Source organism: Pseudomonas sp. Tav-5-1A (assembly GCF_055755055.1).
Map to the genome: position 1 here is coordinate 4,838,596 of NZ_CM146901.1, position 221,405 is coordinate 5,060,000.

The 221,405-nt window shown below is 65.0% G+C and carries 184 protein-coding genes, 11 tRNA genes, 5 rRNA genes and 1 other RNA gene (2 of these 201 only partly in view); 59 read left to right on the top strand and 142 right to left on the bottom strand.

Going from position 1 to position 221,405, the window contains the following annotated elements:
• Both acnA and AC0J42_RS22120 read left to right on the top strand, forming a co-directional pair.
• Window positions 1–910: the final stretch of an aconitate hydratase AcnA gene (acnA, locus tag AC0J42_RS22115; protein WP_473003824.1), read on the top strand. Its footprint begins 1,832 nt before the window's first position; only the last 910 of its 2,742 coding nucleotides appear in the window; its start codon lies off the left edge, out of view; the stop codon is at window positions 908–910.
• A 175-nt stretch (window positions 911–1,085) separates the two neighbouring features.
• Complete coding sequence (locus AC0J42_RS22120) at window positions 1,086–2,651, top strand: methyl-accepting chemotaxis protein (protein ID WP_416425854.1); 1,566 nt, start codon at window positions 1,086–1,088, stop codon at window positions 2,649–2,651.
• Between the two features lie 145 nt (window positions 2,652–2,796).
• Here the strand turns inward: AC0J42_RS22120 and AC0J42_RS22125 are convergent, their stop codons facing one another.
• Window positions 2,797–3,474, bottom strand: coding sequence for an alpha/beta family hydrolase (locus AC0J42_RS22125; RefSeq protein ID WP_473003826.1), 678 nt, complete (start codon window positions 3,472–3,474; stop codon window positions 2,797–2,799).
• A 335-nt stretch (window positions 3,475–3,809) separates the two neighbouring features.
• Here AC0J42_RS22125 and ccoN point away from each other — a divergent pair, with 335 nt between their 5' ends.
• From ccoN to hemN, 10 genes are all read left to right on the top strand, one after another.
• The gene (gene ccoN / locus AC0J42_RS22130; protein ID WP_473003828.1) at window positions 3,810–5,252 is read left to right on the top strand and encodes a cytochrome-c oxidase, cbb3-type subunit I; all 1,443 of its coding nucleotides are present in this window, start codon (window positions 3,810–3,812) and stop codon (window positions 5,250–5,252) included.
• Window positions 5,252–5,860 carry a cytochrome-c oxidase, cbb3-type subunit II gene (ccoO, locus tag AC0J42_RS22135; protein WP_416425858.1) on the top strand — a complete coding sequence of 203 codons (609 nt, stop codon included), beginning with the start codon at window positions 5,252–5,254 and terminating at the stop codon, window positions 5,858–5,860. The genes ccoN and ccoO overlap by 1 nt, the downstream gene beginning before the upstream one ends.
• Before the next feature lie 5 nt (window positions 5,861–5,865).
• On the top strand, window positions 5,866–6,069 hold the full coding sequence (locus tag AC0J42_RS22140; protein WP_416425859.1) for a cbb3-type cytochrome oxidase subunit 3: 204 nt from the start codon (window positions 5,866–5,868) through the stop codon (window positions 6,067–6,069).
• Window positions 6,066–7,040, top strand: coding sequence for a cytochrome-c oxidase, cbb3-type subunit III (gene ccoP, locus AC0J42_RS22145; RefSeq protein WP_473003830.1), 975 nt, complete (start codon window positions 6,066–6,068; stop codon window positions 7,038–7,040). The genes AC0J42_RS22140 and ccoP overlap by 4 nt, the downstream gene beginning before the upstream one ends.
• Before the next feature lie 131 nt (window positions 7,041–7,171).
• Window positions 7,172–8,584, top strand: coding sequence for a cytochrome c oxidase accessory protein CcoG (gene ccoG, locus AC0J42_RS22150; RefSeq protein ID WP_473003832.1), 1,413 nt, complete (start codon window positions 7,172–7,174; stop codon window positions 8,582–8,584).
• A 9-nt stretch (window positions 8,585–8,593) separates the two neighbouring features.
• Window positions 8,594–9,133, top strand: coding sequence for a FixH family protein (locus AC0J42_RS22155; protein WP_473003833.1), 540 nt, complete (start codon window positions 8,594–8,596; stop codon window positions 9,131–9,133).
• Window positions 9,134–9,140: 7 nt separating this feature from the next.
• Window positions 9,141–11,609, top strand: coding sequence for a heavy metal translocating P-type ATPase (locus AC0J42_RS22160; RefSeq protein ID WP_473003835.1), 2,469 nt, complete (start codon window positions 9,141–9,143; stop codon window positions 11,607–11,609).
• The gene (gene ccoS / locus AC0J42_RS22165; RefSeq protein WP_473003837.1) at window positions 11,588–11,809 is read left to right on the top strand and encodes a cbb3-type cytochrome oxidase assembly protein CcoS; all 222 of its coding nucleotides are present in this window, start codon (window positions 11,588–11,590) and stop codon (window positions 11,807–11,809) included. Before AC0J42_RS22160 ends, ccoS begins: the two co-directional genes overlap by 22 nt.
• Window positions 11,802–12,485 (top strand): sulfite exporter TauE/SafE family protein, encoded by a 684-nt coding sequence (locus tag AC0J42_RS22170; protein WP_416425867.1) that lies wholly within the window; start codon window positions 11,802–11,804, stop codon window positions 12,483–12,485. The genes ccoS and AC0J42_RS22170 overlap by 8 nt, the downstream gene beginning before the upstream one ends.
• Before the next feature lie 81 nt (window positions 12,486–12,566).
• Window positions 12,567–13,949: an oxygen-independent coproporphyrinogen III oxidase gene (gene hemN / locus AC0J42_RS22175; RefSeq protein ID WP_416425868.1), complete on the top strand. Its 1,383-nt coding sequence runs from the start codon at window positions 12,567–12,569 to the stop codon at window positions 13,947–13,949.
• A 10-nt stretch (window positions 13,950–13,959) separates the two neighbouring features.
• Here hemN and AC0J42_RS22180 read toward each other — a convergent pair whose 3' ends face one another.
• Window positions 13,960–14,418, bottom strand: a complete 459-nt coding sequence (locus AC0J42_RS22180; RefSeq protein ID WP_473003841.1) for a hypothetical protein — start codon at window positions 14,416–14,418, stop codon at window positions 13,960–13,962.
• 153 nt (window positions 14,419–14,571) lie between these two features.
• Between AC0J42_RS22180 and fnr the strand changes: the two genes are divergently transcribed.
• Both fnr and AC0J42_RS22190 read left to right on the top strand, forming a co-directional pair.
• Window positions 14,572–15,306, top strand: coding sequence for a fumarate/nitrate reduction transcriptional regulator Fnr (gene fnr / locus AC0J42_RS22185; protein ID WP_416425871.1), 735 nt, complete (start codon window positions 14,572–14,574; stop codon window positions 15,304–15,306).
• 65 nt (window positions 15,307–15,371) lie between these two features.
• On the top strand, window positions 15,372–15,920 hold the full coding sequence (locus tag AC0J42_RS22190; protein ID WP_416425873.1) for an adenine phosphoribosyltransferase: 549 nt from the start codon (window positions 15,372–15,374) through the stop codon (window positions 15,918–15,920).
• A 75-nt stretch (window positions 15,921–15,995) separates the two neighbouring features.
• Here AC0J42_RS22190 and recR read toward each other — a convergent pair whose 3' ends face one another.
• The 4 genes from recR to dnaX all read right to left on the bottom strand — a co-directional run bounded on the left by recR (window position 15,996) and on the right by dnaX (window position 20,361).
• A complete protein-coding gene (recR, locus tag AC0J42_RS22195; protein WP_473003844.1) occupies window positions 15,996–16,598 on the bottom strand; it encodes a recombination mediator RecR in 603 nt (200 codons plus the stop codon).
• A 67-nt stretch (window positions 16,599–16,665) separates the two neighbouring features.
• A complete protein-coding gene (locus tag AC0J42_RS22200; protein WP_473003846.1) occupies window positions 16,666–17,700 on the bottom strand; it encodes an NADP-dependent oxidoreductase in 1,035 nt (344 codons plus the stop codon).
• A gap of 191 nt (window positions 17,701–17,891) precedes the next feature.
• Entirely contained in the window at window positions 17,892–18,218 is a 327-nt protein-coding gene (locus tag AC0J42_RS22205; protein WP_027981427.1) for a YbaB/EbfC family nucleoid-associated protein, read from the bottom strand.
• Between the two features lie 73 nt (window positions 18,219–18,291).
• Window positions 18,292–20,361 carry a DNA polymerase III subunit gamma/tau gene (dnaX, locus tag AC0J42_RS22210; RefSeq protein ID WP_416425878.1) on the bottom strand — a complete coding sequence of 690 codons (2,070 nt, stop codon included), beginning with the start codon at window positions 20,359–20,361 and terminating at the stop codon, window positions 18,292–18,294.
• Between the two features lie 160 nt (window positions 20,362–20,521).
• On the opposite strand from dnaX, the gene AC0J42_RS22215 reads away from it, so the two are divergent.
• The gene (locus tag AC0J42_RS22215) at window positions 20,522–21,259 is read left to right on the top strand and encodes a substrate-binding periplasmic protein (RefSeq protein ID WP_473003847.1); all 738 of its coding nucleotides are present in this window, start codon (window positions 20,522–20,524) and stop codon (window positions 21,257–21,259) included.
• A gap of 115 nt (window positions 21,260–21,374) precedes the next feature.
• Window positions 21,375–22,271, top strand: a complete 897-nt coding sequence (locus AC0J42_RS22220; RefSeq protein WP_473003848.1) for a DUF2167 domain-containing protein — start codon at window positions 21,375–21,377, stop codon at window positions 22,269–22,271.
• A gap of 6 nt (window positions 22,272–22,277) precedes the next feature.
• On the opposite strand, the gene AC0J42_RS22225 is transcribed toward AC0J42_RS22220, so the two are convergent.
• Both AC0J42_RS22225 and AC0J42_RS22230 read right to left on the bottom strand, forming a co-directional pair.
• Complete coding sequence (locus AC0J42_RS22225) at window positions 22,278–23,444, bottom strand: hypothetical protein (RefSeq protein WP_473003849.1); 1,167 nt, start codon at window positions 23,442–23,444, stop codon at window positions 22,278–22,280.
• A 189-nt stretch (window positions 23,445–23,633) separates the two neighbouring features.
• A complete protein-coding gene (locus AC0J42_RS22230) occupies window positions 23,634–24,962 on the bottom strand; it encodes an aminotransferase-like domain-containing protein (protein WP_473003852.1) in 1,329 nt (442 codons plus the stop codon).
• A 91-nt stretch (window positions 24,963–25,053) separates the two neighbouring features.
• On the opposite strand from AC0J42_RS22230, the gene AC0J42_RS22235 reads away from it, so the two are divergent.
• Both AC0J42_RS22235 and AC0J42_RS22240 read left to right on the top strand, forming a co-directional pair.
• Entirely contained in the window at window positions 25,054–25,944 is an 891-nt protein-coding gene (locus tag AC0J42_RS22235; RefSeq protein ID WP_473003853.1) for a DMT family transporter, read from the top strand.
• Between the two features lie 93 nt (window positions 25,945–26,037).
• Complete coding sequence (locus AC0J42_RS22240; RefSeq protein ID WP_473003854.1) at window positions 26,038–26,442, top strand: hypothetical protein; 405 nt, start codon at window positions 26,038–26,040, stop codon at window positions 26,440–26,442.
• A 4-nt stretch (window positions 26,443–26,446) separates the two neighbouring features.
• Here the strand turns inward: AC0J42_RS22240 and AC0J42_RS22245 are convergent, their stop codons facing one another.
• On the bottom strand, window positions 26,447–27,631 hold the full coding sequence (locus tag AC0J42_RS22245) for a CgeB family protein (protein WP_473003856.1): 1,185 nt from the start codon (window positions 27,629–27,631) through the stop codon (window positions 26,447–26,449).
• Window positions 27,632–27,760: 129 nt separating this feature from the next.
• Here AC0J42_RS22245 and blaOXA point away from each other — a divergent pair, with 129 nt between their 5' ends.
• On the top strand, window positions 27,761–28,558 hold the full coding sequence (gene blaOXA, locus AC0J42_RS22250; protein WP_473003858.1) for a class D beta-lactamase: 798 nt from the start codon (window positions 27,761–27,763) through the stop codon (window positions 28,556–28,558).
• Window positions 28,559–28,782: 224 nt separating this feature from the next.
• Here the strand turns inward: blaOXA and rrf (AC0J42_RS22255) are convergent.
• The 6 genes from rrf (AC0J42_RS22255) to ffs all read right to left on the bottom strand — a co-directional run bounded on the left by rrf (AC0J42_RS22255) (window position 28,783) and on the right by ffs (window position 35,056).
• Window positions 28,783–28,898, bottom strand: a 5S ribosomal RNA gene (gene rrf, locus AC0J42_RS22255).
• Window positions 28,899–29,040: 142 nt separating this feature from the next.
• Window positions 29,041–31,932 (bottom strand): 23S ribosomal RNA (locus AC0J42_RS22260).
• Window positions 31,933–32,162: 230 nt separating this feature from the next.
• Window positions 32,163–32,238 (bottom strand) — tRNA-Ala (locus tag AC0J42_RS22265).
• A gap of 10 nt (window positions 32,239–32,248) precedes the next feature.
• Window positions 32,249–32,325: transfer RNA gene (locus AC0J42_RS22270), tRNA-Ile, on the bottom strand.
• A gap of 84 nt (window positions 32,326–32,409) precedes the next feature.
• A 16S ribosomal RNA gene (locus AC0J42_RS22275) occupies window positions 32,410–33,946 on the bottom strand.
• The 16S, 23S and 5S rRNA genes sit together here with 2 tRNA genes alongside, the layout of an rRNA operon.
• 1,013 nt (window positions 33,947–34,959) lie before the next feature.
• Window positions 34,960–35,056, bottom strand: an RNA gene (ffs, locus tag AC0J42_RS22280) — signal recognition particle sRNA small type.
• Between the two features lie 269 nt (window positions 35,057–35,325).
• On the opposite strand from ffs, the gene AC0J42_RS22285 reads away from it, so the two are divergent.
• Window positions 35,326–35,772: an Hsp20 family protein gene (locus tag AC0J42_RS22285; RefSeq protein ID WP_416425895.1), complete on the top strand. Its 447-nt coding sequence runs from the start codon at window positions 35,326–35,328 to the stop codon at window positions 35,770–35,772.
• 91 nt (window positions 35,773–35,863) lie between these two features.
• On the opposite strand, the gene AC0J42_RS22290 is transcribed toward AC0J42_RS22285, so the two are convergent.
• The 6 genes from AC0J42_RS22290 to AC0J42_RS22315 form a co-directional block, all read right to left on the bottom strand.
• Window positions 35,864–37,027, bottom strand: coding sequence for a zinc-binding metallopeptidase family protein (locus tag AC0J42_RS22290; protein WP_473003860.1), 1,164 nt, complete (start codon window positions 37,025–37,027; stop codon window positions 35,864–35,866).
• A 37-nt stretch (window positions 37,028–37,064) separates the two neighbouring features.
• Window positions 37,065–39,128, bottom strand: a complete 2,064-nt coding sequence (gene treS / locus AC0J42_RS22295) for a maltose alpha-D-glucosyltransferase (protein WP_473003861.1) — start codon at window positions 39,126–39,128, stop codon at window positions 37,065–37,067.
• A gap of 151 nt (window positions 39,129–39,279) precedes the next feature.
• Window positions 39,280–41,637 carry an NAD-dependent DNA ligase LigA gene (ligA, locus tag AC0J42_RS22300; protein ID WP_473003864.1) on the bottom strand — a complete coding sequence of 786 codons (2,358 nt, stop codon included), beginning with the start codon at window positions 41,635–41,637 and terminating at the stop codon, window positions 39,280–39,282.
• 120 nt (window positions 41,638–41,757) lie between these two features.
• A complete protein-coding gene (gene zipA, locus AC0J42_RS22305) occupies window positions 41,758–42,657 on the bottom strand; it encodes a cell division protein ZipA (protein WP_416425902.1) in 900 nt (299 codons plus the stop codon).
• A gap of 205 nt (window positions 42,658–42,862) precedes the next feature.
• Window positions 42,863–46,351, bottom strand: coding sequence for a chromosome segregation protein SMC (gene smc / locus AC0J42_RS22310; protein WP_473003865.1), 3,489 nt, complete (start codon window positions 46,349–46,351; stop codon window positions 42,863–42,865).
• Between the two features lies 1 nt (window position 46,352).
• The gene (locus tag AC0J42_RS22315; protein ID WP_473003866.1) at window positions 46,353–47,012 is read right to left on the bottom strand and encodes a GntR family transcriptional regulator; all 660 of its coding nucleotides are present in this window, start codon (window positions 47,010–47,012) and stop codon (window positions 46,353–46,355) included.
• Between the two features lie 246 nt (window positions 47,013–47,258).
• Here AC0J42_RS22315 and xdhA point away from each other — a divergent pair, with 246 nt between their 5' ends.
• The 4 genes from xdhA to guaD all read left to right on the top strand — a co-directional run bounded on the left by xdhA (window position 47,259) and on the right by guaD (window position 53,338).
• Entirely contained in the window at window positions 47,259–48,698 is a 1,440-nt protein-coding gene (gene xdhA / locus AC0J42_RS22320; RefSeq protein ID WP_473003868.1) for a xanthine dehydrogenase small subunit, read from the top strand.
• Window positions 48,691–51,087: a xanthine dehydrogenase molybdopterin binding subunit gene (gene xdhB / locus AC0J42_RS22325; RefSeq protein WP_473003870.1), complete on the top strand. Its 2,397-nt coding sequence runs from the start codon at window positions 48,691–48,693 to the stop codon at window positions 51,085–51,087. The genes xdhA and xdhB overlap by 8 nt, the downstream gene beginning before the upstream one ends.
• Before the next feature lie 96 nt (window positions 51,088–51,183).
• Window positions 51,184–52,020: a xanthine dehydrogenase accessory protein XdhC gene (gene xdhC / locus AC0J42_RS22330; RefSeq protein ID WP_473003872.1), complete on the top strand. Its 837-nt coding sequence runs from the start codon at window positions 51,184–51,186 to the stop codon at window positions 52,018–52,020.
• A gap of 13 nt (window positions 52,021–52,033) precedes the next feature.
• Window positions 52,034–53,338 (top strand): guanine deaminase, encoded by a 1,305-nt coding sequence (gene guaD, locus AC0J42_RS22335; protein WP_473003875.1) that lies wholly within the window; start codon window positions 52,034–52,036, stop codon window positions 53,336–53,338.
• A 67-nt stretch (window positions 53,339–53,405) separates the two neighbouring features.
• Here the strand turns inward: guaD and AC0J42_RS22340 are convergent, their stop codons facing one another.
• Window positions 53,406–54,158 (bottom strand): GntR family transcriptional regulator, encoded by a 753-nt coding sequence (locus tag AC0J42_RS22340; protein WP_027981576.1) that lies wholly within the window; start codon window positions 54,156–54,158, stop codon window positions 53,406–53,408.
• A gap of 320 nt (window positions 54,159–54,478) precedes the next feature.
• Between AC0J42_RS22340 and AC0J42_RS22345 the strand changes: the two genes are divergently transcribed.
• Together AC0J42_RS22345 and AC0J42_RS22350 are read left to right on the top strand one after the other, a co-directional pair.
• A complete protein-coding gene (locus tag AC0J42_RS22345; protein WP_473003878.1) occupies window positions 54,479–55,828 on the top strand; it encodes an NCS2 family permease in 1,350 nt (449 codons plus the stop codon).
• A gap of 149 nt (window positions 55,829–55,977) precedes the next feature.
• Window positions 55,978–56,607: a LysE family translocator gene (locus AC0J42_RS22350; protein ID WP_473003880.1), complete on the top strand. Its 630-nt coding sequence runs from the start codon at window positions 55,978–55,980 to the stop codon at window positions 56,605–56,607.
• A 61-nt stretch (window positions 56,608–56,668) separates the two neighbouring features.
• Here the strand turns inward: AC0J42_RS22350 and AC0J42_RS22355 are convergent, their stop codons facing one another.
• Entirely contained in the window at window positions 56,669–58,153 is a 1,485-nt protein-coding gene (locus AC0J42_RS22355) for a YdgA family protein (protein WP_473003883.1), read from the bottom strand.
• Window positions 58,154–59,006: 853 nt separating this feature from the next.
• Entirely contained in the window at window positions 59,007–59,360 is a 354-nt protein-coding gene (uraH, locus tag AC0J42_RS22360; RefSeq protein WP_416425925.1) for a hydroxyisourate hydrolase, read from the bottom strand.
• A gap of 382 nt (window positions 59,361–59,742) precedes the next feature.
• Here uraH and puuE point away from each other — a divergent pair, with 382 nt between their 5' ends.
• The 7 genes from puuE (at window position 59,743) to AC0J42_RS22395 (ending at window position 66,934) form a co-directional block, all read left to right on the top strand.
• The gene (puuE, locus tag AC0J42_RS22365) at window positions 59,743–60,672 is read left to right on the top strand and encodes an allantoinase PuuE (protein ID WP_416425927.1); all 930 of its coding nucleotides are present in this window, start codon (window positions 59,743–59,745) and stop codon (window positions 60,670–60,672) included.
• Window positions 60,669–61,184: a 2-oxo-4-hydroxy-4-carboxy-5-ureidoimidazoline decarboxylase gene (gene uraD, locus AC0J42_RS22370; protein WP_473003885.1), complete on the top strand. Its 516-nt coding sequence runs from the start codon at window positions 60,669–60,671 to the stop codon at window positions 61,182–61,184. The genes puuE and uraD overlap by 4 nt, the downstream gene beginning before the upstream one ends.
• Before the next feature lie 40 nt (window positions 61,185–61,224).
• Window positions 61,225–62,220 (top strand): allantoicase, encoded by a 996-nt coding sequence (gene alc, locus AC0J42_RS22375; RefSeq protein WP_416425931.1) that lies wholly within the window; start codon window positions 61,225–61,227, stop codon window positions 62,218–62,220.
• 130 nt (window positions 62,221–62,350) lie between these two features.
• Entirely contained in the window at window positions 62,351–62,854 is a 504-nt protein-coding gene (locus tag AC0J42_RS22380; protein ID WP_416425933.1) for an ureidoglycolate lyase, read from the top strand.
• A 48-nt stretch (window positions 62,855–62,902) separates the two neighbouring features.
• Window positions 62,903–64,210 (top strand): urate hydroxylase PuuD, encoded by a 1,308-nt coding sequence (locus AC0J42_RS22385; RefSeq protein ID WP_416425935.1) that lies wholly within the window; start codon window positions 62,903–62,905, stop codon window positions 64,208–64,210.
• Between the two features lie 178 nt (window positions 64,211–64,388).
• Entirely contained in the window at window positions 64,389–65,744 is a 1,356-nt protein-coding gene (locus AC0J42_RS22390) for a nucleobase:cation symporter-2 family protein (RefSeq protein WP_473003888.1), read from the top strand.
• A 398-nt stretch (window positions 65,745–66,142) separates the two neighbouring features.
• Window positions 66,143–66,934, top strand: coding sequence for an outer membrane protein OmpK (locus AC0J42_RS22395; protein ID WP_416425939.1), 792 nt, complete (start codon window positions 66,143–66,145; stop codon window positions 66,932–66,934).
• A gap of 21 nt (window positions 66,935–66,955) precedes the next feature.
• Here AC0J42_RS22395 and AC0J42_RS22400 read toward each other — a convergent pair whose 3' ends face one another.
• From AC0J42_RS22400 to AC0J42_RS22425, 6 genes are all read right to left on the bottom strand, one after another.
• A complete protein-coding gene (locus AC0J42_RS22400; protein ID WP_473003890.1) occupies window positions 66,956–68,155 on the bottom strand; it encodes an aminotransferase-like domain-containing protein in 1,200 nt (399 codons plus the stop codon).
• Between the two features lie 205 nt (window positions 68,156–68,360).
• Window positions 68,361–69,257, bottom strand: coding sequence for a DUF808 domain-containing protein (locus AC0J42_RS22405; RefSeq protein ID WP_473003893.1), 897 nt, complete (start codon window positions 69,255–69,257; stop codon window positions 68,361–68,363).
• Window positions 69,258–69,312: 55 nt separating this feature from the next.
• Entirely contained in the window at window positions 69,313–70,740 is a 1,428-nt protein-coding gene (locus AC0J42_RS22410) for an efflux transporter outer membrane subunit (RefSeq protein ID WP_473003894.1), read from the bottom strand.
• A complete protein-coding gene (locus tag AC0J42_RS22415; RefSeq protein ID WP_473003896.1) occupies window positions 70,741–73,860 on the bottom strand; it encodes an efflux RND transporter permease subunit in 3,120 nt (1,039 codons plus the stop codon).
• The gene (locus AC0J42_RS22420; RefSeq protein WP_473003898.1) at window positions 73,857–76,931 is read right to left on the bottom strand and encodes an efflux RND transporter permease subunit; all 3,075 of its coding nucleotides are present in this window, start codon (window positions 76,929–76,931) and stop codon (window positions 73,857–73,859) included. The genes AC0J42_RS22415 and AC0J42_RS22420 overlap by 4 nt, the downstream gene beginning before the upstream one ends.
• Entirely contained in the window at window positions 76,928–78,049 is a 1,122-nt protein-coding gene (locus AC0J42_RS22425; protein WP_473003900.1) for an efflux RND transporter periplasmic adaptor subunit, read from the bottom strand. Before AC0J42_RS22425 ends, AC0J42_RS22420 begins: the two co-directional genes overlap by 4 nt.
• 210 nt (window positions 78,050–78,259) lie before the next feature.
• Here AC0J42_RS22425 and AC0J42_RS22430 point away from each other — a divergent pair, with 210 nt between their 5' ends.
• The gene (locus tag AC0J42_RS22430; protein ID WP_473003902.1) at window positions 78,260–78,868 is read left to right on the top strand and encodes a TetR/AcrR family transcriptional regulator; all 609 of its coding nucleotides are present in this window, start codon (window positions 78,260–78,262) and stop codon (window positions 78,866–78,868) included.
• Window positions 78,869–78,943: 75 nt separating this feature from the next.
• Here AC0J42_RS22430 and AC0J42_RS22435 read toward each other — a convergent pair whose 3' ends face one another.
• Window positions 78,944–79,384, bottom strand: coding sequence for a GlcG/HbpS family heme-binding protein (locus AC0J42_RS22435; protein ID WP_416425953.1), 441 nt, complete (start codon window positions 79,382–79,384; stop codon window positions 78,944–78,946).
• 213 nt (window positions 79,385–79,597) lie between these two features.
• Here AC0J42_RS22435 and gcl point away from each other — a divergent pair, with 213 nt between their 5' ends.
• From gcl to AC0J42_RS22485, 10 genes are all read left to right on the top strand, one after another.
• Window positions 79,598–81,373: a glyoxylate carboligase gene (gene gcl, locus AC0J42_RS22440; protein WP_416425954.1), complete on the top strand. Its 1,776-nt coding sequence runs from the start codon at window positions 79,598–79,600 to the stop codon at window positions 81,371–81,373.
• Between the two features lie 18 nt (window positions 81,374–81,391).
• Window positions 81,392–82,174 carry a hydroxypyruvate isomerase gene (hyi, locus tag AC0J42_RS22445; RefSeq protein WP_416425956.1) on the top strand — a complete coding sequence of 261 codons (783 nt, stop codon included), beginning with the start codon at window positions 81,392–81,394 and terminating at the stop codon, window positions 82,172–82,174.
• 110 nt (window positions 82,175–82,284) lie between these two features.
• Window positions 82,285–83,175 carry a 2-hydroxy-3-oxopropionate reductase gene (locus AC0J42_RS22450; protein ID WP_473003904.1) on the top strand — a complete coding sequence of 297 codons (891 nt, stop codon included), beginning with the start codon at window positions 82,285–82,287 and terminating at the stop codon, window positions 83,173–83,175.
• A 120-nt stretch (window positions 83,176–83,295) separates the two neighbouring features.
• Entirely contained in the window at window positions 83,296–84,570 is a 1,275-nt protein-coding gene (locus AC0J42_RS22455) for a glycerate kinase type-2 family protein (protein ID WP_473003906.1), read from the top strand.
• The gene (gene pyk / locus AC0J42_RS22460; RefSeq protein WP_473003908.1) at window positions 84,567–85,982 is read left to right on the top strand and encodes a pyruvate kinase; all 1,416 of its coding nucleotides are present in this window, start codon (window positions 84,567–84,569) and stop codon (window positions 85,980–85,982) included. The genes AC0J42_RS22455 and pyk overlap by 4 nt, the downstream gene beginning before the upstream one ends.
• Window positions 85,983–86,069: 87 nt before the next feature.
• A complete protein-coding gene (locus AC0J42_RS22465; RefSeq protein ID WP_473003910.1) occupies window positions 86,070–86,918 on the top strand; it encodes an urea transporter in 849 nt (282 codons plus the stop codon).
• 39 nt (window positions 86,919–86,957) lie between these two features.
• Window positions 86,958–87,782, top strand: a complete 825-nt coding sequence (locus tag AC0J42_RS22470) for an ion transporter (protein WP_473003912.1) — start codon at window positions 86,958–86,960, stop codon at window positions 87,780–87,782.
• 91 nt (window positions 87,783–87,873) lie between these two features.
• Window positions 87,874–88,875, top strand: a complete 1,002-nt coding sequence (locus AC0J42_RS22475) for a sulfate ABC transporter substrate-binding protein (protein ID WP_473003914.1) — start codon at window positions 87,874–87,876, stop codon at window positions 88,873–88,875.
• 291 nt (window positions 88,876–89,166) lie between these two features.
• Window positions 89,167–90,309 (top strand): efflux RND transporter periplasmic adaptor subunit, encoded by a 1,143-nt coding sequence (locus tag AC0J42_RS22480; RefSeq protein ID WP_473003916.1) that lies wholly within the window; start codon window positions 89,167–89,169, stop codon window positions 90,307–90,309.
• An 8-nt stretch (window positions 90,310–90,317) separates the two neighbouring features.
• Complete coding sequence (locus AC0J42_RS22485; protein WP_473003917.1) at window positions 90,318–93,452, top strand: multidrug efflux RND transporter permease subunit; 3,135 nt, start codon at window positions 90,318–90,320, stop codon at window positions 93,450–93,452.
• Between the two features lie 71 nt (window positions 93,453–93,523).
• On the opposite strand, the gene AC0J42_RS22490 is transcribed toward AC0J42_RS22485, so the two are convergent.
• From AC0J42_RS22490 to AC0J42_RS22525, 8 genes are all read right to left on the bottom strand, one after another.
• Entirely contained in the window at window positions 93,524–94,135 is a 612-nt protein-coding gene (locus AC0J42_RS22490; protein WP_416425974.1) for a DUF5666 domain-containing protein, read from the bottom strand.
• A gap of 60 nt (window positions 94,136–94,195) precedes the next feature.
• Window positions 94,196–94,990: a hypothetical protein gene (locus tag AC0J42_RS22495; RefSeq protein WP_416425976.1), complete on the bottom strand. Its 795-nt coding sequence runs from the start codon at window positions 94,988–94,990 to the stop codon at window positions 94,196–94,198.
• A gap of 265 nt (window positions 94,991–95,255) precedes the next feature.
• Window positions 95,256–97,913, bottom strand: coding sequence for an aminopeptidase N (gene pepN, locus AC0J42_RS22500; protein ID WP_473003920.1), 2,658 nt, complete (start codon window positions 97,911–97,913; stop codon window positions 95,256–95,258).
• A 12-nt stretch (window positions 97,914–97,925) separates the two neighbouring features.
• On the bottom strand, window positions 97,926–98,756 hold the full coding sequence (locus AC0J42_RS22505) for a DUF2797 domain-containing protein (protein ID WP_416425981.1): 831 nt from the start codon (window positions 98,754–98,756) through the stop codon (window positions 97,926–97,928).
• Window positions 98,753–99,013, bottom strand: a complete 261-nt coding sequence (locus AC0J42_RS22510) for a YeaC family protein (RefSeq protein ID WP_008371636.1) — start codon at window positions 99,011–99,013, stop codon at window positions 98,753–98,755. Before AC0J42_RS22510 ends, AC0J42_RS22505 begins: the two co-directional genes overlap by 4 nt.
• Before the next feature lie 14 nt (window positions 99,014–99,027).
• Window positions 99,028–99,897, bottom strand: a complete 870-nt coding sequence (locus AC0J42_RS22515; protein WP_473003922.1) for a rhomboid family intramembrane serine protease — start codon at window positions 99,895–99,897, stop codon at window positions 99,028–99,030.
• Window positions 99,894–100,865 carry a metallophosphoesterase gene (locus AC0J42_RS22520; RefSeq protein WP_416425985.1) on the bottom strand — a complete coding sequence of 324 codons (972 nt, stop codon included), beginning with the start codon at window positions 100,863–100,865 and terminating at the stop codon, window positions 99,894–99,896. Before AC0J42_RS22520 ends, AC0J42_RS22515 begins: the two co-directional genes overlap by 4 nt.
• A complete protein-coding gene (locus tag AC0J42_RS22525) occupies window positions 100,865–101,755 on the bottom strand; it encodes an NAD(+) kinase (RefSeq protein ID WP_416425987.1) in 891 nt (296 codons plus the stop codon). Before AC0J42_RS22525 ends, AC0J42_RS22520 begins: the two co-directional genes overlap by 1 nt.
• Window positions 101,756–102,206: 451 nt before the next feature.
• On the opposite strand from AC0J42_RS22525, the gene AC0J42_RS22530 reads away from it, so the two are divergent.
• Together AC0J42_RS22530 and AC0J42_RS22535 are read left to right on the top strand one after the other, a co-directional pair.
• A complete protein-coding gene (locus AC0J42_RS22530; RefSeq protein ID WP_473003924.1) occupies window positions 102,207–103,187 on the top strand; it encodes a DUF1853 family protein in 981 nt (326 codons plus the stop codon).
• Window positions 103,184–103,735, top strand: a complete 552-nt coding sequence (locus AC0J42_RS22535; protein ID WP_416425990.1) for a cytochrome b — start codon at window positions 103,184–103,186, stop codon at window positions 103,733–103,735. The genes AC0J42_RS22530 and AC0J42_RS22535 overlap by 4 nt, the downstream gene beginning before the upstream one ends.
• Window positions 103,736–103,920: 185 nt before the next feature.
• On the opposite strand, the gene AC0J42_RS22540 is transcribed toward AC0J42_RS22535, so the two are convergent.
• From AC0J42_RS22540 to AC0J42_RS22550, 3 genes are all read right to left on the bottom strand, one after another.
• Window positions 103,921–104,817: a 1-aminocyclopropane-1-carboxylate deaminase/D-cysteine desulfhydrase gene (locus AC0J42_RS22540; protein ID WP_473003926.1), complete on the bottom strand. Its 897-nt coding sequence runs from the start codon at window positions 104,815–104,817 to the stop codon at window positions 103,921–103,923.
• 41 nt (window positions 104,818–104,858) lie between these two features.
• Complete coding sequence (locus AC0J42_RS22545; RefSeq protein WP_473003929.1) at window positions 104,859–106,895, bottom strand: oxidoreductase; 2,037 nt, start codon at window positions 106,893–106,895, stop codon at window positions 104,859–104,861.
• 151 nt (window positions 106,896–107,046) lie between these two features.
• The gene (locus AC0J42_RS22550) at window positions 107,047–107,652 is read right to left on the bottom strand and encodes a glutathione S-transferase (RefSeq protein WP_473003932.1); all 606 of its coding nucleotides are present in this window, start codon (window positions 107,650–107,652) and stop codon (window positions 107,047–107,049) included.
• Window positions 107,653–107,779: 127 nt separating this feature from the next.
• On the opposite strand from AC0J42_RS22550, the gene AC0J42_RS22555 reads away from it, so the two are divergent.
• Window positions 107,780–108,910, top strand: coding sequence for a nitrilase-related carbon-nitrogen hydrolase (locus tag AC0J42_RS22555; RefSeq protein ID WP_473003934.1), 1,131 nt, complete (start codon window positions 107,780–107,782; stop codon window positions 108,908–108,910).
• A 4-nt stretch (window positions 108,911–108,914) separates the two neighbouring features.
• Complete coding sequence (locus tag AC0J42_RS22560; protein ID WP_473003935.1) at window positions 108,915–109,955, top strand: AraC family transcriptional regulator; 1,041 nt, start codon at window positions 108,915–108,917, stop codon at window positions 109,953–109,955.
• 898 nt (window positions 109,956–110,853) lie between these two features.
• Here AC0J42_RS22560 and AC0J42_RS22565 read toward each other — a convergent pair.
• Complete coding sequence (locus AC0J42_RS22565) at window positions 110,854–111,774, bottom strand: DUF2242 domain-containing protein (RefSeq protein WP_473003936.1); 921 nt, start codon at window positions 111,772–111,774, stop codon at window positions 110,854–110,856.
• A gap of 303 nt (window positions 111,775–112,077) precedes the next feature.
• Here AC0J42_RS22565 and AC0J42_RS22570 point away from each other — a divergent pair, with 303 nt between their 5' ends.
• Genes AC0J42_RS22570 through AC0J42_RS22580 form a run of 3 tightly spaced genes read left to right on the top strand, consistent with a single transcriptional unit; the run spans window position 112,078 to window position 113,825 of the window.
• Window positions 112,078–112,761: a CsgG/HfaB family protein gene (locus AC0J42_RS22570; protein WP_416426004.1), complete on the top strand. Its 684-nt coding sequence runs from the start codon at window positions 112,078–112,080 to the stop codon at window positions 112,759–112,761.
• 33 nt (window positions 112,762–112,794) lie between these two features.
• Complete coding sequence (locus AC0J42_RS22575; RefSeq protein WP_416426006.1) at window positions 112,795–113,166, top strand: DUF4810 domain-containing protein; 372 nt, start codon at window positions 112,795–112,797, stop codon at window positions 113,164–113,166.
• A complete protein-coding gene (locus tag AC0J42_RS22580) occupies window positions 113,166–113,825 on the top strand; it encodes a DUF799 domain-containing protein (RefSeq protein WP_416426008.1) in 660 nt (219 codons plus the stop codon). Before AC0J42_RS22575 ends, AC0J42_RS22580 begins: the two co-directional genes overlap by 1 nt.
• A gap of 204 nt (window positions 113,826–114,029) precedes the next feature.
• On the opposite strand, the gene AC0J42_RS22585 is transcribed toward AC0J42_RS22580, so the two are convergent.
• From AC0J42_RS22585 to leuC, 18 genes are all read right to left on the bottom strand, one after another.
• Window positions 114,030–114,106 (bottom strand) — tRNA-Asp (locus AC0J42_RS22585).
• A gap of 94 nt (window positions 114,107–114,200) precedes the next feature.
• A tRNA-Asp gene (locus AC0J42_RS22590) sits at window positions 114,201–114,277 on the bottom strand.
• A gap of 62 nt (window positions 114,278–114,339) precedes the next feature.
• A tRNA-Val gene (locus AC0J42_RS22595) sits at window positions 114,340–114,415 on the bottom strand.
• 123 nt (window positions 114,416–114,538) lie between these two features.
• A complete protein-coding gene (locus AC0J42_RS22600) occupies window positions 114,539–115,315 on the bottom strand; it encodes an SDR family oxidoreductase (protein WP_416426010.1) in 777 nt (258 codons plus the stop codon).
• On the bottom strand, window positions 115,312–116,526 hold the full coding sequence (locus tag AC0J42_RS22605) for an O-succinylhomoserine sulfhydrylase (protein ID WP_027981620.1): 1,215 nt from the start codon (window positions 116,524–116,526) through the stop codon (window positions 115,312–115,314). Before AC0J42_RS22605 ends, AC0J42_RS22600 begins: the two co-directional genes overlap by 4 nt.
• A 165-nt stretch (window positions 116,527–116,691) precedes the next feature.
• Window positions 116,692–118,197: an amidophosphoribosyltransferase gene (gene purF / locus AC0J42_RS22610; protein ID WP_416426013.1), complete on the bottom strand. Its 1,506-nt coding sequence runs from the start codon at window positions 118,195–118,197 to the stop codon at window positions 116,692–116,694.
• A gap of 42 nt (window positions 118,198–118,239) precedes the next feature.
• Window positions 118,240–118,800, bottom strand: a complete 561-nt coding sequence (locus tag AC0J42_RS22615; protein ID WP_416426015.1) for a CvpA family protein — start codon at window positions 118,798–118,800, stop codon at window positions 118,240–118,242.
• Window positions 118,801–118,877: 77 nt separating this feature from the next.
• Window positions 118,878–119,555, bottom strand: a complete 678-nt coding sequence (locus tag AC0J42_RS22620) for an SPOR domain-containing protein (RefSeq protein WP_416426017.1) — start codon at window positions 119,553–119,555, stop codon at window positions 118,878–118,880.
• Entirely contained in the window at window positions 119,539–120,846 is a 1,308-nt protein-coding gene (gene folC, locus AC0J42_RS22625) for a bifunctional tetrahydrofolate synthase/dihydrofolate synthase (protein WP_473003939.1), read from the bottom strand. The genes AC0J42_RS22620 and folC overlap by 17 nt, the downstream gene beginning before the upstream one ends.
• On the bottom strand, window positions 120,843–121,763 hold the full coding sequence (gene accD / locus AC0J42_RS22630; RefSeq protein WP_416426021.1) for an acetyl-CoA carboxylase, carboxyltransferase subunit beta: 921 nt from the start codon (window positions 121,761–121,763) through the stop codon (window positions 120,843–120,845). The genes folC and accD overlap by 4 nt, the downstream gene beginning before the upstream one ends.
• Before the next feature lie 311 nt (window positions 121,764–122,074).
• Window positions 122,075–122,707, bottom strand: a complete 633-nt coding sequence (locus AC0J42_RS22635; protein WP_473003940.1) for a phosphoribosylanthranilate isomerase — start codon at window positions 122,705–122,707, stop codon at window positions 122,075–122,077.
• 61 nt (window positions 122,708–122,768) lie between these two features.
• Window positions 122,769–123,623 (bottom strand): tRNA pseudouridine(38-40) synthase TruA, encoded by an 855-nt coding sequence (truA, locus tag AC0J42_RS22640; RefSeq protein ID WP_416426025.1) that lies wholly within the window; start codon window positions 123,621–123,623, stop codon window positions 122,769–122,771.
• Between the two features lie 109 nt (window positions 123,624–123,732).
• Entirely contained in the window at window positions 123,733–126,543 is a 2,811-nt protein-coding gene (locus AC0J42_RS22645; protein WP_473003943.1) for a FimV/HubP family polar landmark protein, read from the bottom strand.
• Between the two features lie 137 nt (window positions 126,544–126,680).
• Window positions 126,681–127,682, bottom strand: a complete 1,002-nt coding sequence (locus AC0J42_RS22650; RefSeq protein ID WP_473003945.1) for an aspartate-semialdehyde dehydrogenase — start codon at window positions 127,680–127,682, stop codon at window positions 126,681–126,683.
• Between the two features lie 258 nt (window positions 127,683–127,940).
• Complete coding sequence (gene asd / locus AC0J42_RS22655) at window positions 127,941–129,053, bottom strand: aspartate-semialdehyde dehydrogenase (protein ID WP_416426031.1); 1,113 nt, start codon at window positions 129,051–129,053, stop codon at window positions 127,941–127,943.
• 57 nt (window positions 129,054–129,110) lie between these two features.
• Complete coding sequence (gene leuB, locus AC0J42_RS22660; protein WP_416426033.1) at window positions 129,111–130,193, bottom strand: 3-isopropylmalate dehydrogenase; 1,083 nt, start codon at window positions 130,191–130,193, stop codon at window positions 129,111–129,113.
• Between the two features lie 41 nt (window positions 130,194–130,234).
• Window positions 130,235–130,879 carry a 3-isopropylmalate dehydratase small subunit gene (gene leuD / locus AC0J42_RS22665; RefSeq protein WP_416426035.1) on the bottom strand — a complete coding sequence of 215 codons (645 nt, stop codon included), beginning with the start codon at window positions 130,877–130,879 and terminating at the stop codon, window positions 130,235–130,237.
• The gene (leuC, locus tag AC0J42_RS22670) at window positions 130,876–132,309 is read right to left on the bottom strand and encodes a 3-isopropylmalate dehydratase large subunit (RefSeq protein ID WP_473003947.1); all 1,434 of its coding nucleotides are present in this window, start codon (window positions 132,307–132,309) and stop codon (window positions 130,876–130,878) included. The genes leuD and leuC overlap by 4 nt, the downstream gene beginning before the upstream one ends.
• Window positions 132,310–132,440: 131 nt before the next feature.
• On the opposite strand from leuC, the gene AC0J42_RS22675 reads away from it, so the two are divergent.
• Both AC0J42_RS22675 and AC0J42_RS22680 read left to right on the top strand, forming a co-directional pair.
• Window positions 132,441–133,325 (top strand): LysR family transcriptional regulator, encoded by an 885-nt coding sequence (locus AC0J42_RS22675; RefSeq protein WP_416426038.1) that lies wholly within the window; start codon window positions 132,441–132,443, stop codon window positions 133,323–133,325.
• Between the two features lie 56 nt (window positions 133,326–133,381).
• The gene (locus AC0J42_RS22680; RefSeq protein ID WP_473003950.1) at window positions 133,382–136,681 is read left to right on the top strand and encodes a sensor domain-containing protein; all 3,300 of its coding nucleotides are present in this window, start codon (window positions 133,382–133,384) and stop codon (window positions 136,679–136,681) included.
• A gap of 29 nt (window positions 136,682–136,710) precedes the next feature.
• On the opposite strand, the gene AC0J42_RS22685 is transcribed toward AC0J42_RS22680, so the two are convergent.
• The 12 genes from AC0J42_RS22685 to gltX form a co-directional block, all read right to left on the bottom strand.
• Window positions 136,711–137,889 (bottom strand): Kelch repeat-containing protein, encoded by a 1,179-nt coding sequence (locus AC0J42_RS22685; protein WP_473003952.1) that lies wholly within the window; start codon window positions 137,887–137,889, stop codon window positions 136,711–136,713.
• 199 nt (window positions 137,890–138,088) lie between these two features.
• Complete coding sequence (locus AC0J42_RS22690) at window positions 138,089–139,048, bottom strand: tRNA dihydrouridine synthase (protein ID WP_473003954.1); 960 nt, start codon at window positions 139,046–139,048, stop codon at window positions 138,089–138,091.
• Window positions 139,049–139,165: 117 nt separating this feature from the next.
• Entirely contained in the window at window positions 139,166–139,603 is a 438-nt protein-coding gene (locus AC0J42_RS22695) for an acyl-CoA thioesterase (protein WP_473003955.1), read from the bottom strand.
• Window positions 139,604–139,652: 49 nt separating this feature from the next.
• Entirely contained in the window at window positions 139,653–140,480 is an 828-nt protein-coding gene (locus AC0J42_RS22700) for an alpha/beta fold hydrolase (protein WP_416426047.1), read from the bottom strand.
• A 16-nt stretch (window positions 140,481–140,496) separates the two neighbouring features.
• Complete coding sequence (locus AC0J42_RS22705) at window positions 140,497–141,036, bottom strand: TetR/AcrR family transcriptional regulator (RefSeq protein WP_473003957.1); 540 nt, start codon at window positions 141,034–141,036, stop codon at window positions 140,497–140,499.
• Window positions 141,037–141,209: 173 nt separating this feature from the next.
• Window positions 141,210–141,285, bottom strand: a tRNA-Glu gene (locus AC0J42_RS22710).
• A gap of 43 nt (window positions 141,286–141,328) precedes the next feature.
• Window positions 141,329–141,404: transfer RNA gene (locus AC0J42_RS22715), tRNA-Ala, on the bottom strand.
• A 111-nt stretch (window positions 141,405–141,515) separates the two neighbouring features.
• A tRNA-Glu gene (locus tag AC0J42_RS22720) sits at window positions 141,516–141,591 on the bottom strand.
• 43 nt (window positions 141,592–141,634) lie between these two features.
• Window positions 141,635–141,710 (bottom strand) — tRNA-Ala (locus AC0J42_RS22725).
• A 50-nt stretch (window positions 141,711–141,760) separates the two neighbouring features.
• Window positions 141,761–141,836: transfer RNA gene (locus tag AC0J42_RS22730), tRNA-Glu, on the bottom strand.
• Window positions 141,837–141,908: 72 nt separating this feature from the next.
• Window positions 141,909–141,984: transfer RNA gene (locus tag AC0J42_RS22735), tRNA-Ala, on the bottom strand.
• Between the two features lie 279 nt (window positions 141,985–142,263).
• Window positions 142,264–143,742, bottom strand: coding sequence for a glutamate--tRNA ligase (gene gltX / locus AC0J42_RS22740; RefSeq protein ID WP_473003959.1), 1,479 nt, complete (start codon window positions 143,740–143,742; stop codon window positions 142,264–142,266).
• 175 nt (window positions 143,743–143,917) lie between these two features.
• Between gltX and AC0J42_RS22745 the strand changes: the two genes are divergently transcribed.
• Together AC0J42_RS22745 and AC0J42_RS22750 are read left to right on the top strand one after the other, a co-directional pair.
• Window positions 143,918–144,955: an HlyD family secretion protein gene (locus AC0J42_RS22745; RefSeq protein ID WP_473003961.1), complete on the top strand. Its 1,038-nt coding sequence runs from the start codon at window positions 143,918–143,920 to the stop codon at window positions 144,953–144,955.
• The gene (locus AC0J42_RS22750; RefSeq protein WP_473003963.1) at window positions 144,945–146,495 is read left to right on the top strand and encodes a DHA2 family efflux MFS transporter permease subunit; all 1,551 of its coding nucleotides are present in this window, start codon (window positions 144,945–144,947) and stop codon (window positions 146,493–146,495) included. The genes AC0J42_RS22745 and AC0J42_RS22750 overlap by 11 nt, the downstream gene beginning before the upstream one ends.
• An 85-nt stretch (window positions 146,496–146,580) precedes the next feature.
• On the opposite strand, the gene AC0J42_RS22755 is transcribed toward AC0J42_RS22750, so the two are convergent.
• From AC0J42_RS22755 to AC0J42_RS23080, 66 genes are all read right to left on the bottom strand, one after another.
• Window positions 146,581–146,973 (bottom strand): DUF2802 domain-containing protein, encoded by a 393-nt coding sequence (locus tag AC0J42_RS22755; protein WP_473003964.1) that lies wholly within the window; start codon window positions 146,971–146,973, stop codon window positions 146,581–146,583.
• Window positions 146,974–147,453: a chemotaxis protein CheW gene (locus AC0J42_RS22760; RefSeq protein WP_027981645.1), complete on the bottom strand. Its 480-nt coding sequence runs from the start codon at window positions 147,451–147,453 to the stop codon at window positions 146,974–146,976. It abuts the gene before it with no gap.
• A 69-nt stretch (window positions 147,454–147,522) separates the two neighbouring features.
• On the bottom strand, window positions 147,523–148,371 hold the full coding sequence (locus tag AC0J42_RS22765; protein ID WP_473003966.1) for a CheW domain-containing protein: 849 nt from the start codon (window positions 148,369–148,371) through the stop codon (window positions 147,523–147,525).
• Window positions 148,371–149,159, bottom strand: a complete 789-nt coding sequence (locus AC0J42_RS22770; RefSeq protein ID WP_473003969.1) for a ParA family protein — start codon at window positions 149,157–149,159, stop codon at window positions 148,371–148,373. Before AC0J42_RS22770 ends, AC0J42_RS22765 begins: the two co-directional genes overlap by 1 nt.
• A gap of 56 nt (window positions 149,160–149,215) precedes the next feature.
• Window positions 149,216–150,103, bottom strand: a complete 888-nt coding sequence (gene motD, locus AC0J42_RS22775; RefSeq protein WP_416426060.1) for a flagellar motor protein MotD — start codon at window positions 150,101–150,103, stop codon at window positions 149,216–149,218.
• 10 nt (window positions 150,104–150,113) lie between these two features.
• The gene (locus tag AC0J42_RS22780) at window positions 150,114–150,854 is read right to left on the bottom strand and encodes a flagellar motor protein (protein WP_416426062.1); all 741 of its coding nucleotides are present in this window, start codon (window positions 150,852–150,854) and stop codon (window positions 150,114–150,116) included.
• Window positions 150,854–151,987: a protein-glutamate methylesterase/protein-glutamine glutaminase gene (locus AC0J42_RS22785; RefSeq protein ID WP_473003973.1), complete on the bottom strand. Its 1,134-nt coding sequence runs from the start codon at window positions 151,985–151,987 to the stop codon at window positions 150,854–150,856. The genes AC0J42_RS22780 and AC0J42_RS22785 overlap by 1 nt, the downstream gene beginning before the upstream one ends.
• A gap of 48 nt (window positions 151,988–152,035) precedes the next feature.
• Window positions 152,036–154,240, bottom strand: coding sequence for a chemotaxis protein CheA (locus tag AC0J42_RS22790; protein WP_416426066.1), 2,205 nt, complete (start codon window positions 154,238–154,240; stop codon window positions 152,036–152,038).
• Window positions 154,241–154,252: 12 nt separating this feature from the next.
• A complete protein-coding gene (locus AC0J42_RS22795; protein ID WP_416426068.1) occupies window positions 154,253–155,041 on the bottom strand; it encodes a protein phosphatase CheZ in 789 nt (262 codons plus the stop codon).
• A gap of 19 nt (window positions 155,042–155,060) precedes the next feature.
• On the bottom strand, window positions 155,061–155,435 hold the full coding sequence (locus tag AC0J42_RS22800; protein WP_177323407.1) for a chemotaxis response regulator CheY: 375 nt from the start codon (window positions 155,433–155,435) through the stop codon (window positions 155,061–155,063).
• Between the two features lie 202 nt (window positions 155,436–155,637).
• Window positions 155,638–156,387: an RNA polymerase sigma factor FliA gene (gene fliA, locus AC0J42_RS22805; RefSeq protein ID WP_416427440.1), complete on the bottom strand. Its 750-nt coding sequence runs from the start codon at window positions 156,385–156,387 to the stop codon at window positions 155,638–155,640.
• Window positions 156,381–157,214 (bottom strand): flagellar synthesis regulator FleN, encoded by an 834-nt coding sequence (gene fleN / locus AC0J42_RS22810; RefSeq protein WP_008374846.1) that lies wholly within the window; start codon window positions 157,212–157,214, stop codon window positions 156,381–156,383. Before fleN ends, fliA begins: the two co-directional genes overlap by 7 nt.
• Before the next feature lie 123 nt (window positions 157,215–157,337).
• On the bottom strand, window positions 157,338–158,651 hold the full coding sequence (gene flhF / locus AC0J42_RS22815) for a flagellar biosynthesis protein FlhF (protein ID WP_416426072.1): 1,314 nt from the start codon (window positions 158,649–158,651) through the stop codon (window positions 157,338–157,340).
• Window positions 158,652–158,662: 11 nt separating this feature from the next.
• The gene (gene flhA, locus AC0J42_RS22820) at window positions 158,663–160,792 is read right to left on the bottom strand and encodes a flagellar biosynthesis protein FlhA (RefSeq protein WP_416426073.1); all 2,130 of its coding nucleotides are present in this window, start codon (window positions 160,790–160,792) and stop codon (window positions 158,663–158,665) included.
• A gap of 186 nt (window positions 160,793–160,978) precedes the next feature.
• Window positions 160,979–162,115, bottom strand: a complete 1,137-nt coding sequence (flhB, locus tag AC0J42_RS22825; protein ID WP_416426075.1) for a flagellar biosynthesis protein FlhB — start codon at window positions 162,113–162,115, stop codon at window positions 160,979–160,981.
• Between the two features lies 1 nt (window position 162,116).
• On the bottom strand, window positions 162,117–162,902 hold the full coding sequence (gene fliR / locus AC0J42_RS22830; RefSeq protein ID WP_416426077.1) for a flagellar biosynthetic protein FliR: 786 nt from the start codon (window positions 162,900–162,902) through the stop codon (window positions 162,117–162,119).
• On the bottom strand, window positions 162,899–163,168 hold the full coding sequence (gene fliQ, locus AC0J42_RS22835) for a flagellar biosynthesis protein FliQ (RefSeq protein ID WP_027981659.1): 270 nt from the start codon (window positions 163,166–163,168) through the stop codon (window positions 162,899–162,901). The genes fliR and fliQ overlap by 4 nt, the downstream gene beginning before the upstream one ends.
• A 21-nt stretch (window positions 163,169–163,189) precedes the next feature.
• On the bottom strand, window positions 163,190–163,942 hold the full coding sequence (gene fliP / locus AC0J42_RS22840) for a flagellar type III secretion system pore protein FliP (protein WP_416426079.1): 753 nt from the start codon (window positions 163,940–163,942) through the stop codon (window positions 163,190–163,192).
• A complete protein-coding gene (fliO, locus tag AC0J42_RS22845; protein WP_473003977.1) occupies window positions 163,942–164,415 on the bottom strand; it encodes a flagellar biosynthetic protein FliO in 474 nt (157 codons plus the stop codon). The genes fliP and fliO overlap by 1 nt, the downstream gene beginning before the upstream one ends.
• Window positions 164,416–164,883, bottom strand: a complete 468-nt coding sequence (gene fliN, locus AC0J42_RS22850) for a flagellar motor switch protein FliN (protein ID WP_473003979.1) — start codon at window positions 164,881–164,883, stop codon at window positions 164,416–164,418. It lies immediately after the preceding gene.
• Window positions 164,884–164,938: 55 nt separating this feature from the next.
• The gene (fliM, locus tag AC0J42_RS22855) at window positions 164,939–165,907 is read right to left on the bottom strand and encodes a flagellar motor switch protein FliM (RefSeq protein ID WP_416426082.1); all 969 of its coding nucleotides are present in this window, start codon (window positions 165,905–165,907) and stop codon (window positions 164,939–164,941) included.
• 9 nt (window positions 165,908–165,916) lie between these two features.
• A complete protein-coding gene (gene fliL, locus AC0J42_RS22860) occupies window positions 165,917–166,420 on the bottom strand; it encodes a flagellar basal body-associated protein FliL (protein ID WP_416426083.1) in 504 nt (167 codons plus the stop codon).
• A gap of 206 nt (window positions 166,421–166,626) precedes the next feature.
• The gene (locus AC0J42_RS22865) at window positions 166,627–168,078 is read right to left on the bottom strand and encodes a flagellar hook-length control protein FliK (RefSeq protein ID WP_473003981.1); all 1,452 of its coding nucleotides are present in this window, start codon (window positions 168,076–168,078) and stop codon (window positions 166,627–166,629) included.
• Window positions 168,079–168,172: 94 nt separating this feature from the next.
• The gene (locus AC0J42_RS22870) at window positions 168,173–168,517 is read right to left on the bottom strand and encodes an Hpt domain-containing protein (protein WP_473003983.1); all 345 of its coding nucleotides are present in this window, start codon (window positions 168,515–168,517) and stop codon (window positions 168,173–168,175) included.
• A gap of 26 nt (window positions 168,518–168,543) precedes the next feature.
• Window positions 168,544–170,250, bottom strand: coding sequence for a SpoIIE family protein phosphatase (locus tag AC0J42_RS22875; protein ID WP_416427441.1), 1,707 nt, complete (start codon window positions 170,248–170,250; stop codon window positions 168,544–168,546).
• Between the two features lie 2 nt (window positions 170,251–170,252).
• Window positions 170,253–170,558: an STAS domain-containing protein gene (locus tag AC0J42_RS22880; RefSeq protein WP_416426086.1), complete on the bottom strand. Its 306-nt coding sequence runs from the start codon at window positions 170,556–170,558 to the stop codon at window positions 170,253–170,255.
• An 88-nt stretch (window positions 170,559–170,646) separates the two neighbouring features.
• Complete coding sequence (fliJ, locus tag AC0J42_RS22885; RefSeq protein WP_416426087.1) at window positions 170,647–171,096, bottom strand: flagellar export protein FliJ; 450 nt, start codon at window positions 171,094–171,096, stop codon at window positions 170,647–170,649.
• A gap of 6 nt (window positions 171,097–171,102) precedes the next feature.
• The gene (gene fliI / locus AC0J42_RS22890) at window positions 171,103–172,461 is read right to left on the bottom strand and encodes a flagellar protein export ATPase FliI (protein WP_473003986.1); all 1,359 of its coding nucleotides are present in this window, start codon (window positions 172,459–172,461) and stop codon (window positions 171,103–171,105) included.
• Window positions 172,451–173,215, bottom strand: a complete 765-nt coding sequence (gene fliH, locus AC0J42_RS22895; protein WP_416426089.1) for a flagellar assembly protein FliH — start codon at window positions 173,213–173,215, stop codon at window positions 172,451–172,453. The genes fliI and fliH overlap by 11 nt, the downstream gene beginning before the upstream one ends.
• 134 nt (window positions 173,216–173,349) lie before the next feature.
• The gene (gene fliG / locus AC0J42_RS22900; protein WP_416426090.1) at window positions 173,350–174,369 is read right to left on the bottom strand and encodes a flagellar motor switch protein FliG; all 1,020 of its coding nucleotides are present in this window, start codon (window positions 174,367–174,369) and stop codon (window positions 173,350–173,352) included.
• Window positions 174,362–176,152 carry a flagellar basal-body MS-ring/collar protein FliF gene (gene fliF / locus AC0J42_RS22905; RefSeq protein ID WP_416426091.1) on the bottom strand — a complete coding sequence of 597 codons (1,791 nt, stop codon included), beginning with the start codon at window positions 176,150–176,152 and terminating at the stop codon, window positions 174,362–174,364. The genes fliG and fliF overlap by 8 nt, the downstream gene beginning before the upstream one ends.
• Before the next feature lie 15 nt (window positions 176,153–176,167).
• The gene (gene fliE, locus AC0J42_RS22910) at window positions 176,168–176,497 is read right to left on the bottom strand and encodes a flagellar hook-basal body complex protein FliE (RefSeq protein WP_027981673.1); all 330 of its coding nucleotides are present in this window, start codon (window positions 176,495–176,497) and stop codon (window positions 176,168–176,170) included.
• Between the two features lie 204 nt (window positions 176,498–176,701).
• Window positions 176,702–178,105 carry a sigma-54-dependent transcriptional regulator gene (locus AC0J42_RS22915; protein ID WP_473003989.1) on the bottom strand — a complete coding sequence of 468 codons (1,404 nt, stop codon included), beginning with the start codon at window positions 178,103–178,105 and terminating at the stop codon, window positions 176,702–176,704.
• A 5-nt stretch (window positions 178,106–178,110) separates the two neighbouring features.
• A complete protein-coding gene (locus tag AC0J42_RS22920) occupies window positions 178,111–179,319 on the bottom strand; it encodes a sensor histidine kinase (RefSeq protein ID WP_416426093.1) in 1,209 nt (402 codons plus the stop codon).
• A 233-nt stretch (window positions 179,320–179,552) separates the two neighbouring features.
• Entirely contained in the window at window positions 179,553–181,028 is a 1,476-nt protein-coding gene (locus tag AC0J42_RS22925) for a sigma-54 dependent transcriptional regulator (protein ID WP_416426094.1), read from the bottom strand.
• A gap of 167 nt (window positions 181,029–181,195) precedes the next feature.
• The gene (gene fliT / locus AC0J42_RS22930; RefSeq protein WP_473003991.1) at window positions 181,196–181,489 is read right to left on the bottom strand and encodes a flagellar protein FliT; all 294 of its coding nucleotides are present in this window, start codon (window positions 181,487–181,489) and stop codon (window positions 181,196–181,198) included.
• 23 nt (window positions 181,490–181,512) lie between these two features.
• Window positions 181,513–181,908 carry a flagellar export chaperone FliS gene (gene fliS, locus AC0J42_RS22935; protein ID WP_277962281.1) on the bottom strand — a complete coding sequence of 132 codons (396 nt, stop codon included), beginning with the start codon at window positions 181,906–181,908 and terminating at the stop codon, window positions 181,513–181,515.
• Window positions 181,909–182,066: 158 nt separating this feature from the next.
• Window positions 182,067–183,557 carry a flagellar filament capping protein FliD gene (gene fliD, locus AC0J42_RS22940; protein ID WP_416426097.1) on the bottom strand — a complete coding sequence of 497 codons (1,491 nt, stop codon included), beginning with the start codon at window positions 183,555–183,557 and terminating at the stop codon, window positions 182,067–182,069.
• A 95-nt stretch (window positions 183,558–183,652) separates the two neighbouring features.
• Entirely contained in the window at window positions 183,653–184,012 is a 360-nt protein-coding gene (locus tag AC0J42_RS22945) for a flagellar protein FlaG (RefSeq protein WP_473003993.1), read from the bottom strand.
• A gap of 73 nt (window positions 184,013–184,085) precedes the next feature.
• Window positions 184,086–184,934: a flagellin domain-containing protein gene (locus AC0J42_RS22950; protein WP_416426099.1), complete on the bottom strand. Its 849-nt coding sequence runs from the start codon at window positions 184,932–184,934 to the stop codon at window positions 184,086–184,088.
• A 1,074-nt stretch (window positions 184,935–186,008) separates the two neighbouring features.
• Window positions 186,009–186,275: a hypothetical protein gene (locus tag AC0J42_RS22955; RefSeq protein ID WP_473003994.1), complete on the bottom strand. Its 267-nt coding sequence runs from the start codon at window positions 186,273–186,275 to the stop codon at window positions 186,009–186,011.
• Window positions 186,272–187,564: a motility associated factor glycosyltransferase family protein gene (locus tag AC0J42_RS22960; RefSeq protein WP_473003996.1), complete on the bottom strand. Its 1,293-nt coding sequence runs from the start codon at window positions 187,562–187,564 to the stop codon at window positions 186,272–186,274. The genes AC0J42_RS22955 and AC0J42_RS22960 overlap by 4 nt, the downstream gene beginning before the upstream one ends.
• Before the next feature lie 91 nt (window positions 187,565–187,655).
• Window positions 187,656–188,579 carry a ketoacyl-ACP synthase III gene (locus tag AC0J42_RS22965; RefSeq protein WP_416426104.1) on the bottom strand — a complete coding sequence of 308 codons (924 nt, stop codon included), beginning with the start codon at window positions 188,577–188,579 and terminating at the stop codon, window positions 187,656–187,658.
• 248 nt (window positions 188,580–188,827) lie between these two features.
• A complete protein-coding gene (pseI, locus tag AC0J42_RS22970; protein WP_416426105.1) occupies window positions 188,828–189,880 on the bottom strand; it encodes a pseudaminic acid synthase in 1,053 nt (350 codons plus the stop codon).
• Between the two features lie 4 nt (window positions 189,881–189,884).
• The gene (gene pseG / locus AC0J42_RS22975) at window positions 189,885–190,931 is read right to left on the bottom strand and encodes a UDP-2,4-diacetamido-2,4,6-trideoxy-beta-L-altropyranose hydrolase (protein ID WP_473003997.1); all 1,047 of its coding nucleotides are present in this window, start codon (window positions 190,929–190,931) and stop codon (window positions 189,885–189,887) included.
• Window positions 190,928–191,629, bottom strand: a complete 702-nt coding sequence (gene pseF, locus AC0J42_RS22980; protein WP_473003998.1) for a pseudaminic acid cytidylyltransferase — start codon at window positions 191,627–191,629, stop codon at window positions 190,928–190,930. Before pseF ends, pseG begins: the two co-directional genes overlap by 4 nt.
• The gene (pseC, locus tag AC0J42_RS22985; RefSeq protein WP_473003999.1) at window positions 191,626–192,786 is read right to left on the bottom strand and encodes a UDP-4-amino-4,6-dideoxy-N-acetyl-beta-L-altrosamine transaminase; all 1,161 of its coding nucleotides are present in this window, start codon (window positions 192,784–192,786) and stop codon (window positions 191,626–191,628) included. The genes pseF and pseC overlap by 4 nt, the downstream gene beginning before the upstream one ends.
• A complete protein-coding gene (gene pseB, locus AC0J42_RS22990) occupies window positions 192,783–193,784 on the bottom strand; it encodes a UDP-N-acetylglucosamine 4,6-dehydratase (inverting) (RefSeq protein ID WP_416426110.1) in 1,002 nt (333 codons plus the stop codon). The genes pseC and pseB overlap by 4 nt, the downstream gene beginning before the upstream one ends.
• Window positions 193,785–193,795: 11 nt before the next feature.
• Window positions 193,796–196,114 carry a glycosyltransferase gene (locus tag AC0J42_RS22995; RefSeq protein WP_473004001.1) on the bottom strand — a complete coding sequence of 773 codons (2,319 nt, stop codon included), beginning with the start codon at window positions 196,112–196,114 and terminating at the stop codon, window positions 193,796–193,798.
• Window positions 196,111–196,758: an acyltransferase gene (locus AC0J42_RS23000; RefSeq protein WP_416426112.1), complete on the bottom strand. Its 648-nt coding sequence runs from the start codon at window positions 196,756–196,758 to the stop codon at window positions 196,111–196,113. Before AC0J42_RS23000 ends, AC0J42_RS22995 begins: the two co-directional genes overlap by 4 nt.
• A gap of 15 nt (window positions 196,759–196,773) precedes the next feature.
• Entirely contained in the window at window positions 196,774–197,496 is a 723-nt protein-coding gene (locus AC0J42_RS23005) for a methyltransferase domain-containing protein (RefSeq protein WP_473004004.1), read from the bottom strand.
• Between the two features lie 2 nt (window positions 197,497–197,498).
• A complete protein-coding gene (vioA, locus tag AC0J42_RS23010) occupies window positions 197,499–198,617 on the bottom strand; it encodes a dTDP-4-amino-4,6-dideoxy-D-glucose aminotransferase VioA (protein WP_473004006.1) in 1,119 nt (372 codons plus the stop codon).
• A gap of 140 nt (window positions 198,618–198,757) precedes the next feature.
• Window positions 198,758–202,333, bottom strand: a complete 3,576-nt coding sequence (locus tag AC0J42_RS23015) for a glycosyltransferase (protein ID WP_473004007.1) — start codon at window positions 202,331–202,333, stop codon at window positions 198,758–198,760.
• 115 nt (window positions 202,334–202,448) lie between these two features.
• Window positions 202,449–204,002, bottom strand: a complete 1,554-nt coding sequence (locus AC0J42_RS23020; RefSeq protein ID WP_416426116.1) for a flagellar hook-associated protein 3 — start codon at window positions 204,000–204,002, stop codon at window positions 202,449–202,451.
• 13 nt (window positions 204,003–204,015) lie between these two features.
• Window positions 204,016–206,061, bottom strand: coding sequence for a flagellar hook-associated protein FlgK (flgK, locus tag AC0J42_RS23025; protein ID WP_473004008.1), 2,046 nt, complete (start codon window positions 206,059–206,061; stop codon window positions 204,016–204,018).
• An 11-nt stretch (window positions 206,062–206,072) separates the two neighbouring features.
• Window positions 206,073–207,350: a flagellar assembly peptidoglycan hydrolase FlgJ gene (gene flgJ, locus AC0J42_RS23030; RefSeq protein WP_473004010.1), complete on the bottom strand. Its 1,278-nt coding sequence runs from the start codon at window positions 207,348–207,350 to the stop codon at window positions 206,073–206,075.
• Window positions 207,351–207,361: 11 nt separating this feature from the next.
• The gene (locus AC0J42_RS23035; RefSeq protein ID WP_416426119.1) at window positions 207,362–208,483 is read right to left on the bottom strand and encodes a flagellar basal body P-ring protein FlgI; all 1,122 of its coding nucleotides are present in this window, start codon (window positions 208,481–208,483) and stop codon (window positions 207,362–207,364) included.
• Window positions 208,484–208,495: 12 nt separating this feature from the next.
• Window positions 208,496–209,191, bottom strand: a complete 696-nt coding sequence (gene flgH / locus AC0J42_RS23040) for a flagellar basal body L-ring protein FlgH (protein ID WP_027981699.1) — start codon at window positions 209,189–209,191, stop codon at window positions 208,496–208,498.
• 49 nt (window positions 209,192–209,240) lie between these two features.
• Complete coding sequence (gene flgG / locus AC0J42_RS23045) at window positions 209,241–210,026, bottom strand: flagellar basal-body rod protein FlgG (protein WP_416426120.1); 786 nt, start codon at window positions 210,024–210,026, stop codon at window positions 209,241–209,243.
• A gap of 48 nt (window positions 210,027–210,074) precedes the next feature.
• Window positions 210,075–210,815, bottom strand: coding sequence for a flagellar basal body rod protein FlgF (locus tag AC0J42_RS23050; RefSeq protein WP_416426121.1), 741 nt, complete (start codon window positions 210,813–210,815; stop codon window positions 210,075–210,077).
• A 364-nt stretch (window positions 210,816–211,179) separates the two neighbouring features.
• Window positions 211,180–212,487: a flagellar hook protein FlgE gene (gene flgE, locus AC0J42_RS23055; RefSeq protein ID WP_473004014.1), complete on the bottom strand. Its 1,308-nt coding sequence runs from the start codon at window positions 212,485–212,487 to the stop codon at window positions 211,180–211,182.
• A 27-nt stretch (window positions 212,488–212,514) separates the two neighbouring features.
• Window positions 212,515–213,216, bottom strand: coding sequence for a flagellar hook assembly protein FlgD (locus AC0J42_RS23060; protein WP_416426123.1), 702 nt, complete (start codon window positions 213,214–213,216; stop codon window positions 212,515–212,517).
• A 15-nt stretch (window positions 213,217–213,231) separates the two neighbouring features.
• Window positions 213,232–213,678: a flagellar basal body rod protein FlgC gene (flgC, locus tag AC0J42_RS23065; protein WP_473004016.1), complete on the bottom strand. Its 447-nt coding sequence runs from the start codon at window positions 213,676–213,678 to the stop codon at window positions 213,232–213,234.
• 3 nt (window positions 213,679–213,681) lie between these two features.
• Window positions 213,682–214,089 carry a flagellar basal body rod protein FlgB gene (flgB, locus tag AC0J42_RS23070; protein WP_416426124.1) on the bottom strand — a complete coding sequence of 136 codons (408 nt, stop codon included), beginning with the start codon at window positions 214,087–214,089 and terminating at the stop codon, window positions 213,682–213,684.
• A gap of 360 nt (window positions 214,090–214,449) precedes the next feature.
• Window positions 214,450–215,277 carry a protein-glutamate O-methyltransferase CheR gene (cheR, locus tag AC0J42_RS23075; protein WP_416426125.1) on the bottom strand — a complete coding sequence of 276 codons (828 nt, stop codon included), beginning with the start codon at window positions 215,275–215,277 and terminating at the stop codon, window positions 214,450–214,452.
• Window positions 215,278–215,329: 52 nt separating this feature from the next.
• Window positions 215,330–216,256, bottom strand: a complete 927-nt coding sequence (locus tag AC0J42_RS23080) for a chemotaxis protein CheV (protein WP_416426126.1) — start codon at window positions 216,254–216,256, stop codon at window positions 215,330–215,332.
• 75 nt (window positions 216,257–216,331) lie between these two features.
• Between AC0J42_RS23080 and flgA the strand changes: the two genes are divergently transcribed.
• The 4 genes from flgA to AC0J42_RS23100 all read left to right on the top strand — a co-directional run bounded on the left by flgA (window position 216,332) and on the right by AC0J42_RS23100 (window position 218,913).
• Window positions 216,332–217,084, top strand: coding sequence for a flagellar basal body P-ring formation chaperone FlgA (flgA, locus tag AC0J42_RS23085; RefSeq protein ID WP_416426127.1), 753 nt, complete (start codon window positions 216,332–216,334; stop codon window positions 217,082–217,084).
• A gap of 149 nt (window positions 217,085–217,233) precedes the next feature.
• Window positions 217,234–217,566, top strand: coding sequence for a flagellar biosynthesis anti-sigma factor FlgM (flgM, locus tag AC0J42_RS23090; RefSeq protein ID WP_416426128.1), 333 nt, complete (start codon window positions 217,234–217,236; stop codon window positions 217,564–217,566).
• A gap of 51 nt (window positions 217,567–217,617) precedes the next feature.
• Window positions 217,618–218,085, top strand: coding sequence for a flagella synthesis protein FlgN (locus tag AC0J42_RS23095; protein ID WP_416426129.1), 468 nt, complete (start codon window positions 217,618–217,620; stop codon window positions 218,083–218,085).
• A gap of 81 nt (window positions 218,086–218,166) precedes the next feature.
• Window positions 218,167–218,913 (top strand): flagellar brake protein, encoded by a 747-nt coding sequence (locus AC0J42_RS23100; protein WP_473004020.1) that lies wholly within the window; start codon window positions 218,167–218,169, stop codon window positions 218,911–218,913.
• A 61-nt stretch (window positions 218,914–218,974) separates the two neighbouring features.
• Here the strand turns inward: AC0J42_RS23100 and AC0J42_RS23105 are convergent, their stop codons facing one another.
• The 3 genes from AC0J42_RS23105 to AC0J42_RS23115 form a co-directional block, all read right to left on the bottom strand.
• The gene (locus tag AC0J42_RS23105; protein ID WP_473004022.1) at window positions 218,975–220,366 is read right to left on the bottom strand and encodes an MFS transporter; all 1,392 of its coding nucleotides are present in this window, start codon (window positions 220,364–220,366) and stop codon (window positions 218,975–218,977) included.
• Between the two features lie 323 nt (window positions 220,367–220,689).
• A 5S ribosomal RNA gene (gene rrf / locus AC0J42_RS23110) occupies window positions 220,690–220,805 on the bottom strand.
• A 142-nt stretch (window positions 220,806–220,947) separates the two neighbouring features.
• A 23S ribosomal RNA gene (locus tag AC0J42_RS23115) occupies window positions 220,948–221,405 on the bottom strand; it runs 2,435 nt beyond the window's last position.

A 221,405-nucleotide genomic window follows, 5' to 3' on the forward strand; every position in this document is an offset into this window, starting at 1 on the left:
GGAAATCGCCGACGCGGTGCGCAGCGTCGACACCGCCATGTTCCACAAGGAATACGCCGAGGTGTTCGCCGGCGACGCCCAGTGGCAGGCCATCGAGGTGCCCCAGGCCGCCACCTATGTGTGGCAGGACGACTCCACCTACATCCAGCACCCGCCGTTCTTCGATGACATCACCGGCGCGCTCAAGCCGGTGGTCGACGTGCAGGGGGCCCGGGTGCTGGCGCTGCTGGGCGATTCGGTGACCACCGACCACATCTCCCCCGCCGGCAACATCAAGGCCGACAGCCCCGCCGGCCGCTACCTGCGGGAGAAAGGCGTGGAGCCGCGCGACTTCAACTCCTATGGCTCGCGCCGCGGCAACCATGAAGTGATGATGCGCGGTACCTTTGCCAACATCCGCATCCGCAACGAAATGCTCAACGGCGAGGAAGGCGGCAACACCTACTACATCCCCACGGGCGAGCGCCTGGCCATCTATGACGCGGCCATGCGCTACCAGGCCGACGGCACGCCGCTGGTGGTCATTGCCGGGCAGGAATATGGCACCGGCTCCAGCCGCGACTGGGCGGCCAAGGGCACCAACCTGCTGGGCGTGAAGGCGGTGATCGCCGAGAGCTTCGAGCGCATCCACCGCTCCAACCTGGTGGGCATGGGCGTGTTGCCGCTGCAGTTCAAGGATGGCCAGAGCCGCAAGACCCTGAAGCTGAGCGGGCGCGAAACCCTCGACATCACCGGCCTGAGCGGCGCCGAGCTGCGCCCGCACATGGACCTGACCCTGCGCATCACCCATGAGGACGGCAAGCAGGAAAACGTGACGGTGCTGTGCCGCATCGACACCCTCAACGAGGTGGAATACTTCAAGGCCGGCGGCATCCTGCACTACGTGCTGCGCCAGCTGATTGCCTCATGACCCCTTGATCCCGTAGCAGCTGCCGCAGGCGGCGTCTGGCTGCCTGACGCGGCCTGCGGCCGCTGCTACGGATTGGGCGCGTTGCACGTTCCGTGGCGACTACCAGGGAAATTTAATTTCAATTTTGTGGCGCCGCGGCCGACAACCTGTGAAAGCCTTGCGGAACCCCACAGCCATGCGTAACAACCAGCCCGTCACCCAGCGCGAAAGGACGTTTCCTGCCCAGCAGCGCCTGATTTCCACCACCGATGCCAAAGGAATGATCACCTACTGCAATGACGCGTTCGTCGAGATCAGTGGCTTTTCCCGTGACGAGTTGATCCGTGCGCCGCACAACACCGTGCGCCACCCGGACGTCCCAGCGGCAGTGTTCGAGCACATGTGGGCCACCCTTCGCCAGGGCCAGCCGTGGATGGGCATCGTCAAGAATCGCTGCAAGAACGGCGACTTCTACTGGGTGAACGCCTACGTCACACCGATCTTCGACAACAACCAGGTGGTGGGCTACGAGTCGGTGCGGGTCAAGCCCAGCGCCGAGATGATTCGTCGCGCCCAATCACTCTACGAACGCCTGAACAGCGGCAAGTCCGCCGTGCCGCGCCGCGACCGCTGGTTGCCGGTGGTACAGGACTGGCTACCGTTCATTCTGGTCAGCCAGGTCGGCTTCCTGATCGGCAGCTGGCTGGGCAGCTGGTGGGGCTTCGCCGTGGCCGCCCTGCTCTCGGTGCCGCTGGGCCTGGTGGGCCTGAGCTGGCAGCAACGGGGCATCAAGCGCCTACTGCGCCTGGCCGAACAGACCACCTCCGACCCGCTGATCGCGCAGATGTACACCGACAGCCGCGGCGCCCAGGCGCGCCTGGAACTGTCCATCCTCAGCCAGGACGCCCGCCTGAAGACCTGCCTCACCCGCCTGCAGGACACCGCCGAGCACCTCAACGACCAGGCCCGGCAGTCCGACGGCCTGGCCCACCAGAGCTCCGAGGGCCTGGAGCGCCAGCGCGTGGAGACCGAACAGGTGGCCGCCGCGGTCAACCAGATGGCCGCCACCACCCAGGAAGTGGCCAGCCATGTGCAGCGCACCGCCGACGCCACCCAGCAGGCCAACCTGCTGACCAGCCAGGGCCGTGGCATTGCCGGCGAAACCCGCGAAGCCATCCAGCGCCTGTCGGTGGTGGTGGGCGAGACCGGCCAGACCGTGACCCAGCTGGCCAAGGACAGCGACGAGATCGGCGGCGTGGTTGACGTGATCAAGGGCATCGCCGACCAGACCAACCTGCTGGCACTGAACGCCGCCATCGAGGCCGCCCGTGCCGGCGAGATGGGTCGTGGCTTCGCCGTGGTCGCCGACGAAGTGCGCCAACTGGCGCAGCGCACCAGCGAGTCTACCGGTCAGATCCACGCGCTGATCGCCAAGCTGCAGCAGACCGCCGGCAACGCCGTACAGACCATGGAAGCCGGCCACCGCCAGGCCGAAGAAGGCGTGGCACGGGTGCTGGAGGCCGACCAGGCGCTGGTGGGTATCAGCGAGGCAGTGGCGCACATCACTGACATGACCACCCAGATCGCCGCTGCCACCGAGGAGCAGAGCGCGGTGGCCGAGGAGATCAGCCGCAACATCAGCACCATCGCCAACCTGGCCGACCAGACCAGCGAGCAGGCGCAGAACTCCGCCCTGCTGAGCGAAGAACTGACTCGCACCGCCCACAGCCAATACTCGCTGGTAGAACGCTTCAACCGCTAAAACTCCGTAGCAGCGGCCAAAGGCCGCGTCAGGAATCACGCGTCGCCTGTATCGCGGCCAAGGCCGGCTCCTACCACGTACGGCGTAGGAGCCGACTTTAGTCGCGATGCAGACGACGCCGTTTCAAGACAATGGAAGCCACGGGTCAGCGCAAAAACCGCGCGACCGCCTGCGCCGCCGCCTCGATATGCTGCTCATGGCTGAACCCCGACGCCTTCAATGGCTTGAGGTCATGATCCCCCGCCACCAGCCAGCACAGCTCGATTTTTCCTGACAACACATACCCCTCCACGGCCGCCCGGTTGCCCAGCGCGTCGCGTTCGCCTTGCACGATAAGGGCCTGCGTCGCCAGCGCCGCCAGATGCTCAACCCTTGGTTTCTCCGGTTTGCCCGCGGCATAGAACGGATACCCCAGGCACACCAGCGCCGCAGCGCCCAACTCGTCCGCCAACAAGCTGGCCATGCGCCCACCCATGGACTTGCCGCCGATCGCCAGGGTGCCGGTCACCAGCGGCCGCACCTCGGTGTACACCTCGCGCCAGCATTCCAGCAGCTTGGGCTTGGGGTTGGGCGGGCGCTTGCCGCCGTCCAGGCGGCGCTGGGCCATGTAGGGGAACTCGAAGCGCAACACGCCGACGCCCCTGGCCGCCAGCTGCTCGCTGATACTGGCCATGAAGGCGCTGTCCATGGGCGCGCCGGCGCCGTGGGCCAGTATCAGGCAGGCCACAGGCGCGCCCTGCGGCGCGTTCCACAGCCAGCCCCGGGCCTGGGCCAACGCGGCCAATTGATCCTGGTCAATGCTGCAAGGCTGCGGCTCTTTCATGCTGGTTCCACCGTGAAAAAATAACGGCCGCCATGATGCCACGTCGGTGCCGCCACGCGGCAGCGCCCGCGTGCGGTATGTCCACACAGCGACTAAGCTCATAGCGTTGAAAACTGGGCTGGACGGATATGTTTCCGGATGTTCAGAAACCCCTCCGCCAGCGACCCCGGCAAAGCCCCCAGCAACGCTGGAAGGCCCGCCACGTGGACGTCGGAGCGACCGACAAGAATTGCTAGCGATGATTGCTAGCAACTCTTGCATCACCCCTTTGCATTCTCCATACTGCGGCCGGTTTATAAATTCAATAACAACACCTGAACCGTGGATAACCCGCTATGAGCACAGTAATCGCTCCGACTGCGTACAACTACAAGGTGGTCCGGCAGTTCGCCATCATGATGGTGGTCTGGGGAATCGTCGGCATGGGCCTGGGGGTGTTCATCGCCTCGCAACTGGTCTGGCCGCAGCTCAACTTCGACCTGCCCTACACCACCTTCGGCCGCCTGCGCCCCCTGCACACTAACCTGGTGATCTTCGCCTTCGGCGGCTGCGCACTGTTTTCCACGTCCTACTACGTGGTGCAGCGCACGTGTCAGACGCGGCTGATTTCCGACGGCCTGGCGGCGTTCACGTTCTGGGGCTGGCAGGCGGTGATCGTCAGCGCCATCATCACCCTGCCACTGGGCTACACCACCACCAAGGAATACGCCGAGCTGGAATGGCCCATCGCCATCCTGCTGGCGATCGTGTGGATCTGCTACGCGATCACCTTCTTTGGCACCATCGTCAAGCGCAACACCAAGCACATCTACGTGGGCAACTGGTTCTACGGGGCGTTCATCCTGGTGACGGCGATGCTGCACATCGTCAACCACATCTCGCTGCCGGTCAGCCTGTTCAAGTCCTACTCGGCCTACGCCGGCGCCACCGACGCCATGATCCAGTGGTGGTACGGCCACAACGCCGTGGGCTTTTTCCTCACCACCGGTTTCCTCGGCATGATGTATTACTTCGTGCCCAAGCAGGCCGAGCGGCCGATCTACTCCTACCGCCTGTCCATCGTGCACTTCTGGGCGCTGATCACCCTGTATATCTGGGCCGGCCCGCACCACCTGCACTACACCGCCCTGCCCGACTGGGCGCAGTCGCTGGGCATGGTGATGTCGATCATCCTGCTGGCGCCCAGCTGGGGCGGCATGATCAACGGCATGATGACCCTCTCGGGCGCCTGGCATAAGCTGCGCACCGACCCGATCCTGCGCTTCCTGGTGGTGTCCCTGGCGTTCTACGGCATGTCCACCTTCGAAGGCCCGATGATGGCCATCAAGACGGTCAACTCGCTGTCCCACTACACCGACTGGACCATCGGCCACGTGCACGCCGGGGCCCTGGGCTGGGTGGCGATGATCTCCATCGGCGCCGTCTACCACATGATCCCGAAACTGTTCGGCCGCGCGCAGATGCACAGCATCGGCCTGATCAACGCGCACTTCTGGCTGGCCACCATCGGCACCGTGCTGTACATCGCCTCCATGTGGGTGAACGGCATCACCCAGGGCCTGATGTGGCGCGCCATCAACGACGACGGCACGCTCACCTACTCCTTCGTCGAGGCCCTGCAGGCCAGCCACCCTGGCTACATCGTGCGCGCCCTGGGCGGCTCGTTCTTCGCCAGCGGCATGCTGCTGATGGCCTATAACGTGTGGCGCACCGTGCGCGCCTCCACGCCTGAAGAAGCTGAGGCGGCCACCCAGATCGCCGTCGTGGGGGCTCACTGATGAAACATGAAGTGCTCGAGAAGAACATCGGCCTGCTGGCCTTCTTCATGGTCATCGCCGTGGCCATCGGCGGCCTGACCCAGATCGTCCCGCTGTTTTTCCAGGACGTCACCAACAAGCCCATCGAAGGCATGAAGCCGCGCCCGGCCCTGGAGCTGGAAGGCCGCGACGTGTTCATCGCCAACGGCTGCGTGGGTTGCCATTCGCAGATGATCCGGCCGTTCCGCGCCGAGACCGAACGCTATGGCCACTACTCGGTGGCCGGCGAAAGCGTGTGGGACCACCCCTTCCTGTGGGGCTCCAAGCGCACCGGGCCGGACCTGGCCCGCGTGGGCGGGCGCTACTCGGACGACTGGCACCGCGCGCACCTGTACAACCCGCGCAACGTGGTGCCCGAGTCGGTGATGCCGGCCTACCCGTTCCTGGTGGAGCGCAAGGTCGACGCCAGCCTGACCGCGAAGAAGATGCAAGTGCTGCGTGAACTGGGCGTGCCCTACACCGACGCCGACATCGCCGGCGCCGAGGCGGCCGTCAAGGGCAAGACTGAAATGGACGCACTGGTGGCCTACCTGCAAGGCCTTGGCACCCTCATCAAGAGCAAACGGTGACGCACATGGATATCGGAACCATCCGAGGCCTGGGCACCGTCGTGGTGATGGTGGCCTTTATCGGCCTGGCGTTGTGGGTGTTCAGCGGCCGGCGCAAGAAGGACTTCGACGAAGCCACCTTGCTGCCGTTCGCCGATGATCCCGACGCCATCGCCAAGGTGGAACAAGCCCAGGCGCAAGCGCGCGCGTCCAGGAGTGACAAGCAATGACAACGTTTTGGAGTCTGTACGTAACCGTCCTCACCCTGGGCACCATCGTGTCCCTGACCTGGCTGCTGTTCTCCACCCGCCGCGGGCAGCGCAGCGAAGCCACCGAGGAAACCGTGGGCCACTCGTTCGACGGCATCGAGGAATACGACAACCCGCTGCCCAAGTGGTGGTTCATGCTGTTCGTGGGCACCATCATCTTCGCCCTCGGCTACCTGAGCCTGTACCCCGGCCTGGGCAGCTGGACCGGCCTGCTGCCCGGCTACCAGTACCTGGACAACGACACCAAGAAGCAGTTTTCCGACGGCAAGACCGGCTGGACCGGCGTGCACGAGTGGGAAAAGGAAATGGCCCGCGCCGACGCCCGCTTCGGGCCGATCTACGCCAAGTTCGCGGCCATGCCCATCGAAGAGGTGGCCAAGGACCCGCAGGCGCTGAAAATGGGCAGCCGCCTGTTCGCCAGCAACTGCTCGGTGTGCCACGGCTCCGACGCCAAGGGCGCCTACGGCTTCCCCAACCTGACGGACGAGGACTGGCGCTGGGGCGGCGAGCCCGCCACCATCGAGACCACCATCCTGGGCGGCCGCCACGCGGTGATGCCGGCCTGGGCCGAGGTGATTGGCGAACAGGGCGTGGCCGACGTCGCTGCCTTCGTCATCAGCCAGCTCGACGGCCGCAAGCTGCCCGACGACGCCAAGGCCGATGCCGCCAACGGCCAGAAAATCTTCGCCGCCAACTGCGTGGCCTGCCACGGCCCCGAAGGCAAGGGCACGCCGGCCATGGGCGCCCCCAACCTCACCCACCCGCAGGCGTTCATCTACGGCTCAAGCTTCGCCCAGCTGCAACAGACCATCCGCTACGGCCGCCAGGGCCAGATGCCGGCGCAGGAACTGCTGCAAGGCAAGGACAAGGTGCATTTGCTGGCGGCGTATGTGTACAGCCTTTCCCACGGAGACGAAAAGCCCCAGGACTAACTCGTAGCAGCTGCCGTCAGGCGGCGTCCGGCAACACACTGGCCGTGCCTGGCACTATGCGGCGCCTGTGACGCGGCCTAACGGCCGCTGCTACAGGATCTAACGACCGCGCTTCACCGTGAGGCTCACTGATGAGCAAGCAGATTCCGGTACATGATGTCACCCCGCCGGCCGCGAAAGGCGACAGCGTCGACCTGTACGCGTCGCGGGAGAAGATCTACACCCGGGCCTTCACCGGGGTGTTCCGCAACCTGCGGCGGGTGGGTGGGGCGTTCCTGTTCCTGTTGTATTTCGGCACCGTGTGGCTGAACTGGGGCGGCCACCAGGCGGTGTGGTGGAACCTGCCGGAGCGCAAGTTCTACATCTTCGGCGCCACCTTCTGGCCGCAGGACTTCATCCTGTTGTCGGGCATCCTCATCGTCAGCGCCTTCGGGCTGTTCTTCATCACCGTGTTCGCCGGCCGCGTGTGGTGCGGCTACACCTGCCCGCAAAGCGTGTGGACGTGGATCTTCATGTGGTGCGAGAAGGTCACTGAAGGCGACCGCAACCAGCGCATCAAGCTCGACAAGGCGCCCATGAGCGCCAGCAAGTTCGGGCGCAAGGCCGCCAAGCACGGCCTGTGGCTGCTGATTGGCTTCGTCACCGGCATGACCTTCGTCGGCTACTTCTCGCCCATCCGCGAGCTGGCCGGGGACTTCTTCAGCGGCCACGCCGACGGCTGGTCGTACTTCTGGGTCGGCTTCTTTACCCTGGCCACCTACGGCAACGCCGGCTGGCTGCGCGAGCAGGTGTGCATCTACATGTGCCCCTACGCGCGCTTCCAGAGCGTGATGTTCGACAAGGACACCCTCATCGTCTCCTACGACCCGCGCCGCGGCGAGAAACGCGGCCCGCGCAAGAAGGACGCGGACTACAAGGCCCAGGGCCTGGGCGACTGCATCGACTGCACGATGTGCGTGCAGGTGTGCCCCACCGGCATCGACATTCGCGACGGCCTGCAGATCGAGTGCATCGGCTGCGCCGCCTGCATCGACGCCTGCGACAGCATCATGGACAAGATGGACTACCCGCGCGGGCTGATCAGCTACACCACCGAGCACAACCTGTCCGGCCAGCAGACGCACAAGTGGCGGCCACGGCTGATCGGCTACGCCGTGGTGCTGCTGGTGATGATGGGCGTGCTGGCCGGGGCGTTCCTGACCCGCTCGCTGGTGGGTTTCGACGTGAGCAAGGACCGCGTGCTGTACCGCGAGAACGCCGAAGGGCGCATCGAGAACGTCTACAGCCTGAAGATCATGAACAAGGACCAGCGCGAGCATACCTACGTGATCGAGGCCAGCGGCCTGCCCGACCTGCGCCTGCAGGGCCGCAACGAAATCCGCGTGGCGGCCGGCGACATCGTCAGCCTGCCCGCCGAGCTGTCGGTAGCCCCCGAACAACTGCCTTCCAGCACCAACGAGGTGTACTTCAGCCTCAAGGACGCCGACGACGGCGCGGTGCATGTGCAGGCCAAAAGCCGTTTCATCGGCCCCCAAGTACGCTAAGGAACCCCCATGTTCAACGCCACGGCTGACGCCGCCACCCCTTGGTACAAGCACCTCTGGCCGTGGATACTCATCGCCATGCTGGCCTGCTCGGTAGCCCTCACCCTGTCCATGGTGACCATCGCCGTGGAGCACCCCGACAACCTGGTCACCGACAACTACTACGAGGCCGGCAAGGGCATCGCCCGCTCGCTGGAGCGCGAGCAGCTGGCGGTGGACCTCAAGCAGCGCGCCGACGTGACCCTGGACAGCCTCACCGGCGAGGTCGACGTGCAGCTCAGCGGCGCCAGCCAGCCAGCGCAAATCACCCTGAACCTGGTGTCGCCGACGCAGCCAGAAAAAGACCGTCGCATCGACCTGAACGCCGCCGGCAACGGCCGCTACGTGGGCCATGTGGTGGACCAGGTGCAGGGCCGGCGTTTCGTCGAGCTGCTAGGCGTGCAGGGCGGCAAGACCTGGCGCCTGTTCGAGGAAGAGCAGGTCACCCCGGACAAGCCCCTGACCCTGGGCGACGAGCCCCTGCAGGCCGCCGAAGCACCGCAGCGTTGATGCAAGCATGATTACCGCCTGCTACCACTGCGCCCTCCCCGTGCCACCCGGCCGCCCGTTCACGGCCACGGTGCTGGGCCAGCCGCGCGACTTCTGCTGCCCGGGCTGCCAGGCCGTGGCCCAGGCCATCGTCGACGGTGGCCTGGCCAGCTATTACCAGCACCGCGACCAGGCCTCGGCCAACCCCCAGGCACTGCCCCGCCAATTGCCCGACGAACTGGCGCTGTACGACCGCGCCGATGTGCAGCAGGGCTTCGTCCACGCCCAGGGCCCGCTGCGCGACACCACCCTGATGGTCGAAGGCATCACCTGCGCGGCCTGTGGCTGGCTGATCGAAAAACACCTGCGCAGCCTGGCAGGCGTGGTCGAGGCGCGGCTGAACCTGTCCAACCACCGCCTGTTCGTGCAATGGGCGGACGACCAGCACACCTTGAGCCAACTGCTCGCCGAGCTGCGCCACATCGGCTACGCCGCCCATCCGTGGCAGGCCGACCGCGCCGCCGAGCAATTGGCCGCCGACAACCGCCGCGCCCTGCGCCAGCTGGGGGTGGCCGGCCTGCTGTGGTTCCAGGCAATGATGGCAACCATGGCCACCTGGCCGGAATTCAACATCGACCTCAGCCCGCAGCTGCACGCCATCCTGCGCTGGGTGGCGATGTTCCTGACCACGCCCATCGTCTTCTACAGCTGCGCGCCGTTCTTCCAGGGCGCCCTGCGTGACCTGCGCACCCGCCACCTGACCATGGACGTGTCGGTGTCGCTGGCCATCGGCGGCGCCTACCTGGCGGGTATCTGGACCGCCATCAGCGGCAGCGGCGATTTGTACTTCGACGCCGTGGGCATGTTCGCCCTGTTCCTGCTGGCGGGCCGCTACCTGGAGCGCCGCGCCCGCGAACGCACGGCGGCGGCCACCGCGCAGTTGGTCAACCTGCTGCCACCCTCGTGCCTGCGCCTGGATGGCCAAGGCCATGCCGAGCGCATCCTGCTGGCCGAACTGGCCCTGCACGACCGCGTGCAGGTGCTGCCCGGCGCGGTGATTCCTGCCGACGGCCGCATCCTCCACGGCCAGTCCAGCGTCGACGAGTCGCTGCTGACCGGCGAATACCTGCCGCTGCCGCGCCAGCCCGGCGACAGCGTCACCGCCGGCACCCTCAACGTCGAGAGCAGCCTGACCGTCGAAGTCACGGCCCTGGGCAGCGACACCCGGCTGTCGGCCATCGTCCGCCTGCTGGAACGCGCCCAGGCGCAGAAGCCACGCCTGGCGCAGTTGGCCGACCGCGCGGCGCAGTGGTTCCTGTTGTTTTCCCTGGGCTGCGCGGCGGCCATCGGCCTGCTGTGGTGGCACCTGGATGCCGACCGCGCGTTCTGGGTGGTGCTGGCCATGCTGGTCGCCAACTGCCCCTGCGCGCTGTCGCTGGCCACCCCCACCGCCCTCACCGCCGCCACCGGCAGCCTGCACCGCCTGGGCCTGCTGCTGACCCGCGGGCATGTGCTGGAAGGCCTGAACCAGGTCGACACGGTAATCTTCGACAAGACCGGCACGCTCACCGAGGGCCGCCTGCAACTCACCAGCATCAAGCCCTTGGCGCACCTGGACGGTGACCATAGCCTGGCCCTGGCTGCCGCGCTGGAAAGCCGCTCAGAACACCCCATCGCCCGTGCCTTCGGTCACGCGCGACTGGTGGCCGAGCAAGTGTGCAGCGAGCCGGGCCTGGGCCTGGAGGGTTGCGTCGAGGGTCAACCGCTGCGCATCGGCAACCCGGCCTGGGCCTGCGCCCTGAGCGCCAGCCCGGCCCCCATGCCACCCGACGACCACGGCCAGTGGCTGCTGCTGGCCGACGACCGCCAGCCGCTGGCCTGGTTCGGCCTCGATGACCGCCTGCGCGAGGATGCCAAGGCCTTGCTGGACGCCTGCCGTGCCCGCGGCTGGCAGACCTGGCTACTGTCCGGCGACAGCTCGCCCATGGTCCACGGCGTCGCCGCCGCCCTGGGCATCGACCAGGCCCAGGGCAGCCTGGCGCCGGACGCCAAGCTGGCCGTGCTGCAGCGCCTGCGCGGCCAAGGGCGCAAGGTGCTGGTGGTGGGCGACGGCGTCAACGACGTGCCGCTGCTGGCCGCCGCCGATGTCAGCGTGGCCATGGGCAGCGCCACGGACCTGGCCCGCACCTGCGCCGACGCCGTGCTGCTCAACAACCGCCTGGCCACCCTGGTGCAGGCCCTGCACATGGCCCGTCGCACCCGCCGGGTGATTATCCAGAACCTGGTGTGGGCGGCGCTGTACAATGGCCTGATGCTGCCCTTCGCCGCCGCCGGGCTGATCACGCCGATCTGGGCGGCACTGGGCATGTCGGCCAGCTCCCTGACCGTGGTGCTCAACGCCCTGCGCCTGGCCCGGGTGCCCGCGCCCCGACGCCCGGCAGCGACGCCCGCCACCCTTGCGACACCGGAGCTTGCATGCCCGCCCTCTACATCATGACTCCTGCCGCACTGGTGGTGGTCGCCATCGCCATCTACGTGTTCTTCTGGGCAGTGGACAGCGGCCAGTACGACGACCTCGACGGCCCGGCCCACAGCATCCTGTTCGACGACCAGGACCCACGCCACCAGGCCGCCGTCGACGAGGCCAACACCGCCAAGGACAACGCCCTCAAGGACAAGGCGCCGCCCCATGCTTGAGCTGGCGCCGCAACTGGTCTCGGCGCTGATCCTGGGGCTGTTGGGCGGCGGCCATTGCCTGGGCATGTGCGGCGGCCTGATGGGCGCCCTGACCCTGGCCATCCCGCCCGAGCAGCGCGGCCGCCGCCTGCGCCTGCTGCTGGCCTACAACCTGGGGCGCATCGGCAGCTACGCCTGCGCCGGGCTGCTGCTGGGCCTGGCCGGCTGGGCGCTGGCCACCAGCCCCGCAGCCATGGCCTTGCGGGTGGTGGCGGCGCTGCTGCTGGTTGCCATGGGCCTGTACCTGGGCGGCTGGTGGAGCGGCCTGGTGCACATCGAACGCCTGGGCCGTGGCCTGTGGCGGTTGATCCAGCCCGTGGCCGGGCGCCTGCTGCCCGTCAGCAGCCTGCCGCGGGCGTTGCTGCTGGGCGGGCTATGGGGTTGGCTGCCCTGCGGGCTGGTGTACAGCACCCTGCTATGGGCCGCCAGCCAGGGCAACGCCGGCCGCAGCGCGCTGTTGATGCTGGCCTTCGGCCTGGGCACCTGGCCGGTGCTGCTGGCCACCGGCCTGGCCGCCGAGCGCACTCGCCAGCTGCTGCGCCGGCGCGGGGTGCGTGCGGCCGGTGGCCTGCTGGTGATCGCGTTTGGCCTGTGGACCCTGCCCGGCCCGCACCAGCACTGGCTGATGGGCCATTGAGCGGCGCTTGATGCACGTCAATACCGGTTGGCACGGGCGTCCCTAGACTAGCGAGCATGCACGCAAACCCGGGGAACCCGCATGCTCGATACCCTTGTCTGGGACGCTGACCTGATCCGCCGTCACGATCAGCCAGGCCCGCGCTACACGTCCTACCCAACCGCGGTTCAATTCAACAACCAGGTTGGCTCATTCGACCTGCTGCATGCCCTGCGCGACAGCCGCAAGGCCATGCGCCCGTTGTCGCTGTACGTGCACCTGCCGTTCTGCGCGCACATTTGCTACTACTGCGCCTGCAACAAGGTCATCACCAAGGACCGCGGTCGCGCCCAGCCCTACCTGCAACGCCTGGAACAGGAAATCCAGCTGATCGCCTGCCACCTGGACCCGCGCCAGCCCGTGCAGCAGTTGCACCTGGGCGGCGGCACGCCGACCTTTCTCAGCCATGACGAACTGCGCCAGCTGATGGCCACCCTGCGCAGCCACTTCAACCTGCGCCTGGACGATAGTGGCGACTACGGCATCGAGATCGACCCGCGCGAGGCCGACTGGTCGACCATGGGCCTGCTGCGCGAGCTGGGTTTCAACCGCGTCAGCATCGGCGTGCAGGACTTCGACCCGCAGGTGCAGCGCGCGGTGAACCGCCTGCAGAGCCTGGAGGAGACCCGCGCCATCATCGAGGCCGCGCGCACCCTGCAGTACCGCTCGGTGAACCTGGACCTGATTTACGGCCTGCCGCGCCAGAGCGTCGAGAGCTTCGGGCGCACCGTCGACGAGGTGATCCAGCTGCAGCCCGACCGCCTCTCGGTGTTCAATTACGCGCACCTGCCCGAGCGCTTCATGCCCCAGCGGCGCATCGACCACGTCGAGCTGCCACCGCCGGGGGTAAAACTGCAGATGCTGCAGCGCACCATCGAGCAGCTGACCGGCGCCGGCTACCGCTACATCGGCATGGACCATTTCGCCCTGCCCGATGACGACCTGGCCATCGCCCAGGAAGAAGGCCAGCTGCAGCGCAACTTCCAGGGCTACACCACCCACGGCCATTGCGACCTGATCGGCCTCGGCGTGTCAGCCATCAGCCAGGTGGGTGACCTCTACAGCCAGAACAGCAGCGACCTCAACGAGTACCAGGCGGCCCTGGCCGATGCCCAGCTGGCCACCGCCCGCGGCCTGGGCTGCAGCGCCGATGACCGCCTGCGGCGGGCGGTGATCCAGCAGCTGATCTGCCACTTCGAGCTGGCGTTTGCCGACATCGAACAACGCTTCAACGTGGATTTTCGCGGCTACTTCGCCGACATCTGGCCGCAACTGCAGGCCATGGCCGCCGATGGCCTGATTGAATTGAACGACGCGGGCATGACCGTACGCCCCGTGGGCCGCCTGCTGGTGCGCTCATTGTGCATGCTGTTCGACGCACACCTTGAACCGCACAACCGCCAGCGTTTCTCCCGTGTCATCTGAGCTCGCCGGCTTACTTCGCCGCCAGCGCCCCGGCCTGGATCACCTGCTCGGGCGACAGGTTCTGATCCTTCATGGCCTGCCCCAGGCTGTTGGTGGCCACCAACAGCGCCGCGTTGATGGCGTTGATCGCGCTTTGCAGCGCGGCCATGCGTGCCTGGCGCTGCTGCGCGGGCAAGTCCTTGTCGTTGACCAGGGCCTGCAGCTCGGCCATTTTCTCGGCCAACTGCTTCTTCAATTCGCGGATCATTTTCAGGGTTTGCTGGATGGTCGGCGGCAACCCGCTTTCCTCTATGTCCTTATTGTTACTTTGGCTCGCGGCCTTGCTCACCCCTACCGCAGACAGGGTCACGGACACCGCCGGCGTGGCTGCAGGCTCGGTGCCATCATTGCTGGCCGCGGGCTGCGGATTACTGTCATGAATCTGCCATTGACTGGTGGTCGGCGTGTTGCGCGGGTCGAAAGTGAGCATCGCAAGGCTCCATGCGGATAGCGTGATGTCATTTGTATCGACAATGAAATAAATAACATGAGGCGCTTTCCATGACTAAACCGCGGCTGGTCTCATACGTTTCAAAAGCGTACCCTTACAGTCATTGTGTGTTTTTCCAAAGGATTTGAACTGATGTCCGAGCCAGTAAAAGTACGTACTGTCACTCAGGCCCACTGCAAGGATTGCAGCCTGGCACCCCTGTGCCTGCCCCTTTCGTTGAACCTGGAAGACATGGACGCCCTGGACGAGATCGTCAAGCGTGGCCGCCCGCTGAAGAAAGGCGAATACCTGTTCCGCCAGGGCGACCGCTTCGGTTCCGTGTACGCCGTGCGCTCCGGCGCGCTGAAAACCTTCAGCCTCAGCGACGGTGGCGAAGAGCAGATCACCGGCTTCCACCTGCCCAGCGAACTGGTGGGCCTGTCGGGCATGGACGCGGAGGCCTACCCGGTCACCGCACAGGCCCAGGAAACTACCTCGGTGTGCGAAATACCCTTCGAACGCCTGGACGAACTAAGCGTGCAATTGCCGCAGCTGCGGCGCCAGCTGATGCGCGTCATGAGCCGGGAGATTCGCGACGACCAGCAGATGATGTTGCTGCTGTCGAAGAAATCCGCCGACGAACGGATCGCCACGTTCCTGGTCAACCTCTCGGCGCGGTTCCGCGCCCGCGGCTTCTCGGCCAACCAGTTCCGCCTGAGCATGTCGCGCAACGAGATCGGCAATTACCTGGGCCTGGCCGTGGAGACGGTGTCGCGGGTGTTCACGCGCTTCCAGCAAAGCGAGCTGATTGCCGCCGAGGGCAAGGAGATCCACATCCTCGACCCCATCCAGTTGTGCGCCCTGGCCGGCGGCACCCTGGAAGCCTGATTTCGACCTGACCGATCGAACAGGTATACTGGCGGGCATATTTTGCCTGCCAGGACCTTCCCACGATGGTTATCGATACCTTCAGCTTCAAATCCCTGATCCGCCCCGTCGTGGACTTCCCCAAGCCCGGTGTCATCTTCCGTGACATCACCCCACTGTTCCAGTCGCCCAAGGCGCTGCGCATGGTGATCGACAGCTTCGTGCACCGCTACATCGACGCCGACTTCACCCACATCGGCGCCATGGACGCCCGCGGCTTCCTGATCGGCTCCATCGTCGCCCACGAGCTGAACAAGCCGCTGATCCTGTTCCGCAAGCAGGGCAAGCTGCCCGCCGACGTGCTGGCCGAGGGCTACAAGACCGAATACGGCGAAGCGTTCCTGGAAGTGCACGCCGACAGCCTGTGCGAAGGCGACTCGGTGATTCTGTTCGACGACCTGATCGCCACCGGCGGCACCCTGATCGCCGCCGCCAACCTGGTGCGCCGCATGGGCGCGCGCGTGCATGAAGCCAGCGCGATCATCGACCTGCCGGAGCTGCTGGGTTCCCAGCGCCTGGAAGACATGGGCATTCCGACGTTCTGCCTGACCAACTTTGCGTTGACCGACATGTAATGCCAGACGCGGCCTGCGGCCGCTGCTACGGGTTGTGTAGCAGCGGCCGCAGGCCGCGTCCGCCGCACCGCCAATTCAAAGACTGATCGGCTTGCGCCCGGCAAACGAATGCGCCAGCGTGCCGCCGTCGACCATCTCCAGCTCGCCACCCAGCGGCACGCCGTGGGCAATGCGCGAGGCCACCAGGCCCTTGCTGGCCAGCAGCTGGGCGATGTAATGGGCCGTGGCCTCGCCTTCAACCGTAGGGTTGGTGGCCAGGATCACCTCGATGAAGGTGCCCTGCGCTTCGATGCGCGCCATCAGTTGCGGAATGCCGATGGCCTCCGGGCCCAGGCCGTCCAGCGGCGACAGGTGACCCTTGAGCACGAAGTAGCGGCCACGGTAGCCGGTCTGCTCCACCGCATACACGTCCACCGGGCCTTCCACCACGCACAGCAGGGTGTCGTCACGGCGGTGGTCGGCGCATTGCGGGCACAGGTCCTGCTCGGTCAGCGTGCGGCACAGGCGGCAGTGGCCCACGCCTTCCATGGCCTGGCTCAAGGCCTGGGCCAGCCGGGTGCCGCCGCTGCGGTCACGCTCCAGCAGTTGCAGCGCCATGCGTTGGGCGGATTTCTGACCCACGCCTGGCAAGGTGCGCAGGGCGTCGATCAGTTGGCGGATCAGTGGGCTGAAGCTCATGGGGTAAACGCCTGACAAAAACAACGAGACGCGGTTTATACCCGCGCCTCCGGGTGGCGTCAAATGCTCACGCCTCTGACACTTTGACCACCAGCTTGCCGAAGTTGCGCCCTTGCAGCAGGCCGATGAACGCCTCGGGGGCATTCTCCAGGCCGTCCACCACGTCCTCGCGGAAGCGCACCTTGCCGTCCCGCACCCAGGGCAGCATGGCCGCAGTGAATTCGGCCTGGCGGTCGCCGAAGTCATCGAAGACGATAAAGCCCTGCATGCGGATGCGTTTGGTCAGCAGCAGCCGTGGCAGCAGCGACAAGCGGTCGGGGCCAGCCGGCAGTTCCGTGGCGTTGTACTGGGCGATCAGGCCACACACCGGAATGCGCGCGCAGGGGTTGAGCAGCGGCATCACCGCGTCGAACACCGCGCCGCCGACGTTCTCGAAATAGATGTCGATGCCCTGGTCGCAAGTGGCGGCCAGGTCCTGGGCGAAGGTTGGCGACTTGTGGTCAAGGCAGGCATCGAAGCCCAGTTCGTCCACCACGTAGCGGCACTTGTCGGCACCGCCGGCCACACCCACCACTTTCAAGCCCTTGAGCTTGGCCACCTGCCCCACCACCGAACCCACGGCGCCGGACGCTGCGGCCACCACCAGGGTTTCACCGGCCTTGGGCTCGCCGATGTGCATCAGCCCCATGTAGGCAGTCATGCCGGGCATGCCCAGCACGCCCAGGGCCAGGGACGGGTTAGGGATGCCGGCGGGCAGCACGATGAGGTCGTCGCCGTTGGAGATGCTGTGGCTCTGCCAGCCGGTCATGCCCACCACCTGGTCGCCCACGTGGTATTTGGGGTGGCGCGACTGCTCGACCACGCTCACGGCGCCGCCGGTCATCACCTCGTCGATCTGCACCGGCGCGGCGTAGGACGGCGCGTCGCTCATGCGCCCACGCATGTAGGGGTCCAGCGACAGGTAGAGGGTGCGCAGCAGCACCTGGCCGTCTTCAAGGTCCGGCAGCGCCACGCGCTCCAGGCGGAAGTTTTCCGGGGTGGGGGCGCCCTTGGGGCGCGACACCAGCACGATGCGCTGGTTGAGGGTGAGGTCCTGTGACATCGAAGGGCTCCTTGGTAGAGGGCAATACAGATGCAGACCCTACCACGCCCCCCGACGTTCCCCGTAGCAGCGGCCGAAGGCCGCGTCCCGGGCACCGCGTTACCCCCTGACGCGGCCTGGCGGCCGCTGCTACGGGGCTGAAATGACAATGCCAGGCGGGTGCCTGGCATTGGGGTGCAGCGCAAGGTGCCTTAGAACGGCATCTTGAAACCTGGAGGCAGTTGCATGCCAGCGGTCATGCCGCCCATTTTTTCCTGGCTGTTGGCTTCGATCTTGCGCACGGCGTCGTTGACGGCGGCGGCGATCAGGTCTTCCAGCACTTCCTTGTCTTCCTGCATCAGGCTGTCATCCAGGCTGATGCGCTTGACGTCGTGACGACCGGTCATCACCACGCTCACCAGGCCGGCGCCGGATTGACCGGTCACTTCGGCGTTGGCCAGTTCTTCCTGCATCTTGGCCATTTTTTCCTGCATCTGCTGCGCCTGCTTCATCAGGCCGGCCATGCCACCTTTCATCATGGGGATCACCTCATCGGTTGTTTGGTTGGCCGCACGGCGCCTCGCTCAGGAGGCACCGCGCGTGGTTAACGGGTTACTGGCTTTGGCTGACCAAAGCGTCGACAGGTTCAATAGTATCCTCACGCACCACCGCGCCGAACTGGCGAATCATCTGCTGGATGAACGGATCGCCATGGATCGAGGCCTCGGCTTCGCCCTGGCGCTCGGCGCGGCGACGCGACGCCGCCTGGGCCGGGGTTTCCTGCTCGGGGCGGATCAGCTCCATGGTCAGCGTCAGGGTGCGGCCGTGGTACTGGTTCAGCGCCTCGTTCAGGCGGCGCTGCTGGGTGGCGTTGAACAGCGCGCTGTGGGCCGGGTCCAGGTGCAGCAGCCAGTGGTCGCCGTCCACGGCAATCAGGGTGCAGTTGGCGGCGATGCTGCCGGTCATGCCGGAAATCGGCAGCTTGGGGAACAGTTCGAGCCATTGCAGGGCCAGGCCGGTGGCCGGCTTGGAGGCTGGCAGCGGCTCGGGGGCGGCAACCGGCTCGGGCGCGCTCTCGCTGGCCAGTTCGTCCAGGTAGCTGTAGCCCCCGGCGTCCATGTCCGGCGCGTAGTAGTCCTCGTCCATCGGCGGCTCGTCGTCGCGGTCCATGCCGGCGGGCAGGTACTCGATGGGTGGCACGTCCATTTCCGGGGCCGGCGGCACCACGCTGGCGGGCACCGGCGTCGGCATGGGCGTGAGCGCCGGCTGTTCGGCGACCACGTCCAGCAGGGGTTCTTCCAGGGGCACCGGCAACGGGTCCGGCTCCACCTGGGCGGCGGGCGGCGGCTCGATGGGCGCCGGCTCGTTCCACGGCAGGTCGACATCGGCCACGGCCGGCGCTGGCTGGGCCGGTGGCTCAGGGGTGGGTGCAGGCGCGGGCGGCGCCACCACCGGTGCGGGCGGTGGCGCGACAGGGGCCGGTGCGGGGGCGGCAATGGCCGCCACGGTGGGCGCGGCAGCCGGGGCTTGCGGGGACTCAGCCGTGGCTTGGCTGGTCCCCACCGGCTTTAGCACCGGCCTGGGAGCATCGCCGGTATCCGCCGGGCGGAAGGCCAGCATGCGCAGCAGCACCATCTCGAAGCCGCTGCGCGGGTCCGGTGCCAGCGGCAGGTCACGACGGCCAATCAGGCCCATCTGGTAATAAAACTGTACGTCCTCGGCCGGCAGCGCCTGGGCCACCGCCAATACGCGGTCACGGTCGCCGTGGCCGTTGTCCACGGCCTCCGGCAACGCCTGGGCCACGGCCACGCGGTGCAGCACGTTGAGCATTTCCGCCAGCACGCCGTTCCAGTCCGGGCCCTGTTCGGCCAGGTGGCGCACGGCTTCCAGCAGTGCACGGGCGTCGCCTTCGAGCAACGCCTGCAGCACGCCGTAGACCTGGCCGTGGTCCAGGGTGCCGAGCATGGCACGCACGTCAGCGGCCAGTACCTTGCCTTCACCGAAGGCAATGGCCTGGTCGGTGAGGCTCATGGCGTCGCGCATGGAGCCATCGGCGGCGCGGCCCAGCAGCCACAGGGCGTCGTCCTCGAACGGCACCTGTTCGGCGCCCAGCACGTGGCTGAGGTGTTCGACCACCCGCTCCGGGGTCATGTTCTTCAGGGAGAACTGCAGGCAGCGCGACAGGATGGTGGCCGGCAGCTTCTGCGGGTCGGTGGTGGCGAGGATGAACTTGACGTAGGGCGGCGGCTCTTCCAGCGTTTTCAGCAAGGCGTTGAACGAGTGGCTGGACAGCATGTGCACTTCGTCGATCAGGTAGACCTTGAAGCGTCCGCGGCTCGGGGCGTACTGCACGTTGTCGAGCAGCTCGCGGGTGTCCTCGACCTTGGTGCGGCTGGCGGCGTCGATCTCGATCAGGTCGACGAAGCGACCCTCGTCGATCTCGCGGCACACCGAACATTCGCCGCACGGCGTGGAGGTAATGCCAGTTTCGCAGTTCACGCACTTGGCGATGATACGGGCGATGGTGGTCTTGCCCACGCCGCGGGTACCGGTGAACAGGTAGGCGTGGTGCAGGCGCTGGTTGTCCAGCGCATTGATCAGAGCCTTGAGCACATGGGTCTGGCCAACCATTTCGCGGAAGGAGCGCGGACGCCATTTACGGGCAAGAACCTGATAACTCATCGAAAACCGTCGCAACTAGAATGCCAAAGACCGCTAATCGTAGCGGAGCAGGGGCAAAAATGCATCCAATGCTTGCCGATCAAGCGTCACCGGGCATGACGAAGGCCAGATAGTGGCTAAGCTGATGGCTTGTACGCGTTTTTACGGCATGGAGACGCCGATGCGCCTGACCTTGACCGCGCTGCTGCTGATTGCCGGCCAATGCCTGGGGGCGCCCGCGCCGCTGCGCTTTTCCATCGCCGAAAGCTGGACCATGCCCCTGGTGCAAGTGACCAATGGCGCCCCCACCCAGGGCATCCTGTACGACATGATGCAGAGCCTGGCGCGCCAGGTGGGGGCGCCCGCCGAATTCCACGTCATCGCCCGCCTGCGCCTGCAGGCGGCCATGGAGCATGGCGACGTGGACGTGCGCTGCTACGCCGCCCAGTCATGGCTGCCGGGGCTGTCGGGCGACTATATATGGAGCCTGCCGCTGGTCACCCAGCGCGACTACCTGGTGGCCCGCGCCGACGACAGCCAGCCCGTGAACCTCGACACCCTGCCCGCCCAGCCCATCGGCACCGTGCTGGGCTACACCTATGACGCCCTGCAGGCGCGCCTGGCCAGCGGCCAACTGGTCCGCGACGACGCCCGCGGCCAGGACCAGGTGCTGCAGAAGCTGCTGGCGCGCCGCTACCGCTACGCCATGACCAACAAGCTGTCCCTGGACTGGTTCAACCGGCAATTGCCGCCGGCCCAGCAGCTCAAGCCAGTGGCCTTCGTCGAGGAGCAGGCGCTGGGCTGCTACGTGCGCAACGACCCGGCGGTGCCGGTGCAACGGATATTGCGCACCCTGCTGCGCATGAAGATGTCCGGCGAGATCGACCAACTGGTGCAGCACTACACCGGAACCCCGTAGCAGCTGCCGAAGGCTGCGTCAGCTCCCCGCGCGCTACCGGGGACGCAGCCTTCGGCAGCTGCTACGGATTGTTGTATCATCCTCGACAAATTGATTCAAAATGTAAGGGACTACAATGAAATACCTGCGCCCCCTGCTGGCCGCGGCGTTGCTGTGCGCCGTGCAACTCCCCGCCTACGCCGATGCGCCGCCCGCCGCCGCACAAACCCACCCGGCCATGACCGCCGAACAACTGCTGGCTTCGCTCAAGCCCCAGCACGGCACTGTCCAGCTGCCGGGCGATATCGCCACCCTGACGCTCAACGACGATTTCTATTACCTGTCCCCCGGCGACACCGAGCGCGTGCTGAACATCGGCTGGGGCAACCCGCCCGGCATCAAGACCCTGGGCATGATCGTGCCGAAGGCCACCAACCTGCTGTCCGAAGGCGGCTGGGGCGTGATCGTCAGCTACACCGAGGACGGCCACATCGCCGACGATGACGCGGCCAAGATCGACTACAACCAGTTGCTCAAGGACATGCAGGCCGAGGACGAGGACGACAACAAGGCGCGCCACGAGCAAGGCTACGACGGCATTACCCTGGTGGGCTGGGCCGAACCGCCGCACTACGACCAACAGAGCCACAAGATCTACTGGGCCAAGGAACTGAAGGCCGAGCACGCCGACGTCAACAGCCTGAACTACAGCATTCGCGTGCTGGGGCGCAAAGGCGTGCTGGAACTCAACGCCGTGGCCGCCATGAGCGACCTGCCGACCATCAAGCGCGAACTGCCCCAGGTGATGGGCTTCGCCGATTTCACCGACGGCAACCGCTACGCCGACTACAGCCCGGCCACCGACAAGCTGGCCGCCTACGGCCTGGCCGCGCTGGTGGCGGGCGGCGTGGCCAGCAAGGCCGGCTTGTTCGCCAAGCTGGGGCTGATGCTGCTGGCGCTGAAGAAGTTCGTGATCATCGGCGTGGTGGCCGTCGCGGCGTTCCTGCGCAAGCTGTTCAGCCGCCAGCGCTGAAGGCCATCACGACGCCACGGCGGCAGGCCCCAGCAACGCCTCGGTGCTATGGCTGAAGCCGCCGTCGTCGGTGCCCAGCATGCGGTTGTAGATCAGGCGGCTGAGCACCGACTGCGGCAGGTTGAAGTTGCGCCGGAACGGCGTGACGATCCATTCATTGGCCATGGTTTTCTCCATCAGGCGCTCGAAACTGCCCACCACGGTCTTGGCCGCATGGTCGCGGCTGACCCCGCCACGCTGGTAGAACGCCGCGGCATCCCGAGCTGCCCGGTACAGCACGTTGCACACCTGGGCCACGGTATAGCTGCGCAACGCCGTGACGATCATGGCTCGGGTCTTGTCGCCGGCGCGGTAGCCCAGGCGGTACTCCTCCAGGGCCATCTCCAGAAACGCCAGGCATTCCAGCAACGCCAGTTCGTCGCAGCAGGCGCGCAGCTCCGTTGCCCCGGCGAGGAGGAAATCAGGGTGCAGGACGTGATGCTCCAGCACCTCGTATAGCGCAGGCCCGGCAAGGCCCGGCACGATGGGCAGCCAGCGCACTTCATTGAAGTGCACGCGGGCGTTCTGGTCCTTGTCCAGGTCGATGGCGGCCGGGTCCGAGGCCGGGTCCACGGCGATCACCCCCGCGCGCCACAGGTCATTGATCAACTCCCGGTCCATGTCGCGCTGGGGCGTCAACCGTTCCTGGCGCACCTGGCAGTAGGGGCGGATGTGCGACAGGTCCTCGCTGCCGGCGTACTTCAGCAAGGCCAGCAGGTACAGGCAGTGGCGTGGCGCCAGCGCCGACAGCGGCCGCCCCTCGGCCATGGCCTGCTCGAACGCCTGCACGATGCGCAGGCGCTTGGCGATGGCCAGTTGTTCCTGTTCGCTGGCCTGGCATGCGTCGCAGCGAAACGGCCGCCCCTCGCTGCGGGAAATGAAATCGGTACGGGTGGCGAACAGCAGCGGCTCGGCGCAGCGTGCGCATTTCATCACCGTGGACCAGGCCCGGGAATGACGCCGCACCACGGCCGTCAGCTCGGACTGGCTCAGGCCTTCGTCGCGGTAGATGCGCGCCACGGTCTCGGCGAACCGCCCGCTGTCGGCGTCCAGGCGCCAGTAGCGCAGGCACAGGGCACGTGTCTCGGGGTCGGCGTCCAGGTACTCGATATACAGGCCTGGGTGTTCGGTCATGGGGCTGGTCTCGGGTGGCTTTTACAGTGCCACCACTGTAGAGCCCCCGCCGTGGCGAGGAAGCCGGACGAGTCCCAAGCAAAAGCGTGAAATTTCCGAAGCCCTTGAAGTGCGCTTCCTACAAACGCGCCAGGCCGCGTCCGCGGCAAGGCGGTGCCAAGGACGCGGCCTGGGGCCGCTGCTACGGGGTTAGTAAGTGCCCACCACGTGGCGTACGCGCTCCAGGGCATGGCGCAGCGCGCCCATGTCCACCGAGCCCAGCGCCAATCGGATGGCGTGGGGCACGTGCGCCGAGGTGGCGAACGGCTCGGCGGTCGACACCGCCACCTGCTCGCGCAACAGCGCCACGGCCACCTGGTCGGCGCGCAGTTCTTCGGGCAGCGGCAGCCAGATGAAGTAGGACGCAGGGTGGCGCACCAGCGGCATGCCCTTGAGCACCTGCCCTGCCAGGACTTGCCGGCCCCGTGCGTCCTGGCGCTTGTAGGCCTCGCACTGGCTGACCGTGCCGTCCTTCAGCCACTGGCAGGCGATGGCCGTCATCACCCCCGGGGTGTTCCAGTGGGTGGCGCGGATCATCCGCTCGATGGCCGCCACCCACGGTAGCGGCGCCGCCACGAAGCCCACCCGCAGGCCGGTGGCCACGCTCTTGGAAAATCCCGACACATAGACCGTGCGTTCCGGCGCGAAGGTGGCCAAGGGTGGCGGTGCGTCCTCTACCAGAAAGGCGTAGGCAGCGTCCTCGATCACTATCAGATCATGCCGACGCGCCACTGCCACCAGCTGTTCACGCTGCGCGCCTTCCATCACCCATCCCAGCGGGTTCTGCAGGGTCGGCATGCAGTACAGCGCCCGCACGCGACGGCGCTGGCACAGCGCATCCAGCGCCTCGAGGTCAGGCCCTTGCCCTTTCACCGGGATCGGCACCAGTTCCACCCGATGGGCCTCGGCGACAATCTTGAACCCCGGGTAGGTCAAGGCATCCACTGCCACCACGTCACCGGGCTGCAGCAGCCCCATCACCGTCACGGCCAGGCCGTGCTGGGCGCCCGTGACAATCAGCGTCTGTTCGGCGCTCACCTCCAGCCCCTGGGCCTGCAGGTACCCCGCCATCGCTGCGCGCTCCAGCGGCCGGCCGGCGTGGGGCTGGTAACGCAGCAGCGCCTCCAGGTCGCCGGCGGTGGCGAGGTTGCGCAGCGCAGTGCGCAGCCTGTCGGCCTGGCCGGGCATGGAGGGGTAATTGAAATTGAGGTCGAGCATGCCGGCGGCCACGGGCGCCTGATCCACGCCGTGGCCGGCGGGCAACTGGGTGTCGCGCACGAAAGTGCCGCGGCCGGTCTCGCCACTGACCAGGCCCATGCTCGCCAGCTCGGCGTACACCCGCGTCGCCGTCACCAGCGCCAGGCCATGCTCGCCGGCCAACTCGCGATGGGTAGGCAAGCGCGTTCCCGGCAGCAGGCGGCCGGCATGAATGTCAGCAGCAAAACTGTCCACCAGTTGCTTATAACGAGCGCGGGCCATAGGCAGATGTATCCATGACAATCATTTGATTGTGCTGATTTTCGCTCCTAGGATGGATCGCTTGCAATCCCCACTCCCTTCAGGAAACGCCATGGAACGCACCAGCACCACCGCCCCCTTCGCCAAGCCCTCCAGCGGCTGGCTCAACGGTTTCATCGGCGTGCTGATCTTCAGCGGCTCGCTGCCCGCCACGCGCCTGGCGGTGCTGGATTTCGACCCGCTGTTCCTCACCGTTGCCCGCGCCACGCTGGCGGGGTTGTTGGCCCTGGCCGTGTTACTGTGGTTCAAGGAGCGGCGCCCGGGGCGTGGACAGCTGTTCTCGTTGGGCATCGTGGCGCTGGGCGTGGTGGTCGGCTTCCCGCTGCTAACGGCCCTGGCGCTGCGCCATGTCACCTCTGCCCATTCCATCGTCTTCCTCGGCCTGCTGCCCATGGCCACGGCAATGTTTGCCGTGCTGCGCGGCGGCGAGCGGCCGCGGCCGGCGTTCTGGCTGTTCTCGGTGATCGGTGCCCTGCTGGTGGTCGGCTACGCCATGGCGCAGGGAGTGTCAGCCGAGCCCCTGGGCGACCTCCTGATGCTCTGCGCGGTGCTGATCTGCGGCCTGGGCTACGCCGAGGGCGCTGCCCTGTCGCGCAGCCTGGGCGGCTGGCAGGTGATCTCCTGGGCGCTGGTGCTGGCCCTGCCCTTCATGGCCGTGGCCACTGCGCTGCTGATGCCGCCCAGCTTCGCCAACGTGCACCTGGCCGGCTGGCTGAGCCTGGGCTACGTGGCGTTGTTCAGCATGTTCATCGGCTTTGTGTTCTGGTACCGCGGCCTGGCCCAGGGTGGCATCGCGACAGTGGGGCAACTGCAGTTGCTGCAACCGTTCTTCGGCCTGGCGTTGGCAGCGACGGTGCTCGGGGAGCAAGTGAGCTGGGGAATGCTGGGGGTGACGGTGGGAGTGATTGGCTGTGTGGCCGGGGTGCGGCGGTTCGGGCGCTGAGGCCAGCACTTGCATCTTGCTTGACACTCGAGCACCGCGCCAAGCAGTGTAGAGGCGCACAACGGTCAATCTTCTTCCCTGCCAAGGATGCCTATGCCGACTGTAATGGATTACGCCGCCCTGCTCGCCCTCGCCGAGAAAACCGCCGCCGTTACCATTCCCTGTAGCTGTATCGCCAAACCCCTGGTGGGGTGGGAGGGCTGGCCGGTGACCTTGCGCGAAGCCCAGTTCACCCAGGTAGGCACCCTTGCGCAGTTCGACGCCGACCAGGCCACGCTTGACGAATACCACCCCACAGGCACCAGTTACTGGTCAGCGCAAGCGCCCATCGCGCCGCTGTATTACCCCTACAACCAATGCGGGGTGTGGCAGTGCAGCGCATGCGGGCGGGCCTACCTGCGCTACAACGACGATGGCGCCTACCACTCCGAAAGCCGTATCCGGCTGCTTGGCGCCACATTGCTAGTGGACGCCCCGCACCCGCACGGCGGGCGCTGACAACCTAGGCGTACCAACGGCTCAAGGGCATGGGCTGCCCGCCCTGCACAGCCTGCACGGTGGTGAACAGGTCGATCATGCGCAGCAGGTAGGTATGCTGCTCGCGCAGTGTCGCCGCCCCCTGCCGCGCAATGGCCTGGCGCTCGTCTTCGTGTTCCAGGTAATAGGCGCAAATCTCCAGCAGGTCCTGGGTGTCACGGAAAATCACCAGGTCCTTGCCGTTGGTGAACAGCCTGCCCAGGTCCTGCTTGTCGTTGGTCAGCAGGAAACCGCCGCAACTCAGCACATCGAAAATGCGCATTGGCAGCCCGTACTCGACGAACGAGCGGCTGAGGTTGAGGTTGATCTTCGACTGCTGGAAAATCTTCGGCATCGTCTCGAAATGATCCGCGTGCCCGGCATAGCCCTGAATCTGCCCTTCCCATTCGCTGTTGCCGTACACCCGCAGGTCGAAACGCTGTTCAACCTGGCGCACCAGGCCAATTCGCTCTTGCCAGGAGTGTTCGCGCGCGAGCAGGTAAGCCAGCTTTTCCGCGGGGCTGAGCAAGTGTTCGCCGGTGAGCCCGTAGCCGGATTCCCGGTTGACGTCGGCAATCAGCGCCTCGTCGATGTGCTCGGCCAGGGTAAAGGTTGCGCTGGGTTGGTCCAACGACTGGATCAACGCCGCGCAGCGAGCGCTGGTGCTTGGCGATAACCTGGGCTGGATCAGCGAGGCGTACTCGGTCCTGGTCAGGTTGGCGACAAAACTGATGTCGTGCACAAGGTCCATGGCCGCGCCTTGTTGCTGGAGCTGCTGGATGCGCGCCGGGTTGGCGGCCACCGGCAAATGATAAATCTGCCGCACCCCACGCGCCCTCAAGCGCTGGGCAATGGCCGCGTCGTAGGCGAAGGTGAAACTGTGCGAATGCTTGACGGCACCGTCGTAGAGCGGATAGCACGGCGTATCGATGACCCACGCCAGGTAGGTTACCTTCAGCAGTTCACAGACTTCGGAGATGTAGCGGTTGAAGTTGATGGTCAGCACATAGTCCGGCCGGCTGGTCATCAAGCCCATCACGTTATCTTCGGTGATGGGCAGGCAGGTAACGCGAAAGCCGAGGGTGCGCAGCGCGTCGGCGCAGTCCCGGGACACCACCGGCGCCTCGAATACCACGACCAGGGCGGCCGATTGGGGATGTTCAGCGTCCACGGCAAAGTCTCTGAAAGTGAAGATCGAAAGCCTACCATAGCAGGGGTGGCGGCCCTAGACGCAGCCTGCGGCAGCGGCTACGTGAGTCTAAAGTTGCTCTATTCGCCCTACAGCAGAAACGGAAATTCCATGTTCAAACGGACCTTGGCGATCCTCGCCGCCCTCACCACGCTTCCCGCCCATGCCGGCACCCTGTGCAACCTGGTGACCGACGCGAAAACCTCCGCCATCCTCGAGCAAACCGGCGACTGCACCACCCGGGTCACCCCCGCCTCCACCTTCAAGCTCGCCATCAGCCTGATGGGCTTTGATGCCGGTTACCTGCACGACGCCCACACCCCGCTGCTCAACTACCAGCCCGGCGACCCCGACTGGGGTGGTGCCAACTGGCTGCAACCCACCGACCCGGCGCGCTGGATCAAATACTCGGTGGTCTGGTATTCCCAGCGCATCACCCATGCGCTGGGCGCCGCCAAGGTCGGCCACTACACCCGCGCGTTCCGCTACGGCAACGCCGACCTGTCTGGCGACCCGGGCAAAGCCAACGGCATGGACCGCGCCTGGATCGGCTCCTCGCTTAAAATCTCGCCGGTGGAACAGGCCGCGTTCCTGCAACGGCTGGTGAACCGCACGTTGCCGGTGAGCCGCCATGCTATGGACATGACTGCGCGGCTGGCGTTGATTGATGAACGCCCTGACGGTTGGGAAATACACGGCAAGACGGGCATGGCGTACCCACGCGATGCCAATGGCGTGAGCGATGAAGCCCATGGCTATGGATGGTTTGTGGGCTGGGGCGTGAAGGCTGGGCGCACGGTGGTGTTCGTACGGTTGGTGCAGGACGAGCAGGCCGGGGGTGTTTCAGCAGGATTGCGAGCGCGCGGGGAACTGCTACGCGATTGGCCCACAATAACAACCCACCCGTAGCAGCTGCCGAAGGCGGCGTCCGAGGTTTCCAGGGTGCCCGGTCGTAACGCGGGGGCTTTGGACGCGGCCTGTGGCCGCTGCTACGTGCGGTGTACCTGACATGGCGCCCACGCGCCCCCGTAGCAGCGGCCGCAGGCCGCGTCCGAGGTTGCCGGAAATATTGTTGAACGCCAGAAAAGACAAAACCCCCACCTGCGTTAGCAGATGGGGGTTTCGGAATTTAATCTTGACGATGACCTACTCTCACATGGGGAAACCCCACACTACCATCGGCGATGCATCGTTTCACTGCTGAGTTCGGGATGGGATCAGGTGGTTCCAATGCTCTATGGTCGTCAAGAAATTCTGTAGCCAGGATGCTTTTTGGGAAGCATTCCAGCGAATCGGGTATGTGATGGTATTTGTGAAATGCAAACTTTCGGTTCGTATCATCTTCACAACACCGCAATCTGGTCATTCGACGCAAATTGCTTGGGTGTTATATGGTCAAGCCTCACGGGCAATTAGTATTGGTTAGCTCAACGCCTCACAGCGCTTACACACCCAACCTATCAACGTCGTAGTCTTCGACGGCCCTTTAGGGAACTCAAGGTTCCAGTGAGATCTCATCTTGAGGCAAGTTTCCCGCTTAGATGCTTTCAGCGGTTATCTTTTCCGAACATAGCTACCCGGCAATGCCACTGGCGTGACAACCGGAACACCAGAGGTTCGTCCACTCCGGTCCTCTCGTACTAGGAGCAGCCCCTCTCAAATCTCAAACGTCCACGGCAGATAGGGACCGAACTGTCTCACGACGTTCTAAACCCAGCTCGCGTACCACTTTAAATGGCGAACAGCCATACCCTTGGGACCGGCTTCAGCCCCAGGATGTGATGAGCCGACATCGAGGTGCCAAACACCGCCGTCGATATGAACTCTTGGGCGGTATCAGCCTGTTATCCCCGGAGTACCTTTTATCCGTTGAGCGATGGCCCTTCCATACAGAACCACCGGATCACTAAGACCTACTTTCGTACCTGCTCGACGTGTCTGTCTCGCAGTCAAGCGCGCTTTTGCCTTTATACTCTACGACCGATTTCCGACCGGTCTGAGCGCACCTTCGTACTCCTCCGTTACTCTTTAGGAGGAGACCGCCCCAGTCAAACTACCCACCATACACTGTCCTCGATCCGGATAACGGACCTGAGTTAGAACCTCAAAGTTGCCAGGGTGGTATTTCAAGGATGGCTCCACGCGAACTGGCGTCCACGCTTCAAAGCCTCCCACCTATCCTACACAAGCAAATTCAAAGTCCAGTGCAAAGCTATAGTAAAGGTTCACGGGGTCTTTCCGTCTAGCCGCGGATACACTGCATCTTCACAGCGATTTCAATTTCACTGAGTCTCGGGTGGAGACAGCGCCGCCATCGTTACGCCATTCGTGCAGGTCGGAACTTACCCGACAAGGAATTTCGCTACCTTAGGACCGTTATAGTTACGGCCGCCGTTTACCGGGGCTTCGATCAAGAGCTTCGCGTTAGCTAACCCCATCAATTAACCTTCCGGCACCGGGCAGGCGTCACACCCTATACGTCCACTTTCGTGTTTGCAGAGTGCTGTGTTTTTAATAAACAGTCGCAGCGGCCTGGTATCTTCGACCGGCATGGGCTTACGGAGCAAGTCCTTCACCCTCACCGGCGCACCTTCTCCCGAAGTTACGGTGCCATTTTGCCTAGTTCCTTCACCCGAGTTCTCTCAAGCGCCTTGGTATTCTCTACCCAACCACCTGTGTCGGTTTGGGGTACGGTTCCCGGTTATCTGAAGCTTAGAAGCTTTTCTTGGAAGCATGGCATCAACCACTTCGTCGCCTAAAGGCAACTCGTCATCAGCTCTCGGCCTTAGGATCCCGGATTTACCTAAGATCCCAGCCTACCACCTTAAACTTGGACAACCAACGCCAAGCTGGCCTAGCCTTCTCCGTCCCTCCATCGCAATAACCGGAAGTACAGGAATATTAACCTGTTTTCCATCGACTACGCTTTTCAGCCTCGCCTTAGGGACCGACTAACCCTGCGTCGATTAACGTTGCGCAGGAAACCTTGGTCTTTCGGCGTGGGTGTTTTTCACACCCATTGTCGTTACTCATGTCAGCATTCGCACTTCTGATACCTCCAGCAAGCTTCTCAACTCACCTTCACAGGCTTACAGAACGCTCCTCTACCGCATCACCCAAAGGTGATACCCGTAGCTTCGGTGCATGGTTTGAGCCCCGTTACATCTTCCGCGCAGGCCGACTCGACTAGTGAGCTATTACGCTTTCTTTAAAGGGTGGCTGCTTCTAAGCCAACCTCCTAGCTGTCTAAGCCTTCCCACATCGTTTCCCACTTAACCATGACTTTGGGACCTTAGCTGACGGTCTGGGTTGTTTCCCTTTTCACGACGGACGTTAGCACCCGCCGTGTGTCTCCCATGCTCGGCACTTGTAGGTATTCGGAGTTTGCATCGGTTTGGTAAGTCGGGATGACCCCCTAGCCGAAACAGTGCTCTACCCCCTACAGTGATACATGAGGCGCTACCTAAATAGCTTTCGAGGAGAACCAGCTATCTCCGAGCTTGATTAGCCTTTCACTCCGATCCACAGGTCATCCGCTAACTTTTCAACGGTAGTCGGTTCGGTCCTCCAGTCAGTGTTACCTAACCTTCAACCTGCCCATGGATAGATCGCCCGGTTTCGGGTCTATACCCAGCGACTAAACGCCCTATTAAGACTCGCTTTCGCTACGCCTCCCCTATTCGGTTAAGCTCGCCACTGAATATAAGTCGCTGACCCATTATACAAAAGGTACGCAGTCACAGAACAAGTCTGCTCCCACTGCTTGTACGCATACGGTTTCAGGATCTATTTCACTCCCCTCTCCGGGGTTCTTTTCGCCTTTCCCTCACGGTACTAGTTCACTATCGGTCAGTCAGTAGTATTTAGCCTTGGAGGATGGTCCCCCCATATTCAGACAAAGTTTCTCGTGCTCCGTCCTACTCGATTTCATGACCAAGAGATTTTCGCGTACAGGGCTATCACCCACTATGGCCGCACTTTCCAGAGCGTTCCGCTAATCTCAAAGCCACTTAAGGGCTGGTCCCCGTTCGCTCGCCACTACTAAGGGAATCTCGGTTGATTTCTTTTCCTCAGGGTACTTAGATGTTTCAGTTCCCCTGGTTCGCCTCTTGCACCTATGTATTCAGTACAAGATAACCATCTTATGATGGCTGGGTTCCCCCATTCAGACATCTCCGGATCACAGTCTGTTTGCCGACTCCCCGAAGCTTTTCGCAGGCTACCACGTCTTTCATCGCCTCTGACTGCCAAGGCATCCACCGTATGCGCTTCTTCACTTGACCATATAACCCCAAGCAATCTGGTTATACTGTGAAGACGACATTCGCCGAAAATTTGCATGCTTGCTCAATTAAGAGCAGTCACAAATTTTACCTTAGCCTGATCCGTTACCAGTGAAAGTAACGTTCAGTCTATCTTTCTATCACATACCCAAATTTTTAAAGAACGATTCTGATAAAGTTCAGAAATCAACATTCGATGCGAATGCTCATTTCTAATCTTTGTCGGTAGGTGGTGGAGCCAAGCGGGATCGAACCGCTGACCTCCTGCGTGCAAGGCAGGCGCTCTCCCAGCTGAGCTATGGCCCCAACAAGAAACTGGTGGGTCTGGGCAGATTCGAACTGCCGACCTCACCCTTATCAGGGGTGCGCTCTAACCAACTGAGCTACAGACCCAGTTAAGAGCTGTTACCGATATCGTCTTCTTCAATGAATCAAGCAATTCGTGTGGGAGCTCATGATACAGCTGATGTCGTCGATTAAGGAGGTGATCCAGCCGCAGGTTCCCCTACGGCTACCTTGTTACGACTTCACCCCAGTCATGAATCACACCGTGGTAACCGTCCCCCCGAAGGTTAGACTAGCTACTTCTGGTGCAACCCACTCCCATGGTGTGACGGGCGGTGTGTACAAGGCCCGGGAACGTATTCACCGCGACATTCTGATTCGCGATTACTAGCGATTCCGACTTCACGCAGTCGAGTTGCAGACTGCGATCCGGACTACGATCGGTTTTGTGAGATTAGCTCCACCTCGCGGCTTGGCAACCCTCTGTACCGACCATTGTAGCACGTGTGTAGCCCAGGCCGTAAGGGCCATGATGACTTGACGTCATCCCCACCTTCCTCCGGTTTGTCACCGGCAGTCTCCTTAGAGTGCCCACCATAACGTGCTGGTAACTAAGGACAAGGGTTGCGCTCGTTACGGGACTTAACCCAACATCTCACGACACGAGCTGACGACAGCCATGCAGCACCTGTCTCAATGTTCCCGAAGGCACCAATCCATCTCTGGAAAGTTCATTGGATGTCAAGGCCTGGTAAGGTTCTTCGCGTTGCTTCGAATTAAACCACATGCTCCACCGCTTGTGCGGGCCCCCGTCAATTCATTTGAGTTTTAACCTTGCGGCCGTACTCCCCAGGCGGTCAACTTAATGCGTTAGCTGCGCCACTAAAGACTCAAGGTCCCCAACGGCTAGTTGACATCGTTTACGGCGTGGACTACCAGGGTATCTAATCCTGTTTGCTCCCCACGCTTTCGCACCTCAGTGTCAGTATCAGTCCAGGTAGTCGCCTTCGCCACTGGTGTTCCTTCCTATATCTACGCATTTCACCGCTACACAGGAAATTCCACTACCCTCTACCATACTCTAGCTTGCCAGTTTTGGATGCAGTTCCCAGGTTGAGCCCGGGGATTTCACATCCAACTTAACAAACCACCTACGCGCGCTTTACGCCCAGTAATTCCGATTAACGCTTGCACCCTCTGTATTACCGCGGCTGCTGGCACAGAGTTAGCCGGTGCTTATTCTGGCGGTAACGTCAAAACAGCAAGGTATTAGCTTACTGCCCTTCCTCCCACCTTAAAGTGCTTTACAATCCGAAGACCTTCTTCACACACGCGGCATGGCTGGATCAGGCTTTCGCCCATTGTCCAATATTCCCCACTGCTGCCTCCCGTAGGAGTCTGGACCGTGTCTCAGTTCCAGTGTGACTGATCATCCTCTCAGACCAGTTACGGATCGTCGCCTTGGTGAGCCATTACCTCACCAACTAGCTAATCCGACCTAGGCTCATCTGATAGCGCAAGGCCCGAAGGTCCCCTGCTTTCTCCCGTAGGACGTATGCGGTATTAGCGTTCCTTTCGAAACGTTGTCCCCCACTACCAGGCAGATTCCTAGGCATTACTCACCCGTCCGCCGCTGAATCGAAGAGCAAGCTCTTCTCATCCGCTCGACTTGCATGTGTTAGGCCTGCCGCCAGCGTTCAATCTGAGCCATGATCAAACTCTTCAGTTCAATACTGCAATCGGGTTTTGAGAAAACCCTATAAACTTGGCTCAGCAATCGTTGGTTAAACCATGATTTCTCGTGGAGCAACTTATGATGCTGATAATCTTTTTGACTATCAGTCTGAGTCACAAGCACCCACACGAATTGCTTGATTCAATTGTTAAAGAGCGGTTGGTTGATTCTTTCGTCTCAACCGAGGCGCGCATTCTACGCTTTCCTCAGAGCCTGTCAAGCGTTTATTTTGAAGTTTTTCAGAGAATCTCTAACAACTTCAACCACTTGGCTCGCTTCGATCTCTCGTTAGCGGGAGGCGAATTCTACAGCAACTTGCGTTGCTGTCAACTGCCTTTTTCACCGCTTTCGACGTTGATATCGAAACCTTCCAGAATCGCCTACTTCGGTTAACTCATTGAATTTCAAGAAGTTTTCCGTTTCGGTTGCGCCGGAAGTGGGGCGAATTATAGAGAGATCCGGGGGGAGGTCAAGGGTTAATTTCACATAAATGCCATATAGATCAAAAGCTTCCCCGCGGGCGACCGCGTTACGGCCACCAGGCGTATGTCGGGGGAGGTTTAAGCCTCATGGCATCGAGCGCCGCCCGCGCGGCGCGACCCGGCCTAACGGCGGACGGCCGCCCCGCCGGTGCTACCCGTTTGTTTCGGGCCAATTATGTCAGTGGCATCTCCCGGGGCCGCCTGGTGGCACCCACGTAGATCGGGATCGGGCAAACGAGACGGGCATCACGATGGCAATGGCGGGATTGGCTCGTATGTAGCACCGGCCGGAGACCGGGTCGCGCCGTGCGGACGGCGCTCGATCCAAAGGGCACTATATAAGCAACGACGAACGCATGGTGGCCCTGATGCGATTACATGCCAGCCGCCCTGCCACACACCTGAGACGATTTCCGAGATTGACGTCGAGAATAGAACGGACACGCTGAATCGCGCTCTAGATCACCAGACGGTGAACGAGCGAGACATCATATAAAGGAGAGGTAAAGCAGAGAATGGAGGCAACCCCACCAGCCACACCCCGGCACACAATGTTCCCGCTGTGGCTGCTCCCTTCCGGGCCTGACCAGGTTAACGGGTAATCGTTGCGGGGGGACCGATGGGGTCACCATAACAACACTCGCCTGGCAGCGAGCGGGGCCATTGTACCGGTCTTGGGCGAAGATACAACCTTTGATTGCAGGAAAAATTCGTAAGAGGTTCAAACACTTGGGTTTACCCCCTCAACGCCTGTTGGCGACGGCACCGCAACGGGGCCAAAAAATTTTCATCCCATTTCTTGAAATCCAATCCGCCAGCCCTATCTGTTCAGTACGCGATGCCGAAGTCGGGTCGCGTATCAAACCTTGCTGATTGTTCAGGAGATTGACCATGACTACCGCATTTTCCCTCGCCCCACTGTTCCGCCATTCCGTGGGCTTCGACCGTTTCAACGATCTGTTCGAGTCGGCGGCGCGTAACGAGCCGGGTAGCAGCTACCCGCCCTACAACGTCGAGAAACATGGCGATGATCAATACCGCATCGTGGTCGCTGCCGCAGGCTTCCAGGAGTCGGACCTGGAGTTGCAGGTAGAGAAAGGCGTGTTGACCGTCAGTGGCGGCAAGCGCGAAGGCAACGGCGAGGCCGTGACCTATCTGCACCAGGGTATTGCCCAGCGGGCGTTCAAGCTGTCGTTCCGGTTGGCCGACCATATAGAGGTGAAGGCTGCCGGGCTGGCCAATGGGCTGCTCAATATCGACCTGCTGCGGGTGGTGCCTGAAGAAGCCAAGGCCAAGCGCATCCCGATCAATGGGGTTGGGCAGGCTGCGCTGCAGTAAGCGCGATGTGATGAAGAAGGGCGCCCTGGGGCGCCCTTTTTTTTGCGGGGTTGGCGGACGCAGCCTGCGGCAGCTGCTACGCGGTTCGCGTTTACACCTGTAATACCGCATCCGCCCTGCCCCCCGCCTCCTGGATCACCAGGTGCACGAAGTGCAGCTTGGCGATGACCGCCTGCGGCAGCACGAAGGGATAGAAGTCCGGCTGGCCCATGCTGCGCGACAGCTCATTGAGCATGCCGGCCAGTTCGATCCAGGTGTTGACGAAGGCCAGGAACGCAGGACCGCTGGCGTGCTGGGGATCGTACAGGGTGTCCAGCGGGAACGGCTGGTAATCCAGGTCCATGTCGCGGGCACTCATGCCGAAGCCCAGGGCGGTGTCCACGGCGTCCATCATGTGCAGGTAGTGGGCCCAGGTTTCGGCCCAGTCTTCCCACGGGTGCATGGTGGCGTAGGCGCTGACGTAGCGTTGTTGCCAGTCCAGCGGCGCGCCTTGTTCGTAGTGGCGTTGCAGGGCGTCGGCGTAGCTTTGGCTGTCGTCGCCGAACAGGTTGCGGAATTCCCCCAGCCAGTGGCTGCCCGCCACCAGCCGGTCCCAATAGTAGTGGCCCACTTCGTGGCGGAAGTGGCCCAGCAGGGTGCGGTAGGGTTCGCGCATCATCACCCGCACCTTTTCCCGGTGGGCGTCGTCGGCTTCCTTTATATCCAGGGTGATCAGGCCGTTGGCGTGGCCGGTCATGGGCGCGTTGCCTTCCAGGTCGATGCCGATGAAATCGAAGGCCAGGCCGGTGTCGTCGTCCACCACCTTGGGCACCACGTCCAGGCCCAGGTTGATCAGTTGCGAGACCATGCGCCGCTTGGCGGTTTCCACCTTGCGCCAGCGCTCGGGGTTTTCCGCCACGGACAGGTCGGGGATGGTGCGGTTCAGCGCGCACGACACGCAGAAGGTCTCGGGGCTGTCGGCGCGCACCAGCCAATTGCAGGCAGCCGGGGTGTCGAGGTTGGCGCAGCGGCGGAACTGGCCGGCGTCGAGGTCGGCGTCCAACTGCCAGGTGCCTGCCTGCGGGCCGGCCTGCAGCGATGACAGCAGGTTCAGCTCCGGCCAGTAGCCCAGCGCTGCCGAGCAGGCCAGGCACTGGCTGTTGCGGAAGAAGATCGACTGGCCGCACTGGCAGTGCCAGACCTTGCTGTGGCGGTTGTCCTGCCCCACGAAGGGCGCGGCGATGCGGGTGCTCAATTGCTCGAAAAGGCGGTACATGCACGTTCTCCGGGGATGACGGGGGGCAGCGTAGACGCTACAGCGGGGTACTGCTGACCACCCGCAGCGCCAGGCCTTCGTAGGGGTCGAGGGTGATGGTGAATTCGCCGCTGTCGGTGAGGTCGCCTTCCACCCGCTCGTTGATGATGTCCACCACCGGGCCGGGGGCGATGCCCGGCAGGTGCAGGGTTTCCACCAGGCTGTCGGCGCTGAAGTTGAGCGCGGTGATCTGCGTGCCCTTCCCCGCCGGCAGTTCGTGCACCAGCACCAGCAGGCCCGGGTGTTGCACGTCCGGGATAAGGATCTGGCGGCTGGCGGCAATGTCGTAGGCGCGGCGCACGGCGAGGATTTTCTTCAGCTGGCTGGCGAAGGAGTCGGCCTGCTGCAGTTGGCTGGTGATACTGCCATACAGGGTCTGCGGCCGCGGCATGCCGCCGGCGGACAGTTCGGCGCTGGGGTCCAGGTCCACCAGGTCGTAGGCGCCGCGGTGAATCCAGCGGGTGTCGCCGTCCTGCATCAGGTGCGCGACCTGCTCGGCCGGCAGCGGCAAGGCCCCCACCAGGTCCCAGCCCGACAGGGCGAACACCCCCGGCTGCATGGCGTTGTACATCACCAGCAGCAGGTGGATGTGCTTGATCTTCTGCACGTCGTCGGCGGTGATGGCCGCCAGGTCGCGGATGCCCAGGGCGGCGGTGATGATGCTGGCCGTGGTGCAGGACACCCCATTGGTGACGAACTTCAGGTTATACGGCGCGTGCTCGCCCGCCAGGCGCTCATACATCTCCTCGCGGATGTGCTCGCGGAGGATATTGCCCGGGAAGGTCTGGCCCTGGTACAGGTAGGTGTCGTGAGCGTGCAGGGTCCAGAAGTGAACCAATTCGAGCGTCAGCTCGTCATGGTTCTGCAGCGCATGGATCAGCGAGGCCGGGTCGATGCCGAAGTGGTGCACCTGGCGCAGCATCAGCCGCAGGAATTCAGTGTTGCCGGTCAGCAGCGCGTGCTGGTAGGCCGGGCGGGTGATGAAGTCGTAGGACAGGTCGGCGCCGCCCTTGGACATGGTGGCGATGTCATCGATGGTCAGGTTCAGCTCCTGGAAGCTGAAGCCGCCGGCCTTGCGGATGGTGCCGGCCAGCAGTTGGTTGCCGTTCACCGACAGCGGGTGGCTCTCGGACCAGGCGTTGCCCTCGGCGCGGCGCTCCACGCCGAGGAAACCGTTGGCGTCCAGGCGCAGGATGCGTGCGCCCATCACGTCGATGGAATGCAGGGCGTCGCCGATGATCATCTGCTGCGCGGCGAAGGTGGGGTCCAGCCAGTTCAGCGACGGCTGGCCTTCCTTGAAGTAGTGCAGGTACACCCAGCGCCGCGCCTTGCCGTCGACACCGACGATGACCGGGGTCACGCTCCAGTCGGTCTCCTTCACCCCTGGCTCGAAGAAGATCACCCGCTGCAACTGGCCGACAATGTAGTGCCTGGCCTTGAGCAAGTCGACGGTTTCGGGCGGCAGGTTGCGTGCGTCGCGGCCCGGCTCGACGTCGGGCAGCAGCGGCCAGTCCTCTTCCTTGATTTCGACCATGTGGTACAGGCCGGGGTAGTCGGCGTAGGCGCGCTCGGCCAGGCGGAAGTCGGCGCCCTTGCCGGTGTGCGAGGGAATGGCGTCGTCGATGACGATGGCGTTGTGGGCGGCGGCGATGCGGCTCAGGCCGAGCATTTCCGCCTCGGTGCCCAAGGCCGGGTCGATGTCGAAGCTCATGCGGTCGAAGTTGCCGTCGACGCTGGGGGTGCGTTCGCGGCCGCGCAGGCCACCGGAGAGTTTCAGCGGGCCGTTGTGGATGCCCTGGATGCCGATTTCCGACAGCGCGTGCCACAGGGTCTCATCGCCCAGGGCCTGCAACACCGAGCCGCCCTCACGGGTGACGATGGACGCGGGGTAGGCGGTGAACCACACCGAGGCGATGGCCGAGGCGTCCCGCGGCCGGGCTTCGGCGAAGGGCCGTTGCCACAGGCGGGCTTGACCTGCGTAATGAAGGGCGCGTTGCTTGGCGGCGTGGAGCATGGACTGGTCCACGAGCCATTGAATGGTGTCCTGGTCCGGCTGTGACATGGGTGACCCCCGCTGTTTTGGCATTTCCTTATGAGTGCGCCACGGTGGGATCGTTGCATAAATTGGTAACCCTGTGGGAGCTGGCTTGCCAGCGAGCTTTTGAGGCCCTGAAAAGCTCGCTGGCAAGCCAGCTCCCACAGAAATCGTATGATCAGGCGGTGATGCCGTGGCCTTCCAGGAAGGCGACGAAGGCGTCTTCGTCGAGCACCTTTACGCCCAGCTCGTTGGCCTTGGTCAGCTTGGAGCCGGCACCAGGGCCCGCCACCACGCAGTGGGTCTTGGCCGACACCGAGCCGGCCACCTTGGCGCCCAGGCTTTCCAGTTTCTCCTTGCCCACGTCGCGGCTCATGCGCTCCAGGCTGCCGGTCAACACCCAGGTCTGGCCGGTGAGGGGCAGGCCTTCGATGACTTTTTTCTCGCTGCCCCAGTGCATGCCGAAGGCTTGCAGCTGTTGCTCCACGGCCAGGGCACGCTGGGCGTTTTCAGGCACCAGGAAGTACTCGCGCACCGCGTCCGCCTGCTTGGCCGCCAGGGCCTGGCGCAGGTCGATGCCGTCGGCGGCAATGATCTTGTCGAGGCTGCCCAGCTTGCTCACCAGTTTCTCGGCGCCGGTGGGGCCGACCGAGCTGATATCCAGCTTGGCGATGAGCCCGGCCAGGGTGGTGCTGGCGGCAAATTCGGCGTGCACGTCACCCTGGTCCTGGGGCTCCAGGCCGCGTTCCAGCAGTTGGCCGATGACCGTGCGGTTGTGCGGGTCCTCGAAGAAGCTGTGAATCTCGTACGCCACTTCCAGGCCCACATCGGGCAGATAGGTAAGCACCTGGGGCAGCGCCACCATGATGCGCTCCAGCGAACCCAGCGAACGCGCGAGCACCTTGGCGGTCTCCTCGCCTACGTCGGGAATGCCCAAGGCGAAGATGAAGCGCGCCAGGGTCGGGCGCTTGCTGGCGGCGATGGCCTCCAGCAGCTTGTTGCTCGACACTTCGGCGAAGCCTTCCAGGTCGACGATCTGCTCGAAGCCCAAGGTGTAGAGGTCGGCTGGCGAGCCCACCAGGCCCTCGTCTACCAACTGCTCGACGCTTTTCTCGCCCAGGCCGTCGATGTCCATGGCCCGGCGCGAAACGAAGTGGATGATCGCCTGCTTCAGCTGTGCGCCACAGGCCAGGCGGCCGACGCAGCGGTACACGGCGCCTTCGCTGACGGTTTCCTTGCCCTTGCTGCGTTTTACCAGTTGCGTGCGCTCCACGTGGGAGCCGCACACCGGGCAGGTCTCGGGGATGTGCACGGGGCGGGCGTCGGCCGGGCGGCGCTCGGTGACCACCTGCATGACCTGCGGGATCACGTCGCCGGCGCGGCGGATGATCACAGTGTCGCCGATCATCAGGCCCAGGCGCGCTACTTCGTCCATGTTGTGCAGGGTCGCGTTGGCGACGGTCACACCAGCGACCTTCACCGGCTTCAAACGCGCCACCGGTGTCACCGCCCCGGTACGCCCCACCTGGAATTCCACGTCCAGCAGCTCAGTCAGTTCCTCCATGGCCGGGAACTTGTGGGCGATGGCCCAGCGCGGCTCGCGGGCGCGGAAGCCCAGTTCGCGCTGGCTGGCCAGGCTGTTGACCTTGAACACCACGCCGTCGATTTCGTAGGTGAGCGCGTTGCGGCGCTCGCCGATGTCGCGGTAGTAGGCCAGGCACTCGTCGATGCCGTTGGCCAGTTTCAGCTCGCGGCTGATGGGCATGCCCCAGGCTTTCAGCTGTTCGAGGTTGCCGATGTGGGTGTCGGCGATGTTCTCGGACACCTGGCCCAGGCCGTAACAGCAGAATTCCAGCGGGCGGCTGGCGGTGATCTTCGAGTCCAGCTGGCGCAGGCTGCCGGCGGCGGCGTTGCGCGGGTTGGCGAAGGTCTTGCCGCCCGCCTCCATCTGCGCTTCGTTAAGGCGTTCGAAACCGGCCTTGGACATGAACACTTCGCCGCGCACCTCCAGGGTGACCGGCCAGCCCTCGCCGTGCAGCTTGAGCGGCACGTTGCGGATGGTGCGCACGTTGACGCTGATGTCCTCGCCGGTGGTGCCGTCGCCACGGGTGGCGCCGCGCACCAGCAGGCCATCCTGGTACAGCAGGCTCACGGCCAGGCCGTCGAGCTTGGGCTCGCAGCTGTATTGCACCGCCGCGCCGCCGCCGAACAGGTCACCGACCGGCAGGTCCAAACCCTCGGTCACCCGGCGGTCGAACTCGCGCATGTCGGTTTCTTCGAAGGCGTTGCCCAGGCTGAGCATGGGGATCTCGTGGCGCACCTGGCTGAACGCGGTCAGCGCCGCGTTGCCCACGCGCTGGGTGGGTGAGTCGGCGGTCACCAACTCCGGATGCTCGGCTTCCAGCGCCTTGAGTTCGCGGAACAGCCGGTCGTATTCGGCGTCCGGAATGCTCGGCTCGTCGAGCACGTGGTAGCGGTAGTTGTGCAGGTCCAGTTCGGCGCGCAGTTCGAGGATCCGGGTGTTGGCGGCGGTCATCTTGTGTGTTCTCGTGTAAAGCAAAAGAGCAGCCGGGGCTGCTCTTCAGGTGTTCGGCGATGGTGTTGTGAAACCCCATCGCGACCAAGGTCGGCTCCTACAGGGGCAGGGCCAACGATCTCAACGCTTCTGGGTCAGCGCCCGGCGTTCGAATTCGACAATACGCTGGCGGTAGTGTTCGATGGTCTGGGCGGTCAGCACGCTGCGCTGGTCGTCCTTCAGTTCGCCGTCCAGTTCGTGGGCCAGCTTGCGGGCCGCGGCCACCATCACGTCGAAGGCCTGCTTGGGATGACGCGGGCCTGGCAGGCCGAGGAAGAAGCTCACGGCACGGGTGCTGAAGTGGTCGATGTCGTCCAGGTCGAAGATGCCCGGCTTCACGGCGTTGGCCATGGAGAACAGCACTTCGCCGTTGCCGGCCATGCTTTCGTGGCGGTGGAAGATGTCCATTTCGCCGAAGCGCAGGCCGCTTTCAAGGATGTTCTGCAGCAGCGCCGGGCCCTTGAAGCCGCCTTCGGAACGGGAGATCACGCTGATCACCAACACTTCCTCGGCCTGGGGCTGGTCGCGGTGTTCTACCGGGGCAGCGCCCGCGGCGTTGAAGGCCGGGGCCTTGTCGTCCGGGAAGTCGTCCTCGCGGTCGCGGGCGCTGAAGGCCGCTGGCTGCTCGGGCTCCAGTGGCAGGGCGCCCTGGGCCGATTCGGCCACTGCGCGCTCGCGCTCACGTTCACGCTCGCGTTCCTGTTTCTTGTTGCGCTTGGGCGCCACCGGCTCGCGCGCAGGGGCGCTCATGGACGGCAGGTCATGCTCGTCCAGGGACGGCTCGCGCTGCTCTTCCAGCACCCGCGACGGGCCCAGCACTTCGGCGCTGTGCTCTTCGTCCGGCAGGTTGGAGAAGCTGCGGTCGAGCCTGAATTTCAATTTGCCCTTGCCGCCGCGCATGCGGCGCCAGCCATCGAAGAGAATACCGGCGATGACAATGACGCCGATGACGATCAGCCACTCGCGCAGACCGATTTCCATTTAATCCTGTGCCTCTATGAAAAATGCTGAAAAATAAAGGGCTTGAACCCCCTTTAAAACGTGGCGCCAACTCTATGTTCTGACAGGCGTTTTCCCCACGCGTACGAAAATATGTCCAATAAACTAGCACGACCAAAGATAACTTTACACCGTCTGTCGCAGCAGATACGCCATTAAAGTGCAAGCGGTCCAAATTCGCTCGCTTTCAGGCGTCGACCATTGCCATCGCCTCCTCTACGTCCACCGCCACCAGGCGCGAGCAACCGGGCTCGTGCATGGTCACGCCCATCAACTGGTCGGCCATTTCCATGGCGATCTTGTTGTGGGTGATGTAGATAAATTGAACCGTTTGGGACATTTCTTTCACCAAGCGGGCATAGCGTCCAACGTTAGCGTCATCCAGCGGGGCGTCAACTTCGTCGAGCATGCAAAACGGCGCCGGGTTCAACTGGAAGATGGAGAACACCAGGGCCAGGGCCGTCAGCGCTTTCTCCCCACCAGAGAGCAAATGGATGGTGCTGTTCTTCTTGCCCGGGGGCCGCGCCATGATGGTCACCCCTGTATCGAGTAGATCTTCGCCTGTCAGTTCCAAGTAAGCGCTGCCGCCACCGAAAACTTTTGGGAATAAGGCCTGCAAACCGCCATTTATCTGATCAAAGGTATCCTTGAAGCGGTTGCGGGTTTCCTTGTCGATCTTGCGGATGACGTTTTCCAGGGTGTCCAGCGCCTCCACCAGATCATCGTTCTGGGCGTCCAGGTAGCGCTTGCGCTCGGACTGCTGCTGGTACTCGTCGATGGCCGCCAGGTTGATGGCGCCCAGGCGCTGGATGCGCGCGTTGATGCGCTCCAGTTCGTCCTCGGCCTCTTTTTCGTTGGCCAGGGGGTCGAGGGTGGCGATCACGCCTTGCAGGTCGTAGCCATCCTCGTGCAATTGTTCCTGCAGGGCGGCGCGCTTCACGCTCAGGCCCTGCCATTCCATGCGGTGCTGCTCCAGCTGGCCGCGGATCATCTGCGACTGCTGCTCGGCCTGGGTGCGGCGCTTCTCGGCGTCGCGCAGTTCGCTGTCGGCGTCTTCCAGGGCCATTTTCGCCTGGCGCATTTCCTCGTCGACGGCCATGCGCCGTTCCAGCAGCTCTTCGAGCTTGAGGCGCAGCTCTTCCAGCGGTGCCTCGCCCTCCTCCAGGTTCAGCGACAGCTGCTCGCGCTTCTCGGTCAAGCGCTCGGCCTGCAGCTCCAGGCGCTCCAGGGCCTGGCGGGTGGAGTCGTGCTGGGCGCGCAGGGAGCCCAGGCGCACGGCCAGCTGGTGGGCGTGGTCCTTGTGCTGGCGAGCGTCGTGGCGCACCTGGTCGAGGCGTTCGCGCAGGCTGTCGCGCTGGGCCATCAGCAGCTCGCGCTGCTCGGTGTCCTGGGCCATGGCGTCGAGGGCGTCCTGCAGTTGCAGGCGCGACTCGCCCAACTGCTCGCTTTCCAGCGCGCGCTGCTCGGCCAGTTCCGCCAGCTCTTCGTCGAGCCGACGGCGGCGCAGGGTCAGCTGTTCGGCCTTGGCACGGCCGGCGGACAGCTGGGCCTTGAGTTCGCCCTGCTGGCGGGCCTCGTCGGCCAGCTGGCGGCGCAGTTGCTCGCGGGCCTCTTCCTGCAGCAGTTGCTGCTCGCGCAGACGCTCCAGGCGCTCTTCCAGGCTGGCCAGGGCGGCTTCGCGTTCGTCGCGCTCCAGGCCCAGGTTTTCCAGCTCCTGGCCGCGCGCCAGCACGCTGCCCTGGGCATCGCTGGCACGGCTGACGCGCAGGAAGTGCCGGCCTACCCAGTAGCCGTCGCGGCTGATCAGGCTCTGCCCGGGCTGCAGCTGCGCGCGGGCGGCCAGCGCTGCCTCCAGGGTTTCCACTGGCTTGACCTGGCCCAGCCAGGGGCTGAGATCGGTGCGGCTGTCGACCTTGTCCAGCAGGCTGCCGGGCAAGGCCGGCGTGCCCGGCGCGGCGCTGAGCAGGCGCAGCTCGCCCTGCTCGAAGCTGCCCAGCGCCAGGCCGTTGAAATCATCCACCAGCACCGCTTGCAGGTCGGCGCCCAGCACGGTCTCCACCGCCAGCTCCCAGCCGGCTTCCACGCGCAGGCCTTCGGCCAGGCGCGGGCGCTGGTCCAGCTGCTGGTCGCGCAGCCACTCGGCGGTGCCGGTGCCTGGGTCCAGGGCGGCCTGTTGCAAGGCTTCCAGGGAGGCCAGGCGACCGTTCAGGCGTTGCAGCTCGCCCTGGGCCTGCTGCTGGTCGCGGGTGGCCTGTTGCAGTTGCTCGCGCAGCTGCTCCAGGCGCTCCACCTGCTGGGCCTCGCTGGCCTGCAGCTCTTCGATGAGCATGTCGCTGGCGGCCAGTTGCTCGCCCAGTTCCAGGATGGCGGCGTCCTCAGGGTCGGCAGCCAGTTGCGCGCGCTCCTCGCCCAGGCGCCGCTGGCGATCGCCCAGGCGCTCCATGGACTGGTCCAACTGCTGGATGCGCGACTGCTGCACCTCGGCCTGGCGGCGCGGCTCGGCGGAGCGGGTGTTGAAGCTGTCCCACTGTTCCTGCCAGCCGTGCATGGTGGCCTCGGACTCTTCCAGGGCAGCCGCGGCCTCTTCGGCGGCGGCGCTGGTCATTTCCTGCTCGGGCGCGAGCATGTCCAGCTCTTCGCCCAGGGTGGCCAGCAACGTGCGATCGTGACCCAGGTGTGATTCGGTTTCCTGGCGCGAACGCTCGGCTTCCTTCAGGTCATCCTGCAACTGGCGCAGGCGCTGCTGGCCGTGCTGGATGTTCTGCTCGACGCGGGCAATGTCACCGCCCACGGAATAGAAGCGGCCCTGCACCAGGTTGAAACGCTCGGACAGGTCGTGATGGCCGTCGCGCAGGCGCTCGATGGCCGCGTCGGCGTTGCGCTGCTCGGCCACCAGGGCCTCGAAGCTGACCTCCTGGGTGCCGATGACCGCTTCGCGCTGGGCCACCTGTTCATTCAGTGCCTGCCAGCGCAAGGCCGACAGCTGGGCCTTGAGCTGGCGCTCCTCGGCCTTGTATTCCTGGTACTTCTCGGCGGCCTGGGCCTGGCGGTGCAAGCGTTCGAGCTGGCGTTCCAGCTCTTCGCGCAGGTCGGTCAGGCGCTCCAGGTTTTCGTGGGTGCGGCGGATGCGGTTCTCGGTCTCGCGGCGGCGCTCCTTGTACTTGGAGATGCCCGCGGCTTCCTCGATGAAGTTGCGCAGCTCCTCGGGCTTGGCCTCGATCAGCTTGCTGATCATGCCCTGCTCGATGATGGAATAGCTGCGCGGGCCCAGGCCGGTGCCCAGGAAGATGTCGGTAATGTCCTTGCGGCGGCACTTGGTGCCGTTGAGGAAGTAGGTGTTCTGGCTGTCGCGCGTCACCTTGCGGCGGATGGAAATCTCCGCGTAGGCGGCGTATTCGCCCACCAAGGTGCCGTCGCTGTTGTCGAACACCAGTTCGATGCTGGCCTGGCTCACCGGCTTGCGGCTGGTGGAGCCGTTGAAGATGACGTCGGTCATCGACTCGCCGCGCAGGTTCTTCGCCGAGCTTTCGCCCATCACCCAGCGCACGGCGTCGATGATGTTGGATTTGCCGCACCCGTTGGGCCCCACCACCGCCGCCATGTTGCTGGGGAAGTTGACCGTGGTGGGGTCGACGAAGGACTTGAACCCCGCCAGCCGGATGCACTTCAGGCGCATGTCAGCGGTTCGCCAGGGCGGCCAGCACCAACTGGCAACTGCGCTGGGTGTAGTCGCCCAGCACCGTGCGGATGCGCGCCAGGTCGCGGGCCACCACGGCATCCAGCAGGCTGTCGAACAGCGCCAGGTAGTCGCCCATGGTGGCCTTGCGCTGTTCCAGCGCCAGGTAATAGGTGCGGCTCATGGCCGGCTGCAGGTTCTCGACGGTTTCCTGCAGGTAGGGGTTGTCGGCGAACGGGTAGGCAGCGCGCATCACGTTGAAGCTGTCCTCGACGAAGGCCTTGATGTCCTGGCGCTCGAGGCTGGCGGTGAGGCGCTGCTGGATGGCCACGAACGGCTCGAGCTCGGCCGGGCCCTGCCAGCGCTGGGCCACGGCGTTGCCGAGCAGGATGTACATCTCGCTCATCAAGGCGCACAGGCTCTGCACCTTATGGGCGCTGAGTTCGGTCACGTGTGCACCGCGACGCGGCAGGATGGCGATCAGATGGCGCCGCTCCAGGATCAGCAGCGCTTCGCGCACCGAGCCGCGGCTGACATTGAGCGCCGCCGTGACCTTCTGTTCCTGAATGCGCTCACCGGGCGCAAGTTCGCCCTGGATGATGCGTTCGGCCAGGTAATCGGCGATTTGCTCGGAGAGGCTGTCCGGCGCCTTGAACGTCATGGTTGTCCTTCAAACTCTTCAAACGTGGCAAGCGGCGAAGTGTAGCGCACTTGCCCCCCGGAAACGCAGAGGGCGATATGGCCTTTTGGCATGGAATAAGCAAATAAATCAAATGTTGCCTGCAGGCGAGATTTCCATTCGCCAGAAATCCTGACTTTTGAGTCAGAAAACTGTTGACCGCAAAGTCAGAACTGCTAAATTCAATGCTATCGGTCAACAACAATAAATGTGTCAGCGAGGCCTTCCGTGATCCAGTTTCTACTCAACAGGGAATTGCGCAGTGAACACGCCCTGGACCCCAACCTCACCGTGCTGGAATACCTGCGCACGCACCTGAAAAAGCCCGGCACCAAGGAGGGCTGCGCCAGCGGCGACTGCGGCGCCTGCACCGTGGTGGTGGCGGAACTGGAAGGCGAGGCCTTGCGCTACCGCAGCCTGAACTCGTGCCTCACCTTTGTCTCGTCGCTGCACGGCAAACAGCTGATCTGCGTCGAAGACCTCAAGCACAAGGGCCAGTTGCACAGCGTGCAGCAGGCCATGGTCGACTGCCACGGCTCGCAGTGCGGCTTCTGCACCCCGGGCTTCGTGATGTCGCTGTTCGCCCTGCAGAAGAACAGCGCCGAATCCGACTCCCACAAGGCCCACGAGGCCCTGGCCGGCAACCTCTGCCGCTGCACCGGCTACCGCCCTATCCTGGCCGCTGCCGAACAGGCCTGCTGCCAGCAGGCACCGGACCAGTTCGACGCCGCCGAGGCCGAGACCATCGCCCGCCTCAAGGCCATCGCCCCCACCGAGACGGGTGAACTGAACAGCGGCGACAAGCGCTGCCTGGTGCCACTGACCGTCGCCGACCTGGCCGACCTGTATGGCTCGCACCCCGAGGCACGGCTGCTGGCCGGCGGCACCGACCTGGCGCTGGAAGTGACGCAGTTCCACCGCACCCTGCCGGTGATGATCTACGTGGGCAACGTCGCCGAAATGAAGCGCATCGAGCACTTCGACGACCGCCTGGAGATCGGCGCTGCCACGCCACTCACCGACTGCTACGACGCACTGAGCGCCGAATACCCGGACTTTGGCGAACTGCTGCACCGTTTCGCCAGCCTGCAGATCCGCAACCAGGGCACCCTGGGTGGCAACATCGGCAACGCCTCGCCCATCGGCGACAGCCCGCCCCTGCTGATTGCCCTGGGCGCGCAGATCGTGCTGCGCAAGGGCAACGCCACGCGCACCCTGGCGCTGGAAGACTACTTCATCGACTACCGCATCACCGCGCGCCAGGAAAGCGAGTTCATCGAGAAGATCATCGTGCCCCGCGCCCAGGCCGGGCGCAGCTTCCGCGCCTATAAAGTGTCGAAACGCCTGGACGATGACATCTCCGCCGTGTGCGCCGCCTTCAACCTGGCGTTGGAAGACGGCGTGGTCACCGACGTGCGCGCCGCCTTCGGTGGCATGGCCGCCATTCCCAAGCGCGCCCAGGCCTGCGAAGCCGCGTTGCTGGGCAAGGTGTTCAACAACGCCACGCTGGAAGCCGCCTGCGCCGCCCTGGCCGAGGACTTCACGCCGCTGTCCGACTTCCGCGCCAGCAAGGAATACCGCCTGCTGGCCGCCCAGAACCTGCTGCGCAAGTACTTCATCGAGCAGCAATCGCCTTACATCGAGACCCGGGTGACCGCTTATGTCTAACCATCACGGCGAAACCCTCACCCAGGCGCAACTGGCCGAACGCTTTGCCCAGGGCCTGACCACTGGCGTGGGCCGCAGCGTCAAGCACGACAGCGCCGACAAGCATGTTTCCGGCGAGGCGCAGTACATCGACGACCGCCTGGAATTTCCCAACCAGCTGCACGTGTACGCACGGCTGTCGGACCGCGCCCACGCGCGGGTGGTGAAGATCGACACCACGCCCTGCTACGCCTTCCCCGGCGTGCGCATTGCCATTACCCACGAAGACATCCCGGGCCTGAAGGACATCGGCCCGCTGCTGCCCGGCGACCCGCTGCTGGCCATCGACCTGGTGGAGTTCGTCGGCCAACCGGTGGTGGCGGTGGCCGCGCGCGACCTGGAGACCGCGCGCAAGGCGGCCATGGCCGCGATTATCGAATACGAAGACCTGGAACCGGTGCTCGACGTGGTCGAGGCCTTCCGCAAGCAGCATTACGTGCTCGACAGCCACACCCACAAGCGTGGCGACGCCGACACCGCCCTGGCCAGCGCCCCGCACCGCCTGCAAGGCACCCTGCACATCGGCGGCCAGGAGCACTTCTACCTGGAAACGCAGATTTCCTCGGTGATGCCCACCGAGGACGGCGGCATGATCGTCTACTGCTCCACCCAGAACCCCACCGAGGTGCAGAAGCTGGTGGCCGAGGTGCTGGACGTGTCGATGAACAAGATCGTCGTCGACATGCGCCGCATGGGCGGCGGCTTCGGCGGCAAGGAAACCCAGGCGGCCAGCCCGGCGTGCCTGTGCGCGGTGATCGCGCACCTGACCGGCCAGCCGACAAAGATGCGCCTGCCACGGGTGGAAGACATGTCCATGACCGGCAAGCGCCACCCCTTCTACGTCGAATACGACGTAGGCTTCGACGACAGCGGCCGCCTGCACGGCATCAACATGGACCTGGCCGGCAACTGCGGCTACTCGCCGGACCTGTCGGCGTCCATCGTCGACCGCGCCATGTTCCATGCCGACAATTCGTATTACCTGGGCGACGCCACCATCAACGGCCACCGCTGCAAGACCAACACCGCCTCCAACACCGCCTACCGCGGTTTCGGCGGCCCCCAGGGCATGGTCGCCATCGAGGAGGTGATGGACCGCATCGCCCGCCACCTGGCGCTGGACCCGCTGGCCGTGCGCAAGGCCAACTACTACGGCAAGACCGAGCGCAACGTCACCCACTACTACCAGACGGTGGAGCACAACCTGCTGGAGGAAATGACTGCTGACCTTGAAGCGAGCAGCGAATACCAGGAGCGCCGCGAATCCATCCGCCGCTTCAACGCCCACAGCCCGGTGCTGAAGAAAGGCCTGGCGCTGACCCCGGTGAAATTCGGTATCTCGTTCACCGCCAGCTTCCTCAACCAGGCAGGCGCGCTGATCCACATCTACACCGACGGCAGCATCCACCTCAATCACGGCGGCACCGAGATGGGCCAGGGGCTCAACACCAAGGTCGCGCAGGTGGTGGCCGAGGTGTTCCAGGTGGACATCGGCCGCATCCAGATCACCGCCACCAACACCGACAAAGTGCCCAACACCTCGCCGACGGCCGCCTCCAGCGGCGCCGACCTGAACGGCAAGGCCGCGCAGAACGCTGCCGAGACCATCAAGCAGCGCCTGGTGGAGTTTGCCGCGCGCAAGTACGCGGTCAGCGAGGAAGACGTCGAATTCCGCAACGGCCACGTGCGCGTGCGCGAACTGGTGATGCCGTTCGCCGACCTGATCGTGCAGGCGTGGATGGGCCAGGTGTCGCTGTCCAGCACCGGCTACTACAAGACCCCGAAGATTTTCTACGACCGCAGCCAGGCGCGCGGCCGGCCGTTCTACTACTTCGCCTTCGGCGCCGCCTGCGCCGAGGTGGTGGTCGACACCCTGACCGGCGAGTACAAGATGCTGCGCACCGACATCCTGCACGACGTGGGCGCCTCGCTGAACCCGGCCATCGACATTGGCCAGGTGGAAGGCGGCTATATCCAGGGCATGGGTTGGCTGACCACCGAAGAGTTGGTGTGGAACGCCAAGGGCAAGCTGGTGACCAACGGCCCGGCCAGCTACAAGATCCCGGCGGTGGCCGACATGCCGGCCGACCTGCGGGTGAAGCTGGTGGAAAACCGCAAGAACCCCGAAGACACGGTGTTCCACTCCAAGGCCGTGGGCGAGCCGCCGTTCATGCTCGGCATCGCCGCCTGGTGCGCGATCAAGGATGCGGTAGCCAGCCTGGCGGATTACAAGGTGCAGCCCAACATCGACGCCCCGGCCACGCCGGAGCGGGTGTTGTGGGGGTGCGAGCAGATGCGTAAGGCCATGGCCGCCAGCGCCACCCCCATCACCGAGGAGGTCACCTCATGACCCCCGTAGCAGCTGCCGCCAGGCTGCGTCGAATTCACCCCTTAAATTGCGGCGTCCATGACGCGGCCTGCGGCCGCTGCTACGGAGGGTATGTGCATGAATAACTGGATCAGCGCTCTCGCCGAGCTGCAGCAGCAGGGCGAACCCTGCGTGCTCGTCACCATCATCGAGGAGCAGGGCTCCACCCCGCGCAACGCCGGCTCGAAAATGGTGGTCAGCGCCACCCAGCTGTATGACACCATCGGGGGCGGGCACCTGGAATACAAGGCCATGCACATCGCCCGCGAGATGCTCGCCAACGGCCGCCAGGGCACGCACCTGGAGCGCTTCAGCCTGGGCGCCAGCCTGGGCCAGTGCTGCGGCGGCGTCACCGTGCTGCTGTTCGAGCCCATGGGCCAGGTGCAGGCGCGCATTGCGGTGTTCGGCGCCGGCCACGTCGGCCGCGCGCTGGTGCCGCTGCTGGCCGCCCTGCCCTGCCGCGTCACCTGGATCGACTCGCGCGAGCAGGAATTCCCCGCGCAGCTCCCCGAGGGAGTGCGCAAGATCGTCAACGAAGAACCGGTGGACGAAGTCGACAACCTGCCGCCGGGCAGCTACTGCATCGTCATGACCCACAACCACCAGCTCGACCTGGAGCTGACCGCGGCTATCCTCAAGCGCAACGATTTCACCTGGTTCGGCCTGATCGGTTCGAAGACCAAGCGGGTGAAATTCGAACACCGCCTGCGCGACCGTGGCTTCGACCCCCAGGTTGTGCAACGCATGAGGTGCCCCATGGGCCTGGCCGACGTCAAAGGCAAATTGCCGATTGAAATCGCCGTGTCCGTGGCCGCCGAAATCATCGCCACCTACAACGCCAACTTCGGCCTGGCGACTGCCGGTGCCGAACCCATTGCCCAACTGCTGCCGCACTCGCGACGCAGCCAAGCCTGAGACATTGATACCCATGAGCCTGACCCGCAAAGCCTACCGCGCCGCCATCCTGCACAGCATCGGCGACCCCGCCGAAGTAGGCATCGACGCCTCTTATGAATACTTCGCCGACGGCCTGCTGGTGGTGGAGAACGGCGTAATCGCCGCCGTCGGCCACGCCGAGGCGCTGCTGCCGAGCCTGCCGGCGGACGTTGCCATCGAGCACTTCCCCGACGCGCTGATTACCCCCGGCTTCATCGACACCCACATCCACCTGCCGCAGACCGGCATGATCGCCTCCTACGGCGAGCAGTTGCTGGACTGGCTGAACACCTACACCTTCCCGTTCGAGAGCCAGTTCGCCGACAAGGCCCACGCCGACGAAGTGGCGGACATCTTCATCAAGGAACTGCTGCGCAACGGCACCACCACCGCGCTGGTGTTCGGCAGCGTGCACCCCGAGTCGGTGAACGCCTTCTTCGAGGCGGCCGAAAAGCTCGACCTGCGCATGATCGCCGGCAAGGTGATGATGGACCGCAATGCCCCGGACTACCTGGTGGACACCGCCGAAAGCAGCTACGCCGACAGCAAGGCGCTGATCGAGCGCTGGCACGGCAAGGGCCGCCTGCACTACGCGGTCACCCCGCGCTTCGCGCCCACCAGCACCCCCGAGCAACTGACCGTGGCCGGCCAGCTGCTCAAGGAATACCCGAACGTCTACATGCAGACCCACATCAGCGAGAACCTCAAGGAGATCGAGTGGGTGAAGGCGCTGTTCCCCGAGCACAAGGGCTACCTGGACGTGTACGACCACTACCAGCTGCTGGGCGAGCGCTCGGTGTTCGCCCACGGCGTGCACCTGTGCGACGAGGAATGCGCGCGCCTGGCCGAGACCGGCTCGGCGATTGCCTTCTGCCCCACCTCGAACCTGTTCCTGGGCAGCGGCCTGTTCAACCTGCCCCAGGCCGAGAAGCACAAGCTCAACGTCGGCCTGGGCACGGACGTGGGCGGCGGCACCAGCTTCTCGCTGCTGCAGACGCTGAATGAAGCCTACAAGGTGATGCAGCTGCAGGGCGCGCGCCTGAGCCCGTTCAAGTCACTGTACCTGGCCACCCTCGGCGGCGCCCGGGCGCTGCGCCTGGAAGATAAGGTAGGCAACCTGCAGCCGGGCAGCGACGCCGACTTCGTGGTGCTGGACTACAACGCCACGCCGCTGCTGGGCTACCGCATCCAGCAGTCCAAGAGCATTGAAGAGACGTTGTTCGTGCTGACTACGCTGGGGGATGATCGCACCGTGCAGCAGACCTATGCGGCGGGGCGCAAGGTGCATCAGCGTTAAACCCGGACGCGGCCTGCGGCCGCTGCTACACCCCCTGTAGCAGCGGCTACAGGCCGCGTCCGCTATTTCAGCCCTTGCCGCCCTTCTTGCCCTGCAACAGGTGCGAGAACACCGCGTGCAAGTCGTCCGAGGCGCTTTCCTCGTCCAGGTTCAGCTTGCTGTCGATGTGGTCCATGTGGTGCATCATCAGGTCCACCGCCAGGGCCGCGTCGCGGGCCTCGATGGCGTCGATCAGCTGGGTGTGTTCATCGTAGGAGCAGTGCGAGCGGTTGCCGCTTTCGTACTGGGCGATGATCAGCGAGGTCTGCGACACCAGGCTGCGCTGGAAGCTGATCAGCGGCGCGTTTTTCGCCGCCTCGGCCAGCTTCAGGTGGAATTCCCCCGACAGGCGAATGCCGGCGCCACGGTCGCCGCGCGAGAAGCTGTCGCGCTCATCCAGCACCATCTGCCGCAGCTCGGCCAGTTGCTCGGCCGTGGCGTGCTCCACTGCAAGCTCGGTGATGGCGCGCTCTACCATGCGGCGGGCGAAGAATACCTGCCGCGCCTCTTCCACGCTGGGGCTGGCCACGACCGCGCCGCGGTTGGGGCGCAACAGCACCACGCCTTCATGGGCCAGGCGCGACAGCGCGCGGCGAATGATGGTGCGGCTGACGCCGAAGATCTCACCCAGCGCTTCCTCGCTCAATTTGGTCCCGGGCGCCAGGCGCTGTTCGAGAATGGCCTCGAAAATATGGGCGTAGACGATGTCGTCCTGGGTGCCGAGGCGCCCGGCCTTGGCCGCGCGCGTAGGTTTCTTGAGAGGTTGCAGCTGTTCGTTCATGGGCACTCGAAGGTGAAGGTTTTGCGGCAGTAAGGCCCATTGTACACAGGGCCACGGGCTTGTGTCAGTTCAAGCATAGCGGCACTTGGCAACCACTGGCAGCGGCCATATAGCGCGATCGGCAAATAAACTGCGCACAAAATCAAAAACATTATTTGCATTATTTGTATACAAACGCATAATCCCCTCGAGCGACTTTCCTGACCCAGAGGTCAAATAATAACGGGTCGCCGGCACCACCACCTTTACCTGCCTCACGGGGCCGCGCGCAGGTGCGCACGGCTTCGGAAAACAACAAAAGCCTTGAGGAGTAACTCGCTGTGGAAAGCAATAAATCCGAAGCCGCCCCCCTGGACCTGGCCCCGCCCCTGCGGCGCGGCCTGCTGGAACGCCTGTTCAAGCTGAGTGTGCATGGCACCACGGTGCGCACCGAACTGATCGCCGGCCTCACCACCTTCATTACCATGGCCTACATCATCTTCGTCAACCCCAACATCATGGCCGACGCCGGCATCGACCATGGCGCGGCATTCGTCGCCACCTGCATCGCCGCCGCCCTGGGCTGCCTGCTGATGGGCCTGTACGCCAACTGGCCGGTGGGCCTGGCGCCGGGCATGGGCCTGAACGCGTTCTTTACCTACACCGTGGTCGGCACCATGGGCTACTCGTGGCAGACCGCCCTGGGCGCGGTGTTCATCTCCGGCGTACTGTTCATGGTGCTGACCCTGTCGCGGGTGCGCGAGTGGCTGCTCAACAGCATCCCGGTCAGCCTGCGCCACGCCATGGGTGCCGGCGTGGGGCTATTCCTGGGCGTCATCGGCCTGAAGACCTCGGGCATTATCGTCGCCAGCCCGGCCACTCTGATCAAGCTCGGCTCGCTGCATGAGGCCGGGCCCCTGCTGACCGCGCTGTGCTTCCTGATGATTGCCGTGCTCAGCTACCACCGGGTGTTCGGCGCCATCCTCATCAGCATCGTCAGCGTCACCCTGATCGGCTGGGGCCTGGGCATCGTGCAATACGGCGGGGTGTTCTCGCTGCCGCCCAGCCTGGCGCCCACCTGGATGGCCATGGACGTGGCCGGGGTGTTCAACGTCAGCATGATCAGCGTGGTGCTGGCCTTCCTGTTCGTGCACATGTTCGACACCGCCGGCACGCTGATGGGCGTGGCCCAGCGCGCCAACCTGGTGAACGCCGAGGGCCGCATCGAAAACCTCTCCCGCGCCCTGAAGGCCGACAGCGCCTCCAGCGTGTTCGGCGCCATGGTCGGCGTGCCGCCGGTGACCAGCTACGTGGAAAGTGCCGCGGGCGTGGCCGCCGGTGGCCGCACCGGGCTGACGGCAGTCACCGTGGGCCTGCTGTTCGTCGCAGCGATGTTCTTCGCGCCGCTGGCTGGCATGATTCCGGCTTATGCTACCGCCGGCGCGCTGATCTACGTGGCCATGCTGATGATGGGCGGCATGGCCCACATCAACTGGGACGAGGCCACCGACAGCATTCCGGCCATCGTCACCCTGATCATGATGCCACTGACCTTCTCGGTGGCGGACGGCATTGCCCTGGGCTTCATCACCTACGTGGCCTTGAAGGCAGGCACCGGCAAGCACCGCGATATCTCGGTGAGCCTGTGGGTGCTGTGTGCGATATTCATCGCCAAGTTTGTGTTCTTGTAATATTTCGGCTTCACCGCCGCCCGTAGCCGCTGCCGACAGGCTGCGCTGGCCCTTGAGTACGCTGTAGATTTGCGGCGTAGCAGAGGGCCAGCGCAGCCTGCGGCAGCGGCTACGGATTTGTGCGAAGGCCTTATCCAAGGAGAAAAACAATGAGTGTGGAAACCTGGCTGTTGTTCAGCGCCGCGGCGCTGGTGGTGATCGTCATCCCCGGCCCTTTGTCGCTGCTGATGATTGGCAACAGCCTGAACTATGGCCTGCGTCGCTCCTACCCGGCGTTCCTGGGTGGCGTGAGTGCTTCCATCTGCCTGCTCAGCGCCTCGGCGCTGGGCCTGGGGGCGTTGCTGATGGCTTCGGAGCAGGTGTTCAGCGCGCTGAAGATCGTCGGCGCGCTGTACCTGTTCTACCTCGCCTGGCAAAGCTGGCAGCAGTCGCGCCGCGCGCCCAGCGCCGCCGAGGTGCCCGCTGCCCTGCCCGCGCCACGCTTTGGCGCGCTGTTCTGGCGCGCGTTCGCGCTGGGCGCCAGCAACCCCAAGGACATCCTGTTCTTCGCCGCCTTCCTGCCGCAGTTCCTCAACGCCGAGCACTCGCTGGCGGCGCAACTGGGCATCATGATCGCCACCTGGGCGGTGCTCGACCTGCTGTGCAAGCTGGGTTACGGCCTGGGTGCCCACGGCGCGGCGCGCTACCTGCGCAGTGGCCGCGGGCAGAGCTGGTTCAACCGCGTCAGCGCGGCGTTGTTCGGGGGTGCGGGGACGGCGGCGCTGCTCAGCCGAGGCTGAAGCGACGCGGCCGCTGCTACGCACACCTGTAGCAGCGGCCGCCAGGCCGCGTCCCGGGATGTCAGCGTTGCGCTTGCTGCTGCCCCAGCAGGTTGCCGATGAAGCCGGCGAACTGCTCCACGGTCATCTTCTGGCCGTTGAAGGTCACCATGCCGTCGGCGTAGTGCAGGCGGCTGGTGACGTTGTCACCCTCGACCTTGCCCAGCTGGCTCATCACTGCCATGCCGCTGATGGAATCGCTGACGTTCTTGGCCTGCAACGCCACCGCGTCCTTGTCGGTCTGGCCCTGCAGGTGCGCCTGGGCGCTGGCCAGGTCCATCAGCATGGGCTTGGACAGGGTGACGTTGGCGTCCAGCAGGCCGACCACCTTCTTGCCCAGGCCTTCGGACGGCTGGTCCAGGGTGCCCGGGTTCGCCAGGTCGACCACAAGGTTAGCCTGGCTTTCACCGTTGGCGGTCTTCAGCGATAGTTTTTCCAGCTCGATGTGCGGCTTGGCCGCCAGCAGCGCCAGCAGGTCGGTGTTCAACTGCTGCTGGTCGGCAGCGCTCAGCTTCAGCGCCAGGGGCACGCCGGCAGCTGCGGCAGCCTGTTGTTGCGGAGCGATCTTGGCGACATACAGCGCATACAGCGACTTGCTGGCCGGGATGTCGAAATTATTCAGCTTCCAGACCATCTGCGCCGCACCAATCGGCTGGTTGCCGACGGTGATGGAGGCGATCTCGTAGGTGGCCTCGGCGGCCAGCTTGCCTTCAACCTCCTGCATCAGGCCGCTGCCGCTGAAACCAGTCACCGCCACGGCCGGCGCGTTGGGCGTCTGCACGTTGGCGCTGGCCAGCTTGAGCTCGGTGTGGCCCAGGTAGAACCCGGACTCGCCCTTGGTGCCGCCGCTGTAAATGGTCAGGCCCTTGGCGTCGGCATGCACCGGGCCGTTCTCGCCGGCAACGTCGACGGAAAGGCTATCCATGTTGCCCGTCAGCTCATATTTGTGGGCATCGGCAGTGCCGCTGACGGTCAAGGTAAAGCCCGAGAACTTCAGGGTCTTGCCCGGTTCCTTGGACTCCAGGGGCAGGAAGTCGAAAGTGGTCTCGCTGCTCAGCCCATAGTGGATGACCGAGTGGCCCTTGACCGGCGCCTGGCCGTTGTTCATGGCGAACCACTTGGCCGAGTCGGGGCTGTTTTCCAGCTCGGTGTTGCTGGCGGCCATCACCGGCGCCAGGCGCAGGGTCAGCAGGCGCGACAGCGGCAGCGGGCCGTGCTCGATATGGTCCACCAGGAGGAAATGCGCTGGCTGGGCGTGGGGCAGTTGCACGTTCAGGCGGTAGTGGGCGGTGCTGCTGAACAGATGGCGGTCCAGCGACACCAGCTCGGCGCTGAACTGCGGGCTGCCGTCGGCGTTGCGGCCCGACTGGGCCATCTGCGTGTTGGCCTGGGCGATGGCGTCCTGCAGCACGCCCTCAAGACGCGTGCCCGTGTACCAGGCCCCGGCCGTGGCCACGACGCCGGCGGCAATGATGACACCGGCTGCTATACCTACTGCTTTTTTCATAAATCGACTCGACGAGTTCCATTCGGTGGGTGGAGGTATCGACTCGATAGTAGCGCGAAAGGTGCTGCCGCCAGGCAAAAAAAGCTCCCCCGCCCCACCATTGCGGCGTGGGGTTTGCTTGTGATCTGGCCGTTGATCTTGATCTGGCTGTTGATCTTGATTGTATGCCCCGTAAAGCGCCCGGGCCGACTGGAGGCGTCGCTCAACGGGCTGCCCGAAGGGCCGAGGCCGCAGGCCGAAGAGACGGTAACCCGCAGGCTTCTATAGCGGGTGCCGTCTGCCCGTTGAGCGGCGCCGGAAGGAGGGGACCCGTAGCGCAGCGGAGGGCCCAAGCAGGGGCAAGCGTTTTTTGCTTACTTTTTTTGGCGTTTGAAAAAAAGTGAGTCGCCGTAAGGGCGAAACGGTCGGTGGCCGCACCGCGAAAATGGATATGCCCAAAACCTTCAGAAGCGAGATTCAAAGGTCATGAACATATCCATTACCGAAGCGATGCACAGTCACCTTTCCGCCCTTACGGCGGCTCACTTTTTGTCAAACGCCACAAAAAGTAAGCAAAAAAGGCTTGCCCCTGCTTGGTCCCTCCGCTTCGCTGCGGGTCCCCTCCCTCCGGCGTCGCCCAAGCGGCCGACGGCCCGGAATAGAAGCGCCTCCGGTTCCGTCTTCCCCGGCTACGCCAGGGACCGCTTGGCCAACGCCTCCAGTCGGCCCTGGCGCTTTATGGGGCACACAATCAAGATCAAGGGCCTCACGGGATCAAGATCAACGGCAGCGCAGCTTGCGGTGGTGCTAAATACGCAAAAAAAAGCCCGCAGTGTGGGCGGGCAAGAGGTACCAACGAAGGAGCGCGCGCAGCTCAGCTGCCGCGGTAAGTCGAATAGCTGTAAGGCGAGAGCAGCAACGGCACGTGGTAGTGATCCTGCTCGGCGCTGATGCCGAACCGCAGCACCACCACGTCGAGGAACGCCGGGTCGGCCATGGCCACGCCACGGGCGCGGTAGTAGTCGCCGGCGGCGAATTGCAGCTGGTACACGCCGCTGCGGTAGTCATCACCCTGTAACAGCGGTGCGTCACAACGGCCATCACTGTTGGTCAGTGCCTGGGCCACCAACTCCAGCTGCTGGCCCTCGACGCGATAAAGCTCGACCTTGATCGAGCTGCCGGGGCAGCCGTGGGCGGCGTCCAGCACATGCGTAGTCAAACGTCCCATTGCGTCTCGTGCCTCATTTTCATCCGGTTATCCGAAGGCCCATGCACCCTTTGAGGGCGCCCTGGGCATCCAACACAACGACATTAAGACACTTTCAAATAAAATTGTACACAATATTTGCGACCTTTTTTCGGCAGCCCCAGCCCACCCCCTAAAACCGGAGACAAGCCCGGTAACACATGCGCTACGTGACCGCCCGGTCGAATACCTGACCAGTCGGGCAAGTATTTTGCAAGGAAAGAAATTGACCCTCCAAGGCGATGATTGGCAAAAAACAGGCTTACAAATCACGGATAAAGTTGTATACAATCAATCCATCGCCGGGTCGCCAACCTCATCGGGGCCACCCGCCACCCTAATGACGCGAAGAAGGATGCAAGCAGTGAGCGCTGATTACCCACGCGACCTGATCGGTTACGGCCCCAACCCGCCCCACCCTCGCTGGCCTGGCAATGCGCGCATTGCCCTGTCGTTCGTGCTCAATTACGAGGAAGGTGGCGAGCGCAACATCCTCCACGGCGACAAGGAATCCGAAGCCTTCCTGTCCGAAATGGTGGCCGCCCAGCCGCTGCAGGGCGAGCGCAACATGAGCATGGAGTCGCTGTACGAGTATGGCAGCCGTGCCGGCGTGTGGCGCACCCTCAAGGTGTTCAAGGAAGCGGGCATCCCGCTGACCATCTTCGCCGTGGCCATGGCCGCCCAGCGCCACCCCGACGTGATCCGCGCCATGGTCGATGCCGGCCACGAGATCTGCAGCCACGGCTACCGCTGGATCGACTACCAGTACATGGATGAGAACCAGGAACGCGAGCACATGCTCGAAGCGATCCGCATCCTCACCGAAATCAGCGGCGAGCGCCCGCTGGGCTGGTACACCGGCCGCACCGGCCCCAACACCCGCCGCCTGGTGATGGAGGAAGGTGGCTTCCTCTACGACTCCGACACCTACGACGACGACCTGCCCTACTGGGAGCGCAACAACCCCACCGGCAAGCCGCACCTGGTGATCCCCTACACCCTGGACACCAACGACATGCGCTTCACCCAGGTGCAGGGCTTCAACAAGGGCGACGATTTCTTCGAATACCTGAAGGACGCCTTCGACGTGCTGTACGCCGAGGGTGCCGAGGCGCCGAAGATGCTCTCCATCGGCCTGCACTGCCGGCTGATCGGCCGCCCGGCGCGCCTGGCCTCGCTGATGCGTTTCATTGACTACGTGAAGGGCCACGAGCAGGTGTGGTTCGCCCGCCGCGTCGACATTGCCCGCCACTGGCACGAAACCCATCCCTACACGCCCGAGGCTGCGCAATGACCGCCTTCCACTCCCTGAAGCCATCGGCCCTGGGCCGCGACGCCTTCGTCGCCGCCTTCGCCGACATCTACGAACACTCGCCATGGGTCGCTGAAAAAGCCTACGACCTGGGCCAGGGCCCCGAGCTGGACCAGGTCGAAACCCTGCACCAGCGCATGAGCGACATCCTGTTGAGCGCCGATCACCAACGCCAACTGGCACTGATCAACGCGCACCCCGACCTGGCCGGCAAGGCTGCCGTCCAGGGCGAACTGACCGAAGCCAGCACCAACGAACAGGCTGGCGCCGGTATTCACCAATGCACCACCGAAGAGTTCCAGCGCTTCACGGAGTTGAACGACGCCTACAAGGCCAAGTTCAAGTTCCCCTTCATCATGGCAGTGAAAGGCAGCAACCGGCACCAGATCCTCGCCGCGTTCGAAGTGCGCATCCACAACTCGGCCGAGGCCGAGTTCAAGGAAGCCCTGGCGCAGATCAACAAGATTGCCCTGTTCCGCTTGCAAGGCCTGTAACTCGCCCCCTCCAGCCCCCATTCAAGGCAGACAAGAAAAAATGAAAGCATACGCCGTACCCTTCGAGAAGTTCGTCAACCTGGCCGACGCGCGCCTGGGCACCAAGGCCATCTCGGTCACCGACGACTGGTTCGCCGACGTCAACCGCCTGTTCCAGCCCACCCCAGCGGTGTGGAAGGAAGGCGTGTTCGACGACAACGGCAAATGGATGGACGGCTGGGAATCGCGCCGCAAGCGCTTCGAAGGCTATGACAGCGCGGTGATCCGCCTGGGCGTGCCGGGCTCGATCAAAGGCGTGGACATCGACACCTCGTTCTTCACCGGCAACTTCCCGCCCTCGGCCTCGCTGGAAGGCTGCTTCGTCGCCGACGGCGACCCGACCGACGCCACCCAGTGGACCGAAGTGCTGCCAGCCGTCGAGCTGCAGGGCAACAGCCACCACTACCACGAAATCAGCGATGCCCAGGCCTACACCCACCTGCGCTTCAACATCTACCCCGACGGCGGCGTGGCGCGCCTGCGCGTGTACGGCGTGCCGTTCCGCGACTGGTCCGCGGTAGGCGACAACGAACAGGTCGACCTGGCCAGCGCCCTCAACGGCGGCCGTGCCCTGGCCTGCTCCGACGAGCACTTCGGGCGCATGAGCAACATCCTCAACCCGGGCCGCGGCATCAACATGGGCGACGGCTGGGAAACCGCACGCCGCCGCACGCCGGGCAATGACTGGGTGATCGTCGCCCTGGGCCATGCCGGCACCGTCGAGCAAGTAGTGGTCGACACCCTGCACTTCAAGGGCAACTACCCCGACAGCTGCTCGATCCAGGGCGCCTTCGTCAAGGGTGGCACCGACAGCCAGATCGAGACCCAGAGCCTGTTCTGGCGCGAACTGCTGCCCAGCCAAAAACTGCAGATGCACCAGGAGCACAGCTTCCAGGAGCAGATCAAGGACCTGGGCCCTATCACCCACATCCGCCTGAACGTGTTCCCGGACGGTGGCGTGAGCCGCTTGCGCGTGCTGGGCAAGGTAGCCAAGTAAGCAGCGCCTGAATGCGCTTTTGTGGGAGCTGGCTTGCCAGCGAGCTGTTGGGCCGTCAAAAGCTCGCTGGCAAGCCAGCTCCCACAGGGGCCAGTTACACATTAATCACTGAACAGACAGAAGACCCACAATGCGCACACTAGTGATCGAGCCCCTGACAAAAGAAGCCTTCGCCCCCTTCGGTGACGTGATCGAAACCGACGGCAGCGACCACTTCATGATCAACAACGGCTCGACCATGCGTTTCCATCGTCTGGCCACGGTCGAGACCGCCACGCCCGACGACAAGGCGATCATCAGCATTTTCCGCGCCGACGTGCTGGACATGCCGTTGACCGTGCGCATGTTGGAGCGCCATCCGCTGGGCAGCCAGGCCTTCGTGCCGCTGCTGGGCAACCCCTTTCTGATCGTGGTCGCGCCACTTGGCGATGCACCTGTATCAGGCTTGGTCCGCGCCTTCATCACCAATGGCAGGCAGGGCATCAATTACCATCGCGGCGTCTGGCACCACCCGGTGCTGACGATCGAAAAGCGGGATGACTTCCTGGTGGTTGATCGCAGTGGCACTGGCAATAACTGCGATGAGCATTTCTTCAATGAGGACGAGCTGCTGGTCCTCGCCCCCCACCAATAAGAGAAGGCCGGCCATTGCACCGCAGTGGCACGGCAAGAGGTTAGAACTGTGCAAGCACATCTGATGGAGTGGCTGAATCTGGGCGTGCGCTGGATTCACATGATCGTGGGGATCGCCTGGATCGGCGCATCCTTCTATTTCGTCTGGCTGGAGAACAACCTCAATCGCGCCAACCCGCGTGAGGGCCTGAGCGGTGACTTGTGGGCCATTCACGGGGGTGGCATCTACCACCTGGAAAAATACAAGCTGGCCCCACCGACCATGCCGGACAACCTGCACTGGTTCAAATGGGAAGCCTACTGGACCTGGATGTCGGGCATCGTGCTGCTGTGCGTGGTGTTCTACTCCAACCCCGTGCTCTACCTGCTGGCCCCCGGCAGCACCCTGAGCGGGCCGGAAGGCATCGCCATCGGCGTCGGCGCGTTGATCGCCAGCTGGTTCATCTACGACCAACTGTGCGACTCGCCCCTGGGCAAGCGTCCCGGCCTGCTGGGCCTGGTGCTGTTCGTGCTGATCATTGCCGCCTGCTACGGCTTCAGCCAGGTGTTCAGCGGCCGCGGCGCGTACCTGCACACCGGCGCCATCATCGGCACCATCATGGTCGGCAACGTCTTCCGCATCATCATGCCCGCCCAGCGCGCGCTGGTGGCGGCCATCGCCGAGAACCGCACGCCCGACCCGACCCTGCCGGCCAAGGGCCTGCTGCGTTCGCGCCACAACAACTACTTCACCCTGCCCGTGCTGTTCATCATGATCAGCAACCACTTCCCCAGCACCTACGGCAGCCACTACAACTGGCTGATCCTGGCCGGCATCGCCGTGGTGGCCGTGGTCGTGCGTCACTACTTCAACACTCGCCACAACAGCCACAAGTTCGCCTGGGCCCTGCCTGCCGGCGCCCTGGGCATGATCTGCCTGGCGTTCGTCACCGGCCCCATGCAAATGGGCAACAGTGCCGACGTGGCCAAGGCACCGGCCATCGAGTACCAGCCGCTGCCGGGCACTGCCATCGGTGGCAAACGCGCCGATGAAATGCCGGCCACGCCTGCCGCTGCACCGGCCCCGGCAGAACAGCCGGCCCAGGCCAGCAATGGCGCGGACTTCGACAAGGTTCACGGGGTGATCCAGGAGCGCTGCGCGGTGTGCCATTCGGCCAAGCCGACCAGCCCGCTGTTCTCCACGGCGCCTGCGGGGATCATGTTCGACACCCCGCAGCAGATCCAGCAACTCGCCCCGCGCATCCAGGCGCAGGCCGTGGCCAGCCAGATCATGCCGTTGGGCAACATCACCCAGATGACCCAGGAAGAGCGCAACCTGGTGGGCCAGTGGATCGCCAACGGAGCGCAAACCAACTGATGGATCGTTCGTAGCAGCGACTGCCTTGACACCGCGTCGCCTGCATCGCGACCAAGGTCGGCTCCTACGCCGTTCGTGGTAGGAGCCGGCCTTGGCCGCGATACAGGCGACGCGATCGACGGGGCAGCTGCTACGGGTACTGCTAACCGAAAAATAAAAACAAGATTTGAGGTGTTGCATGTCCGAGTCAATCCACGCGCGCATCCCTGCTGCGCCACCACGACAGCCCCTGCCGTTGCTGCAACTGATTCTGGTGGGTTTGCAACATGTTTTGCTGATGTATGGAGGCGCCATCGCGGTGCCGCTGATCATCGGACAGGCCGCCGGCCTTTCCCGTGAGGAAATCGCCTTCCTGATCAACGCCGACCTGCTGGTGGCCGGCGTGGCCACCGTGGTGCAGTCACTGGGCATCGGTGCCCTGGGCATCCGCATGCCGGTGATGATGGGCGCCAGCTTCGCCGCGGTCGGCAGCATGGTGGCCATGGCCGGCATGCAGGGCGTGGGCTTGCCGGGCATCTTCGGCGCGACCATCGCCGCCGGCTTCTTCGGCATGATCATTGCGCCGTTCATGTCGAAGATCGTGCGGTTCTTCCCGCCGCTGGTCACCGGCACCGTCATCACCTCCATCGGCCTGTCGCTGTTCCCGGTGGCGGTGAACTGGGCCGGTGGTGGCGCCAAGGCGGTGCAGTTCGGCTCGCCCATCTACCTGATCGTCGCCGGGCTGGTGCTGGCCACCATCCTGCTGATCCATCGCTTCATGAGCGGCTTCTGGGTCAACATCGCCGTGCTTATCGGCATGCTGCTGGGCTACCTCATCTCGGGCCTGATCGGCATGGTCGACCTCTCGGGCCTGGCCACCGCGCCCTGGCTGCAAGTGGTCACGCCGCTGCACTTCGGCATGCCCACCTTCAGCCTGGCGCCGGTGCTGTCCATGTGCCTGGTGGTGGTGATCATCTTCGTCGAGTCCACCGGCATGTTCCTGGCCCTGGGCAAGATCACCGACCGCGAGGTCACCCCCGGCATGCTGCGTCGTGGCTTGCTGTGCGACGCCGCCGCCTCGTTCGCGGCCGGTTTCTTCAATACCTTCACCCACTCCTCGTTCGCCCAGAACATCGGCCTGGTGCAGATGACCGGCGTGCGCTGCCGTTCGGTGACGGTGGTGGCCGGCGGCTTCCTCATCGCCCTCAGCCTGCTGCCCAAGGCGGCGTTCCTGGTGGCTTCCATTCCGCCTGCGGTGCTGGGCGGTGCGGCCATTGCCATGTTCGGCATGGTGGCGGCCACCGGCATCAAGATCCTCCAGGAAGCCGACATCGGTGACCGTCGCAACCAGTTGCTGGTGGCGGTGAGCATCGGCATGGGGCTGATCCCGGTGGTGCGCCCGGAATTCTTCTCCCAGCTGCCGGACTGGATGGGCCCCATCACCCACAGCGGCATCGCCATGGCGACGTTGAGCGCGGTGCTGCTCAACCTGCTGTTCAACGTGCTCGGTGGTGCCGAGCGAGAAGCCCTGTCCAGAGCGGTGCATCAGCATTGACCATGGGGGGCGCCGGTCGAAAAGCTGACCGAGTGCCCCACTTTTGCTGGGCCTGCTCTGTAACGGAGCACTTGAGCCGCGCCGCGTGAGTCAGTAATCTGCGCGCCCGCGTAAAACCGGGGGGATTTTTTCCCCGATAAAGCTGACCTCTTGTACCAGACTGGGCCCCCTGCCCTGCCGCGTCGCCGTTTGCAGCCAATCGAACCACTTTCGACTGCTATTCACCGCAGCCGACGGGATTTCTTTGGCTGTGCGTCGGCCTTGGCAAGGCTCTTGCTAACTCAGTTGCGCCGCAGAGGAAGTTGACCGGTTGGACGACTTTTAACGCAACCAAAAAGGCGCCGCCACAGAGCGCCACCTTAGAAAAACAGACTGAAATCAAACCTGGGAGCTAACCAATGAAACGTACTCTTTCGAGCCTGATGGTGGCCGGTGGCATGCTGGCCGGTGGCCAGGCCATGGCCGACGACGGCGGCTGGCTGCAATGGCAGAGCAACAGCCTGACCTACCTGTATGGCCAGGATTTCAAAGTGAATCCGGGCATCCAGCAAACCGTCACGTTCGAACACGCCGACGCCTGGAAGTACGGCGACAACTTCCTGTTCGTGGACAACACCTGGTACAACGGCAAGAAAGACTCGGGCAACGGCAACTTCGGCACCTACGGCGAGTTCAGCCCGCGCCTGTCCCTGGGCAAGATCTTCGACCAGAAGTTCGCCTTCGGCCCGGTCTCCGACGTGCTGCTGGCGTTCACCTACGAGTTCGGCGAGGGTGACGTGGAGTCGTACCTGATCGGCCCGGGCTTTGACCTGAACATCCCTGGCTTCGACTACTTCCAGCTGAACTTCTACAACCGTATCCCGGATGGCGGCCGCGCCGGCAACAACATCTGGCAGATCACCCCGGTCTGGTCCTACACCATTCCAGTGGGCAGCTCCGACATCCTCATCGACGGCTACATGGACTGGGTGGTCAGCGGCGACCACAACAAGGAAGGCGACTACCACGCCAACCTGCACTTCAACCCGCAGGTCAAGTACGACCTGGGCAAGGCCCTGCACTGGCAGCCCAAGCAGGTGTACGTCGGTTTCGAGTATGACTACTGGAAAGACAAGTACGGCATCGAAAGCAGCCACGCCTTCGACACCAACCAGAACACCGCCAGCCTGCTGCTGAAAGTGTTCTTCTAAGCGACACCGGTGCCGGGGCGGTCAGCCGAACGACCGCCCCAGGCGCACCAGCCCTTCGTCTATCTGCTCAAGCGACGGCGCGGCGAACGACAAGCGCAGGCTGCTGGCATCAGCGCCCTCGGCAAAGAACGCACTGCCCGGCACGAACATCACCCGCTGCTCGATAGCCCGCTGCAACAACTGCGTGGCATCCACCCCACTGCGGCAGCGCCCCCAGATGAACATCCCGCCCTGTGGCGGCGACACCTCCAATACGTCCTGCAGGCCTTCGAGCCCTGCGAGCATGCGCGCGCATTTGTCCCCGTAGCCCTGGGCCAGCCCCGGCAGTGCCCGTTCCAGCGCGCCATCGGCCAGGTACAGCGCGGCGATCTGCTGCGCCCACGGCGCGGTGCACAGGTCCACGGTCTGCTTGGCGATCACGCAGCGCTGGCGGATGGGCGCGGGCGCGATCAGCCAGCCGATGCGCAGGCCCGGCGCCACCACCTTGGACAGGCTGGACAAATGCACCACCCGGCCGGCGGCGCCGTCCACCTGGGCCGCCAGCGCCAGCAGCGACGGCACGGCTTCGCCGGCAAAGCGCAGGGCGCCGTAGGGGTCGTCCTCGATGATCAGGAAATCGTGCTCGGCGGCCAGCTGCAGCAACGCCAGGCGCCGTTCAAGCGGCAGGCAGGCGCCGGTGGGGTTGGCGAAGGTCGGCACGCAGTACAACAGGCGGATGCTGCCCTTGGGCTGGGTCGCTAACTGCTCGGCGAGGCGCGCGGTGTCCAGGCCCTGGGCGTCGGTGACGGCGCTGTGCACCTCAAGGCCCGCCAGGCGGAACGCCTGCAGCGCCGCAGGATAGGTGGGGCGCTCCACCAGCACCCGCTCGCCGGGGCTGAGCAGCACCTTGATCAGCAGGTCCAGGCCTTGTTGCGAGCCTGTGGTCACCATCAGCTCATCCACTGCCACGGGCGCCCCGCGCCTCCCCATCAGCGCCGCCAGTTGCTCGCGCAGCAGCGGCAGGCCGTCGGTGGCGGCGTATTGCAGGCAGTCCACGGGGCTGTCGCGCAGGGCGCGCTCGGCGGCCGCGGCCAGGTTGGGTTGGTCGAAAAACGAGGTGGCCGGGTAGCCGCCGGCGAACGAGATCATGCCGGGCAGCGACAGGTACTTGAACAGCTCGCGAATCGCCGAACCGGTGGGCACCTGGAAGGCGGGGGCAAAGCGGTAGGTAAGGTCGGTCACGGGGCAAGGGCTCGGTCAGGGCGGATGGCCCAGTATCGAACCCTGCCGCTCAGGGCCGCAAACGAGGAATCGGCGGGATGTCATTCCCCATGGTCATGAAACGCAGCCCCTGTAGCCGCTGCCGCAGGCGGCGCTGGCCCTCATTCACATTGGAAATCTCCAGCGTACGCCAGGGCCTGCGCAGCCTGGCGGCAGCGGCTACAGGTTAACCGCGTACCGCTTTCCAGATTTTGCCGGCGACGCTGACCACACCCAACACCAGCGCACCCGCCACCACACCCAGCCCACCATTGAGCAAGGCCATGGTCACGCTGCCACCCACGCCTTCCACCCAGTGGTGCAACGGCGCAATGCCATGCACCAGAATCCCCCCGCCCACCAGGAACATCGCCGCCGTGCCCACTACCGACAGCGTCTTCATCATGTACGGCGCCGCACGCAAAATGCCGCCGCCCACCGCGCGGGTCACACCGCCCTGGCGCTGGGTCATCCACAGCCCCAGGTCGTCCAGCTTGACGATGGCCCCCACCAGCCCGTACACCCCCACCGTCATGACGAAGGCGATGCCGCTCATCACGATCACCTGCTGGCTCAGCGGCGCGTCGGCGACGATGCCCAGGGTGATGGCGATGATTTCCGCCGAAAGGATGAAGTCGGTGCGCACCGCGCCCTGGATCTTCTCTTGCTCGTAAGCCACCAGGTCAACGGCCGGGTCGGCCGCTGCCGCGCTCAGCGCCGCGTGTTCGGCTTGGTCCTCACCCTTGCCATGCAGCAGCGGATGGGCGACTTTCTCGAAGCCCTCGAAGCACAGGTACGCGCCGCCCACCATCAACAGCGGGGTCACCGCCCACGGCGCGAAGGCGCTGATGGCCAAAGCCGCCGGCACCAGGATGACCTTGTTGCGCAGCGAGCCCTTGGCCACCGCCCACACCACCGGCAGCTCGCGCTCGGCGCGCACGCCGGTGACCTGTTGGGCGTTCAGTGCCAGGTCATCGCCGAGCACGCCGGTGGTCTTCTTGGCGGCGACCTTGGTCATCACCGACACGTCGTCGAGCACCGCGGCGATATCGTCCAGCAACACCAGCAGACTGCTTCCTGCCATAAGAATCATTCCCATGTTTCATGTTCGTTGGCCGCGAGCATACCTTGTCGCCCGCCTACTGCCCACCGCCCTGCCAGCCGCCGCCCAGGCTCTGGATCAACGCCACGCTGCCCTGCCCCAGCTGGCCCTGGGTGTCGCGCAGGGTCTGCTCGGCCTGCAGCAGCACCAACTGCTGGGTCAGCACGTTCTGCCGGCTGACGGTGCCGGCCTGCTGCTGGGCCTGCTGGCTGCCGAACAGCTGCTGGTTGCGCTGGAAGATCTGCTGGTAGGCGTCGGCCTGCTGTTGCAGGTGGTTGAGCGCCGAGAGGTTGTCTTCCACGTTCTGCAGCGCCGTCAGCACCGCGCCGCGGTAGTTGGCGGCGTCCTGGTCGTAGCTGGCCTGGGCCTCGTTGACCGCCGCACGGCGGGCGCCGCCGTCGAAGACCGTCTCGGCCAGCGCCGGGCCCAGCAGCCACACCCGGTTGGGCAGAGAGAACAGCCCGCCCAGGGCGCTGCCGCGGTAGCCGCCTTCGGCGCTTAGCGTAAGGTTGGGGTAGAAGGCCGCCTCGGCCACGCCAATGCGCGCGTTGGCGGCGGCCGCCGTGCGCTCGGCCGAAACCACGTCGGGGCGCCGTTGCAGCAGGGTCGACGGCAGCGTCAGTGGCGGTCGCAGCACACCGAATGAATAGTCGCTCAGCGGCGCCAGGCTGAACTGCGCCGGCGCCTGCCCCACCAACACCGCCAGCGCGTGTTCATACTGCTCCCGCGAGCGCTGGGACGTCTGCAACGCGGCCACCACCGTGGTCAGCTGGTCCTGGGCCACCAGCAGCTGGTCGTTGGTGGCGGTGCCTTGGACGAACTCGGCCTGGGTCATGTCCTGCAACTGCTGGTCGATGCGCTGTTGCTGCTGCAGCAGGCGGACGTCGATGTCCAGCTGGCGCACGGCAAAATAGTCGGTGGCCACGCTGGCGGCGATGGACAGCCGCACCCCGGCCAGCAGCGCGTCGGAGGATTGCGCCAGGGCGTTGCTCGACTCGATGCCGCGGCGCACCTCGCCCCACAGGTCCGGGGTCCAGCTGGCGGTCAGGGTGGCGCTGACCGACTGCACCACGCCGGTGCTGGCGGTGGTCGTGCCCGTGGTGGTACTGCCGGTGGAACCGCTGCCGCCCACGCCCCGCGTCCCGGACAAGCCCACGCCCACCGTCGGCCACAGGCTGGCGCGGCTGGCCGCCACCTGGGCGTCGGCCAGGCGGTAGGCGGCCTCGGCGGCGATGATCGACTGGTTGGCAGCCGCCGCCTGGTCTATCAGCTTATTGAGCAGCGGGTCGCGGTAGTCCAGCCACCACTGGCTGTGCAGCGCCCCCTGGGGGTTGGCCGCCGCCCGCTCGAACGCCGCGCCTTCCTTGAAGCCCTGGGGCAACGGCTGCTGCGGGCGCTGGTAGTCGGGCCCGACCATGCAGCCGGCCAGGAGCGCCACCAACGCCGTGACAATGAGCATGCGCATTCAAGTCTCCTTGCCGTGCCGGCGCACGCGCGCCGAGGCCCGGTCGAGCCACAGGTAGATGACGGGCGTGGTGTACAGCGTCAGCACCTGGCTGAACAGCAGCCCGCCGATGATCGAGATGCCCAGCGGCCGCCGCAGCTCGGAGCCGTAGCCATGGCCCAGCACCAGCGGCAAGGCGCCGAGAATGGCCGCCAGGGTGGTCATCATGATCGGCCGGAAGCGGATCAGGCACGCCCGGCGGATGGCCTCGCGGGCGTCCAGCCCCTGGGCGCGGCGCTCGCTGAGGGCGAAGTCGATCATCATGATGGCGTTCTTCTTGACGATGCCGATCAGCAGGATCACCCCCACCAGGGCGATGATCGACAGCTCGGTGCCGGTCACCAGCAGCGCGATCAGCGCGCCCACCCCGGCCGACGGCAGCGTGGAGAGGATGGTCAGCGGGTGCACCAGGTTTTCATAGAGTACGCCCAGCACGATGTACACCGACAGTAGCGCGGCGGCGATCAGCAGCGGCTCGCTGGCCACCGAGGCCTGGAATACCTGGGCGGTGCCGGCGAACTGGCCGGTGACGCTGGCGGGCATGCGCAGCTGGGCCACGGCGTTGTCCACCAGCACCGTGGCCTGGCCGATGGAAGTGCCCGGCGCCAGGTTGAACGACACGGTCACCGCCGGGAACGTGCCCTGGTGGCTGATGGAGATGGCGGTGCGGTCGATGCTGTAGTCGGCCATGGCTGCCAGCGGCACCAGCGCCGAACTGGCGATGCTCGGCGCCGCGCCGCCGCGGGCGGTGGAGGCCACCGCGCCCACCGGCACGTAGATGCCCTTCAGAGCCATGGGGTCGCGCCAGTACGGCGGCGCGATCTCCATGACCACGTGGTACTGGTTGGCCGCGCGGTAGATGGTCGACACCTGGCGCTGGCCGAACGCGTCGTACAGCGTCTGGTCCACCGCCGACAGGCTCACGCCCAGGCGCGCGGCGCTGTCGCGGTTGACGTGCAGGTTGGCCAGCAGGCTGTTGTCCTGCTGGTCGGTGTTGAGGTCGGTGAGCTGCGCCAGCGGCCGCAGCACGTCCAGCACCTTGGGCACCCACAGGTCCAGGTCGGCCTGGTCATCGGCGGTCAGCGTGTACTGGTACTGCGCGCCGCTCTGGCGGCCGCCCACGGTGATGTCCTGGGCCGATTGCAGGTACAGGCGCGTGCCGGGCATGTCGCCCAGGGCGTGGCGGATCTGCCCGATCACCGCGTCGGCGCCCACGCTGCGCTGGCCCAGCGGCTTGAGGGTGATGAACAGCTGCGCGCTGTTGATGGCGCCGCTGCCGCCGCCACTGCCGCCCACGAAGCCACCGACGTTTTCCACGTTGGGGTTGCTCATCACCGTGCGGTTGATGCGCTCGAAGCTCTGCTGCATGGCCGCGTAGGACACGCTCTGCGCCGCCAGTATCGAGCCCTGCAGGCGCCCGGTGTCTTCCTGGGGGAAGAAGCCCTTGGGGATCAGCACGTAGAGCACCGCCGCCAGCGCCACCACCATCAGCGTCACCAGCCCGGCCAGCAGCGAATGGTCGATGACCCAGCCCAGGGTGCGGTCGTAGAAGCGATGGAAACGCGAGTCCGGGTGCTCGCCCGCCTGCTCGCCGCCCGCGTGCTGCGGGCGCAGCAGCACGCTGCACAGGCTGGGGGTAACGGTGAGCGAGACCAGCATGGAAATCACGATGGCCACCGACAGGGTCACGGAGAACTCGCGGAACAGCCGCCCGACAATGCCGCCCATCAGCAGCAGCGGGATGAACACCGCCACCAGCGACACGCTGATGGTCAGCACCGTGAAGCCCACCTCGCGCGCGCCCTCCAGCGCCGCCTGCACGCGGTCGGCGCCCTGCTCCAGGTGGCGCATGATGTTCTCCACCACGACGATGGCGTCGTCGACCACGAAGCCGGTGGAAATGGTCAGCGCCATCAGCGACAGGTTGTTGAGGCTGTAGCCCAGGAAATACATGGCGCCGAAGGTGCCCAGCAGCGACAGCGGCACGGCGATGGCCGGCACCAGGGTGCTGCGCCAGTCGCGGAAGAAACAGAAGGTCACCAGGGTCACCAACAGCACCGAAATCAGCAGGCTGACCTCCACGTCGTGCAGCGACGAGCGGATGGTGGTGGTGCGGTCCATGAACAGGTTGAGTTTGATGCCGTTGGTCAGCGAGGCCTGCAGGAACGGCAGCGCGGCCTTCACCGCGTCCACCGTATTGAGCACGTTGGCGCCCGGCTGCTTGAACACCACCAGCAGCACCGCCGGCTTGCCGTTGGACAGGCCGAAGTTGCGCAGGTCCTCGACGTCCTCGCGGACGTAGCCCAGGTCGGCGATGTGCACCACGTCGCCGTTGCTCTGCTTGACGATCAGCGGCGCGTAGTCGCCGGCCTGGTAGAGCATGTCGTTGGCGGCCAGGGTGTAGTTGCCGCCGCTGCTGCTGATGGTGCCCTTGGGCAGGTTGGTGTTGGCGTCGGCGATCACCCCGCGCACCTGCTCAAGGCTCACCCCATAGTGGTTGAGGCGGTCGGGGTTGAGCTCGATGCGCACCGCCGGCAGCGCGCCGCCGCCGACGATCACGTCGCCCACCCCCGAGGTCTGCAGCAGGCGCTGTTGCAGCACCGTGGAGGCCACGTCGTACATCTGCCCCGGGGTGGCGGTGGCCGAGGTCATGCTGATGATCAGGATCGGCGAATCGGCCGGGTTGACCTTGCGGTAGGTGGGGTTGCCCGACAGGTCGCTGGGCAGGTTGGTACGTGCGGCGTTGATGGCCGCCTGCACGTCGCGGGCGGCGCCGTCGATGTCGCGGTTGAGGTCGAACTGCAGGTTGATGCGGGTGGCGCCCAGGGTGCTCGACGAGGTCATCTGGGTGATGCCCGATATCTGCCCGAACTGGCGCTCCAGCGGCGTCGCCACCGAGGTGGCGACGGTGCTGGGGTCGGCGCCGGGCAGGCTGGCGCGCACGCTGATGGTGGGGAAATCCACCTCGGGCAGCGGCGCCACCGGCAGCAGGTTGAACGCCAGGATGCCGAACAGCGCCAGCCCCAGCGCCAGTAGCGTGGTGGCGATGGGGCGTTGGATGAACGGCGCCGAGAGGTTCATGACGCGGGCGCTTCAGCGCTCGCCTGGCCACCGCCCAGGCGCTGCTCCAGGCCGTTCATGGCAAGGAAGATCACCGGCGTCGAGAACAGCGTCAGCAGCTGGCTCAGCAGCAGCCCGCCGATGATGGCGATGCCCAGCGGATGGCGCAGCTCCGAGCCGATGCCGGTGCCCAGGGCCAGCGGCACGGCACCGAACAGCGAGGCCATGCTGGTCATCAGGATGGGCCGAAAGCGCAGTTGCGCCGCCTGGCGGATCGCCGCGGTGGGGTCCAGGCCCTCGTTGCGCTGCAGCTCCAGGGCGAAGTCGACCATCATGATGCCGTTCTTCATGACGATGCCGATCAGCAGCACGATGCCGATCAAGCCGATGATGTCGAACTGCGTGCCGGTCAGCCACAGCGCCAGCAAGGCGCCCAGGGCCGCCGACAGCAGCGTGGAGAGGATGGTCACCGGGTGCACGAAGCTCTCGTAGAGGATGCCCAGCATCAGGTACACCACCACGATGGCCGCCAGCACCAGGAACAGCTGGTTGCCCAGGGACGACTGGAAGGTGGCCGCGGCGCCTTCGAGCTGCGCCTGCACGGTGATCGGCAGGCCCAGGTCATGCTCGATCTGCCCCAGCCGCGTGACCGCCGCGCCCAGGGTCTGCCCCGGGGCCAGGTTGAACGAGACGTCGGCGTAGGGGAACTGGCCCTGGCGGTTGAGGGTGATGGGCGCGCGTATCACCTGCTGGCTGGCCATGCTCGACAGCGGCGCCACGCCGCCGCTGGCGGTGTCCACGTACAGGCCGGTGAGCAGGTCGGCGAGGTTGCCGGGCTGGCGGTCGCTGGCCAGCACCACGTGGTACTGGTTGAGCTGGGTGTAGATGGTCGACACCTGGCGCTGGCCGAAGGCGTCGTACAGCACGTCGTCGATGGCCTGGGGCGTCACGCCCAGGCGCGAGGCGGTGGCACGGTCGAAGGTCAGCTGGATCTGGTTGCCGAACTGCAGGGCCTGGCTCTGCACGTCGGCGAACATCGGGTCCTTGCGCATGGCCGCCATCAGCCTGTTGGTCCACTGCTCCAGCGCCTGGGTGTCGATGGCCTGCAGCCCGAGGCGGTAGCTGGTGGTGGAGACGGTGGAGTCCAGGGTCAGGTCCTGCACCCCGTGCAGGTACAGGCGGATGCCCGACTCGTCGCTGTTGGCGTCGGCCAGGCGGCGGATCACCACCGCGCTGCTGTCACGCTCGCCGCGCGGCTTGAGGTTGATCAGCAGGTTGCCCTGGTTCAGCGTCGGGTTGGTCTGGTCGATGCCCACGAAGGACGACAGGCTGGCCACCGCCGGGTCCTTGAGGATGCGCGCGGCCAGGCGCTGCTGCTCGTCCTGCATGCGCGCGAAGGACACGCTGGGCGCGGCCTGGGAAATGCCCTGGATCAGGCCGGTGTCCTGGTCGGGGAAGAAGCCCTTGGGAATCACCAGGATCAGCCACACCGTCAGCAGCGCGGTGATGACGATGGACACCAGCGTCAGTGCCTGGTGCAGCAGCACCCAGTCCAGGCCTTTCACGTAGTAGTGGTTGATGCGGTCGAAGAAGTCCTCGCGGCGCTCGCCCTGGCGCGCCTTGAGCAGGCGTGCGCACAGCATGGGCGTGAGGGTCAGGGTGATCAGCGCGGAAATCACGATCGTCACCGCCACCGTGGTGGCGAACTCGCGGAACAGCCGCCCCACCACGTCGCCCATGAACAGCAGCGGGATCATCACCGCGATCAGCGCCACCGACAGCGAGATGATGGTGAAGCCGATCTGCGCCGAGCCCTTGAGCGCGGCCTGCAGGGGCGTCTCGCCGTCCTCGATGTAGCGGGTGATGTTCTCGATCATGACGATGGCGTCGTCGACCACGAAGCCGATGGCGATGGTCAGCGCCATCAACGTCAGGTTGTTCAGGGAAAAGCCCAGGGCGTAGGCCACGGCCAGGGTGCCGATCAGGGTCAGCGGCACGGTGAGCGCCGGGATCAGCGTGGCGGCCAGGTCGCGCAGGAAGACAAAGATAACGATCACCACCAGCAGGATCGCCACCCCCAACTCCAGCTGCACGTCGGTGACCGAGGCGCGGATGGTCTGGGTGCGGTCGGTGAGCACGGCCACCTTGAGGGTGCCCGGCAGGCTCGCGCGCAAGGCCGGCAGCAGGCGCTGCACGCGGTCCACCACCTGGATGACGTTGGCGCCGGGCTGGCGCTGGATGTTCAGCACGATGGATGGCGTGGCGTTGGTCCAGGCGGCCTGGCGCGGGTTCTCCGGGCCCTGGATGGACGCGGCGATCTGCGCCAGGCGAATCGGCGCGCCGTTCTTGTAGGCGATGATCAGGTCGCGGTACTGCTCGGCCGACTGCAACTGGTCGTTGGCGCCGATGGAATAGGCCTGGAATTTGCCGTCGATGTTGCCCTTGGCCTGGTTGACGTTGGCGGTGCCCAGGGCCGTGCGCACATCATCCAGCGACAGCCCCAGCGCGTTCAGCGCCGAGGTGTTGGCCTGCACCCGCACGGCGGGGCGCTGGCCACCGCTGAGGGTCACCAGGCCGACACCGGTGATCTGCGAGATTTTCTGCGCCAGGCGGGTGTCGGCCAGGTCCTGGATTTTGGTCAGCGGCAGCACGTCGGAGGTCAGCGACAGGGTCAGCACCGGCGCGTCGGCCGGGTTGACCTTGCTGTACACCGGCGGGTACGGCAGGTTGGCCGGCAGGAAGGTGCCGGCGGCGTTGATGGCCGCCTGCACCTCCTGCTCGGCCACGTCCAGGGACAGCGCCAGGTCGAACTGCAGGGTGATCACCGAGGCGCCGTCGGAGCTGGTGGAGTTCATCGACTTGAGCCCGGGCATCTCGCCGAACTGGCGCTCCAGCGGCGCGGTGATCGACGAGCTGATCACCTCGGGGCTGGCGCCGGGGTACTGGGTGAACGCCTGGATGGTGGGGTAGTCGACCTCGGGCAGCGCCGACACCGACAGCAGGTGGTAGCCCAGCAGGCCCACCAGCAGCACCGCGACCATGATCAGCGCGGTGGCCACCGGCCGCTCGATGAACGGCCGCGAGACATTCATGGCGTGGCGACCTTGACCGACGAACCGTTGTCCAGCTTGTCGGCGCCCTCGGTCACCACCTGCTCGCCAGGCTTCACGCCCTGGTCGAGGATGGCGGTGACATCACCGGTGGCCGGGCCCAGCTTGACCACCCGCAGCGCCGCCTTGTCGCCGTTGACCACGAACACGAAATCGCCCTGGCTGCCGTGCTGGATGGCCTGGGTCGGTACCACGGCGATCTGCGCCAGGCGGTCGGCCTGTAGCCGGGCGTTGACGAACTGGTTGGGAAACAGGTGGCTGGCCGGGTCGCTGAACTGTGCCTTGACCTTCACCGTGCCGGTGCTGGTGTCCACCTGGTTGTCCAGCGCCAGCAGGTTGCCGGTGGCCAGCAGGTCGTGCTTGTTGCGGTCATAGGCCAGCACCGTCACCGGGCCCTTGGCCATGGCCTGGTCGATGGCGCCCAGGTCGTCCTCAGGCACGGCGAACACCACGGTGGCGGGCTGCAGTTGGGTGATCACGGCGATGCCGGTGCTGGTCTGCGGGTTCACGTAGTTGCCGGGGTCCACCAGGCGCAAGCCGACCACGCCGTCCACCGGTGAATAAAGGGTGCAATAGCTGACCTGCACTTCCAGGTTCTGCACGCTGCCCTGGTCGGCGGCCACGGTGCCCTGCTGTTGCTGCACCAGCGAGCGCTGGGTGTCGAGGGTCTGCTGGCTGACCGAGCCCACCTTGATCAGCTGGCCGAAACGCACCAGGTCGCGCTGGTCGTTGGCCAGCAACGCCTGGTCGTGCAGCAGCACGCCGCGGGCCTGGGCCAGCTGCGCTTTCAACGCACGGTCGTCGATGCGCGCCACCACCTGGCCTTTTTTCACGTGCTGGCCTTCCTGGAACGGCACCTCGGTGAGCACGCCGGCCACCTGGGTGACCACGGTGACGGTGCGGGTGGGGGTCACCGTGCCCAGGGCGTCGATGTACACCGGCACGTCCTGCTGTTTCACCGGCACCACGGCCACCGGCTCGGCCGCAGGCGGCGGCTTGGGCTTGGCCCGGCCGGCCAGCAGGTGGTAGGCCAGCCAGCAGGCCAGCAGCACCAGCACGATGCCGGCAAAAATGACCAGACCACGACGACGCTTGGGCACGGGCGAACACCTCGGGTGTCACGGGCCAGTGATAATGGCCACTAGCCTGTCTTCCTGAAAAATTCTAGCAGCGGCCCCCAACGCCACTGCCCCAACCCGCCCTCCATTCAGGTAGCCGACAGGCCGCCCGTCGCCCGCCCCAAGTTGAGCCCCGCGCGAGCACGGTGCTACCATGCCGCACCGCCCAGCAGGCAAGGAATCATCGGCTTTATGACCACCATTCGCGAGCGCAACAAAGAACTGATCCTGCGCTCGGCCAGCGAAGAATTTGCCGACAAGGGCTTCGCCGCCACCAAGACCAGCGACATCGCGGCCAAGGCCGGGCTGCCCAAGCCCAACGTCTATTACTACTTCAAGTCCAAGGAAAACCTGTACCGCGAGGTGCTGGAAAGCATTATCGAGCCGATCCTGGCGGCTTCGACGCCGTTCAACCCCGAAGGCGACCCGTTCGAGGTGCTCAGCGGCTACATCCGTTCCAAGATCCGCATCTCCCGCGACCTGCCGGCGGCGTCCAAGGTGTTCGCCAGCGAGATCATGCACGGCGCCCCGCACCTGAGCCCCGACCAGGTGGAACAGCTGAACCTGCAGGCCAAGCACAACATTGACTGCATCCAGACCTGGATCGACCGCGGGCAGATCGCCCACGTGGATGCGCACCACCTGATGTTCAGCATCTGGGCGGCGACCCAGACCTACGCCGATTTCGACTGGCAGATCGCCGTGGTCACCGGCAAGGCGCGGTTGGACGAAAGCGATTACGAGGCGGCGGCGCAAACGATCATTCGCATGGTGCTGAAGGGCTGCACGCCCGACGCATAAAGGCCCTGTGGGAGCTGGCTTGCCAGCGAGCTTTTGGCGCCCGGAAAACTCGCTGGCAAGCCAGCTCCCACAAATTTATGCGCTCACACCCGCATCAGCGCTCCAGCCCAACGCCTCGATCGCGCTGATCGCACAGCGCTCGTCCACATCCGACACATCCCCGCTGATTCCCACCGCGCCAATCACCACGCCCTGCTGATCACGAATCAGCACCCCACCCGGCGCCGGCACCACGCCGCCCTGCCCCAGCCCGTTCAACGCCGCGAAAAACGCCGGGCGTGCCTGCGCGTCCGTCGCCAGCAGGCGCGAGCCCTTGCCCAGGGCGATGGCGCCCCACGCCTTGCCAATAGCCACGTGGGGCCGCAGCAGGCTGGCACCGTCCTGGCGTTGCAGGCTCACCAGGTGCCCGCCGCTGTCCAGCACCGCCACGGTGAGCGGCGCAGCCTTGATGTCGCGCCCCGTGGCCAGGGCGTGTTCGGCGAGACGATTGGCAGCAGCCAAGGTAATGGCAGTCATCGGCAGATCCTCTTGAATGAAAAATCGACACGACAAATAGAGCACAAATACAAAATTTATTGTATACAATATCGCAAATATTCCCGACCAATGGCCTGCAAACGCCATCCCTCGGCAAAAGCGAAAAGGGTTTGACCTGAAGCCGGTGCCGTGAATAAACTCGGCCAACAAGCCACTTGTATACAATTACAAAACACAAAGAGGCACAAAACCATGAGCAAAATGAGAGCAATCGATGCAGCCGTTCTGGTGATGCGCCGCGAAGGTGTGGAAACCGCCTTCGGCATTCCCGGTGCCGCCATCAACCCGCTGTACTCGGCCCTCAAGAAGGTCGGCGGCATCGACCACGTGCTGGCCCGCCACGTCGAAGGCGCCTCGCACATGGCCGAGGGCTACACCCGCACCAAGGCCGGCAACATCGGCGTGTGCATCGGCACCTCGGGCCCGGCGGGCACCGACATGGTCACCGGCCTGTACAGCGCCTCGGCCGACTCCATTCCCATCCTGTGCATCACCGGCCAGGCGCCCCGCGCCCGCCTGCACAAGGAAGACTTCCAGGCCGTGGACATCACCAGCATCGTCAAGCCGGTGACCAAGTGGGCCACCACCGTGCTGGAACCGGGCCAGGTGCCCTACGCCTTCCAGAAAGCCTTCTATGAAATGCGCTCCGGCCGCCCTGGCCCGGTGCTGATCGACCTGCCGTTCGACGTGCAGATGGCCGAGATCGAGTTCGACATCGACGCCTACGAGCCGCTGCCCGTGACCCGCCCCACCGCCAGCCGCACCCAGGTGGAAAAGGCCCTGGCCATGCTCGACCAGGCCGAACGCCCGCTGCTGGTGAGCGGTGGCGGCGTGATCAACGCCGACGCCAGCGCCAAGCTGGTGGAGTTCGCCGAGCTGACCGGCATCCCGGTCATCCCCACCCTGATGGGCTGGGGCACCATCCCTGACGACCACCCGCAGATGGTCGGCATGGTCGGCCTGCAGACCTCGCACCGCTACGGCAACGCCACCCTGCTCAAGTCCGACGTGGTGCTGGGCATCGGCAACCGCTGGGCCAACCGCCACACCGGCTCGGTGGACGTGTACACCGAAGGCCGCCGCTTCATTCACGTGGACATCGAGCCCACGCAGATCGGCCGCGTGTTCACCCCAGACCTGGGCATCGTCTCCGACGCAGGCGCAGCCTTGGACCGCTTCCTGGAAGTGGCCCGCGAGTGGAAAGCCGCTGGCAAGTTGAAAGACCGCAGCGCCTGGCTCGCCGACTGCCAGCAGCGCAAGGCCAGCCTGCAGCGCAAGACTCACTTCGACAACGTGCCGGTCAAGCCCCAGCGCGTGTACGAGGAAATGAACCAGGTGTTCGGCAAGGACACCTGCTACGTCAGCACCATCGGCCTGTCGCAGATCGCCGGCGCGCAGTTCCTCCACGTGTACAAGCCACGCCACTGGATCAACTGCGGCCAGGCAGGCCCGCTGGGCTGGACCATTCCCGCAGCCCTGGGCGTGGTCAAGGCCGACCCGAGCCGCAAGGTGGTGGCGCTGTCGGGTGACTACGACTTCCAGTTCATGATCGAAGAGCTGGCCGTGGGCGCGCAGTTCCACCTGCCGTACATCCACGTGGTGGTGAACAACTCCTACCTGGGGCTGATCCGCCAGGCCCAGCGCGGTTTCGACATGGACTACTGCGTGCAGCTGGCGTTCGAGAACATCAACGCCCCGGAAATCAACGGCTACGGCGTCGACCACGTGGCGGTCGCCGAAGGCCTGGGCTGCAAGGCCCTGCGCGTGTTCGAACCGGCACAGATCCAGCCGGCGCTGCGCAAGGCCCAGGCGCTGATCGAGGAGTTCAAGGTGCCGGTGGTGGTGGAAATCATCCTGGAACGGGTGACCAACATTTCCATGGGCACCGAGATCAACGCCGTCAACGAATTCGAAGACCTGGCGCTGGTCGGCAACGACGCCCCTACCGCCATCTCGCTGCTCGACTGATTTTTCAAGGAGGCTTTCATGCCGCGTTTTGCCGCCAACCTGTCGATGCTGTTCACCGAACAGGACTTCCTCGCCCGCTTCAAGGCCGCTGCCGATGCCGGCTTCAGTGGCGTGGAATACCTGTTCCCGTACGACTTCAACTCCGCCGAGATCAAGGCGCAACTGCAGGCCCACGGCCTGACCCAGGTGCTATTCAACCTGCCGGCCGGTGACTGGGCCAAGGGCGAGCGTGGCATTGCCTGCCACCCTGACCGCGTCGAGGAATTCCGTGCCGGCGTGGACCTGGCCATCGCCTACGCCCAGGTGCTGGGCAACACCCAGATCAACTGCCTGGCCGGCATCCGCCCCCAGGGCGTGGACTGCGCCACGGTGAAGGCCACCTTCGTCGCCAACCTGCAGTACGCCGCCGACAAGCTGCAGGCCGCGGGCATTCGCCTGGTGATGGAGATGATCAACACCCTCGACATTCCTGGCTTCTACCTGACCACCACCGACCAGGCGCTGGCGATCCAGGCCGAGGTGGGCAGCGCCAACCTGTTCCTGCAGTACGACATCTACCACATGCAAATCATGGAAGGTGACCTGGCGCGCACGCTGCAAGCGCACCTGCCGCGCATCAACCACGTGCAACTGGCCGACAACCCCGGCCGCCACGAACCGGGCACCGGCGAGATCAACTACCGCTTCCTGTTCGAGCACCTGGACAAGATCGGCTACCAGGGCTGGGTGGGCTGCGAGTACAAGCCGCTGACCACCACCGAGGCTGGCCTGCATTGGCTCAAAACGCATAACGCCGTCTGACACCTGTGGGAGCTGGCTTGCCAGCGAGCTTTTCAGAGGCCCCAGAAGCTCGCTGGCAAGCCAGCTCCCACAGTGCCGCATTCACAAAAATAATTAAGAGGCTTCATACCATGGCAAAAATCGGATTCATCGGCACCGGCATCATGGGCCTGCCCATGGCGCAGAACCTGCAACAAGCAGGTCACCAACTGTTCCTCTCCACCCACCACGACGCCGCCCCCACCGACCTTGTCGCCGCCGGCGCCGTGGCCTTGGCCAACCCGCGCGACGTGGCCCAGGAAGCGGAATTCATCATCGTCATGGTGCCCGACACCCCGCAGGTGGAAGACGTGCTGTTCCGCGAGCAGGGCATCGCCGAGGGCCTGAGCCGCAACAAGATCGTCATCGACATGAGCTCCATCTCGCCCACCGCCACCAAGGCCTTCGCCGCCAAGGTCAACGCCCGTGGCGCGCAGTACCTGGACGCACCGGTGTCCGGTGGTGAAGTAGGCGCCAAGGCCGCCACCCTGAGCATCATGGTCGGCGGCGACCAGGACGCCTTCGACCGCGCCCTGCCGCTGTTCCAGAGCATGGGCAAGAACATCACCCGCGTCGGCGGCAACGGCGACGGCCAGACCGCCAAGGTGGCCAACCAGATCATCGTCGCCCTGAACATCCAGGCCGTGGCCGAAGCACTGCTGTTCGCGGCGAAGAACGGCGCCGACCCGGCCAAGGTGCGTGAAGCGCTGATGGGCGGCTTCGCCTCGTCGAAGATCCTCGAAGTGCACGGCGAGCGCATGATCAAGGGCACCTTCGACCCCGGCTTCCGCATCAGCCTGCACCAGAAAGACCTCAACCTGGCCCTGCAAGGCGCCCGCGAGCTGGGCGTGAACCTGCCCAACACCGCCAACGCGCAACAGGTGTTCAGCACCTGCGCGGCCCTGGGCGGCAGCAACTGGGACCACTCGGCGCTGATCAAGGGCCTGGAACACATGGCCAACTTCAGCATCCGCGACAACTGATACATCGCAGGACCTGTGGGAGCTGGCTTGCCAGCGAGCTTTTCGGGGGCGCAAAAAGCTCGCTGGCAAGCCAGCTCCCACACCTCACTCCAAAAACAAGAATTCTTCCGGGAGCCTGCCATGTCAGTCGATCCGCAATCCTTCCTGCGCGAGCTGTTCGCCACGGCCATCGCCGCAGCCCACCCAAGCCAGGTGCTGGAACCCTTCCTGCCCGCCGACCGCAGCGGCCGGGTGATCGTCATCGGCGCCGGCAAGGCCGCAGCCGCCATGGCCGAAGTGGTCGAGCGCTGCTGGCAGGGCGAGGTCAGCGGGCTGGTAGTCACCCGCTACGGCCACGGCGCCAGCTGCCGGAAAATCGAGGTGGTGGAAGCCGCCCACCCGGTGCCCGACGCCGCCGGCCTGGCCGTGGCCCAGCGCGTGCTGCAACTGGTCAGCAACCTCACTGAAAGCGACCGGGTGATCTTCCTGCTCTCGGGCGGCGGCTCGGCGCTGCTGGCCCTGCCCGCCGCCGGCATCACCCTGGCCGACAAGCAGGCCATCAACAAGGCGCTGCTCAAATCCGGCGCCACCATTGGCGAGATGAACTGCGTGCGCAAGCACCTCTCGGCCATCAAGGGCGGCCGCCTGGCCAAGGCCTGCTGGCCGGCCACCGTGCACACCTACGCGATTTCCGACGTACCCGGCGACCTGGCCACGGTCATCGCCTCCGGCCCCACTGTGGCCGACCCCAGCACCTCGGCCCAGGCGCTGGCGATCCTGGCGCGCTACCACATCGAGGTGCCAGCGGCCGTGCGCGACTGGCTGCACAACCCTGAATCGGAGACCGTCAAGGCCGACGACCCGTGCCTGGCGCGCAGCCACTTCCAGCTGATCGCCACGCCGCAGCAGTCGTTGCAGGCCGCCGCAGTAAAAGCGCGCGCCGCCGGCTTCAGCCCGCTGATCCTCGGCGACCTGGAAGGCGAGTCGCGCGAAGTGGCCAAGGTGCACGCAGGCATTGCCCGGCAGATCGCCATTCACGGCCAGCCGCTGGCGGCGCCGTGCGTGATTCTCTCCGGTGGCGAGACCACGGTCACCGTGCGCGGCAACGGCCGCGGCGGGCGCAACGCCGAATTCCTCCTCAGCCTCACCGAGAGCCTCAAGGGCCAGCCCGGCATCTACGCCCTGGCCGGCGACACCGACGGCATCGACGGCTCCGAGGACAACGCCGGGGCGGTCATGACCCCCTGCAGCTACCGCCGCGCCGCGCAGCTGGGCCTGAGCGCCAGCGCCGAGCTGGACAACAACAACGGCTATGGCTACTTCCAGGCGCTGGGCGACCTGGTGGTCACCGAACCCACGCGCACCAACGTCAACGACTTCCGCGCCATCCTGATTCTGGAGGCCACCGCGCCATGACCGCCTACAAGAACACCAAGATTCTCGCCACCCTGGGCCCTGCCACCCGCAGCCAGGAAGACATCCGCCAACTGGCGCTGGCCGGGGTCAACCTGTTCCGCCTCAACTTCAGCCACGGCGAGCACGGCGACCACGCCCAGCGCCTGGAATGGATTCGCGACGTGGAAGCGCAGTTGAACACGCCGCTGGGCGTGCTCATGGACCTGCAAGGGCCGAAGCTGCGCGTCGGCCGTTTCGCCGACGGCAAGGTGCTGCTGCACCGCGGCCAGGCGTTCCGTCTGGACCTCGACACCAGCCCCGGCGACGCGCGCCGGGTGAACCTGCCGCACCCCGAGATCATCGCCGCCCTGGAGCCGGGCATGGACCTGCTGCTGGACGACGGCAAGCTGCGCCTGCAGGTGACCGCCAAGCATGCCGACGCCATCGACACCCAGGTGATTGCCGGCGGCGAGCTGTCGGACCGCAAGGGCGTCAACGTGCCCCAGGCGGTGCTGGAGCTCAGCCCGCTGACCGCCAAGGACCGCCGCGACCTGAGCTTCGGCCTGGAGCTGGGCGTGGACTGGGTGGCGCTGTCATTCGTGCAGCGCCCCGAGGACATCCTCGAGGCCCGCGAGCTGATCGGCGGCCGCGCGCGGCTGATGGCCAAGGTCGAGAAGCCCTCGGCGCTGGTGCACCTGGAAGAGATCGCGCGGCTCAGCGACGCGATCATGGTGGCCCGTGGCGATTTGGGCGTGGAAGTGCCGGCCGAGACCGTGCCGCAGATCCAGAAGCGCATCATTGCCGTGTGCCGCGCCCTGGGCCGGCCGGTGGTGGTGGCCACGCAGATGCTCGAATCCATGCGCTTCGCCCCCGCGCCCACCCGCGCCGAGGTCACCGACGTGGCCAACGCCGTGGCCGAGGGCGCCGACGCGGTGATGCTGTCGGCCGAGACCGCCTCGGGCGACTACCCGCTGGAAGCCGTGCAGATGATGAGCAAGATCATCCGCCAGGTGGAAAGCGGCCCCGACTACCAGGCACAACTGGACGTCAGCCGGCCCCAGGCCGAGGCCACCGTGTCGGACGCCATCAGCTGCGCCATCCGCCGTATCAGCGGCATCCTGCCGGTGGCCGTGCTGGTCAACTACAGCGAATCCGGTGCCTCGACCCTGCGCGCCGCCCGCGAACGGCCGCGGGTGCCGATCCTCAACCTCACGCCCAACCTGGCCACGGCCCGGCAGTTGAGCGTGGCCTGGGGCGTGCGTTCGGTGGTCAATGACCGCCTGCGGCAGGTGGAGGAAGTCTGCTCCACGGCGCTGGAAATCGCCCAGGCGCAAGGGCTGGCCAGCCGTGGCGACACCCTGGTGATCACCGCCGGCGTGCCGTTCGGCAAGCCGGGCAGCACCAATTCGCTGCGTATCGAAACGCTGGTCTAGAAACCGAGGCTGTGGGAGCTGGCTTGCCAGCGAGTTTTTGGTGGTACCGAAAAGCTCGCTGGCAAGCCAGCTCCCACAGGAGCGCCTATGGCAAGACATCCAATTCACTGCCCCGACTGGGCCACCGCACTGCTCAACGGCTTCAGCCAGGTGCTGCTGCAACGCAACCCGCTGTGCGGCCTGTGCTGCCTGCTGGCGATACTGGTGGGCGCCCCGCAGCTGCTGGGTGGCGCGCTGCTGGGCGCGGCCAGCGGCCTGCTCACCGCGCAACGCCGTGGCTACCTGCGCGAACACCGCCAGGCCGGCCTCTACAGCTACAACGGCGTGCTGATCGGCCTGCTGTTCAGCCAGTGGCTGCCGCTGGGCCTGACCCTGCCCCTGTTGATCATCGCCGCCAGTGGCCTGAGCAGCCTGCTGCTGGCGCGCTGGCTGCGCGTTTGCGCGCGCCCCAGCTGCCTGCCCGCCTACACCGCGCCGTTCGTGCTGGCCGGCTGGGCCCTGGCGCTGGGCATCAGCCCTGCCCCTGGCAGCGGGCAAGCCTTCGACCTGAGTGACGTGCTCACCGGCCTGGGGCAGATCTTCGTGCTGCCCAGCCCCCTGGCCGGCGCGCTGATTGCCCTGGGCCTGCACCTGGCCGACCGCCGCGCCGCGCGCTGGGCGCTGCTGGGCTCTGCCGCCGGCCTGGCCTTCGCCTGGCTGCAGGGCGAGCCAGCGCTGCCCGGCCTGTACGGTTTCAACCCGGCGCTGGCGGCGCTGGCCTTCAGCGCCCAGCCGCTGCGCGCAGTGCTGGCCATCGGCCTGGCGCTGCTGTTGCAACCGGGGTTCGCCAGCCTGCCGCTGCCCGGCCTCACCGCGCCGTTCATTCTCGCCTGTTGGCTGGTGCGCGCCGGTGCCCGCGCCAGCCTGGTGGAGGGCACCTTGCACAGTCGCCGGTAAACGCCCTAGGCTTGGTCCATGTTCAGGAACCCGGACCCTATGGAAAGCCAACGCACCCTGCGCCAAAAGCTCTACACCATCATCTTCCACAGCGACACGGTGGCCGGCCGGCGCTTCGACACCACCTTGCTGTTCATCATCCTCGCCAGCCTGGTGCTGGTGATGGTCGACAGCATCGAGAGCGTGCACCGCGATTACGCCACCCTGTTCGCCAACATCGAGTGGGGCCTGACCGGCATCTTCACCGTGGAATACCTGCTGCGCCTGTACTGCACGCCGCGGCCGCTGCGCTACGCCTTCAGCTTCTATGGGCTGGTGGACCTGCTGGCGATCGTGCCGGGCATCCTCGCCATCTACTACAGCGACGCCCAGTATCTGATGATCGTGCGGGTGATCCGCATGCTGCGCATCTTCCGCGTGCTCAAGCTGCGCCCCTACCTGAGCCAGGCCAACTACCTGATGTCGGCCCTGCGCGGCAGCCGCCAGAAGATCATTGTGTTCCTGCTCAGCGTGGCCACCCTGGTGACGGTGTTCGGCACCCTGATGTACGTGATCGAAGGCCCCGAGCACGGCTTCACCAGCATTCCCATGGGCATCTACTGGGCCATCGTCACCCTCACCACCGTGGGCTTCGGCGACATCGTGCCCAAGACCCCGCTGGGCCAGATGATCTCGGCGCTGGTAATGATCACCGGTTACTCGATCATCGCCGTGCCCACCGGCATCTTCACCGCCGAGCTGGCCAACGCCATGCGCGGCGAGCGCCAGGAGCGCCCATGCCCGGTGTGCGCCAAGGCCGATCACGACAGCGAGGCGGCGTTCTGCTCCCGTTGCGGAAATGCCTTGTTTGAAAAAACTCCATAAGCGCCCAACTTTTCGGTCTTTCGGGCGCCAACAGCGCCCGGCTATAGTGGCTGGCCAATTGATTCCAACGACAACAACAGGGACATCCACCATGCACAAACTCTTGAGCGCCTCGCTGCTCGCCGCCGGGCTGGGCCTGGCCGGGCTGGTCCAGGCTGCCCAGCCGCCCTTGCTGAACGTTTCCTACGACGTGATGCGTGATTTCTACAAGGACTACAACGCCGCGTTCCAGAAACACTGGCAGGCCGAGCACAACGAGCCGGTCAGCGTGCAGATGTCCTTCGGCGGTTCCAGCAAGCAAGCGCGCTCGGTGATCGACGGCCTGCCCGCCGACGTCATCACCATGAACATGGCCACCGACATCAACGCCCTGGCCGACAACGGCAAGCTGGTGCCCGACGACTGGGTCACGCGCCTGCCCAACCACAGCGCGCCGTTCACCTCGGCCACCGTGTTCATCGTCCGCAAGGGCAACCCCAAGGCCCTGAAAGACTGGCCCGACCTGCTCAAGGACGGCGTGCAGGTGATCGTCCCCAACCCCAAGACCAGCGGCAACGGCCGCTACACCTACCTGTCGGCCTGGGGCTACGTGCTGAAGAACGGCGGTGACGAGGACAAGGCCAAGGCCTTCGTCGGCAAGCTGTTCAAGCAGGTGCCGGTGCTGGACACCGGTGGCCGTGGCGCTACCACCACCTTCATGACCAACCAGATTGGCGATGTGCTGGTGACCTTCGAGAACGAAGCGGAAATGATTGCCCGCGAGTTCGGCCGCGAGAAGTTCGAGGTCATCTACCCCAGCGTCTCCGCCGAAGCCGAGCCGCCGGTGGCCGTGGTCGACAAGGTGGTGGACAAGAAAGGCAGCCGCGCCCTGGCCGAGGCCTACCTCAAGTACCTGTGGTCGCCGGAAGGCCAGGACATCGCCGCGCAGAACTACCTGCGCCCGCGTGACCCGGCGGTGCTGGCCAAGTACCAGGACCGCTTCCCCAAGGTCGACTTCCTGTCGGTTGAAAAGACCTTCGGCGACTGGCGCACCGTGCAGAAAACCCACTTCGCCGACGGCGGCGTGTTCGACCAGATCTACACCCAGCAGTAACACCCTGCTGAACATTCGCCACAACGCTATACCTGTAGCCGCTGCCGAAGGCTGCGCTGGCCCACATCCACACTGGAGATTTCCAGTGAGGCACAGGGCCAGCGCAGCCTGGCGGCAGCGGCTACGGCGCACCATGCTGGTGCCATCAATAGCACGAACGTCCCACACCGTTATAAAAAAGCGCCACCCACGGTAATCCAGCGGCCAATTGTTTCGTCCTTTCTACATTGGCACAGCCATTGCTCTTCACGCCCCACCCCTCTCATGAAGAGAGCCGACCCGAGTACGACCATGCCCAGCTTCACGCCCACGCTAAAAGCCCTGGTCCTGTCGATTGCCACCAGCGGGATGCTGGTGGGCTGCGACAAGCCTGCTTCACCTACCCAGGCCGCCGCCGGGCCGATTGCCGTGGACGTGGCCACCGCCACGCCGGCCCTGGAACCGCGCACCACGGTGCTCACCGGGCGCCTGGAAGCCTTCCGCACCGCCGAGGTCCGCGCTCGCGTGGCCGGCATCGTCGAGCAGCGCACCTACACCGAGGGCGCGGCGGTGAACGCCGGCGACCTGCTGTTCCGCATCGACCCGGCGCCGTTTGCCGCCCAGCTGGCCGCCGCCGAGGCTGAACTGGCCCAGGCGCGCGTGGCCGCCGAGTCTGCCGGCGACATTGCCCGCCGTTCCCAGCAGTTGGTGGTGGACAATTCCATCAGCGTGCAGCAGAGCCGCCAGGACCTGTTCGCCGAGAAACGTGCCAAGGCCGCGGTGCTGTCCGCCGAGGCCAAGGTGCGCAGCGCGCGCCTGCAACTGGACTACGCCAGCGTCAAGGCACCGATAGCCGGGCGCGCCCGCCGCGCGCTGGTCAGCGAAGGCGCCATGGTCGGCCAGGACGAAGGCACGCCGCTGACCACCGTCGAACAGCTGGACCCCATCTACGTCAACTTTTCGCAGCCAGCCAGCGACTTCCTGGCGTTGGGCGAGGCGCTCAAGGACAGCCCCGGTGCCGCCCGCGTCACCCTGCGCCTGAGCGACGGCAGCCTGTACAAGCGCGCCGGCAAGCTGCTGTTCACCGACACCGCGGTAGACCCGAAAACCGACACCGTGGCCCTGCGCGCGCAGTTCGACAACCCCGAGCAGCTGTTGCTGCCCGGCCTGTACGTGCAGGTGGAGTTCGAACGCGCCGGCGGCCACCACGACGTGCTGATCCCACAGCAGGCGCTGACCCGCACCCGCGACGGCGCCTACGTGATGGTGCTCAAGGACGGCCACGCGCGCCAGGTCAACGTCCAGGCCCAGACCCTGCAGGGCCGCCAGTGGCGGGTCAGCGCCGGGCTGGACGGCGGCGAGCAGGTGATCCTCGACGGCGGCGCCCTGGGTGACGGCCAGGCCGTGGCCGTGAAACCTTCCGCCGACACCGGCACGGTAGCCGACCGCTCATAGGGAATCCCATGTCAGCCTTTTTCATCGCCCGGCCCGTCATGGCCTGGGTCATCGCCATTGTCATCCTGCTGGCCGGGCTGGGCGCGGCCACGCGCCTGTCCATGGAGCAGTACCCCAACGTCGCGCCGCCGCGCGTGGGCATCACCGCCAGCTACCCCGGCGCCTCGCCCGAGGTGGCCGAACGCACCGTCACGGCGGTGATCGAGCGTGAGCTGAGCGGCATTCCGGGGCTGCTGTATTTCGCCTCCAACAGCTCGGAAAACACCATCGAGCTGAACCTGTCGTTCGAGACCGGCACCAACACCCAGCTGGCGGCGGTGGAGGTGCAGAACCGCCTCAAGCGCGTGGAAGAGCGCCTGCCCGAGAGCGTGCGGCGCCAGGGCCTGACCGTGGAACAGAGCGGCCAGAACGAGCTGATGTTCGTGACCCTGACCGCCGACAACCCCAACGTCGATGACATCGAGCTGGGCGACTACGCCACCAGCGTGGTCCGCCCGGCCCTGCTGCGCACCCCGGGGGTGGGCGGGGTCGAGGTGTACAGCCCCGAGTACGCCATGCGCATCTGGCCCGACGTGCAGCGCCTGACCGCCACCGGCATCACCACCACCGAGCTGGTCAACGCCATCAGCCTGCAGAACCAGCGCATCACCCTGGGCGCCATCGGCACCCCGCCGTCGCCGGCCAGCACGGCGATTACCGCACCGCTGGCGGTGCAGGAAGAGCTGGACACGCCCCAGGCGTTCGGCGCCATCGCCCTGCGCGTGAACCCCGACGGCTCGGCCCTGCGTGTGGCCGACGTGGCACGGGTGGAGCTGGGCGGCATGAACTACGACTACCCGGCGTTCCTCAACGGCCGCTACGCCGGCGCCATCTCGGTGAAGCTGGCCAGCGGCGCCAACGCCCTGCAGACCGCCGACTCCATCAAGGCCACCCTGGCCGAGCTGGCGCCGGAGTTCCCCCCGGGCCTGCACTACCACACCGCCTTCGACACCTCGACCTTCGTGCACCTGTCCATCGTCAAGGTTGGCTACACCCTGGTGGAGGCCATGGTGCTGGTGTTCGCGGTGATGTGGCTGTTCCTGGGCAACTGGCGCGCCACGCTGATCCCCAGCCTGGTGGTGCCCATCGCCCTGGCCGGCACCTGCGCGGCCATGCTGGTGCTGGGTTTCTCGCTGAACGTGCTGACGCTGTTCGGCATGGTGCTGGCCATCGGCATCCTGGTGGACGACGCCATCGTGGTGGTGGAGAACGTCGAGCGGATCATGGCCGAGCAAGGCGTGGGTCCGCGCGAGGCCACCCTACAGGCCATGGGCCAGATCAGCGGTGCCATCATCGCCATCACCCTGGTGCTGACTGCGGTGTTCGTGCCCATGGCGCTGTTCCCTGGTGCCGTGGGGCAGATCTACCGGCAGTTCACCGTGGCCCTGGCGGTGCCCATGGCGCTGTCGGCGTTCCTGGCCCTGAGCCTGACCCCGGCGCTGTGCGCCACCCTGCTCAAGCCCGCCAGCCACGGCACCAGCCCCGGCCGCGTGGCGCGCGCCAGCCAGGCGTTCGCCGACCGTTACCTGCGGGCACTGGACGCCTTCCTGCGCCGGCCGCTGCGCTTCATGCTGCTGTACGCCGGCCTGCTGGGCCTGTGCGCGCTGTTGTTCGCCTACCTGCCGGGCGGCTTCCTGCCCAAGGAAGACAAGGGCAATTTCGCCACGGTGATCCAGCTGCCCACCGGCGCCACCCAGGCCGACACGCGCCAGGTGGTGGACGAGGTGCAGCGCTTCATGGCCCAGGACCCGAACATCGAAAGCCGCTTCGCCATGCAGGGCTTCAGCTATTTCGGCAACGGCCAGAACGCAGCCATGGTGTGGCCGACGCTGATCGACTGGTCGCGGCGCAAGCAGCCCGACCAGCAGGTGGACGCGATCATGCAGCGCATCAACACGCACTTCGCCCACGGCACCGCCAGCCAGCCCAAGGCCACGGTGAAGGCATTGAACACCCCGCCGCTGCCCTCCATGGGCCGCACCGAGGGCATCGACCTGCGCCTGCAGGACCGCGGTGGCCTGGGCCACGACGCGCTGCTGGCGGCCAAGGACCAGCTGCTGGCCCTGGCGGCCAGGAGCCCGGTGCTGGCCGACGTGTCATTCTCCGGCCAGGACGACGCGCCGCAGCTGCGCGTGAGCATCGACCGGGTCAAGGCGCAAAGCATGGGCGTGGCGGTCAGCGAGATCAACGACACCCTGGCCACGCTCTACGGTTCGCAGTACCTGGGCGACTTCATCTACAAGAACCAGGTGCGGCGCATCCTGGTGCAGGCCGAGGGCCGCGACCGCCAGGCCGCCGACAGCCTGCTGCAGGCGCGGGTGCGCAACAGCAATGGCGACATGGTGCCGCTGAGTGCCTTCGTCAGCATGCGCTGGACCCTGGGCGCGTTGCAGATCGACCACTTCAACGGCTTCCCGGCCATGGCCATCAGCGCCCAGCCGGCGCCGGGCTACAGCACCAGCCAGGCCATGGATGCGCTGGGCGCGCTGGTGGCGCAGCTGCCGGTGGGCGTGGGCTACGAGTGGGCCGGGCAGTCGTACCAGGAGCGCCTGTCGGGCAACCAGGTGCCGCTGCTGTTCGGGCTGTCGGTGCTGGTGATTTTCCTCTGCCTGGCCGCCCTGTATGAAAGCTGGTCGATGCCGCTGGCGGTGATCCTCGCCATCCCCCTGGGGCTGCTGGGCGCGCTGGCTGCCACACACCTGCGCGGCATGCCCGATGACCTGTACTTCAAGGTGGGGATGATCACCATCATGGGCCTGACGGCGAAGAACGCCATCCTCATCATCGAGGTGGCCGAGACCCTGCACCGCCAGGGCGCCAGCCTGCACCAGTCGATACTGGACGCCGCGCGCATGCGCCTGCGGCCCATCGTGATGACCTCGCTGGCGTTCATGTTCGGCGTGCTGCCCCTGGCCCTGGCCACCGGCCCGGGTTCGGCCAGCCAGCGGGCGATTGGCACCAGCGTGTTCGGCGGAATGCTGTCGGCGACGGTGCTGACGGTGTTCTTCGTGCCGTTGCTGTATGGCTTGGTGGTGCGCTTGCGCCGGCGCCCTACCCCCTCCGTAGCCGCTGCCGAAGGCTGCGCTGGCCCGTCGGTGCACTGAAGATCTGCGGCGCATGGAAGGGCCAGCGCAGCCTGGCGGCAGCGGCTACAGGGCGGGGGGGCGCCGCCACCTTACATCGGCGGCTTCAGGCCATTTTCCCCAGCGGAAATGGCCTTCGCGGTGTAGCTGCCGTCCGCCGCCTTCTGCGCGAACAGCACAATCTTCACCCCCGGCTTGAGCAGGCTGCGGTCAGCCGGCACCAGGTTGACTACCGGCACGTCGTCCGGCACCAGGATCTTCTGCTCGCCGCCTTTGTATTTCACGGTGATGGTGCGCCCGTTGGCCACCACCAAGTCGCCGACGCTGCCGTTGGTCATGCTGCTGTTGGCCGCCAGGTCGAAGGCGCGGTGGCCGTCGCCGGTGCCGGCCATGGAAGGCGGGAACACATGCACTTCCAGGGCCTTGAGGGTGCCGTCGGCCTGGGGAATGGCGGCCGAGCCGACGTAGCTGCCCGGCTTGATGTCGGCGATGTTGGCCAGGGTCACGCCGCGCACCTGGGTGTCGGGCGTCAGGTGCACCACCACGTCTTCGCCGCGGTTGGTCTTCACCTGCAGGTCGTCGCCGTTAATGGCGGTGATGGCCCCGCGCACGCCCGTGGGCTGCGCGTCGGCGGCGTGCAGGCCGCTGCTGGCAAGCACCGCCAGGGCCAGGCTGGATGCAGTGAACAAGCGTTTGAGCTTCATGAACGGCACTCCTGAGGGAAATCGATAGCTAGCGATCAATTCCCACTCTATCACCGTTGCTCAGGCCAGCGCGTGCTCTTCGTTGAGCAGGGTCACGCCGCCATCGATGATCACTTCCAGGTCGTGGTCCTTGCCCCAGCGGAACAGCTGGGCCAGCAGCGTGGCGTTGGTTTCGCCGAATAGGTACACGGTGTTCACCGGCTGTTCGAGGATCCAGCGGCCCAGGTCGGTGGCCTCCAGCGAGTGCTGGAAGTCGTAGCTGAACTCCGGCTCGCTGAAGCGCGGCTTCACCTCGACCACCGAGCTGGCCAGCAGGTCCGGCGCTTTTGCCGCCACCTGCACATGGGCCAGGGGAAACTTGCCCACCCGCCAATCGCGCAGCAGCTGCACCAGGCGCACCTTGGCGCGCTGGGCCTTCATGTCCAGGCGGCCTTCGGAAGGAATTTCCAGGCGCTGGTTGAGGATCAGCCACACCGGCTGGCGGCGCGGGGTCTTGAGCAGCACCTCGGCCTTGACCTTGGCCGCGCGCAACGCCAGCGCCAACACCAGCAGCAACGCCGTGGCCACCCAGCGCAGGCTGCCCTCGCCTGCCGCCTGCACCACCAGCGCCAGCGCCACGCAGCCCAGCCACAGGTAGTCGGCGCGCTTCCACGCCACCTCGCCCCAGCGGCCCAGGGAGATGCACGCCCAGCAGAACAGGCTGTACAGGAACAGCGCCAGCACCGCCAGCCAGCGCAGGTCACGCGCCAGCGCCAGCACGTCCAGCGCCGGGCTCAGCCACAGCGACACCACGGCCAGCAGCACCAGGGAAATAAGAGTGGGTAACAGGTAAGGCTTGTTGAAAAACTGCTTCATGAATGTCAGCCGAAAAGTCCAGGGGGCGTTGGGACGTATCGGCGGCGGGTGGGGATTCTTGATGGTTGATTTGGCGTGGCGCGCGGACGCGACCACATCACCCCAAGGTCCCGTAGCAGCGGCCGCAGGCCGCGTCCGCCAACGCAACCAATCCCCCGCCGTACACGTAGCCGCTGCCGAAGGCTGCGGCTACGCAAAGCGCGAAGGCACAAAAAAGGCGCCGCCCTGCAAGGCAGGTGCGGCGCCTGATTAAACAACAGCCAGCTTACGCCAGGCTCTTGCTCACCACTTCATACACGTCACTGCTCAGCTCGCCGGAGGCCAGGATGCGCTCCAGCTCGCCGCGCATCAGCGCCTGGCGGTGTGGGTCGTATTTGCGCCAGCGGGTCAGTGGGCCCAGTTGGCGCGAGGCGATCTGCGGGTTCAGGGCGTTGAGCTGGATGACCAGGTCGGCCAGGAAACGGTAGCCCGAGCCGTCCACGGCGTGGAAGTTGACCAGGTTCTGCTGGGCGAAGGCGCCGATCAGGGCGCGCACCTTGTTGGGGTTCTTCAAGGTGAACGCCGGGTGCTGCATCAGCGCCTGCACGCGTTTCAGGCCGCCTGGCAGGGTGCTGCCGGCCTGCACGCTGAACCACTGGTCCATGACCAGCGGGTTGTCCTTGAAGTGCTCGGCGAAGGTTTCCAGGGCCTTGGCTTTCTCGGCGTCGAAGTGCGAGTTGACCAGCACGGCCAGCGCGGTGAGGCGCTCGGTCATGTTGTCGCAGGCGTCGAACTGCTCCAGGGTGGCTTCCAGCACTTCCGGCTTGGCCGTCAGCATCAGGTACGACAGGGCGATGTTCTGCAGCGCGCGGCGGGCGAAGTGCTCGGCCTCCGGCACGTAGGCGGTCTCGCGCGAGATGGCGCGGTTGGCCTGGTAACGCTGCCACAGGGCGCCGTACAGGTGCTCGGCGATCTGCGCGCGGGCAAATTCGCGGGCGGCGTGGATGGCGTCCACTTCGGCGCGGTCGCTGAGCTCGGCCAGGTAGGCTTCGCTCGGCAGCGAGAGCATCTCGGCGACCATGGCCTGGTCCAGGCTGTGGTTCGCCAGCACGGTGCCCAGGGCGGTGACCAGCCGTGGGTCGAGCACCATGGGCTGGTTTTCCATGTACTGCGCGGTCAGTTCCTGCAGGCACTGCACGGCCAGGCGCTGGCCGGCGTCCCAGCGGTTGAAGCCGTCGCTGTCGTGCTGCATCAGCACCATCAGCTGGTCGCGGTTGTAGTCGAAGCTCAGCTTCACCGGCGCGCTGAAGCCGCGCAGCAGCGACGGCAACGGCTTGGCGTCGATGTTGTGGAAGGTGAAGGTCTGGTCTTCCTCGGTCACCGACAGCACGCGGCTGGTGCCCACCGGCGCGCTTTCACCGGCCAGTTGCAGCGGCAGGTCGTTGCCGTGGGCGTCGATCAGGCCCAGGGCCACGGGGATCACGAACGGCAGCTTCTCGGCCTTGTCCGGGGTAGCCGGGCAGGTCTGGTGGAAGTGCAGGCTGTAGGTCTTGGCCGCGGCGTCGTAGGTCTCGCTGACCTGCACGCGCGGGGTGCCGGCCTGGCTGTACCAGCGCTTGAACTGGGTCAGGTCGACGCCGTTGGCGTCTTCCATGGCCTTGATGAAGTCATCGCAGGTCACGGCCTGGCCGTCGTGGCGTTCGAAGTACAGGTCGCTGCCCTTGCGGAAGCCTTCGTTGCCCAGCAGGGTGTGGATCATGCCGACCACTTCGGCGCCCTTCTCGTACACGGTCAGGGTGTAGAAGTTGGAGATCTCGATGAAGCTGTCCGGGCGCACCGGGTGGGCCATCGGTCCGGCGTCTTCGGCGAACTGGTGCGTGCGCAGGTACGCCACGTCCTGGATGCGCTTGACCGTGGCCGAGTTCATGTCCGAGGAGAAACCGGCGTCGCGGTACACCGTGAAGCCTTCCTTCAGCGACAGCTGGAACCAGTCGCGGCAGGTGACGCGGTTACCCGACCAGTTGTGGAAGTATTCGTGGGCGACGATGGCCTCGACGCGCTGGTGGGCGGCGTCGGTGGCGGTCTCGGCGCGCGCCAGCACGGCGCTGGAGTTGAAGATGTTGAGGCCCTTGTTCTCCATGGCGCCCATGTTGAAGTCGTTGACCGCGACGATCATGAAGATATCCAGGTCGTACTCGCGGCCATACACCTCTTCGTCCCAGCGCATGGACTTCTTCAGGCTGGTCATGGCGTGCTGGCACTTGTCGATGTTTTCCGGCTCGACGTAGATGCGCAGGGTGACGTCGCGCTTGGAGGCGGTCTCGAACTTGTCTTCCACGCACCACAGGTCACCGGCCACCAGGGCGAACAGGTACGCCGGCTTCATGAACGGGTCTTCCCAGGTGGCCCAGTGGCGGCCGTCTTCACCGGGGCCGCTGGCAATCGGGTTGCCGTTGGACAGCAGCACCGGGTAACTGTGCTGCTCGGCGCTGACCGTGGTGGTGAACTTGCTCATCACGTCCGGGCGGTCGAGGTAGTAGGTGATCTTGCGGAAGCCCTCGGCCTCGCACTGGGTGCAGAACATGCTGCCGGACTTGTACAGGCCTTCCAGCGCCGTGTTGGTCTCGGGGTGGATGCGCACGCTGGTGTCCAGCGTGAAGCTGGCCGCCGTGGGGTGCAGGGTCAGGTGGCTGTCGTCGATCTGGTAGTCGGCAGCACCCAGTTCCACGTCGCCCAGGCTGACCGACAGCAGTTCAAGCTGCTGGCCGTCCAGCACCAGCGGCGGCAAACCAGGCCCGCGGGCCGGGTTGCGGCGCATGACCAGCTGCGCGTGGACCAGGGTATGGTCGTCGTGCAGCTCGAAGGTCAGGTGCGTTTCGTCGATCAGGTACTCAGGGGCCTGGTAGTCCTTGAGGTAAATCATTTTCGGCTGTTCGGTGCGCATGCTGACATCCTTCTACTGATGCACGGCGAGCTGGTACGCCGTGTATTTGCGAATATTGATCACGCCGGTGTCGAAGATCAGGTACTGGCCCTTGATGCCCAGCAGCGTGCCCTCGGCGATCGGATTCTTGTCCAGGTTGAAACTGGCGATCTTGGCCGGGTAGGCCTGGACCGGATAGCGGATCTCCAGCACTTCGGTGTCATGCAAGGGTTGGATGGCTTGCAGGCCGAAGCGTTCCTGCAGCATCGACAGGCCGGCGCCGCAGGTGTCGAACAGCATGTCGCGCACCTGGGGCAGGTCGACCGGCGCGGCGTCGCCCTTGAGCAGCGCGCGCCAGTTGGTACGGTCGGCCACCTGGCTGCGGAACAGGTCTTCCACCAGCCCCGATTGCTGGCGGGTGGCCACGCGCACGATCGGCAGGGCCTGGCTGGCGCCCTGGTCGAGCCAGCGCGTGGGCAGCTGGGTGGCGCGGGTGATGCCGACCTTGATGCCCGACGAGTTGGCCAGGTACACCACGTGGTCGGTCATGCAGAACTGCTCGCCCCAGGACGGCTCGCGGCAGGTGCCGGCGTCGTAGTGGCAGCGCTCGGGGCTCATGATGCACACGTCGCACTGGGCCAGCTTGGTCATGCAGGGGTAGCAGTAGCCCTGGCTGAAGCTGGTCTTGGTCTTGCGACCGCAGTGGGTGCAGTGGATGGCGCCCAGGTATTCCAGGCGCAGGGGCTTGCCGATCAGGTCATTGACCGGGATCTCGACGTCGCCCAGGCGAAAGCTGTACTGGACCGCCGACTCGTCGAGCCGGGTGGCCATCTTGCTCAGGGTACCGCGACCAATCTCGTTCAATGGACAGCATCCGACTTGAACAGAATGTTCGCCACCGGCGCCGACTTCGAGGCGCATTCCTGCGGGCCCATGTAGCCGGTGCGCTGGTCTTCGGGCAGGTTCTGCATCTCCCAGGCGATCACCGCCTGCAGCGACAGCTCTTTCTGCTCGGTGGTGAGCTTGCGGCCGTCGGACCATTTGCCGATTTCCACGGCCAGTTTCAGGCTCTCGTAGATTTCGGGGGTGATGTTTTCGATCATGTGGGCGAAGGAAGTCATGGCGTCTCCAGAATTTATGCGCGTAGTTTACGGCGCGCGAAGGCGCCACCCAAGAGCCCTGTCAGGCAACCGACCAACAGCCCGCCGACGTGGGCGGCGTTGGCGATCTGGCCGAACATGCCCACCAGCGGGGTCATGCAGATGACCAGCCACGCCAGCATCATCACCAGCACGCTGCGCGGCATGCGGTAGACGTTGTTGGGCGCCAGCCACTGGAACACGAACACGTGACCCAGCAGCCCGTACAGCACGCCGGACAGGCCACCGAACAGGGTCGGCCCGCTGTACCAGTACTGGGCCGTGTTGGACACCAGGCTGAACAGCAGGGTCAGGCCGATGAGGTTGATGCGGCCCTGCAGTATTTCGACGCGCTTGCCCAGTTCCCAGTACCACAGGGCGTTCATGGCCAGGTGCAGCACGCCAAAGTGCAGGAGCATGGGCGTGAACAGCCGCCACCACTGGCCAGCGTCGAGGCTGGCGCCCAGGGGCAGGAAGTAGAGGTTTTCGCTGTCGAAGCTGAAGTCCTGGAAGGTCAGCCAGTGCAGGGTGTCGAAGTTGTCGCCCAGGTAGGTCAGGCCGGCGACGATCAGGCACAGCAGCAACACCAGCGCCGTGGCCGGGCAGGCGCGGGCCTGGTCGGCCAGGCTGGGCCGCGATATTCGTGGCCGGGGCTGGTAGCTGCTCAGGTCGAGGTCGGCGTTGCCGTCAGGGTAGCGCGCGTACAGGTCGCGGATGTCGGCGGCCATCTGTTCGTCGACGGCCCACAGCACCTGTTCGCCACGCTCCTCGCTGACCCGGTGCGGCACCTGCAGGCGCGCCAGCAGCTGCACGAAGCCGCTGAGGTCGGTGCCCAGGGGCACGCGCATCACGGTGACCGGCCTCATGGCTGCACCTGCGCGCGTTCCACGTCCACCCACACGAACTTGTGCGGGTCGATGAGCGTTTCCTGGTCCAGGCGGTAGGCCACCAGCTTGCCGTAGAGCACGGCGCTGTAGTCCAGGCAGGCCAGGTTGGGGCGGATGGCCGAGGGCCGCCCGCTGCGCCAGTAATGGCCGACGAACAGCAGCGGCTCGTCGATGCCGTAGCGCAGCAGGTTGTTCTTCTGGCTGCTGGACAGCGGTGTGCTGGCCACCTCTTCGGGCAGCGCGTCGGGCTGGAAGACGATGTCGCCGTAGGTTTGCGGGTCGTCTTCCCAGAACTTGGTGCGGAAGAAGGCGCGGGTCAGGCCGTCGCCGCCGGTCAGGGTCAGGCCGTCGGGCAGGCGCATGTCGGTGCCGCGCAGCAGGCGGTCGAAGACGTTGCAGGCAAAGCTGCCCGGCACCGCGGCGGCCTGCACGAAGTGCTCGTCGATGCAGCCGTCCGGGTACTGGCCGCGCAGCAGCTCGATCATGCTGTGGTCCCAGCAGGCGTGCACCAGGCGGAAGCGCCCGGCGTCGATGAACAGCGGCATGTCGTAGAACCACTGCACGAAGTCTTTCCAGTCACCGGGGTGCTGTTCGAACTGCGCCAGGGTGTCGCCGATAAGCCGCGCGTGGCGTGGCGTGTGCTCGCGCACGAATTGCTTGCCGCTGCCAGGCGGCGCCGGCGTGCACCAGCCCAGCGCGTTGAACTCATGGTTGCCCATGATGCAGTGCGCCTGGCCGGCGTCGACCATGTCGTGGACGATGTGCAGCGCCTCGCGAATGCGCGGGCCGCGGTCGATGATGTCGCCCAGGAACAGTGCCTGGCGCTGGGCGTGCCGCCAGATACCGCCCTGTTTGCGGTAACCGAGGGTGTCGAGCAAGTGCTCAAGGGTATGAGCGCAACCGTGCACGTCACCGATCAGATCGTAGCTGCGTGCGGGATCGAGCATCAGTCTCCTGTGCCTCCCAGCCGGCTGCCCCAACCGAGTTTGGTGCGGCAGACTTCGTAGTAGTTGTGGTCCAGCGGGTGGATCAGGCGCAGTTTCTGCGACTTCTTGCTGACCGTGACGGTGTCGCCCGGGGCGCAGGTGAAGTGGTTCTGGCCGTCGCAGGACACCTGCGGGTAGATGGTCATGTCCTTGGACACCACGATCTTCAGTTCACTGTTGCCGTCCACCACGATCGGCCGGCCCGACAGCGTGTGCGGGTACATGGGCACGATGACGATGGCGTCGAGCTTGGGGTGCATGATCGGCCCGCCCGCTGACAGCGCGTAGGCGGTGGACCCGGTGGGCGTGGCGACGATCAGGCCGTCGGCCTTCTGGCTGCACACGAACTGGCCGTCGATGTAGATCTCGAACTCGATCATGCGCGTGGACTTGCCGGGGTGCAGCACCACGTCGTTGAGGGCGTCGCCCTGGCCGATGGCCTCGCCGTGGCGGCGCACTTCGGCCTGCAGCAGGAAGCGGTTTTCCACCAGGTAGTGGCCGTCCAGCACCTCGGCGACCTTCACTTCCAGCTCGTCGGGGCGAATGTCGGTGAGGAAGCCCAGGCTGCCGCGGTTGATGCCCAGCACCGGCACGTTGTGCTTGGCCAGCGCCCGCGCGGCGCCCAGAAGGCTGCCGTCGCCGCCGACGACAATCACCATGTCGCACACTTCGCCGAGCATCTTGCGCGTCGAGGTCTGCAGGTTGTGCCCCGGCAGGACCTCGGCAATGGTGTCCTCGAGGATGACGTGCAGGTGCCGGTCGAGCAGGAATTTTTTCAGGCGGCGAATGGTATCAAGCACCTGGGAACTGCCGAGGCGGCCGATGATACCGATATTGCGAAATTGCTCCATGGGGCTCCTGCGGGGTCTGGAACGGGCGCGGCCACGGTGCGGCGCCTTGGGAAACGTGGGGTCGATTATGGGCGAAAGCAACCGGCAGGACAAAAAGGTTTGCTGTATGAGGTGGCTAAAGCACCGTAGCCGCTGCCGAAGGCTGCGCTGGCCCTATGCCCCGCTGGAGATCTCCAGGGTTCATACCGGCCAGCGGTTATGGGCCGACTCGGGATTTGCGTAACGGCTACCACCCGCCGTCCGCACGGCGGGCCGCAGCCTGGCGGCAGCGGCTGCGGGCCGATTCGGGATTTGCGTAACGGCCACTACCCGCCGTCCGCACGGCGGGCCGCAGCCTGGCGGCAGCAGCTACATTTGTTGCACCGTGCCATGGCCTGATGGACCGAGGTTTTAGCCTTTGGTGCAGGCCTTGAGATCGGCGTGGTGATTGCCAACCGGCTATGCTCGCACGATGACTCTATTTCCCACGTTAGCCGCTCTACCCCGCCACTTGCGCCAGCCGCAGGTGCGTGACCTGGCGTGGGTGATCCTGGCGCCGCCGATGCTGGCCGAGACGCCGTGGCCCCAACGCCACCCACTGACCGGCAGCGACTGGGTGGCGCAGCCCTGGCGGCTGGAGGCGTGGCTGCGGGCGCTGGATGTGGATCACAGCCCGCTGGTGGCCTGGCTGGCCCGGGGCGCCGCCACTCGTCGCCTGGGGCTCTATTACGAGCGCTTGTGGCAGTTTGCCCTGAGCCAGGCGCCGGGCATCGAGCTGATTGCCTCGAACCTGCCGATACGCCGCGAGGGGCACACCCTGGGCGAGCTGGACATCCTGCTGCGGGACGGCGGCGGCGTGCACCACCTGGAGCTGGCGATCAAGCTGTACCTGGGGCCCCAGGCCAGTGACAGCGAGCATGCTGCCTTGTGGTTGGGCCCGGGCAGCCACGACCGCCTGGACCTGAAGCTGGCGCACCTGGCCCAGCACCAGCTGCCCATTTCCGCCCGTGACGAAAGCCGCCAGGCCCTGGCGGCGCTGGGCATCGTGCAGTTCAGCGCGCAACTGTGGCTGGGCGGCTACCTGCTGTACCCCTGGCCCGGCACCGCGCAACCGCCGGCCGGCGCACACCCCCAGCACCTGCGCGGCCGGTGGCTGCACCAGCGCGACTGGCCGGCGTTCTACCTGCAAAGCCAGCCCGGGCGCTGGCAGCTGCTGCCACGCCACGCCTGGCTGGCGCCGGCGCGCTACGCCGAGCAGGACACCTGGGACGCCGCGCAACTGCAGCAGTGGCTGCAGGCGCTGGACCCGCTGGCCCCGGCACAATTGCTGGTGCGCCTGGTCCAAGCCAGCGATGGCGCCTGGGAAGAGGCCGAACGGCTGTTTCTGGTCGCGGACCTGTGGCCCAATGCGCCACCTATAAAAAGATGCAACGACCGTGAGGAAATTCAATGACCTGGAAAAACACCGAGGCCCGCTATGGCAGCCTGTCGATCGCCCTGCACTGGCTGATGCTGGTGCTGTTGGCCATCGTCTACGCCTGCATCGAACTGCGCGGCAACTTCCCCAAGGGCAGCGACAGCCGCGCGCTGATCGTGCAGCTGCACTTCATGACCGGGCTGACCGTATTCGTGCTGGTGTGGATACGCCTGGCGGCGAAAATCGCTGGCGCCGCGCCGAAAATCGTCCCCAAGCCGCCGGCCTGGCAGACCGGCCTTGCGCACCTGATGCACACCCTGTTGTACGCGCTGATGGTAGCCATGCCGCTGCTGGGCTGGTTCATCCTCAGCGCCGCCGACAAGCCGGTGCCGTTCTGGGGGCTGGAACTGCCCCACCTGATTGGCCCGAACGACGAGGCGGCGAAGCAGATCAAGCACTGGCACGAGCAGATCGGCACCTGGGGCTATTGGCTGATTGGCCTGCATGCGCTGGCGGGGCTGTATCACCATTACGTGGTGCGGGATAACACCCTGGTACGGATGCTGCCGCGCAAGCAGGGCTGATGATCGCGACGTCACGCCGCGTCCAAGATCACCACGCATCGGCAGGCACACCGCGTAACGGCCGGACGCAGCCTGCGGCAGCTGCCACGCAGGAGATCCCGTAGCAGCGGCCGCAGGCCGCGTCCGGAAGCGCCGCGCATCGGCAGGCTCGCCGCGTAACGGCTGGACGCAGCCTGCGGCAGCTGCTACGTGGGGTGGGGGGCGGCGCGTATTCCCTGCAGGCCGCCGGTGTGGATGAACACCAGGCGGGTGCCTGGGGCGAAGCGATGCAGGTTGTCGTGCAGCGCCAGCAGGGCCTTGCCGGTATACAGCGGCTCCAGCGGCACGCCGCTCTCCTGCTCGGCGGCGGCCATGAACGCCAGCAGCGCTTCATCCACCTTGGCAAAGCCGCCTCGGCTGGCGTCGATCAGTTCGAAGCCACTGCCATCGGCCAGCAACGCTGCCAGGTTTTCTTCCACCCCATGGCCACCCGGCACCGCCGTGGCGCCGTAGGCGAACGGCCCGCCGGCCTGCACCAGGCCCGCCAGGGTGGTGCCGGTGCCCACGGCCAGCCACCACGCATCAAAATCGTCCCAGCCAAGTGCCGGCAACCCCGCACGCACCTGCGCCAGTAGCACCTGGCAGCCACGGGCGCCCTCCTCGCCACCACCGCCTTCAGGCACCGCCAGCAAATCGGGGTAACGCGCCTGCCACGGCAGCCAGAACCCCGGCGCATGCCGTTCACGGTAGCCGGCATAGCCCAGCCAGTGCAGCTCCATGCCAAACGCCTGAAGGTCGTCAACGGTAGGCGTCTGCTGCGGGTGGCCACGCAACAGGCCCACGGTCTTGAAGCCCAGGCGCTTGCCCGCCGCCGCCAGGGCGTGCAGGTGATTGGAATGGGCGCCACCCAGGCTCATCACCCCGCCCAGGCCTTCACGGCGCATGCGTTGCAGGTGTTCGCTGAGCTTGAACCATTTGTTGCCGCTGATGAGCGGGTCGATCTGGTCCAGGCGCAGGATGGCCACCTGCACCCCGGCGGCGCGCAGCCAACCGAGGTCCAGGGGATGCAGGGGCGCAGGGCGCGCCCAGTCGGGAAGGGTCATTGCAGGTCACTGGCAGGCCATGGGCCTGCCAGTTTACCGGGTCACAGCTCGGCGGCCAGCCGCGAACCCTGGTTGATGGCGCGCTTGGCGTCCAGTTCGGCCGCCACATCGGCGCCGCCGATCAGGTACACCGACTGCCCCGCGGCTACAAGCCCCTCCTGCAGTTCGCGCAGCGGGTCCTGGCCGGCGCAGATCACCACGTTGTCCACCGCCAGCACCTGGGGCTCGCCTTCGCCGATGCGCACGTGCAGCCCGGCATCATCGACCTTCAGGTACTCGACGCTGTTGAGCATCTGCACGCCCTTGTTCTTCAGGCCGGTGCGGTGGATCCAGCCGGTGGTCTTGCCCAGGCCGTCGCCCACTTTGCTGGCCTTGCGCTGCAACAGGTACACCTGGCGCGCCGGGGCATGGGGCTGGGCCTTGATGCCGGCCACGCCGCCGCGGGCTTCCAAAGCGGTGTCGATGCCCCACTCTTTCCAGAACGCGGCGCGGTCCTGGCTGGTGGCCACGCCTTCGTGCACCAGGTACTCGCTGACGTCGAAGCCGATGCCGCCGGCGCCGATCACCGCCACGCGCTGGCCTACCGGCTTGCGGTGCAGCAGCACGTCCAGGTAACTGAGCACCTTGGCGTGCCCGATGCCGTCGATGGCCGGCAGGCGCGGGGCGATGCCGGTGGCCAGGATGATGTCGTCGAAACCGCCGGCCGCCAGCTGCGCCACGTCGACGCGGGTGTTGAGGCGCAGGTCGACGCCAGTGGTTTCCAGCTTGCGTTTGAAGTAGCGCAGGGTCTCGTAGAACTCTTCCTTGCCGGGCACGCGCTTGGCCACGTTGAACTGGCCGCCGATCTCGCTGGCCGAATCGAACAGGGTCACCTGGTGCCCACGCTCGGCGGCCACGGTGGCGGCGGACAGGCCCGCAGGGCCGGCTCCGACCACGGCGATCTTCTTCACCTTGGCGGTGTGGATGTAGTTGAGCTCGGTCTCGTGGCAGGCGCGCGGGTTGACCAGGCAGCTGGTCAACTTGCCGCCGAAGGTGTGGTCCAGGCACGCCTGGTTGCAGCCGATGCAGGTGTTGATCTCGTCGGCGCGGCCTTCGGCGGCCTTGTTGACGAAGTCGGGGTCGGCGAGGAACGGCCTGGCCATGGACACCATGTCGGCGTCGCCCTCGGCGAGGATCTGCTCGGCCACCTCCGGGGTGTTGATGCGGTTGGTGGTGATCAGCGGGATCTGCACCGCGCCACGCAGCTTGGCGGTGACCTTGCTGAACGCTGCGCGCGGCACCTTGGTGGCGATGGTGGGGATGCGCGCCTCGTGCCAGCCGATGCCGGTGTTGATCAGCGTGGCGCCGGCCTGTTCGATGGCCTTGGCGAGGATGACGATCTCCTCCCAATTGCTGCCGCCTTCCACCAGGTCGAGCATCGACAGGCGGAAGATGATGATGAACTGCGGGCCTACCGCTTCGCGCACGCGGGTGACGATGTCCACGGCCAGGCGCATGCGGTTCGCGTAGGCACCGCCCCAGCGGTCGGTGCGGCGGTTGGTCTGCGCGGCCAGGAACTGGTTAATGAAGTAGCCTTCCGACCCCATGATTTCCACGCCGTCGTAACCGGCCTGTTGGGCCAGTTGCGCGCAGTTGACGAAGTCGGCGATCTGCTTCTCGATGCCCGCCTCGTCCAGCTCGTGGGGCGTGAACGGGTTGATGGGCGCCTGCAGCGCGCTGGGCGCCACCTGCTTGGGGCTGTAGGCGTAGCGGCCGGCGTGAAGGATCTGCAGGCAGATCTTGCCGCCCGCTTCGTGCACCGCCTGGGTGACCACGCGGTGCTTGTCGGCTTCTTCCGGGGTGCTGAGCTTGGCCGCGCCGGCGTACACGCCGCCCTCCTCGTTGGGGGCAATGCCACCGGTGACCATCAGGCCCACGCCGCCACGGGCGCGCTCGGCGAAATAAGCAGCCATGCGCGCAAAGCCACCGGGCTTTTCCTCAAGGCCGGTGTGCATCGAGCCCATCAGGCTGCGGTTGCGCAGGGTGGTGAAACCCAGGTCCAGCGGGGCAAGCAGGTGCGGGTAGTGGGCGGCGGCCATGTGTCACTCCATCAACAGGCAAATCACGGTATGCGGCGGGCTCGGCAATCTGTACCGGCCCCCGTCGTTTATCTGTCGTTGAATCTACGGCCAAGGGAACTACGTCTCAATGACCGAAAGTGACAAGTTATTGATCCTATAGCACAGCCGATCAGACCATCGGGTAACGCTTGAACAACGCGGTCTGCTCCAACTGCTCGGCCTGGCTGCGCAGCGCCGGGAAGTCCGCGGGCTTGACCACGTCCGGCACCATCAGCTGGATGAACGACCAGGCTACCGCGCTGCTGAGCGCCGCCTGGTCGGGGCGCTGGCCGTCGGCCAATGGCGTGGTTGCCCAATGCCGATCCAAGGCACTGCAGGCCGCCAGCAACTGCCCGGTGACCCGCGCCACCCACGGCTGGTGCAGCTTTTCGGCCGGCCGCAGGTTGCGCTCGTAGACGATCTGCACGGCCTTCTCGCAGGCGGCCAGGGCCAGGCCGACCACGCTCAACGCCTGGGCCAGCGGCTGCGGCGCGCTGGGCAACAAGGGGGCGGCGGCCTGGCGCTCGAAGTAATCGATGATCAGCGTCGAGTCCATCAGCACCGTGCCGTCGTCCAGCACCAGGGTCGGCGCCTTGACCACGGGGTTGATCGCGGCGAACGCGTCGAAGGTGCTGAACACCGACAGGGCGTCGTGCTCGAAGGCAATGCCCAACAGGTCCAGGGAAATGGCGGTGCGGCGAACGTAGGGCGAATCCAGCATGCCAATCAGTTTCACGGGCGTCTCTCCTTGAGGTGTCTGGTTACAGTAACCCCGGCGCCACAAACGGGCAAAGCCGCTCACACCTTGATAACCTGTGCGGCTAAAATTTCATTTCACCCACCCGGGAGTTTCACGCCAGCCCATGGCCCGATTGTTGTTCAGCCTGCTCTCTCTCGTCCTCGTCGTTGCGCTGGGCACCTATGCCCTGTGGACCCAGGACCGGCCGGCAGGCCATTACCTGTCCGACCTGCGCATCCAAGTGGCGCTGGACGACGGCGTGCGCGCCGACCGCGGCAACCTGCTGGGCATCCAGCCCGAACTGTTCGCCACCGACTACCAGAGCCTGCCGCGCCTGCACCGCAAGCTGGCGGCCTATTTGAGCCAGGCGCGCAACCTGGGCATGCTCAGCGCCAAGACCGTGGTGGTGCTGCCCGAGCACATCGGCACCCTGCTGTGGGCCCTGGGCGAGAAAGACGAGCTGTACCAGGCGCCACACCTGGCCGAGGCCAACCAGTGGCTGGGCTACAGCAACCCGCTGTTGTTTGCCCGCGCCTGGTTGCAGGCCCGGGGCGACGACCGCACCCAGGACACCCGCCTGCGCATGAAGGCCAGCAGCATGGCCCGCGACTACCAGCAGGTGTTCGGCGGCCTGGCCAAGGAGTTCGGCATCACCCTGGTGGCGGGCTCGATCATCCTGCCCGACCCGCAGCTGCGCGACGGCACCCTGGTGACCGGCAAAGGCGGCCTCTACAACATCAGCGTGGTGTTCGGCGCCGACGGCAAGCCCATGGGCCAGCCCCAGCGCCAGCTGTACCCCGACTTCGTCCAGCGCCGCTACGTGCAGGCCAGCCCCGACCCACAGTTGCAAGTGCTGGACACCCCGGCCGGGCGCCTGGGCGTGCTGATTGGCAGCGACAGCTGGTACCCCGCCAACTACGCCCAGCTCGACGCCAAGGGCTGCGAGCTGATCGCCGTGCCGGCTGCGCTGAACGGCAAGGACGTATGGCGCGAACCCTGGCGCGGCAACCCCGACCGCGCCGACGCCGCGCAACTGGGCATCCAGCCGGGCGAGGTCAGCGAGGGCGAGGCCTGGCAGCGCCTGGCCCACGCCAGCCGCGCGCCGGTCAGCAAGGCCCGCGCCAGCGTCAGCGTGTTCCTGCGCGGGCAGTTCTGGGACCAGTTCAGCGACGGCCAGAGCTTCGCCAACCACGACGGCCAGACCCACCCAACCGACGACGGCCGCGGCGCGCGGCTGATCAACCTGTGGCTGTAGGCCCATGCCCAGCCAACCGGTAAGACTGGGCGACCTGTCCGTCGGCTTTATCCACGCCCTGGCCGACGCGGTGGCCAGCCACGGCCAGGACCCCGCGCCGCTGCTGCTGCAATACGGCCTGGACCCTTCGCGCCTGGCCGAAGCCGGCGCTCGGCTGTCGATACCGCGCTACATGCGCCTGGGCCACGCTGCCATCCAGCTCACTGGCGACCCCGCCCTGGGCCTGCGCATGGGCAACCTGTGCCGCCTGCCCCAGGCGGGCCTGGCCGGGGTCACTGCGGCCCAGGCGCCCACGGTGCGCGAGGCGGCGCGCACGCTGATCCGCTTCGCGCCGCTGAGCCAGTCCAACTACCGCGGCCAGTCCAGCCTGCACGAAGACGCGCGCGGCGCCTGGCTGCGCTTCTACTCCATCAGCCCCTACAACGCCTACAACCGCTTCGTGGTGGACTCGGTGCTGGGCGGCTGGCTGCAGCAGCTGGGCACCCTGTGCGGCCAGGCGCTGCGCGCCGAGCGCATCGAGGTGGAGTACGAACTGCCGCCCTATGCCGAGCAATACCAGGCCCTGAGCCACGGCCCGGTGAGCTTCGGCGCCGAGCACAATCAGCTGCGCCTGAGCCTGGCCAGCCTGGCGCTGCGCAACCCGGACCATTGCCCCAGCACCTACAAGTACCTGTTGAGCCTGTGCGAGCAGGAGCTGGAACAGCGCACGCGGACGCGCAGCCTGGGCGAGCGCATCAGCCAATTGCTGGGGCCGTTGTTGAATGGCGGGCGGGAACCGGATCTTGGGGAGGTGGCGGCGCGGTTGAAGCTGCCGACCTGGACCTTGCGGCGCAAGCTGGCCGATGAAGGCACCCAGTTCCGGGCGATTCTCAATGACACGCGGCGCGACCTGGCCATGGCCTACATCCGTGACACGGAGTTGGCGTTTGGCGAGATCGCCTATCTGTTGGGGTTCGCGTCGGCCGAGGCCTTCGCGCGCGCGTTCAAGCGCTGGACGGCGCAGACGCCCGGGGACTATCGGCGCGCAAGCGTGCGGGCGTTATAGCTCGGTGGCGTCTTCGGCGGGTTCCAGCGGGTCCAGCTCGACGGCGCGCGATTCCAGCAGTTCTTCCTGGTACTCATCCATGCTCTTGTCCTCTCGTTGATGTCATTGACAGCATAGCGCTTGGCAATGAAAGAAAAATGACCGGGGTCAACGGAGAACGAGTACAGCAAACAGGAATTTACCCCACCTGCCGATCTATCTGGCTTTTGATCTGCTGTTGATCCGGCTTGTGATCTTGATCTGGCTTGTGATCTTGATGGTATGCCCCGTAAAGCGCCCGGGCCGACTGGAGGCGTCGGTCAACGGGCTGCCCGAAGGGCCGAGGCCGCAGGCCGAAGAGACGGTAACCCGCAGGCTTCTATAGCGGGTGCCGTCTGCCCGTTGAGCGGCGCCGGAAGGAGGGGACCCGTAGCGCAGCGGAGGGCCCAAGCAGGGGCAAGCGTTTTTTGCTTACTTTTTTTGGCGTCTGAAAAAAAGTGAGTCGGCGTAAAGCCGAAACGGTCGGTGGTCGCACCGCGAAAATGGATATGTCCGAATCCCTCAGAAGCGAGATTCGAAAGCCATGCACATATCCAATATCAAGGGTGATGCAGAATCACCTTTCCGCCCTTACGGCGGCTCACTTTTTGTCAAACGCCACAAAAAGTAAGCAAAAAAGGCTTGCCCCTGCTTGGTCCCTACGCTTCGCTGCGGGTCCCCTCCCTCCGGCGTCGCCCAAGCGGACGACGGCCCGGAATAGAAGCGCCTCCGGTTCCGTCTTCCCCGGCTACGCCGGGGACCGCTTGGCCGACGCCTCCAGTCGGCCCTGGCGCTTTACGGGGCACACAATCAAGATCAAAGGCCGCACGGGATCAAGATCAAACGCAGCTTGCGGCGCACGCTTGATCTGGGTACGCCTTTACTGCGCAGCAGCGGCAGGCGCAGATGTTGTAGAGGTCGTCGTAGTAGTACTGCTATCAGTACCGTTCGCAGCAGGCGCAGCTTCCGTGGTGGCAGTCGTCGACACCGGCGTGATCGGCGCCGCATCCGCCGGCGGCACCACCGGCTCCGAACCCTGCGTAGCAGCTGCAGTAGCTGCAGGCACAGCAGGCGCCGCCACCGCCGCAGCGGCAGGTGCTGGCGCTACAGGCTCAGCCGGCTTTTCAGGCTCGACCTTGGCCTCGGCCTTGACCTCGGGCTTGGGCTCTTCTTTCTTCGCTTCAGGCTTCACCTCGGCCTTGGGCTCCGGCACGCCCAGGTCGGCCTTGGGCTTGTCGACGATGTGCGCGGCCTTCTTCGCCTCGGCCGGCAGGTACACGTCCACCAGGGCAAAGTAGCGGTCATAGAACTTGGCCGAGGTCACCGTCTCGCTGGCCACCTTGACCATGGAGTCGTCGGTGGAGCCGATCGGCATCGACACCGAGCCCAGCACGCCCACGCCCAGGCTGGCCGAGTTGTTGACCTTCTTCAGCGCGTAGCGATCCTGCAAGGCGTTGGCGAACATGGTCGAGGTCTGGTTGCTGTTGCCATCGGCGGCACAGGTGACGTTGAAGCTGATCTCCATGTGCGTCTCGCCGGTCTGCTGGAAGCTCTTGTGGCCACTGAGCTGCTTGGGGTCGCTGCTGGTGATGATGTAGCCCTGGCTGAGCAACGCGCGGCGCGCGGCCTCGCACGACGACGAATCGCTGACCGGGTAGTTGCGCGAGTAGGTCCCCGAGTCGGAGAAATCTTCGTGCTCGTACATGGCCGGTTTCTTCGAAGAACAGCCGCTCAAGGCGAGCAGCGAGAACGCCAAAGCACAGCCCAACCGTGGGGCGCTCAAGCTCAGTGACTTAGACATTGCGAATCCTGGGCAAACAATCAGCCTCTATTGTGCCTCAGTAAGGAGAGACAAGGCGCATGAAATGAGTTTTAGACAACCTCCAACCCTACTACGAGCGCCGTCCAGTTAAAAGCCGGGGCGACACATGGACGCGGTGTAAAGTCATATGACATCACCGCGCCACGTCTGTAGGATGCGTCGCCTTCGTTACACATTCCCTCAGAAATACCGTGCAGTTCCGCATCCAATTCCTGCGGGCACCGAGGGAATAGAGCTGTTGCGCGCCTTCAGGAAGATCATTTGTTCATCAGGAGATTGTGTGTGAAAACTGTTACCCGTGGCCTGTGCCTGGGCCTGGCTGCCCTGACCCTCGCCCTGACCGGCGGTTGCGCCACCGAAAGCTCCCAGGCCCTGAGCGTGGCCAAGGTGGAAAGCGCCGGCCGCCCTTACGCCGGCCCGCGTTCGCCCATCGCCGTGGGCAAGTTCGACAACCGTTCCAGCTACATGCGCGGCATCTTCTCCGACGGCGTCGACCGCCTCGGCAGCCAGGCCAAGACCGTGCTGATTACCCACCTGCAGCAGACCAACCGCTTCAACGTGCTGGACCGCGACAACATGGGCGAGATCGCCCAGGAAGCCGCCATCAAGGGCCAGGCACAGAAGCTCAAGGGCGCCGACTACGTGGTGACCGGCGACGTCACCGAGTTCGGCCGCAAGGAAGTCGGCGACCACGAACTGTTCGGCATCCTGGGCCGCGGCAAGACCCAGGTGGCCTACGCCAAGGTGGCGTTGAACATCGTCAACATCAGCACTTCCGAAGTGGTCTATTCCACCCAGGGCGCCGGTGAATACTCCCTGTCCAACCGCGAAGTGATCGGCTTCGGCGGCACCGCCAGCTACGACTCCACCCTCAACGGCAAAGTGCTCGACCTGGCCATGCGCGAGGCCGTCAACCGCCTGGTAGAAGCCGTGGACAACGGCAGCTGGCAGCCGACCCGCCCGTAATTTCCCCGCGTCACACAAGGAGCGACATTCGCCATGGGCAACACCTTCACGCCACGCCTCGGGCTGGCCATCACCCTGCTGGCCGGCGCCGTGCTGAGCGGCTGCGCGCAGCAACCCAAGACCCTGTACCAATGGGAAGGCTACCAGACCCAGGTGCACGAGTATTTCAAGGGCGAGTCCAAGGAACAGCAGGCGCAGGCGCTGGAAGCTGACCTGGAAAAGATCCGCGCCAAGAACGGCACCCCGCCGCCGGGCTACCACGCCCAACTGGGGCTGCTGTACTCGAGCATGGGCAAGAACGATCAGATGATTCAGCAGTTCCAGCAGGAAAAGGCGCTGTTCCCTGAATCCACCGCCTACATGGACTTCCTGGTGAAAAACGCCACGCACGGAGCAACCCAATAATGCTGCGCCTGTTCAAACCTGCCGCGGCCCTGCTGGCCCTGGCCCTGCTGGGCGGCTGCGCCGGCCCGCAGAAAAACCTCGACTACACCGCCTTCAAGGCCGCGCGCCCGCACTCGATCCTGGTGCTGCCGCCGGTCAACGAATCGCCGGACGTTACGGCCACCTACAGCATGATGAGCCAGGTGACCTTCCCGCTGGCCGAGGCCGGCTACTACGTGATGCCGGTGGGCCTGGTGGACGAGACGTTCAAGCAGAACGGCTTGAACAACGCCGCCGAGATCAGCCAGGTGCCCGCACCGAAACTGCGCTCGATCTTCGGCGCCGACGCCGCCCTGTACGTGAAGGTGACGGACTACGGCACCAAGTACATGGTGCTCAGCAGCGCTACCGTGGTCACCGCCACCGCCAGCCTGGTCGACCTGAAGACCGGCACCACCCTGTGGACCGGCGCGGCCTCGGCCTCCAGCGAAGAAGGCCAGAACAACAACAGCGGCGGCCTGATCGGCATGCTGATCACCGCGGCGGTGAAGCAGATCATCAACAGCAGCACCGATGCCGGCTACCCGATCGCCGGGCTGACCAGCGCGCGCTTGCTGTCGGCCGGGCACCCCAACGCCCTGCTGTATGGCCCGCGCTCGCCGAAGTACGGCACTGACTAACCCCCAAACCTCCGTAACCGCAACTGTTTTTGTGGGAGCTGGCTTGCCAGCGAGTTTTTCGGGCCTCAACAGCTCGCTGGCAAGCCAGCTCCCACAAGTTAGCTATTGCTACGGGGATTTGGGTTAAATCGCGGGCACAAAAAAAGCGACCCGAAGGTCGCTTTCTTTGTGCTTCGAGGAGTTCAAGGGCCTCGAAGCTTTGTATGGCGCAGCGGACGGGACTCGAACCCGCGACCCCCGGCGTGACAGGCCGGTATTCTAACCGACTGAACTACCGCTGCGTATCGCTTGCACTTGCGTGCAGTTGAAACAGGTCTGACCGAGACGTTTCGAGCTTCTCGATCTCTGACACGGTAAGGCCGAATCAGGTAAAAATGGCGCAGCGGACGGGACTCGAACCCGCGACCCCCGGCGTGACAGGCCGGTATTCTAACCGACTGAACTACCGCTGCGCAGTGCTGGACGCCTTCTCAGTAACAAGGCCTCCCCTCTTTGGGATGAAAGAGGATCAGAGTGGTGGGTGATGACGGGATCGAACCGCCGACCCTCTGCTTGTAAGGCAGATGCTCTCCCGGCTGAGCTAATCACCCTCTTGCCTCTCCAATGACGCGAACTTTACGCAGCCAACGAAGGTAAGTCAATAACTTTATTGAAGTTTTTTCAAAAAAGACGGTTTTCTTACCGCGCCCCCCCTTCCATGGGGGCACCTTCTTCTATTCCTGGTAGATCATCTTGCGGGTCATGCCGCCGTCCACCACCAGCTCCTGCCCGGTGACGAAGCCGGCATTGCGCGACAGCAGCCACGCCACCAGCGCCGCCACGTCCTCCACGGTGCCCACGCGCCCTGCCGGGTGCTGGGCGTGATCGGCGTCGGACAGCGGTGCCGCGCGGCGCTCGGACGGGTCGCGGGCGTCGATCCAGCCCGGGCTCACGGCGTTGACCCGGATCTCCGGCCCCAGGCTGATGGCCAGGGCGTGGGTCAGGGCCACCAGGCCGCCCTTGCTGGCGGCGTAGGCCTCGGTGTCGGGCTCGGACTGGCCGGACCGGGTAGACGCCAGGTTGACGATGGCGCCGCCATGGGCACGCAGGTACGGCGCACAGTGCTTGGCCAGCAGCATCGGCCCACTGAGGTTCACCGCCAGCACGCGGTTCCACTTCTCCAGCGCCAGGGTTTCCAGCGTGGTGTTGTGGGGGTCGGTGATGGCGGCGTTGCACACCAGCGCGTCCAGGCGGCCGAACTGGCCCAGCACCTGGGCCACGCCGGCCTTGACCTGGGCTTCGTCGGCGACGTCCATGGCAATGAACAGCGCGTTCTCACCCAGCACCTGGGCCACCTTGGGGCCGCGCACGCGGTCAAGGTCGGTGAGCACCACCTGCCAGCCCTCGGCGATCAGCCAGGCAGCGATGCCCAGGCCGATGCCGCGCGCCGCGCCAGTGACCAGGGCGACCCGGCCATTGTGGCTGGCGGTTTTCGCAGACCAGTCGATCACAATGCCGCCAGGCCGCGCGCGAGGTCGGCTTGCAGGTCGGCCACGTCTTCCAGGCCCACGGCCACGCGGATCAGGCTGTCACGGATGCCGGCGGCTTCGCGCTCGGCAGGCGACAGGCGACCGTGGGACGTGGTGCCCGGGTGGGTGATGGTGGTCTTGCTGTCACCCAGGTTGGCGGTGATCGAGATCAGGCGGGTAGCGTCGATGAAGCGCCAGGCGCCCTCCTTGCCCCCCTTGACCTCGAAGCTGACCACGCCGCCGAAGCCGCCGCGCATCTGGCGCTTGGCCAGTTCGTGCTGCGGGTGGCTGGGCAGGCCGGCGTAGTGCACCTTCTCGATGCCGTCCTGCTGCTCCAGCCACTCAGCCAGGGCCTGGGCGCTGGCGCAGTGGGCGCGCATGCGCAGGTTCAGGGTTTCCAGGCCCTTGAGGAAGATCCAGGCGTTGAACGGGCTCAGCGAAGCACCGGCGGTACGCACCACGCCGACCATTTCCTTCATGTGCTCGGCACGGCCGGCCACCACGCCGCCCATGCAACGGCCCTGGCCGTCGATGAACTTGGTCGCCGAGTGCACGACGATGTCGGCGCCCAGCTTCAGCGGCTGCTGCAGCGCAGGCGTGCTGAAGCAGTTGTCCACCACCAGCAGGGTACCCTTGGCGTGGGCGATCTCGGCCAGGGCGGTGATGTCCACCAGCTCGGCCAGCGGGTTGGACGGCGATTCGACGAACAGCAGCTTGGTGTTGGGCTTGATGGCCGCGTCCCACCCTGCCAGGTTCGCCAGTGGCACGTAGTCCACCTCGATGCCGAAGCGCTTGAAGTACTTGTCGAACAGGCTGATGGTGGAGCCGAACACGCTTTGGGAAATCAGCACGTGGTCGCCGGCGCTGCACAGGCCCATGGCCACGGCGGTGATGGCGGCCATGCCGGTGGCGAAGCCCACGGCCTGCTCGGCGCCTTCCAGGGCGGCGATACGCTCTTCGAACGAACGCACGGTGGGGTTGGTGTAGCGCGAGTAGACGTTGCCTGGCACTTCACCGGCAAAGCGCGCCGCCGCGTCGGCCGCGGTGCGGAATACATAGCTGGAGGTGAAGAACAGCGGGTCGCTGTGTTCGCCTTCCGGCGTGCGGTGCTGACCGGCGCGCACGGCCAGGGTGTCAAACGAGACCCCTTCCAGATCGCTGTCCAGCCGCCCGGCGTCCCATTCCTGTGTCATGCCGCTACTCCCAAAGCTATTGATTAGAAAATGCAGGGTGAAGAGTTTATCAAATTACGGCGCGGGACGCGGCCTGCGGCCGCTGCTACAGGGGGTGTTGTTGCCACTACAAAAAAACGCCCGGGCTCTTTGCAGAGGCCCGGGCGTTGTGGAACGCGCTACCGATCAGTTGTTATACAGGTCGATGATCGCGCTCACGGCCTGGGTCTTGATTTTCGAGGCGTCGTTGCGCGCCTGTTCGATCTTGTTCAGGTATTTCTCGTCGATGTCGCCGGTCACGTACTTGCCGTCGAACACCGCGCAGTCGAAGTGCTCGATCTTGACCTTGCCACCGCCAACAGCGTCGATCAGGTCCGGCAGGTCCTGGTAGATCAGCCAGTCGGCGCCGATCAGGTCGGCCACTTCCTGGGTGCTGCGGTTGTGCGCGATCAGCTCGTGGGCGCTTGGCATGTCGATGCCGTAGACGTTCGGGTAGCGAACGGCCGGGGCTGCCGAGCAGAAGTAGACGTTCTTGGCGCCGGCTTCACGGGCCATCTGGATGATCTGCTTGCAGGTGGTGCCGCGCACGATCGAGTCGTCCACCAGCATCACGTTCTTGCCGCGGAATTCCAGCTCGATGGCGTTGAGCTTCTGGCGTACCGATTTCTTGCGCGCGGCCTGGCCGGGCATGATGAAGGTACGGCCGATGTAGCGGTTCTTGACGAAGCCTTCGCGGAATTTCACGCCCAGGTGGTTCGCCAGCTCCAGCGCCGCGGTGCGGCTGGTGTCCGGAATCGGGATGACCACGTCGATGTCGTGCTCGGGGCGCTCGCGCAGGATCTTCTCGGCCAGCTTCTCGCCCATGCGCAGGCGCGCCTTGTACACCGAGATGCCGTCGATGATCGAGTCAGGGCGGGCCAGGTACACGTGCTCGAAGATGCACGGCGCGTAGTGCGGGTTTGGCGCGCACTGACGGGTGTGCAGCTTGCCGTCTTCGGTGATGTACACCGCTTCGCCCGGGGCCAGGTCGCGGATCAGGGTGAAGCCCAGCACGTCCAGGGACACGCTTTCGGAGGCGATCATGTACTCCACGCCTTCGTCGGTGTGACGCTGGCCGAAGACGATCGGACGAATGGCGTTCGGGTCGCGGAAGCCGACGATGCCGTAGCCGGTGATCATCGCCACCACGGCGTAGCCGCCCTTGCAGCGCTTGTGCACGTCAGCCACCGCGGCGAACACGTCTTCCTCGGTAGGCTGCAGTTGCTTGCGCGTGGCCAGCTCGTGGGCGAACACGTTCAGCAACACTTCGGAGTCGGAGCTGGTGTTGACGTGACGCAGGTCCGATTCGTAGATTTCCTTGGCCAACTGTTCAACGTTGGTCAGGTTGCCGTTGTGCGCCAGGGTGATGCCATACGGCGAGTTGACGTAGAACGGCTGGGCCTCGGCCGAGGTCGAGCTGCCCGCGGTCGGGTAGCGCACGTGGCCGATGCCCATGCTGCCCACCAGGCGCTGCATATGGCGCTGCTGGAACACATCACGCACCAACCCGTTGTCCTTGCGCAGGAATAACCGGCCGTCATGGCTGGTCACAATACCGGCAGCGTCCTGGCCGCGGTGCTGGAGGACGGTTAGCGCGTCATACAGCGCCTGATTGACGTTCGACTTACCGACGATACCGACGATGCCACACATGCGACGCAACCCCTACTTAATGAATCTGAACTGAACAACCCGTCATTGACCCTTGTGAGCGGTCGGGAAGAGTTGATCCTTGAACGGAATATCAACTGGTGTGCTGATTCCGCTGGCGAGCCACTGGCTGGTCATCCCCAGAACGAGGTTTTTCGACCAGTCGGCGACCAATAGAAATTGGGGCACCAGCCGAGACTGTTGCCACCAGGTGTCTTGTTGAAACGGGCCCAGGCTCAGCAGCCCGACGCCGACGACCACCAGTAGGCCGCCGCGCGCCGCGCCAAAGGCGGTGCCCAGGAACCGATCGGTGCCGGACAGGCCGGTCACGCGGATCAGTTCACCAATGAGAAAGTTGACCATGGCGCCGACCAGCAGCGTGGCGACGAACAGGATGGCGCAGCCTGCAATAACGCGGGCCGAAGGCGTCTGGATGTAGCCTTCCAGGTATTGTGACAATGCGCCTCCGAACATCCAGGCGACCGCACCGGCAATGATCCAGGTGAGCAGAGACAAGGCTTCCTTGACGAAGCCGCGCTTCAAGCTGATCAAAGCGGAGATGGCGATAATCGCGAGTATCGCCCAGTCAACCCAGGTAAATGCCACGGTGCAGCCTGCAACAGGATAAGGCGGCGCATTTTAGCAGAGCGCCGCCTTATGGGTAAGCAGTGATTGCCAGCTGTTTAGTTGCGCTCTGGCTGGAACCGTACCACAAAACCCTTGACGTTCTGCTGGCGGCTGATCAGGTCACGCAGGCGCTCGGCCTCGGCGCGGTCGATCAGCGGCCCGACGAACACCCGGTTCATGCCGTCGGCTGAGCGTACATAGGCATTATAGCCCTGACTGCGCAGGGATTTTTGCAGGCTGTCGGCGCCGCTGCGGCTGGACAGGCTGGCCAGTTGCACCGCCCAGCTCACCGGCAGGCCGTTGGCGTCGATCTTGCTGGCGGCCGTGTCGGCCTTGGCCACCGGCGCAGGCGCTGGAGCAGGCGCAGGCTTGGCCACGGGTGCTGGGGCTGGCTTGGGTGCCGGCGCTGGCGCCTGAGCCTGAACCTGGGCACGCGGGGCTGGAGCGACGACCGGCTGCGGCGCTACCGGCATCGAAGGCGGCGGCGCGGTGGGTGCAGCCTGGGCCTCCACCGATTCGGCGTCCTGGGGCAGGCTCTGCTGCTCAGGCACCGGCACCGGCTCGACCTTGACCTGCGGGACAACCGGCGCCTGCGGGGCTTCGGGCGCGTCCACGCGCACCTGGCGCAGCTCGTCCTGGCGGGAAAACAGCATGGGCAGGAAAATCACCGCCAGGGCGATCAGCACCAGGGCGCCTACCATGCGCTGTTTGAACACCTTATCCAGCAAAGCCATCCGCAACTTCCTCCGTGGCATGCCGGGCCAGCCACTCCAGGGCTTCGCCGACACAATAAAAAGATCCGAACAGCAGTATTTCATCATCCGCCGTTGCCAGGTCGCACTGGGCCTCGAGGGCCTGTTCGACGCTGGCATAGGACGCCACGGTCGCGCCAAGGTTCGCCAGGGCCTGCACCAGTTCGTCCGCCGGGCGCGTACGGCCGGTGGGCAGCGGCGCTACCGCCCATTGGGCGACATGGCTGGCCAGCGGCGCGATGACGCCGTCCAGGTCCTTGTCGGCCAGCAGGCCGAACACCGCCAGGCGCTTGCCCGCCGGTGGCCGGGCGGCCAGCCGGCGCGCCAGGTACTCGGCGGCGTGGGGATTGTGCCCCACGTCCAGCAGCAGGTTCAGGGGTTTGCCTTTCCAGGTCACCTGGCGCCGATCCAGGCGGCCGGTGACGCGGGTGGCCAGCAAGGCGGCGACCAGTTGCTCACGCTGCCAGGGCAGGCCGGTCAGGGCATAGGCCTGCAGCGCCAGGGCGGCGTTTTCCATGGGCAGGTCCAGCAGCGGCAGGCCGTCCAGCACCAGCGCGTCGCCGGCCAGGGTGCGGCCACGCCATTGCCACTGGCTGTCGCCGATGGTCAGGTCGTAGGCATCGCCGCGCAGGAAGAACGGGCAGCCCAGCTCGGCCACCTTGTCCAGCACGGTGTGCGGTGGGTCGAGGTCGCCGCACAGGGCCGGATGGCCGGCACGCATGATGCCCGCCTTCTCGAAGCCCACGGATTCGCGGGTGTTGCCCAGGTAATCGGCGTGGTCCAGGCCCACGCTGGTGATCAAGGACAGGTCGGCGTCGATCAGGTTGACCGCGTCCAGCCGCCCGCCCAAGCCCACTTCCAGCACCACGGCGTCCAGCGCCGCCTGCTTGAACAGCCAGAAGGCTGCCAGGGTGCCCATTTCGAAGTAGGTCAGGGAAATTTCGCCACGGGCTGCTTCCAGGGCCGCGAAGGCCTCGCACAGCCGGGCATCGTCGACCTCCACGCCGTCGATCAGCACCCGCTCGTTGTAGCGCAGCAGGTGTGGCGAGGCGTAGACGCCGACTTTCAGGCCCTGGGCCTTGAGCAGCGAAGCGACAAAGGCGCAGGTCGAACCCTTGCCGTTGGTGCCGGTGACGGTAATCACCCGCGGCGCCAGGCGACCCAGGCCCAGCCGCGCCAGCACTTGCTGGCAACGGTCCAGGCCCATGTCGATGGCCGCCGGGTGCAACTGCTCAAGATAAGCGAGCCACTCGCCCAGGGTACGTTGCGTCATACAGTGGCAGGCGCCGGCGGAACCACCATCGGCTCGATCGGAGCGGCGACGAAGGTCGGGGTTGGCAGGCCCATCATCTGTGCCAGCAGGCTGCCCAGGCGTGGGCGCAGTTCCTGGCGGGAGACAATCATGTCGATGGCGCCGTGCTCCAGCAGGAATTCGCTGCGCTGGAAGCCTTCCGGCAGTTTTTCACGCACGGTCTGCTCGATCACGCGCGGGCCGGCGAAGCCGATCAGGGCCTTGGGCTCGGCTACGATCACGTCACCCAGCATGGCCAGGGAAGCGGAAACACCACCGTACACCGGGTCGGTCAGCACGGAGATGAACGGCAGGCCTTCTTCACGCAGGCGTGCCAGCACGGCCGAGGTCTTGGCCATCTGCATCAGCGAGATCAGCGCTTCCTGCATGCGCGCGCCACCGGAGGCGGCGAAGCACACCATCGGGCAACGGTTTTCCAGGGCATAGTTGGCCGCGCGCACGAAGCGCTCGCCGACGATGGCGCCCATGGAACCGCCCATGAACGAGAATTCGAAGGCGCTGCACACCACCGGCATGCCCAGCAGGGTGCCGCTGATGGAGATCAGCGCGTCTTTCTCGCCGGTCTGCTTCTGGGCCGCGGTCAGGCGGTCCTTGTACTTCTTGCCGTCACGGAATTTCAGGCGGTCCACTGGCTCCAGGTCGGCGCCCAGCTCGTTGCGGCCTTCGGCGTCGAGGAAGATGTCCAGGCGCGCACGGGCGCCGATGCGCATGTGGTGGTTGCACTTGGGGCAAACGTCCAGGGTCTTTTCCAGCTCGGGACGGTACAGCACCGCCTCGCAGGACGGGCACTTGTGCCACAAGCCTTCAGGCACCGAGCTTTTCTTCACCTCGGAACGCATGATCGAAGGGATCAGTTTGTCTACCAACCAGTTGCTCATGCTTTATTTCTCCAGTAACGGGGACAGCTCGCGCGATCCCGCGCATGCCCTTGAGCTCAATTTAATTCGTGTAAAGGATGGGGAACTGCACGTGTGCGCTCGCGCCATCTTCAAATTTCGGATGGCCGACCCATCGGTCGCCATCGCCTTGCCAGAGGTATGGACGGTGGCAGATTGGCAACCGTCACATCCCTTGGCACAACCTCACCTGACCCCGTGGGAGCGGGCTCTGCCCGCGAAGCAGACACCAGGGTATTTCAGCAACTGCGCGGCGGGCTTTTCGCGGGCAGAGCCCGCTCCCACGTCGGTCGTCATTCGCGCGAAATCGTACCGCGTACCGCCTGCATGAACGCCTCGATCTTTTCCGCGTCCTTGATGCCTTTCGCGACCTCTACCCCGCCGCTGACGTCTACCGCATACGGTTGCACCTGGGCGATGGCCTGGGCCACGTTGGCCGCCGACAGGCCGCCCGCCAGGATGACCGGCTTGCTCAGCCGCGCAGGCACCAGGCTCCAGTCGAACGCCTCGCCGGTGCCGCCCGGCACGCCGGCCACGAAGGTGTCCAGCAAAATGCCGCTGGCACCGCTGTACTGCTTGCAGATGGCTTCCAGGTCTTCGCCGGGGCGCACGCGCACTGCCTTGATGTACGGGCGGTGGTAGCCCTCGCAGTCGGCCGGGGTCTCGTCGCCATGGAACTGCAGAAGGTCCAGCGGCACCACTTCGAGGATCTCGTTCAGCTCGCAGCGGCTGGCGTTGACGAACAGCCCCACGGTGGTCACGAACGGCGGCAGCGCGCGGACAATGGCGCGCGCCTGCTCGGCCGTGACGGCCCGCGGGCTCTTGGCGTAGAACACCAGGCCAATGGCATCGGCGCCCGCCTCGGCTGCGGCCAGCGCGTCCTCGATGCGGGTAATACCGCAGATTTTGCTGCGAACGGCGGACATATGCGGAAAAACCTCAGGAAGACGCCAAAGCTCTGGATGTTAGCAAATGGATTCCATGCCGTCAGCCCGGCAATGTATCGAAGCCTGTCAGGAAGTGCGGGCCGATGTAGCGCTCCGGCAGCGGGAACTCGTCGCGGTACTCCACCTGCACCAGGTACAGGCCGAACGGGTGCGCGGTCACGCCGCCTGCACGGCGCTCGCGGCCTTCCAGCACTTCGCGCATCCACTCCACCGGGCGCTCGCCGGCGCCGATGGTCATCAGCACCCCGGCGATGTTGCGCACCATGTGGTGCAGGAAGGCGTTGGCGCGGATATCCAGCACGATCATCTTGCCGTGGCGGGTCACGCGGGCGTGGTGCATCTGCTTGATCGGCGACTTGGCCTGGCACTGGCCGGCGCGGAAGGCGCTGAAGTCATGGGTGCCGATCAGGTACTGGGCGGCCTCGGCCATGCGCTCCACGTCCAGCGGCCGGTGGTTCCAGGTGATCTCGTCGCCCAGGTGCGCGGGGCGGATCTGGTCGTTGTAGATCACGTAGCGGTAGCGCCGGGCGATGGCCGTGAAGCGCGCATGGAAGGTGGGCGGCATTTCCTTGGCCCAGGTCACGCTGATGTCGTGGGGCAGGTTGATGTTGGCGCCCATGGTCCAGGCCTTCATGGAGCGCACCGCGCGGGTGTCGAAGTGCACCACCTGGCCACAGGCGTGCACGCCGGCGTCGGTGCGGCCGGCGCACATCAGGTCGACGGGCGAGTCGGCGACGATCGACAGGGCCTTTTCCAGGGTTTCCTGCACGGTCAGCACGCCGCTGGCCTGGCGCTGCCAGCCGCGGTAGCGCGAGCCTTTGTATTCGACGCCCAGGGCGATGCGGGTGAAGCCTTCGGCAGCGACTTCGCTGGCCGATTGTTGAAGAATGTCCACGTGGTTCAAGCCTGTGATAAAGCGCAATGGCCGCCATTATACGGGGCCAGGGGGCAGAAACGACAACGGCAGCCACGCGGGCTGCCGTTGTCAGGGTGCAGTGGAGGCCTCAGACCAGCCGCGAGAGCATCTCGCGCGCTTCGCTCTGCTGGCCCTCGGTGCCTTCCTTGACCACTTCATCGAGGATGTCGCGTGCACCGTCATGGTCGCCCATCTCGATGTAGGCACGCGCCAGGTCGAGCTTGGTGGCGGCCTCGTCGGTGCCCGACAGGTAGTCGAAGTCGTCTTCGAACGGCGGCAGGTCGTCGAGGTTGTCGAGGTCGTCCAGCGCCGGCTTCTCCGGGGCCTTGAACGGCTCGGCGATGGGCGGGTGCTCCAGGCTGGCGGAGAGTTTGTCGAGCTCGGCGCTGACGTCACCCAGCTGCTCGTGCAGCTTGTCCGGGGCGGCCTGGGGCGCGGCGTCCATTTCCTCGGCCAGGGACAGGTCGAAGTCGTCCGGCAGCTCCAGGTCATCCACCGGTGCCGGCGGCACGTCGGGCTTGTCCAGGTTCAGCTCGGCCTCGAAATCTTCCAGCTGGGCTTCCAGCTCGGGGTCCAGGGTCGGCGCGGCCGGTTCGTCGTCGGCGATGGCCAGGTCGAAATCGGCCAGGTCGTCCACCGGCGGCGCTTCGGCAGGCGCGCTGTGCTCGGCCAGCAGCGCCTCGAAGTCCAGGTCGTCCTCTTCCAGGGCCGAAGGGGCTTCCACGGCAGGCGCAGGCTCGGCGGCGGCTTCCAGCGGCTGCGGGGCGTCCAGCACCAGGTCGTCGTCGAAGTCGGCGACGTCCAGGTCGGGTTCGGCCGGCTCGCCGAGGTCGTCGTCCAGGTTCAGGTCGAAGTCGCTGTCGAAGGTGTCGTCGATCGGGTCGGCAGCACCCGGCTCGTCCATCAGCAGGTCCTTGACGTACTGGGCGTCCAGCTCGGCGGCCACGGCGGCAGCGCCCGCAGCGGCCATGGCCACCCCGAGCATGGCGGGGAAGCGTGCTTTCAGCGCTTCCACGGCGTTGTGGTTCTGGCCGGTGGCAACCAGCTGGCGCTCTTCGCCGATGAAGGCGTTGCGGTCACCCTGGTGGGCGTAGACTTCCATCAGCTTGAGGCGCAGGTCGCTGCGCTCGGGCTGGGCCTTCACGGCAGGTTCCAGCAGCTCCGCGGCCTCGCCCAGGCGCCCTTCGGCCATCAGGCGGTCGGCCTCGGCCAGCAGGTCGGCTTCAGGGGCAACCACGGGCGCCACCTTCGGCTCGATGACCGAGGCCACCAGCGGTTCGACCACCGGCGCGGCAACCACCGGCTCGGCAGCCGGGCGCAGCGGCGGCGTGGGGATGATTTCGGACACCGGCGGCTGCACCACCGGCGCCGGCTCGGCGGCGGCCACGGCGGCAGCGGCAGACGCGGCGACCATGGCCGGCGCCAGCTTCACCGCCGGCGGCGGGGTTTCCAGGCCTTCGAAGCTGCTGGGCGGCAGGTCCAGGTCCTTGTCGAAGTCGGTTTCCTCGGCCAGGGCACGGGCCATGCGCATGTGCTTTTCGGCTTCCAGCTGGGCCTTGCGGCGACGCGCCAGTAGCAGCGCCGCCAGCAGCAGGATCAGCACCGCGGCGCCACCGATCAGGCCGAGCATGATCGGGCTGGTCAGGAACTTGCCGAACAGGCCAGGCTGCGCTTCGGCCGGGGCCGGGGCTTCTGCCGGTGCTGGGGCAGGTGCCGGCGCGGGGGTAGCCGCTTCCGGTGGCGTGGCGGGTGCGGCCGGGGCGGCTGGCGTGGCGGCATCCGGTGCCGGGGCAGGCGCAAGCTGGGCGTTGACGGCCGGGGCCGGCGTGGCGGCTGCGGCATCGGCGGCAGGCGCAGCCGGTGCGGCGGCGCTGGCGGCTTCCAGCTTGGCCAGTTGATCGTTTTTGAGCTGGATCAGCTTCTGCAGCTTGTCCAACTGGCTCTGCAGGTCGCCCATGCGGCTTTTCAGCTCGGCATTGTCGCGGCGGGTGGCGTCGAGGTTTTCCTTGGCCTGGGCCAGGCGCGCCTGACGGTCGCCGGCCTTGCCCTGGCCGTTCTTGCCATCGGCAGCCACCAGGCTGAGCTTGTCGCCAGCCTCGGTCTGCGCCGGTGCATTACCGGTGCCGGTGCGGCGGGTGGCGTCCAGCTGCTGGGCGCGCGGGCCCAGGCGGCGGCCTTCACGCCAGGCGGCGTTCTGGCGGGCCACTTCGGCAATCGCCGGGCCCTGGCCCAGGGCGGTGGCTTGCGGGGCGTCCGGCAGGCGCAGCACCTGGCCGGTCTTGAGGCGGTTGATGTTGCCGTCGACGAAGGCGTCGGGGTTCAGCGCCTGGATCGCCAGCATGGTCTGCTGCACGGAGGCCGGCGGCACGGCGTTCTTCTGGGCAATGTCCCACAGGGTGTCGCGCTTGCCGGTGGTGTAGCCGCCTTCGCTGCCCTGGGTCTGGGTGGTGACCGCAGGGGTGGTGGCAGGCTGCACGGGGGCGGCGTTCTGCGGCCCGAACTTGCTGGAGTCGACCAGCACGCTGTAGTCGCGCAACAGGCGGCCCTGGGGCCACAGCACCTGCACCAGGAACTTGAGCATCGGCTCGCTGACCGGCTGCTTCGAGGTCACGCGAATCACGCTGCGGCCGCCGCTGTTGATCACCGGGGTGAACGTCAGGTCATTGAGGATGGCATCGCGGTTCACGCCCGCTTTCTGGAATTCCTCGGGCGAGGCCAGGCTGGGCTTGATGTCGGCCGGCGCCAGGTCGCGAACGTCGAGCAGTTCGATCTCGGCCACCAGCGGCTGGTTGGCGGCCGACTTGAGGGTGACTTCACCCAGATCCAGTGCACGCGCCATACCGGAGGACAGCGCCGTAGCGGCGGCTATTGCTAACACCAGTTTGCGAACTTGAACCATGGCCTAATCCTTGTTTGAACATTTCCTCGGCAAGCGAGAAGAAGTGAAAAGCTGCCTGGAGGCAGCTCACCTCAAGCAATCGGCCCGGCGCTTGGCACCGGGCTAGAATCATTATGCAAATTGTTGCCAAGTATCTTTTACAGCAGGTCTTTTATCAACAACTCAGCCAGCTGCACGGCGTTTAGCGCGGCGCCCTTGCGCACGTTATCGAGCGTAGCCCAAAGGTTGAGTTCGCAGGGGTCATCAATGCCGGTGCGCACGCGACCAACATAGACCACATCCTGGCCCACCGCGTCACCGACCGGGGTGGGGTAGTCCCCCTCCTCCACCAGCTCCACGCCCTCGGCGCCGTCCAGCGCGGCGTTCACCGCGGCCAGGTCGACGGCAGCCTCGGTCTGCAGCGACACAGTGAGGCTATCGCCAAAAAACACCGGAGCTTGAACGCAAGTCACGGAAATCTTTAGCAAAGGCAGCTGCAGCAGCTCGCGCAGCTCGCTCACCAGACGGCGCTCCAGGCCGACATGGCCCTGGGCATCCGGCTTGCCCACCTGGGGCAGCAGGTTGAACGCCACCTGGCGGTCGAAGAAACGTGGCTCCAGCGGGCGAGCGTTGAGCAGCTCGGCGGTCTGGCGCGCCAGCTCGCTGACGGCCTCGCGGCCCAACGCCGACACGGCCATGGCGACGGTGACATTGACCCGCATCAGGGCCAATTGTTCACGCAGCGGCGCCAGGATCAGCGCCAGCGCCACGGCGCTGGAGCTGGGGCTGCCGACCTGCACCGGCGCCTGCAGGGTGGCCAGCACGTCGCCATTGGCTTCCGGCACCACGTGCGGCGCCGCCAGCTCGCCGGACAGGTCGATGACCGTGCAACCGGCTGCCGTGGCCTTGGCGGCGAAGCTGCGGGTCACGGCGGCGCCCGCCGCGAAGAACGCCACGCGCACCTGCTTGAAGTCGAACTGCTCCACCTCGCGCACCCGCACGTTCTTGCCGCGGAACGGCACCGAGGCGCCGGCCGATTCGATGCTGGCCAGCAGGTGCAGGTTGCCCACCGGGAAATCACGCTCCTCGAGGACCTGCACCAGGGTTTCGCCGACGGTACCGGTGGCGCCAATGATGGCGATGTCGAAAGTCTGGGTCATGGGAGGTTCCTCGGGGAGTTGGCAGGGGGGCGGCACTTTACTGGATTGGCTGCCCTTGTGGGAAATTTCGCTAAAAACACCGTAGCCGCTGCCGCCAGGCTGCGCTGGCCCGGGCGCTCGCTGAAGCTCCTCGGTGAGGCACAGGGCCAGCGCAGCCTGCGGCAGCGGCTACGGGGTGGCCGGAGCATGAAAGCAATCTGCCGCGAATAAAAAAAACCCGTGCGCAAGGCACGGGTTTCTTTCAACTCACACCAGCACTTACCGTTCCAGCAGGATCCGCAGCATGCGGCGCAGCGGCTCGGCGGCGCCCCACAGCAACTGGTCGCCGACGGTGAACGCGCCCAGGTACTGGGAGCCCATGTTCAGCTTGCGCAGACGGCCAACCGGCACGTTCAGGGTACCGGTGACGTTGGTCGGGCTCAGCTCCTGCATGCTGATCTCGCGCTGGTTCGGCACCAGCTTGACCCAGGGGTTGTGCTGGCTGATCAGGCCTTCGATGTCGGCCAGCGGCACGTCCTTGTTCAGCTTGATGGTCAGCGCCTGGCTGTGGCAACGCATGGCGCCGATGCGCACGCAGATGCCGTCGACCGGGATCGGGCTCTTGAAGCGGCCCAGGATCTTGTTGGTCTCGGCCTGGGCCTTCCACTCTTCGCGGCTCTGGCCGTTCGGCAGTTCCTTGTCGATCCACGGGATCAGGCTGCCTGCCAGCGGCACACCGAAGTTTTCCGTTGGGTAGGCGTCGCTGCGCATGGCCTCGGCGACCTTGCGGTCGATGTCGAGGATGGCGCTGGCCGGGTTGGCCAGGTCATCGGCCACGGCCGCGTGGGTAGCGCCCATCTGGCGGATCAGCTCGCGCATGTTCTGCGCACCGGCGCCCGAGGCCGCCTGGTAGGTCATGGCGCTCATCCATTCCACCAGGCCGGCTTCGAACAGGCCGCCCAGGCCCATCAGCATCAGGCTGACGGTGCAGTTGCCGCCGATGTAGTTCTTGGTGCCGGCATCCAGCTGCTGGTCGATGACCTTGCGGTTGACCGGGTCCAGGACGATGACCGCGTCATCCTGCATACGCAGGCTGGAGGCGGCGTCGATCCAGTAGCCCTGCCAGCCGGCTTCACGCAGCTTGGGGAATACCTCGCTGGTGTAGTCGCCGCCCTGGCAGGTCAGAATGACGTCGAGGGTTTTCAACTCTTCAATGCTGTAAGCGTCCTTGAGCGGGGCAATATCCTTGCCTACCGCCGGGCCCTGGCCGCCGACATTGGAAGTGGTGAAAAACACCGGCTCGATAAGATCGAAGTCCTGCTCTTCCAGCATCCGCTGCATGAGCACGGAACCGACCATACCGCGCCAACCGATCAGACCTACACGTTTCATCGCAACTACACCTTTGACAAAAAAGTGGGCCGCTACTGCTGTAGCGGGCCCAAGAGATTACAGATTCCGCAGCGCCGCGACTACTGCATCACCCATTTCCTGCGTACCAACTTTCGCACAACCGTCCGACCAGATGTCGCCGGTGCGCAAGCCCTGGTCCAGCACCAGGCTCACGGCCTTCTCGATGGCGTCGGCGGCAGCCTGCTGGTTGAAGCTGTAGCGCAGCATCATCGACACCGACAGGATGGTCGCCAACGGGTTGGCGATGCCCTTGCCGGCGATGTCCGGCGCGGAACCGTGGCACGGCTCGTACATGCCCTTGTTGTTGGCATCCAGCGACGCCGACGGCAGCATGCCGATGGAACCGGTGAGCATGGACGCCTCGTCCGACAGGATGTCACCGAACATGTTGTCAGTCACGATCACGTCGAATTGCTTGGGCGCGCGCACCAGTTGCATGGCGGCGTTGTCCACGTACATGTGGCTCAGCTCGACGTCCGGGTAGTCCTTGGCCACTTCCTCGACCACTTCACGCCACAGTTGGCTGGAAGCCAGCACGTTGGCCTTGTCCACCGAGCACAGCTTCTTGCCACGCACGCGGGCCATGTCGAAGCCGACGCGGGCGATGCGGCGGATCTCGCTTTCGCTGTACGGCAGGGTGTCGTACGCCTGGCGCTCGCCGTTTTCCAGTTCGCGGTTGCCGCGCGGGGCACCGAAGTAGATGCCGCCGGTCAGCTCACGGACGATGAGGATATCCAGGCCCGCGACGATTTCCGGCTTCAGGCTGGAAGCGTCGGCCAGTTGCGGGTACAGGATGGCCGGGCGCAGGTTGCCGAACAGGCCCAGTTGCGCGCGAATCTTCAGCAGGCCGCGCTCGGGGCGAATGTCACGCTCGATCTTGTCCCACTTGGGGCCACCCACGGCGCCCAGCAGCACAGCATCGGCCTTGCGCGCCAGTTCCAGCGTCTCGTCGGCCAGGGGCACGCCGTGCTTGTCGATGGCAGCGCCACCGATCACGTCGTGCTGCAGTTCGAAGCCCAGGTTGAACTTGTCGTTGGCCAGGTTCAGCACCTTGACCGCCTCGGTCATGATTTCCGGACCAATACCGTCGCCTGGGAGAATCAGAATCTGCTTGCTCATGCTTTCCTCGATCTTTTGTTCAATTCGAAATTGCGAAACAGTCAGGCGTCGCGGAACAACCAGGGCTGGCTGGCCCGGTGCTTGCCTTCGAATGCCGCGATGGCATCGCCATCCTGCAAGGTCAGGCCGATATCGTCCAGGCCGTTGAGCAGGCAGTGCTTGCGGAACTCGTCGATTTCAAAGGTCAACACCTTGCCGTCGGCGCGGGTCACGGTCTGCGCCTGCAGGTCGATAGTCAACTGGTAGCCAGGGTTGGCCTCGACCTGCTGGAACAGCTCGTCGACCTCGGCGTCGTCGAGAATGATCGGCAACAGGCCGTTCTTGAAGCTGTTGTTGAAGAAAATGTCGGCGTAGCTGGGGGCGATGATGGTACGGAAACCGTACTCTTCCAAGGCCCATGGCGCGTGCTCGCGGCTCGAGCCGCAACCGAAGTTCTCACGGGCCAGCAACACGCTGGCGCCTTGATAACGCGCGTGGTTGAGCACGAAATCAGGGTTTACCGGGCGCTTGGAGTTGTCCTGGTAAGGCTGGCCCACGTCCAGGTAGCGCCATTCGTCGAACAGGTTGGGGCCGAAGCCGGTGCGCTTGATCGACTTGAGGAATTGCTTGGGGATGATCTGGTCGGTGTCGACGTTGGCACGGTCCAGAGGCGCGACGAGGCCGGTGTGCTGGGTAAAGGCTTTCATGCTGCGCTCCCTTGGATCAATTCACGGACATCAATGAAACGACCAGTCACCGCGGCGGCGGCGGCCATGGCCGGGCTCACCAGGTGGGTACGGCCACCGGCACCCTGGCGGCCTTCGAAGTTGCGGTTGGAGGTGGACGCGCAATGCTCGCCCGACTCCAGGCGGTCAGGGTTCATGGCCAGGCACATGGAGCAACCTGGTTCACGCCATTCGAAGCCCGCTTCGAGGAAAATCTTGTCCAGGCCTTCCTTCTCGGCCTGGGCTTTCACCAGGCCCGAACCCGGCACGACGATGGCCTGCTTGACCGTGGAGGCCACCTTGCGGCCCTTGGCGATCTCGGCGGCGGCGCGCAGGTCTTCGATCCGCGAGTTGGTGCACGAGCCAATGAACACGCGGTCCAGCTGGATATCGGTGATCGCCTGGTTGGCGCTCAGGCCCATGTACTTCAAGGCGCGCTCGATGGAGCCACGCTTGACCGGGTCGGCTTCCTTGGCCGGGTCCGGCACGTTCTGGTCAACGGCCAGGACCATTTCCGGCGAGGTGCCCCAGCTGACCTGCGGCTTGATCTGCGCGGCGTCCAGCTCTACCACGGTGTCGAACACCGCGTCTGCGTCGGACACCAGGTCTTTCCAGGCTTCGACGGCCTTGGTCCAGTTCTCGCCCTTTGGCGCGAACGGGCGGCCCTCGACGTAGGCAACGGTCTTCTCGTCCGCCGCCACCAGGCCCACGCGGGCGCCGGCTTCGATGGACATGTTGCAGATGGTCATGCGGCCTTCGATGGACAGGTCGCGAATGGCGCTGCCAGCGAATTCCATGGCGTGGCCGTTGCCGCCGGCGGTGCCGATCTTGCCGATCACGGCCAGCACGATGTCCTTGGCAGTGACGCCGAAGGGCAATTGGCCTTCCACGCGCACCAGCATGTTCTTCATTTTCTTCGCCACCAGGCACTGGGTCGCGAGCACGTGCTCCACTTCCGAGGTGCCGATGCCGTGGGCCAGGGCGCCGAAGGCACCGTGGGTGGAGGTGTGCGAGTCACCGCAGACCACGGTCATGCCGGGCAAGGTGGCGCCCTGCTCCGGGCTGATGACGTGGACGATGCCCTGGCGCACGTCGTTCATCTTGAACTCGGTGATGCCGTACTCGTCGCAGTTGTCGTCGAGGGTCTGCACCTGCAGGCGCGACACCTGGTCGGCGATGGCCTCGATGCCGCCCTTGCGCTCAGGGGTGGTCGGCACGTTGTGGTCCGGGGTGGCGATGTTAGCGTCGATGCGCCATGGCTTGCGGCCGGCCAGGCGCAGGCCTTCGAAAGCCTGGGGCGAGGTCACTTCATGGATGATGTGACGATCAATGTAGATCAGCGCCGAACCGTCGTCGCGCTGTTTGACCAAATGCGAGTCCCAGAGCTTGTCGTAGAGCGTTTTGCCGGCCATCAGACTTTCCTCATCAGTATCTTTTCTATGCCAATAACCGCTTGGCTTGTAGGGCGAATGCTAAGGGGTTACATTGGATTACTCAAATTCATAATTTTCATGCTTTGGATAACCAACAGGAATCCGAATAGATGGACCTGGCCAACCTCAACGCCTTCCTCGCCATCGCCGAATGTGGCAGCTTTTCCGGGGCCGGCGAACGCCTGCACCTCACCCAGCCGGCGATCAGCAAACGCATCGCCGGCCTTGAGCAACAACTCAATGTACGCCTGTTCGACCGCCTTGGGCGCGAAGTCAGCCTGACGGAAGCCGGGCGCGCGCTGCTGCCCCGCGCGTACCAGATTCTCAACGTGCTGGACGACACCCGCCGGGCCCTGACCAACCTGACCGGCGAGGTCGGCGGCCGCCTGACCCTGGCCACCAGCCACCACATCGGCCTGCACCGCCTGCCGCCGGTGCTGCGCGCCTTCACCAAGCGCTACCCGGACGTGGCGCTGGACATCCAGTTCCTCGATTCGGAGGTGGCCTACGAGGAAATCCTCCATGGCCGCGCGGAATTGGCGGTGATTACCCTGGCCCCCGAGCCCCATACCCTGGTACGCGCGGTGCCGGTGTGGACCGACCCGCTGGACTTCGTGGTGGCGCCCGAGCACCCGCTGGCGCTCAACGGCGCGGTGAGCCTGGCGGATATCGCCTATCATCCGGCTGTGTTCCCTGGCGGCAACACCTTTACCCACCATATTGTCCAGCGCCTGTTCGAGGCGCGGGGCCTGACGGCCAACATCGCCATGAGCACCAACTACCTGGAAACCATCAAGATGATGGTCTCCATTGGCCTGGCCTGGAGCGTGCTGCCGCGCACCATGCTCGACGACCAGGTGCGCAGCATTGCTTTGCCGGGCATTCAGCTCAGTCGCCAGCTAGGCTACATCGTGCACACCGAAAGAACGCTGTCCAACGCTGCGCGGGCCTTCATGGCCCTGCTCGACGCCGAGCCCGACACGTTAGCCGGGTAGCGCTCGGGCGCAGACGGTCTACCTTAAGGAAGCCGTAACCGCCAAAGGTCTGGTCCATGCCCAAGTCAGCTTCACGCTTTCCGCGCTTGCCGCGTATTCATGCGGCTGATCCCCAGGAGTCCGAGCAGACCTGGGAAAGCGCGCCGCAACTGCTGGCGGCGCTCAACGGCGCGCACCTGGGGGCCTGGTTCTGGGACGTGGGCAGCGGCAAGATCAGCTGGTCGCGGGGCACCCAGGCGCTGTTCGGCTTCGACCCCAGCGCGCCGCTGCCCAACGACCTGGATTACCTGGAACTGCTGCCCGAGGAGGACCGCAGCCGCACCACCCAGGCGTTCCAGGCGGTGCTGCGCGGCGAACCGGTGGAGCAGGCCCTGCGCCACCGCATCCGCTGGCCGGACGGCAGCCTGCACTGGCTGGAAATCAGCGGCAGCCTGATCGCCGACAAGGAAGGCCGCCCGCAGATGATCGGCGTGATCCGCGAAATCACCCGCCAGCGCGACCGGGAAACGGCGCTGATCAACTCGGAAAAGCGCTTCGCCACCCTCTTCCACCTCAGCCCCAACGTGGTGCTGCTGACCCGCCGCGCCGACGGCCTGATCCACGAGGTCAACCACCATTTCGAGAAGACCCTGGGCTGGGCCGCGCACCAGATCATCAACAAGACCACCGTGGAGCTAGGCCTGTGGGCCGAGCCCGAGCAGCGCCACAAGCTGCTGGAGGCCACGCGCCACACCAGCGAGCCGGTGAACATGGAGGTGCGCTTCTGCGCCAGCAGCGGCCAGGTGCACGACGGCATCCTCAGCACCCAGAACATCGAGCTTGAGGGCGACAGCTACCTGCTCAGCACCTTTACCGACACCAGCGACAACAAACGCGCCGAACAGGCGCTCAAGGACAGCCAGGAGCGCCTGGACCTGGCCCTGGACTCGGCGCAGCTGGGCACCTGGGACTGGCACATTCCCAGCGGCATGCTCTACGGCTCGGCGCGCGCGGCGCAGCTGCACGGCCTGGCGCCGGTGCCGTTCCACGAATCCTTCGAGGCGTTCTTCGAGGGCGTGCCCGACGACGAGCGCAACACCATGCGCCAGGCCTACCGCAGCCTGCGCGAGGGCCCGGCGGGCAATTACCAGATCACCTACCGCATCGCCCTGGAAAACGGCGCCTCGCGCTACATCGAGAGCCGCGCGCGGCTGTACCGCGACGACAACGGCCAGCCGCTGCGCATGGCCGGCACCCTGCTGGACATCACCGAGCAGGTGGAGCGCGAGCAGCGCCTGGTCAGCTCCGAAGAGAAGTTCGCCAGCCTGTTCCAGGCCAGCACCGACCCCATCTGCGTGACCCTGCAGGCCAGCGGCCAGTTCATCGAGATCAACCCCAGCTTCACCCAGACCTTTGGCTGGAGCGCCGAAGAGGTCAAGCGCCACACCGCCGACGAGCTGGGCTTCTGGCTGGACAGCGCGCAGCGCCTGCAGCGCATCGAGGAGGTGATTCGCGAGCGGGCGCTGAACAACGTCGCCGTGCAGGTGATGCACAAGAACGGCCAGGTGCTCACCTGCCTGATCTCCAGCCGCCTGATCACCGTCGACAACCAGCCCTGCGTGGTCACCACCCTGCGCGACATCACCCAGCAGCAACGGGCCGAAGCGGCGCTGAAAAGCAGCGAGGAGAAGTTCGCCAAGGCGTTCCACTCAAGCCCCGACGCCATCACCATCAGCGAGCGCGACAGTGGCCGCTACCTGGAGGTGAACGACGGTTTCTGCCGGCTCACCGGCTACAGCGGCAGCGAAGTGCTGGGGCGCAGCATCGACGACGTCGGCTTCTGGGCCGACCCGCGCCAGCAGGCCCTGCTGCTGGCCGAGCTGGAAGACAGCGGCCACGTGCACCACCGCGAGCTGATCGGCCGCAACAAGCGCGGCGAGGCGCTGACCCTGGAAGTGTCCATCGAGCCCATCACCCTCAACGAAACCCCGTGCCTGCTGCTCAACGCCCGCGACGTCAGCCAGCTGAAGAACGCCCAGGCGCAGATCCGCCACCTGGCCTACCACGACCCGCTGACCAACCTGCCCAACCGCGCGCTGCTGATGGACCGCCTGAGCCAGCAGATCGCCCTGCTCAAGCGCCACAACCTGCGCGGCGCCCTGCTGTTCCTGGACCTGGACCATTTCAAGCACATCAACGACTCCCTGGGCCACCCGGTGGGCGACACGGTGCTGAAGATCATCACCGCGCGCCTGGAGGCCAGCGTGCGCCTGGAAGACACCGTGGCACGCCTGGGCGGCGACGAGTTCGTGGTGCTGCTGACGGGCCTGGAAGGCAACCGCGCCGAGGTCACCGCCCAGGTCCGCGAGCTGGCCGACACCCTGCGCGCGCTGCTGGCCGAGCCCATGTCGCTGGACGGCCAGCGCCTGCAGGTCACCCCCAGCATCGGCGTGGCGCTAATACCCGACCACGGCACCACCCCCGCCGACCTGCTCAAGCGCGCCGACATTGCCCTGTACCGTGCCAAGGATTCTGGGCGCAACACCACGCAGATGTTCCACAACACCATGCAGAAGGCCGCCAGCGAGCGCCTGCAGATGGAAAACGACCTGCGCATGGCCCTGGCCCGGGGCGAGCTGAGCCTGCACTTCCAGCCGCAGGTGGACGCCCGCGAGGATCGCATCGTCGGCGCCGAGGTGCTGCTGCGCTGGCACCACCCGCTGCTGGGCCAGCAATCGCCGGCGCAGTTCATCCAGGTACTGGAAGAAAGCGGCCTGATCCTGGAGGTTGGCAGCTGGATCCTCGACGAAGCCTGCGGCGCCTGCGCGCAGCTGCTGGCCGACGGCCTGATCGACGTCAACGACTTTGCCCTGTGCGTGAACATCAGCCCGCGACAGTTCCGCCAGAACGACTTCGTCGAGCGCGTGGCCCACAGCCTCAGCCAGCACAACCTGCCCTGCACGCTGCTCAAACTGGAAATCACCGAAGGCATCGTCATCCAGAACCTGGAGGACACCATCAGCAAGATGCGCAGCCTGAAGAAACTGGGCGTCAGCTTTGCCATGGACGACTTCGGCACCGGCTATTCGTCGCTGACCTACCTCAAGCGCCTGCCGGTGGACGCCCTGAAGATCGACCAGTCATTCGTTCGCGATGCCACCCACGACCCCAACGACGCCGAGATCGTCCGCGCCATCGTCGCCATGGCCCGCAGCCTCGACCTCACGGTGATTGCCGAGGGCGTGGAGCTGTCCGAACAGCTGGAATTCCTCGAACGGCTGGGCTGCCACCTGTACCAGGGCTACCTGCACAGCCGCCCGCTGCCGCTGGCGGAGTTCAGGCAGATGTTGATTGATGAGAATCAAGGTGGCCAATAAAGCCCCCTTACTGTTGGTGCCAAACCCAACTAATGATCCCCATGCTCAGGCATGTACAGGCATGTCCAATGAATAGGGTTGATGTGCGGCAACCTTGGATCGCTACCCGCTACGATGAGCACATCACCATTGTCCAGCAAAGTGGCCGTATGATAAATAATTGGGTATTCCATTTCTTGCGGGTAGGTAGATGCCCAGTTTTTAGTTACCGGATCAAATAGCTGACCGACCCGAGGCGAGTTTTCAGCACCTATGCCTCCAATGAGCAGGACTTTTCCTGAGTCCAGGAGCGTCGCGCTAGGGCTTCCGACAGCGACATGCATCCAGGCCCCAACCTCCCAATCATCCATACCCTCTCGATAAATGTAAGTTTCCTGGAGCCGGATGCTTGCTCCAAGAATCGAACCACCAGCGAGCAGAATGCCGCCGTCGGCAATCGGAGTAGCTGAATGAAAAGCTCGGGCATCGGGCAATGAAGCACGGGATGTCCATCCCGCCTGGTGAGCGTCCAGCACTTCCACCTCCCTCACCACCGCATTTCCCGAGATGCCGCCAATGACTACCACAGTAGCGTCAGGCATCAATGTTGCGGTGTGGCTGAAACGGGCGTGAGTCAGGCTGGGAATTTGCCGCCACTGGTCAAGTGCCGGGTTGTAAATAAGGACATCCTGCAAAACTGTACCTACGCCACTTTTGAAATACCGCCCGCCGGTTATCAGCACCTCCCCTGAATGAAGCAACGTTGCGGTGTGATTTTCGCGCGGCACTGGCATCGGAGTTCCGAAGCGCCAAATATCCCTGTCCACTTCATAAAGCTCAACACTGGCAATTGAATCGCCATCCTGCGACATCCCCCCTATGACCAACACCTCCTGCCTACCTGGCAATACAGTCGCAGTATGGCTTGACCTCGCATGGTGAAGCGAGGCACCACCACGCCAGAGCCCGTCCCTAGCATCATATATCTCGACATCAGCAACGCTCTGCGCCGAATTTTTTCCGCCAACCACCAGCACTCTTGAATTTGAAATGGCGCTGGCTGTATGCAGCAACCGAAGCACGCCAAGCTGCGCAATCGGCACAAATCTACCCGTATCGAGTACCGTCTCACCAGGTTGGTGGCGCAGCAGCGAATCATTGCCCAACGGTGTGGCTGGGGGCTGGACGGCTGCTGACGCTTTACCGTTGGTAGTGTTCTTAGACGCCATGATGGATACACCTAGGACAAAAGTTAAGCTGCCAGAAAAAGCGAACTGGAAGCGGAGTCGTCATTAGGCGCCGATCGCGAAGACTAGAAAACTGTAAGAACTGACAGTACCAGATGAAGAAGGGGGCCGCTGGCCCCCTCTCTTTGCATCTTGATTATTGCAGCACTAGCTGCTCTCCCCCATGGATGGGGAGACCTGCTCAGGCGGCTTGCTTCGCCCGTACACCCAGCAACTGCCCCACCCGCTCGCAATCCGTCTCGCGGCGCACCAGCGCGAACAGCTCCACCGCCTCGGGGAAGGTGCGCGTCAGCATCGCAAGCCACTGCTTGAGGCGCCCCGGCGCCTGGCGCGGGGTGAGGTCGATGAGGGCCTGGCGCCAAAACTCCTGCAGCAGCGGCATCAGCTCGGCCCAGGTCATGGGCGCCAGCTCGATACCCGCCTGGGCCGCGGCGATCTGTCGGGCCAGGTCGGGGCGCGAGACCAGGCCGCGGCCGAGCATGATGTCGGGCACGCCGCTGATCTCGCGGCAGCGCCGCCAGTCGTCCACCGTCCACACTTCGCCATTGGCGTACACCGGCACCTTGACCACGTCGCGCACCCGCGCCACCCACTCCCAGTGGGCCGGCGGCTTGTAGCCGTCGACCTTGGTGCGGGCGTGCACCACCAGCACCTCGGCGCCGCCTTCGGCCAGGGCCTCGGCGCACACCAGGGCGCCGTCGGGGCTGTCAAAGCCCAGGCGCATCTTGGCGGTCACCGGGATATGCGCCGGCACGGCACGGCGCACTTCGCAGAGGATGTTGTTGAGCAGCTCCGGCTCCTTGAGCAGCACCGCCCCGCCGCGGGACTTGTTGACGGTCTTGGCCGGGCAGCCGAAGTTCAGGTCGATGACCGGCGCACCGAGGCTCACCGCCAGGGCCGCGTTGTCGGCCAGGCAGATGGGGTCCGAGCCCAGCAGCTGCACGCGCATCTGCGTGCCGGCGGGGGTCACGCAGCCGCTGGCCAGCTCCGGCGCCATCTTGTGGAACACCGCGGGCGGCAGCAGCATGTCGTTGACGCGAATGAACTCGGTGACACACCAGTCGATACCGCCGACACGGGTCAGCACGTCACGCAGGATGTTGTCGACCAGGCCTTCCATGGGGGCCAGGGCAATGTGCATGGGGAATCTCGAGGAAGGAAGGAAGAAAATTGCGCGCATTGTAACCTGTGGGAGCTGGCTTGCCAGCGAGCTTTTGAGGCCGCCGAAAAGCTCGCTGGCAAGCCAGCTCCCACAAGGTCAGAGGGCAGTCATCAAGGCAGGGCCATAGCCGTCGATGAACTCCGGCGGCATGCGCTTGGGCTTGCCGCTGGCCAGGTCAATGCAGCAGAAGGTGGTGTGGGCGCGCAGCAGCGTCACCCCGTCCCTGGGGCGAATCAGCTGGAAGCGCCGGGTCATCTTCAGGCGCTGGTCGGACTCGACGATCCAGGTGGCCATCTGCAACTCGTCATGTTCATAAGCAGCGGCCAGGTAGTCGATTTCATGGCGCACCACCGCCATGGCCCGGTTCAGCCGCCGGTATTCGGCCAGGTCCAGCCCCAACCGCTGGGAATGGCGCCAGGCACAGCGTTCCAGCCAGGTCACGTACACCGCATTGTTGGCGTGCCCCAATCCATCGATATCCTCGGCACCGACGCTCAGGTCGATGACAAAGGGCGTTGCCAAATCCCAATTCATGCGCGCACTCGCTCCTGCTCAATGGGCAAAACGCGAGTCTAGCGCACCCTCACGCCGATTGCCGTGCCGGCTGGTGACGCAGCAGGCCCAGCACGCCGTCGATCAGTTGCGGGTCGGCCAGCACGCGCTGGTGCCCGCCCTCGGGCAACAGCAGCAGACGGCTGCCGAACCAGGCCTGGTGAATCGACTGCGCCTCGGCGGCCGGCACCAGCGGATCATCGCTGGCGTGGACTATCAGCCCAGGCATGTCCAGCTGGTAGCGGCTGACGTCCAGCTGCGCGGCGGCGATGCCCACGGTGCGCTCCACCTGGCGGATGAACGCCGAACGCGCCCGCGCCGGCAGCCCCACGTGGGCGGCGAAATTGCGCAGCATGCCGAGGATACGCGCCGGCGCCGAGACGCTCACCAACACTTCGGCCTTGAGCCCCCACTGGCTGGCCAGCAGCGCCGCAGCGCCGCCCATGGAGTGGCCGATTACCGCACGCAGCGGCGGCAGTTCGGCGGCCGCTTCCAGCAGGGCATGGGCAAACAGCACCACATGGGCCTGGCTGCCACGGGAACGACCATGCCCCGGCCCTTCCAGGGCCACCACGCTATAGCCGGCCTGCAGCAGCGCCTCGATCAACGTCGCGAACTGCGTGGGCCGGCCTTCCCAGCCGTGCATCAGCAGCACCGTGGGGCCCTGCCCCCAGCGCAGCACCGAGAGGCCGAAGCGCAGGGTCACGCGCTCGGCGCGCGCCAGCAGCGGCAGCTCCCAGGCCCGTGGCGGCAGCGTGCGGGGGTGCATGAAGGCCAGGCGCATGCGCGCAGCGATCTGCCGTGGGGCCAGGTGGCCGAGGGTCTGGTTGACGCCGCGAACCCAGGTGAGCGTGGTCATGGTTGCACTCCCAGCGTTAGCGCACCGCGACCTTGGCCGCGCGCAGGATACGGTCGGACAGTTCGGTCTGGCCCAGGGCACGCCCCAGGGCCAGGCCACCGATCATCAGGGCCAGGTCGGCCAGGGCCTTATCGGTGTCCTGGGGGTTGTCGGCCAACTGGCCAACCAACAGCTGTACATGCTCGGTGAGCACCTCACGGAAGGCCTCGGGCAGCCGCCCCATCTCGCCCAGCGCGGTGGGCAGCGGGCAGGCGCGGTCCTCGGCGTCGCGGTGGTTGCGCGACAGGTAATAGCGCGCCATCAGCGCGCGGCGCTCTTCACCGGGCAGGCTGGGGTCGACCTGGTCGAGCAGGGCGCGGCGCTGGCCCAGCAGCTGGCTGAAGGCTTCGAGCATCAGCGCGTCCTTGCTGTCGAAATGGGCGTAGAAGCCACCGACGGTCATGCCGGCGGCGCCCATCACTTCACTGACGCTGGGGTCGGCCACGCCGCGCAAAATCATCGCCCTGCGCGCCGCCTCGAGGATTTTTTCGCGGCTCTGGGCTTTCTTGTCAGCCATGGGGCACCTCCGAATATTATGGAGGTAATATTATGCTCGTAATATTTTTTCGCAAGGCGTTCGCCGTGCCACTGGTCGGCGGATCAAAAAGGAGGGAGGTTAAATCGCAGACAAACAAAAGGCCCATTCAACCAGTGAATGAGCCTTAAAAATCCCGCAGAGCGGGTAAATCGTGGCGTCCCCTAGGGGACTCGAACCCCTGTTACCGCCGTGAAAGGGCGGTGTCCTAGGCCACTAGACGAAGGGGACGCAAAACCTTCGAGCAAGTTCGTTTTCACGAACCCTGGCAAATTGGTGGAGCTAAACGGGATCGAACCGTTGACCTCTTGCATGCCATGCAAGCGCTCTCCCAGCTGAGCTATAGCCCCAAATTTATCGTCTTGCGACGCGACAGCCCGTTACACGTGCCGTCACTTAAAAACAAAAGGCTCATCCAAAAGGCGAATGAGCCTCAAAATTCCCGCAGAGCGGGCAAATCGTGGCGTCCCCTAGGGGACTCGAACCCCTGTTACCGCCGTGAAAGGGCGGTGTCCTAGGCCACTAGACGAAGGGGACGCAAAACCTTCGAGCAAGTCCGTTTTCACGAACCCTGGCAAATTGGTGGAGCTAAACGGGATCGAACCGTTGACCTCTTGCATGCCATGCAAGCGCTCTCCCAGCTGAGCTATAGCCCCAAATTTATCGTCTTGCGACGCAGCGACCGTACAACATCGCTAGTTTTAAATGGCGTCCCCTAGGGGACTCGAACCCCTGTTACCGCCGTGAAAGGGCGGTGTCCTAGGCCACTAGACGAAGGGGACAAAACCTTCTTACCAAGATCAGTCTGGATCTGATCTGACCGAAGTCAAACAACGACTTCAGGCCTTGGAATTTGGTGGAGCTAAACGGGATCGAACCGTTGACCTCTTGCATGCCATGCAAGCGCTCTCCCAGCTGAGCTATAGCCCCACAATCTTCAGCGCTTCGCATTTCTGCGTGTTGCTGTGTGGACGGGGCGCATATTAAGACCGGATCGAAGGGCTGTCAAACTTATTTTTGAAAAAATTCAAAAAATTTTTCCAGCAATACAACCACTTACCGACGAAACAGGCGCCCTGCCCCGGTTTTGCTGGGGCAAGGGCGGTGCAGATGTGGGAGCTGGCTTGCCAGCGAGCTTTTCAGGGCAACAAAAGCTCGCTGGCAAGCCAGCTCCCACAAGGTGGGGGAACCCCCACCTTGTGGATGGAATCAGGCAATGCTGCCCAGCAGCTTTTCCCATTCCTTGTTTTCTTTCTTCGACACACCACCCAGCAGGTCCAGGGCCTGGCGCAAGCGGAAGCGCGTCAGGTCCGGGCCGAGGATTTCCATGGCGTCGAGCACCGACACCGAGCTGGCCTGGCCAGTGATGGCGGCGAACATCAGCGGCATGGCGTCGCGCAGCTTCAGCTCCAGGGCCTCAACCACCGCCTGGATGGTGGCGGTGATGCGGTCTTTTTCCCAGGTGCGCAGGGATTCCAGCTTCCACAGGATCAGTTGCATTACCTGGCGCACCTGGTCGGCCGAGAGCTTCTTGTGCTCGAACAGCCTGGCGTCCAGCTGCAGGGCGCCGGCGAAGAAGAAGCCGCCCAGCGGGGCGATCTGGCTGAAGGTCTCGACGCGGCCTTGCACGTGCGGCGCGATCTTCATCATGTAGTCAGGGTTGAACGCCCACTTCTGCACGCGCGCGGCGAACTCTTCCACCGGCAGGTCGCGCAGCCACTGGCCGTTGAGCCAGCTCAGCTTCTCGATGTCGAAGATCGGCCCGCCCAGGGACACGCGCGACAGGTCGAAGTGCTCGACCATCTCGGCCAGCGAGAACTTCTCGCGCTCGTCGGGCATGGACCAGCCCATGCGGCCCAGGTAGTTGAGCATGGCCTCGGGCATGAAGCCCATGCGCTCGTAGAAGGTTACCGAGGTCGGGTTCTTGCGCTTGGACAGCTTGCTCTTGTCCGGGTTGCGCAGCAGCGGCATGTAGCACAGCACCGGCTGTTCCCAGCCGAAGTACTCGTACAGCTTGATCAGCTTGGGTGCCGACGGCAGCCACTCTTCGCCACGCAGCACGTGGGTGATGCCCATCAGGTGGTCGTCGACCACGTTGGCGAGGAAGTACGTCGGCAGGCCGTCGGTCTTCATCAGCACTTGCATGTCCATGCGGTCCCACGGGATCTCGACGTCGCCGCGCAGCATGTCCGGCACCACGCACACGCCTTCGGTCGGCACCTTCATGCGGATCACGTGCGGTTCGCCAGCCGCCAGGCGGGCCGCCACTTCTTCCTTCGACAGCAGCAGCGCGCGGCCGTCGTAGCGCGGGGTCTCGCCGCGGGCCATCTGCTCGGCACGCATCTGGTCCAGTTCTTCGGCGGTGCAGAAGCACGGGAAGGCGTGGCCCATGTCCACCAACTGCTGGGCGTACTGTTTGTAGATGTCGCCGCGCTCGCTCTGCCGGTACGGGCCGTGCGGGCCGCCTACGTCCGGGCCTTCGCTCCACTCGATGCCCAGCCAGCGCAGGGCGTCGAAGATCTGCTGTTCCGACTCGCGGGTGGAACGCAGCTGGTCGGTGTCTTCGATGCGCAGGATGAACTCGCCGCCATGCTGTTTGGCAAAGCAATAGTTGAACAGGGCAATGTAGGCCGTGCCGACATGGGGGTCGCCGGTGGGCGATGGCGCGATACGCGTACGAACGGTCATGAAAGGTCTCGAGCAGAGTGAATCAAAGGGCGGATGTTAGCAGGCCCGGCACGTGGTGCTCCAGCAATGCGCCACATTACCGGCTATCAACGGCATGATTGCCGCTTGCCGGCCCCCTCGCCCCGCCCGATCATCACCCCCTGGCACCCTGCCCCACCTTTTCGACGGATCGACCATGCCTGCGCCGCTCAAACGCCGACTGCTTATTTTCGCCACCCTGGTCCTGCTGATCGCCGCAGGGTTCCTGGCCCACTGGTGGTTCAAGGGCCGCTTCTTCGAAAGCACCGACAACGCCTACGTGCAGGGCGAGATCACCCGGGTGTCCAGCCAGCTGACGGCGCGCATCGACCAGGTGTTGGTGCAGGACAACCAGCACGTGCGCCAGGGCGACCTGCTGGTGACCCTGGAGGCCGCCGACTTCCAGTTCGCCGTGGAGCGCGCCCAGGCCACCCTCGACACCCGCCAGGCCGAACGCCTGCAAGCCCAGAGCAAGCTGGCCCAACAGGGCAGCCTGATTGCCTCGGCCGAGGCCCAGGTGGCCGCCAGCCAGGCGACCCTGGGGCGCTCGCAGATCGACCTGAACCGCGCAGAAGCCCTGCGCAAGCCCGGCTATGTCTCCGAGGAGCGCGTCACCACCCTGTCGGCCGACACCCGCGTGGCCCACTCCCAGGTCAGCAAGGCCCAGGCCGACGTGCAGGGCCAGCGCCAGCAGGTCAACGCCCTGAACGCCGAGATCAAGCGCCTCGACGCACAGATCGCCACTGCCCGCACCGACCTGGCCCAGGCCCAGCTGAACCTGGCCCGCGCCCAGGTGCACGCGCCCATCAGCGGCATGATCGGCCAGCGCGCCGCGCGCCCCGGCCAGGTGGTGCAGGCCGGCGCCTACCTGCTGTCCATCGTCCCCGACGAGGACATCTGGGTGCAGGCCAACTTCAAGGAAACCCAGATCGGCCACATGCAGCCCGGCCAGGCCGCGCGCCTGACCTTCGACAGCTTCCCCGACCAGCCCATCGATGCCCGCGTCGACAGCCTGTTCGCCGCCTCGGGCGCGCAGTTCAGCCTGCTGCCGCCAGACAACGCCACCGGCAACTTCACCAAGGTGGTGCAGCGCATCCCGGTGAAGCTGACCTTCGCCGCGGACGACCCGCTGCACGGCAAGGTGCGCCCGGGCATGTCAGTCACCGTCAGCGTCAACATCGCCGATGGCCGGTGATCAACTGTTGCGCCCGGTGGGCGAACCCACCCGGCGCGACTGGATCGCGGTGATGAGCGTGATGCTCGGCGCCTTCATGGCCGTGCTCGACATCCAGATCACCAACTCCTCGCTCAAGGACATCCAGGGCGCGCTCTCGGCGACCCTGGAGGAAGGCTCGTGGATCTCCACCTCGTACCTGGTGGCCGAGATCATCATGATCCCGCTCACCGCCTGGCTGGTGCAGCTGCTGTCGGCGCGGCGCCTGGCGGTGTGGGTGTCGCTGGGCTTTCTGGCGTCGTCGCTGCTGTGCTCCATGGCCTGGAACCTGGAAAGCATGATCGTCTTCCGCGCCATGCAGGGCTTCACCGGCGGCGCGCTGATACCGCTGGCCTTTACCCTGACGCTGATCAAGCTGCCCGAGCACCACCGCGCCAAGGGCATGGCCATGTTCGCCATGACCGCCACCTTCGCGCCCTCCATCGGCCCCACCCTGGGCGGCTGGCTGACGGAGAACTTCGGCTGGCAGTACATCTTCTACATCAACGTGCCGCCCGGCCTGCTGATGATCGCCGGGCTGCTGTACGGCCTGGAAAAAAAGGCAGCGCACTGGGCGCTGCTGAAAAGCACCGACTACGCCGGCATCCTCACCCTGGGCGTGGGCCTGGGCTGCCTGCAGGTGTTCCTGGAAGAAGGCCACCGCCAGGACTGGCTGGAGTCCACCGAGATCGTGGTGCTGGCGGTCATCGCCTTGCTCAGCCTGATCACCTTCGTGATCCTGCAGGTGTCGCGCGCCAACCCGCTGATCAACCTGGGCATCCTGCGCAACCGCAACTTCGGCCTGTCGAGCATCGCCAGCCTGGGCATGGGCGTGGGTCTGTATGGCTCGATCTACCTGCTGCCGCTGTACCTGGCGCAGGTGCAGAACTACAACGCGCTGCAGATCGGCGAGGTGATCATGTGGATGGGCCTGCCGCAGCTGGTGCTGATCCCGCTGGTGCCGCAGCTGATGAAGATCATCTCGCCGAAGATTCTCTGCACCCTGGGCTTTGGCCTGTTCGGCCTGGCGAGCTTTTCCTCCGGGGTGCTGAACCCGGACTTCGCCGGCAGCCAGTTCAACCAGATCCAGATCATCCGCGCCCTGGGCCAGCCGCTGATCATGGTGACCATCTCGCTGATCGCCACCGCCTACCTGCAACCCCAGGACGCGGGCTCGGCATCGAGCCTGTTCAACATCCTGCGCAACCTGGGCGGCGCCATCGGCATCGCCCTGCTGGCGACACTGCTGGATGCGCGCACCAAGGTGTACTTCGATTATTTGCGCGAGTCAGTGGTGCCGGGCAACCCACAGGTGGCCGAACGCCTGGGGCAGCTGGGCGAGCGGCTGGGCAGTGACACGGCGGCGCTGGGGCGCCTGAGCGAGATCGTGCACCAGCAGGCGCTGATCATGGCCTACAACGATGCGTTCCACTGGGTGGGGTTGGGGTTGGGGATTGCGATGGTGGCGGTGATGTTGACCAGGGCGTTGCCCAAAGGCGCGACGGCGGGCGCGGCGCATTGAGCTGAAATCGATTCGCCTGTATCGCGACCAAGGTCGGCTCCTACACCGTAGGAGCCGACCTTGGTCGCGATGGGCGCGACACGATTCAGCCGCGGTGCAGCTTGCTCATCAACTCCGCCTCGGCCTGGGTCAGGCCGCAGGACTGGGTCAGCTCGTCGACGCTGGCGCCCATGCCCACCAGGCGCGCGGCCTGGGCGAAGGACAGGCTGGAAGGGTCACGCTGCTCCAGCATGCTCAGCTTGTCCGGCAGCGGCGCCACCACGGCGCGCAACTCGTGCAGGTCTTCACCCATGCGCACGGTGCCGTTCTGGTAATCCTCGACGCGGCGCGCCAGGTCCTTGATGCGCTGGTCGCGAATGGCATCGCCAGCCGCCTGCTGGGCAGCGATTTCACGCTGCCCGCGGATGTTGCCCAGCAATACCGCGAGCGTGGCCACCCACAACACGGCCAGCACGATGACGCCTACCTCTAGAATCAATCAGATGCTCTCCAGCTCGGACCACTCTTCCTCGGTCATCATCTTGTCCAGTTCCACCAGGATCAGCAGCTCGCCGTTCTTGTTGCACACGCCCTGGATGAACTTGGCCGATTCCTCGTTGCCCACGTTCGGCGCGGTTTCCACTTCCGACTGGCGCAGGTATACCACTTCGGCGACGCTATCGACCAGGATGCCGACCACTTGCTTGTCGGCCTCGATGATGACGATGCGGGTGTTGTCGCTGACGTCAGCCGGCATCAGGCCGAAGCGCTGGCGGGTGTCGATCACGGTGACCACGTTGCCGCGCAGGTTGATGATACCCAGCACGTAGCTGGGGGCGCCTGGCACCGGGGCGATCTCGGTGTAGCGCAGTACTTCCTGCACCTGCATCACGTTGATGCCGTACGACTCATTATCCAGGCGAAAGGTTACCCACTGCAGAATAGGATCTTCGGAACCTTGTGCAGACGACTTCTTCATACCCCTAACCTCTCGAAAACCGTGATGACGGTGTGTGTGCAGTACAGTGGCGCCGCGCGGCGCCGCTAATCATTTGAGTTCTTGCAGCTGTTTCACCGCGCCGCTGGCAATCAGTTCGGCCAGGGCCGAGACGTCCAGCAACGCGCACATGTGTTCGATCACCGTGCCCGCCAGCCACGGGCGCTGGCCACGATGGCTGCGCCACTTGATCTCCTCCGGGTCCAGGCGCAGCGAGCGGCTGACCTGATGCACCGCCAGCCCCCACTCGTAGCCCTGCACGGAGATCACGTACTGCAGGCCCTGCTGGAAATCGTCGCGGTAGCGGTCGGGCATCACCCAACGCGCCGTGTCCAGCACCTTGAGGTTGCCGGCCTGGCTGGGCAGGATCCCCAGGAACCAGCTGGGCTGGCCGAACAGCGGCGTCAGCTCGTGGCCGGCCAGGGCGTAGATCGAGCCCAGGCACACCAGCGGCACCGCCAGGGTCAGCCCGGCAACGTCGAACAACAGGCATTCGAAGGGCTCGGCCGCCCAACTGGGCCGGCCGTCCACCGTAGCGGGCGGCACGGCGCCCGGCGGGGTGGGCTTGTGCACTTCGACCACCGGTTCCACCGGTGTTGCCACTACTTCGGCAACCGGCGGCGAAACTGGAGCGGGCGCAACGACCGCCGGGGCCACCGGCACAGGTTTTGCCACGGGTGCAGGGGCCGGGGCGACGGGCGGTGCAACGGGCGCCCTGGGTTCTACCCGGGCGTCACGCACCTGCTCCTCGAGCACCGCGGCCTGGAATTCGTCGAGCACCTGATCGCTGGGTTCCAGCACCTCGGCGTCCAGCTCCTCGGTGGCGTCCTGCAGCAGGCCGTCAAGGTAGGACTGCAGCGCGACCTGCGGCTTGGTAACGGTAGTGACCGGCCGGTTCATCAGGCCACCTGCGCGACAAGTTGCTGGGCCAGCAGGTGCTTGAGCAGCGCGCGGTAGGCCACCACGCCGCGGCTCTTGGGGTCGAACTGCGAGGGCGTCTGCCCTGCCCGGCTGGCGTCACGCAGGCGCGTGTCCACCGGAATGTAGCCCTGCCAGATCTGCTCCGGGTAGGCGTCCTTGAGCACCCGCAAGGTGCCCATGGAGGCCTGGGTGCGACGGTCGAACAGGGTCGGCACGATGCTGAACGGCAGCGGCTGCTTGCGCGAGCGGTTGATCATGGCCAGGGTGCTGACCATGCGCTCCAGGCCCTTTACGGCCAGGTATTCGGTTTGCACCGGGATCACCAGCTGCTGGCTGGCGGCCAGGGCGTTGACCATCAGCACGCCCAGCAGCGGCGGGCTGTCGATAATGGCGTAGTCGAAGTCCTGCCACAGCTGCGCCAGTGTTTTGGCGATCACCAGGCCCAGGCCACTCTGGCCAGGAGATTGACGCTCAAGCGTGGCCAGCGCCGTGCTGGACGGCAGCAGCGCCACGTTTTCGTCACTGGTGCTCAGCAGCAGTTGCCCGGGCAAGCCCTGGGGCACCTGGCCCTTGTGCAGGAACAGGTCGTAGCAGCTGTGTTCCAGCGCGTCGGGGTTGTGCCCGAAGTAGCTGGTCATGGAACCGTGGGGGTCGAGGTCGACCACGACCACGCGCTTGCCCGCCTCGGCCAGCAGGCCGGCCAGGGCGATGGAGGTGGTGGTCTTGCCGACACCACCTTTTTGGTTGGCTACTGCCCAGACTCTCATGGGATTTGCTTCCTCCCGGCACGGCAGCGTTTGCCTACCGAGACATGCGACTCAAGTTATAAGGCCGGTGACGGGGAATTGACAGCATTGCCCCCAACCGACTGCGATACGGGCTGCGGTGCACTTTGTGTGCCAGCACGGCGCAATGCCGCGTCCGGCGTCACATTGGCGCTGCCGGCACCGGTAATGCTGCGGCGCACGTCGAGGTTGCGCGAGATCACCAGCACCACGCGGCGGTTGTGCGCGCGGCCTTCGGGGGTGGCATTGGTGTCGATGGGCTGGAATTCGCCATAACCTACCGAGGCCATGCGCCCGGGGTTGATGCCTTCCATCGCCAGCATGCGCACGATGCTCGACGCCCGCGCCGACGACAGCTCCCAGTTGGTGGGGTACTGCGCGGTGCGGATCGGCTGGTCATCGGTGAACCCTTCCACGTGGATGGGGTTGCCGAACGGCTTGATGATGCCGGCGACCTTCTCGATGATGGTGAACGCCTTGTCGCTGGGGATCGCGTCGCCGCTGCCGAACAGCAGGCCGGACTTGAGCTCGATCTCGATCCACAGCTCGTTGCCGCGCACGGTCAACTGGTTGGACTTGATCAGGTCGCCGAAGCCGTCGCGCACCTGGTCGGCGATGCTCTTCAGCGGGTCCTCGGCGGCGCTGGCAATGCCGGCGTCGGGCTGTTCGCTGTCGGTCACCAGAGGCTCCGAGGGGCGCATGGTCAGCGGCCGCTCGTCACCGATGGGAATGGGCTTGAGGCTGCGCTGGGGGTCGTTGAACACCCCCACCAGCGCCTGGGACAGTACCTTGTACTTGCCTTCGTTGATCGACGAGATCGAGTACATCACCACGAAAAAGGCGAACAGCAGGGTGATGAAGTCCGCGTAGGACACCAGCCAGCGTTCGTGGTTTTCATGCTCTTCGGTATGACGACGGCGGGCCATGGCTATTCCCTCACTCCATGAAGCCTTGCAGCTTGAGCTCGATGGACCGCGGGTTCTCGCCCTCGGCGATCGACAGGATGCCTTCGAGCATCATCTCGCGGTACAGCGCCTGGCGCACGGCAATGGCCTTGAGTTTGTTGGCGATGGGCAGCAGGATCAGGTTGGCGGTGGCCACCCCGTAGATGGTGGCGACGAAGGCCACGGCAATGCCGTTGCCCAGCTGCGACGGATCGGCGAGGTTGCCCATCACGTGGATCAGGCCCATCACCGCGCCGATGATGCCGATGGTCGGCGCGTAGCCGCCCATGCTCTCGAACACCTTGGCGGCCTGGATATCGCGGGCTTCCTGGGTGAGGAAATCCACTTCCAGGATGCTGCGGATGGCCGCCGGCTCAGCGCCGTCCACCAGCAGTTGCAGGCCTTTGCGCGAGTAACTGTCGGGTTCGCTGTCGGCGATCGACTCCAGGCCCAGCAGGCCTTCCTTACGTGCGGTCAGGCTCCAGTTCACCACCCGGTCGATGCCACCGGCCAGGTCGATGCGCGGCGGGAACAGGATCCAGATGACGTTCTGCATGGCGCGCTTGAACGCGCTCATGGGCGACTGCAACAGGCAGGCAGCCAGGGTGCCGCCAATGACGATCAGCGCCGCCGGGCCGTTGAGCAGCGCCGACAGGTGACCGCCTTCGAGGAAATTGCCGCCGATGATGGCGATGAAGGCCAGCAGCAGCCCCAGTAGGCTCAGGACGTCCATCAGACACAGGCCTCGACCAGGTGCCGACCGATGTCGTCGAGGCCGTACACGGCATCGGCGAGGTTGGCTTTGACGATCGCCATGGGCATGCCGTAGATGACACAGCTGGCTTCATCCTGGGCCCAGATGTGGCTGCCACCCTGCTTGAGCAGGCGCGCGCCCTCGCGGCCGTCGGCACCCATGCCGGTCAGCACCACGGCCAGCACCTTGTCACCGTAGGACTTGGCGGCGGAGCCGAAGGTGATGTCCACGCACGGCTTGTAGTTGAGGCGCTCGTCGCCCGGCAGGATTTTCACCGTGCCGCGGCCGTCCACCATCATCTGCTTGCCACCGGGGGCCAGCAGCGCCAGGCCGGGGCGCAGCACGTCGCCGTCCTCGGCTTCCTTGACGGTGATGCGGCACAGCTTGTCCAGGCGCTCGGCGAAGGCCTTGGTGAAGGCCGCCGGCATGTGCTGGATCAGCACGATGGGCGCCGGGAAGCTGGCCGGCAGCTGGGTCAGCACGCGCTGCAGGGCCACGGGGCCGCCGGTGGACGTACCGATGGCCACCAGCTTGTAGTTCTTGCGCTTGGGCGCCGGCGACGACGGCGCGTGGGCCGCCGCGGCCGGGGCGTGGCTGGCCACCGGGGTGCGCACGGGCGCTGGCCGTGGCGCAGGGGCCGGGCTGCTGGCAACCGCAGCGGCCGGCGCTGGCGCAGGGGCCGCCGCCGGGGCGCTGTAGGCGCTGAAACGACGGTTGCTGCGCGAGATGGTATGCACCTTCTCGCACAGCATCTGCTTGACCTTCTCGGGGTTGCGCGAAATGTCTTCGAAATTCTTCGGCAGGTAATCCACCGCACCCGCGTCCAGCGCATCCAGGGTCACCCGGGCGCCTTCGTGGGTCAGCGAGGAGAACATCAACACCGGGGTGGGGCAGCGCTGCATGATATGCCGCACGGCGGTGATGCCATCCATCATGGGCATCTCGTAGTCCATGGTGATGACATCGGGCTTGAGCGACTGGGCCAGCTCGATCGCTTCCTTGCCATTGGTCGCGGTGCCCACTACCTGGATAGCGGGGTCCGACGAGAGAATTTCCGAGACGCGGCGGCGGAAGAAACCGGAATCATCCACCACCAGGACCTTGACTGCCATAAACACTCCATTAGCGGCCGGGCGCACCGGGTGCGCCCGCCCACAGAATCAAATACGCCGCGCTGCGTAGCGCTTGAGCATGCTCGGAACATCGAGAATCAGGGCAATGCGGCCGTCACCGGTAATGGTGGCGCCCGACATGCCCGGCGTACCCTGGAGCATCTTGCCCAGTGGCTTGATGACAACCTCTTCCTGGCCTACCAGCTGGTCGACGACGAAGCCGATGCGCTGGGTGCCGACCGACAGGATCACCACGTGGCCTTCACGCTGTTCCTCGTGGGCGGCCGAACTGACCAGCCAGCGCTTGAGGTAGAACAGCGGCAGGGCCTTGTCGCGTACGATCACCACCTCCTGGCCGTCGACCACGTTGGTGCGCGACAGGTCCAGGTGGAAGATCTCGTTGACGTTGACCAGCGGGAAGGCGAAGGCCTGGTTGCCCAGCATCACCATCAGCGTCGGCATGATCGCCAGGGTCAACGGCACCTTGATGACGATCTTCGAACCCTGGCCCTTGGCCGAGTAGATGTTGATCGAACCGTTGAGCTGGGAGATCTTGGTCTTCACCACGTCCATGCCCACGCCGCGGCCGGACACGTCGGAGATCTCGGTCTTGGTCGAGAAGCCGGGGGCGAAGATCAGGTTGTAGCAGTCCGATTCGCTCAGGCGGTCGGCCGCGTCCTTGTCCATCAGGCCCTTTTCCACGGCCTTGGCACGCAGCACCTGCGGGTCCATGCCCTTGCCGTCATCGCTGATGGACAAGAGGATGTGGTCGCCTTCCTGCTCGGCGGACAGCACCACCTTGCCGTTGCGCGACTTGCCGGCGGCCTCGCGCTCTTCCGGGGTCTCGACGCCGTGGTCCACCGCGTTGCGCACCAAGTGCACCAGCGGGTCGGCCAGGGCCTCGACCAGGTTCTTGTCCAGGTCGGTCTCTTCGCCGATCAGCTCCAGGTTGATCTCTTTCTTGAGCTGGCGTGCCAGGTCGCGGACCTGCCGGGGGAAGCGCCCGAAGACCTTCTTGATCGGCTGCATGCGCGTCTTCATGACCGCGGTCTGCAGGTCGGCGGTGACCACGTCGAGGTTGGACACGGCCTTCTGCATGGACTCGTCGCCACTGTTGGCGCCCAGGCGCACCAGGCGGTTACGCACCAGCACCAGTTCGCCGACCATGTTCATGATTTCGTCCAGCCGCGCGGTGTCGACCCGCACGGTGGTTTCCGCCTCGCTGGCGGCGTGTTTCTCTGGCGCAGGCGCGGCGGCACGGGCTGGCGCCGGGGCGGCAGCCTTGGCCGGCGCGGGGGCGGCAGCGGGCTTGGGCGCCGGCTTGGCAGCGACCGGGGCGGCCACGGCCGCTTCGGCGGCGGCGGGCGCCTCGCTGAACTTGCCCTTGCCATGCAACTGGTCCAGCAACGACTCGAATTCGTCGTCGGTGATCAGGTCGCTGGCCGCGGCCGCCGGTTGTTCGGCGGCCGGTGGCTGGGCACCGCTGTCCAGCGCGTCAGGGGCGAAGGTGCCCTTGCCGTGCAACTGGTCCAGCAGGGCCTCGAATTCGTCATCGGTGATTTCGTCGCTAGCCGGCGCGCTGCCGGCGGTGCTGGCCGGCGCCACGGCGTCAGGCGCGAACTGGCCCTTGCCATGCAGCTGGTCGAGCAGGGACTCGAATTCATCGTCGGTGATTTCGTCGCTGTCGGCGGCCGGGGCCTGGGCTGCCGGTGGCTGGCTGGCCGGGGCCTCGGCCTGGGCCTTGACCGCGCTCAGCGAGTCGAGCAGTTGTTCGAACTCGCTGTCGGTGATGTCACCCGACTCGGCGGGCTCTTCAACCACAGGCTCAGGTTCGGCAACCGCTACCGGCGCCTCGTCGGCGCTGGCAGGCTCGGCCAGGCGCGACAGTGCCGCCAGCAGTTCAGGCGTGGCCGGGGTGATGTCGGTGCGCTCGCGAACTTCGCTGAACATGCCGTTCACCGCATCCAGCGCTTCGAGCACCACGTCCATCAGTTCCGAGTCAACGCGACGCTCACCCTTGCGCAGGATGTCGAAGACGTTCTCGGCGATGTGACAGCACTCCACCAGCTCGTTGAGCTGGAGGAAGCCGGCGCCCCCTTTTACAGTGTGAAAACCGCGAAAAATTGCATTGAGCAAATCACCGTCATCAGGCCGGCTTTCCAGCTCGACCAGTTGTTCGGAAAGTAACTCAAGAATTTCACCGGCTTCTACCAGGAAATCCTGGAGGATTTCTTCGTCGGCGCCGAAGCTCATTTAACGTGCCCCTTAAAAACCAAGACTGGATAGCAGATCGTCGACATCGTCCTGACCGGACACAACGTCTTCACGTTTATCGGCATGAATCTGCGGACCTTCACCCCGAGTGGGATGTTTTTCTTGATCTTTTTCAGCACGAAGCTGTTCACGGTCGTGTTCGATGCCCGCGAAGCGGTCTACCTGGCTGGCCATGAGCACCAGCTTGAGCAGGTTGCTTTCAACTTCCGTGACCAGTTGCGTCACGCGCTTGATCACCTGGCCGGTAAGGTCCTGGTAATCCTGCGCCAGCAGAATGTCGTTCAGCGCGCCGGACACCTTGCGGGTGCCCTGCTCGCTTTGCGTCAGAAAACCGTCGACACGCTTCACCAGGTCGCGGAACTCGGCGGCGCCGACTTCCTTGCGCATGAAACGCTGCCAGTCGGCGCTCAAGGCCTTGGCCTCGCCGCTGAGGTCGTTGAGCACCGGCGTGCTCTGCTCCACCAGGTCCATGGTGCGGTTGGCCGCACCTTCGGTCAGCCTGACCACATAGGAAAGGCGCTCGGTAGCATCCGTGATCTGTGAAACTTCCTCGGCTTGCGGCATGTGCGGGTCAATCTGGAAACTGACGATCGCACTGTGCAATTCGCGGGTGAGCTTGCCAACTTCCTGGTACAGGCCACGATCACGGGTCTGGTTCAGCTCATGGATCAATTGCACAGCGTCGCCGAACTTGCCTCGTTCCAGGCTTTCGACCAACTCCTGCGCATGTTTCTTCAGGGTCGACTCGAAGTCGCCCAAAGATGAGTTCTTATGCTCCATAGCACCCCCGTGGCGGACATCAGCTATTGACGCGCTCGAAAATCTTTTCGATTTTCTCTTTCAGCACTTGTGCCGTGAATGGCTTGACCACGTAGCCGTTGACGCCAGCCTGGGCCGCTTCGATGATCTGCTCGCGCTTGGCTTCGGCGGTCACCATCAGCACCGGCAGGTGCTTGAGGCGCTCGTCCGCACGCACCTGGCGCAGCAGGTCGATGCCGGACATGCCAGGCATGTTCCAGTCGGTCACCAGGAAGTCGAAGCTGCCGCTGTGCAGCATTGGCAGCGCGGTGGTGCCATCATCGGCTTCCTGGGTATTGGTGAAGCCCAGGTCGCGCAACAGGTTCTTGATGATCCGCCGCATCGTCGAGAAGTCGTCAACGATGAGGATTTTCATGTTCTTGTCCAATTAGACCTCCAAGCAGTCTTAAACGCGTCCGGTCCCCGAACGCGCATTCAATCAAATCTGGCTAGTGCACTACATGACGTGCGGCAGGGAAAATACCCATGCCGCATCCCCAAATCCAGTTTTACAGCGATTGCGGGCCATTGAACTGCTAATGCAAGCCAGCTCCCACATACCTTGGCCCACCAAGGAATTATGCCCGTGCGCGCCACTCGCCCAACCGGCTGCGCAGGCGCGCCGCGCATTGGCTGTGCAGCTGGCTGACCCGCGACTCGCTGACCCCCAGCACCTCGCCGATCTCCTTCAGGTTCAGCTCCTCGTCGTAGTAGAGGGCCAACACCAGGCGTTCACGCTCCGGCAGGTTGCTGATGGCCTCGGCCAGGGCCGCCTGGAAACGCTCGTCCTCCAGGTCCCGCGAGGGCTCGAGCCCGGCGCTGGCGCCATCCTCGTGCAGGCCTTCATGCTCGCCGTCCTGCAACAGGTCGTCGAAGCTGAACAGGCGGCTGCCCAGGGTATCGTTCAAAATCGCGTAGTAATCGTCCAGGCTCAACTGGAGTTCGGCCGCAACCTCATGATCTTTAGCGTCGCGACCGGTTTTCGCTTCGATAGCGCGAATCGCGTCACTGACCATGCGGGTATTGCGGTGCACCGAACGCGGGGCCCAATCGCCCTTGCGCACCTCGTCGAGCATGGCGCCGCGAATGCGGATGCCGGCGTAGGTCTCGAAGCTGGCGCCCTTGGTGGAGTCGTACTTGGTGGACACCTCGAGCAGGCCGATCATGCCGGCCTGGATCAGGTCTTCCACCTGCACGCTGGCCGGCAGGCGCGCCAGCAGGTGATAGGCGATGCGCTTGACCAGCGGCGCATAGCGCTCGATCAGCTCGTACTGCTGCGACTCGCGGGAAGCCTTGCTGTACATCCGATAGCCGCTGGCGCTCATGATACGGGACCTGCACTGGTCTGCTGCACCAGGCGTTCGACGAAGAACTCCAGGTGCCCGCGTGGGTTGGCTGGCAACGGCCAGGTGTCGACCTTCTGGGCGATGGCCTTGAACGCCAGCGCACACTTGGAACGCGGGAACGCCTCATACACCGCGCGCTGTTTCTGCACGGCCTTGCGCACGCATTCGTCGTACGGCACCGCGCCCACGTACTGCAGGGCTACGTCGAGGAAACGGTCGGTCACCTTGGTCAGCTTGGCGAACAGGTTGCGGCCTTCCTGCGGGCTCTGGGCCATGTTGGCCAGCACGCGGAAGCGGTTCATGCCGTAGTCGCGGTTCAGCAGCTTGATCAGCGCGTAGGCGTCGGTGATCGAGGTGGGCTCGTCGCACACCACCAGCAGCACTTCCTGCGCGGCGCGCACGAAGCTGACCACTGAATCGCCGATACCGGCCGCCGTGTCGATCACCAGCACATCGAGGTTGTCGCCGATGTCGCTGAAGGCCTGGATCAGGCCCGCGTGTTGAGCTGGCGTCAGGTGCACCATGCTCTGGGTGCCGGACGCGGCCGGCACGATGCGGATGCCACCAGGCCCCTGGAGCAGCACGTCGCGCAGCTCACAGCGCCCCTCGATGACATCGGCAAGGGTTCGTTTCGGTGTCAGCCCCAGCAGGACGTCGACGTTCGCCAGGCCCAGGTCGGCGTCCAACAACATCACGCGACGGCCAAGCTCGGCCAGCGCCAAAGACAAGTTCACTGACACGTTGGTCTTGCCGACGCCGCCTTTGCCGCCTGTCACGGCGATCACCTGTACGGGATGCATGCTGCCCATGTTCGTTCTTTACCTTGTCTTACTTAGACCGAGGCCACATGACTGGCTGCGCTTTCAAACACATGAAAAATGCCCGGCAGACCAACAATGTAGGTAGATTGCAACGACTTCAAAACATTCACCTCAGCCAACTCGTTTACTCGGGCTGTGGTAGAGATCAGCGAACATATCGGCCATGGCCTCTTCGCTGGGCTCATCCTGCATTTGCACGTTAACCGCGCGGCTCACCAACTGGTGCCGTCTTGGCAGGTGCAAATCGTCCGGAATGCGTGGCCCGTCGGTGAGATAAGCCACTGGTAGTTCATGACCAATCGCCAGGCTGAGCACTTCGCCCAGGCTTGCCGATTCGTCCAGTTTCGTCAGGATACAACCTGCGAGCCCACAACGCTTGTAACTGTGGTAGGCCGCAGTTAAAACCTGCTTCTGGCTGGTGGTTGCCAGCACCAGGTAGTTGCGCGCCTTGATGCCGCGCCCTGCCAGGCTTTCCAGTTGCAGGCGCAGGGCCGGGTCGCTGGCCTGCAGGCCGGCGGTATCGATCAGCACCACGCGCTTGCGCAGCAGCGGCTCCAGCGCCTGGGCCAGGGACTGGCCCGGGTCGACGTGGGTCACTGGCACGTTGAGAATACGGCCCAGGGTCTTGAGCTGCTCCTGGGCGCCAATGCGGAAGCTGTCCATGCTCACCAGCGCGATGTTCTGCGCGCCGTACTTGAGCACGTAACGGGCCGCCAGCTTGGCCAGGGTGGTGGTCTTGCCCATGCCGGCGGGGCCGACCATGGCGATGACACCGCCCTCTTCCAGCGGCTCCACGTCCGGCGTCACGATCATGCGGGCCAAGTGGGCCAGCAGCATGCGCCACGCCTGGCGCGGTTCATTGATCTCGCCAACCATGTCCAGCAGCTCGCGCGACAGCGGGCCCGACAGGCCGATGCGCTGCAGGCGGCGCCACAGGTTGGCCTGCGCAGGCTTGCTGCCTTGCAGTTGGGTCCAGGCCAGCGAGCCGAGCTGCACTTCCAGCAACTCGCGCAGGCCGTTGAGCTCCGAACGCATGGACTCGAACAGGCGCTGGTCCACCGGCGCGGCAGGCGGGGCCTGCGGGCGCGGCGGCTCGACGAAGGTCGGCTCCACCAGCGGCTCGGGCGCGGTCAGCGGCAGGCCGGCAAACAGTTGCCGGTTGGTGACCGCGTCGCTGTCGCCACGGGTGTCCAGTTCAGCCTGGGCGTTGACGATCCGCGACTGCGTCTTGCGCAGCTCGTCCTCAAGCTCCATGTTCGGCACACGCGGTGCCAGCGCGGACAGTTTGTAGTCCAGCGCGGCCGTGAGCTCGACGCCGCCGGCAATCCGACGGTTGCCGATGATAGCGGCATCGGCGCCCAGCTCGTCACGGACCAGTTTCATGGCCTGACGCATATCGGCGGCGAAAAAACGCTTAACTTGCATAACCCACTACCTCAGCCGTTGGGCCCTACTGTCGCAACGATGGTCACTTGCTTGTTGTCAGGAATTTCCTGATACGCCAAGACATGTAAATTAGGTACTGCCAGGCGGCCGAAGCGCGAGAGCATCGCGCGGATCGGGCCCGCCACCAGGAGGATCACCGGTTGCCCGGCCATTTCCTGGCGTTGCGCCGCATCGATCAACGACCGCTGCAGCTTCTCGGCCATGCTTGGCTCCAACAGAACGCCTTCTTCCTGACCCTGACCGGCCTTCTGCAAACTATTGAGCAATATCTGTTCCAACCTTGGCTCCAGGGTGATAACAGGTAGCTCGGAGTCAAGCCCTACAATGCTTTGGACGATAGCGCGGCTCAAGCCAACCCGTACTGCCTGGACCAAAGCGGCGGTATCTTGACTCTTGACCGCGTTGTTGGCGATGGCTTCGGCGATGCTGCGGATGTCGCGCACCGGCACCTGCTCGGCCAGCAGCGCCTGCAGCACCTTGAGCAGGTTGGACAGCGACAGCACGCCCGGCACCAGCTCCTCGGCCAGCTTCGGCGAGCCCTTGGCCAGCACCGACAGCAATTGCTGCACTTCCTCGTGGCCAATCAGCTCGTGGGCGTGCTTGGACAGGATCTGGTTCAAGTGCGTGGCCACCACCGTGCTGGCGTCGACCACCGTGTAACCCAGCGACTGCGCCTGGGGACGGTTGCTCAGCTCGATCCACACCGCGTCCAGGCCGAAAGCCGGATCCTTGGCGGTGATGCCGTTGAGGGTGCCAAACACCTGACCCGGGTTGATCGCCAGCTCGCGGTCGGGGTAGATCTCGGCCTCAGCCAGGATCACGCCCATCAGCGTCAGGCGATAGGCGCTGGGCGCCAGGTCGAGGTTGTCGCGAATGTGCACGGTGGGCATCAGGAAGCCCAGGTCCTGGGACAGCTTCTTGCGCACCCCCTTGATCCGCGCCAGCAACTGGCCGCCCTGGTTGCGGTCCACCAGTGGAATCAGGCGGTAGCCCACTTCCAGGCCGATCATGTCGATCGGGGTGACGTCGTCCCAGCCCAGTTCCTTGGTGTCCTGGGAGCGGGTTGGCGATGGCAGCAGGTCCTGCTGGCGCTGCACTTCGGCGGCAGCGGCGACCTTGGCCTCGTTCTGTTTCTTCCACACAAGGTAGGCGGCGCCGCCGGCCAGCATGGCCAGGAACAGGAACGACACGTGGGGCATGCCCGGCACCGCACCCATGATGGTCATCAGGCCCGCCGACACGGCCAGCGCCTTGGGCGAGGCGAACATCTGGCGGCTGATTTGCTTGCCCATGTCCTCGGAGCCCGAGGCACGGGTCACCATGATGGCGGCAGCCGTGGACAGCAGCAGTGATGGCAACTGTGCCACTAAACCGTCACCGATGGTCAGCAGGGCGTACACCTTGCCGGCTTCGGCGAAGCTCAGGCCGTGCTGGAAGATACCGATGGCCATGCCGCCCAGCAGGTTGATGAACAGAATCAGCAGGCCGGCGATGGCGTCACCGCGGACGAACTTGCTGGCACCGTCCATGGAACCGTAGAACTCGGCTTCCTGGGCCACTTCAAGGCGGCGCAGCTTGGCCTGGGCCTGGTCGATGAGGCCGGCGTTGAGGTCGGCGTCGATGGCCATCTGTTTGCCGGGCATGGCGTCCAGGGTGAAACGTGCGCTCACCTCGGAGATACGCCCGGCACCCTTGGTCACCACCACGAAGTTGATGATCATGAGGATGGCGAACACCACCGCACCGACCACGTAGTTGCCGCCGATCACCACTTCGCCGAAGGCCTGGATCACCTTGCCCGCGGCCTGGTGGCCGTCGTGGCCATGCAGCATGACCACGCGGGTGGACGCCACGTTCAGCGCCAGGCGCAGCAGCGTCGCCACCAGCAGGATGGTCGGGAACACGGCGAAGTCCAGCGGCCGCAGGGCGTACACGCACACCAGCAGGACCACGATCGACAAGGCGATGTTGAAGGTGAAGAACACGTCGAGCAGGAACGGCGGGACCGGCAACATCATCATTGCCAGCATGATCAACAGCAACAGCGGCACACCCAGGCTGCCCCGGCCGAGGCCGACCAGGTTGCTGCGCGCGTTGTTGATTAACTGAGTGCGATCCACCGATAGTCCCCGTGAGCTCAAGCAAACTTTTGACGCCTGATGGCGTTGTGGGTATGCCTTTGCAAGAACCTTTCCAACTTTTGTCGGGGCCGGCAATTTTAGGGGTGTCACCATCCTGTGGGAGCTGGCTTGCCAGCGAGTTTTGCGGCGTCAGCAAAAATCTCGCTGGCAAGCCAGCTCCCACATTCAATTGTCCCGGCGCAGGTCCGGCGGGATCGGCAGGTCCTTGAGCGGCGTCGGGCGCTTGCCGCGGCCGGCGCGGTATTGGCGGATCTGGTAGACGTACGCCAGCACCTGGGCCACGGCCAGGTACAGGCCGGCGGGAATCTGCTGCTCAAGCTCGGTGGAGTAGTAGATGGACCGCGCCAGCGCCGGCGATTCGAGGATCTGGATGTTGTGCTCGTTGCCGATCTCGCGGATCTTCAGGGCGATGAAATCGGTGCCCTTGGCCAGCAGCATCGGCGCACTGCCCTTCTCCGGGTCGTACTTGAGCGCCACGGCGTAGTGGGTGGGGTTGGTGATGATCACGTCGGCAGTGGGAATGGCCGACATCATGCGGCGCTGGGACATCTCGCGCTGCAGCTGGCGAATGCGCTGCTTGACCTCGGGGCGACCCTCGCTATCCTTGTGCTCGTCGCGGACTTCCTGCTTGGTCATCAACAGTTTCTGGCGCGCCTGGTACATCTGGATCGGCACGTCCACGGCGGCAATGATCAGCAGCCCCATGGACATCCACAACGCGTTCCACCCCACCAGCTGCACCGAGTGGATGATGGCCATTTCCAGCGGCTCGTGGGCGATGCTGAGCAGGTCGTTGCGGTCCTTGTTGAGCACGAACAGCGCCACCAGCAGCACCACGAAGAATTTCGCCAGGGCTTTCAGCAGCTCGGTCAGCGCGTGCATGGAGAACATGCGCTTGATGCCATTGAGGGGGTTCATGCGACTGAATTTCGGCGCCATGCTGCCCGGCGAGAACAACCAGCCGCCCAGGGAAATGGGGGCAACGAACGAGACGATCAGCAGCACCAGCAGAATCGGCTGCACCGCGTCGATGGCCATCTTGCCCGAGGCCAGCAGCACCACGCCCATCTGGCTCTGGTCCAGCAGGGTCTCGCGGCTGATGGTGAAGTTCATGCGCATCAGCTCCATCAGCGTCTGCGCCAGATGCCCGCCGTAGGCCAGCAAGGCGCCGCAGCCGCCGATCATCACCGCCAGGGTGTTGAGTTCCTTGGAGCGTGCCACTTCCCCACGTTCGCGCGCCTCGCGCAGCTTTTTGTCCGTGGGGTCTTCTGTCTTGTCCTGACCGCTCTCGCTCTCTGCCATGTCAGCGTGCCCGTGCCAGTTCGCGCAGCCACTGCAAGGCCTCGGTGGCCATGGGCTGGTATTGGTTGAGAATGTCCGCCAGGCTCAGCCACAGGATCACCATGCCCATGACCAGCGTCAGCGGGAAGCCGATGGAGAAGATGTTCAGCTGCGGCGCCGCGCGGGTCATCACCCCGAACGCGACGTTGACCACCAGCAGCGCGGTGATGGCCGGCAGCACCAGGATCACCGCCGCCGCCAGCACCCAGCTCATGTGCATGATCAGCTCCCAGAACTGGCTCACCAGCACCCCGCCGCCCACCGGCAGCGTGGTGAAGCTTTCCACCAGCACCTCGAACACCACCAGGTGGCCGTTCATGGCCAGGAACAGCAGCGTCACCAGCATGGTGAAGAACTGCCCCACCACCGCCGTCTGCACGCCGTTGACCGGGTCGTTCATGGACGCGAAGCCCATGCCCATCTGGATGGCCAGGATCTGCCCGGCAATCAGGAAGGCCTGGAACAGCATCTGCAGGGAAAAGCCCAGCAGGGAGCCGATGATGATCTGCTCGCCCGCCAGCATCAGCCCCTGCAGGCTCAGGGAATCCACCACCGGCATGGCCGGCAGCGACGGTGCGATGACCACGGTGATGGCCATGGCCAGGTACAGGCGTATGCGCTTGGGCACCATGGTGGTACCGAACACCGGCATGGCCATCAGCATCGAGCCGACGCGAAACAGCGGCAGCATGAAGCTGGAAACCCAGGCGCCGATCTGGGCGTCGGTCAGGTGCAGGAGCGGGTTCATCCAATCACTTGCGGGATGCTGGTGTACAGGTTGGTGATGTACTCCATGAAGGTACGCACCAGCCACGGCCCGACGATGATCAGGGTGATCAGCATCACCAGCAGGCGCGGCAGGAAGCTCAGGGTCTGTTCGTTGATCTGCGTGGCCGCCTGGAACATGGCCACGATCAGGCCCACCACCAGGCTGGGCACCACCAGGATGCCGACCATCATGGTGGTCAGCCACAGCGCATTGCGAAACAGGTCGACAGCCACTTCAGGGGTCATGACGGATCTCCGTGCGGGGTCTCAGACGCCGCCAAAACTGCTGGCCAGGGTGCCGATGATCAGTGCCCAGCCATCCACCAGCACGAACAGCATGATCTTGAACGGCAGCGAGATGATCAACGGCGACAGCATCATCATCCCCATGGCCATGAGCACGCTGGCCACCACCAGGTCGATGATCAGGAACGGGATGAAGATCATGAAGCCGATCTGGAACGCGGTCTTCAGCTCCGAGGTGACGAACGCTGGCACCACGATGGTCAGCGGCGCCTGGTCGGGGCTGGCAATGTCGGTGCGGCGCGACAGGCGCATGAACAGGTCCAGGTCACTCTGGCGGGTTTGCGCCAGCATGAAGTCGCGCACCGGCCCCTCGGCCTTGAGCACGGCATCCTGGGCACTCATCTTCTCGGCCAGGTAGGGCTGCAGCGCCTGCTGGTTCACCTTGTCGAACACCGGCGCCATGATGAACATGGTCAGGAACAGCGCCATGCCCGTGAGCAACTGGTTCGACGGCGTCTGCTGCAGGCCCAGGGCCTGGCGGAGGATGGAGAAGACGATGATGATGCGGGTGAAGCTGGTCATCAGCATGACGAACGCCGGAATGAAGCTCAGCGCCGTCATGATCAGCAGAATCTGCAGGCTGACCGAGTATTCCTGCTGGCCGTTGGCGCCAGTGCCCAGGGTAATCGCCGGGATCGACAACGGGTCGGCGGCCAGCGCCATGGGCGCAGCCACCAACAGTGCCAGGGTCAACAAAAAGCGCAGCGCGCCCATCAGTGCTTATCCTTGTGGTCCTTGCCCATCAGCTCCATGAGGCGCTGGGCGAACTCCGGCGAGGCCGTCTTGGTCTTGGCTGGCACCGCAATCGGGTGCTCCAGCACATGCAGCGGGGCGATGCGGCCCGGGCTCAGGCCCAGCAGGATCTGCTCGGACCCCACCTGCACCAGCACCAGCCGGTCCCGCGGGCCCAGGGCGCGCGACCCCAGCAGCTCGATCACCTGGCCGCCGTTGGGGGTGGCCTGCTGCACGCGGCGCAGCACCCACGCCAGGGCGAAGATCAGGCCGATCACCAGCAGCAGGCCGAGCATCAGCTGGGTCAGCTGGCCGGCCATGCCGTTGCCCAGCGCCGAGCCCACGGCGGGCACCGCAGGGGCGCCGGCCGGGGTGGTAGGCGCAACGGGCGCGCCCACCGTGGCGGCGAACGCCGGCAGCGGCAGCGCCAGCAGCAGGGTCAGCAGGCGGCCCATTCAGCGCAGCTTCTTGATGCGTTCGCTGGGGCTGATCACGTCGGTCAGGCGGATGCCGAACTTCTCGTTGACCACCACCACCTCGCCATGGGCGATCAGCGTGCCGTTGACCAGCACGTCCAGCGGCTCGCCGGCCAGGCGGTCCAGCTCGATCACCGAGCCCTGGTTGAGCTGCAGCAGATTGCGGATGTTGATGTCGGTGGAGCCCACTTCCATGGAGATGGTCACCGGGATGTCCAGGATCACGTCCAGGTTCGGGCCTTCCAGGTTCACCGGGCCATTGTGCTTGGGCGAGGCACCGAACTCCTCCATGGCCATGCGCGAGCCGGCGCTGCCGTTGCCGGCATCAGCCGCCAGCAGCGCGTCGATGTCGCTTTGCCCGGCGTCGCCGGACTCACCCAGGGCCGCAGCCCATTCGTCGGCCAGGGCCTGGTCTTCCGGGGAAGTCATTTCGTGTTCGTCAGCCATCAGGGGTCCTCGACGGGCAGTAAATTCAGGGATAACAGCTTATCGACAGCGCCAGTCAGCGACGTTCGATCGGCTCGATCACTTGCAGCGCAAGGTTGCCCTTGTGGGAACCCAGCTTGGCTTTGAAGGACGGCACGCCGTTGGCGCGCAGTACCAGTTCTTCCGGCAGCTCCACGGGGATCACGTCCCCCGGCGCCATGTGCAGGATGTCGCGCAGGCGCAGCTGGCGACGGGCAACGGTGGCGCTCAGCGGCACGCTGACGTCCAGCACGTCCTCGCGCAGGGCCTTGCTCCAGCGCTCGTCCTGGTCGTCCAGGTCGGACTGGAAGCCGGCGTCGAGCATCTCGCGGATCGGCTCCACCATGGAATACGGCATGGTCACGTGCAGGTCGCCGCCACCGCCGTCCAGTTCGATGTGGAAGGTGGACACCACCACCGCTTCGCTGGGGCCGACGATGTTGGCCATCGCCGGGTTCACTTCGGAGTTGATGTACTCGAAGTTGACTTCCATGATGGCCTGCCAGGCTTCCTTCATGTCGATGAAGGCCTGGTCCAGCACCATGCGCACCACGCGCAGTTCGGTCGGGGTGAATTCACGGCCTTCGATCTTGGCGTGACGGCCGTCGCCGCCGAAGAAGTTGTCCACCAGCTTGAACACCAGCTTGGCGTCGAGGATGAACAGGCCGGTGCCGCGCAACGGCTTGACCTTCACCAGGTTGAGGCTGGTGGGCACGTACAGCGAGTGCACGTATTCGCCGAACTTCATCACCTGCACGCCGCCCACCGCCACGTCCGCCGAGCGGCGCAGCAGGTTGAACATGCTGATGCGGGTGTAGCGCGCGAAGCGCTCGTTGATCATTTCCAGGGTCGGCATGCGCCCCCGGACGATACGGTCCTGGCTGGTCAGGTCATAACTTTTGACGCTGCCTGGCTCACCCAGGCTCTCGGTCTGCACCAGCCCATCGTCGACGCCATGCAACAGGGCGTCGATCTCATCCTGGGACAGCAGGTCTTGCACGGCCATGTCGTGTTCCTACTGCAATACGAAGTTAGTGAAAAGCAGCTGGTCGATGACCGGCTTGCCGACTTCTTTCTGGGCTACGGCCTGCACCGCCGCCGTGGCTTTCTGGCGCAGCATTTCCTCGCCCACGGGCGTGGCCAGGGTGGCGAAGTTTTCGCCGGAGAACATCATCACCAGGTTGTTGCGGATCACCGGCATGTGCACCAGCAGGGCATCCAGGTCGGCCTTGTCGCGCGCCTGCATGGTCAGGCTGACCTGCATGTAGCGGTCACGGCCGTCTTGCTTGAAGTTGACCACGAACGCCGGGGTCAGCGGTTCGTAGAGGGCGGGCTGCTTGCCGGCGGGGGCTGCGGCGGCGGCCTCCGCCGGCTTGGCCTCGGCGCCCTTGTGCAGGAAGAACCAGGTAGCGCCCACGGAGCCACCGATCACCAGCAGCAGGACCACGACAAGAAGAATGATCATCTTCAGCTTGCCTTTGCCTGCCGGTTCTTTCTCTGCTGCTTCGCTCTTCGCCATGCCAATAATCCGTCACTAATCGGGGGGTTAACACTCACCTGGAGAGGGTGGAGCAAGTGTTATGCCAGATTTGTCGGGATGCTGACAAAGCGTTGCGGGAGGATTGGCGTGGCACCTGGGATGGGCGATCTGTGGGAGCTGGCTTGCCAGCGAGCTGTTCGGACCTCAACAGCTCGCTGGCAAGCCAGCTCCCACAAAAATCGGCGTCAGGCGTAATAATCGATCGCGCTGGTGCCGACGATCACCTGCTGCACCGTAGGCTCCGAGGCCAACGGCGAAGCGGCGGCGACGCCGTCCAGGCTGTCGCTGCCGGCACTGCTGCGGCTGCTGCGCTGGTTCTGCTGGGCCTGGTCCTGGGAGGACTGGCGCGACTGGTCGGAGACGTTGACGTCAAGCTGGCCCATGCCTTGCTCGGCGAACATGTCCTTGAGCTTGCCCTGCTGGCTTTCCAGCGCCTCGCGCACGTGCAGGTGGGCGCTGGTGAAGGTCACCGAGGTCTGCTGGTCGGGAGTCATGTCCACGCGAATGCTCAGGCGGCCCAGCTCGGCCGGCGTCAACTGGATGTCCGCCGACTTGAGGTTCTGGCTGGACAGGTACATGACCCGGTTGACCACGCCCTCGGTCCAGCCGTTCTGGTTCATGGCCAGCTGGGTGGTGGGCGCCTGCACCGTGGCCGGGGTGGCTGCAGCGGTCTTGGTCGCGGAGGTGTCGCTCATGGCCGCCAGGCGATTGGCGAAGTCGTCGATGCGGGTGTCGGCAGTGGCGCCCTTGACGTCCTTCAGGCCATCGTCGATTTGCGCGCTGAACGCCTTGTCGCTGACGTCGCTCTCACCGCTGCCCTTCTGCTGCACCACCATGGCCGCCAGGCCACTGGCGAAGCTCTGGTCGGTGTCGGAACCGTTGGTGGCCTGTGCCGCCGTGGTGTCCGGCTGCGCGTGGGCCGAGGTGGTGCCCTGGGCCTTGGCGTTCTGCTCCAGCGCCAGGCGCAGGGTGGGCATGTTGGCGAGCGGGTCGTCCTTGGACGGGTCGAAGGTGTCGCTGTCGGTCGTGGTGGGCGTGTCCACCACCGGCGGCGCCACCTGCACCACGGCCGCCGCCTGGGTCGGGTCCGGGACCGGCGTGGGTTGCTGCGCCTGGGCCAGGGCCGGGTCGACCACGGGCGCGGCTGGCTCCGGGGTGGCGACGGTGGCTACCGGGGTAGCGGTGTCGGTGCTGGCGGCGTCGGTGACGGTGGCGTCGTCGTCCTGGTCGTCATCCTTGGCCTTGCTCTTGTCAGTGGCGTCGCTCTTGTCGGTCTTGTCGGCCTTGGTGGTGCTGGCGCTTTTATCCGACTTGTCGGCCTTGCCCGGCTGGTCCGCCTTGGCGGTTTTGTGGGCAGGCAAATTCTTGCCGCTATCGGCAACGGCCGGCTTCGCAGCGGCAGTGTCCTTGTCATGGGCAGCGCTGTTCTTCGCCTGGTTCTGCTGGGCACTGGCCTGGCTGGCAGTGGCGCTCGCCGCTTTCGCAGGCGGGTTCTGCGACTGCTTGGCGTATACCTTGGCGAAGTCTGCGGAGGTGTCCTTGGCGGGCTCCGCGGCCTTGCTCAGGCTCGCCAGGGTACTGGCCTGGGTGCTGGCGGTACTGCCGATCTGCAAGAGGGGGTTTGACGCGACTGACATTTACAGGTCTCCGCTGCACTGAAATCGGGGGGTACAGGTGCAGGGAAGGTAGCAAGAGTCGGGCCAAGGTTGGCCCGACCGATGATGGCGCGTGTCAGCAGGCGAAACGCTGGCGCTCGTCGCTGTACAGGCGGCGCACGGTGGCGAATTCATGGTCGATGCGGTTGACCAGGTCTTCGATGCCGTTGAGTGGCGGATGCTTGACGCGCTCCTCCAGCTGGCGGCAAAGATCCGCCAGGGCAGTGGCGCCCATGTTGCTGCTGCTGCCCTTGAAGCTGTGGGCGGCCTGCCCCAGCTGGGCGGGGTCGGTGGCCTTGTGCAGCTCGCTGAGGCGCACTTCGGAGTCGGTGAGGAAGGTATCCAGCAGCAGCGGGTACTCCTCCTCCATGACTTCCTGCAACGCGCTGAGCACGTCGTAGTCCAGATGTTGATGTGACACTTGTTCGCTCCTTGATCAAGCCGGGATTATGCCAGAGCCCCCCAGGAAAATTCCACGCAGGCACTTCGACCGTCTTCCGACCATTGGGCACTGTGGCTCAGTTGCCGGATCAGTTTCAGGCCCCGTCCGGAAAGGCCTTTTTCCTCGGCGGGGCGCGCCATGACCTGGCGCGGGTCGAAGCCATGGCCGCTGTCCTCGACATCGATGATCAAGCGGCCGCCGTTGCCTTCCGGGGTGACCAGGAAGTGCAGGCGCACGTAACCGTCCTTGAGTTGGCTGAGACGAGTATTGCGCTGCTCGTAATATTGCGCAAATCCTTCGGCATCGCGCTTGAGGCTGGAATCGAGCCCCAGCACGCCATGCTCCAGGGCATTGGAGTAGAGTTCCGAGAGCACGCTGTACAGCGCACCGCTCTGGGCCCGCAGGCCGTGGATTTCCTGCAGCAGTTGCAGCAGGTAGGGCAAGGGGTTGAAGCGCTTGAGGGTGTCGGCGCGCAATTCCAGGCTCATGGACCAGTTCAGCGGGCTGGACGCGCCGCTGTCGGAGTACACGGTGGCCGGCGGCACCAGGGTGTCGGGTTCCACCATGGTGACCTGGACCATGCTCACGTCATCGCGCGACTCACCGCGGAACGCCTTGAGCGCGGCCTGGATGTCCTCGAACAGCAGGTCGGGGTCCTTGTTCAGCTCGAACACCCGCTGCAGGCGCTCCAGGCCGAACAGCTGGTCATCGCTGTTGGCAGTGTCGATGACACCATCGGACATCAGGAACAGCCGGTCACCGGGCTGCAGGGCGAAGGTCTCGGTCTTTTCCTGGAAGGTCGCCCGCGACAGCACCCCCAGCGGCAGGTGGCGCGAGCGCAGCGGCACGTGCTCGCCGGTGTCCAGGCGGTGCAGGTAGCCGTCGGGCATGCCGCCGTTCCACACCTCGACGATGCGTCGCTGGAAATTCAGGTTGAGCAGGGTCGCGCAGCAGAACATGTCCACCGGCAGGATGCGCTTGAGCTTGGCGTTCATCTCCCGGAGGATTTCCGGCAGGCCATAGCCCTTGGCGGTCATGCCATAGAAGACTTCCGCCAGGGGCATGGCGCCCACCGCCGCCGGCAAACCGTGGCCGGTGAAGTCGCCCAGCAGCAGGTGCATGCCGCCCGACGGCGTGAACGAGGCCAGTAGCAGGTCGCCGTTGAACAGTGCGTAAGGCGACTGCATGTAGCGGATATTGGGCGAGCTGAGGCAGCCGGAGTGGGCCACCTGGTCGAACACCGCCTTGGCCACGCGCTGCTCGTTGAGCAGGTAGCCGTGGTGGCGGGTAATCTGGTCGCGCTGCTCCAGCACCGTGGCCTGCAGGCGGCGCATGCGGTCCATGGCCTTGATCTTGGCGGCCAGGATCACCTGGTTGTAGGGCTTCGCCAGAAAATCGTCACCGCCCGCCTCCAGGCAGCGCACCAGCGCTTCCTCTTCGGTCAGGGAGGTGAGAAAGATGATCGGCACCAGCGCCTCGCCGGCCAGCTCCTTGATCTGCCGGGCCGCCTCGAAGCCATCCACCACCGGCATCATCGCGTCCAGCAGCACCAGCTGCGGGCGGCGCTGGGCGAACACTTCGACCGCTTCCTGGCCATCGCTGGCGGTCAACACGCGATGGCCCTGACGCCGTACGATGCTGGAGAGCAACATGCGATCAGTCATGTTGTCGTCGGCAATCAGTACGGTCAGTGGTTCACTGGCCGCGAGCATGCTCATTCGATCTCGAACAGTTTGTCGAAATTGGAAATCGCGAGGATTTTCTTCACGTCCGGCTGGCTGTTGATCAGCCGTACCTTGGCGTGGTCGCCACCGGCGTGGTCGCGCAGCAGCAGCAACATGCCCAGCGCCGAGCTATCCAGGTACGTGGTGTCCTTGAGATCGATGCGGTAGGCGGTTGGCTTGGTGTTGACCCGCTCGTAGGCGTTGCGGAAGTCCTGGTGGGAGCCGAAGTCAAAGCGTCCCTTGATGCTGATGGTCAGCTCTTTGCCATCACCAGATTGATTAGCTTCTACGGCCATGTACAAAATTCCTTTAAATTAGCCAGCTCCGTACAAGGTTTAGCACCACGCACGGACCCCGGCAACCTGCCCCTTGACAAATAATTGGCTAGAAGCTGCCCTGACGCGGCAAACGCTGGGACAACTCGTCCAGCAGCTTCTGCTCGCGGCGGTCTTCCAGCTGGCGTGCCTCGTCAATATAACGTTGCACCAGCTTGCGCAGGCCCTCGACCCGGGCGTAGGCCTGTTGCCAGGTGCCCCGGGCGTTCTCCAGGTTCTTCTGGTGCCAGGCCAGGCTCTGCTTCTGTTGGGCAACGGCGGTTTCCAATTGGTTCAAAAACCGCTGGTAGTTCATCAGCCACTGGCCCGACACGCCCTTGCTGCCGTAGGTGTGCCACTGCGCCTGGTAGTCCTCGCGGTAGCGGTCAAGCTCGGCCAGCTTGGTTTCCGACAGGCGTACCTGGCCCTGGAAGTGGCCCAGGCGCTGGGCAGCCGTGCGCTCGGCCTTCTCGGCCATGTCGACCACCGGGGCCAGGCGTGCTGCGCGACTGATGGCCATGGCTTATCAGCTCGGCGCGACGGGCTTGAACACGGCCGCCAGGCGCTCGCTGCTGGCTTCCAGGCTCTCGTTGTCGTCCAGGCCCTGGCGCAGGTAGCGCACCAGCGTGGGGTGCAGGTTGATCGCCAGGTCAGTCTCGCGGTCGCCGCCGGGCACGTAGGCGCCCACGCTGATCAGGTCGCGGCTCTGCTGGTAGCGCGACCACAGCTGCTTGAAGTGCTGGGCCTGGCCCATGTGCTGGGGGCTGACCACGCTGGGCATGACCCGGCTGATGGACGCCTCGATGTCGATGGCCGGGTAGTGCCCCTCCTCCGCCAGGCGCCGGGACAGCACGATGTGACCGTCGAGCACGCCCCGCGCCGAGTCGGCGATGGGGTCCTGCTGGTCGTCACCCTCGGACAGCACGGTGTAGAAGGCGGTGATGGAGCCGCCCCCGGCCTCGGCGTTGCCGGCGCGCTCCACCAGCTTGGGCAACTTGGCGAACACCGATGGTGGGTAGCCCTTGGTGGCCGGCGGCTCGCCGATGGCCAGGGCAATTTCCCGCTGGGCCTGGGCGAAACGGGTCAGGGAGTCCATCAGCAACAGGACGTTCTTGCCCTTGTCGCGGAAATATTCGGCGATGCGCGTGCAGTACATCGCGGCGCGCAGGCGCATCAGCGGCGCTTCGTCGGCGGGCGAGGCCACCACCACCGAGCGCTTGAGCCCTTCTTCGCCGAGGATGTGCTCGATGAATTCCTTCACCTCGCGGCCCCGCTCACCAATCAGCCCCACCACGATGATGTCGGCCTCGGTGAAGCGGGTCATCATGCCCAGCAGCACGCTCTTGCCCACGCCGGTGCCGGCGAACAGGCCCAGGCGCTGGCCGCGGCCTACCGTCAGCAACCCGTTGATGCTGCGAATGCCCACGTCCAGCGGCTGGCTGATGGGGTCGCGCTTGAGCGGGTTGATGGTCGGGCCGTCCATGGGCACCCAGTCCTCGGCCTTCATGCCGCCCTTGCCGTCCAGCGCGCGGCCGGCACCGTCAAGAATCCGTCCCAGCATGCTCATGCCCATGGGCAGGCGGCCGGTGTCGGCCAGCGGCACCACGCGGGCACCGGGGGCGATGCCGGCGACACTGCCCACCGGCATCAGGAATACCTTGGTGCCGGAGAAGCCCATGACCTCGGCTTCCACCTGCACCGGGTGGTGGCTGTCGTCGTTGATCACCACGCAGCGGCTGCCCATGGCAGCGCGCAGGCCTTCGGCCTCGAGCGTCAGGCCGACCATGCGCAGCAGGCGCCCTTCCAGCACCGGCTGGGCCGGCAGGCTGATGGTGGGCGCGTAGCCGCCCAGGCGCTTGGCGAAGCTGGTGCGGTCAAGGCGCATCGGGGCCTTCCAGGTCGACGCTGACGTCGGCTTCGGCGGGGTGCAGGGCCTGTTCGTGCAGCTGGTCGAACAGCTGCGCGATGGCCTGGGTAATGCGGGTTTCCATGCTGGCGTCGATGCGGCTGTGCTCGGACTCTACCCGGCAACCGCCGGGCAGCAGCGCCTCGTCCTCGAGGATGCGCCAGCTTTCCTCATGGCGCTCGCGCAGGGCCTTGACCTGCTCGAAGTCCTGCGGGTTGACGAAGATACGCACGTTGCCGGCGCCCATGGGCAGCAACTTCAGCGATTCGCGCAGCACGTGCTCGATCTGGCTGGAGTCGGTCTTGAGTTCGCGCTGGATTACCTGGCGGGTGATGTGCGCCACCAGTTCCACCAGGGACTTTTCGATCTGGCTGTCCTGCTCGGCGATGGGCGCCATCAGGTGGCCCATCAGCTGTTCCAGGCTTTGCAGCTTGGCGGCCAGGGCCACTTCGGCCTCCTGGCGCACCTTGAGGGTGGTGCTGTGGAAGCCTTCTTTCTCGCCCGTGGCGAAGCCTTCGTTGTAGGCCTCCTGGCGGATGCTCTCGAGTTCTTCCAGGGTCAGCGGCTGGACTTCTTCCAGCGGCACTTCCTCGATTTCCTCGACGATCGGCTCGGGTTCGGGTTCTGGCTCGGGCACTTCGGGGTCGAAGCTGGGAATGGCCCACAGGTCGACGCCTTGCAGGTCTTCGGCGCGGATCAGGTCACTGGGGTGTTGTTCAGAGGGGCGGGACATGAATTATTCCTGATGGCGCCAGAATACAGGGGCATGACGGGTAATGTGGGAGCTGGCTTGCCAGCGAGCTTTTCGGGCCGCAAAAACTCGCTGGCAAGCCAGCTCCCACTACAGCTAGACCACAGGACCGGCGGTTAGATCATTTCCTCGCCGCCCTTGCCACCCAGCACGATCTCGCCGGCTTCGGCCATGCGGCGGGCAATGGTGAGGATTTCCTTCTGCGCCGTTTCCACGTCGCTGACCCGTACCGGCCCCTTGGCTTCCAGGTCGTCGCGCAGCAGTTCGGCGGCACGCTTGGACATGTTCTTGAAGATCTTCTCCTTGACGTTCTCGTCCGAGCCCTTGAGGGCCAGCACCAGCACGTCGGAGGACACTTCGCGCAGCAGCGCCTGGATGCCGCGGTCGTCCACGTCGGCCAGGTTGTTGAACACGAACATGAGGTCTTCGATCTGGCTGGACAGGTCTTCGTCGACTTCGCGGATCGAGTCCATCAACGCGCCTTCCACCGAGCTGTCGAGGAAGTTCATGATGTCCGCCGCCCGCTTGATACCACCCAGGGTAGTACGCGCCGCGTTGGAGTTGCCCGAGAACTGCTTCTCCAGGATCAGGTTCAGCTCTTTCAGCGCCGCCGGTTGCACGGTGTTCAACGACGAGACGCGCAGGATGATGTCCAGGCGCACCTTGTGGTCGAAATGGCCCAGCACCTCGCCCGCCTGGTCGGCGTCCAGGTACGCCACCACAATGGCCTGGATCTGCGGGTGCTCGTAGCGGATCACGTCGGCCACGGCGCGCGGCTCCATCCACTTCAGGCTGTCCAGGCCGCTGGTGTTGCCACCCAGCAGGATGCGGTCGATCAGGCCGTTGGCCTTGTCCTCGCCCAGGGCCGAGGTCAGCATCTTGCGGATGTAGGTGTCCGAACCCACGCCCAGGCTGGTCTGGTCGCCGACGATGTCGACGAACTCGCTCATCACCTGCTCGACCTGCTCGCGGTGCACGTTGCGCATCTGCGCCATGGCCACGCCAACTTTCTGGACTTCCTTGGGGCCCATGTGCCGCAGCACCTGGGCAGCATCGGTCTCGCCAAGGGACAGCAGGAGGATGGCCGCCTTGTCGACTTTGGTCAGTTTGGCGGCAAGCGCTTGATTGTTACTCATCGGCGTTAATCCACTCTTTCACGACCTGGGCGACGCGGCCCGGGTCTTCGGCCACCAGACTCTTGATTGCGTTCAACTGAGCGTCATATCCCTCGCTCGGGCTTGGCAGCAGAATACTCTGCGGCCCGCCCAGGGTGACGCGGTCGTTGGCCAGTTCGCCATCCAGACCGCCCATGCCACCCAGTTCCACGTCGCCGCCGGCGCCGACCAGACCTTTGCCCTTGCCACCACCGGTGATGTTGTTGAGCACCGGGCGCAGCACGCCAAACACCAGCACCAGGATAAACAGCACGCCCAGTACCTGCTTGACCACTTCCCAGAACCAGGGCTGCTGGTAGAAGGACACTTCCGGCACCACTTCGCCACGGTCGGCGGAGAACGGCGCGTTAATCACGGTCACGCTGTCGCCACGGCTGGCGTCGAAGCCCACGGCGTCCTGCACCAGGCGGGTGAAGCGGCCCAGGTCGTCGGCACTCCACGGGGTGTGGGTGACTTCGCCCTTGGCGTCAGTCTTGACCTGGTCGTCGACCACCACCGCCACCGACAGGCGGGTCAGGCGACCCTGCTGCTGCTTGGTGTGGCTGATGGAACGGTCCAGTTCGAAGTTCTTGGTCGACTGGTTGCGCTTGTCGGCCGGGTACGGCGCCAGCATCGGCTGGCCGGTGGCCGGGTCCATGATCTGCTGGCCGTTGGCGTCCAGCAGCGGCTGGCCTGGCGGGATCGCCGCCGGCGCGGCCGGTGCGGCGGCACCACCGGTTTTCTGCGGGGCGCTGGCCGGGGTCGGCGGCTGGTTGCTCAGGGCGCCGGGCACGCCGGACGGGCCGCTGCCGCTGGAGCGCTGCTCGGTCACCGACTGCTCGCTGCGCAGGGCCGGCTGGTCGGGGTTGAACTGCTCGCTGGTGGACTCGACGGCGCTGAAGTCGACATTGGCCGACACCTCGGCCTTGTAGCGGTCGTTGCCCAGCACCGGCTCCAGGATGTTGTGCACACGCTGGGTGAGCATGCTTTCCATTTTGCGGCTGTAGTCGAACTGCTTGCCGGCCATGGTCAGCTCGGAGTCCTGCAGCTGTTCGGACAGCAGGTTGCCCTTCTGGTCGACCACGGCAACGCCGGACTTGTCCATTTCAGGCACGCTGGTGGCCACCAGGTTGACGATGGCCAGCACCTGGCCTGCGTCCAGGGTGCGGCCCGGGTACAGCTCCACCAGCACCGAGGCGGTAGGCTTGCGGTCGTCACGCACGAACACCGAGCTCTTCGGAATGGCCAGGTGCACGCGGGCACCCTTGACGTTGTTCAGGCTCGAGATGGTGCGGGCCAGCTCGCCTTCCAGGCCCTGGCGGTAGCGGGCGGTCTCCATGAACTGGCTGGTGCCCAGCGCCTGTTCCTTATCCATGATCTCGTAGCCGACGTTGCCGTCGCTCGGCGCCACGCCCGCGGCGGCTAGCTTCATGCGCGCACGGCCGACGTCGTCGGCCTTCACCAGCAGCGCGCCGGAGTTGGGCTCCACGGTGTAGGGAATGTCCGCCGCGTTGAGTGTTTCCATCACCTGCTTGGTGTCCATGCCGGCCAGGCTGCCGTACAACGGACGGTAATCGGGCTGCTGCGACCACAGCACCACGGCAAAACCAATCGCCACGCTGGCAGCCAGGCCGACCAACAGGCCCACCTGACGCAACATGGTCATCTTGGAAATATTTTCCAGGAAGGACAGGCCAAACAGCGGCGGCTTGCCGCCGGCTGCGCCGTTCTTGGCTGGTACGTTATCCACGACTGCGTCTGCCATGTCTCAATCTCGCCCTTATACCGGCATCTGCATAATGTCTTGATACGCCTGGACCAGCTTGTTGCGTACCTGGGTCAGCGCCTGGAACGACACGCTGGCTTTCTGCGACGCCACCATCACGTCGGTGATGTCGACGCCGCTCTTGCCGATCTCGAAGGCGTTGGCCAACTGGTCGGACGCCTGCTGGGTGTCGCTGACCTTGTTGACCGCATTGCCCAGCAAATCGGCAAAGCTGCTGGTGCCGGCCACTTCTGGCGCGGCAGCAGTTTTGCTGGCACCCATGGCATCGGCCTGCATGGTGCGCATGTCCATAATCAGACGGTTGAATTCAATACCTTGGCTCATGGATCACTCTCTCCGACGGCCCGCAATTTTTTGACACTGTTACAACGGATACAAAGGAGGTAGCAACAAGGGTGCCAGCTCCGGACTTGCATCACAAAATCCTTACACAACAACGTGGGAGCTGGCTTGCCAGCGAGCTTTTGAGGCTTCAAAAACTCGCTGGCAAGCCAGCTCCCACAAGGGTTCGTGTCAGGGGTTACATATTCAACTGGCGTACAGGCTGGCTTCCACGTCCATGCCCGCGTCACGCATCTGCGCCAGCTTGTAGCGCAGGGTGCGGGGGCTGATGCCCAGGCGCTCGGCGGCCTCCTTGCGACGGCCGCGCTCGGTGCGCAGGGTGTCGATGATCAGCTGGAATTCCCGACGGCGCAGGTCATCACCCAGGGCCCCGGCGGTTTCCGCCGGCAGCGCCGTCAAGGACTCGACGGCGGCAGGCGCGCTGCGCACGATGGACAGCGCCGGCGACGGCGCCACGCCCACCGGCCCGGCCAGGCAGAAGTCCTCGGCCTGGATCAGGCCTCCCTGCTGCAGGATCAGCGCCCGCTGGATGGCATTGTCCAGTTCGCGGACGTTGCCCGGCCAGGGGTAGCTCACCAGGCAGGCCTGGGCGCCCGGCGCCAGGCGCACGGCAGCGTGCTTCATTTTATTGACGTGCTTGGCCAGCAGGCGCTCGGCCAGCGGCAGAATGTCGGCGGTACGCTCGCGCAGCGGTTGCCAGGCCAACGGGAACACCGACAGGCGATAGAACAGGTCTTCACGGAAGCGCCCCGCCGCCACTTCGCCGGCCAGGTCGCGGTTGGTGGTGGCCACCACGCGGATGTCCAGGGCAATCGGCTTGCGCGCCCCTACCCGCTCCACTTCACGCTCCTGCAACACCCGCAGCAGCTTGGCCTGCAGGCCCAGGGGCATCTCGGAAATCTCGTCGAGCAGCAGCGTGCCGCCGTCGGCCTGCTCGAACTTGCCCGCCTGCGCGGCAATGGCGCCGGTGAACGAGCCCTTCTCGTGGCCGAACAGCGTGGCTTCCAGCATGTTGTCGGGGATCGCCGCGCAGTTGATAGCAATGAACGGCCGGCTGGCGCGGTTGGACTGCTGGTGAATGTAGCGCGCCAGCACCTCCTTGCCGGTGCCGGACTCACCCGAGATCAGCACCGTGGAATCGCTGCGCGCCACCCGTGCGGCCAGCTCCAGCAACTTCGCGCTGGCAGGCTCCACGGCCACCGGCCCTTCGCTTTCGGTAGCACCCAGGCAACCCAGGGCATGCCGGGCCACCAGGTCCAGCAGCGCCTTGGGCAGGAACGGCTTGACCAGGTAATCGGCGGCGCCGGCACGCATGGCTTCCACTGCGCGATCCACCGCCGCATGGGCCGTCATCAACAGCACCGGCAATTGCGGCTGGCGCGCGCGCAGCTGGCACAGCAGCTGGTGGCCGTCCATGCCTGGCATGTTGACGTCGCTGATAACCATGCCGAACACCTCGCCGCTCACCGCCAGCAAGGCGTCCTCGGCGCTGCCCACCGCACGGTAGTCGTAGCCGCCCAGCTCCAAAGTATCGCCCAGCGCCTCGCGCAGGGCCCGATCATCTTCGACCAGCAGGACCTTGATAGCCATCAGCGTTACTCCTGCACCGCACGGGTATGGATCAGTGGCAGCGTCACCAGCGCACAGGTGCCGCGGCCCAGCCGCGAACGAATCGCCAGCTCGCCCTGGTGGGCGCGGGACACGGCCTTGACCACGGCAAGGCCCAGGCCGGTGCCGGTGGTCTTGGTGGTGAAGAACGGCTCGCCCAGGCGCGCCAGCACCGCCGGCTCGATGCCGCTGCCGTTGTCGCTGATGGCCAGCCGCAATTGATGATCACGGGCGTACAAATGAATCTTCAGGTGGACCTGGCCGGGGCTGGACTGGATCGAGTTCTCCACCAGGTTCAGCAGCGCGCCCACCAGGGTGTCACGGTTGCACAGCAGCTCGCCGCGGGGGCAGTCGAACTGCCAGCGCACCGACAGGTCCTGCACGTGGGTATGGGCCGCCGCCTGCAGGGCCTCGAACAACGCTTGCGGCGTCAGGCGGTCGCTGAGCGGCAGCTCGCCGCGGGCGAACACCAGCATGTCGCGCACCTGGTGCTCCAGCTCGTGCAGCCGCTCTTTCAGGCGGCCGGCAAAGCGCTGCTGGGTTTCCACCGGCAACGCCTGCTCCGTCAAATGGCTGGCGTAAAGCAGCGCAGCCGACAGCGGCGTACGGATCTGGTGGGCCAGCGAAGCGACCATGCGGCCCAGGGACGACAGGCGTTCATGGCGCGCCAGCTGGTCCTGCAACCGCCGGGTTTCCGTCAGGTCGGTGAGCAGCACCAGCTGGCCCGGCTCGGCATCCAGGGAACGGGTGGCGATGGACAGCCGGCGGCCATCCTTCAGGGACACTTCGTGGCCGTCGTCCTCGCGGGGTGAGAAGCAGCGGGCAATCACCTGCCGCCACAGCATGCCTTCCAGCGGTTCGCCCAGCAGCAGGGTGGCGGCCGGGTTGGCCTCGCGCACCACGCCATGGCCGTCGATGACAATGACCCCCCCGGGCAGCAGGTCCAGCAGGTGCTGCAGGCGGTTGGCCAGGCGCTCTTTCTCGGCCAGCTCGGCCATGCGCTGGGCGCTCACCACCGCCAGTTCGCCCTTGAGCTCGGCCACGCGGGCCTCGAGCATGCTGTAGGAGTCGCTGAGCTGCGTGGACATCTGGTTGAACAGCGCAAACGCCTGCTCAAGGCCAAGCCGGCTGGTTTGCTCGACGGAGGGTTGACCCTCGAGTTCAGGGGCGGTGGTCATGGGGGCGGCCTGTGGCATCGTGATCTCTCGCGTGGCATACCGTCATAAACGGGTATCGTGACTGACATGTAGCAATCGTCGTGCCGGATCATTTTGTACAGGGCATTACAGCGGCAAAGATTGGAATCATCCTTGATACAAATCAAGGAAAGCCAATAAGGACAGGGGCTTGCGGGGAAGGTAAAGGCGAGAAAAAAGCTACAAAGCCAGTCCGGCGGCGCATCCGTGCGCCGCTTGCGGGAACTCAGGCGTCAATCATCTGTCTGATCATCGCCCTCGCGGCGACTCATGCCGTACTTGCGCATTTTTTCCACCAGGGTAGTACGGCGGATACGCAGGCGTTCGGCGGCACGGGCGACAATACCGTTGGCATCATCCAGCGCCTGCTGGATCAGGCCCTGCTCCAGGCCACCGAGGTAGTCCTTGAGGTCCAGGCCTTCGGGCGGCAGCATGGCGCCGGTGGTGAAGTCCGGGGTATGGCCGTTGATGGCCACGCGTTCTTCGAGGTCGCTGCGCAGGCTGTCGACCATCTGCTCGTCTTCGTCGTCGACGTAGCGGAATTTCTTCGGCAGCTCGGCGACGCCGATCACCCCGTACGGATGCATGATGGCCATGCGCTCCACCAGGTTGGCCAGTTCGCGAACGTTGCCCGGCCAGCCGTGACGACACAGCGACATGATGGCCGCGGAATTGAAGCGAATGGAGCCGCGCTTTTCATGTTCCATGCGCGAGATCAGTTCGTTCATCAGCAACGGAATGTCTTCGACACGCTCGCGCAGCGGCGCCATTTCGATCGGGAACACGTTCAGGCGGTAGTACAGGTCCTCGCGGAAGGTACCCACCTCGATCATGCTCTCCAGGTTCTTGTGCGTGGCGGCGATGATGCGCACGTCGATGCTCTGGGTCTTGTTGCTGCCCACGCGCTCGAAGGTGCGCTCCTGCAGCACGCGCAGCAACTTGACCTGCATCGGCAGCGGCATGTCGCCGATCTCGTCGAGGAACAGCGTACCGCCGTTGGCCAGCTCGAAGCGCCCGGCGCGGCTGGTGATGGCACCGGTAAAGGCGCCCTTCTCGTGGCCGAACAGTTCGCTTTCCAGCAGCTCGGCGGGAATGGCCCCGCAGTTGACCGGCACGAACGGCGCGTCGCGACGCTTGGAATGGTAGTGCAGGTTGCGCGCCACCACTTCCTTGCCGGTACCCGACTCGCCGAGGATCAGCACGCTGGCGTCGGTGTCGGCCACCTGCTGCATCATCTGGCGCACATGCTGGATGGCACGGCTGGTACCGACCAGGCTGCGGAACAGGTTGGGCTCGCGCTGCCGGCCGCGCTCGCGGGCCTGGTCATACATCTCGCGGTAGACCTGGGCGCGGTGCAGGCTGTCGAGGAGCTTGCTGTAGCTGGGCGGCATTTCCAGGCTGGAAAGCACGCGCCGGCGCAAGTCTTCCGGCAGGTCGCCGGTGGCCGTATCACCTAAAAGCAGCACCGGAAGGAACTCATCCCAACCAGCGATGGTCTTAAGCAAGCCCTGAAGGTTACCGGGCGCGTTTACAGTCCCCACGAGGACGCACAGCACTTCCCGGTTCGACGACAACGAATCGACCACCTGCTGCCAGTCGCCACTGGTACAGGGCAAATTTTCTTCGCCAAGAAAATTGAGTATCACCGCCAGGTCCCGGCGGCGAACGCTATCGTCATCGATTAGCAGAATTTTGGTTTCACGCCACATGCAATAGCAACTTCCCTAGTCAACTCGATGCCCGCTATGGGCAAGCTAGACGAAAATCGGCCTGGTTTGGCCTTTAGACGCCTGAAGAAAGTAAACAGCTACTAGTTAAGTCAAAAAAGCGAATACAGTCAAATTTATGGCGCATTACTTCTGATCAACCGAGCAAATTAACGGAACAGATGGTAAACCTTTGCAGCGTTGTGCGCATGTTTCAGTTGTGACATCTCGTCGACTATTGCCTTGCGCTCGCCCTGGCTAGCCTCCAGCAACTGGCGATACACAGCCAGCAAACCCTCGAGTTTGCTGCGCAACTGCTCCTCGTCCGCCTGGTCCTCGGTCATCAGCGCATCGACGCAAGCCCGGCACTGGCGATCCAGCTCGCGAATGGCTTCCCAATCACGCGCCGCCAATGCATCGGTCAGGGCATGGCTGGTGTGTTCAATACGTTGCAGCGCACTCATGTCGACTTCCTCAGACATTGGCCTTACTCGACGTTGGCAATGGCGTCCCAGCCACTCTTCACGGTAATCAGCAAACGCGCCACTTCATCGATCATCTCCGGATCGTTCTTGCGGTTGGCTTCGCCCAGGCGCTGCATCATATAAGCATACAGTGCATCCAGGTCTTGCAGCGAGGCCGGGTCGCCGCCGCTTTTCTCGGGGTCCAGGCCAGTGCGCAGGCCACCGATGATCTCGATGGCCTTGCTCAGCATGAGGCCCTTCTGCGCAATCTGGCCACGGCTCAGCGCGCCCTTGGCTTGCGCCAGGCGGTCGAGCCCACCTTCCATGAGCATCTGCACCAGGCGGTGCGGGCTCGCCTCGGAGGTCTGCGCCACGGAGCTGACCTTCTGATATTGGCGAAGGGCTTTCATGGGATTCATGTTGCTTCCTCGTTACACGTCAACGGTGATGTGTGCTTGCATGACTATTGTGTCGACTGGCCCGCAAAAAACTTTAGCCTGCCTGCGCCACAGCCTCAAACGACAAAAGCCCGGGCCGCCTTTGACAGCGGTTCCGGGCCCATGGCGGTGAGGCGTGATCAGCTCGACGACTTGGTGTTCAGGGCGTTCAAGGTGGTCATGACGCTGGTGCTGGTGGCATTGAGCTGGGCCACCAGGGTGTCCATCTGGGTGTACTTGGCGGTCAGCGTGGTGGTCAGGGCGTCCATCCGCGAATCGAGGTCGGTCTGCTGGTTTTGCAGATCAGTCGTGGTGGCAGCATAGGCCTTGATCCGGGTCTCGAGAATGCCACCGGTCTGGGTGTACGGCGTAATTACCGAGGTCAGGCGGGTCAGCAACCCGTCGGTGCCCACGAACAGGCTGGCAACGTTGCCAGCGTTGGTGGTCATGGCCGTGTCCCAGGTGGTCGAGTTCATCAGCAGCGTGCCGTCTTCCTGGGTGCTGATACCCAGTTGCGACAGCACGCTGAGGTTGCCACTGGTGGTGCTCGACTTGGTCAACTGCCCCTGGATGGAAGCCAGCAGCGAACGGATACCCGAGTCACCGGTCAGCGCGCCGGCCGTGGTGGTGGCCGAGGTGCTGGTACTGGACGTGGCACCGGTAGGGGTCACCGCGGTCTGCGCCGAGACCGCCAGCATCAGCGCGTTGTAGGCACTGACAAAGGTGGTCACCGAGGTTTTCATGTCGTCAGTGCTGGAACCCACCGTAATAGTGCTGGTGCCCGGGTTACCCGACGAGTCACTGCCACCGGTGAGGTTGATGGTCACGCCGCTGATGGCCGTCGTCAGGGTGTTGCTGGAGCTGGTCATGTTGTCCAGGCCGTCGATCGAATAGATCGCGTCCTGAGGCAGCTTGCCCAGGTAGCCGGCACCCGTGCTGGAGCCCGCCTGGGTACCATCGATTGCCAGGGCATCGATGCCACTCATCGACAGGCCGGTGTTGGCGCCCGTGGTGGTCGACGACAGCACCAGGCGCGAAGCACCGGTGGAGTCGGTCACCAGGTTGGCGGTGACGCCGTCGGACTGCAGCTGGGTGTTGATAGCATCCCGCACACCAGACAACGACGTGTTGGCCGCCAGCGAAACGCTGTAGGAGGTGCCGTTGGCCTGGGTGATGCTCAGCGTCGTCGCCGCAGTGTTCATCACCGTGCTCGAACCACCGCTGACCGCCGCGGTGGTCACCTTCGAGGCGGTCGCCAACTGCGTGACCGTCAGGTCATAAGTACCTGCGGCAGCCGAGTTGCTGGAGGTTGCCGTTGCCACCGAAGTATTGGACGACGTCGCCGCCAGCCCGGTGAACGAGTTGACATCGTTCAACGCCGCCATCGCGGTGGTGAACGTCTTCAACGCCGTATTCACGGTATCCACCGCCGCACTGAGGGCGGAGGTAGTGGAAAGCTGCGCGGTGATCTGCGTCTGCTTGGGCGCCTTCTGGGCGTTCACCAACGCTTCGACAATACTCGAGGTATCGATACCCGAACCCACGCCACTGACGGTGATGCCGCCCGAACTGCTGACGGATGTCGTGCCCGTGGTACTGGTCGAACTCGTGGTGCTGGAAGTAGTGGTCATGGTTGAACTCCCGTTCCGGCGGCTGTCGACTTTTTGACAAAACGCCTATCGTAAGCTGATTTCTACAGAATCAAACAAGTCTCGTGCCAACACGCTCAGACTTGCGTATCAAACAGCACACTGTTGCCTTCTTTCAGGCTCTGCGCCAATTTCAAGGCGGTTTCCGACGGAATCTGCCGGACAACCTCGCCACTCTCGGTGGCAATGACCTTGACCACCACCTGGTGGGTGGTGTCATCAATGGAGAACTGCAGGTTGCGCTGCGTCGAGTCGACGAAGGCCTGCATGTCCTTCACTGCTTTATCCAATTCTGCCCGCTCTGGCTGTTTGCCGGTGGCGGTGCTGGTCTTGCCGTCGGTCGCGGTGGCGGCGGTCGCCACTGGCGCAGCCAGAGTTGCCGCCGCCTGGGTCACAACCTGGGGGTAAGACGCGTTCAATTTGACGCTCATGTCCATGTCCGTCACCTCGAAAATGTGAAAAAACGAAAGGGCACTCGTGAGCACCCTTCCGTTCAACTAGCCGTTGCTATTACTGAAGCAGCTTCAGTACAGCGGATGGCAGTTGGTTGGCTTGCGACAGGATCGCGGTAGAAGCCGACTGCAGAGTTTGTTGCTTGGTCAGTTCAGCGGTTTCAGCAGCGAAGTCAGCATCCTGAATGGTCGAACGCGAAGCGGTAGCGTTCGAAACGATGTTGTTCAGGTTGGAGATGGTGCTGGCGAAACGGTTTTGCTTGGCACCCAGGTCAGCACGTGCACTGTTGATGGTGGACAGTGCGGCGTCGATCGCGGAGATCGAGGCGTCGACGTTGGTGTGAGCGGTGGTGTTGTCCGAACCCGAAATCGAGGTGGACGACAGGCCCAGGCCGCTGGCCGAGAAGTCGCCGGTCAGGGACAGGGTGATGTGCTGGTCGGAACCAGTCATCGCGCCAACCTGGAACTCCAGGGTCGAAGCCGAACCGTCCAGCAGTTTCATGCCGGTACCGAAAGTGGTCGAAGTCGAGATACGAGTCAGTTCCTGGCTCATCTGGTCGTATTCGGCGTTCAGCGAAGTACGGTCAGCGGTGCTGTTGGAGTCGTTTCGGGACTGAACGGCCAGTTCACGCATACGCTGCAGGATGTTGGTCGATTCTTGCAGAGCGCCTTCAGCGGTCTGGGCGATCGAGATACCGTCGTTGGCGTTCTTGGTAGCAGTGGTCAGACCGTTGATCTGAGTGGTCAGACGGCTGGCAATTTGCAGACCGGCAGCGTCGTCTTTGGCGCTGTTGATTTTCAGGCCGGAAGACAGACGAGTCATAGCGGTGGACAGGGAGCTGGCGGCGTTGTTCAGGTTGTTCTGAACGGTCAGCGAAGCGATGTTAGTGTTTACAGTCAAAGCCATGACGAATTCCTCGATGGGTGGGTGCAGCGGCTTCCGGCCCTGGCAACCGCCGGGTGTGGCCTAGAGAACCTTCGTAATAGTTATCGTCGTGATGGGAAGTTGCTTGAGGGTCTTTTCTGAAAAAAAATGCCATCAGTGGGCAAACCCTTGTAAACCGGGGCTTCCAGCCCGGCCGACGATTCATTTGGCTGCACCTTTCCAGGTATCGACTGTGACACAGATCACATTTTTTGCGCCGGGTGATCCCGGCGGCAGAGGTTTGACGATAGACAGCCCAACAAGGCAGCAGTGCCACTTTCGTGACGCCGATCACGATTTGGAGGCTGAGCTGCGCTTTTGATCTGCTGTAGATCTTGATCTGGCTTTTGATCTGCTGTTGATCTGGCTCTTGATCTTGATTGTATGCCCCGTAAAGCGCCAGGGCCGACTGGAGGCGTCGATCAACGGGCTGCCCGAAGGGCCGAGGCCGCAGGCCGAAGAGACGGTAACCCGCAGGCTTCTATAGCGGGTGCCGTCTGCCCGTTGAGCGGCGCCGGAAGGAGGGGACCCGTAGCGCAGCGGAGGGCCCAAGCAGGGGCAAGCCCTTTTTGCTTATTTTTTGGCTGGGCCGGCACACCGGGCGACTGCCAAAAAGTGAGTCGGCGTAAGGCCGAAACGGTCGGTGGTCTCACCGCGAAAATGGATATGTCCGAAACCCTCAAAAGCGGGATCCACATATCGTGAACATATCCATTTCCTAGGGTGATGCAGAATCACCTTTCCGCCCTTACGGCGGCTCACTTTTTGTCAAACGCCACAAAAAGTAAGCAAAAAAGGCTTGCCCCTGCTTGGTCCCTACGCTTCGCTGCGGGTCCCCTCCCTCCGGCGTCGCCCAAGCGGCCGACGGCCCGGAATAGAAGCGCCTCCGGTTCCGTCTTCCCCGGCTACGCCGTGGACCGCTCGGCCAACGCCTCCAGTCGGCCCTGGCGCTTTACGGGGCACACAATCAAGATCAAAGGCCTCACGGGATCAAGATCAAGAGCAACAGCTGCCTCGCTTGAGTTTTGTGTGGGTGGGACGGCCGCGGTGCAGCCGCTACAGTGCGACCTGTCGCATCAACTCCACCAACTCATACTCCAGATAATCCGCCAACCCCAACCAATCCTGCCCTTCCTGACACACCAGAATCTGCCCCAACACCGCCTGCCACTGCTGTTGCAACGGCACCGACGCCCCCTCGAACAACGGCATCACCGCACCAAACACCTCCACCATCACCAACGCCGCCTCGACATCCCGCCCCAGGCGGAACAGGTGCGCGCAGTGGACCGCCGCCGCCCGGTGTTGCTCGAAACCACTCATTGGCACCACTCCGGATCGAAACGCGTGCCGGCGATCATCGCCCCGGCATGGCTGGTGTTGAAGAACGGCACCTGCGGGTGGCCGGCGATGAAGCGCTCAAGCTCCACCAGGTAGCTGCGGAAGTTGAGCTGGGTGCGCACGCGCTGGCCGTGGCCGTCGAGCACCCAGTGGCGGGCCGCCTGCAATTGCGGCCCCAGGTCGCCGTCGCCCCAGCCGGCGTGGGTCTTGTCGCCCGGGAAGGCGAAGTCGGCGCCGAACAGAGTCACCCGCCCTGCCCCCATCTTCACCGCCAGGTCCACCGCCGGGTGGATGACGCTGCCGCCCACGTAGAGGCTGGCCTTGGGCAGCTGCTCGCGCAATTGCGCATACACCGGGCTGCTGGAATAGCCGACATGCCGCGGCCCCTGCCAGCTTTCCAGCAGCGCGCGCTCCAGCAGTGGCAGGTACACCAGCCCCACGGCCGCTGAGCCTTCGGCCGGCAGGTGGCGGCTGCTGATGCGCTGGTCGATGCTGACCACCAGGTCCGGAACGATGCCCTGGGCCAGCAGGGGCCGGTAGGCGGTGTCGACGCAGATGAAGAACGGCCGCTGAGCGCGTTCGCGCACGTGCTTCAACGCGGCGAAGTGCTGCTCCAGGCTCGGCCCGGTGGCAATCACGAAGAACTCGCGGCCCGGCTGGCTGGCAAACAGCTCGGCCACGTCGGGGTCGCGCTGCAGCAGGGGCACGGCGTGTTGCAGGCGCTCGGCGATTTCCGGGTCCTGCACGGTGAAATCGCGGTTGTTGAACGCCAGGTGCACCTCGCTGATCAGGCGGTCGCGGATCTTCGCGTTGTAGTCGTCGGCCAGCACCAGCTCGGCGGGCAAGGCGAAGAACGGCAGGCAGATTTCGGCGTGATCACCGGCCATCACCAGCTCGACCCGGGGGTCCTTGAGCCAGTCACCCTGGTCGAGGATCTGCACCACCAGGGCGAAGATCGCGCTGTTGAGGATGTGCACGGTCAGGCGCTGCAACACGGGGCGCTGCAGCAAGGCCAGCTGCAGGTCACCCAGGCCGGTGCCATAGACGTGCACATGGGCGGCATCGGCCGGCACGGTGGCCGCTTGCAGCTGCGCCTCGGCTACCCGGTCGTGGCGGCTGGTGAGCTGCACGCCATTGACGCTCAGGGTCGACCCCAGCCCTTCCACCAGTTGCGCGGGGACGGTCTCGGGATTTTCCAGTTGCAGGCGGGTGAACAGCGAAGGCCAGCGCGTTTGCAGCAGCTGTGCGTTGCGCTGGGGGATATCGGTCATGGTGGGGCGGCCCTGATGGTACGTTCAGCCGTAAAGCGTACCAGAAGCCGCAAACAACGGGGGGAGCTGGCTTGCCAGCTCCCCCAGGCACTCAGCGATAGAGAATCGCCGAACCCCAGGACAGGCCTACGCCGAAGCCACTGATGGCCACGCGCTTCCACTTGGCGTCCATCACGTGCTTTTCCAGCAGCAGCGGCACGCTGGAGGAGACGGTGTTGCCGGTCTCGACCATGTCCTTGATGAACTTCTCCGGCTCTTCCTCGAAGCGCCGCGCCACGGCGTCGACGATGGCCGCGCTGCCCTGGTGGATGCAGAACGCGTCGATGTCGGCGGACGCAAGGCCCGACTCATCCAGCAGCTCGTGCAGGTGAGCTGGCACTTTCAGCAGCGCGAAGTTGAACACCTGGCGGCCGTTCATGAAGAACACGCCGTCGGTGACCTTCAGGTGCGGGGCACCCGAACCGTCGGTGCCGAACTTGGCCTTCCCCAGCTGCCAGACGGCGTCTTCGCCCATCCAGGTAGCCGTGGCCGCGTCGCCGAAGAGCATGGTGGTGTTGCGGTCTTCGGGGTCGACGATCTTCGAATACGGGTCGGCGGTGATCAGCAGGCCGTTCTTCAGGCCCGCGGCTTCCATGAAGCCCTTCATCGCGTAGATCCCGTAGACGTAGCCGGAGCAGCCCAGGGAAATATCGAACGCGGCCACGTGGGTCGGCAGGCCCAGCTTGTCCTGGACGATGGCCGCGGTGTGCGGCAGGCCTTCCTCGTCACCGTTCTGGGTGACGACGATCAGCGCATCGATGGACTCGCGCGACAGCTCGGGGTTATTCGCAAACAGAGCGTTGACCGCTTCGACACACAGGTCGGAGGTCTCCTGGCCGGCGTCTTTGCGCGGCAGGAAAGCGGAGCCGATCTTGCCCAGGATGAACTCTTCGTCCTTGGCAAACTTGGCACCCTGGGCGTAGTTATCAAGGCCTTCGGAAGGCACGTAACTCGCTATGCTTTTTATGCCAATCATCATGGCTTCCCAATAATAAAGAGCTAAATATCACCGCTCGCATGATCGAGGGGCGCCAACAAAACCGGGATGTGCATCACCCGCGCGGGGGCGAAAACAGGCGACGCCGGGGCCGAAAAACACGGCCGACCAGGGTCACTGCGCCCTTGTCACCCAACAACAGGTTACAGTGGAGATGCGCGTTATGACTCATAGGTCACGTTGATTCAACATGATTTCGAGTTTTTTGGCCATGCTTAAGGCGCGGTTCAGTCGATCATTGACCAATCCAGCGCCATGCCCCGGGCCAGAGGGCGCCGTGCCGCGCGGCCCAGCACGGCGTCCAGGTGCCGGGGCGCCAGGCCCAGGCCGGGACGAATGGCACGCACGTTGTCGCGGGTCAGCGCCTCGCCCGCCGCCACGTCACGCACCACGTACAGCGAGCGGCGGTACACCAGCGACTTCTGTTCGGCGCGGGTGGCGCCGTACTGCACCTGCCCCAGCGCCTGCCAGGCACGCTCGGTCTCGGTGACCAGGCTGGCCAGCTCGGCCGGCTCCAGCGAGAAGCTGGCGTCCACGCCACCGGCGCTGCGGTCCAGGGTGAAGTGCTTTTCCACCACGCTGGCGCCCAGGGCCACCGCCGCCACGGCGGCGCCCACGCCCATGGTGTGGTCCGAGAGGCCGACTTCGCAGCCAAACAGCTCGCGCATGTGGGCGATGGTGCGCAGGTGGGTGTTGAGCGGCGACGCCGGGTAGGTGCTGGTGCACTTGAGCAGGATCAGGTCGCGGCAGCCGGCGGCACGGGCCGCGCGCACGCTTTCGTCAAGCTCGGCCACCGTGGCCATGCCGGTGGAGATGATCAGCGGCTTGCCGGTAGCGGCGGCCTTGCGAATCAGCGGCAGGTCGGTGTTTTCGAAACTGGCGATCTTGTAGGCCGGCACGTCGAGGCTTTCGAGGAAGTCGACGGCGGTCTCATCGAACGGCGAGGAGAATGCCAGCATGCCGTGGCTTTTCGCCCGCTCGAAAATCGGCGCATGCCATTCCCACGGCGTGTGCGCCTGCTGGTACAGCGCATACAGCGAGGTGTCGGCCCACAGGCTGTCCGGGTCGCTGATGCGGAACTCGCCCTGGTCGATGTCCAGGGTCATGGTGTCGGCGGTGTAGGTCTGCAGCTTCAAGGCATGGGCGCCCGCCTGGGCGGCAGCGTCGACGATGGCCAGGGCGCGCTCCAGGGACTGGTTGTGGTTGCCGCTCATCTCGGCGATGACGAAGGGTGGCGCGTCGGTACCGATGGCGCGGTGGCCGATGGAGAAACGTGGCATGGTCTTATCCTTGGGACGGGGCGGCGGCGAACAGGGCCCAGGCCAGGCGCAGGGCGCCCAGGCCATCCACCAGCGCGCGGGAATTTTCGGCCAGTGCGCGGCGGCGCCCGGCGTCATCGAGCAGGCCCAGCACGGCCTGGCGCAAGGCCTGGCTGCTGACCTCGGCGGCATCGCCCAGGTAGACGTGGGCCCTGGCGTGGGCCATCAGTTCGGCGTTGGCCTGCTGGTTGTGGGCCACGGCCATGCACAGGGTCGGCAGGCCCATGGCCGCGCGCTCCCAGCTGGTACCGCCGCCGGCGCCGATGAACAGGTCGGCGGTGGCCATCAGCGCGGCGAAATCCTCGACGAAACCGTGCAGCACCCAGTTCGGCCGCGTGGCCACATAGGCTTGCAAGTGCTCCCAGTCGGGCGTGCCGTGGCCGGTGACGAAGTCCACTTCAAGGTCGGCCAGGCCATCCAGCGCGGCCATGGCCTTGAGCGTGTTGCCGCTGGCGTCGAAGCCACCGAAGTTGACCAGCACGCGCTGCACCCGCGGGCGAATCGACACACGCAGGGCCTCGAAGGCCGGGCCCAGCAACGCATGGCGCGGGCCGAAATAGGTGGTGCAACCGGGCGCCAGCAGGCCCTGGTAGGCCTCGGCGCTGGCGGTGAGGTTCTGGTCTAGCAACAGGTCGGCGCTGTGCTTGCGGTTGGCCAGGTCATCAATGGCCATGACCCGCGGCGCGAACGCCCGCGCCGCGGTTTCCCAGCGGGCGTCCAGGCCATAGTGATCGACGATTACCCAGTCGAAGCGGCCCACGTGCTTCAACGCATCGATGTCCGCCTGCCAGGGCAGCAGCACTTCGATGTCGTCGCTGCCGGGGCCCGGCTTCATGGCATAGGTGCCCCAGCTCTGCGCCGCCAGGTCGACCAGGCGGTGGCCCGGCAACGTCAGGCTGGCGAAGGTCACCTGGGCGCCCTGCTTGTGCAGGTGCCGCGCCAGGGTCAGGCAGCGGGCCACATGGCCACTGCCGATGACCCGGGACGCATCGGCACGAATCAACACCTTCACAGGTTCAACTCCCCAGCCGCCTCGAGCGCGGCAAACAGATATTCAGCACGGCGCCAGTCTTCCGGCGTGTCGATGTCCTGCACCCGGTGGCGCGGCAGCATGATCGGCAGGCTGTGCCCGGCGAACATCGGCAGGCCTTGCAACCAGGCGTCGCGGTGCCCCCAGTAGAACTGGCCGGCGTCGTGCCAGGCCGGCACCAGGTCCTGGGAGCGGGTCTGGTTGAACTGCGGGTACAGCGCGGCAACGCCGCCCTGCCCGTCCAGCTGCAAGGCACGCTGCACCGGAAAGGCGAAGCTGCACACCGAGAAGGCAAAGCGTTTGTCAGGGGCGGCCTGCAAGGCCGCCAGGCCTTGCTGCAGGTCAGCGGGCAACAGCATGGGCGCGGTGGCGTAGATACAACAGGCCAAGTCATGGGCGTCGCCCAGTGCCTGCAACGCGTGCTGCACCACGGCGGTGGTGCCGGTGTGGTGGTCGGCCAGCGCCGCCGGGCGCCGGAACGGCACTTGGGCGCCATGGGCGCGGGCCACCTCGGCGATCTCGTCGTCATCGGTGCTGACCACCACCTCGTCGAACAGGCCGCTGGCCAGCGCCGCGCGGATCGACCAGGCAATGATCGGCTGGCCGCCGAACAGCTTGAGGTTCTTGCGCGGTATGCGCTGGCTGCCGCCGCGGGCGGGAATGATCGCGACCCGGCTCACGGGCGGATGATCCGCTGCAGGGTGGCCACCACCTGGTCTTGCTCGGCGTCGCTCATGGCGGCGAACAGCGGCAGGCTGATCGCCTCGCCGTAGTACCGCTCGGCCTCGGGGAAATCGCCAAGGGCAAAGCCCAGGCCGCGGTAATAGGGCTGCAGGTGCACGGGGATGTAGTGCAGTTGCACGCCAATGCCCGCCGCGCGCAGGGCTTCGAACACCTCGCGGTGGCCCAGGGCAATGTGCGGCAGGTTCAGGCGCACCACGTACAAATGCCAGGCCGACTCGGCGTCGGCCTGGGCAGCCGGCAGCACCAGCGGCAGCTCGCCCAGCAGCTGGTCGTAGCGCGCCGCCAATTGCCGGCGGCGCGCCACGAAGGCGTCGAGCTTGTGCAGCTGCGACAGCCCCAGCGCCGCCTGGATGTCGGTCATGCGGTAATTGAAGCCCAGCTCCACCTGCTGGTAATACCAGGGGCCATGGCTGGGCTCGTCCATGTCCACCGCGTCGCGGGTCATGCCATGGCTGCGCAGGCGCTTGAGGCGCGCGGCCAGCTCCGGGCTGTTGGTCATGACCATGCCGCCCTCGCCGGTGGTGATGATTTTCACCGGGTGGAAGCTGAACACGGTCATGGCCGCGAACTCGCCGCAGCCGGTTGGCCGCCCGGCATAACGCGCGCCGACGGCATGGGCGGCGTCCTCGATCAGGCAGAAACCGTAGCGCCGGGCCAGCTCGGCGATGGCCCGCAGGTCGCAGCTCTGGCCGGCGAAGGCCACTGCCACCACCACCTTGGGCAGGCGCCCCTGCTGCTCGGCGAGCGCCAGCTTGGCCGCCAATTTGCCGGCATCCAGGTTCAGGGTGCGCGGGTCGATGTCGACGAAGTCCACCTGGGCGCCGCAGTAACGGCCGCAATTGGCCGACGCCAGGAAGGTGTTCGGCGACGTCCACAGCCAGTCGCCCTCGCCCAGGCCAGCCGCCAGGCACGCCAGATGCAGGGCGGCGGTGGCATTGCACACGGCCACGCCGTGGCCGGCCTGGCAGTAGGCGGCCATGGCCTGCTCGAAGCGCGCAAGCGTGGGCCCCTGGGTGAGCCAGTCCGATTGCAGCACCTGCACCACCGCGGCCACGTCGGCGTCATCGATGCTCTGGCGGCCATAGGGGATCACGGCAGCAGTTCCGCGTGCAGGCGGGCGATCTGGGCCACGTCGAGGAATTGCGGGTTGATGTCGGACCGGTACTCGAAGTCCTCGCTCACCGCCCTGCCCTGCTCGCCCAGGCCATCCACGGCAAAATCGATGTCGGTGTGGGTGAAGCGGATCGACGGCTGGATGGTGTAGTGATCGTCGAACTCGAGGGTGGCGCGCGCGTCGTCCAGGGGCACCATCAACTCATGCAGCTTCTCGCCCGGGCGGATGCCCACCAGGGTCTGCGGCAGCTCGGGGGCCATGGCGCTGGCCAGGTCGACGATGCGGATGGAGGGGATCTTGGGCACGAAGATTTCGCCACCGTGCATGCGCGCGAAGCTGTCCAGCACGAACTGCACGCCGTGGTCCAGGGTGATCCAGAAGCGCGTCATGCGCGGGTCGGTGATGGGCAGCTCGCGGGCCTTTTCACTGATCAGCTTGCTAAAGAACGGCACCACCGAGCCACGGGAGCCGGCGACGTTGCCGTAGCGCACCACGGCAAAACGGGTCTGCTGGTCGCCGGCGATGTTGTTGGCGGCCACGAACAGTTTGTCCGACAGCAGCTTGGTGGCGCCGTACAGGTTGATCGGGCTGGCAGCCTTGTCGGTGGACAGCGCAACGACCTTTTTCACGCCATTGTCGATGGCGGCGGCAATCACGTTCTCGGCGCCGTTGACGTTGGTGCGGATGCATTCGGTGGGGTTGTACTCCGCCGCCGGCACCTGCTTGAGCGCCGCGGCGTGGACCACGTAGTCGATGCCGCGCATGGCCACGCGCAGGCGCTCGGCGTCACGCACGTCACCGATGAAGTAGCGCATGCAGGGGGCGTTGAAGCTCTGCTGCATTTCGTACTGCTTGAGCTCGTCGCGGGAGAACACCACCACGCGCTTGGGCTGGTACTGCTCCAGCAGGCGACGGATGAAATTGCGACCGAAGGAACCGGTGCCGCCGGTGATGAAGATTGATTTGCCGTTGAACATAAGTATTTTCCTTACTCTGTGTCGCGCATGAGCGTCGCTTGCACCGCCCGCACCGCCAGGCGGCCCGAGGCCGTGATGCGGGCGCACAGGTCCTGCTGGGCCTCACGCAGGCCGACGTCCTGGGCCAGGCCGTCGAACGCCTCGAACAACGCCCGTGACAGCAGCATGGCGCCCGGCGCCAGCACCGCGCGCTCCTGGTCCAGCGCAATGCCGCGCAACACGCCGGTCACCGGCACGTCGCCTTCGTCCAGCCAGTGGCCGCGGCCGTCCACCTGCGCCGCCGCCACCACGCCCACTTCCGGGCGCTGCCCGTGGTTGAGCAGGGCTTGCAGCCACTGGTCGCCGACCACCGCGCAGTGGGGGTCCATCAGCAAGAGGTAATCGCCGCGCGCCTGGGTACGCGCCACCTGGTTGATCACCGCCGCCTCCCGTTGCTGGGCGTGGCGCAGCACCTGGATCTTGGGGTCGGCCAGCGCCTGCACCTGCGCCAGCCAGTCGTTGGCACCCGGCGCGGTATCGAGCAGCAGCAGCTCAAGGTTTGCATAGCTGCTGTGCTTGATCAGGCTGGTGACGCAGCGTTGCAGTTGTGGCAACGGGCCGCCGGCCGGGATCAGGATCGACACCGAGGGCTGCGCCGGATGGCCGTAGGTGACGTGGTAGTGGCCCGGCACCGGCTCGCCGAGGTTGCACTGGGCATAGCCACGATTGCGCAGGTGGCGGGTCAGCACCTCGCGCTCCTGGGCGTTGCTGCGCGGCGCCTGGGCCGCACTGACCAACAGCGCCTCGTCGACGTGGCCGATGCCCTGCATGCCGCCGTGTTCCACCAGCCGCAGGATCAGGTCCAGGTCCAGCGCATCGGCACATGCCGGGTCGAAGCCACCCACTGCCTGCACGGCCTCGCGGGCAAACAGCCAATGCCGCGCCATCACTTGCGGCAGGCTCAGCAGCAGGTCCAGGTCAAAGTCGGGGCGCGGCGCCAGTTGCAGCGCGCCATTGGCCAGGCGCTGCAGGCCATCGGCGAACACCGCCCGGCAACCCTGGGCACCCAGCAGTTCATGGGCCACGCGCCACAGGCCGTCGGCGGTCATTTCGACGCCGGCCTCCACGCGCAGCAGCCAGTCGAACTCGAAGCGCTCGAGCACGCCGTTGAGCACCTGGCCCTGGTTGGCCGCGTCAGCCGGCAACCAGAACAGCCCTTGGGCGGCGTCGTCCGCGGGCAGGCTGGCCGTCGCACTGAGCACCACCACCTGCAGGCGCAGTTGCGCCAGGCTGTCCTGCCCCAGGCTCATCAGCGTCTGCATCAGCGCCGGCTGCTCGTCCTGCAGGTCGCTGACCACCACCAACAGGCGCGGGCCGCCCTGGTGGTCGTGCAACTGCCGGGTGATCTGCTGGCGGCGCAGCGCCGACAGCTCGCGGGCCTGCAGCCAGCGCTCCACCGGGTCGTTGGAACGCGGGGTGTGACGGCCGATGAAGCTGCCCAGCAGGTCCATTTCCTTGAACTGCGTGGGGCGGCTCAGGTCGGCCACCTGCACGAACGGCGTCTGCGCGGCGGGGCGCAGCCAGCCGCTGGCGGCGATCTGCTCGCGGAACAGGTCGTGGTAGCGCTCGGCGATGGCCGGCGTGTCGCGGCCGGCACGGCTGTACTGGGTCTCGGAGACGCGGAAATACGACAAGGTGCGTTCCAGGATCGCCACATGGCCGTGCTGCAGCAGCTTCACATAGATGGCCAGGTCGCCCACCCAATGGATCTCGTGGCCGTTGACGTTGTAGAGGCCTTCGGGCACCAGGGCCATCAGGTCCGCGCGTCGGCACATCACCGAGCTTGGCTCGCCGATGAAGTTCAGCGTGTACAAGCCCTGAAACGCCACCACTTCGCGGCCATCCAGCACCACGTCGCGGTTGAACGGCAGCAAGGTCGCCTGGATATCGCTCATCCAGCGGCCCGCCTCGTCGATGCGACGGCGCCGCGACGAGACGATCGAGAGGCCGGGGGTGGTCTCGAACACGTCGACCATGATGCGCGCGCAATCGGGCACGATCAGGTCATCGTCGAACAGGAACTTGATGTACTCGCCCTGCGCCTTGTGCAGGCACTGGGTGACGTTGGCGATCTCACCCAGCGGCTGCGGGTTGCGCCAGTAGTGCACGGGCCAGCGGCTGAGGGGCGCGAGGCGGCGGACGATCTCGCCAATGGCGTCGTCCGGGCAATCGTCGCACACGATGATTTCGACCTCATCGTGGTTTTGGCGCATGGCGCTGGTGAGCGCCTCTTCGAAGTAGGTCGCCTTGTAGGCAGGGATAAGAATGCTGACCAGCCGGGAGGACGTCATCGGGACACCTTGGAATACGTGGGATCACTGTCGGCCAGGCTTGGGTCGAGCAGATAGTCGTTGAACTGCGAGGGGAGCAAGGGCGCGAACGGGCGCTCGATGATCAGCTGGGTTTCCTTGGCCAGGATCAGGCTGGAGTCACGGGTCTTGATGCGCCGCGCCGGGGCGCCGACACACACGCCCCAGGGCTCCAGATTCTTGCCCACCACGGCCCCGGCGCCCACGGCGCAGCCTTCGCCGATGCTGACGCCGGGCATGACCACGGCGTTGGCGCCGATGATCGCGTGGCGGCCAATGTGCACCGAAGCGCGTTCCACGCAGCGGTACTCGGGCGGCACGCAAGGGTTGGTCAGGCCACCGCCGAGGAAGTCTTCACTGCCGCACAGGATGCGCACGCCCGAGGACAAGCCACTGAAGTCTTCCAGCACCACCACGCCGCCGCCCGAGATCGAGGTGAACGAGGCGATGTGCACGTAGCTGCCGATGAAGATCGGCGCCGTGGCATAGATGAACACGTAGTCATCGATGATCACGTTGCTGCCGATGCTGATGAACTCGCGCCCGTAGAGCTTGGCCCCGGGGAAGATCCGCACGTTTTCACCGAGGGCGCGGAAGCCGAGATTTTTTTCTTCGAGTCTAGACACGACGATACTCCCTGGTCATTTGCGCCCCACATAGAGCACCGAACGCTCGGTGATACCGTGGCGGGTGAAGCTGGCGGCGCTGAAGTCCGCGTGAGTCAGCGCCTGCATGTGGAAGCCGGCGTCGCCCAGGCGTGCGAGGAAGTCCGCGCGGCAGTACATGCGCACGTGGTCGTCCTGGCCAAAGCGCGCCCAACGCTCGTCGACGCTGGCCTCGTCAGGGTCTTCGTCGGTCTCGGTGGCGGTGGTCAGGATCGGCACCATGAGGATCGCCACGCCACCCGGCGCCAGCACCCGGTGCAGCTCGGCCATGGCGCGACGGTCGTCCGGCACGTGTTCGAGCACGTGGGAGCAGACGATGAAGTCGAACGTGGCGTCCGGGTACAGGCTCATGTCCTGCAGGTCGACCTTGTCATCGGCCAGCGGCGAGAACAGGTCCGCAGAACGGTAGACGCTGTCGGGAACCTGCTTGAGGAACGCCGACAGCACCGGTGCCGGCGCGATATCGAGGATGCGCAAGGGGCCCTGGCCGGTGCGCTTCAGGTGCTGCTCGACAAACAGCGCGTAGAGGCGGTCGCGGTCCGAGGACTGGCAGTGGGGGCAGCTGTACTGGCCGACGTTGAGGGTCTCGAAATCCTCCAGCGAGTAGAACACCCGCAGGCGCTGGAACACCTCGAAGAAACTCGCCGGCAAGGGCATGAAATTGGCGAAGCGGGCACGGCACAGGGGGCAGGAGCGCATGGTCAATGGGTCTCGTCGGCAGCAGCACGAAGCAGGTCGATGATGCGTTGCAGCACCTCATCGCCAAGGCTGTCGAAAATGGGCAGGCAGAGGATACGGCTGGAAACATCCCGGGCCACCGGCAGGCGTTCTTCACGCGCTGATTCAAGGCCGCGGTACATGGGGAAATCGGAAATCAGCGGGTAGAAGTAGCGGCGCACCAGGATGTCGTGCTCGCGGAAACGCTCGTACAGGGCATCGCGGCTCAACGGGAAGTCATCGCCCACCAGGATCGGGAAGTAGGCGTAGTTGTGGCCGGGGCGGTCGCCCCAGGCGCAACGGATGCCTTTCACCCCAGCCAGGCCCTTGCGGTACAGGCCATCGATGCGCTGGCGGCGCGCCAGGGCGCCGTCGATGTGCTTGAGTTGCAGCAGGCCGAACGCGGCGTTGATCTCGCTCATCTTGCCGTTGATGCCCGGCGCCATCACCGTCACTTCATCGGCGAACCCGAAGTTCTTCAGGTAGTTGATGCGCTGCTTGATTTTGGCGTCAGGGCAGACAATGGCGCCGCCTTCGAAGGTGTTGAACACCTTGGTGGCGTGGAAGCTGAGGATCGACAGGTCGCCGTGGCGCAAAATGCTGGTGCCTTCCTGGCGCACGGCGAAGGCGTGGGCGGCGTCGTAGATGACCTTCAGGCCATAGGTATCGGCGATGCGCTGGATGGCGTCGACGTTGCACGGCACGCCGTAGCAATGCACCGGCAGGATGGCCGTGGTCGCCGGCGTGATGGCCTCTTCCAGCCGCGCCGGGTCAAGGTTGTAGGTGTGCGGGCAGATATCGACGAACACCGGCTTGACGCTGTTCCACAGCAGCGAGTGCGCGGTGGCCACGAACGAGTACGGCGTGGTGATCACTTCGCCGGTGATGCGCAGCGCCTGCAACGCCGTGACCAGCGCCAGGGTGCCATTGGCGAACAGGCACAGGTGCTCCACCCCCAGGTAGTCCGCCAGGGCCTGCTCCAACTGCTCGTGGAACGGACCGGCATTGGTCAGGCGCTTGCTTTCCCAGATGGCCTCCAGGTAGGGAATGAACTCCTCCAGGGGCGGCAACAGCGGGCTGGTAACGGGGGTCTGGCTGGACATGGGGTGTTCACCGCTCTGAGCACTTCTTACGGGTGCGCTCGCCATGAAAATGACGGTGGCGCGAATGCAGAGGGGTGAAGCAAGAAGCCGGCCACAATGGACGACAGGCCCGCGCGGCCTGCCGTCCAGGGGCTATCGGGTCACGGCTGCCAGGCGCGCAACCATTGCTGCAGGGCGTCGCCGTGCAGCATGAAGTTGTCCATCACGGTCTGGCGCAAGGCATCGCCCATTTTCGCGCTGGCGTCCAGGTCCGCCAGGTGCATGCGGATCGCCTCCAGCCACTCGTGGGTGCTGTTGGTCATGACCCGGGTCACAGGGAAGTCGCTGGCATAGCTGCGGGTGGCGGTGCACACCACCGGGTAGCCGCAGGCGCCGTACTCCAGCAGCCGCAGGTTGCTCTTGCAGTCGTTGAAGATGTGCTGCTCCAACGGCGCCAGCGCCAGGTCCAGGTTCAGGCTGGCCATTTTCTGCGGGTACAGGTCCAGTGGCACCGAGGGGTGGTACTCGTGCACATACGGCATCAGTTCCGGCGGGCACATGCCCAGGAACACCCACTCCACTTCGTCGGCCAAGGCCTTGACCACGTCCTTGATCAGCAACAGGTCGCCGGTGTGGCTGGTGCCGCCACCCCAGCCCACGCGCGGCTTGCGCCCCACGCGGCGCTGGCTGGCCAGGCCGCTCCAGCGGTCGGGGGCGAGCATGTTCGGCACCACGCGGATGTCGGTGTGCATGCTGGACATGGCGTCCGCCAGCGACTGGGTGGACACCACCAGGCGGTCGCACAGGCCCACGCCACGGGCCAGGGTCTGGCGGATATCGCTGGACAGGTAGCGCCGGTGCTCGTTGAGTTTGGGCACGTCCAGCAGGTAGTCGTCGATCTCGAACACCCGGAACGCCCGGGAGAACTCCTTGACCTGGCTGATGCCTTCCACCGGGCCCGCGCTGTAGCGGCCCTGGAAGATGATGGTGTCGGGTTCGATGCGCTCGATCTCGAGGATCGACGGCGTGCCGAAGTTGAGCACGCGGGTCGCCAGCCCTGCCCGTTCCAGCTCGAACAAAGGCTGGATCAGGCGGTAGTGGCCCACGGCGCCTTTGTTGATCGGCAGGCCGAGGATGTGCGGCAGCGCCTGGCGGGCGAACGGCTGCCAGCCGCTGCGCAGGCCCACGTGCATGGTGAAGCTGGCGCCCACCAGGCTCAGGTTCTTGTTGTAGGCCGGGTCGCGGGCCAGCTTCGGCAGCCAGGCGTGGAACGCCGCGCGCTGGGCCTGGCGCCAGTCCTGCAGGGCTTGCGGGTCGGCAGCCTGCTCGTGACGGCGCAGTTGCAGGCGCGCGAACGGCGTCCACACCACCAGGTAGCCGCTCTGGCCGGCGCGCAGGCACAGGTCGACATCGGCGAAGGCATGGCCCAGGTCGCCCTCGGCCAGCCCGCCCAGTTCATCGAACAGGGCCTTGTCGATCAGCAGGCACTGCAGGCTGACCGCGCTGTAGTTCTGCACCACTTGCAAACGGTGCATGTAGCCAGGGGCGTTCACCGGGTCACCGACAAACACCGCGCCCACGGCGCCGCGCAGGCCCAGCACCAGGCCGGCGTGCTCGACGGTGCCGTTCGGCGCCTGCAGGCGCGCGCCCACCACGCCAACCTCGTGGCGACGGGCGTGCTGCAGCATCTCGTCCAGCCAGGCGCCGTCGATCACCACGCAGTCCTGGCTGAGGGTCAGCAGGTACTGGCCGCGCGCCTGGGCCGCGCCCAGGTTGAGCATGGCCGGCAAGGCGGTGGCGGCCGGCGCGTCGACAACGCGCAGCTTGGCGCCACCGACCTCGGCCATCGCCTGCAGCCAGTCGCGGGCGTCGGCCGGTTCATCGGCGGCGCTGACGATCAGCACCTCGAAGTGGCCGTAGGTGGTGTGCGTCAACAGGCTTTCCAGGCACGCCTGCAAGGCGCCCAGCCGGCCCTGGCTGGCGATGACCACCGAGACCAGCGGCTGACCGGCGTGGTGGTAGCGAATACGGTTGATCAGGCGAATGTCGGACGACTGGATGTCGTGGGCAAGCCCCAGGCGCTGCAGGTGCCGGCCGACCATCTGCGCGTTGCCTTCACGCACGCTGGCCTCGCCCAGCCAGGCGGCAAAATGCGGCCGAGCGTGCAGCAGCACCTCGCCGATGTGCTCCACGCAATGGGGGCCGTGGCTTTCCACCAGGCGGAAGATCAGGTCATGGGGGCTCAACTCGACCAGGCCGGCGGCAAACCCGCCCTGGGCAATCAACCCGGCCCGGCTGAACGCCAGGCCGCGGCCCACGTAGGGGTAGCTGCGCAGCAGGTCCAGGTTGAAATCGGGGCGAAACACCGGCGCACGATGGCCGACGTCTTCCAGGGCGTCTTCGTCCCAGTAGCAGGCCTGCATGGCGTCGCGCACGGCAATGCGCTCGGCCAGCAGCAGCAACGCGTGTTCGCTCAGGCGGTCGCCGGCGCGCAGCAGGCAGAACCAGTCGTAGCCATCCAGCTCCTGCAGCATGCTGTTCAGTTGCAGGGGCCAGTCCGCCTGTAGCGGCATGTTCAGGGTGTTGCCGATGATGGTCGGCTCTTGCGCCGTGCTGGACAGCACCAGGATGGCCTCGGCCGACCAGGTCTGCTGGCCCAGGCTTTCCAGGGTGGCCTGCAGCGCCTCTTCGCCCTGGTTGTCGATGATCACCGCGATGATCTTCGCCTGGCGCGGCCAGGTGTCGACCCGGGCCGGCAAATGCTGGCGCTGGTCGGCGGAGAAATCGCGGCACTGCAGCCACTGTTCGTACACGGCGTCGTAGTGGTCGCAATCCACGCCGACGAACTCGCGCATGGTTTCCGCCTGCACGCCGAACATGCGCCCCAGGGCCACCTCTTTCCACTCCGGCGCCGGTTCAGTGCTGTTGAGCAGCAGGTGGCGCACGCCACCGACCTTCTCCGCGCGCTCTTCCTTGCGGCCGGCCAGCAGCTGCAACAGGGCGTGCAGTTCGGCCTGGCGGGCGGCTTCCAGGTCGCTGATGTCGGCGAGGCGCAGCGGCGTCAGGCGCTCCACCGACAGGTACTGGTCCACCAGCGCCAGGTCGCCCTTGCGCAGCAGGCAGGTGTAGAGGGTGAGGTCGAGCAGCACCTCGAACGGTGCCTTCTTGTCGGTGAGCGCCGGCATCAGCCGCGCCACTTCGGCGCGGCGCATGATCACGTTGCTCAGACCGCCGATGAAGTTGGTCGGCCACACCTCGAACATCGACACCAGGTCGAAGCCGTTGAACCGCGCATCACCGGCCACGTAGCCGAAGTTTTCCATGCGGTTGGGCATGATGCGATTGTCGGCGTCGGAGAAGTAGCGCTGGCTGGCGGCAAGGCTGACGCCGGGGAAGCGCACCAGCAGGTCCACCACCCGCGGGGTATGCTCGGGCATCAGCCAGTCTTCGTCGTAGAGCACCTTGATGAACTCGCCCTTGGCCTGGCGCACGCACTCGTTGATGGTGAGGTTGCGCCCCAGGCGACGGGCGTTGCGCACGTAGCGCAAGGCCACGTGCGCCGGCAGCTCGGCGCGCAGCGCCTGCACGGCATCGCGCACTTCCTGGCCCTGGGTGTCATCACAGACCAGCACTTCGAGGTTGGGGTAGTTCTGGCTCACCGCGCTGCGCAGGGCACGCGGGAAGTTCTCGGGATTAAGCGCGGGAATGGCGATGCTGACAAGCGGAGTGGATTTCATGCCGCGGGACTCACTCGACGGTCATCGGACGACAACCGGATACGGATAAAAATACGGCGCCAGGCTCGACCCGGTGAAGGGTCGCGAATGGCGCCGCGAAAAAATGGCACAGGGCTCAGATCTTGTTGAACAGGCTCAACTGGGCGATCTTCGCGAAGGCGGCCTGGGATGCCTCCAGCATGGTCTGCTGCAGGGTCAGGGTGATCGAGGCGGTGGCCATGTCAGTGTCGCCGATGCTCGACTGGGTGGTCTTGTTGGCCAGGCTGATCGAGGTGTTCTCGTCGGTCTGCAGGGTGATGGCGTTGTCGGTGGCGCCAATCACGCCGCGCGCGGTGCCCACCTGGGTGCTGGCCGACGACAGGTTGGCGATGGCCGAGCTGACCGAGTTCTGCAGGGCCAGCAGCTTGGTGTTGTCACCGTTGATCGGGGTGTTCAGCGCGGTGGCCAGCTTGGACAGGGTGTTGAGCACGTTCTGGGTCTTGTGGGAGTCCACCGAGACCTGGAAGGTGTCGCCGGCCGCCGGCGTGCCGCTGACGTCGAAGCTGGCGCCCGCCGCAGACACGGTGGTGCCGCTCATGGTGCCGGTGGCAATGGCCTTGCTGCTGCTGGTGTAGGGCTGGGCATACACCGCGTAGTCGGTGGCGCTGGTGAACTTGACCACCGCACCCGAGCTTGGGAACGTGCTGTTGTACGCCGCCTGGTCAGTGATGGTGCCGCTGGTCAACTGCGCGGTCGAAGTGTTGCCGGCGCTGCGCGACGGGCTCAGGGTGTCGGGGGTGCTCTGCAAGGTGATGCTGTGGCCGGCGGTAGTGCCGGTGTTGGCGGTGTCCACCTTGAGGGTGAAATCGACCCCGCGCAGGCTCAGGGTAGTGCCGGCGTCGTCGGTGGGGTCGAACGTGCCGTTGCCCGCCACTTCGGAGGTAATGTCGTTGCCCGAGCCATCGGTGATGCTGAAGGTGGTGTCACTGGTGAAATTGACGGTGTACGGCTCACCCGTAGTGAACGACTTGTTGTAGGTGGCCTCCGAGTCCATCTGGCCCGGGGAGATGGACACCTTGTTGTCATTCACGGCCGGCGAGGTGACGGTCGACGAAGTGCGGCTGGTGTTGGTGGCCTGCTCGAAGGCTTCGTAGCCGGTGACGCCGGTGGGCAGGCTGAGGGTGTCGGATACCTGCAGGCTCAGCGCGTTCTGGTCGCCCTGGTAGGTGTAGGTCCCGTCGGCGTTCTGCACGTACGGCGGCGTGGTGCTCTTGGAGCCGGAGAACATGTAGTACCCCGAGGCGTCCTTGGTGTTGAGCAGGCCCAGCACGGTCTGCTGCACCTGGCTGATCTCGGCGCCGATGGACTGGCGGTCGGCATCGGTCAGCGAGCCGTCACCGGCACGTACCGACAGTTCCTGGGCGCGCTGCAGGGCGTTGTTGATGGAGTTCAACACGCTTTCCTGGTTGTTCAGCGAGTTGGTGGCCGTGGTCATGTTGGTGCTGTACTGGGTCAGCATCGAGCTCTGCTGTTGCAGCTGCAGCAGCTTGGCCGCGCCCACCGGGTCATCGCCGGCGGTCTTGATGCGCACGCCGGAGCTGATCTGCTCCTGGGTCTTGGCGGTTGCCGAGAAGGCCGAGGAGTAGTTGGCCGCGCTGGTCTCGAAGTATTGAGAGGTGGAAATACGCATGGTCGACTAGCCCTCAGAGTGCGTTGAGCAGAGTGGAAAAGGTGTCTTGCGCCGTCTTGATGATCTGCGAGGCGGCCGTGTAGTACTGCTGGTATTTCACCAGGGCGGCGGCTTCGTCATCCAGGTTCACGCCCGAGACCGAGTCGCGGTTGGCCTTGGCGGTGGTCAGCACCGTGGAGGTGGCGCTGGCATCGGTGGTGGCCTGAGCCGATTGCGCGCCCACGCCGGAGACCAGCGCCGCGTAGGCGGCGGTGAAGCTGATGCCGCCGGTGGCCGCGCCGGTGCCGACGGTGGCCGAGGTCTGCAGCCCCAGCAGCGCGGTGGCGTTGCGGTTGTCGGAGCTGCCGCTGGTGTTGAGGGCCACGCTGTAGCTGTCGTTGGCCGCCGGCGTGCCGCTGACGGTAGTGGCGAAGGTGAAGCTGGTCGGGTTGCCGGACGCGTCGTTGACCGGGTTGCCGCTGCTGTCGACGATCGGCACGCTGATGCTCAGGTTATTGTCCGAGCCGGGCACGATGGTGCCGGTGCCGATGTTGTTGCCCTTGGCGTCGTAGACGGTGTAGCCCTGGGTGCCACCCGAGGCGGTGCCGAACACCAGCTTGACCGGGGTGGAGTTGTCCAGGCCGCTCTGCAGCGCCGCTTTCGCGGTGCTGTCGTAGACGTCCACCGAGGTGGTCAGCGACGGCTGGGTGAAGGTGGCGGTGCCCGAGTTGCTGGAGCTGGCGGTGCCGGTCAGCGGGCCGGCCAGCGCCAGGGTGCTGGTATCGGTCATGGTGGTGCTGATTTCGCTGGCGGCGTTGCGCGTCGGCACGATCTTGAAGCTGTCGCCCGCGGCCACGGCGCTGCCGTTCAACGACAGGGTGAAGCCGTCGATTTCCGGCGCCGGCGTGGTGCTCAGGTCATAGCTGCCCATGTTGGTGCCGTCGGAGCGCGTGACGCTGTAGGCCGTGGCGCTGGTGAAGGTCACCTGGTAGTCGTTGGTGGTCAGCGCGCCGGTGTCGGCGATGGTCACGTTGAGGTTGCCCGAACCTGCGCTGTTATTCGACGAGGCCAGGCTGCGCTGGCTGATGGCGGTGGCGCTGTTGATGCTGGAGAACAGGTTCGCCCCCAGGTTGCCGTTGCTGTCCACGCCCTGGCCCAGCTGGCTGTTGATGCTGTCGGAGACCGTCAGGGCAATCTGGCCCAGGCTGTTCTGCGCTGGGTTGAGCACGTCGCTGCGGTAGCGCAGCAGGCCGCCGATGGAGCCACCGCTGACCACCGAGGTGACGTCGGTGCTGTAGTTGCCGTAGTTGACCGACAGCGCGTACTGCGACTTGTCGGTGGTGCTGGGCGCCGCCGTCAGGGTGTTGGCGGTGTTGCCGCTCACCAGCGCCTGGCCGGTGCCCAGGTACACGTCGTAGGCGCCGCTGCTGTTGGTCTGAACGGTCACGCCGACCAGTTCATTGAGCGAGCGCACGGCTTCGTTGCGGGCGTCGAGCAGGCTGTTGGGGGTGTTGCCCGAGGCAGACGCAGTGGTGATCTGCTGGTTCAGCGAGGCGATCTGCTTGGTGATGTCGTTGACCTGGCCGCTGAGGGTCGAGAGCTGCGAGTTGATGCCCGCGTTCTGCGAGGTAATCTGCGACGAAATCGAGTTGAAACGGTTGGTCAGGCTCTGGGCAGCGGTCAGCAGCAACTGGCGCGACGAGGTGTCGGTGGGGTTGGCGGACGAGGTCTGCAGGGCCGAGAAGAAGCTGGTCAGGGTCGCGCTGATGCCCGTGGCACTGTCCGACAGCAGGCTGTCCATGGTGCTGACGTTGTCGCTGTAGGTGGCCGCGTCGGCGCTCAGCGCCGTGGTGGTCTGCAGCTGCGAATCCATGTAGCTGTTGTAGATCCGGCGCACGTCGGAAATGGTGGTGCCGGTGCCAACAAAGCCCACGCCCACGTTCTGCATGGCAGCCGCGACGGACGTGGTCGACTCTCGCGAATAGCCCGCGGTGGACACGTTGGTGATGTTGTTACTGGTGACCGTCAAAGCCGTCTGGCTGGCGTTAAGCCCGGAAAGCCCGATTGAAATCAGTGACATGGTTCAAAACCTTATAAATGGGTGGAGGCACTGCCCAGCGCGTAGTTCTGGTAGCCCTTCATCTGCCTGGCTATCTGCGAAATCTTGCTGGCGTAGTCCGGATCGGTGGCGTACCCGGCCTTCTGCAACTCTTTAACAAACTGTTCTGGGTTATCGGCCGACTTCACAACACCTTGATAGCGATCGTTGCTTTGCAGCAGGGTCACCAGGTCATGGAAGCTGTCGGCGTAGGAATCGTAAGAACGGAACTGCGCCGTCTCCTTGACCATCTTGCCGTTGCGGAACTCGCTGGTGATAGCCCGCGCCTGGTCGCCCTGCCAGTTGCCACTGGCCTTGATGCCGAACAGGTTGTGGCTGCTCTTGCCGCTTTCGTCGCGCATGACCGAGCGACCCCAACCGGTTTCCAGTGCCGCCTGGGCCACCAGCACGCTGGGGTCGACGCCAATGCGCGCGGCGGCGTCCTTGGCCAGGGGCATCATGGTGGCGACGAATTCGTCGGCGGTGCTGAAGGCTTTCTTGGCCGGCGCCAGCGGTGGTTGGGCCACGCTGCGGCCGATGATGCGAATGTCGCCGCTGGCAATGGCCGCTTGGGCCGATTGCCATTCACCGGCGTCGCTGCTGCCGTCGGCATCGGTGCTGGTGCTGGTGGCAGCGGTCTGCGCCATGCTGCTGGCGACGTTGACCTTGATACCGTTGCGCGCCAGCGCCTGGGTGGCCGCGGCAGTACCGTCGGTGGCCGCCGAGGTGGACGGCACGATGCCGGCCATGATGCGGTCAGCCAGCTTGCTGGGCAGCGACAGGCGGCGCTGGTTGAGCATGGCCACGTCGTTGCTATGGGCGGTGCTGGCCGTGCCGTTGAGCGCGTGCTTGAGGTCAGCCGCCGTGTTGCGCCCGCCGTTGAGCGTGGACAGCGCCGGGGCGTTGTGGTCGAACGGGTTGGCGCCGGTGTGCTCCACGCCCTTGTTCTTGGACAACTGCCGCATCAGCACGTCCTGCAGGCCGATGCCGTTGCCCTGCTTGGACAGGGTCACGGCCAGCTGCTGGTCGTACATCGACTGATACTGCTTGGTGGTCTCGGTGTTCATCGGGTTGTCCTTGCCCAACACGTCGTTGGCCGAACGCATCGACTTGAGCATTTCACCGACGAACAGCGACTCGAACTCCTGGGCCACCTTCTTCAGGTTGGCGTCGCTGTCCTTGTCACCGGTCTTCAGCGCGTTCAGGCGATTGAGGTCCGTGTAGGCCCCGGAATCGGCGGGGGCGCTGACGCCACCTTTGGGCATGTCCATGCGCTGCTACCTCAAATCACGATCAGGTCGGCTTGCAGGGCGCCGGCCTGTTTCAGTGCTTCGAGGATGGCCATCAGGTCGCTGGGCGCCGCGCCCACCTGGTTGACCGCACGCACGATCTCGTCAAGCGTGGTACCCGGGCCGAACTTGAACATCGGCTTGGCTTCCTGCTGGGCGTTGATCTTGGAACGCGGTACCACGGCGGTCTGGCCGTTGGACAGCGGGCCCGGCTGGCTGACGATCGGGTCTTCGGTGATGGTCACGGTGAGGCTGCCGTGGGTCACGGCGGCTGGCGAAACCTTCACGTTCTGGCCGATGACGATGGTGCCGGTACGCGAATTGATGATGACCTTGGCCGGGGCCGCACCTGGGTCCACTTCCAGGTTTTCCAGCACCGAGATGTAGTCCACGCGCTGGCTCGGGTCGATCGGCGCGGTGACGCGCACCGAGCCGCCGTCGATGGCCTGGGCCACGCCTGGGCCGAGCATGTTGTTGATCTTGTCGACAATGTGCTTGGCGGTGGTGAAGTCCGAACGGTTGAGGTTCAGGGTCAGGCTGTTGCCCTGGTTGAAGCCGCTCGGCACCGAGCGTTCCACCGAGGCACCGCCGGGAATGCGGCCGGCCGACGGCACGTTGACGGTGATCTTGGAACCGTCCTTGCCCTCGGCGTCGAAGCCGCCCACCACCAGGTTGCCCTGGGCGATGGCGTAGACGTTGCCGTCGATACCCTTCAGCGGGGTCATCAGCAGGCTGCCGCCGCGCAGGCTCTTGGAGTTACCGATGGACGACACGGTGACGTCGATGGTCTGGCCAGGCTTGGAGAACGGTGGCAGGTCGGCATGGATCGACACCGCCGCGACGTTTTTCAGCTGCGTGGTGCCGGTACCGGTGGGCACCTTGATGCCGAATTGCGCCAGCATGTTGTTGAAGGTCTGCAGGGTGAACGGGGTCTGGGTGGTCTGGTCACCCGTGCCGTCCAGGCCCACCACCAGGCCGTAGCCGATCAACTGGTTGGAGCGCACGCCGGAAATGCTCGCGATGTCCTTGAGGCGCTCGGCCTGGGCGGCGCTGGCCGCTCCCAGTGCCGCGGCAGCCAGCAGGGTCACGGCCATCAGGTGCTTGAATTTACGCATGGTCGTGGACACCTAGAAAGGCCAGTAGGGGCTCATGAAGAAACGGTCAAGCCAACCGGTCTGGTTGGACTCGGCGAACGCGCCGGTGCCCGAATAGGTAATGCGTGCGTCGGCGACACGGGTCGACGACACGGTGTTGTCGGTGGCGATGTCGTCGGCACGGATCAGGCCGGCGATGCGCACCAGCTCTTCGCCGGTGTTGAGCGTCAGCCATTTCTCGCCGCGCACGGACAGGATGCCGTTGGGCAGCACGTCAGCCACGGTCACGGTGATCGAACCGGTCAGGCTGTTGGCCTGGTCGGCCTTGGCGGTGCCGTCGGTGGCGCGGGTGCCGGTGTAGCCGGCGTCCAGGCTCAGCTTGCCGCCGGTCAGCGGGTTGGTGGTGGACGCGCCACCGCCAAACAGCGAGGTCAGGCCCAGTGAGGTGCTGGAGTCCTTGGTCAGCTTGGAGTCGGCGCTCTTGCTGGCCGCGGTCTTCTCGGCCAGGGTCACGGTGATGATGTCCCCTACCCGGAACGCCTTGCGGTCGGTGTACAGGTTCTGGTCGAAGCCGGACTGGTAAATCGAGCCGTTGTTGGACGCCGCAGGCAGCGGGGTGCGTGGCAGCACCGGCGCGTAGTACGGGTCATTGGGCTTGGGCGGCGGCGACATGCAACCCGACAACAAAGCGATCCCACTCAAGGCAAGAACACTGGACAAACGACTCATGACACTGACCTCACGATGAAGCTGGCGCCGGCGGCGCCGTGTGGCTGGATTACAGATTCTGCGTTACGTACTGGAGCATCTGGTCGGCGGTCGAGATCACTTTGGAGTTCATCTCGTAGGCGCGCTGGGTGGTGATCATGTTCACCAGCTCTTCAACGGTGCTGACGTTGGAGTTTTCCAGGGTGTTCTGCAGGGTGGTGCCGAAGCCGTTGAGGCCCGGGGTACCCACTTGCGGCGCGCCGCTGGAAGCGGTTTCCAGGTACAGGTTGCTGCCGATGGCCTGCAGGCCGGCCGGGTTGATGAAGTCAGCGGTCTGCAGGTTGCCGATCACGGTCGAGGTGGCGCTGGTGGCGGTGGTGATCGACACGGTGCCGTCGGTGCCCACGGTGAAGGTCTGGGCGTTGGTCGGAACCACGATGGCCGGGTTCAGGGCGTTGCCGCTGGCGGTCACGATCTGGCCGTTGGAGTCCAGGTGGAAAGTACCGTCGCGGGTGTACGCGGTGGTGCCGTCCGGCTGGGTGATCTGGAAGAAACCACGGCCGTTGATGGCCATGTCCAGCGGCTGGTCAGTGGTGGCCAGGCTGCCGGCGGTGAAGTTCTTCTGGGTGCCGACGATGCGCACGCCGGTACCCAGCTGCAGGCCCGACGGCAGCTCGGTGTCGGTGGTGGAGTTGGCACCTGGCTGGCGCTTGGTCTGGTACAGCAGGTCCTGGAACTCGGCGCGGTCGGCCTTGAAGCCGGTGGTCGAGACGTTGGCCAGGTTGTTGGAAATGGTCGTCAGGTTCATGTCCTGAGCGGCCAGACCGGTCTTGCTGACGTATAGTGCCGGAAGCATTCTGTTCTCCTAAGTGCGCGCCTGTTTTTCGCCGCGCCCAGTCATTTATCAGGTGTTCTGCAAGACCCGCGCCATGGACTCATCGTCCTCCTTGGCGGTGGTCATCATCTTGATGTGCAGTTCGAATTGCTTGGACAGGGCCAGCACCGAAGTCATCTCTTCCACGGCGTTGACATTGCTGGCCTGCAGGAAGCCGGAGGTCACGCTGGAGGTGGCGTCGGCCGCAGCCGGTTGGCCGTCCTTGGTGTGCAGCAAGCCGTCGGTGCCCTTGACCAGGTTGCGCGGGTCGGGCTTGACCAGCTTGATGCGGTCCACCTGGGCCATCACTTCCGGGCCCTGGCCCATGGAGCGAACGCTGATGGTGCCGTCGGCACCCACCTCGATCTGCTGCTGGGGCGGCACGGCAATCGGACCGCCGTTGCCCATGACCGGCAAACCATTGCCGTCGCGCAGCACGCCCAGGGCGTCGACGTTCATGCTGGCCATGCGCACATAGCCCTCGCTGCCGTCAGGCGATTGCACGGCGATATAGCTGTCGCCGTCGGCGGCCACGTCCAGGTCACGACCGGTTGCCACCATGGCACCGGGGGTGAAATCGGTGCCGGGGTTTTCGGTCATGGCGTAGGCGCGCGAGGCGTATACGTCGCCAAACACCGGCATGGAGCGGGCCTGCTCGAGGTCGCGCTGGAAGCCGTTGGTGGAAACGTTGGCCAGGTTGTTGGCGTGAGCCTTCATGGCCAATGAGTTCTGATTGGCCCCGCTCGTAGCCACGTAAAGCATTTTGTCCAAGGTATGTCTCCCATGACGGGCGAATGCCGCCGACCACTGTTCTGAATGGGATATAGCAACAAGCGGGCCAAGGTTGGAAAAGCCTTTGTGTGCCCGGTGTTACAGGGTGATTGCCAAGGTTGGCGCCCTACCCCGCCCCTGGCCGAGTCGGAAAAACGGCGCGTGGCTGCCGGTTGGCGGCAAGGGGCGCCAGAAAACCGGAGCCGCTCCCCTGTAGCAGCGGCCGCAGGCCGCGTCATTGACGCCGCCACTTCGCCTGACACACCGAGGCGTATGCGACGCCGCCTTCGGCAGCTGCTACGGGTGAGCGGGCACAAAAAAACCCGGGCTTTGGGCCCGGGCTTTGTAGTGCTGCCGACAACTATCAAGTCATCTGGATAGTGGTCTGCATGATGGTGCTTTCGGTGGAGATGGTCTTGGCGTTGGCCTGGTAGTTGGACTGCGCCTTGATCAGGTTCACCAGCTCAGCGGTCAGGTCGACGTTGGAGTCTTCCAGCGACGAGGCGCTCAGCGAGCCCATGGTGCCGCTGCTAGGGGTGCCGATCACCGGCACGCCCGAGGCGTAGGTTTCACGCCAGTCGGTGCCACCGGCCGGGCTCAGGCCCTGCACGTTGGCGAAGTTGGCCAGGGCCACCTGGCCGATGACGTTGGTCTTGCCGTTGGTGAAGGTAGCGGTCAGCTGGCCGGTGTCGCTCACCGACAGGGCCGACAGTTCGCCGGTGGCGTAGCCGTCCTGGTCCTTGGCAGTCGTCGCCGAGGTGGCGTTGTACTGGGTCAGGTTGGACATGTCCAGGGTGATATTCGCGGTAGCGGAAGCACCGTTGGAGGCGTAGGTACCGTCGCTCTGCTCGGCAGCAGGCACCCAGCCGGCCAGGCTGAAGGTACCGTCGGCGTTCACGGTCAGGCCACCGGTCACGGCGCCGGCGGTGTAGCTGTACGAACCGTCGGAGTTGAACGTGACCGGGTTGGCCAGCGGCGTGGTGGACGTCGGGTCGGTCGGGTTGACGCCGTCGATGGTGGTGTACATGGTCCAGCTGTTCGACGTGTCATCCTTCACGAAGTACTGGTTCAGCTGGTGGGCGTTGCCCTGGCTGTCATAGACGTCGGTGTTGAAGGTGTAGTTGTAGCTGCTGGTGTTCGAGGCAGTGAACGGGCTGACGGTCGGGGCGGTCGCACTGGAGTTCAGGTTGACGGTTTCCGAGATGCTGCTGGTCGCCTTGGGCGCCAGGTTGGACGTGTCGATGGCCAGGTTCGACAGCACGCCCGAGGTCAGCTTGCCGGTGGAGTCAGTGGTGTAGCCCTGCAGGTTGTTGCCGCTGGCATCGACGATGTTGCCGGACTTGTCGCTGTAGAAGGCACCGGCACGGGTGTACAGCTTCGAGCCGTTGTCGCTGAGCACGAAGAAACCGTTGCCGTTGATGGCCATGTCCAGGCTGTTGCCGGTGGACTCGATGTTGCCCTGGGTGAACTGCTGCGACACGGCGGCAGTGGTCACGCCGCTACCGACGGTGGTCTTGCCCGAGGTGCCACGGATGGACTGGGCATACTGGTCGGCGAATTCGGTGCGCGACGATTTGAAACCGGTGGTGGCGACGTTGGCAATGTTGTTGCCGGTGACGTCCAGGGCTTTGTTGGCTGCTGCCAGGCCACTGAGGCCGACGTTGAAAGACATGTTTTCACTCCTGCGCCGTAGCCGGCATTAAATTCCGATGGTTTGGACAGCAGACAGGGCAACACTGGAGCCCGTTGCCAGGTTCAGCGTCATTTCACCGCCGCTGGTGGTGGCCATGGTCACGCTGTTGACCGTGGTCGGCAGGTTGGTGGTCATGACTGTCGAGGTACCGTCGATGGTGGCAACCGCCTTGAAGGTGTAGTTGCCGGAGGCCGCGGTGTTGCCGTCGCCATCCTTGCCATCCCAGGTGAAGCTGTAGGTGCCGGCCGACTGGGTGCCCTCGTCGAGGGTACGCACCAGGGTGCCGTCACTGTTGTAGACGCCAATGGTGTTGCTGGTGCTGGAACCGGTCAGGTTCACCGAGCCGGTCAGGCCCTTGCTGGTGTCGACGTCGGCGGTGGTGCCGGTGACGATGACCGAGTGGCCGACCAGCGAGGACGCCTGCAGGGCCTGGGACGACTGGTACGAGGTGAGGATGGTGCTCACCGAGTCGTTGAGGCTCTGCATGCTTTCCAGGCTGCTGAACTGGGCCAGCTGCGAAACGAATTCGCTGTTGTCCTGTGGGTCCAGGGGGTTCTGGTTCTGCATCTGGGTAACCAGCAGTTGCAGGAACGCGTCCTTGCCCAGCGCACTGCCCGCGGTACCGGTGGAGCTGTCGGTGGTACTGGTGGTTTTCTGCAGTGACGTCAGGACGGACGAAGCCGAGGTGCTGTCAGTTGTTGTGGTCATGTTCTTGCGCCCCTATCACTGACCCAGGGTCAGGACTTTCTGCATCATGGTTTTCGCGGTATTCATGATGTCCGCGTTGGTCTGGAACGAACGGCTGGCAGAGATCATGTCAGCCATCTCCTCCACCACGTTGACGTTCGGGTAGTACACGTAGCCGTCTTTGTTGGCCGCCGGGTTCTTGGGCTCGTAGCGAGCTTCCAGGTTGCTTTGGTCCTCGATCACGCCCGACACCTGCACGCCGCTGCCGGCGGCATCCTGGTCCTGGAACAGCGAGCCGCTGTCGCCGGTGGACTGGGTCTGGTCGAACACAGTGGCGAACACCGGGTGGCGCGCGCGGTAGGTCTGGTCGATGCTCGACGAGACGGTCTCGGCGTTGGCGATGTTACTGGCGACGGTGTTCAGGCGAGTGGTCTGGGCACTCATGCCGGTACCGGCAATGTTGAAAACGCTGGCTAGAGACATGAATCACTCCCCACGGATGGCTGACACCAGCCCTTTGAATTTGGCGTTGAGCAGGGTGAAGCTGGCCTGGAAGTTCACCGAGTTCTGCGCGTAGTTGGCTTGTTCCACCTGCGCGTCCACGGTGTTCTGGTCCAGCGAGGGCGAGCTGGGGGTGCGGTACAGCAATTGCTGGTCACCCATGCTCAGGCCTTCGGCCTCGATGTGCTTGTCGTTGGTCCGCTCCAGCTCGAACGTGCCGTTCTGGCGCTTGTCGCCTTCAGCCTGCAGCACGGCGGCAAAGTCCAGGTCACGCGCCTTGTAGTTGGGCGTGTCGGCGTTGGCCAGGTTGTTGGCCAGCACTTCGGCGCGCTGGGCGCGGAACGCCAGTGCCTGCTCGTGGATGCCCAGCGCTTTGTCGAAACTGATGCTCATGGTGGAAACCTTTAAACGGCGGACCGGATGTTGGTGACAGAAAGATAGCAAGGCCCGTGCCAAACTGCGCGAGGCCCGGTTTTGCTGGGGTTTGGGGAAAGTGGCAAGCGGCAATGCCAGAAAAGCGGCAAGCGGGTTCCGCTGGGTGCCAACAAAGCGGCAATACCCGATTGCCGCTTTGCATGGCCCGGAACACCACCCCGTAGCGGCAACTGTCTTTGTGGGAGCTGGCTTGCCAGCGAGTTTTCAGAGCCTCAACAGCTCGCTGGCAAGCCAGCTCCCACAGTATGTAGCAGCTGCCGAAGGCTGCGTCCCCACCCCAAACGCCAAAAACAACAAAGGCCCCGAAGGGCCTTTGCGTTATTTCGCCTGGTAGATGATGCCCGGGCTGCACTGGACCATCTGGTAATGGTCCGGCAGGCCGTTCAGCGCCTCGGACGCGCCAAGGAACAGGTAGCCACCGGGCTTGAGGGTGCCATGGATGCGCATCAGGATGTCTTTCTTCACCTGGGCGGAGAAGTAGATCAGCACGTTGCGGCAGAACACCACGTCGAACTTGCCCAGCGCCGCGTAGCTGTCCAGCAGGTTGAACGAGCGGAACTCCACGCGGCTGCGAATCGGCGCCTTCACCGCCCAACGGCCGGGGCCCTTGGTGTCGAAGTAGCGCTGCAGGCGGTCCGCCGACAGGCCGCGGCCGATGGCCAGGCTGTCGTACTCGCCGCTCTTGCAGTTGGTGAGCATGGAACCGGACAGGTCGGTGGCGACGATCTGCGCACCGGCCTTGAGCTGGCCCAGGTTGGTACGCTCGAACTCGTCGATGGTCATGGACAGCGAATAGGGCTCCTGGCCCGACGAGCAGGCCGCCGACCAGATGCGCAGGCGCTGGCCGGGCGCGTTCTTGACGAACTCGGGGATGACCTTGTTCTTCATCACCTCGAAGGGGTAGGTATCGCGAAACCACAGGGTTTCGTTGGTGGTCATGGCGTCCACCACCTGCTCGCGCAGGCCACTGCGCGGCTGGGTCTGGATGCGCTGCACCAACTCGCCCAGGGACTTGATGCCCTGCTGTTCCATCAGCTTGTTGAGACGGCTGGAAACAAGATATTGCTTATTCTCGCCCAACAGAATGCCACAGGCTTTTTCCAGGAAGACCCGGAACTGTTCGAAATCCAAATTACCCGTAGACAATGGTGCCGCCTCTCAAATCGTCGTTCGTGCCTGGGGCATTATGCCCCAGGCGTTAGCCTGCTGCCTTGATCCGGTCTACCACGCGCTGGGCCAGGTCATCCGGCCGGAACTTGGCCAGGAAGTCGTCTGCCCCCACCTTCTTCACCATCGCCTGGTTGAACACCCCCGACAGGGAAGTATGCAGGGTGATGTGCAGGTTCTTCATGCGTGGGTCGCTGCGAATCTCCGCAGTCAAGGTATAGCCGTCCATCTCGGGCATTTCGATGTCGGAGATCATCATGAGGAATTCTTCCTCGGGATGCTTGCCTTCATCCACCAGCTTACGCAGGTAATCCAGCGCCTGCCGCCCGTCGTTCAATGCCACCACTTCCACGCCCACGGTCTGCAGGCAACGGGTCACCTGCTTGCGCGCCACCGACGAGTCATCCACGGTCAACACCCGCAGCGACACCGCCTTGTGCTGGGTTTCCTCATCCACCACGCCGACGGAAATCGATTCGGAGGTGGGCGCCACTTCCGCTAGGATTTTCTCCACATCGATGATTTCGACGAGCTTGTTGTCCACCCGAGTCACGGCCGTGAGGTAATGATCACGACCCGTGCCCTTGGGTGGCGGATGAATCTCTTCCCAGTTCATGTTGACGATGCGCTCTACCGAGTGCACCAGGAAGCCCTGGATCTTGGTGTTGTACTCCGTGATGATCACGAAGGTGTTCTTGATGTCCTGCAGACCGGGCGCACCGGTTGCCATTGCCAGATCGAGGATCGGGATGGTCGCCCCACGAATATTCGCCACACCGCGCACTACCGGGCTGGACTTGGGCATCACGGTCAGGTTCGGGCATTGCAGCACCTCCCGCACCTTGAACACGTTGATGCCATACAGCTGCGAACCGTTGAGCCGGAACAACAACAGTTCCAGGCGGTTCTGCCCTACCAGTTGAGTGCGCTGGTTCACCGAATCCATTACACCAGCCATGCCCGTGACTCCTTAAACCTTCGCGTGGATCGTACCTGAACATTGAGTCGGCACGACCCTTGCTTTTTGTAATGTATGAACGCAAAAACGACATTTTCCCGACGCATGGCACAGAGACTACTCTGCGGATTCGCCGTGTTGTGCATTTTTGGATTCGGCGGTGCCTCCCAGGCCGAAGAGTTCACAACTCCTGAGCAGCTTATCGGTACCACCCAGGGTTTTCTTGAGTTCACCGTAGAAGATTATCTGGCAACCAGCCAGACCGAAGGTCGCTACGAGATACAGGTCAACCCGCTTGACCCGCGCCTGCGCATGGGGCTATGCGACAAGGAATTGACAGCGGCGCTGCAAAGCCCCGCCACGCCCATCGGCCGCGTGTCGGTGCGCGTGCGTTGTGACGGCAGCTCCCCCTGGACGGTGTTCGTGCCCGCCCAGGTGAAGCTATTCCGCGACGTGGTGATCACAACCCGCCCACTCAAGCGCGACAGCGTCATCGAGGACGGCGACGTGGCCATGCGCGAACGCGACGTCGGGCTGCTGCCCCAGGGCTACCTGACGGCACTGGATCAGGCAGTGGGCCAGAAACTTCTCCGACCAACGGTAAACGACCAGGTATTGAGCCCTGCCCACGTGGAAGCGCCTGACACCATCAAGAAAGGCGACAACGTGGTGATCACCGCCACCACCGGCACCCTGGCGGTGAAAATGCCCGGCGAGGCCCTGTCCAAAGGGGCCATGAGCGAGCAGATCCGGGTGCGCAACCTGAACTCCAATCGCGTGATCAAGGCCCGCGTCACCGGCCCGGGCCAGGTGGAAGTGGCTATGTAAACGCTGGCGGTTCGCGGCGTATTTTCCTAGACTGGGAGCATCGCAGCCCCCAGTTCTGGCGCATCGGCGCTTTGTATCAAAGTGCCTAAAGTTATTCGGGGTTTGGCCGAAAACAAGGCAAGCGTCCAAATACCCAGAGGTTTTTCATTATGGTTATCGACTTCAGTCGTTTGAACAGTTCCTCGCAGGTGTCGACCTCGACACGTACGAGCGGCACCAAGGACACCGCCACCGATACATCGGTGAGCACCGACACGTCCGCGGCCACCACTGCGTCCACTGGCAGCGCCAGCGGCGGGGAATCCGTACACCTGAGTTCCGAGGCTCAGCAGTTGCAGAAAGTCACTGACAAGCTGCGCGACCAGCCGACTGTCGACAGTGCCCGCGTGGCGCAGTTGAAAGCCGCTGTTGCCGATGGCAGCTATAAAGTGGATAGCAGCCGCGTAGCCAGCAAACTGCTAAATTTCGAAGCCCAGCGCTAGGGCCCCCGCCCTGCGCCGAGGCTTCTGGACGCTTGAATACCAGAGCCAGCCATGCACGACAGAAACCTACTGCTGTTGATTGAAGAAGATATTGCTCCGGCGCAGCAACTGCTCGCCCTGCTCCAGCAAGAGTCGCTGGCCCTGCACGGCCGCGACATGCCGCTGCTGGAAAATATCCTGGCGCAAAAACAGTCGTTGATCGTTCTGCTCGAACAGCATGGCCGTAAACGCACCGAGATACTGCTCAATCTCAAGTTGACCGCTGACCGTAATGGCCTGGAAATCCTGGCCCAACACACGCACCTTGGAGCCGACCTCCTGGCTCGGGGCGATCTGCTCACGGGGCTGCTGGCCGACTGCCAGGCAGTGAATGAGCAGAACGGCAAGCTGATTCGCCTGCAACAACTCACCACCGCCAACCAGATGCGCATTCTCATGGGCGGTGAAACCCCCTCGCTTTATGATGCCCGAGGCTCCACGTCAAAACTGGCCAAGCCTCGTCCGCTTAGTCAGGCTTGACCTTCCTTACCAAGGCGTGGAACATGCTGCCATAAAGCCAGCACCTGCGTGTGTCGTTTTTTGCCTGGAGATTGATAAACCGTGTTCAATGCCACAAACGCGGAAGACGCTCCGCAGCCCCCCAAGGTGCTGACAACGCCCCTGGAAATCGCCGCCAACCTGCGTGCGCTGCTGCAGAGCCATGATCCTTTGATCATCACCTTTCATGAGCGCAGCCAGCGCTTCCAGACCTACTTGGTCGAACTGGACAAGGACAGCAATGTCCTGGCGTTCGACGAGATGATCCCGCGCGACGGCGAGAAATTCCTCGCCGCCGGCGAGCCTTTCAAGGTGGAAGGCTTCCATGATGGCGTGCGCATCGCCTGGGACGTCAACGACGTCCTGACCATCGACGAGAACGAAGGCGGCCGCGTGTACCACGGCCCACTGCCGACCGAGGTGGTCTACCACCAGCGCCGCAACGCCTTCCGCGCCGCGCTCAAGCTGGCCCACCTGGTGGACGTCGAGATTGCCGGCGAGAAGCTCAAGGGCGAGTTCACCGGCAAGCTGCTGGACATCTCCGCCACCGGCTGCAAGCTGCGGTTTGAAGGCGACATCTCCGAGCGCCTGCAGCTGGGCCAGGTGTATGACCGCTTCGTGGCCAACCTGCCGTTCGGCAAGATGACCGCGCCAGTCGAGCTGCGCCACCTGCACTTCGAGGAGCGCATCAACACCACGTTCGCCGGCATGCGCTTCCATAACATGACCGGGCTGGTGCAGCGCCAGGTAGAGCGCTTCGTATTCGACCTGCAGCGCGAGGCGCGGCGGTTCGACAAGGACGATTACTGAGTTGATCGCCCCATGAAAAAAGGCCCGGTATTGAATACCGGGCCTTTTTTGTTGCGCCGCCTTATTGCTCTTCTTCGCTCAGGCTGCGGCCTACCACCTTCTTGCCATCGCCCATCTCCGCGGCCTCGTCCAGCTCGTCGGCCATGGGCTCCACCTGGACGTCCACCGGCGCTTCGGGCGTGTGCTCGTTGCTGACGTGCATCTGGTCGTGCACCGACTGCTCGTCCACCCGTGGGTCCAGGGCGGCCACCAGCGGCGAGCTGGTCATGCTGTCCGGCATGGCCACGTGATGCAGCGGCGCGTCGTCCACCTGGTGCAGGTTGGTGACGGCCTTGGGCCGGATGCGCCACACCAGCACGAAGGCAAAGAAGCTGAAGAACGCATAGAGCATGTGGCTGCCGAACGACTTCATCAGCACGCCGGCCGCCAATGGCCCGATACTGGCGCCCACGCCGTAGGTCACCAGCAGCATGGCCGTCAGCGAGACACGGCGGTCAGGCTCGACGTGGTCGTTGGAGAAGGCGTTGGCCAGCGGGTACAGGCAGAACTGCAGCAGCGACACCAGGAAGCCGACGCCGAACAGCACTTCCAGGGGCACGCTGGGCATTATGGCCAGCGGCAACGCGGCAATGGCCAGGCAGAAGGCGAAGGTGCGGATCAGCACGGCACGGTCGTAGCGGTCGGACAGCCAGCCCAGGGGCCACTGCACCAACAGCCCGGCAAAGATGCAGCAGCCCATGAACAGGCCGACCTGCTCGGTGCTCAGGCCCTGCTGGGAGGCGTACAGCGGCGCCAGGCCGTAGAACGACCCCACGATCAGCCCCGAGCCCAGCACGGTGCTCAGGGACTGCGGTACGCGCTTGAGGAAGAAGCGTGGCTCCATGGGTGCCGGCTTCAGCGGCGCCGGGTGGATGCGCTGGGTCATGGCCACCGGCACCAGGCACAGGGCGAAGCACAGGGCCACCAGCATCAGCAGCTCAGGGCCCAGCTGCGGGTGCACCACCAGGATCAGTTGCCCCAGCACCAGGCCCAGGTACGAGGCGATCATATAGCCGCTGAACACCGCGCCACGCTGCTTGGCGTCGGCCTGCTCGTTGAGCCAGCTCTCGATGACCATGTACTGGCACATCATGCCCAGGCCCACGATCATCCGCAGGAACAGCCAGGCCGGCAGGTAGTCCACCAGGCCGTGGCCCAGCACCGCCGCACAGACAATGCCGGCGCAGGTGGCATAGGCACGGATGTGCCCTACCCTCCCGATCAGCCGGTGGCCGATCTTGCCACCCAGCACCAGGCCGAAATAGTTGGCAGCCATCAAGGCCCCCACCCATAGGCCATCCACTTGCTCGGCAGCCAGGCGCAGGGCCAGGTAGGTGCTTAGCAGGCCCGAGCCGATCAACATCATCAACGCGGCGAAATACAACGCTCGAAAAGGTTTCCAGATCTGGCGCATCGGCGTTCCGAGCGGCTCCTTGAGGTCGGGTGGCAAATTACGCTACAGGGTAGGTTGCCTGACGCGGATTTGCATGCGATTTCGAACCTCGCCACAACAATGTCCGTAGCAGCGGCCGCAGGCCGCGTCCGGGGTTTGCAGAGTGCCCGGTCGTTAAGCGGGGGCTTCGGACGCGGCCCCTGGCCGCTGCTACGTGCGGTGTACCTGACATGGCGCCCACGCGCCCCCGTAGCAGCGGCCGCAGGCCGCGTCCGGGATTTTTTGCACACACCACAAAGACAAAACCCCCACCTGCGTTAGCAGATGGGGGTTTCGGAATTTAATCTTGACGATGACCTACTCTCACATGGGGAAACCCCACACTACCATCGGCGATGCATCGTTTCACTGCTGAGTTCGGGATGGGATCAGGTGGTTCCAATGCTCTATGGTCGTCAAGAAATTCTGTAGCCAGGATGCTTTTTGGGAAGCATTCCAGCGAATCGGGTATGTGATGGTATTTGTGAAATGCAAACTTTCGGTTCGTATCATCTTCACAACACCGCAATCTGGTCATTCGACGCAAATTGCTTGGGTGTTATATGGTCAAGCCTCACGGGCAATTAGTATTGGTTAGCTCAACGCCTCACAGCGCTTACACACCCAACCTATCAACGTCGTAGTCTTCGACGGCCCTTTAGGGAACTCAAGGTTCCAGTGAGATCTCATCTTGAGGCAAGTTTCCCGCTTAGATGCTTTCAGCGGTTATCTTTTCCGAACATAGCTACCCGGCAATGCCACTGGCGTGACAACCGGAACACCAGAGGTTCGTCCACTCCGGTCCTCTCGTACTAGGAGCAGCCCCTCTCAAATCTCAAACGTCCACGGCAGATAGGGACCGAACTGTCTCACGACGTTCTAAACCCAGCTCGCGTACCACTTTAAATGGCGAACAGCCATACCCTTGGGACCGGCTTCAGCCCCAGGATGTGATGAGCCGACATCGAGGTGCCAAACACCGCCGTCGATATGAACTCTTGGGCGGTATCAGCCTGTTATC

Excerpts from the sequence above, each read along its gene's own strand:
- AC0J42_RS22120 (WP_416425854.1), top strand. The coding sequence starts at position 1,086 with ATGCGTAACAACCAGCCCGTCACCCAGCGCGAAAGGACGTTTCCTGCC.
- AC0J42_RS22125 (WP_473003826.1), bottom strand. The coding sequence starts at position 3,474 with ATGAAAGAGCCGCAGCCTTGCAGCATTGACCAGGATCAATTGGCCGCG.
- ccoN (WP_473003828.1), top strand. The coding sequence starts at position 3,810 with ATGAGCACAGTAATCGCTCCGACTGCGTACAACTACAAGGTGGTCCGG.
- ccoO (WP_416425858.1), top strand. The coding sequence starts at position 5,252 with ATGAAACATGAAGTGCTCGAGAAGAACATCGGCCTGCTGGCCTTCTTC.
- AC0J42_RS22140 (WP_416425859.1), top strand. The coding sequence starts at position 5,866 with ATGGATATCGGAACCATCCGAGGCCTGGGCACCGTCGTGGTGATGGTG.
- ccoP (WP_473003830.1), top strand. The coding sequence starts at position 6,066 with ATGACAACGTTTTGGAGTCTGTACGTAACCGTCCTCACCCTGGGCACC.
- ccoG (WP_473003832.1), top strand. The coding sequence starts at position 7,172 with ATGAGCAAGCAGATTCCGGTACATGATGTCACCCCGCCGGCCGCGAAA.
- AC0J42_RS22155 (WP_473003833.1), top strand. The coding sequence starts at position 8,594 with ATGTTCAACGCCACGGCTGACGCCGCCACCCCTTGGTACAAGCACCTC.
- AC0J42_RS22160 (WP_473003835.1), top strand. The coding sequence starts at position 9,141 with ATGATTACCGCCTGCTACCACTGCGCCCTCCCCGTGCCACCCGGCCGC.
- ccoS (WP_473003837.1), top strand. The coding sequence starts at position 11,588 with ATGCCCGCCCTCTACATCATGACTCCTGCCGCACTGGTGGTGGTCGCC.
- AC0J42_RS22170 (WP_416425867.1), top strand. The coding sequence starts at position 11,802 with ATGCTTGAGCTGGCGCCGCAACTGGTCTCGGCGCTGATCCTGGGGCTG.
- hemN (WP_416425868.1), top strand. The coding sequence starts at position 12,567 with ATGCTCGATACCCTTGTCTGGGACGCTGACCTGATCCGCCGTCACGAT.
- AC0J42_RS22180 (WP_473003841.1), bottom strand. The coding sequence starts at position 14,418 with ATGCTCACTTTCGACCCGCGCAACACGCCGACCACCAGTCAATGGCAG.
- fnr (WP_416425871.1), top strand. The coding sequence starts at position 14,572 with ATGTCCGAGCCAGTAAAAGTACGTACTGTCACTCAGGCCCACTGCAAG.
- AC0J42_RS22190 (WP_416425873.1), top strand. The coding sequence starts at position 15,372 with ATGGTTATCGATACCTTCAGCTTCAAATCCCTGATCCGCCCCGTCGTG.
- recR (WP_473003844.1), bottom strand. The coding sequence starts at position 16,598 with ATGAGCTTCAGCCCACTGATCCGCCAACTGATCGACGCCCTGCGCACC.
- AC0J42_RS22200 (WP_473003846.1), bottom strand. The coding sequence starts at position 17,700 with ATGTCACAGGACCTCACCCTCAACCAGCGCATCGTGCTGGTGTCGCGC.
- AC0J42_RS22205 (WP_027981427.1), bottom strand. The coding sequence starts at position 18,218 with ATGATGAAAGGTGGCATGGCCGGCCTGATGAAGCAGGCGCAGCAGATG.
- dnaX (WP_416425878.1), bottom strand. The coding sequence starts at position 20,361 with ATGAGTTATCAGGTTCTTGCCCGTAAATGGCGTCCGCGCTCCTTCCGC.
- AC0J42_RS22215 (WP_473003847.1), top strand. The coding sequence starts at position 20,522 with ATGCGCCTGACCTTGACCGCGCTGCTGCTGATTGCCGGCCAATGCCTG.
- AC0J42_RS22220 (WP_473003848.1), top strand. The coding sequence starts at position 21,375 with ATGAAATACCTGCGCCCCCTGCTGGCCGCGGCGTTGCTGTGCGCCGTG.
- AC0J42_RS22225 (WP_473003849.1), bottom strand. The coding sequence starts at position 23,444 with ATGACCGAACACCCAGGCCTGTATATCGAGTACCTGGACGCCGACCCC.
- AC0J42_RS22230 (WP_473003852.1), bottom strand. The coding sequence starts at position 24,962 with ATGGCCCGCGCTCGTTATAAGCAACTGGTGGACAGTTTTGCTGCTGAC.
- AC0J42_RS22235 (WP_473003853.1), top strand. The coding sequence starts at position 25,054 with ATGGAACGCACCAGCACCACCGCCCCCTTCGCCAAGCCCTCCAGCGGC.
- AC0J42_RS22240 (WP_473003854.1), top strand. The coding sequence starts at position 26,038 with ATGCCGACTGTAATGGATTACGCCGCCCTGCTCGCCCTCGCCGAGAAA.
- blaOXA (WP_473003858.1), top strand. The coding sequence starts at position 27,761 with ATGTTCAAACGGACCTTGGCGATCCTCGCCGCCCTCACCACGCTTCCC.
- AC0J42_RS22285 (WP_416425895.1), top strand. The coding sequence starts at position 35,326 with ATGACTACCGCATTTTCCCTCGCCCCACTGTTCCGCCATTCCGTGGGC.
- AC0J42_RS22290 (WP_473003860.1), bottom strand. The coding sequence starts at position 37,027 with ATGTACCGCCTTTTCGAGCAATTGAGCACCCGCATCGCCGCGCCCTTC.
- treS (WP_473003861.1), bottom strand. The coding sequence starts at position 39,128 with ATGTCACAGCCGGACCAGGACACCATTCAATGGCTCGTGGACCAGTCC.
- ligA (WP_473003864.1), bottom strand. The coding sequence starts at position 41,637 with ATGACCGCCGCCAACACCCGGATCCTCGAACTGCGCGCCGAACTGGAC.
- zipA (WP_416425902.1), bottom strand. The coding sequence starts at position 42,657 with ATGGAAATCGGTCTGCGCGAGTGGCTGATCGTCATCGGCGTCATTGTC.
- smc (WP_473003865.1), bottom strand. The coding sequence starts at position 46,351 with ATGCGCCTGAAGTGCATCCGGCTGGCGGGGTTCAAGTCCTTCGTCGAC.
- AC0J42_RS22315 (WP_473003866.1), bottom strand. The coding sequence starts at position 47,012 with ATGACGTTCAAGGCGCCGGACAGCCTCTCCGAGCAAATCGCCGATTAC.
- xdhB (WP_473003870.1), top strand. The coding sequence starts at position 48,691 with ATGTCTAACCATCACGGCGAAACCCTCACCCAGGCGCAACTGGCCGAA.
- xdhC (WP_473003872.1), top strand. The coding sequence starts at position 51,184 with ATGAATAACTGGATCAGCGCTCTCGCCGAGCTGCAGCAGCAGGGCGAA.
- guaD (WP_473003875.1), top strand. The coding sequence starts at position 52,034 with ATGAGCCTGACCCGCAAAGCCTACCGCGCCGCCATCCTGCACAGCATC.
- AC0J42_RS22340 (WP_027981576.1), bottom strand. The coding sequence starts at position 54,158 with ATGAACGAACAGCTGCAACCTCTCAAGAAACCTACGCGCGCGGCCAAG.
- AC0J42_RS22350 (WP_473003880.1), top strand. The coding sequence starts at position 55,978 with ATGAGTGTGGAAACCTGGCTGTTGTTCAGCGCCGCGGCGCTGGTGGTG.
- AC0J42_RS22355 (WP_473003883.1), bottom strand. The coding sequence starts at position 58,153 with ATGAAAAAAGCAGTAGGTATAGCAGCCGGTGTCATCATTGCCGCCGGC.
- uraH (WP_416425925.1), bottom strand. The coding sequence starts at position 59,360 with ATGGGACGTTTGACTACGCATGTGCTGGACGCCGCCCACGGCTGCCCC.
- uraD (WP_473003885.1), top strand. The coding sequence starts at position 60,669 with ATGACCGCCTTCCACTCCCTGAAGCCATCGGCCCTGGGCCGCGACGCC.
- alc (WP_416425931.1), top strand. The coding sequence starts at position 61,225 with ATGAAAGCATACGCCGTACCCTTCGAGAAGTTCGTCAACCTGGCCGAC.
- AC0J42_RS22380 (WP_416425933.1), top strand. The coding sequence starts at position 62,351 with ATGCGCACACTAGTGATCGAGCCCCTGACAAAAGAAGCCTTCGCCCCC.
- AC0J42_RS22390 (WP_473003888.1), top strand. The coding sequence starts at position 64,389 with ATGTCCGAGTCAATCCACGCGCGCATCCCTGCTGCGCCACCACGACAG.
- AC0J42_RS22395 (WP_416425939.1), top strand. The coding sequence starts at position 66,143 with ATGAAACGTACTCTTTCGAGCCTGATGGTGGCCGGTGGCATGCTGGCC.
- AC0J42_RS22405 (WP_473003893.1), bottom strand. The coding sequence starts at position 69,257 with ATGGCAGGAAGCAGTCTGCTGGTGTTGCTGGACGATATCGCCGCGGTG.
- AC0J42_RS22410 (WP_473003894.1), bottom strand. The coding sequence starts at position 70,740 with ATGCGCATGCTCATTGTCACGGCGTTGGTGGCGCTCCTGGCCGGCTGC.
- AC0J42_RS22415 (WP_473003896.1), bottom strand. The coding sequence starts at position 73,860 with ATGAACCTCTCGGCGCCGTTCATCCAACGCCCCATCGCCACCACGCTA.
- AC0J42_RS22420 (WP_473003898.1), bottom strand. The coding sequence starts at position 76,931 with ATGAATGTCTCGCGGCCGTTCATCGAGCGGCCGGTGGCCACCGCGCTG.
- AC0J42_RS22430 (WP_473003902.1), top strand. The coding sequence starts at position 78,260 with ATGACCACCATTCGCGAGCGCAACAAAGAACTGATCCTGCGCTCGGCC.
- AC0J42_RS22435 (WP_416425953.1), bottom strand. The coding sequence starts at position 79,384 with ATGACTGCCATTACCTTGGCTGCTGCCAATCGTCTCGCCGAACACGCC.
- gcl (WP_416425954.1), top strand. The coding sequence starts at position 79,598 with ATGAGCAAAATGAGAGCAATCGATGCAGCCGTTCTGGTGATGCGCCGC.
- hyi (WP_416425956.1), top strand. The coding sequence starts at position 81,392 with ATGCCGCGTTTTGCCGCCAACCTGTCGATGCTGTTCACCGAACAGGAC.
- AC0J42_RS22450 (WP_473003904.1), top strand. The coding sequence starts at position 82,285 with ATGGCAAAAATCGGATTCATCGGCACCGGCATCATGGGCCTGCCCATG.
- AC0J42_RS22455 (WP_473003906.1), top strand. The coding sequence starts at position 83,296 with ATGTCAGTCGATCCGCAATCCTTCCTGCGCGAGCTGTTCGCCACGGCC.
- pyk (WP_473003908.1), top strand. The coding sequence starts at position 84,567 with ATGACCGCCTACAAGAACACCAAGATTCTCGCCACCCTGGGCCCTGCC.
- AC0J42_RS22465 (WP_473003910.1), top strand. The coding sequence starts at position 86,070 with ATGGCAAGACATCCAATTCACTGCCCCGACTGGGCCACCGCACTGCTC.
- AC0J42_RS22470 (WP_473003912.1), top strand. The coding sequence starts at position 86,958 with ATGGAAAGCCAACGCACCCTGCGCCAAAAGCTCTACACCATCATCTTC.
- AC0J42_RS22475 (WP_473003914.1), top strand. The coding sequence starts at position 87,874 with ATGCACAAACTCTTGAGCGCCTCGCTGCTCGCCGCCGGGCTGGGCCTG.
- AC0J42_RS22480 (WP_473003916.1), top strand. The coding sequence starts at position 89,167 with ATGCCCAGCTTCACGCCCACGCTAAAAGCCCTGGTCCTGTCGATTGCC.
- AC0J42_RS22485 (WP_473003917.1), top strand. The coding sequence starts at position 90,318 with ATGTCAGCCTTTTTCATCGCCCGGCCCGTCATGGCCTGGGTCATCGCC.
- AC0J42_RS22490 (WP_416425974.1), bottom strand. The coding sequence starts at position 94,135 with ATGAAGCTCAAACGCTTGTTCACTGCATCCAGCCTGGCCCTGGCGGTG.
- AC0J42_RS22495 (WP_416425976.1), bottom strand. The coding sequence starts at position 94,990 with ATGAAGCAGTTTTTCAACAAGCCTTACCTGTTACCCACTCTTATTTCC.
- pepN (WP_473003920.1), bottom strand. The coding sequence starts at position 97,913 with ATGCGCACCGAACAGCCGAAAATGATTTACCTCAAGGACTACCAGGCC.
- AC0J42_RS22510 (WP_008371636.1), bottom strand. The coding sequence starts at position 99,013 with ATGACTTCCTTCGCCCACATGATCGAAAACATCACCCCCGAAATCTAC.
- AC0J42_RS22515 (WP_473003922.1), bottom strand. The coding sequence starts at position 99,897 with ATGAGGCCGGTCACCGTGATGCGCGTGCCCCTGGGCACCGACCTCAGC.
- AC0J42_RS22520 (WP_416425985.1), bottom strand. The coding sequence starts at position 100,865 with ATGCTCGATCCCGCACGCAGCTACGATCTGATCGGTGACGTGCACGGT.
- AC0J42_RS22525 (WP_416425987.1), bottom strand. The coding sequence starts at position 101,755 with ATGGAGCAATTTCGCAATATCGGTATCATCGGCCGCCTCGGCAGTTCC.
- AC0J42_RS22530 (WP_473003924.1), top strand. The coding sequence starts at position 102,207 with ATGACTCTATTTCCCACGTTAGCCGCTCTACCCCGCCACTTGCGCCAG.
- AC0J42_RS22535 (WP_416425990.1), top strand. The coding sequence starts at position 103,184 with ATGACCTGGAAAAACACCGAGGCCCGCTATGGCAGCCTGTCGATCGCC.
- AC0J42_RS22540 (WP_473003926.1), bottom strand. The coding sequence starts at position 104,817 with ATGACCCTTCCCGACTGGGCGCGCCCTGCGCCCCTGCATCCCCTGGAC.
- AC0J42_RS22545 (WP_473003929.1), bottom strand. The coding sequence starts at position 106,895 with ATGGCCGCCGCCCACTACCCGCACCTGCTTGCCCCGCTGGACCTGGGT.
- AC0J42_RS22555 (WP_473003934.1), top strand. The coding sequence starts at position 107,780 with ATGGCCCGATTGTTGTTCAGCCTGCTCTCTCTCGTCCTCGTCGTTGCG.
- AC0J42_RS22560 (WP_473003935.1), top strand. The coding sequence starts at position 108,915 with ATGCCCAGCCAACCGGTAAGACTGGGCGACCTGTCCGTCGGCTTTATC.
- AC0J42_RS22565 (WP_473003936.1), bottom strand. The coding sequence starts at position 111,774 with ATGTCTAAGTCACTGAGCTTGAGCGCCCCACGGTTGGGCTGTGCTTTG.
- AC0J42_RS22575 (WP_416426006.1), top strand. The coding sequence starts at position 112,795 with ATGGGCAACACCTTCACGCCACGCCTCGGGCTGGCCATCACCCTGCTG.
- AC0J42_RS22580 (WP_416426008.1), top strand. The coding sequence starts at position 113,166 with ATGCTGCGCCTGTTCAAACCTGCCGCGGCCCTGCTGGCCCTGGCCCTG.
- AC0J42_RS22605 (WP_027981620.1), bottom strand. The coding sequence starts at position 116,526 with ATGACACAGGAATGGGACGCCGGGCGGCTGGACAGCGATCTGGAAGGG.
- purF (WP_416426013.1), bottom strand. The coding sequence starts at position 118,197 with ATGTGTGGCATCGTCGGTATCGTCGGTAAGTCGAACGTCAATCAGGCG.
- AC0J42_RS22620 (WP_416426017.1), bottom strand. The coding sequence starts at position 119,555 with ATGGCTTTGCTGGATAAGGTGTTCAAACAGCGCATGGTAGGCGCCCTG.
- folC (WP_473003939.1), bottom strand. The coding sequence starts at position 120,846 with ATGACGCAACGTACCCTGGGCGAGTGGCTCGCTTATCTTGAGCAGTTG.
- accD (WP_416426021.1), bottom strand. The coding sequence starts at position 121,763 with ATGAGCAACTGGTTGGTAGACAAACTGATCCCTTCGATCATGCGTTCC.
- AC0J42_RS22635 (WP_473003940.1), bottom strand. The coding sequence starts at position 122,707 with ATGTCCGCCGTTCGCAGCAAAATCTGCGGTATTACCCGCATCGAGGAC.
- AC0J42_RS22645 (WP_473003943.1), bottom strand. The coding sequence starts at position 126,543 with ATGGTTCAAGTTCGCAAACTGGTGTTAGCAATAGCCGCCGCTACGGCG.
- AC0J42_RS22650 (WP_473003945.1), bottom strand. The coding sequence starts at position 127,682 with ATGACCCAGACTTTCGACATCGCCATCATTGGCGCCACCGGTACCGTC.
- asd (WP_416426031.1), bottom strand. The coding sequence starts at position 129,053 with ATGAAACGTGTAGGTCTGATCGGTTGGCGCGGTATGGTCGGTTCCGTG.
- leuB (WP_416426033.1), bottom strand. The coding sequence starts at position 130,193 with ATGAGCAAGCAGATTCTGATTCTCCCAGGCGACGGTATTGGTCCGGAA.
- leuD (WP_416426035.1), bottom strand. The coding sequence starts at position 130,879 with ATGAAAGCCTTTACCCAGCACACCGGCCTCGTCGCGCCTCTGGACCGT.
- leuC (WP_473003947.1), bottom strand. The coding sequence starts at position 132,309 with ATGGCCGGCAAAACGCTCTACGACAAGCTCTGGGACTCGCATTTGGTC.
- AC0J42_RS22675 (WP_416426038.1), top strand. The coding sequence starts at position 132,441 with ATGGACCTGGCCAACCTCAACGCCTTCCTCGCCATCGCCGAATGTGGC.
- AC0J42_RS22680 (WP_473003950.1), top strand. The coding sequence starts at position 133,382 with ATGCCCAAGTCAGCTTCACGCTTTCCGCGCTTGCCGCGTATTCATGCG.
- AC0J42_RS22685 (WP_473003952.1), bottom strand. The coding sequence starts at position 137,889 with ATGGCGTCTAAGAACACTACCAACGGTAAAGCGTCAGCAGCCGTCCAG.
- AC0J42_RS22690 (WP_473003954.1), bottom strand. The coding sequence starts at position 139,048 with ATGCACATTGCCCTGGCCCCCATGGAAGGCCTGGTCGACAACATCCTG.
- AC0J42_RS22695 (WP_473003955.1), bottom strand. The coding sequence starts at position 139,603 with ATGAATTGGGATTTGGCAACGCCCTTTGTCATCGACCTGAGCGTCGGT.
- AC0J42_RS22700 (WP_416426047.1), bottom strand. The coding sequence starts at position 140,480 with ATGACCACGCTCACCTGGGTTCGCGGCGTCAACCAGACCCTCGGCCAC.
- AC0J42_RS22705 (WP_473003957.1), bottom strand. The coding sequence starts at position 141,036 with ATGGCTGACAAGAAAGCCCAGAGCCGCGAAAAAATCCTCGAGGCGGCG.
- gltX (WP_473003959.1), bottom strand. The coding sequence starts at position 143,742 with ATGACCGTTCGTACGCGTATCGCGCCATCGCCCACCGGCGACCCCCAT.
- AC0J42_RS22745 (WP_473003961.1), top strand. The coding sequence starts at position 143,918 with ATGCCTGCGCCGCTCAAACGCCGACTGCTTATTTTCGCCACCCTGGTC.
- AC0J42_RS22750 (WP_473003963.1), top strand. The coding sequence starts at position 144,945 with ATGGCCGGTGATCAACTGTTGCGCCCGGTGGGCGAACCCACCCGGCGC.
- AC0J42_RS22760 (WP_027981645.1), bottom strand. The coding sequence starts at position 147,453 with ATGAAGAAGTCGTCTGCACAAGGTTCCGAAGATCCTATTCTGCAGTGG.
- AC0J42_RS22765 (WP_473003966.1), bottom strand. The coding sequence starts at position 148,371 with ATGAACCGGCCGGTCACTACCGTTACCAAGCCGCAGGTCGCGCTGCAG.
- AC0J42_RS22770 (WP_473003969.1), bottom strand. The coding sequence starts at position 149,159 with ATGAGAGTCTGGGCAGTAGCCAACCAAAAAGGTGGTGTCGGCAAGACC.
- motD (WP_416426060.1), bottom strand. The coding sequence starts at position 150,103 with ATGGCCCGCCGTCGTCATACCGAAGAGCATGAAAACCACGAACGCTGG.
- AC0J42_RS22780 (WP_416426062.1), bottom strand. The coding sequence starts at position 150,854 with ATGGACGTCCTGAGCCTACTGGGGCTGCTGCTGGCCTTCATCGCCATC.
- AC0J42_RS22785 (WP_473003973.1), bottom strand. The coding sequence starts at position 151,987 with ATGGCAGTCAAGGTCCTGGTGGTGGATGATTCCGGTTTCTTCCGCCGC.
- AC0J42_RS22790 (WP_416426066.1), bottom strand. The coding sequence starts at position 154,240 with ATGAGCTTCGGCGCCGACGAAGAAATCCTCCAGGATTTCCTGGTAGAA.
- AC0J42_RS22795 (WP_416426068.1), bottom strand. The coding sequence starts at position 155,041 with ATGGAGCATAAGAACTCATCTTTGGGCGACTTCGAGTCGACCCTGAAG.
- AC0J42_RS22800 (WP_177323407.1), bottom strand. The coding sequence starts at position 155,435 with ATGAAAATCCTCATCGTTGACGACTTCTCGACGATGCGGCGGATCATC.
- fleN (WP_008374846.1), bottom strand. The coding sequence starts at position 157,214 with ATGGGCAGCATGCATCCCGTACAGGTGATCGCCGTGACAGGCGGCAAA.
- flhF (WP_416426072.1), bottom strand. The coding sequence starts at position 158,651 with ATGCAAGTTAAGCGTTTTTTCGCCGCCGATATGCGTCAGGCCATGAAA.
- flhB (WP_416426075.1), bottom strand. The coding sequence starts at position 162,115 with ATGGCAGAGAGCGAGAGCGGTCAGGACAAGACAGAAGACCCCACGGAC.
- fliR (WP_416426077.1), bottom strand. The coding sequence starts at position 162,902 with ATGAACCCGCTCCTGCACCTGACCGACGCCCAGATCGGCGCCTGGGTT.
- fliQ (WP_027981659.1), bottom strand. The coding sequence starts at position 163,168 with ATGACCCCTGAAGTGGCTGTCGACCTGTTTCGCAATGCGCTGTGGCTG.
- fliP (WP_416426079.1), bottom strand. The coding sequence starts at position 163,942 with ATGGGCGCGCTGCGCTTTTTGTTGACCCTGGCACTGTTGGTGGCTGCG.
- fliO (WP_473003977.1), bottom strand. The coding sequence starts at position 164,415 with ATGGGCCGCCTGCTGACCCTGCTGCTGGCGCTGCCGCTGCCGGCGTTC.
- fliN (WP_473003979.1), bottom strand. The coding sequence starts at position 164,883 with ATGGCTGACGAACACGAAATGACTTCCCCGGAAGACCAGGCCCTGGCC.
- fliM (WP_416426082.1), bottom strand. The coding sequence starts at position 165,907 with ATGGCCGTGCAAGACCTGCTGTCCCAGGATGAGATCGACGCCCTGTTG.
- fliL (WP_416426083.1), bottom strand. The coding sequence starts at position 166,420 with ATGGCGAAGAGCGAAGCAGCAGAGAAAGAACCGGCAGGCAAAGGCAAG.
- AC0J42_RS22865 (WP_473003981.1), bottom strand. The coding sequence starts at position 168,078 with ATGTCAGTCGCGTCAAACCCCCTCTTGCAGATCGGCAGTACCGCCAGC.
- AC0J42_RS22875 (WP_416427441.1), bottom strand. The coding sequence starts at position 170,250 with ATGCTCGCGGCCAGTGAACCACTGACCGTACTGATTGCCGACGACAAC.
- AC0J42_RS22880 (WP_416426086.1), bottom strand. The coding sequence starts at position 170,558 with ATGGCCGTAGAAGCTAATCAATCTGGTGATGGCAAAGAGCTGACCATC.
- fliJ (WP_416426087.1), bottom strand. The coding sequence starts at position 171,096 with ATGGCCATCAGTCGCGCAGCACGCCTGGCCCCGGTGGTCGACATGGCC.
- fliI (WP_473003986.1), bottom strand. The coding sequence starts at position 172,461 with ATGCGCCTTGACCGCACCAGCTTCGCCAAGCGCCTGGGCGGCTACGCG.
- fliH (WP_416426089.1), bottom strand. The coding sequence starts at position 173,215 with ATGTCCCGCCCCTCTGAACAACACCCCAGTGACCTGATCCGCGCCGAA.
- fliG (WP_416426090.1), bottom strand. The coding sequence starts at position 174,369 with ATGAGTAACAATCAAGCGCTTGCCGCCAAACTGACCAAAGTCGACAAG.
- fliF (WP_416426091.1), bottom strand. The coding sequence starts at position 176,152 with ATGGCAGACGCAGTCGTGGATAACGTACCAGCCAAGAACGGCGCAGCC.
- fliE (WP_027981673.1), bottom strand. The coding sequence starts at position 176,497 with ATGAGCCAAGGTATTGAATTCAACCGTCTGATTATGGACATGCGCACC.
- AC0J42_RS22915 (WP_473003989.1), bottom strand. The coding sequence starts at position 178,105 with ATGGCTATCAAGGTCCTGCTGGTCGAAGATGATCGGGCCCTGCGCGAG.
- AC0J42_RS22920 (WP_416426093.1), bottom strand. The coding sequence starts at position 179,319 with ATGCCACAGGCCGCCCCCATGACCACCGCCCCTGAACTCGAGGGTCAA.
- AC0J42_RS22925 (WP_416426094.1), bottom strand. The coding sequence starts at position 181,028 with ATGTGGCGTGAAACCAAAATTCTGCTAATCGATGACGATAGCGTTCGC.
- fliT (WP_473003991.1), bottom strand. The coding sequence starts at position 181,489 with ATGAGTGCGCTGCAACGTATTGAACACACCAGCCATGCCCTGACCGAT.
- fliS (WP_277962281.1), bottom strand. The coding sequence starts at position 181,908 with ATGAATCCCATGAAAGCCCTTCGCCAATATCAGAAGGTCAGCTCCGTG.
- fliD (WP_416426097.1), bottom strand. The coding sequence starts at position 183,557 with ATGACCACTACTTCCAGCACCACGAGTTCGACCAGTACCACGGGCACG.
- AC0J42_RS22945 (WP_473003993.1), bottom strand. The coding sequence starts at position 184,012 with ATGGACATGAGCGTCAAATTGAACGCGTCTTACCCCCAGGTTGTGACC.
- AC0J42_RS22950 (WP_416426099.1), bottom strand. The coding sequence starts at position 184,934 with ATGGCTTTGACTGTAAACACTAACATCGCTTCGCTGACCGTTCAGAAC.
- AC0J42_RS22955 (WP_473003994.1), bottom strand. The coding sequence starts at position 186,275 with ATGAGTGGTTTCGAGCAACACCGGGCGGCGGCGGTCCACTGCGCGCAC.
- AC0J42_RS22960 (WP_473003996.1), bottom strand. The coding sequence starts at position 187,564 with ATGACCGATATCCCCCAGCGCAACGCACAGCTGCTGCAAACGCGCTGG.
- AC0J42_RS22965 (WP_416426104.1), bottom strand. The coding sequence starts at position 188,579 with ATGATTGGCATAAAAAGCATAGCGAGTTACGTGCCTTCCGAAGGCCTT.
- pseI (WP_416426105.1), bottom strand. The coding sequence starts at position 189,880 with ATGCCACGTTTCTCCATCGGCCACCGCGCCATCGGTACCGACGCGCCA.
- pseB (WP_416426110.1), bottom strand. The coding sequence starts at position 193,784 with ATGTTCAACGGCAAATCAATCTTCATCACCGGCGGCACCGGTTCCTTC.
- AC0J42_RS22995 (WP_473004001.1), bottom strand. The coding sequence starts at position 196,114 with ATGACGTCCTCCCGGCTGGTCAGCATTCTTATCCCTGCCTACAAGGCG.
- AC0J42_RS23005 (WP_473004004.1), bottom strand. The coding sequence starts at position 197,496 with ATGCGCTCCTGCCCCCTGTGCCGTGCCCGCTTCGCCAATTTCATGCCC.
- vioA (WP_473004006.1), bottom strand. The coding sequence starts at position 198,617 with ATGTCCAGCCAGACCCCCGTTACCAGCCCGCTGTTGCCGCCCCTGGAG.
- AC0J42_RS23015 (WP_473004007.1), bottom strand. The coding sequence starts at position 202,333 with ATGAAATCCACTCCGCTTGTCAGCATCGCCATTCCCGCGCTTAATCCC.
- AC0J42_RS23020 (WP_416426116.1), bottom strand. The coding sequence starts at position 204,002 with ATGCGTATTTCCACCTCTCAATACTTCGAGACCAGCGCGGCCAACTAC.
- flgK (WP_473004008.1), bottom strand. The coding sequence starts at position 206,061 with ATGTCACTGATTTCAATCGGGCTTTCCGGGCTTAACGCCAGCCAGACG.
- flgJ (WP_473004010.1), bottom strand. The coding sequence starts at position 207,350 with ATGGACATGCCCAAAGGTGGCGTCAGCGCCCCCGCCGATTCCGGGGCC.
- AC0J42_RS23035 (WP_416426119.1), bottom strand. The coding sequence starts at position 208,483 with ATGCGTAAATTCAAGCACCTGATGGCCGTGACCCTGCTGGCTGCCGCG.
- flgH (WP_027981699.1), bottom strand. The coding sequence starts at position 209,191 with ATGAGTCGTTTGTCCAGTGTTCTTGCCTTGAGTGGGATCGCTTTGTTG.
- flgG (WP_416426120.1), bottom strand. The coding sequence starts at position 210,026 with ATGCTTCCGGCACTATACGTCAGCAAGACCGGTCTGGCCGCTCAGGAC.
- flgE (WP_473004014.1), bottom strand. The coding sequence starts at position 212,487 with ATGTCTTTCAACGTCGGCCTCAGTGGCCTGGCAGCAGCCAACAAAGCC.
- AC0J42_RS23060 (WP_416426123.1), bottom strand. The coding sequence starts at position 213,216 with ATGACCACAACAACTGACAGCACCTCGGCTTCGTCCGTCCTGACGTCA.
- flgC (WP_473004016.1), bottom strand. The coding sequence starts at position 213,678 with ATGTCTCTAGCCAGCGTTTTCAACATTGCCGGTACCGGCATGAGTGCC.
- flgB (WP_416426124.1), bottom strand. The coding sequence starts at position 214,089 with ATGAGCATCAGTTTCGACAAAGCGCTGGGCATCCACGAGCAGGCACTG.
- AC0J42_RS23080 (WP_416426126.1), bottom strand. The coding sequence starts at position 216,256 with ATGGCTGGTGTAATGGATTCGGTGAACCAGCGCACTCAACTGGTAGGG.
- flgA (WP_416426127.1), top strand. The coding sequence starts at position 216,332 with ATGAACGCAAAAACGACATTTTCCCGACGCATGGCACAGAGACTACTC.
- flgM (WP_416426128.1), top strand. The coding sequence starts at position 217,234 with ATGGTTATCGACTTCAGTCGTTTGAACAGTTCCTCGCAGGTGTCGACC.
- AC0J42_RS23095 (WP_416426129.1), top strand. The coding sequence starts at position 217,618 with ATGCACGACAGAAACCTACTGCTGTTGATTGAAGAAGATATTGCTCCG.
- AC0J42_RS23105 (WP_473004022.1), bottom strand. The coding sequence starts at position 220,366 with ATGCGCCAGATCTGGAAACCTTTTCGAGCGTTGTATTTCGCCGCGTTG.